Here is a 191931-nt window from a genome sequence, read left to right on the forward strand (position 1 = left end):
GCCGCTCATGCGGCGTTGCGCAATCTCTTGTCGAAGCGCGATCTAGTCGGTCGCGGCAGCCAGGATCGGTCCGCCACCGGGCGACTGCACGAGCACGGCGGTGCTCAGGCCGCCGGATGCGGCGGGCAGCGGATATGTCGCGGCCGCGCCGGTCCAGCTGCCGAGGTTTTTGAGCCCATGCACGACATTGGCGTGCGGCAAGGTGCGGCCGGTATTTTCGCCGCGCGCCACCGGCACCTCGACGACGCCCTTGGCATAGCGCACCAGCCAGACATCGGCATGGCCGCCAGGTGCGGCGCCGGCGCCGATGCTGATCTTGCCGCCATCGAGCGACAGCGACGGGCCGCTCATCCGGCCGCTCACCGAGATCAGCTTTTCGATCTCGCCGGGGGCGGCGCCGACGACATCGGCATGGCCGTTGACCACCACTTGCGGGGTGAACGGACCCTCATGGCCGAGCGCCGGCTCATAGCTGACCTGGCGCTGGGTGAATTCCTGGCGGCCGAAAATATCCTTCCAGCCGAGATAGTCCCAGTAGGTGACGTTGAAGGACAGCGCCAGCACGCCGGGCCGGTCCTTGACCTTGATCAGATTGGCGTTGGCCGGCGGGCAGGACGAGCAACCCTGGCTGGTGAACAGCTCGACCACGGTGAGCGGCCGGGCGACGGCCGCCCCGAGCGACACTGCCAGCGCAAGAGCGCAAAGGCTGGACACTTTGACGAACGTGCAGGATCGCGACATCGGCTTGCTCCATGGGCGGCGGCGCCTGGAAGCACCGCTGATGTCCCCACTTCGCCGCTGTCACGGACTTCGTTACAGCGCTCACCGGTTTGTGATCGTCAGCGTTCTTCCTTCTCCCCCTGTGGGAGAAGGTGGATCGGCGCGCAGCGCCGAGACGGTTGAGGGGTGGGTGACGGATCTCCGTCGGCGCCAAGCTGGAACACCCCTCATCCGACCTCGCTTCGCGAGGCCACCTTCTCCCACAGGTGGAGAAGGAAGAGGGCGCCACTACCGCCACGGCTGCAGACTCGTATCCCGTACATAGGCGATGATCGTATCACAAACGGCGCTCAGATCTTTCAGAACGTCATCGTTCCAAAAGCGCAGAATGCGAAAGCCTCTCGCCTCCAGGTCAGCCTTGCGGACGCGGTCAGACTCCAACTCCGCATGCTGGCTGCCATCGATCTCGACGACCAAGCCTGCTTCCAAGCAGACGAAATCGGCAATGTACCTTCCAATAGGAACCTGGCGTCGGAATTTTATCCGGTCGAGCCTGCGGTCGCGCAGTTCATGCCACAGCCGGTCTTCCGCTTCCGTCATTACACGCCGGAGCGAACGGGCGAAACTTCGTTTGGCTGGCGGGACAGGTTGATGGGGCATGGCTTAGATTAGCCAGCTATTGCGCTCCGTCCAACACCCCTCGTCCGTCTCGGCGCTGCGCGCCGATCTCCCGCAAGGGGAGAAGGTAAGAAGAGCAGCGTCTACTGCGTCAGCAGCGTGTCGGACGGGCGCCGGTTGAAGTCGCACTTGCCCATCACGCTGTAAAAGAAGTCGGCGTTTGTAACGTCTGGCAGTGGGGGATTGTTGCCGCCGTCTTCCCATGCCTGGTCGCTGGTCTCGCCGCAGGGCACAGCGGCGAAGATGTCGACGACCGCGTTGCTTGCAACCTCGACGGGGAGGTATTGGGAAGGGTTCAGGGCCTTTTGTGCCGCAGTGCCGTACCCGGCGCCCAAGTAGAGCCGATTCGACGTGCTTGTGTCGTTCGACTTGAGCGGATTGACCGGCCCGGACGGCACATTCATCTGCAGATATAGCTGGTTCATCGAGCTCACGTCGATTGTTGCGCCACTGTTGTTCCCGGCGGAATTCGTGGTTGCGCACGTCGTCTTGAAATAGATGGTGGAGCCGTTCGTATTGCCGCTTTTTGCCACTGCGGTGCTTCTGTAAACTCCTGCGGTCGGAGTAAAATCGGTTGTTGATCCTACCGACGTGCACACTTGGCTCTGAACCGGCGTCTCGGTTGTTCCCGACACAGTGGAGATAGTTGTCGTGCCGTAACCTTTCGGGTCGGCAGCGGTATAAGTCTTACCCCCGCTCGTATAAGAATAACTGTAACCTTTGTAGACGTAGTTAACCTTCATCATGGCCGTCGGCGTGGTTGTGGAGGTCGAACCGAAGGGAAGGCCGTACACGGTCATGGTCTTGTTCCAGTAGCCTGAAACGTGATCGACGTTGAATGTAGCCTGGACCAGCGCCGGTGTTTTGCTGACCGCCGACGTGACGCCGATCGCCACAGTGGGGATCCTGGCGATCGTCATGAACAGGGTCGGCATGGGGAAACTCGCCGTTGCCTGCGCCGTGGCGGTGCCGTTGGCGCTGACGTTGAAGCTGTTCAATGTGGCGGCCCCCTGTCCGCCATTGGCCACATAGGAAGCCTGCATCGACACTTGGCGCTGGGCCAGTGTCGAGGTCGTATCCATCGTGGTGATCGACAGGATCGCGGCATCGAGTGCTGCCTGCTCGGTCGACTTGGTCTGGACCGCGGAGGTGTAGTCGACGGAAAAGCCGATCGCGGTGATCAGCGGAATCATGGCGAGAACAAGTATCGGTGCGAACGAGCCGCTCCGCGACTCGATAAAATTGGCTGCAAGCCCCCGCATGCCTTGATCCCTGATAAGAAACATTTCCTCCCGCTAACATGCCGTTCGCAAATTTTGCTCTAACGGGCTTGGTTAAAATTTATCGATTTTTCGCGAAAAGCGCGAAAAAAGCGACACGCGCCCGCGCTACCTGCTCCGGCAAAGGCGCACAGCTTGCTCGGGCAAGCCACCCCTGCTAAACGCGCGCCATGAGCACGCCCCTCGACCACATCCGCAATTTCTCCATCGTCGCCCATATCGACCATGGCAAATCCACGCTTGCCGACCGGCTGATCCAGCTGACCGGCGGGCTGGAGCTGCGCGACATGAAGGAGCAGGTGCTGGACTCGATGGACATCGAGCGCGAGCGCGGCATCACCATCAAGGCGCAGACGGTGCGGCTGAAGTACCACGCCAACAATGGCGAGGACTATATCCTCAACCTGATCGACACGCCCGGCCATGTCGACTTCGCCTATGAAGTGTCGCGGTCGCTGGCCGCCTGCGAGGGTTCGCTGCTGGTCGTCGACGCCTCCCAGGGCGTCGAGGCGCAGACGCTGGCCAATGTCTACCAGGCCATCGACAACAACCACGAGATCGTCGTGGTGCTGAACAAGGTCGACCTGCCGGCCGCCGAGCCCGAGCGCATCCGCGAGCAGGTCGAGGAGGTGATCGGCATCGACGCTTCCAACGCCGTGCTGATCTCGGCCAAGACCGGCCTCGGCATTCCCGATGTGCTCGAAGCCATCGTCCACCAATTGCCGCCGCCGCGCGAAGGCGACGCGACCGCGCCCTTGAAGGCGATGCTGGTCGACAGCTGGTACGACGCCTATCTCGGCGTCATCGTGCTGGTGCGCGTCATCGACGGCGTGCTGAAAAAGGGCCAGACCATCCGCATGATGGGCACCGGCGCCAAATATCTGGTCGAGCGCACCGGCGTGTTCACGCCGGCCCGCATCAATGTCGACGAGCTCGGCCCCGGCGAGTTCGGCTTCTTCACCGGCTCGATCAAGGAAGTGGCCGACACCCGCGTCGGCGACACCATCACCGAGGACAAGCGCGCCACCGCCAAGGCGCTGCCCGGCTTCAAGCCGGCGCAGCCGGTGGTGTTCTGCGGCCTGTTCCCGGTCGACGCCGCCGATTTCGAGGATCTGCGCGCCGCGGTCGGCAAACTGCGCCTCAACGACGCCAGTTTCTCTTTTGAAATGGAAACCAGTGCGGCGCTCGGCTTCGGCTATCGCTGCGGCTTCCTTGGCCTCTTACATCTCGAAATCATCCAGGAGCGGCTGGAGCGCGAGTTCAACCTCGACCTGATCGCCACCGCACCCAGCGTCGTCTACCGGCTGGCGCTCACTGACGGCTCGATGAAGGAGCTGCACAACCCGGCCGACATGCCCGACGTGGTGAAAATCTCGGCCATCGAGGAGCCGTGGATCCGCGCCACCATTTTGACCCCCGACGACTATCTCGGCGGCATATTGAAACTTTGCCAGGACCGGCGCGGCATCCAGGCCGACCTGTCCTATGTCGGCAAGCGCGCCATGCTGATCTACGATCTGCCGCTCAACGAGGTCGTCTTCGATTTCTACGACCGGCTGAAGTCGATCTCCAAGGGCTACGCCTCCTTCGACTACCACCTCACCGACTACCGGGAAGGCGACCTGGTGAAGATGTCGATCCTGGTCAATGAGGAGCCGGTGGATGCGCTTTCCATGCTGGTGCACCGCACGGCGGCGGAAAAGCGCGGCCGGCAGATGTGCGAGAAGCTGAAGGAGCTGATCCCGAACCATCTGTTCAAGATCCCGATCCAGGCCGCCATCGGCGGTAAGGTCATCGCCCGCGAAACCATCTCGGCGCTGCGCAAGGATGTCACCGCCAAGTGCTACGGCGGCGACGTCTCGCGCAAACGCAAGCTCCTGGACAAGCAGAAAGAGGGCAAGAAGCGGATGCGGCAGTTCGGCAAGGTGGATATTCCGCAGGAGGCGTTTATCCAGGCGCTGAAGATGGGCGATTGAGGCAGGCTGCGCCTGCTTAATCCCGAAGGCGCTCTTGGCAGCGCGTTGAAGAATTACGAAGTCCGGCGTTTAGGGTAGGTAGGCTCAAGGAAGCTACCGGCCAGTAATTCCCTTCTGTGTGCCGATGCCTCGTTTCAGACGGCGTTCGACCTTTTTGATATCTTCTGCTGGCGGCAGTGTCTCGGGCATATCACCGCCAATTTCGCGGATAGTCTGGCGGACCTTGGCGCCGACATCGAAGTGAATACGGTTCGCGGCATCCTTTCCTCTGGTCTGCTCTCGCCGTAGTTTTTCTTCCGTTTGAGTGGCGCGAAACAGATTCGCAGCCAACTCCGTGCTGCCCATGTGATCCAAAATCTGCTTGTTGGCTTTAAGTCCTTTGCGCCGCCGGATGCCGGGGACGTCGAGGCCGCCATAGAGACCTTTGTAGCCGTAGGTTTGGAAGATAGCGAAATCGAGCCCTTCACGAACGCCGGCATTCTTAGCGGCGCTTGCCAAGTTCCTGTTATGCTCTTTTATTTCGTCTCGAAGCAGACATCGACGCTCATCTTCCGACAGCGGAACGTATGCGGCAGCGGCCTTGTCTGTAATCTCTTGGCGACGGGTCTGAATCGCGAAATATGTCTGGGCGAACGCAACTTCTTGTTTTCTTGAGTCGCCGTTCTGTGCCGTCAAATAGCTCGCATATCGGCTGAGAACGATGTCATCAATTTCACGTTCGGCTCCGCTGCCAAGGTTGACCATTTTCCCGACGCCAGCAAAATGGTCAGAAGTTGTATTCCCGGAGGCAGCACACGCCTCGCGTGCTCTATTGATAACGGTAACAAAGTTGTCCCACTTTGCGTATCCGAATAGTCGCTGTAGATCGCGGGCGTACCAAAATTCATTGCCCTGCTCATCCGTTTGAGCAGCTTCCTCGAATGCCGTTATAAGGTCTTCGATCGTGGCATTCGTTGCGGTTAGCTCTTGGGGATGGAATGCCTCTCCAAAGGCGATCTCGGCCAGCTTCCGGGAGTGGTCACTATCTTCAGACATTCGGGCAACTCCGATTCGTGATCGGACACATTACCACGCGTCAACAATGATTCGGCTTACCAATTGACCATTATCCCCGACTTGCCCGAGAAATCGCTGTGACCTGATTTCGCATCTCTAATTCGGATTGTCTTTGGATATCGACGAGACTATCCAGCGTATCTCGCTCAAACCGGTATTTTTATTCCTCTGCAGCGGAACTCCCCCCAGCTCTATAAGGCGCTCGTTGCCGACATTTGAAATATTCGTATCAAAGTACTTCGCAACGATTAAAAGTTTTTTCTGATTGAGAGCCGTCATGCCTGCGTGGAATGTACCACCACTCTCCCGAGCCTCGATAACTATCGTTGCATCGGAAATACCCACAATCATCCTGTTTCTATCCATGGCCCGGTCCGCTCTCCAGACTGCGTCCGGTTGAAAGTAACTCAAAACCAGAATACGTTCCCAGTTCCAATGTTCAGATAGTTCTTTCTTAATACGAAAATTCTTTATACCCTCCGGCAGGACGATGACTGTGTAGCCGCTATTTTCTATTGCCCCACGATGAGCTTGCGTATCGACACCTTTCGCATATCCAGATACAACACACACGTTGCTGGCAGCAAATTGACTTGCACAGTCAAAAGCGACATCAAGACCTTTCTCGCTGGCGTTTCTCGATCCGCAAAAACCAACAGATGGTATACCTAGAAGATCGATATTTCCAATATAATGTATATTTGGCGTATCAAAATGACCGAATAGATCCCTCATTACATCGGGATAGCGGTCATCCTGTGGGACTAAGGTATTGTAAGCTAGATCCTTCATCATAAATTATCTTGATCACCCGCCGATTTTACCACCGACAATCCGAAGACATCGATTTCACCATAATGCTGAACACGATTTCCGACAAAATTGATCGTACACCCGCTTTGGTACAAGTCGTCCATCAGAATTATCGCGCCCTTCCCTTTGATGTTTTGGTTCGTCCGAAACTCCGCCGCGTCCAGCGCATCCCATTTCTCCCCGATGCTCTTTTCCTTCAACTGAGCTTTCGGCTTGGTCCATTCGCCAGCAGCTACAAGCTGCAACCCAAGTTTCTGGGAGACGCCAGCACAAAGAGCGGTAGGGAGGTCGAATTGCTTGTCGGGTCGCGGTGGGACCGGCGCAATCAGTTTTACGGTTTTGTAGCGAGGCGCGCCAGAGATAAATTGCGCAGCTAGGTCCGCGAGCTTATCGATCGCGCTCGCGTCTCGCTGATATTTTGCAGCGTATTCGAGATCTCCCATAGGGGTTCTCGAATTGCCGTTGTAATGCATAGAAAGTGCCAGGCTCGAATCTAGGTGGTCGCGGAGAAAGACGTGATCTCGGCGCCTATCCATAAAGTCCCGCACTATGGGCATTTCACGGTCTGAGAGACCACACCAAACGCCCTTTCCAAACTTGCTCGAAAATAGCTTCAAGCCAGTTTCAAACTCAAAAATCTCCTCAATTGACTCTGGAAAGGGTACTGAAAATTTGTATGGGTGCCTCTCATTATATTCGGTAAGCGCATTTGCATGCGTAGATCCAAAGCATATGCGATGCGCTATGCCATCTTCTTTTGAGGCGAGGAACCTTTCTTTCGTTAAAAGCGGAATCCCGAAAATATCACCGAATCCAATCATGAGAGCCCTCCGTCGAGGCATACATCGTCATTTAGAGATGAGACTGTCAAGATATTCGCATTCAGCTCCGTCTTACTGTGCGCTTCATTGACGAGGTGGGCGTCCTATTTTGACGTTGGTCGCTATTTGCTCGTAACTGCGCCGCTAACAAAGAGTTTTCACTAAACTCTGTCATTACTTGGAGTTCATTTCCCGGGTCCACGCTCGCAGCGAGCCGATCGCCGTGAACCAGAAAGGTCGCCGTTCCCAACAGGTTCGCCTTCGGTGCTAAGCTACCTTTCAAGATTGCCGCACTCTGACGTATCCTCTCCCGGCTTGGGGAGACATCACATGCGCACCACTTCGGACACCGTCGCCGTGATCGGCCTCGCCATCGGTGGCGCGTTCGGCCTCGCCGGTACCTTCGTCGCCAGCGCTTCGCTGCGCGAAACGCTCTGGACGATCGACGGCGCGGCACTCGTGGTGGCAACCGCGCTGCTGACCATGAAATACCAGCGGCTGGGCAATGACTGTGTCGCGGCCGGCTTCCTGACCTTCCTGGCCGGCGAGACCCTGCTGATGGCGGTCAATGCGGCCGGCTTACAGGCCAGCGTGCCGTCCTACGTCGGCGGTATCTCGCTGTGGGCGGCGGCACTCGTCATGGTCAGCGCGCCGAGGAACCTTTGCCCTGTGGGTGCGGCTCACCGCTCGTTGCCGCCGTGCTCTTTGTCGTCTCGGCTTGCATGAATGTCTGGGGCGCGCCCTTGCACCTCGCCACCGCCGCCGGCTATCCGTTTCTGGTGCTGATTTTCGTTGGGTGGATCTGGGCGTTGGTGAGGCCCGCGCGGTGAGCTGGTCAGGACGTGCGCATTGACAGGCGCTGTCGCCAGACGGCGCCTGTCAATGACGCAACGGGCTGTCTGCACCAACCCTGAGTTGGTTGATCGCGCAGACTCGGAGCGGTAGAAAACTCGGGCGGCGGACCTTAATCAGTTCGCCAGTGGCCGGCGCGGGCTCAGGCAACTGCCTCACCGGCATTCGCGCCGGCCATTTTGCAGCTGCATGTGACCAGCGTTGGCGCTGCCCCTCATCTGGCTGCAGCCATCTTCTCCCCGTAAACGGGGCGAAGGGGCTGTCGTCGCCGCTTTCGCCAACGTTCAACGTTTGAGGGAGAGCGCCGGCGTTGCGGCCAGGTTCTCTCGCCCCGTTTACGGGGAGAGATGTCCGGCAGGACAGTGAGGGGCAGCGCTGAGGTCGACAATCGTCCGCCCTCCATCACGCATTCGTCATCGAGTGGCCCGCCGACCCGCGCTGCTTCCTCTCGATACCTCATCCGTCTTGCCGCTTCGCGGCAATCCACCTTCCCCCCACAAGGGGGGAAGGAAGAGGCGTCGGCGCCTCTCTCAGCTTTCAATCCAAACCTTCTCAAAATGCTGCTCCAGCGCCTGGTGCTGTTCGCAACCTTCGATGCCTTTGCGATACGTCCGGTAGACCGAGCGCCAGTAGGGTTGGATGATGATGCCTGAGTCGCGCAGATTCTGCTCGATCTTGCCCATGATCTCCTTGCGCGCCTTGGCGTCGGGTGTGGCCAGCGCCTTGTCGAGCAGCGTGTCGAACTCGGGATTGGCGTAGGCGCTTTCGTTCCAGGCGGCGCCGGATTTGTAGGCCAGCGCCAGCACCTGGACGCCGAGCGGGCGGCCCAGCCATTCGGTGCAGGAGAAGGGGTATTTGCTCCAGTCGTTCCAGAAGGTGGCGGCGGGCAGCACGGTGCGCTTGATCTTCAGGCCGGCCTCGCGCATCTGCGCGCCGATGGCGTCGCCGGTGCTCTTTTGCCATTCGACATCGACGGAGATGAGCTCGAATTCGTGGTCGGCCTTGCCGGCCTCGGCCAGCAGCTTCTTCGACTGCTCGACATCACGCTTGGCCGGGCCGATATCGGCATATTCGGGGTGCATGGGGCCGACATGGTGGTTGTCGGCGGGCTTGCCGCGGCCGCCGAGGCCGAGCGCCAGCACGGCGGAATTGTCGACGGCGAGCTGGGCGGCGCGGCGCACCTTGACGTCGTCATAGGGCGCGTTGGCCACATTGAAGCGGGCAACGATGGTGGAGCCGGTGGCGATCTCGGAGTTCATCAGCCCCATGGTCTCGGTCTGCGAGACGGCGTCGGAAGCGGTTTCGTGGTCGGTGTCGATCTCGCCGGATTCGAAGGCCGACAGCATGGCGTTGGGGTCGGAGCCATAATCGACCCATTTGATGCCGTCGAGATGGAATTCGCCCTTCCACCAGGGCTTATCCTTGCGCTTCACCTCGGCGCCGGTCTCGGCATCCCAGCTGACCAGCTCGCAGGGGCCGGTGGTGATCGCCAGCGCCTTCAGCGGGTCGCCGTCGCCCTCATAGGAGCGGTGCATGATCAGCGCGGGATAGTCGGCCATGCCGGCGATCAGCGAGATGTCGGGCTTGGGCAGATTGAGCTTGATGGTGAAGTCGTCGACCTTGGCGATGCCGCCCTCGACGACCTTCTTGGTGTCGGCATTGACCAGCGCGCCCATGCGGGCGGCGACCGAATTGCCGGGCACCGAGGCATCGCACCAGCGGGTGAGGTTGTGGATGACGTCGTCGGCGTTGAAGGCATCGCCATTCGACCAGGAAATGCCCTTGCGCACATGCAGGGTAAGCGTCCTGGCGTCATCGCTCGCCTCCCAGCTTTCGAGCAGCCAGGGCTCGAAGGAGAAGTCGGTGTTCCAGCGCACCAGATATTCGTTGCAGTGGCGGGCGACGTTGGACATTTCGACGCCATCGAAGGTGCGCGGGTCCTTGAAACCCTTGACGTTCATGGCGACGCGCAAGACGCCGCCTTTTTTTGGCTCGGCCGCGCGGGCGGGGGTGGGGACGAGGCCGCCCAGCGCCAGAGCGCCGGCGGCGCTGACGCCGAGCCCGGCCATCAAGGCGAGATATTCGCGGCGGCTGATGCCGCCGGTCCTGAAGTCGTCGGCGACGGGTTTGGCTTGTGGGTGCAGTTTGCGGTCGGTCAGCATGAATTTCATCGTCGTTCCCCTGTTGTTGATGCATGTCGCCCAAAAGTGCGCAGCGGTTTTGGGACAACGACATGCACGAAACCAATGGCGCCCCGGTCGATCGCTTTTCGTGGGGGAGGATGCGATCGCCGGAACGCCATTGCCTCGGCCGATGATAGAGCGGGGTGACGCTGGGGAGTGTTCGGTTTTCCGCAGTGATTGTGCGGGGTTCCGCAGGGGGTGGACAGCCAATCTCCCCCCTTGAGGGGGAGATGTCACCGAAGGCGACAGAGGGGGGTCGGCACGACGGGACGCGACCTACTGCGTTGAAAAAAGGATGCCGGCGCTTCACGCGAGACGACCCCCTCTGGCCTGCCGGCCATCTCCCCCTCAAGGGGGGGAGATTAGCGCTTCAATACGGCCACTCACCCCGGCCCAGCGCGCCAACCGCCGCAACAATCCGCGCAAACGCTGCCGCTGCCGCCGGCACCGTGGTGCGGGCACGCAGAAAACTGTGCACCAGCCTCGGCTCCTCGTGCCACCAGGCCTTGCCGCCGGCCCCCAGAATGCGGTCGCGATAGGTTTCGCCATCCGACGACAGCGGGTCGCACTCGGCGGTGACGATGACCGTTGGTGGCAGGCCGGAGAAGTCGGTGTCGCGCAAAGGCGAGAAGGTCGGATCGTCCTGCGATTGCCGCTTGGCCGCGCGGACGTCGCGGTAGAAGGCGACGTCGTGCAGCGACAGCAGCGGTGCTTCGCCGTGCTCGACATGGGAGCCGGCGCGGTCGTTGCCGCCCAATAGGGGGCCGCCGAGGTCGGGATAGATCAGCACCTGGCCGATCGCGGCCCTGATATGGCGGCGCGTCGCCTGCGCCACGGCGGCGGCGAGATTGCCGCCGGCGCTTTCGCCGCACAGCACCAGCGGCAGGCCTGATCTCACAGCCGCCCATTCGAAGGCCGCCACCGCATCGTCGAAGGCGGCGGGATGAAGATGCTCCGGCGCCAGCCGGTAGTCGACCGACAGCACGTCGAAGCCGGTGCCGGCGCAGAGCTCGGCGCAGATGTCGTCATGGCTTTCGAGCCCGCCGAGGATGAAGCCGCCGCCGTGAAAGTAGACCACCATGGTCCGTGCCACGCTGCCGGCGCGCTGGTAGCGCCGCACCGGGATGTCGCGGCCGGGGGCGGCGATCAGGCCGTCGCTGGCCTTGACCTCAGGCGGGCGGCCCTGGTGGAAGGCGCGGCTCATCCTATCATAGACGGCGCGCTGCTTGTCGATCGGCAGGCCGAGGATTTCGGGCGGATACCAGGCGTTGACCGCGTCGATATAGGCCCACAGCGCCGGGTCGAGCCTCGTTTCGTATTTGCCGCGCGTCATGCTTTCGGCAGTCATAGATCGGCGTAAAGCGCGGCCGCGTTCTCGAAGCTGAAGCGCAGCGGCACCGAGCCCTCGACCTGCCAGGCGGAGATGGTTTCGCCGGCCAGCAGCCGGCAGGCGCCGTCGGTGTCGGTGACAGCACCGCCATAGAGCCGGTTGGCGAGGTTGAGGATGCCGGTCTGATGCATGGCGGCACTGCCGCTGCCGCAGGCATCCTTGACCAGCAGCACGCGAAAGCCCTTCGCCACCGCGTCCTTGACCGTGGCGTCGATGCAGGCCTCGGTCCAGACGCCTGATACGACCAGCCATTCGATGCCTGAAGACTTGATGTCGCGGGCCGCCGGACCGGTGCGGAAGGCGCTGGCCTCGGCCTTGATCAGCAGCGCCTCGCCATTGATCGGCGCCACCTCATGGCAGATCTCGGTCAGCGGATCGCTCTTGTCAGAGAAGGCCGACTTGCCGTCCTCACCGACCGGATGAAAAGGCCGGTCCTGGCTGTCGAGATCGACGATGTAGGCCCAGTGGTAGAGCGGCACATGGTTTTCGCGCGCCGCAGCCTGCAGGCGCTGGACATTGGCAAGGATCGTTGCGTAGCCGTCGACGAGGTAGCGGCTGTCCTGCCGGTGCTCTTCCTGCAGGTCGATGAAGATCGCGGCCACGGTGCCGGGTTTGATGGCGATGGGAGCCTTCACGCGAGAAACTCGTCCTCATAGGGGAAGCGCGACAGAAGCTCTGTACCGGTGTCGGTGATCAGGATCTCGTCCTCCAGCTTGACGCCCTCGCGGCCGCCCTTTTCGCCGATATAGCTTTCGACGCTCACCACCATGCCTGGCACGATATGGCCGTCGCGGCCATAGGTCTCGTAGTCCATGGAATGCGCGATGAAGGGCGTTTCGCCATGCATGCCGACGCCGTGCATGACCGAGGTGTAGCGCTGGTCGACGAAGCGGTCGGGGATTTTCCAGGCCTTTTCGGCAATCTCGCGGAACGCCATGCCGGGTTTGACGATCGAGATGTTGTGCTGAACCTGGTCGTGCGCCATGCGGTAGAGCGACTTCTGGTAGGCGGTCGGCTGACCCGGCCCGCAGCGGAAGGTGCGCGAGAAATCGGAATAGTAGCCGTAGCAGCCGATCGTGTCGGTATCGAGCGCCAGCAGTTCGCCGGGGCGGATCTTGCGGCCGCTGGCCTCGTTGAACCACGGATTGGTGCGCTGGCCGGAGGTGAGCAGCCGCGTCTCGATGAACTCGCCGCCCTGGCGGATGACCTCGCCATACATGATGGCGAACAGGTCGTTTTCGGAGACGCCGGGCTTGATCGCCTCGCGCACGGCGTAGACGGCGGCCTCGGCGCCAGCCATCGACACCTGCAGGCATTTGACTTCCTCGGGCGTCTTGACGGCGCGCACCGCCAGGATCTCGCCCTGGCAATCGCGAACCTCGCAGCCGCGCTTTTCGAGCGCCAGCGCCTGCAGATGGCTGCAGCGGTCGAGGCCGAGCTTCATCGAGCCGCCGCCATGCTGCTTCAAAAGCTCGGCGATCTCGTCGGCGAAGGGGCCGGCGGTCTCGTCGTCGCGGCCGGACACCGACGACCAGACCAGCTTGGACGGCCGCGCCTCGTCGATCGTGTCGAGCACCATGGAGACATGGTAGCTCTGCGGATATTCGAACAGCACGATCGGCCCGTCGGTGGGGATGAAGAAATAGCGGGTCGAGTTGCGCAGGAAATAGCCGAACATGTTGCGCGAGCCGGTGGCGTAGCGCTGGTTGTAGGGGTCGAAGAGAACGACGCCGCCATAGCCGGCCTCGCGCATCCAACCGCGCAGTTTCGCCAGCCGGCCTTTGCGCAAGGCGTCGGCATCGATGAAGGACGGCTCGGTGTCCGACAGCCACATGCCGCCGGCCGGATCGGCCGCCGCGGGGTGGCGCATCCGGTCCTTGAAGTCCACATCCTCGGTGCTGTCGGGGTCGAAAACGACGATGCTCATGGGGTACCTGGCCTTGGGTGGTTGCAAGGTTTTAGCATGGCGCAGCAGGCGAGGAATGATTGTGCGGAAAACCGCAGGTGTTGTGCGGGATGCCGCTGGAGCCAATTCGGAACGCCTGCGGGACAGCACCCCCCTCTGTCCTGCCGGACATCTCTCCCGCAAGGGGGGAGATCGGATGTCTCCTCGGCCTTCGCTAATTTTCATCGTTCAAGAGAGGGCGTGAGATCGAAGCTGCTAATCTCCCCCCCCTTGCGGGGGAGATGTCCGGCAGGACAGAGGGGGGTGTGAAGGAACTCGACCTGCCCGATGTGGAACGCCCTAATGCCGTCTCGCCAATTTTGGCGGATGCCCGTGCTCCTCGCGAAACGCCCGGGCGAAACTCGACATCGAGGCAAAGCCGCAGGCCAGCGCCACGTCGCGCACGGCGAGCGTTGAATGCGCCAGCAGATCGGCGGCGCGCTTCAGCCTGAGCCGCCGGTAATAGCCGTTGGGCGAGATGGCGAGTTCGGACCTAAAACTGCGCTCGAGCTTGTCGGAGGAAACGCCAAGTTTCGCGGTCAGCTCGGCCATGCCGAGCCGCTCTTCCACCGCGTCCTCCATGATGGCGATGGCCGACAGCACCAGCTCGTTCTGCACGCCGGTGCGCAGCCGCAGCGGCATCATCTTGCGGTCGATGCTGGAGCGCAGCTGGCTGTGCACGAACCATTCGGCGACGCCGGCGGCAAGCTCGGCGCCGTAGTCGCGGGTGATGATCTCCAGCATCATGTCGAGGCTGCCGACGCCGCCGGCAGAGGTGAAGCGCTTGCGGTCGATGACATAGAGGTCGCGCCTGAGCTCGATGTTGGGGAAGGCTTCGGTGAAGGCTGCCTGGCTGGTCCAGTGCAAGGTGCAGGCATGGCCGTCGAGCAGGCCGGCCCGCGCCAGGAAGAACGCGGCATCGGCCACCGCGCCGATATGGGCGCCGTTGCGCAGGCTCTTGCGGATCCAGCTTGCGGCGTCCTCGGCGACGAGGTGATCGGCATCGCCGCCGGAGCAGACGACGATGCGGTCGACCTTCGGCGCGTCCTCCGCGTAAAAACCCGGCTGGATGACGACGCCGTTCGAGGCCTCGACCGCACCTTTCGTGCCGCCGACGATAATCCAGCGATAGCATTCCCGCTTCGCCAAGACATTGGCGGCGCGCAGCGGCTCGATAACCGAGCTGAACGCCATCATCGGAAAGCCGGGGAACACCAAGATAGCGAAAGTGAGGGGCGTTTCGGTGGGTTTGGGAGGTTCGCGCGTGGCCATGGGGCGCTACACTTCGGCCAGTTGGGGGGCGGGGTCAACGGCATTTGGCTGAAGGATGCCCGAAGCTGCTGACCGTCGGGACGGTGAAGACGATATGCGATGTCGGCGGGACAGCACCCCCCTCTGTCCTGCAGGACATCTCCCCCGCAAGGAGGGAGATTGGCAGCTTCCATGCTGCCGCTCATCTTGCAACGTTCGAGATTGGCGAAAGCCGAAGTGACATCGATCTCCCCCCTTGCGGGGGAGATGCCCGGCAGGGCAGAGGGGGGTAGGAAGGATCGCTGCCTATCCCCCCAATGCCTGGTCCAGATCGGCGATCAGATCATCGCCATCCTCTATCCCCGCCGACAGCCGCACCAGCGAATCCGATATGCCGATCTCGGCCCGCTTCTCCGCCGGAATGGAGCCATGCGTCATCAGCGCGGGATGCTCGATCAGGCTCTCCACACCGCCGAGGCTTTCGGCGAGCGTGAACAATTGCGTGCGTTCGAGGAACTTTTTCGTGCCGGCTAGGTCGCGGTCGAGCACGGCTGTGATCATGCCGCCGAAGGCGTGCATCTGCTGGACGGCGACGGCGTGCTGCGGGTGGCTGGCGAGGCCGGGATAGATGACGCGGCGGACGTCGCGGCGCGCTTCCAGCCACTGCGCGATTTTCAGACCGTTGGCGGAGTGTCGCTCCATCCTGAGCGCCAGCGTCTTCAGCCCGCGCAGCGCCAGAAAGCTGTCGAACGGACCCGAAATGGCGCCGATGGCGTTCTGCAGGAACTTCAGCTGGGTGGCGAGATCCTTGTTGTCGCCGACGACCGCCACGCCGCCGACCATGTCGGAATGGCCGTTGAGATATTTGGTCGTCGAGTGGACGACGATGTCGATGCCGAGCTCCAGCGGCCGCTGGATATAGGGGCTGCAGAAGGTGTTGTCGGCGACCGACAAAATGCCCTTGCGTTTGGCGAGTGCGGCGACGCCTTCGAGGTCGACGATGCGCAGCAGCGGGTTGGTCGGCGTCTCGACCCAGAGCATTTTTGTCTCGGGCCGGATCGCCGCCTCGACGGCGGCGAGGTCGGTGAAGTCGACGAACGAGACCTGCAGATTGGCGGAGCGTTTGCGCACCCGCTCCATCAGCCGGAAGGAGCCGCCATAGATGTCGTCGGTGGCGACGATGTGAGCGCCGGAATCGAGCAGTTCCAGCACCGTGGCGATCGAGGCCAGGCCGGAGGCGAAGGCAAAGGCGGCCGAGCCGCTTTCCAGGTCGGCGACCGCGCGCTCGAAGGCAAAGCGCGTCGGGTTCTGGCTGCGGGCATATTCAAAGCCCTTGTGCACGCCGGGCGACTGCTGGGCAAAGGTCGAGGTGGCGTAGATCGGCACCATCACCGCGCCGGTCAGCGGGTCGTGGCTCTGGCCGCCATGGATGGTGCGCGTCGAGAAAGCCAGACGGTTCTTGCCCGGCGATGGTGTTTCAGCAGTCATCGTGCGCGCCTCAAATGGTTGATCAGGTCGATACGGGTTATCAGGCCGACGAACTCGTCGCCATCGAAGATGATGGCGACCTCGTTGCGGTCGAAGACCGGCAGCAGCGCATCCAGCGTCTGGCTGGCCTGCAGCGTGTGCAGGTTGGAGGTCATCGCCGTGCGCACCGGGCCGTTGAAGCGCTCCCAGCGGCCGTCGTAGGGGCCGTCGACATGAGCAAGAATATCGCTTTCGTCGACGATGCCGACGAGCTTGCCATTGTCGAGCACCGGCAGCTGCGAGACATCGGAGCGGCGCATGCGGCCATAGGCGTTGAGCAGGCTTTCGTCCGGGCCGACATAGACGGTGTCGCCGGTGCGGTGCGAACGCATCACCAGATCGCGCAGATCGCCATGCTGTTCGTGCTCGGCCAGTCCCTGCTCGGCCAGCCAGAAATCGTCGAATACTTTCGACAGGTACTTGTTGCCGCTGTCGCAGACGAAGGTGACGACGCGCTTGGGCACCGTCTGCTCGCGGCAATAGCGCAGGGCGGCGGACAGCAGCGTGCCTGAGGATGAGCCGGCGAGGATACCTTCCTTCGACAAGAGGTCACGCACCGCCAGCATGCTCTGCTTGTCGGGGATGGAATAGGCCTTCTTGACCAGCGACAGATCGGCATTGGGCGGCACGAAATCCTCGCCGATGCCTTCCACGGTCCAACTGCCGGCCTCTTCCATCTTGCCGGTCTTGATCAGTGGCGCCAGCACAGAGCCAACGGGATCGGCCAGCACCATTTCGGTCTTCGGCGACACTTTTGCGAAGTAGCGGCCAAGCCCGGTCAGCGTGCCGCCCGAGCCGACGCCGACGACCACGGCATCGACATCACCGTCGAGCTGCGAAAAGATCTCCGGGCCGGTGGTGGTTTCATGCGCCAGCGGATTGGCCGGATTGGCGAACTGGTTGGCGTAGAAGGCGCCGGGCGTTTCCGCCGCGATCTTCTCGGCCATGTCCTGGTAATATTCGGCATGGCCCTTGCCGACATCGGAGCGCGTCATGCGCACCTCGGCGCCGAGCGCGCGCAGATGCTGGATTTTTTCGCGCGACATCTTGTCGGGCACCACCAGCACGATGCGGTAGCCCTTGGGGATGCCGACCTGGGCAAGGCCGAGGCCGGTATTGCCGGCCGTCGCCTCGACAATGGTGCCGCCGCGCCTGAGCTTGCCCTGCTTTTCAGCCGCGGCGATCATCGACAGCGCGATGCGGTCCTTGATCGAGCCGCCGGGGTTCTGGCTTTCGAGCTTGATGAACAGCCGGCATTTGCCGGTATCGAACTTGGTCAGCTCGACAACCGGCGTCTGGCCGATGAGGTCGAGAACGGACTTGTAAGGCGGACGCAGGCGGGACAATTCGTCGGCCGCGGCGATCTCGTGCTCGCTCATATCGATGCTCCATGACCAAGCGACCGCCCAGCCTCATCATCTCATATGGGCAGAGCGGCAGCGTATCCTCTTTTCCAGCCCTTTGCAGTCTGAAAGAAGATAGATCGTGCCAATCAACCGGCCAGATGCGGAATGAAATTCCGGTTTGATTGGCAGCGGTCATCATCGCCTCAAAGTTGGACGAAGCCTCCGCGCGTTCGTCATCCTAGGGCGAAGCGACGCGAAGCGGAGCGCAGACCCTAGGATCCATGCCGCGACATTGGTCGAAGAATGCAGCGGTGCAGAAATAATTTGGAGGCATCTCTCACGCATCGATAGATTTGCACCGCCGCAGAATTCGCAGGTCACGGCATGGATCCTAGGGTCTCCGCGACGTCGCTTCGCTCCTGCTCTGCCCTAGGATGACGACGGCGTGGGGGCCTTGCGTGCAGCTTTCTACCCCAGCAGTTGCTTGCTCAGCCTTGCACACTGCACGCGGATATCCGGAATCGCGTCGATCTCGAAGAAGGTGCCGCGGGTCAGCGGGCCGACGGCGAGGATCTTGGCCGAAACGGTTCCGTCGCCGGCGATGATCTCGCATTTGGCCGAGACATCGAGGCCGATGCGCAGCGGATCCGGCCGTGCCAGGCCGCGGTCGACCAGCGAGCGCACGACGCTGTTCGACGAGGTCGAGATGTCCCTGACGATGCCGGAGCAATCGTAGATGCGGGCGACCTCGAAGGTCTCGAGGCGCTGCGTGTGGCGCGACTGGACCTGGACGGTGAATTCGCCGTTGCGCGCGATGTCGACGACGCGGCCGGCGACCAGGCGGATGCGGCCGGATTGCACGGCCTCGGTGACGCGGGCGTAAACCTCGGGCGCCATGCGATGGCGGTGTATGTCCCACCAGGCCTTGGTGTGCTCGACGAAGCGGCGCTTGGCGGAAGCCGGCCAGTTCTGCCAGATCTTCTGATTGAACGGCCGCAGGCCGTCGACGACGTCGCGCCAGTCGACGCCGGCTTTCTGGTTTTCCTTGATCAGGTCGCGGAACCAGCCGACGAAATAGGAGAGCTGCGTGCCGAGTGGAATATCGGCGACGTCGAGCTTGATCGGATTGCCCTTGCGATGCGGCGAGGGCAGCAGGCCGCGCCGCGACACCGCGATGATGTCGCCGCGATGGCCGCGCTGTTCCAGCGCCAGGAAGGCATCGACCATGCTGAGGCCGGTGCCCAGCACCATGACGCTGGCATCGGGGGGAAGTGCTGTGTCGGCTTCCGATCCCATCCTGATGGCATGGCCTTGCGCCGGCTCCTCGTCGTGGCCGGTGGCCAGCACGGCGAGATGCGCAACGACGCTGGTGCCGTTGGCCAGCGCCACTTCGACACCGGATGCGGTGGGCGTGATCGAGAGGCTTTCCTCGCGGATCAGCCGAAGCCGCCCGGTCTGCTTTTCGCGCGCCTGCAGCTCGTCGAGCAACTCGCCGAGGTAACGGGCATAGATGCTGCGCGGTGCATAGAAGGGCGCCTGCTCGGGCGTTGCCAGACCGCGTTCCTGCAGCCAGCGCCAGAAATTGCCGGGATCGTCGGCATAGGCGCTCATGCCGGCGGCGCTGACATTCAAGACATGCGCCGACAGCAGCGTCGAATAGGCGATGCCCTGGCCGAAATGCGGGCGCCTTTCGATCAGCGTGACGCGCAGATCCGGATTGGGCGACTTCAGGAGATGTGCGGCCAGCACGACGCCACTGGCGCCGCCGCCGACAATGATGATGGAGTTGGCACGCCCGGTCATAGGCCTGCCTTCGCGGTGCGCAGCGCCAGCGTCAGGCCTGGACCTTCACCGCGACCGGCAGATCGCCGATGGCCCTCGCAACGGGCATGTCGTCGATGGCCCTCGCGACCGGAAGGTCGTCGAGCGCAATATCGCGCATTTCGGCGAGGCTGCGCTGATCGAGCACCTCGGCGATCGCCTGCCGGACCTCGAGCATCAGATGTCGGACTTGGCATGTCGCCTCGTTGCAATCTTCACAGCGCTGGTACTGGGTGCGGCTGGCGCAGGGGATCGGCGCCAGCGGACCGTCGAGGACGCGCACGACATGGCCGACCTTGATCTCGTCGGCGGGGCGTGCCAGGCGATAGCCGCCATCCTTGCCCTTGCGGCTCTGGACAAAGCCGGCATTGCGCAACTCGCCCAGGATGGCGTCGAGAAATTTCTTCGGGATGTTGTTGCCGGTGGCGATATCCCCAACGAAGGCGAGCTGTCCGGCCGGCAATCGCGCGAGATGGACGAGCGCCTTGAGGCCGTACTTGCCTTTTTTGGTGAGCATGAGATCAAAATTTCTCTGTCATGCGACGGCGTAGAACCATCGGTTGCAAAACACCTGGCGTGCGTTGCCGCCGCGTCCAAGCCCGCATGAGACATAAATTGCTTCTGCTTCGTTTTCACGCCGCGCTGGCCATTTTGGCGATCTTGTGCCCACAGGGACACAAAGCGCACGACTCTGACGGCCGAAGCGCGATCATCGCGATGGTGACTGCTCATCGTCGCCTCCAGTCTCAATGTCGATAAGATTACTATACTTACCCGCTAACACGCGGGATAAGTTTTCAAATCGATGGGGGTTTAGGGTATGGATTTGCCTGATATTGACTTGGCTAAGACCTACCATTCGTCCGTGAGGCACAGAGTTGAGTACCGAAGCGTGCCTAACTTCGTCATCCGGAGCAGGAGCGAAGCTCCGTCGCAAGACCCGAGGATCCTTCCGCGACGTTAACGCCCTGACCCGCATCGAGATGCAGCAATTGCTGGAACGCATCTGGATCGCGCAGAAGTTCACGGCCGTGCTGGTCACGCATGATGTCGCCGAAGCCGTTGCGCTGGCCGATCGGGTCGTGGTGATCAGCGAAGGCCGGATCGCGCTTGATCTGGATGTGGCCGTGGAACGGCCGCGCCGGCGGGGTTCGGTGGAGTTGGCCCGGCTCGAGGGTAAGATTTTGGATCGGCTGTTCGAATAGGTTAGGGGCAGACTTCGAGATGTGGGCGGGACACGCCCTCCTCTGCCCTACCGGGCATCTCCCCCTCTAGTGGGGAGATTAGCAGCTTCGGCCTCGCTGCCCTTCTTCCACGATGGAGATTGGCGAAAGCAGTGATGACGGCCAATCTCCTCACTAGAGGGGGAGATGTCCGGCAGGACAGAGGAGGGCGCCACAGATCGCCAGCGCCCATTCCGTAGCGCACCCCTACCGGTTCGCCCAGACCAGCCCCGCCAGCCCGACCAGCATGGTGACGAGGCCGATATAGAGCCATTGCGATTGGCCGGTCATGAAGCTGCCGCCGACCACGCCGATGCCTTGCAGCGACCACAGCGCGCCGACGGCAAGCACAATCAACGCCAGCAGATTTTTGGTCAGCCTCATTGCCGGATCTCCCTTTTGAAGTCGATTGGTTGCAGCATCGGGGCCGCGATAAAAGAGCCAAAGGAAGTGGCCCGACCGTGCCCGACTCTACTTGGATATTAATGTTCGATCTTGTCAAACGGAGGCCTGACAGCGGGACAAAGATCATCATTGATTGATCATCGCGCGCCGGAAACCCCCTGACAGACTGTTACCCAGCGACTCCAAACGTGTGCCATTGCCACGGAACCGCCAGATCACTGCCGCATTTCGCGCCTTATTTGGCACCTAACGGCTGGGGTCTGTCAAAAACGGAGCCATCCCTCAAATATGAAGAACCCAAAACAGACCGCGCTTGTCGCGGTAACGATCGCTGCTGGCCTGATGGTCGGCGCATCTACGGCAACCGCGGCCAGCCAGTGCGGTCGCGCCTCGTGGTACGCCCTGCACTCCAGGACCGCATCGGGCGAGCGCATGAACCCGTCGGCGCTGACCGCCGCGCATCGCACCTTGCCTTTCGGGACCAAGCTCAGGGTCACCAACAAGAACAACGGCCGCAGCGTCGTCGTGCGCATCAACGATCGCGGTCCGTTCATCAAGGGACGCGTGCTCGACCTGTCGAAGGGTGCCGCCGGCCAGCTCGGCTTCATCGGCTCCGGCCACACGTCCGTGTGCATGGCGCGCGTCTAGAGTGACTGTTTCTTCGACCATGACCTTTCCGAAAACCGGAATCCACTTTTCGGGATCATGGTCGGGTGTCCGGCAAGAGGGGCCGGACACACTACCTACACATTTCGCAGCCGCACACTGAGCCGGCTGGCACCGTTCGGCCCCGATTTCCATGGCGTTGAACCAAAGAAGCATTGGTCACGCAGCGTGACGTATTGCATCGCAGCAATTAGTTGTTAACTTCCCCGCGAGACATCTAGGGCTCGGCGCGGCTCGTCGTCCCTTCGGTCGCAGGCAGCAGCGGGGTTCTCGATGTTCTACCAGCTCTATGAGATGAACCACGCGGCCCTGCAGCCGGCGCGCCTCTATGCCGACGCGGTGCGGATGTTCTACTCCAATCCGCTCAATCCGTTTTCCCACACGCCTTGGGGCCGTTCGATCGCGGCGACGGCCGAACTGTTCGAGCGCACCACGCGCCGCTACGGCAAGCCGGCCTTCGGCCTGACCAAGACCGTGGTCGACTGGAAGAGCGTCGAGGTCACTGAAAAGACCGTCTGGTCGAAGCCGTTCTGCAATCTCGTCCGCTTCGAGCGCACTGTCCCTGCCGGGCGCAAGCCCGATCCGAAGCTTCTGATCGTGGCGCCGATGTCGGGCCACTATGCGACGCTGCTGCGCGGCACGGTCGAAGCCATGCTGCCCTATGCCGACGTGCATATCACCGATTGGGTCGATGCCCGCATGGTGCCGCTTGCCGACGGTCAATTCGATCTCGACGATTACATAGACTACGTTATCGACATGCTGCATGCGCTGGGGCCGGACACGCATGTGATGGCGGTGTGCCAGCCTTCCGTGCCGGTGCTGGCCGCCGTGGCGCTGATGGAAACCAAGGGCGACCCCTTCGTGCCCTCGACCATGACCTTGATGGGCGGCCCGATCGACACCCGCAGCAACCCGACCGCGGTCAATCTGCTGGCACAGGAAAAGGGCATCGACTGGTTCCGCGACAATGTCGTGATGCATGCGCCCTGGCCGGTGCCAGGGTTCGGCCGCGAGGTCTATCCGGGCTTCCTGCAGCTGTCCGGCTTCATGAGCATGAACCTCGACCGCCACATCATCGCCCACAAGGACTTCTTCATGCATCTGGTGAAGCATGATGGCGACAATGCCGAGAAGCACCGCGATTTCTACGACGAGTATCTGGCGGTCATGGACCTGACGGCGGAGTTTTATCTGCAGACCGTCGACACGGTCTTCGTGCGCCAGGCCTTGCCCAAGGGCGAGATGACGCATCGCGGCACCAGGATCGATCCGTCAGCAATCCGCAACGTCGCGCTGTTCACGGTCGAAGGCGAGAACGACGACATATCGGGCCTTGGCCAGACCAAGGCGGCGCATGATCTGTGCCCCAATATCCCGGCTGAGCGGCACGCCCACTACATGCAGCCGGCGGTTGGCCATTACGGCGTGTTCAACGGTTCGCGCTTCCGCTCCGAAATCGTGCCGCGCATTGTCGACTTCATCACCAGCTATGGCCGCCAGGAGCGTGTCGCGGTGAAGCCGAAGCTGGTCCGCGCCGCCAAGAGATAATGCAGGTCGCCCAAAATTGCAGGTTTCGGGACGATGACCTGCGTAAACCAAGCTTAACGGCGACAAACCGTGAAATTGATCGGTAAAAGCCGGCTGGCTGGCCGATTCTGTTGCACAAGTGCCGCTGTCCAGCCCCTCGGGTAACCATGCCGACAATCCGACTGTCGTCGTAATTGACACGGACTGTAAATCCCCCTTAACCTTTCGTTAATAACAAAGGGTGAGCGGGGACAATGATTTCCTCATCGATGGCGCGACGGCTGCGCATGTATGTGGCGGCCGGGCTGGCAATGACGGCAGGCTGGGTGGCACCGGCTTTGGCGGGTGGAGCGATGGCGACCGGGGGCCTCACCTCGCAGCCGATCGGCCACTATGATTTCTGCAAGCTGCATCCGGCCGAGTGCTCGATCCGCCCGACCAATCTGGCGCCGGCTCCGATGAGCGACGGGCTGATGCGCAAGCTTCTCAATGTCACCGCCAGGGTCAACGCCGCCGTCAAGCCGATGAGCGACATGGACATCTACGGCAAGGACGAGGTCTGGGCCTATCCCGACAAGGGCGTCGGCGATTGCGAGGACTATGTGCTGGAAAAGCGGCGCCAGCTTTCACGCATGAGCATCTCGCTTGCCGATCTTCTGATCACCGTCGTGCGCAAGCCTGACGGTGAGGGCCACGCCGTGCTGACGGTGCGCACCGACGAGGGCGACTATGTGCTCGACAATCTGACCGACAAGGTCAAGCCATGGGACGCGACCGGTTACCGCTTCCTCAAGCGACAGGCGATCGACAACACCGGCCGCTGGGTCTCGATCCGCGGTGGCCAGCAGGTTCTGGTCGGCGCGGTGCAGTAAATACGGATTTTTCCGGGAGCATCCATCGCTTCGTCAGCGATGCCGGCATCACATATCTTTTGCACCGCCGCGACGCTTGCAGTTCGTGGCATGAATCCTCCGGTCCGCGTCCGCTTCGCCCGCAGATGACGAAATCGAGGAGCCTCCGACAGAATTCCCCTTTTCTCCGTGAACCATTTCGCTCCCGCCTGCGACACACAGCCGTGAACCGAAACCAACCATGGAGACTTCAGATGACTGCTTTTCTGCGAAACACCCTTCTTGCCGCTGTCGCGGTGTCGAGCATGGCCGGATCCGCCATGGCCGATCAGACCACCACCAGCTGTGCCAAAACCAACCTCAACGACCTCTGGTCCGGCCGCTGTTGCGGTGATGCCGGGGCGTCGGACTGCCTGGGTGGTGGAAATAACGGCCACGGCGATCATGGCCGGGGCGGAAATGGCGGCACCGCCGGCAAGAAATGATCTCACCACTGTGCCCGCTGGCGGTCCGCCGGCGGGCAGTTTCCTCGTGAGGCAGGCGAGCACCCGCGCAGACCGTCGGACTACGGCCGCTGGTTTAACGCCGCGCGGATCGATGCCGTGATGCGGCGAAGCTCGGTTTCGTCGAGTTTCTCGATGTTTTCCGCCAGCAGATTGGCAAGCTCGGTGGCAGCGGGGGAAAGACCCGACGTGTCGAGTTTTACGCGCGGGTGCGAGGCCTCGGCCAGCCGCGCCAGTTCCTCGGCATCGTCCCAGATGATGTTGAAATAGCCGATGATCTTCTGGATCAGCGTCCAGGTCGGGGCACCGCGCCTGCCATGTTCGAGCGCCGACAGATAGGCGGCGCTGACGCCGATCGCCGCCGCCATGTCCTTCTGGCGGACACCGCGTTCGCTTCTAAGCGTCCGCAACTTTTCGCCGAACGGGGTCATGCCCCCACCCTCATGAACGAACTCCTCACGCGCGCGCCCGCCGCAGCCGGATATAGAGCGCACCCGAACCGCCATGATTGCGGGCGGCATGGTCGTGGCTGGAGACGAGCGGCCGGAAGGCAGGCGTCGACAGCCAGGCGGGCACGGCGCGCCGCAACACGCCATCGCCGCCGGAGGACGAGCCCTTGCCGGTGATGACCAGGACATAGCGGACGCCGCCGGCATGCGCCCGGTGCAGGAATGAAAACAGCAGCGAATAGGCTTCGTCCTGCGTCATGCCGTGCAGATCGACGCGACCCTCGATCGGCAGCCGGCCTTTCGACAGCTTGTCCAAGGTCGGCTCGTCGAGCGCGTGGGCGACATGCTGCGTCTTCGGTTTGGCTGCGCCGCCCGGATTGGCCATGGGCTGAACCGGTTGCGACTGACTTGGCCTGACCTCTGCAGGGATTTCAGGAATGTCGACGGCAAATTTGCCCTTGAGCGGTTTGGCCGTGCGCGCCACCAGGTTCCACAGAACCCGGTCGTCCTCGCTGAGCTTGTCCGGGCGCCGGGTCATCGGACCGCACCCGCAACGAGCGCGCGTGGGATCAGCGCGTAAAAATCCGCGGCATTGCGGACCACGCCGGCGATCTCGCCCGCGGCATCGCCCGAACCGGCGAACAGGTCGCCCCGCGCGGGTCCGGTGATGGCCGAGCCGGTATCCTGCGCGATCATCAGGCGGCGGAATGGTTTTGCGTCGAAAGCGGTGAGCGTCGGCGCGTCGATGTAAAAGGGCGTGCCGAATGTGTGCAGCAGGCGGTCGACGGCGATCGAGCGGCCCGGCATCAGCGGCACCTTGGCGGCGGCGATCGGGCCAAGGGCCGCGTCCTCGACATCGGCCGGGCGGAAGAAGATGTAAGAGCGGTTCTGCCACAGGATCTCGTCGACGCGGTCCGGATGCGCCTTGAACCAGGCGCGGATCGACTGCATCGTCACTTTTTCGAGCGGGATTTCGCCCATCTCGCTCAGGATCTTGCCGGGCCCGGTGAAGCGCTGGCCGGATTTGGCGGCATAGGTGACGCGGGCAAGCCGGCCGTCGGTCATGGCGAGGCGTGCGGCACCTTGCACGTGAATGAAGAAGGCATCGACCTTGTCGGCCAGCCAGGCGATTTCCAGGCCCTTGCCATCAAGCGCGCCACGCTCGATCTCGCCACGGTCGGGATACTCGACCGGCCCGGCCGGCGTCTGGCGCGCGAAAGCGAGGTAAGGATCCAGGCCGGCCGGCCGGTTGCTTTCGTCGATATCGACGAGATCGGCCGGGCGCGACAGCAATGGCACCGAAAACCGGTCCGTGCGCACCGGTGAAGCCTCGACTTGCGGTTCATAGAAACCGGTGACGAGCCCGGCGCCGGCATTCTCGGCAGGGATAAGCGCCGGGACAAAATGGCGCTCGAAGAAGGCGCGGGCTTCCCCGCGGGTCGAAACCGGCGGCCGATTCGCCGGCGAAACGGTCCGGGCCTCGGCGTAGGCATCGGCAAAGGCGTCGAAGTCGACGCCGAGCGCACCGCTGCGATAGGGTTTGGTCAGGACATGGAAGGCCGAGCGGCGAAAGGCGGCGAAGGCCGCCGAATGGTCGTCATCGTCCCATCCGGGCAGATCGCCGAAGGCTTTCTCGACAAAAAGAGGCGATAGCGACACCGGAGCCTCGCCGCGGGTTTCCGAACTAGTCTTCTTCCTCGGTGGCGACGAGCTTCCAGTTCGGATCGCGCGAGCGCGTGTCGCGGGCGAAGGTCCAGACATCCTTGACCTCGGCGACGGTTTCCGGGTCGCCATCGATGACGGCACCGGCCTTGTCGCGGGTCGCCGAAATCAGCTCGCTGATGATGCGCAGCGTGACATGCGCCTCGCCGCCCTTCATCTCGGCCGAAACGATGTCGGCCTTGTCGATGCCGACGAAGGAGGACTGGATCTTTTCCGCCTTGGCCTCGCGCTCGCCGATGGCGGCGACAAAACCGTCATAGACCTCGCGCGACAAAAGGTTCTTCAGCGTTTTGCGATCGCCGTCGGCATAGGCCATGACGATCATCTCGTAAGCCATCTTGGCGCCGTCGACGAAACCCTTCGGCTCGAAGGACGGATCATTGTCCTTGATGCTACGCAGGCCCTTGTTGAGGTCGGTATCGGGCTTGGCGAAAGCGTCGATCGCGGCATAGGTGTCGGGAGCCGGTTCGCCTGGCGGGCGCTTGCGCGGCAGCGAGACGACGTTTTCGGATTTCTGGGCGGCATCCTTGTCGCCGGTGCGAGCCGCCGAATAGGGATCGAAGGGCGGCCGTTCGCTGCCGGTGCGGCGGCCCAGCACGTTGCGCAGCTGGAAAAAGATGACCACCGCCGCAATCAGGAAGAAAATCGTGCCGAAGTCGAAGAATCCCATATCTTCCGCCAATCAATCCCTGCCCTGTGGCCGGACCGTCAGGCCCAATGGCCACGGTCGCATAGCGTTCAACATTCAAAGCATATAGAACGCAAGGCGCAATCATTCAAATCAAAGGCAGGCATACCTATCTAACTGCCTCAGTGCCAGCGGCGATTGCTCGCTGGCGGCCAAAACAATCGAAACGGTCATAACGATCGAAAAAGGTTGGCAAGACTTGCGCATTTCGCTGCTTCCCTTCTTTCTCCTCGCGCTTCCGCTGCTGGAGATCGCCGGTTTCGTGATCGTCGGCCGTGAGGTCGGCGCGCTGGCGACGGTCGGCCTCGTGCTGGCCTCGAGCATCGCCGGCGTGCTTTTGCTCCGGCACCAGGGCTTTGGTGTCATGGCCCGCATCCGCACCGAGATGGCCGCCGGCCAGAACCCCAGCCGCCACCTTGCGCACGGCGCCATGATCGTGGTTGCGGCGATCCTCCTGATCATCCCCGGCTTCCTCACCGACATCATCGGCCTGCTGCTGTTCCTGCCACCGTTGCGCGACTTTGCCTGGAGCCGGTTCAAGGGCCGTATTGTCGTCGCCACCAATTTCTCGACCGGCGGCTTTCGCGGCCGTCAGCGCGACAGGGTCATCGACCTCGAAGACGGCGACTATTCGCGCGAGGACGATCTGAAGCGCGGCCCGGATCACAACTCGCCTTGGCGCCGCCTGAAGGACGATTAGGGCGCCGCCCCATCTATATCCGCAGCCGGGAAGCAAGGCGGCAAACCTTGTCTTGTCATCCCCGCCATGGTAGCGAACGCCCGATTTCAATTCGGTCAGCGACGCTGCCCAGGCAAGAGGACAAGGCTTATGGCCAGCAAAGATGACGCGCCGGTCGGCGCAGCCAACGGAAACGGCAATGCGGCGCAGCCGTCGCTCAACGTTCTGGCGCAATATGTGAAGGACCTGTCCTTCGAAAGCCCCGGCGCCCCGAATTCGCTGCGCGGCCGCGACAAGGCGCCGGGCATCGCCATCAACGTCAACGTCAACGCCAACCCGCTCTCCGACAAGCAGTTCGACGTCAATCTGACGCTGAACGCCAAGGCGTCCTTCGACCAGGAAGTGCTGTTCAATGTCGAGCTGGTCTATGGCGGCGTGTTCGCCATCGCAGGCTTTCCGCAGGAGCACATGCTGCCGATCCTGTTCATCGAATGCCCGCGCCTTTTGTTCCCGTTCGCCCGCCAGATCATCGCCGAGGCAACCCGCAATGGCGGCTTCCCGCCGCTGATGCTCGACCCGATCGACTTCGCCCAGATGTTCCAGCAGAAGCTGGCTGAGGACGAGGCGTCCAAGGTCAAGGTGAGCTGAGGTCTGCCTGCCACGATTGTGAAAGCCCGGCCTCGCGCCGGGTTTTTTGCTTTGGAGGCCGGCATCTGCGATTGGGCTCAGGCCATCATACCTTCGTCATCCTAGGGCGGAGCAGGAGCGAAGCGACGTCGCGAAGACCCTAGGATCCATGCCGTGACGCCTGCTACAGACCAAAGCGTAGCAGGATGGAGTGCGCTACCAACCCGTCCCGCGAAACAGCTCGAACCACTCCGGATTGGCCTTTTCGATCAATTCGATCTTCCATTGGCGCGGCCAGCGTTTCAGCGACTTCTCGCGCTGGATGGCATCGGTGATATCGAAATACTCTTCGTACCAGACCAGACGATGAACACCGTAGCGGCTGGTGAAACCTGCGCCCTTGCCGGATTTGTGCTCCGGCACGCGGCGGCCGAGATCATTAGTGACACCGATATAGATGGTGCCCCCGCTTTTGACTTGCGGTCATGTAGACATAGCCGGTCATAGATTGGTGCTACCGGGCAATGCGTCGGGAGAACATCCTGATCCGTTGCATTCTAAGGCAAACGTCACGGCATGGATCCTAGGGTCTGCGCCGCGTCGCTTCGCTTCTTGCTCCGCCCTAGGATGACGAAGGCGCGAGGGCTCTGCAGCCAATTTCGAGGGTCGGCTCTACCAACCTCGTTGCCAACCGGCCTCCACCTTACCGCTAGCCAGCCGCAACCTTCAACCACAACGCCTTCTCACCCAACGTCCCGACCATGCCGGCATGCGCGTCGCGTTCGGCTTCGGTGAGGCGGGGCCGCAGGGGTGCCGGGCGCTGGCTAATGATGATCTCAATCTGGCGGACATTTTCGCCTTGCGCCGGCGCGGTGGCGCTGTCGAGGATAAGGGCCGCCTGCTTGCCGCCGATCAGTTCGATATAGACCTCGGCCAGCAATTCGGAATCGAGCAGGGCGCCGTGCTTGGTGCGCCTGGTGTTGTCGATGCCGTAGCGCCGGCAGAGCGCATCGAGCGAATTAGGGCCCATCGGGTGCTTGCGGCGCGCCAGCGCCAGCGTGTCGACGACGAGACCATTGTCGATGATGGGGTGGCCGAGCCGGCCGAATTCGACGTTGAGGAAGCCGACATCGAAAGTGGCATTGTGGGCGACCAGTCTGGCGCCGTCGGTGAAGTCCAGCCACTCCTGCGCAATCTCGGCAAAGGTCGGCTTGCCCGCGAGGTCCGTCGCGCTGATGCCGTGCACCGCCTGTGCCTCGGCGTGGATCGCGCGACCCTGCGGGTTGATGTAATGGTGGAAGGTTCTGCCGGTCGGGAAGCGGTTGACCAGTTCGACGCCGCCCAGCTCGATCACGCGGTCGTCGCGCGAATCGAGGCCGGTGGTTTCCGTGTCGAAGATGATCTCACGCATCGAATCAGTCGCTCCAAAGGAGCAGAATCATGAGACCGGAACAAAATGGCAATGGGCAATGCTGACGGCCTGCCGTCAGGAGCCTGCCTTGCCGGACTTATCCCCGGAGAGTTCGGCGATGATGGCCTTGACCTCCGCCCGCGCGGCGTCCAGCCCCTGGCCGGTGTCGACGACGAAATCGGCCTGGCGGCGCTTTTCCGCATCCGGCACCTGCTTGGCGAGGATCGATGCCAGTTTTTCTTCCGTCATGCCCGGCCGCCCCAGCACGCGTTCTCGCTGGGTCTCGGCCGGGGCGGTGACGACGACCACCTTGTCGACGCGGTTGCGGCCGCCGGTTTCGAACAGCAGGGGAATGTCGAGAACAGCGATCGATTCGCCGGCGTTACGATGCCTGGCCAGAAAGGCATCGGCGTCGGCGCGCACCAGCGGATGGATGATGTTTTCAAGCTGCTTCAGCGCGGCGGTGTCGCCGAGCACGCGCGCGCCAAGTTTTGTCCGGTCGACCACCCCGGCAATTGTGGTGCCGGGGAAGGCGGCTTCGACCAGAGGCGCCGCCTTGCCGGCATAGAGGCGATGCACCGCCTCGTCGGAATCATGGACCGGCACGCCGGCGTCAGTGAACATCTTTGCCGTCGTCGACTTGCCCATGCCGATCGAGCCGGTGAGGCCGAGCACGATCATGGCTCCGGCACCAGATCGGCGACGATCAGCGCCCGGAGTTCGGCCGTCACCCGCGGCCTGATGCCGAACCAGCGCTCGAAGCCGGGCACGGCCTGATGCAGCAGCATGCCGAGACCGTCGACCGTCTTCAGGCCCCTGGCGCGCGCCGCCGCAAGCAGTGGAGTCTCCAGCGGCACATAGACGATGTCGGTGACGATGGCGTGGTCCGGCAGCCGGGCGGGATCGGCCGACAGGCCTTCATTGCCATGCATGCCAAGTGCCGTGGTGTTGACCAGCAGGCCGGCATCGCCGAGCAGTTCATCCGTAGCCGCCATGCCATGCGCCGACACGCCAGCGCCGAAACGATCCCTCAATTCCTGCGCTCGGGCCAGAGTGCGGTTGACGATGCGGATGTCGGCAACGCCGCGCTCCTTCAGCGCATGGATGACGGCGCGCGACGCGCCGCCGGCGCCGAGCACCACCGCCGGACCCTTGCTTGCCCAGCCCGGTGCATGATCGTCGAGGTTGGCGGCAAAGCCGTGACCGTCGGTGTTGCCGCCCCACAAAATGCCGTCCTCGAACCACAGCGTGTTGACGGCGCCGATTTCTTGCGCCGCCTGGTCGCGGCGTTCGGCCAATGCGAAGGCCGCTTCCTTGTGCGGGATGGTGACGTTGCCGCCGCGGTAATTGTTTGCCTGCAGCGTTTTCACGAACACGGCAAAATCCTGCGGCGCGACATCGATGGCCTGGTAGCTTCCGTCGATGCCATGTTTGGCCAGCCAGTGGCCATGTATCTTCGGCGAGCGCGAATGCTTGACCGGATGGCCGGTGACGAACGCTTTCTTTGATGCCTCAGCCATCGATCGCTCCCAGCGTGCGCAGCTCGGCCAGCAGCGGCAGAAGCGGCAGGCCGACAATGGTGAAATGATCGCCCTCGATCTTCTCGAACAATTGAATGCCTTCGCCTTCGATCTGGTAGGCGCCGACGCTTCCCAATGCCTTGACGCCGACGCGGGCGAGATGGCGGCCGATGAAGGCCGGGTCGAGCTTGCGCATGGTCATCGAGGCTATGCCGACATGCCGCCACAAAACCTTGCCGTCGCGAACCAGAACAGCGGCGCTGTTGAGCTGGTGGGTCCTGCCCGACAGCGCCAGCAAATGACGGCGGGCACCCTCCATGTCGGCCGGCTTGTGGAACACCTCGTCGCCGAGCGACAGCGTCTGGTCGCAGCCGAGCACCAGGGCGCCCGGCCTGCGCTCGCTCACTTCTGTGGCCTTGGCTTCGGCCAGCACCAGGGCGACGTCCTCGGGCAAGACACCGCTATCCTGCAAAGGCGACTCGAGCGCGCGCTCGTCGACATCGGCCGGAACCGCCTCGACGTCGACGCCGGCATTGACGAGCATCGCCTTGCGGAATGGACTGCCGGAAGCGAGGATGAGTTTTTCGGTCATGATTTTTTACCCGGTTGATCGTTGACCGCCGCAGTGCACAGTGTTGCCAAAGGTTGGCGGGACAGCGCCCCCCTTTGCCTGCCGGGCGCGAGGGATCGCGACGTTTCAGACATTATCTCAAGCCTGTGGTTGCGCACGGCTCCAACTATCTATTCTTCCCGCGCAGGGCAACGATCGCCGCCGCCGTTTCCTCTATCGAGCGGCGGCTGACGTCGATCATCGGCCAGCCATGGCGCGTGCAGATCTTGCGGGCATAGGCGAGCTCTTCGCTGATCGCCGCGCGGTCGATATAGTCTGATGCCTCATACGAGCTGCTGTTGCCGAGGATGCGGTTTTGCCGGACGTGCGAGATGCGCTCGGCGGTGGCGATCAGCCCGACGATCAGCGGCTTGCTGGCGGCAACCAGGCTTTCCGGCACCGGCACGCCGAGCACGATCGGGATGTTGGCGGTCTTGATGCCGCGGTTGGCGAGATAGATGCTGGTCGGCGTCTTCGACGTCCGCGAGATGCCGATCAGCACGACATCGGCATCGTCCATGTTGAGCGGCAGCTGGCCGTCATCATGGTCCATGGTGAAATTGAGCGCGTCGATGCGGCGGAAATATTCGGCGTCGAGAACATGCTGGGCGCCGACGCGACGGCCGGCGGGGGTGCCGAGATAGGACTGGAATACGGTCAGCACCGGCTCCAGCACCGAAACACAGGGCAGGCCCATGGCCGCGCAGCGCTCGTCGATGCCGCGCGCCAGCTTCTGGTCGACGACCGTATAGAGGATGATGCCCGGCTCCTCTTCGATATCCTCGAACACCTTCGCCACCTGCTTTTCGGTGCGGATAAGCGGATAGATATGCTCGATGGCGCGTGCGTCCTTGTACTGCGCCGAAGCCGCCCGGCCGGCGGCGAGCAGCGTTTCGCCGGTGGCGTCGGAAATCAGGTGCAGGTGGAAGAAGCTCTGGGGTTTGTTCACAGGGGTCACCTGGGGCTGTGGGCTTCTGTGGATAAAGCGGGATGAAAAGACGGGCCTGTCGGAGGCGACTGTATCAGATGGCAGTTTGTCCACAATTCGATGCGCTGTCAGCTTCGTCGGGCGACTGGGGACAAGTTTGGGGACGGCTTTTTTCGACTACGGTCCATCCACAGGACCTGCCTTTCATGGCTGTGCCTAACACTTTGACTCGATTGATCGATTCCGAGCTATCCCCAGAACCCTACATCTGGGAAAAAGAAGCACGCGACAATATGTTGGCTGGTGTTTTCCGGGGCAAAGCGGGACAGGTGACAACCACCAGAACCAACAGACTCTTAGAATCAGAAGAATCTTAGATATAAGAATCTTTGATTATAGAAGAGGCTGGGAGAAGCGAGCGCCCGATGCCCCAGAACCGGATCATGCTGGACGTCCTCAGGGGCAAGGCCCATTTTCCGCCTCCGCTCTGGATGATGCGACAGGCCGGACGCTATCTGCCGGAGTATCGGGAGACACGCAGGCGAGCAGGCTCGTTCCTGGACCTCTGCTACGATCCCGACCTTGCGGTCGAAGTGACCTTGCAGCCGATCGAGCGCTTCGGCTTCGACGCCTCGATCCTGTTTTCCGATATCCTTGTCGTTCCACATGCGCTTGGCCGTGACGTCCGCTTCGAAGAGGGCAGAGGGCCGCTGCTGACGCCGATCACCGCGCCGGAGATTTTGGCTCTGGAAGGCAAGGTGTTTCACGTGAATCTCGAACCGGTCTACGAGACGGTTCGCCGGTTGCGGGCCAAACTCCCCGAAGAGACAACCCTGATCGGCTTCTGCGGCGCGCCGTGGACGGTGGCGACCTACATGATCGCCGGCCATGGCACACCCGACCAGGCGCCGGCGCGGCTTTTTGCCTATCGCGAGCCGGTGGCCTTTCAACGATTGCTGAAGGTGCTTGCCGAACATTCGGCCGCCTATCTCATCCGCCAGATCGAGGCGGGCGCGGATGTGGTGCAGATTTTCGATTCCTGGTCCGGCGTGCTGGACGATGAAACTTTCGATCTGTTCTGCGTTCAGCCAGTGGCCGAGATCGTTGGCCGGGTGCGGGCGGTTCATCCCGATGTGCCGATCATCGGTTTTCCCAAGGGCGCCGGTTCGCGCTACCGGACCTATCGCCAGAAGACCGGCGTAACGGCGCTGGGGATCGATTGGACGGTGCCCCTGATCGCGGCGAAGGAATTGCAGCGCTCGGGTGCGGTTCAGGGCAATCTCGATCCCTTGCGGCTCGTGGCTGGCGGCAAGGCGCTGTCGGATGGCGTCGAGGCGATCCTGAGAGCGCTGGGAGACGGGCCGCTGATCTTCAACCTCGGTCACGGCATCACGCCGGAGACGCCGATCGCCCATGTCGAGGCGATGGTGAAACAGGTGCGGAGCGCGACACGCTGATGGCTCAGATGAACAGCACGAACAGCACCGGCCAGGCGATGATGCGCATGACGATCGGCCTGGGTGTCCTGGTCGTTCTCACCGCGCTTTTGTATTTCGCGGCACCCGACAGTTTCTACCCCTGGGCCAAGGCGATCCATATCCTCGCGGTCATCTCGTGGATGGCCGGCATGCTCTATCTGCCGCGGCTGCTGGTCTATCACGCCGATGCCGAGAAGGGCTCGGTGCAGTCGGAGACCTTCAAGGTGATGGAGCGGCGCCTGCTGCGCGGCATCATCAACCCGGCGATGATCGTTACCTGGGTGTTCGGCCTGTGGCTCGCCTGGAAGGGTTTTGGTTTCCAGGGCGACTGGCTTCACGCCAAGATCGGAGCGGTGCTTTTGCTGTCGGCCATGCATGGCTATCTGTCGGGCGCGGTGCGCAAATTCGCCGAGGACCGCAATGAAAAACCGGCCAGGCACTGGCGGATGGTCAACGAGATCCCCACATTGCTGATGATCGCCATCGTCATCCTGGTGGTGGTCAAGCCGTTCTGATGCATGTTGCTCAGAAACGACCGGGAAACAGCGACAGGCATTGATGCGTTTCAAGCCTTCATAGGTCACGCAAAACGCAGCTTGCTCTTTCACCCGACCGACGATAAAAGACGGGTCTTCCTTCCCGTCATGCGCCGCCCCTCGTTGTTTTCGGCCGCGCCCGGCATTTGTCGCATCCCGCCGATATTTTCCCAAAGCCTACCCAGACTCCATCTATTCAAGGTCCGTCTATGCAAGAAATGAAACTCGCCGAGTTCAAGAACAAGAAACCGCCAGAGCTGATCGCTTATGCCGAATCGCTCGAGGTCGAAAACGCCAGTGTCATGCGCAAGCAGGAGCTGATGTTTGCGATCCTGAAGAAGCTGGCCGCCCAGGAGATCGAGATCATCGGTGATGGCGTGGTCGAGGTGCTGCAGGACGGTTTCGGCTTCCTGCGCTCCGCCAACGCCAATTATCTGCCAGGCCCCGACGACATCTATATTTCGCCGTCGCAGATCCGGCGCTTTTCGCTGAAGACCGGCGATACGGTCGAAGGGCCGATCCGCAGCCCGAAAGAGGGCGAGCGCTATTTCGCGCTGCTCAAGGTCAACACCATCAATTTCGACGATCCCGAGAAGATCCGTCACAAGATCCACTTCGACAATCTGACGCCGCTCTATCCGACCAAGCGGCTGAAGATGGAGATCGAGAATGTGACCACCAAGGACATCTCGGCCCGCGTGATCGACCTGGTCGCGCCGATCGGCAAGGGACAGCGCGCTTTGATCAACGCGCAGCCGCGTACCGGCAAGACGGTTCTGATGCAGAACATCGCCCACTCGATCACCGCCAACCATCCGGAATGCTATCTGATCGTGCTTCTGATCGACGAGCGGCCGGAAGAAGTGACCGACATGCAGCGCTCGGTGAAGGGCGAGGTGATCTCCTCGACCTTCGACGAGCCGGCGGTGCGCCACGTGCAGGTCGCCGAAATGGTCATCGAGAAGGCCAAGCGCCTGGTCGAACATGGCCGCGACGTCGTCATCCTGCTCGATTCGATCACCCGTCTCGGCCGCGCCTACAACACCGTCGTGCCGTCATCCGGCAAGGTGCTGACCGGTGGTGTCGACGCCAACGCCCTGCAGCGGCCGAAGCGTTTCTTCGGCGCCGCCCGCAACATCGAGGAAGGCGGCTCGCTGACCATCATCGCCACCGCCCTGATCGATACCGGCAGCCGCATGGACGAAGTCATCTTCGAAGAATTCAAGGGCACCGGTAACTGCGAAATCCAGCTCGACCGCAAGGTGGCCGACAAGCGCATCTATCCGGCCATGGACATCTTGAAGTCCGGCACCCGCAAGGAGGACCTGCTGGTTTCCAAGCAGGATCTGCAGAAGATCTTCGTGCTGCGCCGCATCCTGGCGCCGATGGGAACCACCGACGCGATCGAGTTCCTGATCGACAAGCTCAAGCAGACCAAGACCAATGCGGATTTCTTCGATTCGATGAACACGTAAAGGCCAGGCCGAAATCTCCCGGTCTGTGTATTGAAGCCCCATTCCGGAAAACCGGGATGGGGTTTTTCATTGTCCGAGGGCAGGTCGCTTTCCCGATACAGGGCGGCTGTATGTGGCGGCAGACGATTCTCCCTTCATGCAAAGCTCGTGTCTGCCATCTGGAAGCAGCGACGTGAAGAAGACAATCCCGACCCTGATCGGCTTTTCGGCCATACTGACCTGGTCGTTCCTTGCGCTGCTGTCGACCGCGGCGGGCTCGATCCCGCCGTTTCAGCTGGCAGCCATGACCTTCCTGCTCGGAGGGCTGGTTGGCGCCGGCAGCTGGATTGTCCGCCCAGGCGCGATCCGGTCGCTGCGGCAGCCATGGCCGGTCTGGGCGATCGGCACGGCTGGACTGTGCATCTACCACTGCGCCTATTTTTTCGCGATCCAGTCGGCACCACCGGTCGAGGTCAGCCTGATCGCCTATCTCTGGCCATTGTTGATCGTCGTCTTCGCAGCCTTCCTGCCCGGTGAAAGGCTCCGGGTTCACCACGTCGTCGGCGTCGTTCTAGGGCTTGCCGGGGCCATCGTGGTGATCACCAAGGGCGGCAATGTCGGCCTGGCCAATGGGGTGATGAAGGGCCATGTCATCGCACTGTTCTGCGCCTTCATCTGGGCTGGCTATTCCGTCCTGTCACGCCGCTTCGGCCAGGTCCCGACCGATGTCGTGGCCGGCTATTGCTTCATCACGGCGGCGGTCGCTTTCTCGCTGCACCTGATGCTCGAGACCACGGTCTGGCCGCAGACGCCGATGCAGTGGACGGCTATCGTCATTCTGGGCACCATTCCTCTGGGAGCCGGCTTCTACGCCTGGGATTTTGGCTGCAAGCACGGGGACATCATGATCCTCGGCGCGCTGTCCTACGCCGCACCGCTGTTTTCTGTGATCGTGCTGCTGCTGGCAGGGTTTGGTGTCCCCCACTGGTCGGTGGCGCTCGCCTGCGTGCTGATCACGATCGGCGCGGTGATCGCCGCCAAGGATTTGCTGTTCAAGGCGAGCCAAGCCGCGTCTTCCACCGAGGCGTTCCCCAAGCAGGCGGAAGGCGCCTGATCTTATTGGCGGGACAGAAGGCGCTTCAGCTCTTCCGGATCCGTCACAGCGGGAAGACAAACCTGGCCGGTGCAGAACCAGGCGCCCGCTTTATCGGTCGGCGGCAGGATCCCATCGGGCAGCAAGGGTCGATGCGCGCCCGTACCGATCGGCACGACGATGTCGACGCGGCGTGGATCAGGGTTTCGATTCGCCACCGGAACGAGCTTTGGGTTTTCCGGGGAATCGACGATGACCAGCTTCAGCGGCTCGATCGCCAGCGCGCAGGCGTTGACGATGCCGGCCTGGCCATAGGCCTGGTTTGCCGCGCGGCCGGCGGCATGCTCGGCGACTTGCCAGGCTTTTTCCTGCAACCCGAGATCGCCGGTGACGGAGGCGAGGCGAACGAGCGCTTCGACGATCTGGCCGGTGGCGGACGGAATGGCTTCATCGACATCGCCGCGGATACGGATCGGCACGTCGGTGCTGTCCGAAGCGGTCAGGTAATAGCCTGTCTTCTCGGTATCGACGTGCCAATGATCGAGCCGCCCGATGAACTGGCCGGCCTGGTCGACATAGCTCCAATCCCCAGTGGCCTCGAACAGCGAGATCGCTGCGTTGGTCATGGCGGCATAGTCGCTGGACAAAGCAGGGAACAGTTTTCTGGCGCCGAGCATCGAATGCGGCAGACGGCCGTCGCGGCTGGCAGTGGCGATATGAGTGAAGGCCTTTGCCGCCGCATCGATCCAGTCAGGCCGCGCCAGCGCCCGGCCTGCCTCTGCAAGCGCTGCGATCATCTGGCCGTTCCAGTCGGTGAGGGTCTTTGCGTCAAGGCCGGGCCTGACCCGCTTTTCCCGGACTGCAAGAAGTTTCGCCTTGAGCGGGCTGATCTCTTCGCGGTCGATCACGTATTGCGATTGCTGGGACCGTGTTTGGTGGACGACCGGCTTGCCTTCCCAGCCATACGGACTGGATAGGGTGAAGTACTTGAGAAACAAAGAGGAATCGTCACCAAGAGCGGCTTCGATCTCTTGGCTGCTCCAAGTGTAGAACAGACCCTCCTCGCCATCGCTGTCGGCGTCGAGACTGGCGGCAAAAGCGCCGCCGTCGACGCGCATTTCGCGCAGCAGCCAGTCGATCGTCTCTTCGATTCGCACCCGGAACAACTCATTGCCACTTGCGGCATAGGCCCAGTTGCAGAAGCGGATCAGCTGGGCGTTGTCGTAGAGCATTTTTTCGAAATGCGGCACCAGCCATTCGGCGTCGGTCGAGTAGCGGCTGAGCCCGCCGCCGATATGGTCGTAGATGCCGCCGCTGACCATCTGTTCGAGGCTGCTGAGGACGTCGTCGCGATGGGCGGCGTTGCCGTCGCGCAGCCAGGACAGCCACAGCGTTTGCATGAACGGCGCATTGGGAAATTTCGGCGCGCCGCGCAGACCGCCGAGATCGCGGTCGACCATGCCGTCTATGCCCCTGGCCAATTCCCCCAGCGCGTCGCGGTCGAGCACGGTTCTGGCATGCGAGCCGGCAAGCCGCGCCTCGACATGTGTCGTCAGGCCGTCGGCGCTCTGGTGTAGACTCGCCCGCTTTTCGCGCCAGGCCCTGTCCACCGCCTCCATCACCTGGATGAAACCAGGGCGGCCATAGCGCGGCTCGCGCGGAAAATAGGTGCCGCCCCAGAATGGCTTGCCGTCCGGGGTCAGGAACATGGTCAGCGGCCAGCCGCCCTGCTCGCCCATCGCGGAGAGCGCCGCCATATAGATCTGGTCGATATCCGGACGCTCCTCGCGGTCGACCTTGATATTGACGAACAGACGGTTCATGACGGCGGCGACGCCATCGTCTTCGAAGCTTTCATGCGCCATGACATGGCACCAATGGCAGGCGGCATAGCCGACCGAGAGCAGGATCGGCCTGTCCAGAGCCTTGGCCTCTTCGAGCGAAGCCGGCGACCAGGCCCGCCAGTGGACGGGATTGCCGCTGTGCTGCTGCAGATAGGGGCTGGCTTCTTCAGCAAGCAGGTTTTGCGCGGGCAGCGTCACGATGAACAAACTCGGGTGGTTGGATAGGCGTGAAGCTAGGGCGGTTCGGTAGAGCGGGCAAATGATTTCAGGCGATTCCATTGTAGCGCTGTCGAGCGGCCGGCTTCCGGCCGGCGTTGCCGTCATCCGCATTTCCGGCCCGCAGACTCGATTCGCAGTCGAAACGATCGCCGGGGGGATGGTTAAGGACCGCTCGGCAGTTCTGCGCAGGTTCACGGCGCCCGACGGGGTGGTGCTCGACACCGGCCTGATCATTTTCTTTCCCGGTCCAGCCAGTTTCACCGGCGAGGACGTCGCGGAACTCCACGTCCATGGCGGTCGTGCGGTGGTGGCAAAGATGCTGGAGACGATCGCAGGCCTTGACGGCGTCAGGCACGCGGAACCAGGCGAATTCACCCGCCGCGCCTTTCTCAACGGCAAGGTCGACCTGGTAGAGACCGAGGCGCTGGCCGATCTCGTCAGTGCCGAGACGGAGGCGCAGCGCCGCTTTGCTGTCCAAAATGCCGAAGGCGTTCAGAGCGAACTCTATCTTGGCTGGCGCCGCCGACTGATCCATGCCCGGGCCCTGATCGAGGCGGAGATCGATTTCGCCGATGAGGACGATGTCCCCGGTTCCGTTTCGGATACGGTTTGGTCCGATGTCAGAACGATGATCGGCGAGATCGACCGGCACATTGCTGGATTTCGCGCCGCCGAGATCATTCGCGACGGTTTCGAAGTCGTCATCCTTGGCGCGCCCAACGCTGGTAAGTCGAGTCTGTTCAATGCACTGGCGCGGCGGGATGCCGCTATAGTAACGGATGAGCCCGGCACGACGCGCGACCTGCTTGAAGTGACACTTGACCTTCAGGGGCTGCGGGTCAGGCTCACGGATACGGCCGGGCTGCGCGATGCGCCGGGCAAGGTCGAGGCGCTCGGCATTGAGAAGGCGAGGGCCAAGGCGCATGGCGCGGATCTCTTGCTGCTGCTCAGGGATGTCGCCGATCCCAGGGCGATCGGACCGCTGCCGACCGAGGCGCCGATCTTGGGTGTCGGCACCAAGCTCGATCTGCTCGCGGGCCGCGCGGCGAGCGACGCGGCGGAGGACTATGACCTTGTCATTTCGGTGAAGAACGGGACGGGCGTGGAGGAACTGCTGGCGGAAATCGGCCGTCGGGCGGCGGAAGCAGCAGGCAGTGTCGGCGATGTTTTGCCGTCACGTCTGCGCCACGTCGAATTGCTTGGCGCAGCGAATAGCCACCTGCTCCGGGCAACCGACGGCCAGACCGTCGGGCAGGAATTGCGCGCCGAGGAGCTGCGCCTTGCAGCAGACCGCCTCGGCCGAATCGTCGGGGCTATCGATGTCGAGGACATGCTGGACGTGATCTTCTCGCAGTTCTGCATTGGGAAATGACTCACGTGAAACAGTCGCTTACATGGGAGCGGATTGTGTGACTCACGTGAAACAACGGCGGCCCCCGATGACTCACGTGAAACAAGCGCGTGGCAGGTGCAAGGCTGTTTCACGTGAAACTCGTTGCGGAGTTTTCTTGACAGCACTGCTTGGCGGGGACATGTGTCCTTCAATCTTTTGAGTCTGGGAATTTGTGATGACCAATCACTATGATGTGGTTGTGGTAGGCGGCGGCCACGCGGGTTGCGAGGCGGCCAGCGCTGCCGCACGCGCTGGTGCGAGGACCGCGCTGGTAACGCTGCGGTTCGACACGATCGGCGTCATGTCGTGCAATCCGGCGATCGGCGGGCTTGGCAAGGGTCATCTGGTGCGCGAGATCGATGCCATGGATGGCCTGATGGGTCGGGTGGCGGATGCGGCTGGCATCCAGTTCCGCCTGCTCAACCGCCGCAAGGGCCCCGCGGTGCGCGGTCCCCGCACGCAGGCCGATAGAAAGCTCTATCGCCTTGCCATGCAGGAAGCGATTCGGAACCAGAACGATCTCGATGTCGTCGAAGGCGAGGTTCTGGACTTCGAGATCGTCGATGGGCGGATCACGGCTGTTCTCCTGGCCGACGGCAGGCGGCTTGCCTGTGGCGCCGTCGTTCTGACGACCGGGACCTTCCTGCGCGGGCTTATCCATATCGGCGAGAAGAAGATTGTCGCCGGCCGCATGAACGAACAGGCCAGCCTTGGCCTGTCGGCAACGATGGACCGCGCGGGCTTCAGGCTCGGACGGCTGAAGACCGGCACGCCGCCGCGGCTCGATGGCCGGACCATCGACTGGACGTCGCTGGAAAAGCAGGCCGCCGATGAAGATCCGGTGCCGTTCTCGCTAATGACCGATCGCATCGAGACGCCGCAGATCGACTGCGGCATCACGCGCACGACCACGGCCACGCACGAGCTGATCCGCGCCAATCTCGGCCGCTCGGCCATGTATTCCGGCTCGATCGAAGGCGTCGGGCCGCGCTATTGCCCCTCGATCGAGGACAAGATCGTCAAGTTCGGCGACAGGGACGGCCATCAGATCTTCCTCGAGCCGGAAGGGCTCGATGACGACACCGTCTATCCCAATGGTATTTCGACATCGCTGCCTGAAGACGTGCAGCTCGAGATCCTGAAAACCATCCCCGGGCTGGAGCGCTCAACCATGCTGCAGCCCGGCTATGCCATCGAATATGATCATGTCGATCCGCGCGAGCTGCATCAGACGCTGGAGACGAAGCGCGTTAGCGGCCTCTTCCTCGCCGGGCAGATCAACGGCACGACTGGTTACGAGGAGGCGGCCGGCCAAGGGCTGCTTGCAGGCCTCAATGCGGCGCGACGGGCTGCGGGCAGCGAGCAGATCGTGCTCAGCCGCACCGAGGCCTATATCGGCGTGATGGTCGACGATTTGACCAGCCGCGGCATCAGCGAACCCTACCGGATGTTCACCTCGCGGGCCGAGTTTCGGCTGTCGCTGCGCGCCGACAATGCCGATGAGCGGTTGACGCCGCTGGCGGCGAAACTGGGCATCGCCTCGGCGCAGCGGATGCAGCGTTACGAACATGTCATGCAAGGGCTAGACGAGGCGCGCGATCTGGCGAAGTCGCTCACAATGACGCCGAACGAGGCGGCGCGATACGGGCTGGAGATCAACCGGGATGGCGTGCGCCGGTCCGGTTATGAACTGTTGTCCTACCCCGATGTCGATGTGACCTGGCTGGCTCGTGTCGACCCGCGCTTTGCGGCGATCGACGGCAAGACGGCGGAGCGCCTCGAAACGGAAGCGAAATATTCAGTCTATCTGGATCGCCAGAAGACCGACGTCGCGCAGATACGGCATGAGGAGAGCCGGCTGATACCGGAGACCATCGATTTTGCCGGGGTGCCGGGTCTGTCGAACGAGCTGAAGCAGAAGATGCAGGCGCGGCGGCCGCGTTCCATCGCCGACGCCCAGCGCATGGAGGGCATGACGCCGGCGGCACTGGCAATCATTGTCGCGCATGTTCGGCACGCAGAGAACGCGCAGCGCCCACAAAGGGATGTTGCGTGAGTTCACTATCCCTAGAGAGCCTGCAGGATGCGGCAGGCCCGGTTTCACGTGAAACATTCGATCGGTTGGTGGCATTCGAGCAGATGTTCCAGAAATGGAATCGCAGCATCAACCTTGTCGCGCAATCGACGTCTGGCGATGTCTGGCAGCGTCACATCCTGGACAGCGCGCAGCTCGGGCGCATAGAGCCAACTGCCACGCGCTGGGTGGATCTCGGCTCGGGCGGCGGATTTCCGGGCCTTGTCATGGCCTTCCTGCTTGCCGAGCGCGATGGCGCCAGCATCGATCTGGTTGAAAGCAATCGAAAAAAAGCATCCTTCCTGCAGACCGTGGTCGGGCAGTTCAGCCTGCCGGCGCGAGTCGTGGCGCGCCGCATCAATGACAGCCATGCGCTTGTTTCGACACCGCAGATCGTCACGGCGCGGGCACTGGCCTCGCTTTCGACCTTGCTCGACCTGTCGGCGCCATGGCTGACGTCAGGCGCGCGCGGCCTGTTCCACAAAGGCCGGGATTATCGCGCCGAAGTGCAAGAAAGCGTTAACCGGTGGTCCTTCGATCTGGTAGAACATCCCAGTGTGACCGACCCTCAGGGCGTCATCCTTGAACTGTCCAACCTGCGACCTGTCTGATCCGCGACTGGTCAGACTCTTTGGCGACCCAAAATGAATTTCTGGCATAGACCCATGATGAAGAATGGCCCCCGAATCATCACCGTAGCCAACCAGAAGGGCGGTGTCGGCAAGACCACCACCGCCATCAATTTGGCGACTGCGCTGGCCGCGATCGGCGAAAAGGTGCTGATCGTCGATCTCGATCCGCAAGGCAATGCCAGCACCGGCCTCGGCATCGACCGCAAGGACCGCACGGTCTCGTCCTATGACGTGCTGACCGGCGAGCTGGAGCTGGAGGCCGCGGCCATCCCGACGGCGGTGCCTGGCCTGTCGATCGTGCCGTCGACGCTCGATCTGCTCGGTATCGAAATGGAGATCGCCTCGGCGCCCGACCGGGTGCTCAAGCTGCGCAATGCGCTGCGCGCCGCGACCGAGCGCGGGGCGCCGTTCGGCTATGTGCTCATCGACTGCCCGCCGTCGCTCAACCTTTTGACTTTGAATTCAATGGCGGCAGCCGATTCTGTTCTTGTGCCGCTGCAATGTGAGTTCTTCGCGCTCGAAGGTCTCAGCCAGTTGCTGGAAACGGTCGAGCAGGTGCGCCGCTCTATCAATCCCGATCTTATCATCCAAGGCATCGTGCTGACCATGTATGACGGCCGCAACAATCTCGCCAACCAGGTGGTGCAGGACGTGCGGGCACATATGGGGGACAAGGTCTACGAGACCGTCATTCCGCGCAACGTTCGGGTGTCCGAGGCGCCGTCCTACGGCAAGCCGGCGATCCTCTACGATTTGAAATGCTCGGGCAGCCAGGCCTATCTGCAACTGGCATCGGAAGTGATCCGCCGAGAGCGTAAATTGCGCGCCGCTTGATTAGCTCGGATGAATAGTCAAGAGCCGATTCGATACCGAAACGATCTGGAATGGCCAACTGGAATAAAGATGAGCGAAGACCTTTCAAGAAAGAGACTGGGGCGTGGGCTGGCGGCGCTGATCGGCGAGATCGATCGCCCAGTGGCGCCTGAAAAGCCTGGCATGAGCGCCGACGGCAAGGTGCCGATCGAGTTCCTGACCCCAAATCCGAAAAATCCGCGCCGGCATTTCGGCGACGCCGAGCTGACCGACCTCGCCCAGTCGATCCGCGAGCATGGCGTCGTCCAGCCGGTGGTGGCGCGGCCGTCGCCGACACAGGCCGGCCGCTACGAGATCATCGCCGGCGAGCGGCGCTGGCGGGCGGCGCAGCGCGCCGGGCTGTCCGAGATCCCGGTCATCATCCGCGAGGTCAACGACCGCACCGCGCTCGAACTGGCGATCATCGAAAACGTCCAGCGCACCGACCTCAATGCGGTCGAGGAAGCACTTGGCTATCAGCAGCTGATCGACGAGCACGGCTACACCCAGGCCGATCTCGGCCAGGTGATCGGCAAAAGCCGCAGCCATGTCGCCAATACGCTCAGGCTCTTGAAGCTGCCGGACGTGATCCGCGACATGCTGGTCGACGGCGCGCTGTCGGCGGGCCATGCCCGCACGCTGGTGACGGCGGAGGATCCAGCCGGCCTTGCCAAGCGCATCGTCGAAGAAGGACTTTCAGTGCGCCAGGCCGAAGCGCTGGCGCAGATGCCGGCCGGCACCAGCAGCGCCAGGGAAACCAGGCCCGCGCCAAGTCCTGACGAAAAGGACGCCGACACGCTGGCGCTGGAAAAGCTGTTGACCGACACGATCGGCATGATCGTGTCGGTGGATCACAAGGGCAAGGGCGGCGTGCTGCGGGTGTCATATCGGTCGCTGGAGCAGCTTGATGAGCTGTGCAGAAGGCTGAAGCAAGATCGGTAATTAGCCAGCGAAGTATATTCAGACCGGAGATTGCGCGCATGTGGAAAGGGGCTGGCCATTGAGCCGGCCTTTTCCTTTTGTGGCGCTGGTGATTGGCGAAATCGGTGCCGCCGCGAATCTCCCTCCTTGAGGGGGAGATGGCCGGCAGGCCAGAGGGGTTCGCCCACATCAAGCGCCGGCCCCCTGCGGCAACGAAGAAGAGGCCAGCGCTTCACGCGCAACGACCCCCTCTGTCGCCTTCGGCGACATCTCCCCCTCGAGGGGGAGATCAGGCTCGCTGCGCCAACCTGCTGCTCTCGACCGCTATGCCAAGCAGCGCCTGCCGTGCCAACGCCACGGAAAGATCCGGCCGCCGCCTGGTCTGCAGCACCGCCGTCTGCAGCCGGGTCAACGCACGGCCGAGCGCGTCGGTGCTCCAGCGCTCCAGCGCCTTCTCGACCAGCTTGCGCCGCGAGAAGAACACCGGCGGGCGAGCGGCGGCAACGACCGAGGCGGCGTTGCGGTTACCGGACTCCATCTGGCCGCGCATGACCTGGATCTGCTGCAACTGCCGCATCGCCGAAGACAGCACCAGGAAGGGCTGGCCGCCGGACTGGCAATGGCGGGTGAAGGCGGTATCGAAGTCGCCGATCTTGCCTTCGAGAAGCGCGTCGACGGCGTCGTCGAAAGAGGCGCCGGAGACGTCGCCCGACATCGCCTTGACCTCCTCCAGCCCGATCTCGTTCTGGCCATGGGCGTAGAGCACGAGCTTCTCGATCTCGCCGCGCGAGGCCAGCCGGTCGCCGCCGAGATTGCGGCGCAGCGCCTGCCTCGCCTCCATGGTCATCGACATGCCGGCCTTGCTCAATTCGACGTCGATGACGCCGTCGATGTCGCGCGCCTCATCGGCATAGCACGGCAGCGCCATGGCACTGTCCGCCGCCTCGACGATGGCGCGCAGGCCGACGCCCTTCTTGAGGTCGCCGGCCTCGATGAGAATGATGGCATCGCGCGCGGGCTCCGCCGTCAGCGCCTTGACGTCGTCGGCCAACGCCTTCTGGCCGCTGGCATTGCGCACCCACAGCAGGCGCCGGTCGGAAAACATCGGCACGGTGCGCGCCTCGTCGAGCAGGCGGCCTTCGTCGCGGTCGACTTCCGACCCCTCGAGCCGGACCACCGAGAACGGGTCGTCGAGCGGCAAGCCGGTCTTTTCGGCAAAGGCCTTTGCCCGTTCGGAGACGAGGCCGCGATCGGGGCCGTAAAGCAGGACGATCGAAATGCGCTGGTCCGGCTTCGCCAGCCAGCCATCGACCTCATATGCTTTCTTCTGTGCCATGGCGGGTTGGTTAGCATGATGCGGGCGTGGGGTGAACTGGGGTGTGGTGATTGGGGCAAAGGATGGTGCGCGTGGTTCTCTCGCAGTGTGGAAGATGGCGAAAGCGGCTTCTCGGTTTTCGCCAAGCATCAACGCTGCGAGGTGAGCATCCACCCGCTAACTTACTTATCTGGCCGGAAATCCGGCCCAACCTTGCGCCTAATTGCGCGCCACCACCCAACATCGACAAGAAATTTCGCCGACATATCTTCATCTTGGTGCGGGGGAGGCTGGATCGGCCGGCGCGGCCGGGACCGACGTCCGAAGGCTACCCGACGAATTCGCACTGGCCTGGCGGCGCAGATATGCAAATATCGGCGTCAGGCAACATTGGAGGACAAAGGTCATGGCCGATGCTGGGATGTTGCGTTTTCACGTTCCGGAGCCGGAAGTGCGGCCGGGCGGAACGCCGGACTTTTCCAATGTGCCGATCCCCAAGGCCGGCTCGGTGCCGCGCCCTGAAATCGATGTCGATCCGCGCACCATTCGCGATCATGCCTTCTCGATCATCCGCGTGCTGAACCGCACTGGCGAGGCCGTCGGCCCCTGGGCCGGGCTGCTCTCCGATGAGGAGCTTTTGGCCGGCCTGCGCCACATGATGACGCTGCGGACCTTCGATGCCCGCATGCAGATGGCGCAGCGGCAGGGCAAGACCTCGTTCTACATGCAGCATCTGGGCGAAGAGGCCGTGGCTTGCGCCTTCCGCAAGGCGCTTGAACCCGGCGACATGAACTTTCCTACCTATCGCCAGGCCGGGCTGCTGATCGCCGATGGCTACCCGATGGTCACGATGATGAACCAGATCTATTCCAACGAGGCCGATCCGCTGAAGGGCCGGCAATTGCCGGTCATGTATTCGTCGAAGGAGCACGGCTTCTTCTCGATATCCGGCAATCTGGCGACGCAATACATCCAGGCGGTCGGCTGGGCGATGGCCTCGGCTATATCGAACGATTCGCGCATCGCAGCCGCCTGGATCGGCGACGGCTCGACGGCCGAATCCGATTTCCATTCGGCGCTGGTGTTCGCCTCCACCTACAAGGCGCCAGTCGTGCTCAACGTCGTCAACAACCAGTGGGCGATCTCGACCTTTCAAGGCATCGCGCGCGGCGGCTCGGGCACCTTCGCGGCCAGAGGCCTTGGCTTCGGCATCCCGTCATTGCGCGTCGACGGCAATGATTATCTCGCCGTCCATGCGGTCGCCAAATGGGCGGCGGAACGGGCGCGCAGCAATCTCGGGCCGACGCTGGTCGAATATGTCACCTACCGCGCCGGCGCGCATTCGAGCTCGGACGACCCCTCGGCCTATCGGCCAAAGACCGAATCCGACGCCTGGCCGCTCGGCGATCCGATCGTGCGGCTGAAGAACCATCTCATCGCGCTCGGCGTCTGGTCGGACGAGCGGCACGCGCAGGCCGAGGCGGAAATCCTCGACACGGTGATCGCTGCGCAGAAGGAAGCGGAAAGCCACGGCACGCTGCATGCCGGCGGCAAGCCATCGACGCGCGATATGTTCGAAGGGCTCTATGCCGACATGCCGCCGCATCTCAGACGTCAGCGCCAGCAGGCGGGAGTCTGAGCCATGCCGAGACGGACCATGATCGAGGCCATTCGCGATGCCATGGATGTATCGATGGGGCGCGACGACAAAGTCGTCGTGTTCGGCGAAGATGTCGGCTTCTTCGGCGGCGTGTTCCGCTGCACGCAGGGCCTGCAGGCCAAATACGGCAAGAGCCGCTGCTTCGACGCGCCGATCAACGAATCCGGCATTGTCGGCTCGGCCATCGGCATGGCAGCTTATGGGCTGAAGCCGTGCGTGGAAATTCAGTTTGCCGACTACATGTATCCGGCCTACGACCAGCTGACCCAGGAAGCGGCGCGCCTTCGCTACCGCTCGAACGGCGATTTCACCTGCCCGATCGTGGTGCGCATGCCGACCGGCGGCGGCATTTTCGGCGGCCAGACGCACAGCCAGAGCCCGGAAGCGCTGTTCACCCATGTGTCGGGGCTGAAGACGGTGGTGCCGTCCAACCCGCATGACGCCAAGGGGCTTTTGATCGCGGCGATCGAGGATCCGGATCCGGTGATCTTCCTCGAACCGAAGCGGCTCTACAACGGTCCGTTCGACGGTCATCACGACCGGCCGGTGACGCCATGGTCGAAGCATGAGCTCGGCGAGGTCGCCGACGGCCACTACACTGTCCCGCTCGGCAAGGCGGCGATCCGCAGGGCGGGTTCGGCGGTCACGGTGCTCGCCTACGGCACCATGGTCTATGTCGCGCAGGCCGCGGTCGAGGAAACCGGCATCGATGCCGAGATCATCGATCTCAGGACGCTGCTGCCGCTCGACCTCGACACGATCGTCGCCTCGGTCAGGAAGACCGGGCGCTGCGTCATCGTGCACGAAGCGACGCTGACCTCCGGCTTCGGCGCCGAACTGTCGGCGCTGGTGCAGGAAAACTGTTTTTATCACCTCGAAGCGCCGGTTGCTCGGGTTGCCGGCTGGGACACGCCCTATCCGCATGCGCAAGAGTGGGATTATTTCCCCGGTCCCGCCCGCGTCGGCCGTGCCTTGCTTGAAACCATGGGAGCCTGAGATGGGCGAACACATCATCAAGCTGCCCGATGTCGGCGAAGGTGTCGCCGAGGCCGAGCTGGTCGAATGGCACGTCAAGATCGGCGACATGGTGCGCGAGGACACTGTGCTTGCCGCCGTCATGACCGACAAGGCGACAGTCGAAATCCCGTCGCCGGTCGATGGCGAGATACTGTGGCTGGGCGCCGAGATCGGCGACACGGTGGCGATCGGTTCGCCGATCGTGCGGCTGAAGGTGGCGGGCGAGGGCAATGCCAAGCCGCAAGGCGGCGAAGTGGAAGCGGTGTCCGCTGAGCCTCCGGCAAAACTTCCGACCCCGAAGCCCGCGGCGGCTGCGCCGGTCGTGAAGACATCGCCAAAGAGCGACGAAGCTGAGGCGAAACCGGCGGCCTCGCCGAAAAGCACGGCGCAGCCTTCCGTCTCCGGCGCACCGCGTCCCGAAGGCGAGAAACCGCTGGCTTCTCCGGCCGTGCGTCTGCGGGCAAAGGAAGCCGGCATCGATCTCAGGCAGGTTGCGGGATCCGGGCCGGCCGGCCGCATCGGCCATGAGGACATCGAAGCTTTCCTGGCACGCGGGCCACAGGTCGGGAGGACATCCGGCCTTGCCCGCAGCGACGCTGTCCAGGACATCAAGGTGGTCGGCTTGCGGCGCAAGATCGCCGAGAAGATGTCGCTGTCCAAATCGCGTATCCCGCACATCACCTATGTCGAGGAGATCGACGTCACAGCGCTCGAGGACTTGCGCGCCGCGCTCAACAAGGAGAAGCGCCCGGGCGTGGAGAGGCCGAAGCTGACTCTGCTGCCGTTCCTGATGCGGGCGATGGTCAAGGCGATCGCGGACCAGCCCAACCTCAACTCGCTGTTCGACGACGAGACCGGAATCATCCACCAGCATGGCGGCATCCATATCGGCATTGCCGCGCAGACGCCGTCGGGCCTGGTGGTGCCGGTGGTCAAGCACGCGGAGGCGCGCGACGTCTGGGAGTGCGGCGCGGAGGTCATCAGGCTGGCCGAGGCGGCCAAGTCCGGCACGGCGACACGCGACGAGCTGTCCGGCTCGACCATCACCATCACCTCGCTTGGCGCCATGGGCGGCGTGGCGACGACGCCGGTCATCAACCATCCCGAAGTGGCGATCATCGGCGTCAACAAGATGATGGTGCGGCCGGTGTGGGACGGCACCCAGTTCATGCCGCGCAAGATGATGAACCTGTCGTCGAGCTTCGACCATCGGGTCATCGACGGCTGGGACGCGGCGGTGTTCATCCAGCGGATAAAGACGCTGCTGGAAACCCCGGCGCTGATCTTCGTGGAGTGAGGGCGGAGATGTCGGCGGGACAGCGCCCCTGTCTGCTCTGTCGGGCCGGTTTTCTTCTTACGATGTTGAAAGTTGGCGAAAGCAGTGGAGCGCGTAATCTCCCCCCTCGAGGGGGAGATGGCCGGCAGGCCAGAGGGGGTCGGTACGACTGGACGCGACCGCCTTGCGCGACAGACGCAAGCTGGCGCTCTACGCCCGGCGACCCCCTCTGTCGCCTTCGGCGACATCTCCCCCTCGAGGGGGGAGATTACGCGCTTCAAGGGCGGCGCGAAGGATCGCTGCCCAACGTTATCTGCCTTCCAGCACCATTGTGAACCAGGGTGTCATTATGAAAGAAATCTCCTGCAAGCTGCTGGTCATCGGCGCCGGTCCCGGTGGGTACGTCTGCGCCATCCGTGCCGGACAGCTCGGCGTCGACACGGTGATCGTCGAGGCGGGCAAACCGGGCGGCACCTGCCTCAATGTCGGCTGCATCCCGTCCAAGGCGCTGATCCATGCGGCGGAGGAGTTCGAGAAGGTGTCGCACATGGAAGGCGGCAACAGCCCGCTCGGCATTTCGCTCACCGCACCGAAGCTCGACCTGGCGAAAACGATCGCCTGGAAGGACGGCATCGTCAGCCGGCTCAACAGCGGCGTCGCCGGCCTGCTTAAGAAGGCCGGGGTGAAGACCGTTCATGGCTGGGCGAGCTTTCGCGACGGCAAGTCCGTCGCGGTCGAGACCGAGACCGGCGTGCAGGTTATCCGGGCGGAGACGATTGTGATCGCCACCGGTTCGGCGCCGGTCGAGCTGCCGTTCCTGCCGTTTGGCGGTCCGGTGATTTCCTCCACGGAGGCGCTGGCACTGAGCGAAGTGCCGCAAAAGCTCGCGGTCGTCGGTGGCGGCTATATCGGGTTGGAACTCGGCATGGCGTTTGCAAAAATGGGCGCCAAAGTGACCGTGGTCGAGGCCTTGCCGCGCGTGCTGGCGCAGTATGATGCGGAGTTGACCCGGCCGGTGGTCAAGCGGCTCGCCGCGCTCGGCGTCGAGCTGATGCTGGGCGCCAAGGCCAAGGGACTGTCGCCCCAGGGACAGGCGGGCAAAGGTGACGCGCTGCTGGTCGAGACCTCGGACGGCAAGAGCGCCAAGGTTCCGGCCGACAAGATCCTGGTCACGGTCGGCCGCAAGCCGGTGACCGAAGGCTGGGGGCTCGAGCAGATCGACCTCGACAGGGCCGGCAAATTCATCCGCATCGACGACCAGTGCCGCACCTCGATGCGCGGCATCTTCGCCATCGGCGACGTCACCGGCGAGCCGATGCTGGCGCACCGGGCGATGGCGCAGGGCGAGATGGTCGCCGAGATCATTGCCGGTCACAAGCGCAGCTGGGACAAGCGCTCGATTCCGGCTGTCTGCTTCACCGATCCGGAACTCGTCACCGCAGGCCTGTCGCCGGAAGAGGCCAAGGCGCTGGGCGGCGAGATCAAGATCGGCATGTTCCCGTTCGCCGCCAACGGCCGGGCGATGACAAAGCTGGGCGAGGATGGTTTCGTCCGTGTCGTGGCGCGGGCCGACAATCATCTGGTGCTCGGCATGCAGGCGGTCGGGCAGGGCGTGTCGGAACTGGCGGCGGCGTTCGGACTGGCGCTGGAGATGGGCGCGCGGCTGGAGGACATCGCCGGCACCATCCATGCGCATCCGACGCAAGGCGAGGGGTTCCAGGAAGCGGCGCTCAAGGCGCTGGGACACGCGCTGCATATTTAGAGGCAGCGTGATCTCCCCCCTTGAGGGGGAGATGGCCGGCAGGCCAGAGGGGGTCGGTTCGACCGGACGGGACTTCCTTGCGACAGATAGAGGTTGGCGCTTTACGCCCGGCGACCCCCTCTGTCGCCTTCGGCGACATCTCCTCCTCAAGGGGGGAGATTAAGCTCTTCAGCTCGCCAGCCGGCTCACCATTTCGTGCTGGGCATAGGCGCGCCCGAAGCGGTTGGCGAGGAAGGCGTCGAGCGCGATGTCTTCCTGCTTGATGAAGCCCGTCGCCGGCAGGCTGCCGTCGGCCAGCATGTCGAGCACGGCGCAGATGCCGGAGGCGGTGGTGATCTGGATGGCGCTGCGCACCGTCTCGCCGATGCGCTGCGAGTAGACCTTGTTGGCGTAGGTCTCCTGCAGCAGGCGGCCGTTCTTGCGGCCGGAGACGGTCACGAAGACGATGACCACGTCCTGCAATGTCGCCGGCAGGGCGCTTTCGAAAATGTCCTTCAGCACGTCGCGGCGGTGGCGCAGGCCAAGATCGTTTAGCAGCGCCTTCATGATCGCGGCGTGGCCGGGATAGCGGATGGTGCGGTAGTTGAGCGTGCGCACCTTGCCCTTCAGCGTCTCGGCCAGCGTGCCCAGCCCACCCGAGGTGTTGAACGCTTCGTAGGTGACGCCGTCGAGCGAGAACTCCTCGCGCTCCTCCAGCGGCGGCACCTCGACCAGTTCGCCTTCGACGATCGCCTCGCAGGGTTCGCAATATTCGTTGATGACGCCGTCGGTGCTCCAGGTGAGATTGTAGTTCAGCGCGTTGGAGGGGTATTGCGGCAAAGCGCCGACGCGCATGCGCACGCTCTCCAGCGAATCGAAACGGCTGGCGAGATCGTTGGCGACGATCGAGATGAAGCCCGGCGCCAGGCCGCATTGCGGAATGAAGGCGTTTCTGCCCGAGCGCGCCAGTTCCTTGACCCGGCGGGTGGAGACAACGTCCTCGGTCAGGTCGAGATAGTGCACGCCTGCACTGGCCGCGGCCTCGGCGATGCGCGTGGTCAGATGGAACGGAGCGGCGCTGAGCACCGCGAACTTGCCAGCGAGTGCGGCTTCCAGGGTCCCGGCGGCTTCGATGTCGAGCTCCAGCGTCGCAACCGTGGCCGGCAGTTCGGCGGCAGCGAGCTGTGCTGCCGAGCGGTCGACGAGCGTGACCTGATAATCCCCCGTCGCGGCGAGCATCTCGGCAATGGTCGAGCCGATCTTGCCGGCGCCGACAACAACAATTTTCTTCATGACAAATCCCTCACTGATTGTGATCCCAGATTCGCAGCTTGCCCGTCGAATGGAAGCGTGGAATTGTTCAAAACGAAACTCTGGTTGCACACTATGCCGAAGGGAATCGTCGAAATGCTCAGCGACGCCGAACAGGCGCTACTTTCCTTGCTGCGCGAGAATGCGCGCGCCTCGACCGCCGAGCTCGCGCGCAAGCTTGGCGTGTCGCGCACAACCGTGCAGAGCCGCATCGAGCGGCTGGAGCAGCGTGGCATCATCACAGGCTATGGCGTGCGGCTGGCGCCGGACTACGAGCAGGGGCTGGTGCGGGCGCATGTGCTGCTCACCGTGACGCCCAAGCTTGCCGACAAGGTGGTGCGCGGCCTGCGCGCCCTGGCGACGGTCAGGACGCTGCATTCGGTCAGCGGCAATTTCGACATGATCGTCATCGTCGACGCGCCATCGATCCGCGACCTCGACATGCTGCTCGACCAGATCGGGGCCATGGATGGGGTCGAGCGGACCCTGTCGTCGATCATCCTGTCGACGCGGATCGATCGCTGAGCGGCGGGATCAAAACCGGCAAAGTGGCGTGTTCGCCCGTGGCGAGAAACCGGGCGCTGACGGCCCGGTCGCCTCGCATTACTTCGCGGGCTGGATGTTCGAGACCAGCGATTTGCCGGATTTCGTTGAATAGGTGACAATCACCTTCTCGCCGACCTTGAGCGTTTCAACCTCTATGCCCTCCGGCAGGTTCAGTGTCTTGCCGTCGGCTAGCGTGATGGCGTCGCCCTTGGCATCGACATTGACGATGGTGCTGGTAACCGTCCTGGCAAGGGCTGCCGTCGATGATGCGGCCGCCAGCACTGTCGCCGCGGCGATGACGAATTTCTTCATGGTCATTTCTCCTGATGTTGTCGTGGTGCCGAAATGGCCCGGCCTCGATACGGCCGTCAAATGTCGGCTTGCTTCCCTCGATTCGAGAGAAGATCGGTCGATATTAGCGAGCCGAGTTGTCAGGCAGTTGGCCGGCGCCTTACGGATGTGTAAGACGAAAGCCGCCGAAAGTCCGCACGTCAGTTCGCCGGCTAATTTGGCGCCAAGGGAAAACTCACCGCCACCGCAAGCCCAGGCTGCTCATCGCCTAGCGTAATCGATGCACCGTGCAGATCGGCGATGGCCCGGACAAGGCTGAGCCCGAGGCCGCTGCCTGATGTCGAGCGGCTGTGGTCCAGCCGGTAGAGCCGCTGGAACACTTTCTCGCGCTCTTCCGCGGGAATGCCGGGACCATTGTCGGCGACGCTGGCAACGACGTGTTCGTCCTGGCGCCTCACCGACAGCTTTATCGTCGTGCCTGGTGGACAATGGCGCAGCGCGTTCTCGACCAGATTGGCGAACATCTGCGTCAGCAGCTCGCGATCGCCATGGATCAGATCCGTCGTTTCCCGCGGGTGCGCCAACGACAGCGACTTTCCGTCGTCCTCGGCAACCTCGGCATAGATCTCGGCGATGGTTTGCAGCACCTCGCCCAGATCGACGTCGGTGAACCGCGCCCGGCGGGCGCCGGCCTCGATCTGCGCGATGCGCAGCAGGGCATCGAAGGTCTCGTTGATCTGCAGGCTCTCGGCATGCGCCTCCGCCAGTTCAGCGGCGATTTTCTGGCCCGACAGGTTCTTTTCAGACGCGGTGTCGAGGATCATCTGCAACCGGTTGAGCGGCGTCTTCAGATCGTGGGCGATGTTGGCGCTGACCTGTTTCATGCCTTCGACCAGGGCTGACAGGCGATCGAGCGCGGCATTGACCTGGCTGGAGACGATGTCGATGTCGTCGCCCTTGCCGGTCAGGGGAATGCGGGTGTCCAGCCGTCCATGCGAGACATCCACCATGGTGGCGGCGATGCCGTCAAGACGGCGCTGGACGCGCGAGGCCAGCAGGGCACCGCCGGCGACCGCCAGCCCGGTGATGATCAGCGTTGCCCAGCCGAAGCTCAGCAGCGCCACCTCTTCCAGTTCCTCCGTCTCGGAAAGGCTGAAGGCGACCGTCAGATTGTTGCCGCCGATCGAACCGGAATAGGCGCGGTATTCGCTGTCCGGCGGTACGCCGGGCAATACCGCGTCGAACATCGAGAAGCCGTCGGGAAGCCCCGCCGCGGTGAAGTTGCCGGCCAGATGGTTGCCGGCCGCGTCGGTCAGCGAAAACAACTGTTCCTTCTTGGGGCTGAGTTTTGCATGGCTTTCGATCGTGGCAACCAGGTCCTCGAGGTCGTTCTGGGCATAGGTCGCCGTCACCACCGAATAGGTTTCCTTGATGTTCTCGTCGAGCCGTTCGGCAAAATCGGCGCTCATCATCTGGTAGACGATGGCGCCCGACAGAACGAAAGCCAGCATGAACAGGAAGGCGAAGGTCAGGGCAAGCCGGAACGGCGTGCTGCGCAGCAGGCGGGACCATGTTCCGGTCATGACGGCGCGTGCAGGCTGTAGCCGGTGTTGCGAATCGTGTGGATGAGCTGGATTTCGAACGGTCTATCGATCTTGGCCCGCAGCCGGCTGATATGGGTCTCGACGACGCTGGTCCTGGGATCGAAATGAAAATCCCAGACGCGCTCCAGAAGCATGGTGCGTGTGATGACGCGGCCTTCGCCGCGCATCAGCACTTCCAGCAGGCTGAACTCCCGCGGCTGCAGGTCGATCGGCTGGCCCTGCCTGACAACGCGCCGCATGATCAGGTCCATTTCGAGGTCGGCGACCCGCAGCACGGTTTTCTGCTCCTGCGCCGCCGGCCTCCGGCCAAGCGCGTTGATGCGGGCGAGAAGTTCGGAAAAGGCAAAGGGCTTGACCAGATAGTCGTCGCCGCCGGCCTCCAGCCCCTCGACGCGGTCGTCGATGCCGCCGACGGAGGTGAGAAAGATCGCCGGCGTCCGTACGCCCGCGGCGCGCACCGCCTTGACCATCGACAGGCCATCGAGGCCAGGGATCATGCGGTCGGCGATGATCACGTCGTAATTGCCCCGGGTCGCCGCGAACAGCGCGTCATGCCCGTTGCGCAGGAGGTCGCAGACATGGCCGGCCTCGGTCAGTCCCCTGACGATATAGTCGGCCGTCCTGTGGTCGTCCTCGACGAGAAGCAGTCGCATGAAAGGTCCGGTCCGTTGCCGAGCTGGAGAGGCTACCACCGGCACGGGCTTTCTGGCGAAGTTTTGTCCTAATCCGATCCCAGCAAGATTTCGTCGGCGTCGCCCGCTGTTTTCTTGAGCGTCATGTACAGGACGAGGGCGATGATGCAGCCGAGGAAGATCAGGCTGGTGAAAATGGTGCCGAAACCAAGACCCCCGTATTCTACCGGTTGCGACAGCAGGTCGCCGAACGAGGCGCCAAGCGGCCGCGTCAGGATATAGGCGAGCCAGAAGACCAGGATGGCGTCGAGATGCAGCAGCCAGTAGGCGAGTGCGATCAGCGCAATCGCACCGCCAAATAGCAGCCCGGTGGTGAGGTAGCCCATGTCGAAGCTCTCGGCGACGAGGTCGCCGGCGGCGGTGCCGAGCGAGAAGGTCAGCAGGATCGCCAGCCAGTAGAAGATCTCGCGCCTGGTGGTGAAGATGGTGTGGATCGACAGCGTTCTTTCGCTGGCGTACCAGACCGCGAATGTCGCGGCGAGCGCCACCGAGAAGGCAATCGTCGTCGTCTGCAGGCGCACGCCGAAATTGTCGACGAGATTGTCGGTGATCAATGTACCGACGACGCTGATCAGCACCACCGCCAGCCAATAGGCCCACGGCACATAATTTTTTTGCGCGAACTGCAGGACGATCGCGACGATCAGGACGCCGGTCATGATCAGCGATGTCACGGTCAGCCCAAGGCCGAGATTGACGGCGAGATAGTCGGCCGCCGTCTCGCCCATGGTCACCGCCATCAGCTTGACCAGCCAGAAATCGACGGTGACGTCCGGAACCCTGTTGAGGCTTGGTCCGGCGGGGTATTGCGTGTTGGGCGAGAGCATGGCGATGTCCTGAGGCTGGTGGTTCGCGGAATTACTTGCCCATGACCTTCATGGCCTGGGCGAAGAAGTCGTCGGCGCGTTTGTCGTCGTCCGCATTGCAGCGCTCGATGCCCTTGGTCTCCAGCTCCGAGACCTTCGTCTTGTCAGCGGCGCTGAGCGCGGCCGTTGCCTCCGCGGCGCGAAGGGTTTTCAGCGTCTCCTCGCAAGGCGCGGTGGCGGCAAAGACGGTGGAAATCGAGCTGGAGACGGCGACGGTGCCCACTGCGATCGCAAGCGCAAATCTTTTCATGAAACCATTTCCCTGTTTGATGCCGGTGGTCCGGCTGCGCAAAATAGTCCGGCCCCTAAATGGCAGGCCGGCCTCCGAACGATAGGCAAGCGAGTTCACGTCAACCTGTCTGGCGGCATACAAATTCGTAAGAATGGGTGTGGGCCGCGCAAAAGGCCTTTACGAACGCCGCACGGTGCGCTGATAGAATGAAGACGCCTTGCATCCGCCATCAATGCGGCGACCAGTGCGCTAACGTCTGTCGAAGTCACGGAAAACACCGATGAGCTATGCGTCCCTCAAGCCGGCTTCTCAGGCTTTCGACCAGCGCAAGCGGCTGATCTTCGTGCGGGTCGCGGCGGTGGTGGCGGTGCTCCTTCTGTTTCTCACCAAACCGGCCCTCAGCGAGGGCTCGGACGGGCATGAGACGCTCGAATTCTTCGGCTTCTGCCTGGTGCTCGCCTGTGTCGCCGGACGGCTCTGGAGCATTCTTTATGTCGGCGGCAAGAAGAACGAGGAACTGGTCTCGTCGGGACCGTTTTCGACAACGCAAAACCCGCTTTATTTCTTCTCGACGGTCGGCGCGGTGGGCGTCGGATTGCTCTACGGTTCGCTGATGGCGGCGGTGGCGCTGGGCGCCGCCAGTTTTTTCATCTTTCGCGTCACGGCGCGCAAGGAAGCCGAATTCCTGCTCGGCAAGTTCGGCCCGGCCTACCTTGCCTATATCAAGAACACGCCCAGGTTCTGGCCAAATCCGCTTCTCTACCACGAAGATGACGAGCTGCGGTTCTCGACGCGCGCGCTCAAGCGCACATTCTTCGACGGGCTCTACTTCCTCGCCATCTTCCCGGCCATCGAACTGGTCGAGCATTTCCGGGCGACCGGCCTGTTGTTCCCGGCCTTCGTCACGCTTTACTGATCAGCGGGTTCTAGCTGCCGAGCGGATGCGGCATGTAGCCGACGAAGCCTGATATCTTCCAGCTGCCGCCGACCTTGCTGCAGAAATACAGCGTCTGCCATTTCAGGCGGTCGACGCTGCCGTCCGCCTTGGCGACCGAGCCGTCGAATTTCTTGTGCAGCACGGCGCGGTCGCCGTCGACGTCGATGTCGCGCATGTTGGTGACGCGAAACAGCGCCTCGCGCAGCGGCTCGGCGAATTTGGTCGCCGCCGTCTCTCTGGCCTGGCGCAGCCATTCGTCGCGGTAGACTTCGAGCCTTGGAAACTGCAGCCGCCAGGCGTCGGCATTGCTGAGGAAATGCGCGTGCATGCCGAAGAAGCTCTCGGCGACGAAATCATCCTCGACCATAGCCCAGTCCCGGCCGATGAAGGCGTCGATGTCGCGCCGCACCAGCATTTCCCAGAGCGCGTGGCGATCGGCATCGCCTGATGGAAACGGGTTCTTGTCGTAGGTCATTGCTGGGTATCTCCGCTCTGTGCGTTGCGGCTTCCAAGCCGCCCGTCAGCGCGTACGATGCAAGCGCTCTTGTAATAAAGCAACGCGGATTTCGAAGAATGTTGCTTTCCAACAAGCCCTCTATGAGGATCGCCCCGATCGGGGTAAATGTCGATCGAAGCGGACGCCCCCACGGCATCCCGTCCTGTCATCAGAGGAGGCTTGTTCTTGCCGAAACAGTGTTTTGGAACGTCGCATGTGCCGCTGTCGCCAGCCGTGCGGGCCGGCGATCTCGTCTATGTCTCGGGCCAGGTTCCCGTCGGCAGCGACGGCATCGTGGTCAAGGGCGGCATATCGGAACAGACCGAGCAGGTGCTCGCCAACATCAAGGCCGCGCTGGCGTTGGCCGGCTGCACAATGGACGATGTGGTGAAGACCACGGTCTGGCTGGAAGACGCACGCGATTTCGGCGCCTTCAACGCGGTCTATGCCAGGCACTTTCCAAAAAACCCGCCCGCCCGCACCACGGTCGAATCGCGGCTGATGATCGACATCAAGATCGAGGTCGAGGCGGTCGCCTACCGGCCTCTGTAGGCAAAGCAACAAAGCGGAGGTGACCCCAATGCAATTCGACCTCCTGCTGAAAGGCGGACGGCTGATCGATCCGGCCGCTGGCCTCGACGCTCCGCGCGATGTCGCCATCGCCAATGGCCGCGTTGCCGCTGTCGATGCCGATATCCCGGTGGACAGCGCCGCGCAGATCGTCGATGCCGGCGGCTGCATCGTCGCGCCGGGCCTGGTCGACCTGCACAGCCACGTCTATTGGGGCGGCACGTCGCTTGGCGTCGATGCCGATCGGCTGGCCGCCAAGAGCGGCACCACCACCTTCATCGATGCGGGCAGTGCGGGAGCCGGCAATTTCCTCGGCTTCCGCCGCCACGTCATGGAGCGCTCGAAGGTGCGCATCCTGGCCTATATCAACATTTCCTTTGCCGGCATTTTCGGCTTCTCGCAGACGGTGTCGGTCGGGGAATGCAGCGACCTCAGGCTGTGCGAGCCGCGCGAGGTGGTGGCAGCCGTGCGCGAGCACCGCGATGTCGTGGTCGGCGTAAAAGTCCGCTCGGGCAAGCATGCCGGCGGCACCAGCGGCATCGCGCCGGTCGATCTCGCGCTGGAGGCTGCCGACCAGGCCGGCCTGCCGCTGATGGCGCATATCGACGAGCCGCCGCCCGGCCGCTCGGAAGTGCTGCCGCGGCTGCGCAGGGGGGACATCCTCACCCATTGCTTCCGGCCTTTCCCCAATGCGCCGGTGTTCGCTTCCGGCGCGGTGCGGCCCGACATGCGGCTGGCACGCGAGCGCGGCGTCATCTTCGACATCGGCCACGGCATGGGCTCGTTCGATTTCGCGGTCGCCCGCGCCATGCTCGAGGAGGGGCTGGCGCCGGACGTGATCTCGAGCGACGTGCATCTCTACTGCGTCGACGGACCGGCCTTCGACATCCTGGTCTGCATGTCGAAGCTCCTGGCGCTCGGCATGCCGCTGGTCGAGGTCCTGCGCGCCGCGACGCAAGCGCCCGCGCAGGCAATCGCGCGGCCTGATCTGGGCACGCTGGCGGTCGGCACCGTCGGCGACGTCGCCGTGCTTCGGCAGTGCCCGGGCCGCTTCACCTTCGTCGACGCGGTCGGCGCATCGCTGGTCGCCGATCAGCGGCTGGTGTCGGAAGGCATCGTTATCGGCGGCACCTGGTGGCCGAACGAGGCGGCTGATCACAACGAGACCGAGCGTTTCGTGGCGCAGGCGTCGCATACGCATGTCGAGGTCGCGGCGCGGCACTTTGGGCATCGGCATGATTAACTAATCTCCCCCCTCGAGGGGGAGATGGCCGGCAGGCCAGAGGGGGTCGGTCCGACCGGACGCGGCCTCCTTGCGGCAGATGGAGGTTGGAGCTTACGTGAAGCGACCCCCTCTGTCGCCTTCGGCGACATCTCCCCCTCGAGGGGGGAGATCAGCAGCGTTGCTCACCGCCCCGTAAACCGGCGTCTCGATACCTTCCATCCGCGCCTTGATCTGCAGCGCCACATATTTCGAATAGAAGCGCGACAGCGCCAGATTGCCGCCGTGGAACCAGAGCGCTTCCTGCGCGGTCGGCTTCCACATGTTGCGCAGCTCGCCTTGCCAAGGGCCGGGGTCGCCCTTGACGCCGGAGCCAAGACCCCAGCACGGGCCGACCTTGTCGGCGACTTCACGCGAAACGATCGCCGCAACCGTCTCGTTCATCGACTGATAGCCGGTGCAGGCGATGATGGCGTCGGCGGCCAGCTCGGTTCCGTCCTCGAACAGGATGCCTTCAGGCGTCAGCGATTTGATGGCGACGCCGCTGCGGATGCCGATCTTGCGATCTATGATCAGGTCGGAGGCGCCGACATCGATGTAGTAGCCGGAGCCGGTGCGGTAGGCCTTCATCAGAAGGCCGGTCTCGTCGTCGCCGAAATCGATGGCAAAGCCGGCGGCGCGCAGGCGGTCGTAGAACGCGGCATCGCGCGCCTTGATCACCTCGTAGAGCGCCCGCTGGCCCTTGGGCACCAGCGCGAACGGCGTCGAGGCGACGATCATGTCGGCCTTCTCGGTGGTGATGCCGCGCGCCAGTGCGTCTTCCGAGAAGATCTCGAAGCCGACTTCCATCAGCGTGTCCGACTTGACCACCGTCGTCGGTGAACGCTGGATCATGGTGACCTCGGCGCCGCTTTCCCAGAGGTCGACGCAGACATCGTGGCCGGAGCTTGCCGCGCCGATGACGGCGACTTTCCTGCCGCGGAATTTGTCGCCGCTGGCATACTGGCTGGAGTGCAGCAACTCGCCCTTGAACCGGTCGGCGCCGGGAAGATCGATCCGCCGTGGCGGGCCATAGGCGCCGGTGGCGAAGACGATGTGCTTCGGCTTCAGCGTGATCTGCCGGCCGACGCGGTCGACCACCACGGTCCAGACTTTTTCGGCCTCGTCATAGCTGGCGCTGAGGCATTTGGTGGCGACCCAATAGTTGAGTTCCATGACGCGCGTGTACATTTCCAGCCAGTCGCCCATCTTGTCCTTGGGCGTGAACACCGGCCAGTTCTCGGGGAAGGGAATGTAGGGCAGATGGTCGTACCAGACCGGGTCGTGCAGCACGAGCGTGCGGTAGCGGTTGCGCCAGGAGTCGCCCGGCCGCGCATTCTTCTCGATGACGATGGTAGGCACGCCGAGCTGGCGCAGCCGCGCCCCCAGCATGATGCCGCCCTGGCCGCCGCCGATGACCAGGCAATAGGGCTGTTCATCGGTGCCAAGCTCGCGCGTCTCGCGCGCCCGCGCCTCCGACCAGGTCTCGCGCTGGGGATCGGCCTTGTGGCGCACGCCGAGCGGCCGCTTCGCCCCCTTGCGCTCCTCGAAGCCCTTGAGGTCGGTCATCGCCGTGAACAATGTCCGGCAGCGGCCGTCGCGCAGCCGCATGATGCCCTCTCCTGACGCCACCGCGGTTTCGAAGCTGAACCAGGCCTCGATGGTGCCCTCGTCCGAGATCGCTTCGCCGGTCAGCTGCCACGCGCTCGGCTTCGTCGTTGCCAGCGTCGCCGCCAGCATGTCGGCGATCGCTGTGCGGCCTTCCATGGTGGTGACATTCCAGGTGAAGGTCAGCAGATCGCGCCAGTAGCAATCGTCGACGAACAGGTTGGACGCGGCGGCCACGTCGCCGGCTGCGAGTGCCTGCGCCAGGGATTCGAGCCATGCGGCTGCCTGTTTCGTTGGTGCTATCTCGAGCATTACTTTTCCTCTTCCTGCGTGCGTCTGATCTGTGTTGGAATGATAACTGTCGAACCAGGCGCCGCCCCTCATCCGCCTCCCCGTCCTCCGCAGCATCTGCGGAGGGTGGACCGGCACCTTCTCCCCGTGAACGGGGAGAAGGGAGCTAATCCCCGAGCGGCTCCATTTCCTTGCCGGTGCGGTGGATCTGGGCGTTGTATTTGATGCGGCGCACCGTCTCGCGGGCCGAGCCGTCGAGCTTGTAGGCCGAGGCCACCGCCAGAAGGTCGATCGCCGCGAGGAAGGCAAAGCGCGACGCCGTCGGCTTCAGCGTGTCTGGATATTCCGGCACCGCCACCGTCAGCCTGACGTCGCAGGCGCGGGCGAGCTCGGTGTCGGGCGCGGTCACCGCGATCGCATTGGCGCGGTAATGCTTGGCGAGTTCGACGGCCTCGATCACCTCGCGGGTGCGTCCCGTCGCCGAAATGGCGATCACCAGATCGCCCGGCTTGAGCGTCGAGGCGGTCATGCGCATCAGATAGGGGTCGCACTGGGCGCTGACTGATATGCCGTAGCGGAACAGCCGGTACTGGGTTTCCTGCGCCAGTGCGGAGGAGCTGCCGCCGAGGCCGAAGACCGTGACCTGGCGCGCCTTGGCGATCAGCTCGGCCGCCTTCTGCAACTGCGCCGGGTCGAGCTGCCGCTCGGCCTCCTGCAGCGCCCGGCGCGCCTCGCCGAACACGGCGTTCCAGAACGGCATGCCATTGTCATTGCTGACGGAAGGCGACTTGGCCAGATAGAGCGCACCGACGACGAGGCTCTGCGCCAGCTTGAGCTTGAAGTCGCGCACGCCCTCGCAGCCTATGGCGCGGCAGAACCGGGTCACCGTCGGTTCGCTGACGCCGGCGCGCTGGGCAAGGGCGGCGTTGGAGGCGTCGACTGCGTATTTGACGTCGTCGAGCACGACATCGGCGACACGGCGTTCGGCCGGACGCAATTCGCTGTAGGAATCCTTGACCAGCGAGATGATGTCGGGGATGCGCCGGACAGGGTCGCGCCCCTCGGTATCGGGGCCTGGAACAGGCTCGTCCTGGCTGCCAGCTTCGGTCATGGGGTCCTGGTCTTTCCCTGGGTTGCGAGGCTGTCGTCTTAGCATGTTTGCACGTCCTGGCTCCACATGCCCGACCGCATCGCAACCGCAGCGTGTCGTTGGGGAAAGCTCACCTTCCTCCGTTCCTCTCCGGCCCGTGTCAGTCCAGAAGTATGTAGGAAAGCAACATGCATTTCAAGGTCGCGAAAATCACATCAAAACAAAAGGATAGGTATACTGCTCGATTGTCGTGATACAGCTGTCATCGTCGGTGCTTGACAGGAAAGTAGGATAGTTACAGACTGATTTTCGCTGGGGATGAGCCAATGGATCATCGCACAATCTTCCCGGGGGGCAGATGAACACGGGCGATGCAAAAATGCCGAAGCTTGGCGTGCAGGCAGCGACCAAGATCTATCACACGGCCTCCGGCGACCTGCTGGCGCTGGACCGCTGCAGCCTCGATGTCAGCGCCAATGAAATCGTCTCCATCGTCGGCCCTTCCGGCTGCGGCAAGACCACGCTCTTGTGGTCGATGTCGGGCCTGCACAGCCTGACCAGCGGCGAGATCCGGCTCGATGGCAAGGCCATCACCGGTCCGCATCCCGATATCGGCATCGTCTTCCAGGAAGCGAATCTCCTGCCGTGGCGCAATCTCGACGCCAACATCCGCTTTCCTTTCGAGATCAAGGGCGAGAAGCCGGACCGGGCGTGGATCGCGCATCTGCTCAACCGGGTCGGGCTCGACGGCTTTGGCGGCAAGTTTCCGCGCGAGCTGTCGGGCGGCATGCAGCAGCGCGCGGCGATCGTGCGGGCGCTGGCGTTGAAGCCCTCGGTGCTGCTGATGGACGAGCCGTTCGGCGCGCTCGACAGTTTCACCCGCGAGGAGATGAACCGGCTGGTCGAGGAGATCTGGCTCGACACCAAGACAACCATCGTCTTCATCACGCACAGCATCGAGGAGGCGATCTTCCTCTCCGACCGGGTCGTGGTGCTGAGCGCCCGGCCGGGCCGTGTCGCCAAGGAGTATCGCGTGCCGTTTCCCCGGCCGCGCTCGCTGGAGATCATGGCGACGAAAGAGGTTTTTGACCTCACCAACCGGATCAAGATGGACATTGTCGGCGAACGCACGCGGCCAAAGGCCCCGGAGCGCCCGAGCGCCGAGATCGTGAGGATCAGGCCGTGAGCGGAGGCGACGCCATTCCCGAATTCTCGAAGTCCAAGTCGGGTGCCAAGTCGGGTGATGGCCACGAGGTCAGCCTGACCAATCTGTCGGCCTTCGCCAGCGGCCCCGGCATCAAATCGGGCAAGGAGGTGGCGGCCATTCTTGCCGTGGCGGTGATCATCATCGGCGGCATCGAACTGGCGCTGCGGCTGTTTCATGTGCCGCTCTACATCATGCCGCCGCCGAGCTCGATCGCCTATGCGCTGTTCGACGAGTTTCCGCTGATCGCGCCGCATCTCGGCTACACGCTGGTCGAGCTGGTGTCCGGCTTCACCATCGGCGCCATCGTCGGCCTGGTACTGGCCGCCGTCATCACCCAGTTCCCGTTCGCGGAGAAGATCGTCGCGCCCTACATCCTGCTTTTGGTCACCACGCCGATGCTGGCGCTGGTGCCGCTTTTGATCCTGCGCTTCGGCTTCGGCTACACGCCGCGCATCATCGCGGTGGCGCTGGCTGCCGGGCCGATGGTGATGATCAACGCCGCCACCGGTTTCCGCCGCGTCGACAGCGCCAAGATCGCGCTGGCGCGCTCCTATGGCGCCAGCACCTTGCAGATCTTCTGGAAGATCCGCGCGCCGATGGCGCTACCGATGATCCTGGTCGGGCTGATGATCGGCGCCATCTTCGGCCTGTTGACCGCGGTCGGCGCCGAGATGGTCGGCGGCGGTTTCGGCCTCGGCAACCGGCTGACCACCTATTCGTCGATGATCCAGATGCCGCAGTTCTTCGCGGTGGTGCTGATCCTGTCGACGCTCGGCATCCTGATCTACGTGCTGTTCTTCCTGATCGGCAAGAAATGGGCGAGCTGGGAGGCTTGAACACAAAGGGTAGGACGACGCCCGGGAGGCGGGCGGCAAGAGACTGAAATCAAACAAAAAAGGGGAATGCCATGACCAAAGAGAACTCGATCAACCCGGCGGGGATCAGCCGCCGCTATTTCCTGCAGGTCACCGGCGCCGGGCTGGTGACGGCCACGGCGCTCGGTGCCACCGGCCTCAAGGCCAGGGCCGAGGCTTATGGAAAGTTCACCTGGATCTCGCCGCGCGGCACGCTCGAAGTGCTCGACGACTATCCCTACTGGGCGGCCAAGAAGGCCGGCTATTTCGATGGGCTGGACACCGACATGCAGCCGGGGCCGTCGGACGGCACCGCGACGGTGAAGTTCGTCGATGTCGGCCAGGCCGATATGGGCTTCCCGTCGCCCGGCGTGTTCTCCTTCGCCATACAGAACGGCATGAAGCTGAAGTCGGTGTTCCACATGGGCGCGCGCGACACGTTCAGCATCGCCTTCCGCAAGGGCGAGGGATCGAACGATCTGAAGAAGCTGGAAGGCAAGACTATCCTGCTCGGCTCGGCTGCCTGGCAGTCGATCACCGACCCGCTGCTTGCCGCGCAAGGCGTCGACATCAAGAAGGTGAAGTATGTCGAGGCCGGCTGGCCGACCTGGGGCACGGCGCTCGCCGGCGGCCAGGGCGACGCCGCCCTGTCGTGGGAAGGCCTGCGCGCCGAATGGATCGCCAAGGGGCTCGACTTCGAATACTGGCTCGGCGTGCAGAACTCGAAGCTGCCGGCCAACACTTTCGTCGTGCGCGCCGCCGACCTCGAGGATCCCGACCGCAAGGCGTTCCTGGAAAAGTACCTGCGCGGCTGGGCGATGGGCCTCGAATTCGGCTACCAGAATCCGCGCGCGGCCGTCGAAGCGGTGTTCGAGCAGTTCCCGACATTGGCCAAGAATCTCGGGCCCGAACTCGGCACCACCTCGATCCTGCAGCAGATCAACGTTTTCCGTGGCGACATGGACAAGCGTGGCGGCTGGGGCTCGCACGACATGGCGAGCTGGCAGGGCTTCTTCGACGAGATCCACAAGATCGGCCAGATCACCGCTCCGGTGAAGGCCGAGGACGTCTGCACCAACGAGCTGATCGGCCCGGCCAATGATTTCGACAAGGCCAAGGTCAAGGCCGATGCCGACGGCGTCAAGCTGTCGGAAGGCTTTGCCGCGCTCGATGTCGAGAAGATCAAGGCGCATCTGTTCGATTCGGCGATCAAGTAGGACCGGCGGCGAAAAGACCGGGCGGCGGCAAGGCTGCCGCCCACACTTTGTTTGAAGAAAAGCATTGGGAGATGGCGGTGTCCGACAAGGTAAAAGTGCTGGTCGTGGGTCTCGGCAATATGGGTGCGTCGCATGCGAGCGCCTATCACCGGCTCGACGGTTTTCAGATCGTCGGCATCATGAGCCGCTCGATCAAGAGCAACACGAAGATTCCGGCTGAATTAGCCGGCTACCCACTCTACGAGGATTTCGACCAGGCGCTGCAGGAAACAAAACCGGACGCCGTCTCGATCAACAGCTGGCCGAACACCCACGCCGAATATGCGCTGAAGGCAATCGCCGCCAACTGCCATGTGTTCATGGAAAAGCCGCTGGCCACCAACAATGAGGACGCCGAGAAGGTCGTCGCGGCGGCGCGCGCAAAAAACCGCAAGCTGGTGCTCGGTTATATCCTGCGCGTCCACCCGTCATGGATCAAGTTCATCGAGGTCGGCAAGACACTCGGCAAGCCGCTGGTGATGCGGCTCAACCTCAACCAGCAGAGCAGCGGCAGCGCCTGGCACTGGCACAAGAACCTGATAGATTCGCTGATCCCGATCGTCGATTGCGGCGTCCATTATGTCGATGTCATGTGCCAGCTCACCGGCGCCAAGCCGGTGCGCGTGCATGGCATAGGCGCCAAGCTATGGGCGGAAGCCGACAAGCAGAATTACGGCCACTTGCACGTCACCTTCGATGACGGCTCGGTCGGCTGGTACGAGGCGGGCTGGGGCCCGATGATGAGCGAGACGGCCTATTTCGTGAAGGACGTGGTCGGCCCCAAGGGCGCGGTGTCGATCGTCGCCGGCCAGCAGGCAAGCAGTGCCGCCGAACTGGCAGAGGTTTCGAGCTCCGCCGACATCGACCGCCACACCAAGACCGATGCGCTGAAGATCCATTATGCCGCTGTCGACGGCGACAAGAATTTCTCCAAACCCGACGAGATCGTCAGCATGGAGGACGAACCCGGCCACCAGGAACTCTGCGACCGCGAACAGGCCTTCTTCCTGCGCGCCATCCGCGAGGATCTCGACCTCACCGAGCAGATGGATGCGGCGGTCAACAGCCTGCGCATCGTGCTGGCCGCCGAACAGAGCATCGCGCTGGGCCGGACCATCGACCTGGCCTGACGCAATCCGGCTGCTGGCGCTGGAGGCGGCGCCGGCGTCGCCACAGCATCATCCGAGAAGCATCGGCCGATGCCGGAATTCCGCCGGGCGGCGATGCGGAGCATGGCAAGGGAGAGAGATATGGCCGCCGTCACCGACAGTCTGCTGAAAACCTATGCCGAGTCCGACGCGCTCGACCTTGCGGCACTGGTGAAGCGGGGCGATGTTACGCCGCCTGAACTGGTCGAGGCGGCGGTCACGCTGGTCGAGCGGCTCAACCCGGCGCTCAATGCGGTCATCCACCGCCTCTACGACATGGCGCGCGCCCAGGCGCAGACGGTCGACACATCAGCGCTCTTCGCCGGCGTGCCGTTCCTGCTCAAGGAGCTGGCCTCATCCTGGACCGGGGCGCCGAACACCAATTCTTCCTTCTACCTCAGGGATGTCGTTGCCGATTTCGACACCGAAGTGGTTCGCCGCATGAAGGCGGCCGGGCTGGTGCTGGTCGGCAAGTCGAACGCGCCGGAGAATGGCTGGTCGATCACCACGGAACCAAAACTCTATGGCGTGACCAAGAACCCTTGGAAGGAAGGCATCACGCCCGGTGGATCCAGCGGCGGTGCGGCCGCGGCCGTCGCTTCGCGCATGGTGCCGATCGCCGAGGCCAGCGATGGCGCCGGCTCGATCCGCATCCCGGCCTCCTGCTGCGGTATCGTCGGGCTGAAACCGTCGCGCGGCCGCGTCAGCCTCGCCCCGTTCGGCGACTATTGGTATGGCGGCGCTTATTTCCTGTGCTGCTCGCGCACCGTGCGCGACACGGCGGCCTACCTCGATGCGGTGGCCGGCGCGCTGCCGGGCGACCCCTATACGCCGCCGGTGCCTGACGGTTCCTGGCTCGATCTCTCGGCACGGGCGCCGAAGAAGCTGCGCATCGGCTTTTCCGTCACGCCGCCCAACGGCACCGCGATCGATCCGGAGGTGAAGGCGGCGGTGCTGGCGACCGTGGCGGCACTCGAGCGCCTCGGTCACCATGTCGAGGAGCATGACATGCCGCTCGACGCCGATGCTGTGTGGAAGACCTACACCAACATGACCTGCGTGCAGACGGCGGCGACCTTCGACTACCTTGAAACGGTCATCGGCCGGCCGGTGACGCCAAACGACGTGGAGGCGGTGACCTTTGCGATCATCGAGCGCGGCCGCTCGACCAGCGGCACGAGGCACATCTCCGATGTCGAGCAGCTCAGGCAGGTCGGCCGCGACATTGTCGGCGACCTCGGCGCCTACGATCTCTTCATCACCCCGACGTTGACGCAGCTGCCGCGCCCGTTCGGTTATTACGACATGTCGGAGACGGATATCGACCGCTACAACGCCAAATGGGCGGACTCGGTGTTTGCTTTCCCCTTCAACATTTCCGGCCAGCCGGCGATCTCGCTGCCGCTCGGCTGGTCGGAAGGCGGCGTCCCGATCGGCGTGCAGCTCGTCGGCCGCTACGGCGACGAGGCAACGGTGCTGGCCGCGTCGGCGCAGCTGGAGCAGGAGATGCCCTGGAGGGACAGGCGTCCGCCGGTGAGTGCTTAAGCCGGCTAACCGATTGTCTCCAGCCGCCTCGGAAGCCGGTTCATGGCGACAGGCCCATTCGGCGTGATCAGGAACTGGTCCTCAAGATTGAAGCTGGCGAGACCGTCGATGTAGAGCGGGATCTCGAAGGCCAGCACCATGCCGGCTTCGATGATGACATCGCTATCGGCGGCGATGAACGGCCATTGCTCTGAGAAGACCGACTGGCCGACGCCATGGCCGAAATGGCCGCGGCGGTAGGTGCGCAGCCCTTGCCGCGCCAGGCTTTCGGTGGCGACGCGATGCACGTGGGCGAGCGTGGTTCCTGGAACAAGGGACGCCAGCCCGTCGTCAAAGACCCGCTCGGCGATCGCGTGCAGTTCGGCCTGCTCGGCGGATGGTGGTCCGAAGGTGAAGTTGCGCGACATGTCGGAGGCGTAGCCGCCGACCGTGCAGACCATGTCGCACTTCAGCGGATCGCCAGGCATGGCTTTCGCATCGGTGCTTTTGAGCCGGGCGCCGAGCGTCACATATTCGGCTGTCGCGACCGGATGGGACAGGCCTGACGCGGCCGTGGCGACGCCTTGCCGATAGAGGGCAATGAGATCGGCCTGACGCATGCCGGCCATCGCATCGACCTGCAGCCGCTCCAGCCCGGCCTCCGACAGGATGATGCCTTGCTGCAGCAGGTCGATCTCGCGCGGCGACTTGATGGCCCGCAGCCTGTCGAGCACCGCCGAGCCGTCGACCATGGTACAGGCCGGCAGCAGCGCCTGCATGACCGAGAAATCGGCGGCGGCGATGAAGTCGAGATCGACGCCGATCCTTGCGCGGTCCAGACCGAACCCGGTCAGGATCTGCTTCAGCTCATGGACGGAGTTGGCGAGTTCGAATGTCGCTGGTCGGGTAACGGCAGGCGTCCAGCCGGACGAGCCCAAGCCGGCCAGTATGCGCCGCGCCAGCCCTTGTGGCCTCGAGGCGTCAAACGTGGCGGTTTCGATCCAGATCGGGTGGCTGCGGATGACGGCGTCCGACAGAGCCCGCTGCAGTTGCCCCATATTGAAATCCGCCACCACGACGCCGATCGGCAGGCCCTGGCTAGCCGGGATGACGACGAAGCCGGCGCCGGCGCGCCGGAACAGCCCCGCCGGGCCGATCGAGGCCCCGGTCGCATAGTGGAAGGCCTCGGGCGCGCACAGCACCAGCGCCGCGATGCCGGCGCGCTTCATCAGTTGCGCCGCGCGCCGGCGATCGACAAAGCCTGTCATGGGTTTCTCCACTGTCTGAAGCGACAACGGAGCATTCCGGGTATGAACAATCAAGCCGCTGACAGCAGCTACTTGATCGATTCCAGCTTGGCGACGGCGGCGGTGAAGCCGGCAGCGACGAGGCGTTTCTCGACCTGCGCAAATCAGGCGCGCTCGGCCTGCTCTACTGCCACCTCGCCTCGACCAACAGCTGGACGTCGCTGGTGCATCAGGCATCGCTGCGGAAGGCGGCTGAGGCTCTCGCGTCTAAAGAGGCAGAGCGCGCAACTTGCTGATCCGCTGAATCGGTATCTCGTGCATAGAAGGCGCGGCGACCAACTTAGTTACCCCTTCGATCTCGGGCCACTTCCAGACGATGGTCGCCGCCACCTGGTTCATTGACGTTTTCTGGTAAGCGGGGGCCAGAATAAATCCGTGAAGGCCGGCTGATCGCAACGCCGCTCTCTCGGCTGGGTTTCTCAGAACGCGGCCATCCCCCGAGATGAAGATCCATGTCTCTGGCGCGCTTTGAAGATGTTTGATCCAGTCAATGTCGGCCGAGCGCCGGCCGCCAGGAAGGCCTGGCACGTCCTTGATGTGAAAAGCACGATGCCCGTAATGGCTTATGAAACCGTCCAGAGTCGTAGCAAATAGCGGTGCGGTGCAGTTGTCGAACAGCACGTTCACGCCGCAATTCCATGCCCCATGGATGTCTCAAACTCAATAGATCGGCGGACGGACGCTTCCAGCACCAGATAGGCACGGGCGGCGCCAATAATCCCTTCCTGACGCGCAGCTGCTGCAAGGATCGCCGTCGGCACGCTTGAAGCGGCATCAATTGGCTGACCGAAAGACCGCGATGGGTCTACAACGACATTGAGCCGGCGACCGCCGGGCCACCACAAAAGCGGGTTGCCATCGTCGCCAAAATCGACAGTTTTTAAGATCGGCTCGATGATCCCTTTGAACTCATACTGGCGACGAAATAGGTTCAGGAGCCGCTCCCGCTCTTCGCCATCTTCGCCGGTTTCTATGACCGTTACAAAAATTTCCCGGCCGTCCGTTCGAAAGCGGTTGGTTGAAAGCGGACGGTCTTGACCAATGATATCTCGGGCAAGATGTATGGCCGCGCGAACGCGCATCGCCGAAACTCCGGCGCGAATGAAGGCATCCGCGACCCGAACTTCCATAAGATCTCGAAAGCCAAGAAAAACCCGCTCATCCCCCAAATTGACCTCAGGCGACCAAAGTGACGCGTATTTCTGGTCCTTAATGTTGTGGCCTCGGAGCCACCTAGCAATCTTGGCAGGACGAATATGCAAAAGCCGACCCGCTTCCGCAGGCGTATAGACACCGACTCCGATCAGGCTGTCCAATTCGATGCTCCCTTGCCCTATAGATTCAGCGTCATGAGCGGCTGTCAATATGCGCGCTCAATTGTGACTGATCTGGCAAGCTTAATCTACGATTCGCATGTTTGTCGCTTTCCGCATGCTGGTAGCTATGTGGTAGCTGGCAACTGTAGATAAAGAAAAAGCCGCGTTAGGCGGCTTCTTATCTGCTTGATTCCCCTTGGAGGAAATTGGAGCGGGTGAAGCGATTCGAACGCTCGACCCCAACCTTGGCAAGGTTGTGCTCTACCCCTGAGCTACACCCGCTCGCACGGCGTCTTGGCCGCAAGCCGGGCCTATATGGCTGAAGAGCGCGGCGATTGCAACAGGGAAATCGCAGGCTTTTTGCGACACGCCGCGCAGGACCGGCAAGCCACCGCCGGGCGCGTGAGTGGCGGGCGGCGGGGGCGCCACCGCGAAGGGCGGTGCGCTCACCGTGATGTCGCATGACGGTCTTGTATCGGCGGCCCGATTGGCCGTAAACGGCTGGCTAGAGAAACGGGACGAAGACGAAACCGATGCCGAAGACCGAAGCCGATTTGATGGCCTTTCTCGCCGAACTCGGGATTGCCGCCTCGACGAAGCGCCATCCACCGCTCTACACGGTCGCCGATTCGCAGGCGCTGCGCGGCGAAATCGCCGGCGGGCACACGAAAAACCTGTTCCTGAAGGACAAGAAGGACAATTTCTTCCTGGTCACCGTTGGCGAGGACGCGGTCGTCGACCTGAAGCAGATCCACCAGGTGATCGGTGCCGCCAGCCGGGTTTCCTTCGGCAGACCGGAGATGCTGATGGAGCTCCTCGGCGTCACCCCGGGCGCCGTCACGGTCTTTGGCGTCATCAACGATACGGCAAACAGGGTCAAGCTCGTGCTCGACAAGGATCTGATGGAGCATTCGGTGATCAATGGGCATCCGCTGACCAATGAGGCGACGACATCGATAGCGGCGCGCGACCTGATCAGATTCGTCGAGGCAACCGGGCACGATGCTGCTATCTTGAAAGTCTCCGCGTGATCGCCACATGGATGGCTTGAGTCAGATGGTCTGAAGCATACGGCGCCCGGCTGCCGGCCGGCGGCGCCACGGAAGGGTAAAGAGATGAGCGACAACAATCCCTTTGGCGGCCCCTTTGGCGGCAATGGCGGCCAGTACACCACCTCGGTGCAGTATGGTGGAACCGCGCCGGCGCCGGCGAAAGTCGCGCTTGGCGATGCTCCCGCCGCTCCCGCCGATGCCATCAAGGACACGACGACCGCGGCCTTTGCCGCCGACGTGATCCAGGAATCGCGCCGCCAGCCGGTTCTGGTCGATTTCTGGGCGCCCTGGTGCGGACCTTGCAAGCAGTTGACGCCGCAGTTGGAGAAGGCGGTCAAGGCCGCCGGCGGCAGGGTCAAGCTGGTCAAGATGAACATCGACGACCATCCCTCGATCGCCGGCCAGCTCGGCATCCAGTCTATACCCGCGGTCATCGCCTTCAAGGACGGCCAGCCGGTCGACGGCTTCATGGGCGCCATCCCGGAGAGCCAGATCAGCGAATTCATCACCAAGGTCGGCGGCAAGGGCAATGGCGCGCCGCCGGTGGCCGAAGCCCTGGCCGCGGCCACCGAGGCGCGCGAGGCCGGCGACATGCAGACCGCGGCCGACATTTATGACGCCATCCTGGCGCAGGCGCCGGAGACGATCGAGGCGATCGCCGGACTGGGCGAGCTGTTGTTTGATGCCGGCGACACGGAAGGCGCCGAGGCGCTTTTGGCAACAGCCCCGGAGGCCAAGAAGGATGCGCCGCCCCTGGCAGCCCTGCGCGCCAGGATGGCGGTTGCGGCGCAGGCGGCGGCTCTCGGCAATCCAGCCGAGTTCGAGCGCCGCCTCGCGGAAAATCCCAAAGACCACCAGGCGCGCTTCGATCTGGCCATGATCCAGAACGCCAACGGCGACCGCACCGCGGCCGCAGACAATCTGCTGGCCATCATCAAGGCCGACCGGGCCTGGAACGAGGACGGCGCCAGGACGCAATTGCTGCAGCTGTTCGAAGCCTGGGGCATGACCGACGAGGCGACTCTGGCGGCGCGCCGCAAATTGTCGGCGTTGCTGTTTTCCTGAGCCGGTTGACGGTTGTTTTGCCGCACGGGCTTGGCGTTGGCGATGACTGCGCCAGATTAGAGCCAGGATGACGCGCTTCTGGTGAAGCGATCGGAGGAATGAGGTGCAAGCGGGAAACGCGCATTACCGGCTCGCCAAGGATTTGCCGTCGACGGTCCCGATCTTTCCGCTGGAGGGTGCGCTTTTGCTGCCGGGAGGCCGCATGCCGCTCAACATCTTCGAGCCGCGCTATCTGCAGATGGTGGACGAGGCGATTGCCGGCTCGCGGCTCATCGGCGTCATCCAGCCCAGTCTCGACGGCGCTTTGCGCGGCGATGGCGAGCCGGAGCTCTGCAATGTCGGTTGCGCCGGGCGCATCATCGCCTTTTCCGAGAGTGGCGACGGCCGCTACCTGATTTCGCTGCAGGGCGTGTGCCGGTTCCGCATTGCCCACGAATTGACGGTCAAGACGCCGTTTCGCCAGTGCAAGCCCGCGCCTTTCCTTGCCGATCTCGATGAGGATCAGGCGGCGAACGAGATCGACCGGCCATCGCTGCTCAAGGCATTTCGCGCCTATCTGCAGGCCAACGACCTGGAAGCCGACTGGGAAAGCGTCAGCCGGGCCGAAAATGCCATGCTGGTCAATGCGCTGTCGATGATGGCGCCCTACGGCCCGGCCGAGAAACAGGCGCTGCTCGAAGCAGCCGACCTGAAGACCCGGGCCGAGACGCTGATCGCCATCACCGAAATGGCGCTGGCGCGCGAGAATGAGGATTTTGGCTCGAGCCTACAATGAGAGGTTGCTATGGCGGCGGATGGACGTGACGGGAAGAAGGTCGACCCCAAGCTGCTGGAGCTCTTGGCCTGCCCGCTGACCAAGGGGCCGCTGGCCTGGGACCCGGAACGTGGCGAACTGATTTCCAGGGTCGCCAAGATTGCCTATCCGGTGCGTGACGGCATCCCGATCATGCTGCCTTCCGAGGCGCGGACGCTTTCGGTGGAGGATGTGCTCGCCCCGCCGCCGCCACGCTTGGGTGGGCCTTCGTAGGAGATAGCGATCGCCATTTCGTTGGGATGGCGCAAATCTCCTTGTCCTCGGGTCTCCGCGACGTCGCTTCGCTCCTGCTCCGCCCCCGGATGATGAAGGTACGGTACTGAAGGCGCGCCCTACTGAAAATTGCGCCCCTTGGGCATGACCCTTTCTGCTTCTTCCGACAGCGTTGCGAGATCCTGGCGGATCGGCGCGCTTTGTTTGGCGGGGCTGGAGCGATCCGAACCGTCCTTGGCGAGGTCTCTCGGAGGAACCTCTGTTGCGGCCCCGCTGACCTTCTCCAGAAGCACGGTCAGCCAGGGCGTCAGATCCTCGATCCTCTCGGCGACGATGTGGACCACGCCCGATTCCGATTGCAATTTTCCGGTGACCTTGACGAACCGGGCGCCCATGACGAGCGGCCGGTAACGGTCGAAGGTTCTTTGCCAGAAGATGACGTTGGCCACTGCCTTGTCGTCCTCCAGCGTCAGGAAGATCGCGTTGCCCTTGCCGGGACGCTGTCGCACCAGCACGAGGCCGGCGACGGAGACGCGCCTGCCATCGCGCACGGAAGGAAGGTTCGCATTGGGGATGACGCCGGCGCCGTCGAGGCGCTCGCGCAGGAAAGCGACCGGATGCGCCTTCAGCGACAGGCCGAGCGAGCGGTAATCGTGGATGACATGCTCGCCGAGCGGCATTTTCGGCAGCCTCGTCTCGGGCTCCAGCTCGCGCAGGCGAAGCGCCGGCTGGTCGAACAGCGGCAGCCTTTCGGCGGCGCTCTTGCCGTCGAGCGCGCGCACCGCCCATAAGGCTTCGCGACGATCAAGGCCGAGCGAACGGAAGGCATCGGCCTGCGCCAGCCTCTCGATCTCGCCGACATCGAGGCCGGAGCGCAGCCAGACGTCCCTGACAGACACGTAGCCTGAGCCGCGCTGTTCGACGAAAGCCTCCATACGCTCTTTCGACAGGCCCTTGATCTGGCGGAAGCCGAGCCGGACGGCATGCTTCGTCTCGATGACGCCGCGCATCTCGGCATGGCGCGGGAGGATGCGGGCCGGATCGAAAGGCGTCTTTTCCAGCGTACAATCCCACACCGAAAAATTGACGTCGACGTCGCGGATGTCGACGCCATGGTCGCTTGCGTCGCGCACCAGCTGGGCCGGCTGGTAAAACCCCATCGGCTGCGAATTCAGGATCGCGGCGCAGAACACGTCGGGATAGAAGGTCTTGAACCAGCAGGAGGCATAGACGAGCAGGGCGAAGGAAGCGGCGTGGCTTTCGGGAAAGCCGTATTCGCCAAACCCCTCGATCTGCTTGAAGCAGCGCTCGGCGAAATCTCGTTGATAGCCCTTCTTGACCATCCCTTCGATCATTAGCGTTTCATAATTTCCGATCGTGCCATTGCGTTTAAAGGTGGCCATCGCGCGTCTTAACTTATCTGCCTCACCGGGAGAGAATCCCCCGGCATCGATCGCGATCTTCATTGCCTGCTCTTGAAACAAGGGCACACCGAGCGTTCGCTTCAGAATGGCTTCAAGTTCCTTGCTCGGATATTCGACCTTCTCTTTCCCCTGCCGTCGGCGAAGGTAGGGGTGAACCATATCACCCTGGATCGGTCCGGGCCGAACGATCGCGACTTCGATAACCAGATCGTAGAATGTGCGGGGCCTGAGACGCGGCAGCATCGACATCTGGGCGCGCGATTCGATCTGGAAAACGCCCAATGTGTCGGCACGGCAAATCATATCGTAAACGCGGCCATCCTTTTGCGGAATCGTCGCAAGGGTAAGCCGTCGGCCATATTTGTCTCTTACTCCGTAGTGGGCTTCTAGCAGATCAAAGGCGCGCCTCAGGCAAGACAGCATGCCAAGCGCAAGCACATCGACTTTAAGGATGCCGACATTGTCGAGATCATCCTTGTCCCATTCGACCATTTTGCGCTCGTCCATCGCCGTCTTGACGATGGGGACGATCTCATCGAGCCGATCCTTGGTGATGACGAAGCCGCCAACATGCTGCGACAGGTGACGGGGAAAGCCCATAATATCGTTGGAGCGCTCGATCACCAGTCTTGCCAGCGGGTCGGCGCGGTTGATGCCGCCAGCGTGAGCTTCCTTCTCGCCAAGCTCAGAGGTTGACCAGCCCCAGATCGTGCTCGACAATGCGCTTCTGACATCCTCGGACAGGCCCATGGCCTTTGCCACTTCACGCAGCGCCGAGCGGCCGCGATAGCTGATGACAGCAGCAGCAAGTGCCGTGCGTTTGGCGCTGTATTTGTCGTAAATATACTGGATGACGACATCGCGCTTTTCATGCTCGAAATCGACATCAATGTCTGGGGGCTCATCACGCTCCGTTGAAACAAAGCGCTCAAAAAGAACGTCTAGAAGACTAGGATCGACTTCCGTAATCTCAAGACAATAGCAAATGACGGAGTTTGCCGCGGAGCCGCGTCCCTGACACAGAACACCCTCCGAACGCGCGAACCGAACGATGTCACGAACGGTAAGGAAATAACGGGCATATTTCTTCAGGCCGACAATTGCGAGTTCATGCCGGATGAGACCTTCCACTTTGTCGGGGATGCCCTCGCGGTAACGTTTCCTGGCGCCCTCCCAAGTCAATCTTTCCAGTTCCGTCTGAGGGTCGACGCCTGCCTCGGTTGTCTCTTCTGGATAGTTGTGTTTCAGCTCATCCAGAGAAAAACTTAAGCTTTCCGCAAACCGCAAGGTCTCGGCCAGCGCCTGCGGATGCCGGCGGAACAGGCGGGCCATCTCCATCGGCGGCTTCAGATGGCGCTCGGCATTGGCGATGAGTTGCAGCCCAACCTCGGCAACCGGCGTGTTGAGGCGGATCGCGGTCAGCACGTCCTGCAACGGGCGCCGTTCGGCGGTGTGATAGAGAACGTCGTTGGTCGCCATCAGGGGAATGCCGGCGCTCTCGGCCATCGCCGCTGCCTGCTCGATCCGGAAACGGTCATTGCCGGCATAACAGGGCGAAACGCCAAGCCGCAGGTTACGGCCGAAACGGCCCTTGAGCTCACCAAGCAAGGCGAGACCGTCCCGCGCGCCCGCCGACAGATCGGGCAGGACTGCCAGCGACATCAGATCCCCCCATTCAAGCAAGTCGCTGCGCTGGAGAAGGGTGGCGCCCTTTTCGTTTTCGTCGCGCAGATTGGCCTGGGTGAGCATGCGGCACAGATGCCCCCAGCCCTTGCGGTCCTGGGGATAGGCGAGAATGTCCGGCGTGCCGTCGCCAAAAACCAGCCGGCAGCCGGGATGATAGGAGAGTTTTTCGACCTTGGCCTGCTGCCAGGCGCGCACCACGCCGGCCACCGTGTTGCGGTCGGCAAGCCCGATCGCCGAGAAGCCCAGGAGCTTGGCCGCGACCACCAGCTCCTCCGGCTTGGAGGCGCCGCGCAGGAAGGAGAAATTCGACTGGATGCCGAACTCGGCATAGGGGATGACGGTCAGCGCGTTCATGCGAAGACCCCATGCAGGAACCAGCGCGGTGGCATTTGCGAGTTGCCGCCGTAGAGGCCTTGCCGGTAGAGCCAGTAGCGGCGGCCATCGGCATCCTCGATGCGGAAATAATCGCGCGTCGATGCCGCCTCGTCGCTTGCTGCCTCGCGCCACCATTCGGCGGCGATGCGTTCCGGCCCTTCGGCGCGCGTGACCCGGTAGAGCGCGCGGCGCCAGCGAAAGTTCAGCGGTGGTCCTTCCGGCATCTCAGTGGCGGGCACATCGATGGGTTCGGGCGAGCGGAACAGCCGGATCGGCCGTTCCGGCGGAAATATGGTTTTTGGCGCCTGCAGCCTGTCCGGCTTCTTCGGCGGCGTGGTCCGGCGGGGCGCGTCGGTGAAGGGGATCGTCGCGACGGCACGCTCCGGCAGATGGCTTTCGACCGCGACCGGCCGGAGAACCGCCCCCTCGCCGAGCCGGGCGCGGATGCGGTCGGCGAACAGCGCGATATCGGCGCCGTCGTCGGTCACCTCGCCGGCAAGATCGGCTTGCTGCATGTCGAAGGTGGCTGCCGCCAACACCGAGAGCCGCACCAGATCGAAACCATAGCCGGCATCGATATCCTGCTCGAGCGCGGCCAGTCTTTCATGAAACAGTTTCTGGATCAGCATCGGTTCGCGCATCGGCCGCGAGGTGCCGATGGCGATGCGGCTGACGGCGCCGTCGACGCGAAAGAGCAGCAGCGCCAGTGTCCTGGCACCCTCGCCGCGACGCTCGAGATCGGTTTTCAGGGTTGCCGCCAGCATGCCCACCAGCCGTTCGATGTCCTCGGTCAGGGTGACGGGTTCGGCGAGATGGCGTTCGACCGAAAGCGGTGCGACGGGAAGGCGCGGCGACACCGCCTCGTCGAGACGGCCAAGCGCCTGGTCGAGCCGCAGCAGCAGCAAGGCGCCGAAGCGGCGGGCGAGCGGCGCGCGCGGTGCCGCCATGACGGCGCCCGCCGTGCGCAGGCCGACGCTTTCCAGACTGTTGCGGGTCGCTGGCTCGATGCGCAGCGCGGCCAGCGGCAGGGGTGCCAGCAGCGCCTCCTCCTCGCCTGACACAACGATGCGGTCGCCGCAAAAGCGTGCCGCCGCCCAGGCCGCACCCGGTGTCGCGGCAAGCCCGGCGCGGACATCGAAGCCCTGGTGGAAGAAACGCGACAGGATGTCGTCGAGCATGGCGCGTTCGCCACCGAACAGATGGGTGCAGCCGGTGAGGTCGAGAAACAGGCCGTCTGCCCCGTCCAGCGCCACCAGCGGGGTGTAACGGTCGCACCAGTCGGCGAGGCCTTCGAGCAGGCGGCGGTCGGCTTCCGGATCCGCCTCGACGATGTCGATCGACGGATGCATGGCGCGCGCATCGGCAATGCCCATGTCGCGCTTCAGGTGCAGCGCCTCAGCCCGCTCGTCGAGGGCCGAGATGCGCTGTGCGTTGCGGTCGCGATGGCTGATCACGAGCGGCGGGTGAGATGGGTGATCCGACGGCCGGGAACGCCAGGACCGCCCCAGACGCTGGCGCAGGATTCTTTCCACCGCCAGATAGGGAAACCACAGGGACAGGATTCTTTGTCCGATCTCTTCCCTCGCCCCATCTTTCGTCGCCCCATCTTTCGTCGAATGCGCGTTCATCGGGGTTCCACTCCAGTGTGAATTGTCCAGGCAGGGCCGTGCGGCTCTTGCCGATAGTGAGGGTGAAGGCCGAGTGGCCGATCGAGCCGGCCAGCGGTCCGGCGATGGTGTCGCGCGGCACCGCCGGCGCCGAAGCGACGATGAGGCGGACGGGTGCCGCCGTCGGTTCGGGCTCGGCCGCCTGCCGCAGCAGGAACACCGGCCGGCCGGCAGCTTGCGCCCTTGCATGCAGCCGGCGTGTCGCGGTCAGGTCCAGCCGCTGCGGATTGCCGCGGATTTCCAGGATGACGGCGGCCAGCGCCGTCATCCTGGCCGCCTCCTCGGCGACCCAGAGCGCATCGACAAGTTTTGGCGCTTCGGAAAACAGCAATTGCTCCGGCTCGATGCCAAAGGAGGCGTGAAGCCCCCTGGCATAGGGAAAGCCGGCCTCGCGAAAAATCTCCGAGGTGCCGATCCACAGCACCGGCAGCCCCGGCGTTTGCTTGAGGATCAGACTGGTGAGCGACAAAGCGAAGCCGGCGACGGCCCCGGCATCGCGGGTTTCAAGCCCATGGATTTCGCTCAAGGCTGCCTTCGGCAGGCCGCCGCTGAGGGCGGCATCGATGCGCCCGACGCCGATGGGCAGGAACGCATCCGGCAACGCCGCGGCTATGCCGCGCCGGACGATTGTGAGATCGGTGCTGACGTCAGCATCAAGGGGCGCGACGGCCGGCGCAGCCAAGCGCTCGGGCAGCGTTCCCTCGATTTTCGCGATCTGGCGGCGCAGGGCAAAAACAGTCTCCCGCGCCACGGCGGTCATCGCCATGACGGTCAGCTTCCACTCACAATTGTTCCTGTTATGTTCTTATAGATTCCAGAGCGAACCCCAAGAGTCAAGCGGAGTCATGGGGGAATTTATTCCTCTCCGCTTGGATGGCGCAGGCGCATCGGCCCGTTCATTTGCCGATTCCGGTGCGAAAGCCTATATGCCGGGATCAAAGGACAAAGCATGGCCCGCATCTACAAGACCCGCACCTGGCACGACGAACTCTCGCCCTCGATGGACGAAATGGAGTTCCTGGCGCTGGAGGCGTACGCCCATCTGCCGGAGGATTTTCGCAAACTGACCGGCGAGATCGTCATCCAGATCGCCGAATTCCCGACCGACGAGATCATGGACGATCTGTCGCTGGAAACGCCGTTCGACCTGCTCGGTCTGTTCGAGGGACGCGGCATCGCCGAGCGCTGGAACCCGCAGACCGGCGAAGGCCCGAACCGCATCACGCTCTACCGCCGCGCCATCCTCGATTACTGGTCCGAGAACGAGGAAACGCTGGGCGACATCGTCACCCACGTGCTGATCCACGAGATTGGCCACCATTTTGGGCTCTCGGACGATGATATGGAGAAGCTCGAAGAGGCGGCGGAGTGATCGGCGCGTGAGCGCTGCGCTGCAACGGTCCGCCTTATCGCCTTGCTCAATTATACAGGTTTTGATATAAGGCTGGTCAATGCCAGTGATGAAGCGCCTGGAGTTTCTTGGAGATTCTCTTGCCCAGCTTCGGGATTTTCCAGAGGCGGCGCGCAAGGAAACAGGCGTTCAGTTGCACAAGGTGCAGCTCGGACTTGAGCCAAGCGACTGGAAGCCGATGACGACTGTAGGTCCCGGCGTGCGGGAAATCCGCGTCCGGGACGACGCGGGAGCGTTTCGGGTGCTTTATGTCGCGAGCATAGGTGACGCCGTCTATGTGCTGCACGCCTTCCAGAAGAGACGCAGCAGACGGCGAAACGAGACCTGGAGCTTGCCGCATCGCGGTTCAAGCAAATCTAGCGGAGGCGTGACAATGGAACGTCAGAGCTTTGAGAATGTCTGGGATGCGCTGGAAGATACTCCGGCCGAGGCTGCCAATATGGCCATGCGCTCCAATTTGCTGATCGCGATTGAACAGCGGGTGCGGAGCTGGAAAATTACCCAGGCCGAAGCAGCCGAGCGGCTCGGAATCACGCAGCCGCGCCTTAGCGACCTCTTGCGGGGCAGGATCGCGAATTTCAGCCTGGACACGTTGATCAACCTTGCCACACAGGCGGGACTTACAGTGCGCCTTGATATTGCCGAGGCTGCCTGATCCGCATGAAGGCGCTGTCCCCTACCAGTCGCTGAGCTTGGTATCCGGCCCGTATTCCTGTCCATCGATATCCTTCACGACGGCCTGGCCGCAACGCATCGTCTTGGCCTTCTTGTCGTAGGCATAGGTCGGCGAGCCGAACAGGTGCCAGCCCTTGTTCAGCGCCGCCGTCACCTTGTGGCAGAAGCTGGCATCGTCCGGAGCGGACAGAAAGCGGTAGAGTTTCATTGTTCAGTCCTGTCGTGAGTGCCCTTAGCCCGCGAGCATAGGGTTGATATCATGACCCGATGGCGGCTGCCTTCGCCAGCAGTTTTTCGGCCTGCGCCAAGTGCAGCCGCTCGACCATCCTGCCGTTCAGCGCGATCACGCTCTTGCCGGCATTCTCGGCGAGCGCGAAGGCTTCCTTCACCGAGCGCGCCTCGGCCACCGCTTCAGTGGCTGGCGCGAAGGCGCGGTTCGCGGCTTCGACCTGGGCCGGGTGGATGAGGCTCTTGCCGTCGAACCCCATGGCGGCCGCCTCGGTGCATTCATGGGTGAAAGCGTCGAGGTCGCGAAAATCGTTGGAGACGCCGTCGAGCATGTCGATGCCGCCGGCGCGCGCGGCGAGCACCATCTGCATCAGCCATGGCACGAGGTAGCGTCGATCAGGCCTTGCCAGAATGCCGGTCTCCTTGACCAGATCATTCGTTCCGGCGACGAAACAATTGAGCCGCGAGGCCGGGTCGCGGCCAAGTTCGGCGATGGCACCAATGTTGAGCAGCGCCTTGGGCGTCTCGATCATCGCCCATAGTTTCACGCTGTCGGGAGCGAAATTGTCGTCGAGCACATCGCCGGCCTCGAGCAGGTCGCGCGGCGTGTCGACCTTGGGCAGAAGAATGCCGTCGGGCTCGCAGCTTGCGGCAGCCAGCAGGTCGTCGGCGCCCCAGTCGCTGGCCAGCGCATTGATGCGCACGATCATCTCGCAGCGTCTGCCATTATGGTTGGCAACGGGATGGCCGGCGAAAATGCCGGCCAGTTTTTCGCGAGCGGCGATCTTGTCGGCCGGAGCGACGGCGTCTTCCAGGTCGATGATGACTGCGTCGCAGGCAAGCTGCGCGATCTTGGCCAAGGCCTTGTCGTTGGAGGCCGGGATGTAGAGCACGGAGCGGCGCGGGCGGTAGGTTTCCATGCCTGATCTATGCCGCGTGCGGTGGGTTGAGGCAAGCGCGGGCAGGAAGCAGATCTGGCCTCTGCACGAAAACTGCACACGCCTGCGGAAAACCTCCTCGCATTCGCCCCACCCTTTCCCCGCCGGCCTGACAAACAGGCGGCATGCAAAAGCGAGCAAAACCCCGTTTGCCTTACCGACTGCGCAGCGAGGGCTGGTGGCTGGTCGATCCGACGCGCGCGACAGCGATCCTTATTCCCTTTGCCCGCAAGATCCCGCCGGCGATCCGGCGCGACGCCATCAGGAAAGCCAGGTCATGACAGCGTTGTTCTCCGCCGCGCCGAGCTATTGCAGCCGCTTCGGTGTCGCCATGCTGCTGGTGGCACTTGCAGATTTCCTGTTCTACGGCCAGCCCGCCGGAATCACGGTTTTCCTGTTCGCCCTGCTGATTGCCGCCGCAGTTGTCGCCGTGCATCCGGCGGCTTTCAGCGACGGCAGGGTCTGGCTCAAGCCCATCGCCTTGCTTGTCGCGCTGCTGCCGCTGGCTGAAAACGTCAGCACCCTGTCGGTCTCGATCGCGCTGGCGGCGCTGGTCGTCTTCGCGCTTTCGCTGAGCGGGCGGCTGCGGCACAGCATCGCCCGCATTGCCGGGCAGATCGTACTGTTCGGGCTGGCGGCGCCGTTCCGCTTCGCCAACGATTTCATCCGCTGGCGCAGGACAGCGCGGCGGTTCGGCGGGCGCCGCATCCGGCTGGCGGCGATCGCTGTCTGGGTGATGCCGCTGACGCTGGGCGCGGTCTTCCTGGCGCTGTTCGGTGCGGCCAATCCGGTCATCGACTACTGGCTGTCGCTGATCGATCTCGTGAGGCTGCTCGATCTTATCCAACTGGCGCGGATTGCCTTCTGGCTGTTCGTGCTCGCCGCTGTCTGGGCATTTCTGCGGCCACGCCTGCCGCGCCTGGTTCGCCGCATCCCGCGCGCAGCGCCAGCGGTCGGCGCTCAAGCCGAGAAAACCGCCACCACCATCGAAGACATCCTGTTCGGCAAGGCCGCCATCCTGCGCGCCCTGATCGTCTTCAACATCCTGTTTGCCCTGCAGACGGCGCTCGACGCCACCTATCTGTGGGGCGGGGCGGCCCTTCCCGACGGGCTGAGCTACGCGGCCTACGCGCATCGTGGCGCCTATCCCTTGATCGTCACCGCGCTGCTTGCCGCCGGCTTCGTGCTGGCAGCGCTGCGACCCGGAAGCGAGACCTCGGCCGATCCGCTCATCCGCCGCCTGGTCTATGCCTGGGTGGCGCAGAACATCATGCTGGTCGTCTCGTCTATCCTGCGGCTCGACCTCTATGTCGGCATCTATGCGCTGACCTACTGGCGCGTCGCCGCCTTTGTCTGGATGGGGCTGGTGGCAGCAGGCCTTGCCCTGATCATTGCCCGCATCGCGTTGGGAAAATCCAACGAATGGCTGCTGTCCGCCAATCTTCTGACGTTATCCCTGACGCTTTATGCCGGCTGCTTCATCAATTTCGCAGCAACGATCGCCAACTACAATGTCGACCATTCCCTCGAAATGACCGGCCAGGGCATTCCCCTAGACGCCTGGTATCTGCGCTCGCTCGGCCCGGGCGCGTTTCCGGCACTCGATCGCTTCCTCGAGCACCAAGGCAAGACGGCAGCCGGCACTGTCCGCGAATTGGCTGGCGTGCGCGGCAGCGACGAAATCTGGTATCGAACTATCCAGCAGAACTGGCGGGCCTGGAGCTTTCGCGACTGGCGGCTGTTGCGCACCCTCGACACGAAGGGGCCGCTCGTGGTTCCTGACCCTATCGAACCTTCCATGCCGGGCCGCTGATCCATGCCGCATCACATCCTCGTCGCCGACGATGACCCGCACATCCGCGAGGTGATCTGCTTTGCCTTGGAGAAGGCCGGCATGAAAACGACAGGAGTGGCCGACGGTGCCGCCGCCTTGCAGGCGATCGGACGCCGGGCGCCGGACCTCGTCGTGCTCGATATCGGCATGCCGGAAATGGACGGGCTGGAGGTCTGCCGGCGGCTGCGGCACACATCCGATGTGCCGGTGCTGTTCCTGTCCGCGCGCGACGAGGAGATCGACCGCATCCTCGGGCTCGAAATGGGCGGCGACGACTATGTGACGAAACCGTTCAGCCCGCGCGAACTGGTCGCCCGCGTCAACGTCATCCTGCGGCGCGCCCGCCGCCCGGCGGCGCCCGAACCGGCCGACGACAGGCAGTTTTCGCATGGCAAACTGGCTCTTGCGCCGGCCAGCCATGCCGCCAGCTTCGACGGCAAGCCGCTTGCCCTGACAGGAACAGAGATCTCGATCCTGAAAGGGTTCCTGGCGCGGCCCGCGCATGTGCTCGACCGCGACGCGGTGATGGCCAGCGCCTATGCCGCCAACATCCACGTCGCCGGCCGTACCGTCGACAGCCACATCCGCAACATCCGCGCCAAGCTGGCAGCCGTGGGTTGCCCCGATGTCATCGAGACGGTGCATGGTGTCGGCTTCCGGCTCGGCCGATGCGGCTGACGACTTCCAGCAAATGGATCGGCCGCAAATGGCGGCCTCGGCTTGCCACGGTCGTCGTTGCCATCCTGATCCTGGTGATGGCCTTGCCGCTGGTCGGCCTGTTCTTCTTCCGCCTCTACGAGAACCAGCTGATCCGCCAGACCGAGGCGGAGCTGATCGCGCAAGGGGCAGCTATCGCGGCTATCTATGCGCAGGATGTGCGTGACGCCGGTATACCCGTGGGAAAGCTCGGCGCGCCGATGCCGGGGCCAAGCGGGGAGTCAAGCCGAAGCGTCAATCCGGACCCGCTCTACAGGCCAATCGAACCGCAACTCGACCTTGCCTCGGATTATGTGCTGCCGACCCGGCCGGCGGCGATGCCGGCGATCGTCGATCCCGTCTTTGCCGCGATCGGCACCCGCCTGTCCGGCATTCTCGACGCCACCCAGAAAACCACGCTGGCCGGCTTCCGGCTGCTCGACCCCCGGGGGGTCGTCATTGCCGGGCGCGGCGAGGTCGGCCAGTCGCTCAGTGCGGTCGAGGAGGTGCGTGCAGCACTTGCCGGCCACTATGCCAGCGCGCTCAGGCTGCGCATTCCCGACCAGCCGACGCCACCGCTCTATTCGGTCAGCCGCGGCACCAAGGTGCGTGTCTTCGTCGCCCTGCCGGTCGCCGTCGACGGCCAGGTCGCCGGCGTCGTCTATGTGTCGCGGACGCCCAACAACATCATCAAACATCTCTATGGCGAACGCGGCAAGGTGACGTTGGCGGCAATCGCCATAATCGGCGGCACGCTGCTCATCGGCATGGTTTTCCTGCGTACCGTCAGCCGGCCGATCTATGCACTGATCGACCGGACCGAGCGCATCGCTGCCGGCGACCGCACGGCGATCCGGCCGCTCGACCATCATGGCACGCGAGAGATGGCGGAGCTGTCCGCAGCCTTCCTCGACATGGCCGAGAAGCTTCAGGCACGGTCGGACTCAATCCAGACTTTCGCTACCCATGTCTCGCACGAACTCAAATCGCCGCTGACAGCGATCCAGGGCGCAGCCGAATTGCTGCGCGATTCCGGTGGCGCGATGGACGATACGGAGCGGCGGCGCTTTTCAGACAATATCGTCACCGATGCCGGACGGCTCAATCTGCTGGTTCGCCGCCTGCTCGACCTGGCGCGCGCCGAAAACCTGGCGCCGAGCGGCGAAAGCACATCGATCGATGCGGCGCTGGCGCTGCTGCCCGTCGACAACAGGCTGGCGGTTCGCGTCGGAGCCGGCGGCGACATCAGATTGCGCATATCGGCCGAAAACGCGGCTATCGTGCTGGCCAATCTCATCGACAATTCGGCCAGGCACGGCGCGACGCAGGTTTCTGTCTCGGCTACGAGCGCCGGCGGCATGGCGAGCATCCTGGTCAGCGACGATGGGGCCGGCATTTCGCCCAGCAACCGGGCGCGCATTTTCGAGCCGTTCTTCACCACGCGGCGCGAGCAGGGCGGCACCGGCATGGGGCTTGGCATCGTGCTGGCCCTCCTGAAAGCGCATGATGGTATGATCGTGCTGGTTGACAGCGAACGCGGCACGCGCTTCGAGATCATTCTGCCGGTGGCGTGAAGGACACCATCGGCCGGATCGGAGAAAAAATGCGCTACGACATCGTCATCATCGGCGGAGCCATCGTCGGCTCCTCGGTCGCCTATTACCTGCGTGAGCAAGGGTTTTCCGGCACGATCGCGCTGGTCGAGCGTGATCCGCAATTCGCGCATGCGGCAACGACGCTGTCCATGGCCTCGATCCGCCAGCAATTCTCGATCCCGGAAAACATCCGCCTGTCGCAGTTCACGCTGAAGCTGTTCCGGCGGTTGAAGGAAGAGTTCGGGAATGACGCCGATATCGGCTTTCGCGAGGGCGGCTACCTCATCCTTGCCGGCGAGGACGGATTGCCGATCCTCAAGAGCAATCACGAGGCGCAGATCGCGGAGGGTGCCGACATCGTGCTCGAGGATGCCGACCAGCTTACGCGCCGGTTCCCGTGGCTGTCGACCGAGGGCATTTCAGCCGGCGCTTATGGCCGCACCGGCGAAGGCTGGTTCGACGCGCATGCGATGCTGACGCTGTTCCGCAAGGCGCTGCGGCAGAAGAAAGTCGATTTCATCGCCGCCGATGTCACCGGCATCGCGCGCGATGGCAACCGCGTCACGGGAGTGAGCCTCGGCAATGGCGAGACGCTGGAGGCTGGCATCGTCGTCAACGCCGCCGGCCCGAACGCCGGCAAGGTGGCTGCCATGGCCGGGCTTGAGCTGCCGGTCGAGCCGCGCAAGCGCAATGTCTTCGTCTTCGAGGCGCGCGAGAAATATGCCGACATGCCGCTGCTGGTCGATCCCTCCGGCATCTATGTTCGTCCGGAAGGCTCGGTCTACCTCACCGGCGGCGCCGAACCGGAGGAAGGCGACTGCGCACCCGATCCCGGCGACTTCGAGGTGAACTGGCCGCTGTTCGAAGAGGTGATCTGGCCGGTGCTGGCGACCCGCATTCCCGCCTTCGAGGCGATCAAGCCGACCCGCGCCTGGGCCGGCCACTATGACTACAACACGCTTGACCAGAACGCGGTGATCGGTCCGCATCCCGAAGTCGGCAATTTCATCTTCGCCAACGGATTCTCCGGCCACGGCCTGCAGCAGGCGCCGGCGGTCGGCAAGGCGCTGGCCGAACTGATCGTGCATGGTGGCTACCGCACGGTGGATTGCTCGGCGTTTGGGTATGAGCGGGTGGCGGAGGGAAGGGCGTTCCGGGAATTGAACGTGATTTGAGCTGGCCCGCGTCTAGATGATCATCGCATCAACCTTGAGGGCATCGCCAAGTCCGTGCCCTGCCGCCGTGTTGTCGAAAATGCACCAGGCCTCCGCGCCCGAAGCCGCCGCATTCACCTGCCGAGCGATCCGGTCGAGCGTTTCAGCATCGTAGTCCGAATAGTAGACGCGCGGCGCGCCGTGCCAGCGGAAATAGGCAAGGCCGGGCCAGCCGCCCGGCACGGCCGCTGCAGGGACCGCAGCCGGGTCGGCGGCGACGCGCGCGACCTGGCAAGTGGCCAGAAGCGCAGCGGCCTTCGCATCGAACCAACTTGGATGGCGCGGCTCGCAGACCAGCCTTGCCTGGGTTCGCAACCTCAGCATGCCGAAGAACTCGCCGGCGACGTCCGGCTCGAACGGCAGGCTCGGCGGAAGCTGCACCAAAAGCACGCTCAGTTTTTCGCCGAGACCTCCGACCTGCTGGAGAAAGGCCTCGGTGACCATCCCGCAGTCGGCGAGACGACGTTCGTGCGTCATCGCCTTCGGTGTCTTGACGGCAAAGCGGAAATGCTCAGGGACGGAACGCGCCCAGCGCTCATAGGTCTCGCGACGGTGCGGCTTGTAGAACGAGGTGTCGATCTCGACGATCGGCAGGCGCTGGGCGTAACGTTCGAGATGCGAGCCAGGTTGCGGGAAATCATCCTTGTATCGGGTCGGAATCCCCCAGCCGGCCGTGCCAACGAAGCATCTCTGCTTTTCCATCCTTGCGATGTGGATCAAGCGGAACGCAGATCAAGACACTGCGGTCATCGGCACGTGGGCTGGCCTCAGCCCTTGCGGTCGAACCAGAAGGCGTCGGCCATGTGCTTCATGCCGATACGTTCGTAGAAGCCGACGGCGTCGGGCATGGAGATCAGGCTGATGGCGACCGATGGTCCAAGCTGCCGCCGCGCCTCGTCCATCAGGCCCTTGCCGATGCCGAGCCCTTGCCCTGATTGGGAAACGGCGAGTTCGGAGATGTAGCAGACCCAGGAAAAGTCGGTGATCGCCCTGATAACGCCGATCAGCGGCTTGCCCTCGATGTCGAGGCGCGCGGTCAGCACCAGATTGGCGCCCGACAGCATCGCCTGCAGCCTGATGTCGTCATCGATGGGGCGCGTCTCGCCCAGGCCGGATTCGACCAGAACGCGACGGAATTCGCCGATGTCGAGCGCGGCCTCGCGTGTGTAGAGGACGTGTGGGTTCTTTGCCATGGCCGCCAGATTGCATCAGATGGCCAGGATTTCGAAGCCATTTTTGAGGTGGTTCAGTTTCAGCGCGTGGCATGATACAGCCATTGCGGCGGCCCGTAGCTCAGGGGAAGAGCGCCAGCTACATGCTGGAGGCCCCCGGTCGAGACGGGGCGGGTCGTCGCCAGATTTCGTGCACGAACAGTTGCCTTTTATTTGCCGCCGGCTTTGTGTAAACCGTGCCTCAGCAAGTTCCCCCGCAACGAAAACACGGGCAAAAGCCATGGAAAAGTTCACCAAGCTCACCGGCGTCGCCGCTCCGATGCCGATCGTCAATGTCGACACCGACATGATCATCCCGAAGGATTACCTCAAGACGATCAAGCGCACCGGGCTCGGCACCGGCCTGTTTGCCGAAATGCGCTACAAGGACGACGGTTCGGAAAATCCGGATTTCGTGCTCAACAAGCCGGCCTACCGCAAGGCACAGATCCTGGTTGCCGGCGATAATTTCGGCTGCGGTTCCAGCCGCGAGCATGCGCCGTGGGCGCTGCTCGACTTCGGCATTCGCTGCGTCATCTCGACCTCGTTCGCCGACATTTTCTACAACAACTGCTTCAAGAACGGCATCCTGCCGATCACCGTCAGCCCCGAGGATCTGGAAAAGCTGATGGACGACGCCTCGCGCGGTTCCAATGCCACGGTGTCGGTCGACCTCGAGACCAAGGAAATCCGCGGACCGGATGGCGGCGTGGTCAAGTTCGACCTCGACGACTTCAAGCGGCACTGCCTGCTCAACGGGCTCGACGATATCGGCCTGACCATGGAGAAGGCTGGCGCCATCGCTTCGTTCGAGAAGCGCAACGCCGAACAGCGCCCCTGGGCCTGAGCGGCACGCTCCGGGCGGCCGGCCGCTTCAGGCCGGGTTCGTTGCGACTGAGTGGAGGACAGTCATGACACGTTCGCTTCTTGCCGGCGTTTGCGGGCTGGCCTTGTTGCTGGGGCCAACCGTGAGCGCGTTTGCGCAGACGCAGGCACCCGCCACACAGCAGGCTCCGGCGACGGAGCAGCCGTCCGCCGATCAGGGGACGAACGCCGCCGATGCTTCCGATGACGACAAGCAGGCCCCTGTCCCATTCGAAGGCGGCACGCTGACCATCACCCAGAAGGAACAGTATGGCGAGAAGGTGCTCGCCTATGACGGCCAGCAACTGGCCAGCAATTATGACGTCTTCTTCGACAAAATAGTCGAGGTCGGCGGCGTCAAGGTGGCGCTGTTCGATGTCGGCGACGGCGGCAACCAATGCGGGCCGGCGACGGTGATCGTCTGGAAACCGGATGGCGGCACGATCCAGAGCACCACGGTCGAGCAGGACCAGTGCGGCGCGCCGCCCTCGGCAGTGTCCGACAACGCCATCTATTTCGTCCCCTATCTGTTGCCGGGAGATCAGAAGCCGGCTTTGCAGTGGTCGCCGACCGACGGGCTGACGATTTCGGGCAATCTGACCTACATGCCGGAACCCGGGACGGACTGGAAAGACATCGATCCGGAAAAGTACCAGAACATCATCGACGCCTTCCACAACGAGGCCGTCTACAGGCTAGCTGAGTCGCTGCTCGGCAAGGACATGCCCGACATGGCGACCAGCCTGCTGGTCGGCGGCGGCACGGAAAAGACCGCTTCGGGCGCCTTCTATGCCAGCGGCTGCGTGCCGCATGATTGCGGCGGCAATGACGGCTTCATGGCGGTCGACCCTGCCCAGCACAGGCTCTACTTCGCCCGCCGCGGCGACAAGCCGGAGCCAGATGCCTGGCCTGATTTGGCGACATGGCCGGCCGATGTGAAGGAGGCGCTGGATAAGGCACTGGGGTCGGCAAACTAGGGCTTTCACAGCAACCGCCCGCCGACATCGAAACGGTTTGCACCGCCAATCCATCCGCGTTGGCCCATGGTCAGCCCTGCCCCTTCCCTGCAAAATCTCCGCAACCATCGCGAGGACACCCATGCGCACACTCATCTCCACCGGTTCGCCCTTCGAAAAGACCGCCGGCTATTCGCGCGCCGTGGTGCAGGGCGAATGGTGCTTCGTGTCTGGCACCACTGGCTATGACTATGCGACGATGACGATGCCGGAGACGGTGGAGGCGCAGACGCGGAATTGCCTGGCGACTATCGGCAAGGCGCTGAAGGACGGCGGCTTCGAGTTGGCTGACGTGGTGCGGGCGCATTACTACATCACCGACCAGGCCTTCGTGGACATCGTCTTCCCAATCCTCGGCGAGACGTTCGGCGACATCAGGCCGGCGGCGACGATGATCGTCTGCCAGCTCAACAGACCGGAGATGAAGATCGAGATCGAGGTGACGGCGCTGCGGCGCACGGAATGAAAGTCCGACGATGAAAGTCCGGCGCATCGTTGCCAACATCGAGACATCGGATGTCGCGGCGGCGAAGCGCTTCTACCAGGACGTGCTCGGGCTCGATGTGCTGATGGACCTTGGCTGGATCGCCACCTACGGCTCGCAAGCAAAGATGGATGTCCAGGTGAGCTTCATGGCACAAGGCGGTTCCGGCACGCCGGTGCCCGATCTCTCCATCGAGGTCGATGATGTCGATGCGGCGCTCGATGCCATGAAGGCGGCGGGCTTTGCCATCGAATACGGACCGGCCGACGAGCAATGGGGCGTGCGGCGCTTCTACGTCCGCGATCCGTTTGGCCGGCTGGTCAACGTTCTCTCGCATCGGTAGGCGGGCAGGACTCTCTTCCGACGCTGGCGGGACAGCACCCCCCTTTGTCCGCCGGACAGAAGAGGTGTGAAGGATCTCGGCGCTCGTCCCCTTGCGCACGGGCCGCTTGGCGTTTAGCAAAGCGCCGGTTCAAATTCTTTCCAGGACGGTTTCTCCATGGCAACGAAGCATCTTTTCCTGCTCCCCGGCGACGGCATCGGTCCGGAGGCCATGGGCGAGGTCAAGAAACTGATCGCGGTCATGAACGACAAGCTCGGCAGCGGGTTTACCACCGATGAGGGGCTGGTCGGCGGCTGCGCCTATGACGCGCATGGCGCGGCGATCTCCGATGCCGACATGGAAAAGGCGATGGCGGCCGACGCGGTGCTGTTCGGCGCCGTCGGCGGTCCGAAATGGGATGCGGTGCCCTACGAGGTGCGCCCTGAAGCCGGCTTGCTGCGGCTGCGCAAGGACATGGAGCTGTTTGCCAATCTGCGCCCGGCCATCTGCTATCCGGCGCTGGCGGCGTCCTCCTCGCTCAAGCAGGAGGTGGTCCAGGGTCTCGACATTTTGATCGTGCGCGAGCTGACCGGCGGCGTCTATTTCGGCGAGCCCAAGCAGATCATCGATCTCGGCAACGGCCAGAAACGCGGCATCGACACGCAGGTCTACGACACCTTCGAGATCGAGCGCATTTCGGGCGTCGCCTTCGAATTGGCCCGGACGCGCAAGAACCACGTCACCTCGATGGAAAAGCGCAATGTGATGAAGTCGGGTGTGCTGTGGAACGAGGTCGTCACCCAGACCCACAAAACGCGCTATTCCGACGTCAAGCTCGACCATATGCTGGCCGATGCCGGCGGCATGCAGCTGGTGCGCTGGCCAAAACAGTTCGACGTCATCGTCACCGACAATCTGTTCGGCGACATGCTGTCCGACATTGCCGCCATGCTGACCGGCTCGATCGGCATGCTGCCGTCGGCCTCGCTCGGCGCGCCTGATGTGAAGACCAAGAAGCGCAAGGCGCTGTACGAGCCGGTGCACGGCTCGGCGCCCGACATTGCCGGCAAGGGCATTGCCAACCCGATCGCCATGATCGCCTCCTTCGCCATGTGCCTGCGCTATTCCTTCGGCATGGTCGAGGAAGCCGACCGCGTCGAAGGCGCGATCGCCGCCGTGCTTGATCAGGGCTTGCGCACCAAAGACATCATGTCCGACGGCATGACCGAGGTCGGCACCGTTGAGATGGGCGACGCGATCATCGCCAAATTCCTGGGGTGATCCCATGGCGGTCGACGTCCGCTGGGCGACGATCGAGGACGCAGCGGCACTCGCGGCCATATTGTGCGAGATGGCGGAGCATTACCGGCAGCCGCCTCTCGATGCCGACCGGGCCCTGTCTGCCGCACGCAAATGGCTTGGCGAGGAAAGCCCCGCCTATCCGCATTTCGCGCTCGCCTTCGTCGACGGCGACGTCAGCGGCCTGGCGTCGGTGGCGATCGCGCATCCAGGTATCGATCTCGAACGGTTGCTGTTCCTGAAAGACCTGTTCGTGTGCGAAAAGGCCCGCAACGCCGGCATCGGCCGGGCGCTGATCGGCTTTCTTGCTGATCATTGCCTCAACCACGGCATCGGCCGCATCGACCTGACCACCGAGGACTGGAACGAGGGCGCACTGCGCTTCTACGACCGGCTTGGCGCCGAGCGCCACGGCCAGAAGGTCTTCCTCAGGCTTTCGGGCAAGGCGCTGAAGACGGCTAAACTCTGACGCCTGCCGGCACTGGTCCCCATGGGTTTTCGCCCACCTGGGACGGCGCAAGCCCCAAGACCGGCAAGGCTACCGCGCCGATAGCCGGAATGAAGCAGGGCAGCACAAACCAGCCGCTCACACCGACATCGTGCAAACGCCGCACGGTAAGCGCGATCCATGGCAGGCCGAACGCCAAGGCGAAGACAGCGGCGGGTAGGAATCCGATCGACGTCCTACCCGCATTGATGCCGAAGCCGTTGACGGCCAAATTGACGAGTATCCCGAAGCCAAGAAGCGCCACCAGCACAAGATTAAAGCATAGCCAAAAGGCCCAGAATTCCTTGCGGCGGGCGCGTCCGTTGAAATTGAAATAGTTCACGCTCACCGTGTTCCGGAAGTATCCCCACAGTCCCGTGGAACGCGTGGGCTGGTTTTCGGCGGTACGGCTGGGCTGGCCGGGGGGTGACGAGGGGGCGGCCGAACTCGCGGTGACGATATTGTGCGCCGCGCCGTCATCCGGCTGGAATTCGACGAGGGCGCCGCTGACGAGGGCCACCCCAGGAGTCAGATCGTTACGGGTGAAGAAGTAACGCTTGCCGTCAACTCCATTGATGTAGCCGTAGTCCTGATCCTTGTCGTAGTGAAGCACCGCGCCCCGCATGTTTACCCCCCATCCATGCTGCGATAGGGAATACTACCCAGGGTTGCTTAGGATTGCAATATGCACGTCGCATTAAATCCCAACGCCCGCCGGCACCGGTCCCCACTGGTTTTCCCGGGCCTGTGTCGGGATCAGTGCGAAGACCAGGATGATCAGGCTGCCGATGGTCGGGATCAGCACCACCAGATAAAGCCAGCCGGACAGCCCGATGTCATGAATGCGGCGAACCGTCATGCCGAGGCTGGGCAGCAATGTCGCCAGAACGAAGGTGCCGCAAAGGCCGACGGTTACCGCCGCCGATACGCTGCTGTCGAAATTACCCATTTCGCTGTCGGCGAAAAGACCGATGCCGCCGATGACCAGCAGCGAGACCACCCAGAACAGGAAAAAACCCCAATATTCCTTGCGGCGGGCACGCCCGGCGAAATTGAAATAGTTCTGCGTCACGCCACGCCAGAAGTAGCCCCAGAGATCGGTGGGCTCGGCCGGCTCGGAAGACCGGCCGAAGTGCTGCGCGGGAGGTGGGGCCGCCGCAGGCGGAGCGCTGGACTGGGCCGATGCCGCCTTGATGCGGGGCTCGTCCGGTGGAGCTGTCGGGGCGGCGATGGAAAACACGTCGCGCGCCTGCCCGCCGCCTGGCTGGAATTCGACGACGGTACCGTTGGGCATAGCGGTTTCCCGGCGTAAACTCTCGCGGGTGAAGGTGTAGCGGTTCCCGTCAGATCCGGTGATGAAGCCGAACCCCTGGTCGCCGTCATAGTGAAGCACTTCACCGCGCATAGGCCACCCCTCTTGCCACGTCCCCGCCAAGATGTGGCACAGGGCCGAGCCGATGGGCAAGACCGCATCCGGGATGCGGCCGACGTCATTGCGGGCGGATGAGGCTCGTTGCCGGTCCTACGAAGGCCGCTTCTTCACCTTCTTGTGCTTGGGCGCGCCGGTGGTGTCGAATTTCGGCTTGCCCGGCTTCTTTGCCCATGGCTTTGCGTCATGCGCGGCGGCCGGGCGCTGATCGACTGCTGCCGGTGCACGCTTCTCGAATTTGCGTTTCGGCGCGTTGGGGTCGAACGGCGCCTTGCCGCGATGCGGCTTCTTGTCGGGGCTTGGCGGCTGATAGCCGGCGCGCGACAGATCCGGCGTACCCTCGAGCCGCTTCACCAGGATGTTGCCTTGCAGCTTGCGATCGGGACCGATGGCGGCGAGGAAGCGGTCGGCCCAATCGGCTGATATCTGCACGTAGGTCTCTTCCGGCTGCATCTTGATGGCGCCGATCTCGCGCTTCGAGATGCTGCCGGTGCGGCACAGCATCGGGATCAGCCAGCGCGGCTCGGCATTCTGCCGGCGCCCGATCGACAGCGAGAACCAGACGCTGTCACCGAAATCGTCGCGGCGGCTGGGCGCCTCGTCGCGACGCGCGAAACCTTCGCCTGCCGGTCTTTCACGCGACGGCGTGAAGGGCGCGATCTCCATGAGGTCCTCGGGGGCCGAGCGGCTGGCGCGGCACTGGCGCACGAAGGCGGCGGCCACCTGCTCGGCGCCATGCCTGGCGAGCAGCGCGTCGATGAAACCGCGCTCGTCTTCCTTCACCGGCTCGTCGAAAGCCGGATCGGCAAGGATGCGCTCGTCGTCGCGCCGCATCACGTCGTCGGCCGAGGGCGGGCTCGCCCAAGTCGCCTTGAGGCCGGCGTTCTGCAGCAGCCGTTCGGTGCGCTTGCGGGCGCTGTTGGGCACGATCAGCGCGCTGACGCCCTTGCGACCGGCGCGGCCGGTGCGGCCGCTGCGGTGCAGCAGCGTTTCGGGATTGGTAGGCAGGTCGGCGTGGATGACCAGTTCGAGGTTGGGCAGGTCGATACCGCGCGCCGCGACATCGGTGGCGATGCAGACTTTTGCGCGGCCGTCGCGCATTGCCTGCAAGGCATGGCTGCGCTCGTTCTGGCTGAGCTCGCCGGAGAGGGCGACGACGGAGAAGTTGCGGTTGTTGAAGCGCGCGGTCAGATGATTGACGGCGGCACGCGTGTTGCAGAACACCAGCGCGTTCTTGGCTTCGTAATAGCGCAGCACGTTGATGATGGCGTTCTCGCGGTCGGGCTGGGCGACGCTCAGCGCCCGGTATTCGATGTCGAGATGCTGCTTCTCCTCGCCGGCGGCCGAAATGCGCACCGCATCACGCTGATAGCCCTGGGCGAGCGTGGCGATCGAGCGCGGCACGGTGGCCGAGAACATCAGTGTGCGGCGTTCGGCAGGAGCGGCGTCGAGGATGAATTCGAGGTCTTCGCGAAAGCCCAGATCGAGCATCTCGTCGGCCTCATCGAGCACCACCGCCTTCAGCGCCGACATGTCGAGCGAGCGCCGGGTGATGTGGTCGCGCAGCCGGCCCGGCGTGCCGACGACGATATGGGCGCCGCGCTCCAGCACACGCCGCTCCGAGCGCATGTCCATGCCGCCGACGCAGGACGCCACGGTTGCGCCGGTCAGCTCGTAGAGCCATTCCAGTTCGCGCGTCACCTGCAAGGCGAGTTCGCGCGTCGGCGCCACCGCCAGCGCCAGCGGTGCCGCGGCGTGGCCAAAGCGCTCCGCGCCCCCAAGCAGGGTCGGCGCCAGAGCGAGACCGAAGGCCACCGTCTTGCCGGAGCCTGTCTGCGCCGAAACCAGCGCATCAGCCTCGCCGAGCTCGGGTGCCACGACTGCCTTCTGGACGGGCGTCAGCTCGGAATAGCCGCGTTTCTCCAGCGCCCTGGCAAGCGCTGGAACAAGTGCTTCGAAGTTGGACATCTCACTCTTTCGGAATTTTAGGGTCCGCGCTCATCACGGAGCACATGCCGGGGCGGGCCTAGCGCCAGCCAAACAATCTTGGCCGTTCGTACTTCGCGCAGCCGCGATTGTACAGGGCGCGCGCAAAACCAGGCGCCGCTCGGCAATTGACTCTTGACGCAAACCGCGTAAAAGCCGGCACCGAACGGGACAGTTTCGATGCGCGGCCTTTTGATGGCTCCTCTTGCATTCGATGCCCCCAGCCTCAATGCACATCATTGGGCCGGGCGCGTCGGCGCGTCTCCTCGTTCCAGCAAAACTATGGCCAAAACCACCACCAAAACGGTGTGATTCCCTTGGCCTAACCACCCTCTCCCGGGTTCGGCCCGGGGGACGGAACCCGCACCGGCCAGCGGGTTTCTCCAAAAACCAAGCGGAGAGGGACAGGAGATTTTTCGATGAGTTTCAAGGTAGCGATCGTCGGCGCCACGGGCAATGTGGGCCGGGAAATGCTCAACATACTGGAAGAGCGCGGCTTTCCGGTAAGCGAAGTCGTGGCGCTGGCGTCGCGGCGCAGCCAGGGCACGGAAGTATCGTTCGGCGACCGCACGCTGAAGGTGAAGACGCTCGACCAGTATGATTTTTCCGACACCGACATCTGCATCATGTCGGCTGGCGGCAGCGTCTCCAAGGAATGGTCGCCGAAGATCGGCAAGCAGGGCTGCGTCGTCATCGATAATTCGTCGGCTTTCCGCTACGACCAGGACGTGCCGCTGATCGTGCCGGAAGTGAACCCGGACGCGATCTCGCTCTTCACGCGCAAGAACATCATCGCCAACCCGAACTGCTCGACGGCGCAGCTGGTGGTGGCATTGAAGCCACTGCATGACTTCGCCACCATCAAGCGCGTCGTCGTCGCCACCTACCAATCGGTATCGGGCGCCGGCAAGGAAGGCATGGACGAACTCTTTACCCAGACCCGCGCGGTCTTCGTCGCCGATGGCGTCGAGGTCAAGAAGTTCACCAAGCGCATCGCCTTCAACGTCATCCCGCATATCGACGTCTTCCTCGACGACGGCTCCACCAAGGAAGAGTGGAAGATGGTCGCCGAGACCAAGAAGATGCTCGACCCCAAGATCAAGCTGACGGCGACCTGCGTGCGCGTGCCGGTGTTCATCGGCCATTCGGAAGCGGTCAACATCGAGTTCGAAAAGCCGATCACCGCCGACGAGGCGCGCGACATCCTGCGTGAGGCGCCGGGGTGTCAGGTCTTGGACAAGCGCGAGGACGGCGGCTACATCACGCCGCTGGAATCGGCCGGCGAGGACGCCACCTTCATCTCGCGCATCCGCGAGGATTCGACCATCGACAATGGCCTGTCGATGTGGATCGTCTCCGACAATCTGCGCAAGGGCGCGGCGCTGAACGCGGTGCAGATCGCCGAGCTTTTGGTCGAGCGCGGCCTGATCCAGCCGAAGAAGAAGGCGGCTTGATTTTCGCTCACGGGCCGCACCGCCGCTAGCGCGGCTGGCCCTCCGCGGGGGCGCCGGACGACCGGCGGCCCGCGGTCGCGGGCTCGGCCTGCGGCCGGGATGCTGAAGGTTTGCGAAGGCATCGATGAAGGTCGATCTCCCACGAGGGGGAGATCGGCAGCTCTGGCCGATACGCTACGCTCTGTTCTCCTCGGCCAACTCCATCAACAGCTCCAGCGCTTCCTCCGCCCTGTCGGCCGGCACGAACAGATGGTCGTGGTAGAAGGCCGAGACCGGATTGACGCCCATGCCGGCGGTGGCCAGGCGCGTGGTGATGACCGCGAGGAAGCCGACGGCTTCCAGCGACGAATGGATGTTCAGCGTCAGCATCCGGCAGCGGAACGAAGCGGTCAGTGCCGCGGCGCTGGCCTCCTCCTCGGTCACGATCAGTGTCACGCCCTCGCGCTCGCGAAACACCATCACCGGCTCAACGCCTTCCGGCCGAGGAACGCCGGGTGCCAGCGTGACGAATACATAGGCGCCGGCGAGCAGCTCCGGTCTCATCGATGCCAGCAGTGTCTTCAGATCGGTTTCGCCGGCCATGTTTGCTCTTTTCGACTGGAGACCCGGACAGCGGCCCGGATCTCCTCAGTATGCGCGTCCATCGACCGCCGATAGCCTGCAAGGACGACATGGCGATGTCGCTGACGGCCGGGCTCCGCCGGCCTGTCGTATCGCACTATCGCTTTGATTTGACGCAATCCCCAAGGGAAACCGTCTCACACTTTTCCTGGGATTGCTCTAGAGACGCTGAGGGCCGATGCCGGTCCGTGAAAGGCCTTCGATGATCGTTCGCCCGCGCCCCACATTCCTGCAGCTGTTCTTCATCATGCGCGGTTCGGTCGTGCCACGCATCCTGCCGCAGATATTGGGCTTCGCGCTTTATTCGGCGATCATCCTGGCCGTGGCGCGCCGGTTCCAGCTTGATTTCAGCGTCTTCAACATCACGCCTTTCGGCTTGGTCGGCGTGACATTGTCGATCTATCTCTCGTTCCGCAACAACGCCGCCTACGACCGTTGGTGGGAGGCGCGCAAGCTGTGGGGCGCGCTGGTCTTCGAAATGCGCAACCTGGCCCGCGCCACCACCAGCCTCATCCCGGACCAGACCGAACAGCGCGCCTTGCTGATGGAAGCGCTCGCCTTCTGTCATTTCCTGCGCGGGCAGTTGCGCAAGATCGACAGCATGAAGGAAGCCCGTGCCTTCATCGACGCCGAGGCGGACAAGGCCGCAGCCTTTTCCAATCCGGCGGACGAGATGGTCAGGCGCATGGGCCGGCGTGCCAATGCGCAGCGCCGGGCGGGCGACGTCGACACGATCGGCTTTCGTATCCTCGATGAGAGGCTCGCGTCGATCGCCGCCATCCAGGCCGGCTGCGAACGGATCGCCGGTACGCCCTTGCCCTTCGCCTACACACTGCTGGTGCATCGCACGGCCTATATCGTCTGCCTGCTGCTGCCGATCGGCCTGATCTCGACCACCGGTTGGGCGACGCCGCTGTTCACGGCGTTGATCGCCTATACTTTCTTCGGCCTCGACGCGCTGTCGGAAGAGCTTGAGGATCCGTTCGGCACCGAAGCCAACGACCTTGCACTCGACGGCCTCTGCCGTGTCTGCGAAATCTCGGTGTTCGAAGCGCTGGGCGAAACGCCGCCGAAGATGATTCCGGCGGAAAAGTTCTATTTTTCGTAGGCGAAGGCGCGCGGGCTTAAAAGAATCCGCCCCGCTGTCGGATCGCGGCCCCATGCCACGTCCTTGGGTCGACCCCAGCGAAAAGGGCTCGAGCCACCAGGAGGGACCGTCATGAGCATTTCCGAAGCCGCGCCCGTATCGCCGGGCGCTTTGTGGACCGGCCGCGCGCTCTGGGCGTCATCTGCTGTTCATGATCTTCGACGGCGCCATCAAGCTGCCGCCGCTCGATATCGTCACCCAGACGATGGTGCCGCTCGGCTGGCCGGCCGATCCGAATGTCGCGCGCATGCTTGGCGTCATCGGCCTGATCTCGACCGCACTCTATGCGCTGCCGCGCACCGCGGTGCTCGGCGCCATCCTGCTCACCGCCTATATGGGCGGCGCCATCGCCACCAATGTCCGCGTTGCCAACCCGCTGTTCTCGCACATGCTGTTCGGCGTCTATCTCGGCATTATCCTGTGGGGTGGCCTGTATCTGCGCGATGCCAGGGTCCGCGCGCTGATCCCGTTCAGCCGATAGATCCGATCGAAGCATCGCTTTCAACTCGAAGCCTGGAACCCTTTGCCGGGCAATGTCTTAGGGATCGAATCGCCGAGTTGCGAGTTAGAGATTCGCCTGGCGGCGGAGGCGGCCCCTATCGGAGAGGAACGACGATGAAGAAAACGATGCTTTTGATGGCGCTGCTGGTGCCGCTCGGCGCCTGTTCGCAGACGGAAAAAGGGGCTGCCGTGGGCGGCCTAGGCGGTGCCGCGGTCGGCGCAGCGGTGGCTGGAGACCCGGTGCAGGGCGCAGTCGTGGGAGGCGCTGTCGGTGCGGTGGCCGGGGCGCTGATCGGCCATGCAAGCGAAAGCGGCCAATGCCGGTACCGCGATCGCCGGGGCCGCGTCTACATCGACCGCTGCCCGAGCGGTTATTGATTGGCAGCTCTTACAGACAGAACCGGACAGCAAAACGGCGGGCCTTGGCCCGCCGTTTCCTGGATGCGATAGGGCAATACTTATTCGGCGGTGGCGGCTTCCGCCTCGGCCGGTGCAGCCGCGGCAGCTGCAACAGCGGCCGCGGCGTCTTCCTGCGCCTTCTTCAGAAGGGCAGCGCGTTCCTGCGCCTTCTTGCCCGGCTCGGCCTTCTTCGGGTTGGAGCGGGCGTCGCGCTTGACGAGGCCGGCCTCGTCGAGGAAGCGCAGCACGCGGTCGGTCGGCTGGGCGCCATGCGCCAGCCAATGCTTGACGCGGTCGGCGTCGACCTTGACGCGTTCGCCGTCCTTGGGCAGCAGCGGGTTCCACGAGCCGATCGACTCGATGAACCGGCCGTCACGCGGCGAACGGGCGTCGGCGATGACGACGTGGTAGTAAGGACGCTTCTTCGAGCCCGCACGGGCCAGTCGGATCTTCAAGGGCATTTCTTTTCTCCTAAAATTCGTTGATTGGGTTTCAGTTGGTTTTCATCACGCCGTTGGAAGCGGAAGCGGCGATCTGTTCGTGGTGGCGGATCACTTCGCGGACGACGAAGTTGAGGAATTTTTCCGCAAAATCCGGGTCGAGATGGGCATCCTTCGCCAGCTGGCGAAGCCGGGCGATCTGCTGCTGTTCGCGTGCCGGGTCGGCCGGCGGCAGGCCATGCGTTGCCTTCAGCACGCCAACCGCCTTGGTGCAGCGGAAGCGCTCGGCCAGCATGTGGATGAGAGCTGCGTCGATATTGTCGATCGAGGCGCGGTAATCGGCCAGGAGGGCGCGGGCGTCGGCCATGTCCTTTTCTTCGTTCATGGCGTCCTCACTTCTTCTTGCCAAGGCCGGGTAGGCCGCCGCCCATTCCGGGCAAACCGGGGAGCTTCATGCCGCCGGGAAGGCCAGGCATGCCACTGGGCAGGCCGGGCAGGCCACCGCCGCCGGGAAGGCCTTTCATGCCACCGCCAAGGCCGGCTGCCTGTGCCTGCTTCTGCAAGGCTTCGAGCTGCTTGGGGTCCATCTTCGACAGGTCCGGCATGCCACCCATGCCCCCGGGGCCGCCGGGCATCATGCCGCCGAGGCCCATCTTGGAGGCGAGGCCGCCCATCATGCCGCGCATCAGGCCGCCGCCTTTGCCCTTGCCGCCCATTGCCTTCATCATGTCGGCCATGCCGCGATGCATCTTGAGCAGCTTGTTGATTTCGGCCGCGTCGGTGCCGGAACCGGCGGCGATGCGCTTCTTGCGAGAATGCTTGAGCAAATCGGGATTGGCGCGCTCTGCCTTGGTCATCGACGAGATGATGGCGAGCTGGCGGCCGAACATCTTGTCGTCGAGACCGGCGGCGGCCATCTGGTCCTTCATCTTGCCCATGCCGGGCATCATGCCCATGATGCCGCCCATGCCGCCCATTTTCGACATCTGCTGAAGCTGGCCGGCAAGGTCGTTCAGGTCGAACTTGCCCGACTGCATCTTCTTGGCCATCGCCGCCGCCTGTTCGGCGTCGATGTTTTCGGCGGCCTTTTCGACGAGCGAGACAATGTCGCCCATACCGAGGATGCGGTCGGCGATGCGCTTGGGGTGGAATTCCTCCAGCCCGTCCATCTTTTCGCCGGTGCCGATCAGCTTGATCGGCTTGCCGGTGACGGCGCGCATGGAGAGTGCAGCACCACCGCGGCCATCGCCGTCCATGCGGGTCAGCACGAGGCCGGTGATGCCGACGCGCTCGTCGAAGCTCTTGGCCAGGTTGACGGCGTCCTGGCCGGTCAGCGAATCGGCGACCAGCAGGATTTCATGCGGGCTCGACACCTTTTTGATGTCGGCCATCTCGACCATCAGCGGCTCGTCGATATGGGTGCGGCCGGCCGTGTCGAGGATGACGATGTCGTGGCCGCCGAGCTTGGCCGCCTGCACGGCGCGGCGGGCGATGTCGACCGGCGACTGGCCGTCGATGATCGGCAACGTGGCGACCTTGACCTGTTCGCCAAGCTGGCGAAGCTGCTCCTGCGCGGCGGGGCGCCGCGTGTCGAGCGAGGCCATCAGAACCTTCTTGTTCTGACGCTCGGAAAGGCGCTTGGCGATCTTGGCCGAACTGGTCGTCTTGCCGGAACCCTGCAGGCCGACCATCATGATGACGACCGGTGCCGGGGCATTGAGATCGATGGCGACGCCTTCGGCGCCGAGCATGTCGACCAGTTCGTCATGAACGATCTTGACGACCATCTGGCCGGGCTTGATCGACTTGACCAAGGCAGCGCCGACGGCCTTCTCGCGCACCTTGTCGGTGAAGGAGCGCACCACTTCCAGCGCAACGTCGGCCTCGAGCAGCGCACGGCGCACCTCGCGTAGCGCTGCCGAGACATCAGCCTCCGACAGCGCGCCGCGGCCGGTGAGGCCGTTCAGGATCGAACCAAGACGTTCCTGTAGCGATTCAAACATTCGTTTTCCTTTTCCCTGGCATCCGGATGGTGCCCGAGAGGTAATGCGTTCGCGCCCAATATCCAACCAAAAGCCGGTCCAACCAAAAGCCAAAACCAAAAAGCACCCGGGGGCGCTCAGCGCTGCCGGGTGTTGGCCTCCAGGATCGATTTACAGCACTTCACCTCAAAGAGGCTTCGGCGTCCTGGTCGGCTTGCTCGGAGGGATACTCGTCGCGGAATTCGGGGCGTGTAGACAGGAAATCGGACGCGGAGTCAAGACAAAGACCGGATTGCGTCGTTCCCGGGCCTGCATCAGGCCGTGCTCGCCCGGTCCGGAAGCTCGGCGGCGACCTTGAGCGGCGAACGCGGATGTAGAAGCAGCACGACGGTCAGCAGGCTGCAGGCAATGCCGATGAAGGCGATGAGAACCGCATCCGACGTCGCCCAGCCTGGTCCTTCGAGCGGCCTGGCGTTGAACAGGACGAAGGAATTGTAGCTTTCCTGATGCGAGATCAGCAGAAAGCTGGTCAGGTTGTTGCCGAGGTGAGCACCCAGGGCGGCGCCGAGATTGCCGGTTGCGTAAACCACAAGCGTCAGCAGCATCGCGAAAGCGGCGATCGACGCCAGCACACAGGCGTTGATCGCGGCCGAGGAACTCGCGCTCCAATGGAGAGAGGTGAATAGCAGAGCCGGCAACAGCGCCCAGACGAACGGGCTCTTGAACCGGCTGGCGAGGCCGCGCAGCAGGTAGCCGCGAAACAGCAGCTCTTCCGACGAGGTCTGCAATAAGGTGAGTGCGGCGATCGGGATCGCAAACAGCAGCCAGGATGATAGGCCGATCGGGCCGCGCGCGATCTGCGGCTGCAAGAGATAGAGCAGGACCTCGGATATGAACGATGTGATCAGCACCCCGGTCACCCCCTTGAGGAAGCCGGACCATGAAACACGTCGGCTGTTGCCGAGCAGCGCCGACAGCTTCTCGCCATGCACCCAGCGCATCGCGACCCATAGACCGATCCAGATGCCGGCGAACGAGACGAGCGCGGTGAGGATGCCAAGGGGCGAAGCGAGGAAACCCTGCATGCCGGATGATGGGGCCGCCTGCCAGGCGAAGAAGGCATAGGTGCCGCCGACCAGCACGGCCACGGTGGTTGCTGCCCAAAAAAGGACGACGATCCCCGTTCCGAGCAACAGGCGCGGCAAGGTCGTCCTGGCGTTCGGCGAATGCCTGTAACGCTCGAAGGGGGCCGGATCGATGGTCACGCGGGCTCCTTGCCAAAGTCATCGCCTATTGACTAGCCGATGGCCCGCAAAATCGGAATCGTTTTCTGCAAAGGACACCGCTCAGGGCAGCGTCGGCGCCGGAGAGGCGACGCGCTGCGGTGCCGCCGGCTGGCGGCCGCTGCGGTCGCAGCGGCCGCTTGTGCCAATTGTCGTCAGCGCACGACGTACATGATGCGCCGCGTCTGCGGATCGATCAGTGCCCGCTGGCCGTTCACATAGACATAGCGGTAGTTGTAATCCGGAATTTCGCGCAGCTCGACGGTGTCGGGCAAGGTCGCGCCGGTCACCACCTCGCCGTCGAGATAGATGGGATCGAGGCTATGCGTGTCGACATAGGTTCTAATTTCGGGCGGGGGTGGGGGGAAGGCGTCCACGACCGGCTCACCGGCAACGATCGCGCCGGTATAATCGGTCGAGTAGTTGCCGATGTCTTCCGGCGGCGAGACGACGGCAACACTGGAGCGCCGTTCCGTCAGCACCACCCGACTGCCGCCAATATCGGCTGTCACATAGTCGGAATAGACCCAGCCCTGGCCGCCGGCCTCGGCTATGGTGCACCATTTGCTGTTTTCGATGCAGCCATTGAGCGTTGCCGACTGGCCGGCGGCGAGCACGCCGATCACAGGGTATTGCGGGCCGGGCCCGGCGCGCACGTTAAGATCGGTGACGGCTGAGACGGCGGTATCGGCGAACGCGGCACCCGACATCGCGGTCAGCATTCCGGCGACCGCCGGAAACAACAGGGATTTCATAGTTTCTCTCCGTTTCATAGTCCCTCGCCAGCGAAAACGGGTCAGTGGCCTATGCGTTCCCGCTAAAACGCCTGCACCAACTCACGATTTGTTCCCGCTTCTTTCGGCAAATCGGTCAGAAGTTCGTGAACGAAGGCCAATTTGCGCGCCGTGACGTCCGAGATGACGAAGGGATAGAGGTCAGGTAGGCCCATGCAACGGTTGATCGAATTGGAGGCTTCCGACAGCACCAGCCAGCGGGCAAGGATCTTTTCGAAAGACTCGGGCGCGGTCGGCGGCTCCGAGGGTGCGGCCTGCAATTCGCCGCCGGTGTCGCCGCGCGGCAAGTCATTGGCCTCCACCGTCTCCAGCCGGCCGAGCGGAAAGTTCAGTGCGTGCACCATTTCCAGCGTGTCGGTGATGTGCAGGTGGTGAGCCCAGGTCTCGGCCCAGTCCTCCCAAGGATGCGAGGTCGCATAGGCCGAGATGTGGCCTTGCTGCCAGTCGGGCGGCGCACCATCGGCATAATAGGCCTTCAGCGCCTGTTCGTAATCGGCGCGGTCATCGCCGAACAGTGCGCGGAAAGCTTCGAGCCTGTGCGGATCGTCGCGGATCAGGCGGTCCCAGTAATAGTGGCCGAGCTCATGGCGGAAATGGCCGAGCAAGGTGCGGTAGTTCTCGCCCATCTCGACGCGCCGCTTCTCGCGCTCGGCCGAATCCGCCTCGGCGACGTTGAGCGTGATCAGGCCATTGTCGTGGCCGGTCAGAATCCGCTCGCCGCCGGGACCGCCGCCGATCGGATCGGCGAGGAAGTCGAACGCCAGGCCGATCTCGTCGGCGGGGTTCTGCTTGGGCGCCACCGGCAGCCCGAAGGCCAGCAGCGAATAGATGGCGCGCTTCTTCGCCGCTTCGACACGGATCCAGCGGCGGCGGTTGCCGTCGACGGAGAGGTTCGGGATCAGCTGGTTCAGCACGCAGGCGCGGCAAAAAGCGTGACCCGGTTCCGCCATCCAGTTGCAGGCGCATTCGTCGGCGTTGGTGCACTGGAAGATGCCGTCGACGCCCGCCAGCGCAAAGCGCGCGTGCTCGGGATCGTAGAGCACGGGGTTCCCGCAGTTCAGGCACTGGGCGTTCTCGAAATAGATGCGATGGCCGCAATGCGGGCAGTCGAAAAGTTTCATGTCGGTCTCAATTCACCGGAGGTGACATAGATGTTCACGGCGGCCCGTGCCCAACGCGGACAGCCGCGCGGCGTTCCACATTTTCCTGAAGCTATTGGGCCGCAAGCTGGGCGACAACCTGTCTTGCCACCGTTTCGCCCGACAGGCGTGCCCCGCCGCAGGTCTGCATCAGCGGACCGGCCAGGTGCTCGCCGGCGAAGAAGATCTTGTCGGCCACCGGCTGCATGAGTGCCGCGCGCGCCAGTGAACGGCCGGGGCGGGCGGCGGCATAGGCACCGCGCACGAAGCGCTCGCCGCCCCAATTGGTCATCATGGCGCGTCCGACATGCTTGCGCGTATCGCCGCCGAAGATGCCGCACAGCCGGTCGACGACGAAGTCGATGCCGGCCGCCTCGCCGGCCGCCGACATTTCCCAGGCGAAATCGCCGCCGACGAAGCCGACCATCAGGTCAAGGTCGAACGGGAAGCACAGGAAATAGATATCGTGCCTGGCCATCCGTTCGATCAGCAGGTCGTCGAAGGGCTGCAGCCCGAGCCTGGTCCCCGATATCTCGACCGGCAATTTGGTCAGCATGCCCATCGGCAGGTCGAAGAAGGCGGCCAAATGCGTGTCGGGCAGGGCCGGCGAGAACGCGATCTCCTCGAAGGCGAGCACCGCCGGCGAAGCGGTGACGATCACCGCTTTGGCGCGGACGGTGCCGCGATCGGTGACGCAGGCGACGCCGGGCACGTCCCACAGGATCTTGCGCACCGGAGTCGACAGTTCGACCGGCACGCCGGCGCCGAAACGCGCCACCAGCGCGCCAAGGCCCTCCTTGCTGAAGTAGTTCGGGTCGAGATCGGCAGCGGCCTGGAAGTCCAGTATCGAGATTTCGTCTTCGTCGGCACCGAAATCCATCGGCCCGGCGAAGGTGGCGGCGGCGCGCGGTGCATGGCCTTTGGCCAACAGCGCCGAAAGACGATCGTCATCTCCGTCCTTCACTTCATGCCTGGCCAGCAGTTCGAACAGCTTTGCGTCGGCGGCCTTCATATCGGCTTCTTCCGCTTCGCTCGCCTTGCGCTCGCGGTAGTAGAGATGATCGACGTTCATGTCGTGATGATGCAACGTCCAGCCTGCTGCCTGGGCTTCGGGAAAATATGGATTGCGGTCGGCGGCATGCAGCCAGGCGCAGCCGATGTCGAAAGGCACGCCGAAATGCTGGTCGCTGGTCCAGGCTCGCCCCCCGATTCGGTCCATCGCTTCGAGCAGCGTGAACGAAAGCCCCGCCGCCTGCAGGGTTCTGGCAGCGGCAAGACCCGCCGAGCCGGCGCCGATGATGACGGCATCAACGTCTTGCATGGAGCACCCCTGCCACAATAATCACTTGATCGTAGGCAAATTCCACGGCATTCGCCAGCATTGCAGCGGTGACAGTGACAAGTGCGCGTTTCGCTGGCAAGTTCGCAATTGGGACGTGATTCAGGCAACCAGGAGAACAACATGGCAATTCTTGCCAAGGGAAAGATGTTTGCAGCGGCCGTGGTGGCGGTGCTTGCGCTGGCGACGGGCGCACAGGCGGCGGCCAGCTGCGGCAAGACCGGCGCCGGCTTCGAGGCCTGGAAGCAGGACTTTGCCGCGCAGGCCAGGGCGGAAGGTGTAGGCGCCAAGGGGCTGGCCGCTCTGGCCGGGGCAAACTACGCGACAAAGACGATCTCCGTCGACCGCGGCATTCACAAGGCCTTCAGCGGCTCGGTGGACGATTTCATGCGGCGTCGTGGTGGCGCAGCGATTATTTCCAAGGGCCGGTCGCTGAAAAAGTCGAATGCCGCGCTCTTCTCCAAGATCGAAGCGAATTACGGCGTGTCGCCGGGCGTGTTGCTCGCCATCTGGGGTATGGAAACCGGCTTCGGTTCGGCTATGGGCAACCAGAACACCGTCTCTGCCATTTTGACGCTTGCCTATGATTGCCGCCGCCCGGAGTTCTTTTACCCGCATGCCATCGCAGCCCTGAAGCTGGTCGACCGCGGGGCGTTGACAGCCTCGTCGGTCGGGGCCGCGCATGGCGAGATCGGACACACGCAGTTCCTGCCAGGAAACGTCCTGAAATATGGCGTCGGCGGCGGAAACCTTCGCGACAAGGGCACGGCGCTGGCTTCCACCGCCAACTTCCTCAAGGGCCATGGCTGGCGGGCGGGCGCGAGCGCGAGTGCGAATATGGGCGCAATTGCCGGCTGGAATTCCGCGAGCGTCTATCAGCAGGCCATCGCCCGCATTGCCACTGCGATCGACGGCGATTGACGGATCATGCCCGGGGCAGAAGGCCCCGGCCATTTTTGACTTGATCGAAAACCCGGCGCGAATGCCGGGTTTTTATTGGATTTCGAGCGTGTAGGAGCAGCCGGCCAGGGTCTTGCCGGGGTGAGACTCGACGGTCGAGACGTTGAGCTTGACGTCCGTGGAGAAGGTCAGTCCTTCCGACTGTTCGGTGCTTTGGACAACGACCTTCTCGGCAAGGAATTTTTGCGGCGTGGAAAGAAGCGCCATGACGTTGAGTTCTTTGGCTAGGTCCGGCGCGGCAACGCCGTCGAGCACGGCCATCGGCCCCGCAGCCGTAAACACGATCGATCCTGTCTCGCGGTTGAACACGCGGATTTTGGCCGGCAGTTCGTATTGGCTGAGAAACGGATTGCCCGAGGCAACCTCCTTCCAGCCAAGCATTTCAACGGCCCCTGGTGCGCTGAACAGCCACAGGGCAAAGTCGTTGTAGGTCGGAACGTCCGCCCTGCACTCGACAAGCGCGGGAAGGTCGAGAGAGGCGGGGTCGAACTCCTGGCCGGCGGCCGGCGTCGCCAGAACAACCAGCGGCGCCAGGCAGCGACCGAAACCGCGCATCCGCGCTACTTGGTGCGGTTGCGCGCGGCCAGCGTCCTGAGCCGCAGCGCATTGAGGCGGATGAAGCCGGCGGCGTCCTTCTGGTCGTAGGCGCCGCGGTCGTCCTCGAAGGTGACCAGCGCATCGGAGTAAAGCGTCTTCTTCGACTTGCGGCCGGTGACCATGACATTGCCCTTGTAGAGCTTGAGGCGCACCGTGCCCTCGACGTCTTCCTGGCTCTTGTCGATCATCGCCTGCAGCATCAGCCGTTCGGGCGCGAACCAGAAGCCGTTGTAGATCAGCTCGGCGTAGCGCGGCATGAACTCGTCCTTGAGGTGGGCGGCACCCCGGTCGAGCGTGATCGATTCGATGGCGCGATGCGCGACGATCAGGATGGCGCCGCCGGGTGTTTCGTAGACGCCACGCGATTTCATGCCGACAAAGCGGTTCTCGACCAGGTCGAGCCGGCCGATGCCGTTGTCGCGGCCAAGATCGTTGAGCGCCGCCAGCATGGACGCCGGCGACAGCTTCTTGCCGTTCAGCGCGATCGGATCGCCCTTCTGGAACTCGATCTCGATCTCGGTGACGGTATCAGGCGCGTCCATCGGCGAAACGGTGCGCTGGTGGACGAATTCGGGCGGCTCCACCCACGGGTCTTCCAGCACCTTGCCCTCGGAGGACGAATGCAAAAGGTTGGCGTCGACCGAGAACGGTGCGTCGCCCTTCTTGTCCTTCGGCACCGGGATCTGGTGCTGCTCGGCGAAGTTCATCAGGTCGGTACGCGACTTGAACGACCAGTCGCGCCATGGCGCGATGACCTTGATGTCGGGGTTCAGTGCGTAAGCCGAAAGCTCGAAGCGAACCTGATCGTTGCCCTTGCCGGTGGCGCCATGCGCAATCGCGTCGGCGCCGGTTTCCCTCGCTATATCGACCAGATGCTTGGAGATCAGCGGCCGCGCGATCGAGGTGCCGAGCAGATAGGTGCCTTCGTAGACGGTGTTGGCGCGGAACATCGGGAAGACGAAATCGGCGACGAATTCTTCACGCACGTCAACGACGCGGATGTCCTTGATGCCCATCATCTCGGCCTTGCGACGGGCCGGCTCGAGTTCGCCGCCCTGGCCAAGATCGGCGGTGAAAGTCACGACTTCGGCGCCGAGTTCAGTCTGCAGCCATTTCAGGATGATCGATGTGTCGAGACCGCCGGAATAGGCGAGCACGACCTTCTTGACGTCTTTGGCCTTGGACATTTCTACTCCGTCGGTGACGGACGCCCCAGCCGAGGCGTCACGGATTGTCGGAGGGCCTTTTAGCAGGAACGGCAGAGCGAGCAAGCACGCGTGCGTGCATGGCTTCTGGTCCAGCGCATGGCGGGAGCGCGATGCCGGCAGCGGAAACAACCTGCTGCAATCAAAGGCTGCATTTGCTGGAGGGACTTAATCAAGTTTCACGCCGTGCGGCTAACACTTGCGACAAAGCCGCCTTGACCACGTTCCGGGCGGCTTCTTGCCTGCTTGTCGCGGGTGTCCTCGGGCTCGGGCCGTTTTGATGCGCGTTATATCATGCATCGCCATGGAGCATAATCTGGGCTTGTCCTGCTGGCGGCGCTGATGACGCTGGGCCGCAGCCTCGACATTCCGGTGCTTGCCGAAGGCGTCGAGACGCATGTCCAGCTGACCATCCTGCAAGTCGAAGGCTGCAACGAGGCGCAAGGCTATTCCTCGGCCGGCCCAAGCCGATCGACCAGATCACCGGGGACGCCGATGTCCGCAACGAGCCACTCGTCGCGGAGGAGCCGGCGAACATGCGGCTGAGCAGACAGGCATAGGACGCTACGGCCGGCCGTCCAGCGAATGCCGTGCGGACGCTTGCTGGATCGAGATCGGGTCGCTGCTGTGTCTGGCATCGTCATGGCGCATCCTGTATAGGCCTCCCAATCCCCTGGGGCCGTTCATGTCGTTCATTCCAGACACCACCACGCTGATCCAGTTCGCCATCGCCACGGTCATCCTGGCGATCACGCCCGGGCCGGACATGACTCTGTTCGTCTCGCGCACGCTGAGCCAGGGCCCCGCCACCGGCTTTGCCTCGATGGCCGGCGCGCTGTGCGGCACGCTGATCCACACCACGCTGGTGGTGGTCGGCGTCTCGGCGCTGATCGTCGCCTCGCCGATGGCTTTCTTCGTGCTGAAGATCTTTGGCGCCGGCTATCTCGTCTTCCTGGCCTGGCAGGCAATCACCAGGGGCTCGGCCTTTTCGCCGGAGAAGAAGACAGGCCCCGAGATTTCACTGTTGCGCAGCTGGGCGGCGGGCCTTGGGGTCAATCTGCTCAACCCGAAGATCATCCTGTTCTTCATGACCTTCCTGCCGCAGTTCGTCTCCGCGCATGATCCGAACGCACCGGGAAAGCTGTTTTTCCTTGGGCTGATGTTCATCGTGCTGTCGGTCCCGGTGACAGTGCCGATGGTGCTGGCGGCGGAAAAGTTTTCGGCGGCGATGAAGGCCAGCCCGCGCGTCACACGGGTGGTCGACTATCTCTTTGCCGGCGTGTTTTCCGCTTTCGCGCTCAAGATACTGACAGCCCAAGCGAAGTAGGCGCCGTCATCCTGCCCGGCTATCCTCTTCTGATCCTGGTTCGCCTTGCCACCAGCTTGCGGCCCAGCGCCCGGCGCTGAGCCAATAAAAGATACCACCGACCATGCCGCTGCCGATCACGGCCATGATGGCGCTGGTGTCCCTGACGACGAAGGCGGTGTCATCGCCGTGGTCGGAAAGCCCGAGGAAAACACCGGCAACCACCGCGCCTGCCAGCGCATAGAACAGCCAGTCGCGCCGGCCCAGGATTTCGGCAAGCAGGATGACGACAGAGGCCGGCATCAGGGCGAAATAGGCGACGAACAGGGCGGCGAAGGGAATTGAGAAATACAGGGAAGCCGTTGCCGTCGGGTGCGCATGCTCCGGCGTGTAGCCGAGCGATGCCAGCAACAGGATGTTGAGGAAGGCGCTCGCCGCCAGCGAGGCGACGGCATAGCCGAACAGGATGACGGTGAAACGGACGAGGTAGCCGACGAGACGCGCCATCAATCTCGGCCCAGATTCTGTCGCGTGCCGGACCTGCGTCCTGCCAGAAGCCAGTAGACCGAACCGGCGGCGATGCCGGCGGTGGCGAGGAAACCCAGAAAGCCCGGATTGAACACAAAGCTGCTGGCCGAGCGCGGCATGGATACGCCAAAGGCGATGGACGTGATCGCACCGGTGGCGGCGAAGTAGAACCATCCTCGAAGTGAAAACCGTTCGGCGACAAAGAGCGCCGGACCGACGATCAACAGCGCGCCGATCATTACGGTCAACACGGCGAGCGGGAAGGAGCCCAGCCAGTCGAAGGCGAAAATGATGGACCAGTTGCCGTCTTCGATGCCTTCCAGAAGCGCGATCAGCAGCACCGGTACCAGGATCGAGGTCAGCACCGCGGCGACATAGCCGACCGCCATGATGGCTAGGCGTTTCAACCAGGCGAAGCGGCGGTTCACGCCTCGCCGTGCCCCGCTATCATCATCGCTTCCAGCGCCAGCCGGTCGACCTTGCGCATGCGCTCGGAGTCGGATTTGAGCTGGCCGCAGGCGGCGAGAATGTCGCGGCCGCGCGGCGTGCGGATCGGCGAGGCATAGCCGGCATTGTTGATGTAATCGGCGAATTTCTCGATCGTCTCCCAGTCCGAGCACTGGTAATTGGTGCCCGGCCACGGGTTGAACGGGATCAGGTTGATCTTGGCCGGAATGCCCTTGAGCAGCTTGATCAGTCCCTTGGCGTCCTCGATGGAATCGTTGACGTCCTTCAGCATCACATATTCGAAGGTGATGCGCTTGGCGTTCGACAGGCCGGGATAGGCGCGGCAGGCGGCGATCAGCTCGGCGAGCGGATACTTCTTGTTGATCGGCACAAGCAAGTCGCGCAGATCGTCGTTGGTGGCATGCAGCGAGATCGCCAGCATGACGCCGATCTCCTCGCCGGTGCGGAAGATTTCCGGCACGACGCCGGAGGTCGACAGCGTGATGCGCCGCTTCGACAGAGACAGGCCGTCACCGTCGGAAGCGATCAGCAGCGCCTTCTTCACCGCCTCGAAATTGTAGAGCGGTTCGCCCATGCCCATCATGACGATGTTGGACACTTTCCTGCCCTCGGCCGGCACGATGGCGCCGTCCGGCGTGTCGCGGTCGGGAAAATCGCCGAGCCGGTCGCGGGCGGTCAAAAGCTGGGCGAGGATCTCTTCAGCCGTCAGATTGCGCACCAGCTTCTGCGTGCCGGTGTGGCAGAACGAGCAGGTCAGCGTGCAGCCCACCTGCGAGGAGATGCACAGCGTGCCGCGACCCTCTTCGGGAATATAGACGGTCTCGATCTCGACCGGCCGGCCGGCGCCGCGCGGCGGAAAGCGGAACAGCCATTTGCGCGTGCCGTCGGCGGAAATCTGCTCCTCGACGATCTCGGGCCTGGCGACGGTAAAGTGCTTGTCCAGCTCGGCGCGCAGATCCTTGGAGATGTTGAACATGCCGGCGAAATCGGAGACGCCGCGCACATACATCCAGTGCCACAGCTGCTGGGCGCGCATTTTCGCCTGGCGCTCGGGCACAGTGCCTGATGCAACCAGAGCCTCGGCGAGTTCGACCCGCGTCAGGCCGATCAGCGACGGCTTTTCGGGCTGTGCCGAGCGGGCGCGCAACGCGTCACGGGCGCCGTCAATGGTGAGATCGAATGAAAGGGTCATGGTTGCACTGATATAAGTGGTTTGCGGCCGATTTCATGCATCGTGCCGGAAAGGAAGCGCGGCGCATAGCACAGGTTGATCGCGGAGTCATGCCATGCGAAGTGCGAACGCAACCGGCACGCGATCGGCCCCCCAACCGTGTAACCGACAGGCGGCCTGTCAAATTCGCGATCCGCCTTGCCGCCGGAACGGATCACTGGGCCGTGTATTCAGCTGTTTTGCTGCGGGCCAACCATCTGAATCCGCTATCTGTCGACGTTACGGGTATCGATGCCGGTGCTTTGATCTGTTTCGGGCGGCGGCGGCGGCGTGCCCAGGGTCCGATAGGAAGACAAATCAGGGACGCCGGGCGCGACTGGTTTCGTCTCAAGTCGTGCGATCAGGCGCTTCATCTGCGTGATCTCGCGCACCTGGGCATCAATGATGCCGTCCGCCAGCTTGCGGACCTCTGGATCGCGAATATGCGCACGTTCGCTGGTCATGATTGCGATCGAGTGATGAGGGATCATTGCCTTCATATACGATACGTCGCTCACGGTTTCTTGACTTCTGACCAGCCACAGGGCGCCGACGAATACCAGGACACCCGCGACGACAATGCCGACATTGGCCGCGGCGTTCTTGTACATGCTCCACATGAAGCCGATCATGATCAATGCCATGGCCGCGCCCATGAGTACGGCCATCCAGGCGCGGGTCTGGCTGAAGAAGATGTGATCTAGCGCATAGGTGTTCAGGTACATCAGCCCATACATGATCAATGTGGAAACGACGATCATCGCCGCAAATCGGCCGTAGCTCATGGTGTGGCTCCTTGCTCATGGTGCAAAACCGCCGGCATGGATTTTTGATCCGCACCAATCGTCGAACTCCTACTCGCCCACACAGGCTTGATCGAAGTCATACCTGTGTTAGGGCTGGCCTGTGTTAGGGCTGGCCTGTGTTAGGGCTGGGATTTCCTCGAGAGGACAGAGATGGCCGGCACATCGCGAAAATACCCATTCCTGCGGCGTTCGCGCGCCATGTGGGGATCGCGGCGCGTCTGGCAACCACGGCTGGTGTTCTGGGCAGGCGCTATCTGCATCGGCCTGATCAGCGTTCTGTTCGCAGTCATGGCCGACAAGGCGCAGGAGTTGTTCAACCTGATGACAGGACACGCAGGCGGTTGGCGTTCCTTGCTGCCGCTTGTCGTCACGCCGCTCGGCTTCGTGCTGTGTGCCTGGTTGGCTTACACCTTCTTTCCGGGCTCGCAAGGCAGCGGCATTCCACAGGCGATCGCTGCCCGTCATCTGCGCGACGACGAGGACCGCAGCCATATCCTGTCGCTCAAGCTGGTGGCCGGCAAGATCATGCTCACCATCGTCGGCCTGTTCTGCGGCGCCTCGATCGGCCGCGAAGGCCCGACCGTGCAGGTTGGTGCGTCGCTGATGCTGCAGGCGGCGCGCTGGGGCGGCATGGCGCAGGCGCGCGGCCTGATCCTGGCCGGGTCGGCCGCCGGCATCGCCGCCGCCTTCAACACGCCGCTGGCCGGCATCGTCTTCGCTATCGAGGAGATGGGCCGCACCTACGAGGCGCGCACCAACGGATTGGTGCTGACGGCGGTGATCCTGGCCGGCCTCGCCTCGCTCGGCCTGCTCGGCAACTACACCTATTTCGGCGTCGCCAGGGAGACGATCTCGTTTGCCGCCGAGTGGCCGCTGGTGCTTGCCTGCGGCATCATTGGCGGCGGATTCGGCGCGCTGTTTTCGCTGCTGGCGTTGAAGGCGACGCGCCGGATCCGGCGCTGGAACACCGGGCAGCCGCTGCGCCGCGCCCTGGCCGTGGCCGCGCTCTGCGGGCTTGCCGTGGCGGTGATCGGTGTCGCGTCGGGCGGGCTGACCTTCGGCACCGGCTATATGCAGGCGCGCGGCGCCGTCGAAGGCACGCCGCTGCCCCCAATCTTCTTTGCCGAAAAGTTCCTGGCGGGACTGCTGTCGATGATCTCGGGCATTCCGGGCGGTATCTTCGCGCCCTCGCTGGCGGTGGGTGCCGGCATCGGCAGTTCGCTCGGCCTCCTCTTTGGCGCCAGCGCGGGGGCGGCGGCACTGCTCGGCATGGCCGGCTACTTCGCCGGGGTGGTGCAAGCGCCGATGACGGCCTTCGTCATCATCCTGGAGATGACCGGCAATCACGACAATGTCATCGCGCTGATGCTGGCCTCGATGCTGGGCTATGGCACGGCGCGCATGATCTCGCACGAACCGCTCTACCACGCGCTGTCGCGTGTCTTCATCGCCGAGGCGATCCGGCGCCGTCGAGCGGAGGCCGAGCCGGGATCGGGGCAAAGCTGAAAGCAAAAGGCCGGGCTTTGCGGCCCGGCCATTCATTCAACACGAAGTGCTTGCTTGCCCTCTTTGCCTACTTGCACTTGGCGATCGACGTCAGCGCCGCCGAAATGCCCTTCAGCGAGAAGACATAGCTGGTCGGGTTGCCGCGGCCGGACTTCGCCGTCACCTTCATGTCGGTGCCGGTTTTCATCGCGGCGATCAGCACCGGTTCCTCGGCGGCATTCTCGACCCAGGCCGATTTGCCGCGGGTGAACATCGAAAACGTCTTCTTGTCGATGGTCACGGTGGCCTTGGAGCCTTCCTGGAAGTTGTAGCCGGCAATGAATTGCGGCTCGTAGGATACTTGCTGGCCGGGCCGCTGGCTGACGAAGAAGAACATGTCGCCATGGTCGAGCGTCGGCGGCTGCTTGTCGGTCGGTACGGTCAGGACATAGCAGACCTTGCCGCCCGATGCCTGATAGCTGTAGGTGCCCCAGGCATTGTGCTGGCCGATCTTGGTCGCCGACTGCGCCAGTGCCGGCGCTGCCACGGCCACCAGGGCCAGACTTGAAACTATAGCAATCAATCCGCGCATCGCTTTTCCCGTATTCCAAATGGTGCGGAGTCAGGCCGGCTTGGCGTCCTGCCCGTCGCTTCATTTTGATTTAATCTGGGTTACCAAACGGTGAATTTCCGAAGAGAAAAGAACCCTCACCCGAGGAAACCGCCGCCATTCCCGCGCCGCCGCCTTGCGAGCAGGCGGCGCGACATCCCTTTGGCGACTTGGAGGCCACGAAAGCGGCAAGAGTTTGACTTTTTACGCTGCCGCCCAAGGCCGGCTTCAACGGCGTTCCGCGCGCGTGTTCAGCCCTTGTCGGCCATGGCGTCCCTGGCGGCCTGCCGATGCGCAGTGGTGATGTGGGCACTGACGGCGGTGATCGCGGCGGTGAGCACGGCGATGTCGTCGGTGAAGCCAAGCCCGAAGACGAAGTCGGGGATGACATCCACCGGCAGCACGAAATAACCGAGCGCGGCCAGCAGAATGCCTTTGGCGCGCAGCGGCGTGTTCTTGTCCATGGCGCAGTAATAGGCGGCCACCACCTCTTCCATGAAGGGGATCTGCCGGGCGGCCTTCTTGGCTGTGCGCCAGAATTTCTCGCGCACTTCGCTCTCGTTTGCCAGCTTGCCGCCAAAGCCGAAGAAATCAAAACCGGATTGTTGCGCCATCAGTTTCTCCTTGCAGGGCCCGTGCGCATCCCGGCGCATGCCCGCGGGGGAAAATGTGGTGAAACCCGACCCCCGCTACAAGATGCCGGTGCCGATTTGGGCCTGCCGAGGCGATACCAGGCCTCAGGCGCCGGCAAAACGGTTCATTTTCTTGGCCAGATCGATGTCGAGTGCGGTGACGCCGCCGGCATCGTGGGTGTTCAGCGTCACGTCGACGGTCTTGTAGACATTCGACCAGTCGGGATGATGATCCATGGTCTCGGCTGCGAGCGCGACGCGGGTCATGAAGGCGAAAGCCTCGGAGAAATTCGCGAAGGTGAATGTGCGCTTGATGGAGGCGCCGTCTTCCGCCAGCGCCCAGCCGTCGAGACCGGTCAATGCGGCTTCAGCGGCTTGCCTGCCCAGTTTCTCTCTCGCCATGTCCATATCCTGTGCTATGCGAAAACGACCCTCACCATAGCGACGGATCGATGAGCGCGAAGCCCATAAATTCCATTCTCTTCGTCTGCCTCGGCAACATCTGCCGGTCGCCGCTGGCGGAAGGTGTCTTCCGCGCGGTTTGGGCCGAGCGCGGGTCGGCCCGGGACATGCTGCTCGATTCAGCGGGAACCAGTGACTGGGAGGCCGGCTCTGCCCCCGATCGACGCGCGATCGCGGTTGCCATGCGGCACGGCGTCGACATTTCCGGGCAGAGGGCGCGCAAGGTGACGCCGCAGGACCTCCAGCGTTTCGACCTGATCCTCGGCATGGACCGGTCGAATGTCGCCGACCTGAAGGCGCTGGCGCCGGCGGCCGTGCAGGACCGCATCCATCTGTTCCTGGAGTTCGCGCAGGCAAAGTCACGCGACGTGCCGGATCCTTATCATGACGAGGCAGAAGCCTTCGCTTCCGCCTATCGCATGATCCGCGAAGCGTCGGAGGCGCTGGCGACAAGGCTGGAGGCGCGGGCGTCCGTGCCTGACAGCGGCCAGGCCTCCTCGACGATATAGGGTCCGCCGCCGACCGAATCGCGCGACGACATCAGCACGAAACGCCCGATGCGGAACGGCAGCGTCGAGAAATTGCCGCGCGCCGACAGATATTGGGCGACGTCCAGCGGGGTCGAATTGCGTAAGCGCGCCAGCGTCACATGCGGCATGAATTTGCGCGGGTCGGCCGGGATGCCGAGCCGCTGGCAGATGCGGTCGATCTCACCTTGAAGGGCGGCCAGATCAGGCGAGGCGGAAGCGCCCGCCCACACCGCATGCGGCTTCTTCTGGCCGAAAGCGCCGACGCCGGACAGCGCCAGCGAGAAGGAAGGGCGGTGGACGCGGTCGAGCGCGTTGGCGATCTCGTCGGCGACATGGCCGGGAACATCGCCGATGAAGCGCAGCGTCAGATGGTAGTTTTCGACATCGATCCAGCGGGCTCCCGGCAAGCCGCCCCGCAGCAGGGACAGCGAAAGGGCAGCGTCACGCGGAATTTCGAGGGCGGTGAAAAGACGCGGCATGAAGAGCCTCCCTTCCTCGAATCGAACTGTCACCCTTAGCGAATCATCGATAGTCAAACGGAGCAAGAGGTTTGTTGGCCACAGTCCCCGTTAAAAGCTCGCCGGGCGGAAACAGTTCCAATCCGCTAGGAATCGCCCGGCACTGTCGCGATCACCTTCTCTACCGTCGGCAGGATGCGTTCGACCATCTGGTCGACGCCTCGTGCGCTCGGATGCAGGCCGTCCTCGAGCTGCATGCCGGGCTGGCTGGCGACGCCGTCGAGAAAGAACGGGTAGAGCGCGACGTCGTATTTCTTCGCCAGGTCCGGAAAAATGGCGTCGAAGGCGCGCTGGTAGTCGGGACCGAGATTGGGTGCGGCGCGCATGCCGGCCAGAAGCACGGCAATCTTGCGCTGCTTCAGCTTGCTCAGCATCTCGTCGAGGTTCTTCCTGGTGATGTCGGGCGAAACGCCGCGCAGCATGTCGTTGGCGCCGAGTTCGAGGATGACCAGCTGCGTGCCGTCCGGCACCGACCAGTCAAGCCGCGCCAGGCCACCGCTCGTCGTGTCGCCGGAGACGCCGGCATTGGCGACGGTCACATCGTGGCCCTTGGCGGCAAGCGCCGCCTGCAGCCTGTCGGTAAAGCCCTGGTCCGGGCCAAGGCCGAAGCCCGCCATCAGGCTGTCACCGAAGCCGACGATCTTGAACGGCTCGGCACGCGCCGACGACATGGCGCCGCAAACGGCGAGGAAAACCATCAAGCCTGCGGCAATACTGCGTTTGAAAGACATGCGGCAGGCCCCATATGAGCTAGAATTCTTCAGTCGACGGCTTCCGGCAAGCAGAGCCTTCATCCTCCATATAGGACGCTTTCATTTTGACAGAAGCCGTCATCGCGCTGAAAGACGTATCCCTGACCCTCGGCGAAGGGGCCTCTTCCGTCCATGTGCTGAAGGGGGTCAGCCTCGATGTGGCGGCTGGCGAGGCGACCGGCATCGTCGGGCCTTCGGGCTCCGGCAAGTCGACATTGCTGATGGTCCTGGCAGGCCTGGAAAGGGTCGATTCGGGTACGGTTCGAATCGCCGGCGAGCTGCTCAACGGCAAAAGCGAGGACCAGATTGCTTCGTTTCGTGGCCGAAACATTGGCATCGTGTTCCAGTCCTTCCATCTCATTCCCAACATGACGGCGCTCGAAAATGTCGCGGTGCCGCTGGAGTTGGCCGGCCATGCCGATCCGTTCGGAGTAGCGGCGCGCGAGCTGCAGGCGGTTGGCCTCAGCGACCGCGTCACCCACTATCCCGGCGAATTGTCGGGCGGCGAGCAGCAGCGCGTGGCGATCGCCCGAGCGCTGGCGCCGTCCCCGCGCATCCTGATCGCCGACGAGCCGACCGGCAATCTCGACCAGGCGACCGGGCGGCAGGTCGCCGACCTCCTGTTCGCCAAGGCGGCTGAGCGCGGCATGACGCTGGTGCTGGTGACCCATGATCCGGCGCTTGCGGCACGCTGTTCGCGCCAGGTATCGATGCGCTCGGGCCGGATCGAGGCGCCGGCGCCTGTCAAGGTGACGGCCTGATGCCGCTGTCCCGGACGTTGAGGCTCGCGGTCCGCTTCTCGCTGCGCGAGATGCGCGGCGGCCTGTCCGGTTTCCTGATCTTCCTCGCCTGCATCGCGCTCGGCGTCGCGGCCATCGGCGGCGTCAACTCGGTGGCGCGTTCGATCACCGCCGGTGTCGCCAATCAGGGCCAGACGCTGCTTGGCGGCGATCTTCGCTTCCAGATCAACCAGCGTGATGCCAACCAGACGGAGCGCAGCTTCCTTGACGGGCTCGGCACGGTTTCCCGGACCGCCAGCATGCGCTCGATGGCGCGTCTGGCTGACGGATCCGACCAGGCGCTGGTCGAGGCCAAGGCGGTCGACCATGCCTATCCGCTCTATGGCACGCTGGAGACCGAGCCGGCACTGTCGAAACAGGAACTGTTCGGCGAAGAGTTCGGCGTCTTCGGTGCGGCGGCACCCGATCTTCTGTTCGATCGGTTGCACGTCAAGATCGGCGACCGGCTGAAGCTCGGCACCGCCACTTTCGAACTGCGCGCCAGGCTGGTCGCCGAACCGGATGCCGTGGCCGACGGTTTCGGCTTCGCGCCAAGGCTGATGATCTCGACCGACGGGTTGGCAGCCACCGGACTGATCCAGCCGGGCAGCCTGGTCGAGAATGCCTACAAGATCCGCCTGCCGGCAGGTGCCGACGAGGCACGGCTGAAGGCCATCCAGGACCAGGCGGCCAGGGATTTTCCGCAAGCCGGCTGGTCGATCCGCACGCGCAGCAACGCCGCACCCGCGCTGTCGTCCAACATCGAACGTTTCTCGCAGTTCCTGACCCTGGTCGGGCTGACGGCGCTGGTGGTCGGCGGTGTGGGCGTCGCCAATGCGGTGCGCGCTTATCTCGACGGCAAGCGCGGCGTCATCGCCACCTTCAAGAGCCTGGGCGCTTCGGGCGGCTTCGTCTTTGCCGTCTATCTCGTGCAGATCCTGATCATCGCCGGATTGGGTATCGTGCTGGGCCTTGTGGTCGGCGCACTGATGCCGTTCGCGGCGAGTGCGGCCTTGCAATCCGTCATTCCGGTGCCGGCCGAAGGCGGCTTCTATCCCGGCGCGCTCGGCATGGCGGCGCTGTTCGGCCTGCTGGTGACGTTGGCTTTCGCGCTGCTGCCGCTCGGCCGCGCCCGCGATGTGCCGGCAACCGCGCTGTTTCGCGAGATGGGCCTGGAAGGCCGCGGCTTGCCGCGCCCCGCCTATGTCGCGGCGGCCATAGGCATCGCGCTGTTGCTAGCGGCGCTGGCCATTCTGTTCTCGGGCGACCAGCGCATCGCCTCGATTTTTGTCGGCGCTACCGTCTTCGCCTTCCTGGTGCTGCGCGTGGTCGGCGCACTGGTGCAATGGGCAGCCAGGAAAAGCCCGCGCGTGCGCTTCGTGGCGCTCAGGCTCGCCATCGGCAACATTCATCGGCCGGGCGCCCTGACGCCATCGGTGGTGCTGTCCTTGGGGCTCGGCCTGACGCTGCTGGTGACGCTGGCGCTGATCGACGGCAATCTCAGGCGGCAGATCTCCGGCAGCCTGCCGGAACGGGCGCCGAACTTCTTCTTCGTCGACATCCAGAGCGCCGATGTCGCGTCTTTCTCGGCGCTGATCGGCAAGGAGGCGCCGCAGGGCGTGCTGGCCAAGGTGCCGATGCTGCGCGGCCGGGTGATGGCGCTGAACGGTGTCGATGTCGACAAGGTGAAAGTGCCGGCGGAAGGCGCCTGGGTGCTGAGGGGGGACCGCGGCCTGACCTATGACAACAGGCAGCCGGACAACGCGACGTTGACCGAGGGCAGCTGGTGGCCCGAAAATTACAGCGGCGAACCGCTGGTTTCGTTTTCGGCGCAAGAAGGCAAGGAGATCGGGCTGAAGCTCGGCGACACCATCACCGTCAATGTGCTGGGCCGCAATGTCACGGCCAGGATCGCCAATTTCCGCCAGGTCGAATGGGAGACGATGGGCATCAATTTCGTCATGGTCTTCTCGCCCAACACATTCGCAGGCGCCCCGCATGGCTGGATGGCGACGCTGACCGAAAAGAGTGCCTCGACGGCCGACGACGCCCGCATCCTCAACGCCGTCACCCGCGCCTTCCCTGCGGTGACGACGGTGCGGGTCAAGGACGCGCTCGATGTCGTCAACCGGCTGGTCGGGCAACTCGGCACGGCGATCCGGGCCGCCGCCGGCGTGGCGCTGATCGCCTCGGTACTGGTGCTGGCCGGCGCGCTTGCAGCCGGCAACCGGGCGCGCATCCATGATGCGGTGGTGCTGAAGACGCTGGGCGCGACACGCACGACGCTGATATCGGCCTTCTCGCTCGAATACATGCTGATCGGGCTGGCCACCGCCATCTTCGCACTGGCGGCGGGCAGTGCGGCGGCTTGGTTCGTCGTTGCGCGCATCATGACATTGCCGTCGCATTTCATGCCGGAGGTGGCGGTGGCAACCATTCAGTTTTCGCTGGTCATCACGGTCGGCATTGGTCTCGCCGGCACCTGGCGGGTGCTCGGCCACAAGGCAGCACCGGTGCTGCGCAACCTGTGACGACAGGCCCGGAATGGGCATTCTGGATTAAATCTTGGTAAGAAAGCCGTCCGGAAAGCCGAGGAATCGGCACTTCGCTCCCTCACGAACCGTTACATCCGGTTACGGTCTTGTTCTTGACGCGAATAACCATCATATTTCGCCACAGGCATGCTGGAGCCCTGCCAGCGGCGCCTGGGTCCGGAAGGACCTGACACCGGACGGGGCAGAAGCAAATAGAGGACTACAATGGCTGATCCCATTCGCAACTACCAGACGCGCGCCGTGCCCGGCGTCAGCGTCGGTGCCGACATCGATCTGGGCCTGCGCGCCTACATGATCAAGGTTTACAATCTGATGGGGCTTGGCCTCCTCATCACCGGTCTTGCCGCTGTCGGCACGATCATGCTGGCTACAACCACCGATCCGGCTTCGGCTGTCGCGACGCTGCCGAGCGGCGAGATGCTGACCTCGTTCGGCTACGCGATCTTTGGCTCGCCGCTGCGCTGGGTGGTGATGCTGGCGCCGCTGGCCGCCGTGTTCTTCCTGTCGTTCAGGATTCAGTCGATGAGCGTCGCTGCCGCGCAGACCACGTTCTGGGTCTATGCCGGTCTCGTCGGCCTGTCGCTGTCATCGATCTTCCTGGTCTACACCACGGCGAGCATCTCGCAGACCTTCTTCGCCACCGCTGCAGCCTTCGGCGCGCTGTCGCTGTTCGGCTACACGACCAAGCGTGACCTGACGGCGATGGGCTCGTTCCTGATCATGGGCGTGTTCGGCATCATCATCGCGTCGGTGATCAACATCTTCCTGCAGTCGTCGGCTCTGTCCTTCGCCGTCTCGGCGATCGGTGTGCTGGTCTTCGCCGGCCTCACCGCCTATGACACGCAGAAGATCAAGGAGATGTATTTCGAGGGCGATGCTACCGATGTCGCCGGTCGCAAGGCCATCATGGGCGCGCTCAGGCTCTATCTCGACTTCATCAACCTGTTCATGTTCCTGCTGCAGTTCATGGGCGACCGCCGCTAGTTCAGCAGCGCTGGACCATCGAGTTCCAAAAGGGCGGCCCAACGGCCGCCCTTTCCTTTTTTGCCGGGCTTTGCTGTTATTGCCAGCAGAGAAATGGCATGCATAAATTATGAGCATCATTACGATTCGACCCGCGACAGCGGCCGACCTCGACCGGATCACGGACATCTATGCCGACGCGGTGACCCAAGGCACGGCGAGCTATGAGCTGGAGCCGCCAAGCCGCGCCGAGATGGGCACGCGATTCGACATTTTGGTGGCCGGCGGCTTTCCTTACCTGGTGGCGGAAAAGGACGGCGCCGTGCTCGGCTATGCCTATGCCGGCGCCTTCCGGCCGCGCCCGGCCTATCGCTTCATCGTCGAGGATTCGGTCTATGTCGCGCCCGAGGCCAAGGGCCAGGGCGTCGGGCTCAAGCTCATGCAAAGCCTGATCGAGGCGGCGCGGACGGCTGGCTTTCGCCAGATCATCGCGGTGATCGGCGACGGCCGTCCTGAGAGTGCCTCGGTGCGGCTGCACGAAAAGCTCGGCTTTCGCCATTCGGGGCGCCTTGAAGGCTCCGGCTACAAGCACGGGCGCTGGCTGGACACGGTGTTCATGCAGCTGTCGCTGAATGGTGGGGCATCGGCGCCGCCCGATCCCAGTTCGCTGCCGGAGCGGAAGTTTCGCGTTAGAGGGGATTGAAGAAGGAACCGAAGAACTGAAGAACTGGAGAACTGGAGAACTGGAGGCGGTTAGATCAGGCGTCGAGTGCCTTTTCATCAATTCTTCAATTCTCCAGTTCTTCAATTCCCTGCTCTAATTCCCTGCTCAGGCCTCGACTACTTTCAGCTTGCTATCGAATATCCCAAGCACGCGGCCGAGTTCCTGGCCTCGCTTCAAGATACGGCCGCCGGCGGCGATGACGGCAAAGGCGCCTTGCTTGCGGGCCAGTTTCGGATCCTTGACGATCTGGAACAGCGGCACTTCGCTGGTGCGGCGGAATACGGAAAACACAGCGCGGTCTGCGAGATGATCGATGGCGTAGTCGCGCCATTCATTGGCGGCGACCATGCGTCCATAGAGCCTGAGGATCTGATCCAGCTCGCGCCGGTCGAACCGCACCGGCTGATCGAGGCGCTCGCGTCGCGCCTCGTGCAGCGGGATCAGTATCGCGGATGCGTCCCCATCCCCTGTCCCGCCGCTGTCATCGGTCATGCCTCGATCCTTCAAAATGAATCTTTGCCAACCAAAGTTGGCGTGTTCGCGGCTGAATTGCAAGACCTGGCGAAGCGCCTTGCGCCGCGCCCTTTCCGTCACGTCCAGTCACTTTTATGAAACGCTGTGTTGGAATTGGTGATGCTTCGCCACATTTCTGCCTTTTTTTATCCGCGCTCATGCCCCAATGTCCGACGAATTTACCGGCGTTGCCTGAGACGGTTCGGTCCGGCACCGGCTCGTAAACCCCAAGCCCCCCGCCCACGGGTCTGCGTCGGATCGAACCAACCTCGGCTCTTCTTCGGAAGAACCGGGTGCGACGATCCCAAAACTTAAATGACCGACGTCAGAAGCAAGCTGACGTCGGTTTTTTGTTGGCTTGATGTTGGGTTGGCCTTCGCACTACCGCGACTTCGTCATCCCCGGCTCTTCGCCTCCGCTTCGCCCCAGGATGACGAAGGCAGGGTCGTTTCAGCGATTCTGTTACGGCTTGTGAATGAACGCAGCGCCGAGAATGGGGCCGGGCATGCCGTCCTTGCCGACCGACTGCAGCAGCACGGCGCAGCCGCCCTTCTTGGCAATCTCGCTCATCGGCAGTTCGTAGCGCTGTGCCTTGCCATGCCACATGCCGGCGGTCTGGATGCCGGTGACGGCGTTCCAGTAGGTCATCTTGCGGCCGGTATTCTCGCCCTCGCCGACTTTGACCGTCTGCGGCGGGTCGAAATAGACGATGACGACATGGGCGTCGCTGGGGCCGTTGCCGGCATCGCCGGCGTCGATCATCACGCGGTCGCTTGTGCGGCTGACCTTGACGGGGACGCGCATGCCTTCGCCGCTCTTTGCCATGCGGGCGAGCGCGCCATCGACCTCGCCGCGGCTGGCGCCGTTGACGTGGACGCGGCCATTGATGACGGCCTGCGGCGTATAGACGGAGCGGCTGCCGAAGGCGCGCATATAGTCGTATTGCCGCTCGGTGTTCTCCTTGCGGCCCAGCGTGTCCTGCCAGCCGAGATAGTCCCAGTAGTCGACGTGATAGGCGAGCGCGACGATGTCTTCCTTGGCGGCAAGTTCGGAGAACAGCGTATCGGCCGGCGGGCAGGAACTGCAGCCCTGGCTGGTGAACAGTTCGACCACACCCAGTGGTTTTTCGATTTGCGGCTTGTCGGACTCGCCGGCATGCCCGGCGCCGGCAGACGCCGAGAAGGCCAGCGCAAGAGCTGCCAGCCACAATGATTTTCGCAAGGCCATGGCCATTCCGATTCCCGCCGGTGGTGCCGGCTTTATCTTGATTGCTAAAATATGTGGCAGAAGCGGAAGTCAACGGGAAGTCACGTTGCGGTGAAATTTTGCCATTGCCGCCGACCGCAACCCCGCAATAGGAAGGATCTGCGCTTCAGGATAGAAACCGATTCGGGCGGCAATCGCGATGTGGCAAACGTTTTTGGCGCCGGTCGATCTCTATTGCGAGCGGACCGGCCCGGAATTCTGGTCCGAGCCAGTCAACGCCCTGACCAACCTCGCCTTCATCGCGGCCGGCCTGTGGGGCGTGCGCGAGGTGCGAAGGCTGGGCACCGGCGCCTTCGCCGAGGTGCTGGCCTGGTGGGTGGTGGCGATCGGCATCGGCTCGACGATCTTCCACACCTTTGCCACCAAGGGCACGGTCTGGGCCGACGTGCTGCCGATCGCCGGCTTCACGCTGGCCTACACGCTGTTCAACCTGCGCCGCTTCCTCGGCCTGCCGTGGGGCAAGGCCATCGCCATCTTCATTGCCTTCTATGTGATTGCGGGGGCGATAACCCTGGCCGTGCCGGACTGGCTGCGACAGGCGTCGAACGGCACGACGGGCTATCTGCCGCCGTTCCTGGCGCTCGCCTTCTTCGGCACGCTGGTGGCGGCCGGCGGCAATCGGGCCGGCTGGTACAATCTGGCGGGATCGGCGATCTTCGTGGTGTCGGTTGTCTGCCGGATGATCGACCCGCTGGTCTGCGGCGCCTTCCCGCTTGGCACTCACTTCCTCTGGCACATCCTAAACGGGCTGATGCTCGGCGTGCTTCTAGCTGCTGCGGCGCGGTTTGGGGCGCCGAAGAATAGGGGAATAGGGGAATAGGGGAATAGGGGAATAGGGTTCCCTTCCCTACTCCCTTACTGCCCTACTTACTGCCGTACTACGCAGCCAAGTCGCGCAGCACGTATTGCAGGATGCCGCCGTTCTTGAAGTAATCGAGCTCATCCAGCGTATCGATGCGGCAGATGATCGGCACGTTCCTCACCGTGCCGTCGCCATAGGTGACCTTGGCGATCATCGTCTGGCGCGGTTTGATGGTGCTCAAGCCGTCGATCTCGACCAGCTCGTCTCCCTTGAGGTTGAGCGATGCCCATGAGGTGCCTTCCTCGAAGACGAAGGGGATAACGCCCATGCCGACCAGGTTCGAGCGATGGATGCGCTCAAAGGACTGCGCGATGACCGCGCGGACACCAAGGAGATTGGTTCCCTTGGCCGCCCAGTCGCGCGACGAGCCGTTGCCGTATTCGACGCCGGCGAAGACAACCAGCGGCACGCCTTCCCTTTTGTACTCCATCGCCGCGTCGTAGATCGATTCCTCTTCCTTCGACGGGTAGTGGATGGTGTAGCCGCCCTCGCGGCCGTTCTCGCCCAGCATGTGGTTGCGGATGCGGATGTTGGCGAAGGTGCCGCGCATCATCACCTCGTGATTGCCGCGCCGCGTGCCGTACTGGTTGAAGTCGGCGACGCCGACGCCGTGGTCGGTGAGGTATTTGCCGGCCGGCGAGGCCGCCTTGATCGATCCGGCCGGCGAAATGTGGTCGGTGGTGATCTTGTCGCCGAACAGACCGAGCACGCGAGCGCCCTTGATGTCGCCGATCGTGCCGAAACCTGACGTCATGCCGGCGAAATAGGGCGGGTTCTGCACATAGGTCGAGTTGTCGTCCCAGGCATAGGTCTGGCCTTCCGGCGCCTTGACGTTCTGCCAGTACTCGTCGCCCTTGAAGACGTCGGCATATTTGCGGGCGAACAGCTCGCGGGTGACGTTCTTCTCGATGAACTCCTGGATCTCGGCCGAGCTTGGCCAGATATCCTTGAGATAGACCGGGTTGCCGTTCTTGTCCTCACCAAGCGGCTCGGTGGTCAAGTCCTTGGTGACGGTTCCAGCCAGCGCGTGCGCGACGACCAGCGGCGGCGAGGCAAGATAGTTCGCCTGCACGTCGGGCGAAACACGGCCTTCGAAGTTGCGGTTGCCGGACAAGACCGCGGCGGCGATCAAGCCCTTGTCGTTGATGGTCTTGGAGATCGGCGCCGGCAGCGGGCCGGAATTGCCGATGCAGGTGGTGCAGCCGAAGCCGACCAGGTTGAAGCCGATCTGGTCGAGTTCCTTCTGCAGGCCGGATTTCTCCAGATATTCAGCCACCACTTGGCTGCCCGGCGCCAGCGAGGTCTTCACCCATGGCTTTTGCTTCAAACCGAGGCGGTTGGCGTTGCGGGCCAGGAGGCCGGCGCCGATCAGTACGCTCGGGTTCGAGGTGTTGGTGCAGGAGGTGATGGCGGCAATGACGACATCGCCGTGGCCGAGATCATGGTTGGTGCCTTCGACGGCGTAGCGCTTGTGGATTTCGGCGGCCTTCTTGTATTCGGTCTCCATCGCCTTGGCGAAGCCTTCCGGAATGCCTTCCAGGGCGACACGGCCTTCAGGCCGCTTGGGGCCGGCCATCGACGGCACTACGGAGCCAAGTTCCAGCTCGAGCAGATCGGTGAAGACAGGGTCGGCCGAGCCGGTTTCACGCCACAGGCCTTGCGCCTTGGCATAGGCTTCGACCAGCGCGATGCGGTCCTCGCTGCGGCCGGACATTGTGAGATAGCGGATGGTTTCCGAGTCGACCGGGAAGAAGCCGCAGGTGGCGCCATATTCGGGGGCCATGTTGCCGATGGTGGCGCGGTCAGCCAGCGTCATGTTGGAGAGACCCGGGCCGAAGAACTCGACGAATTTGCCGACGACGCCCTTCTTGCGCAGCATCTGGGTGACGGTGAGCACGAGGTCGGTGGCGGTGACGCCCTCTTTCAGCTTGCCGGTGAGGCGGAAGCCGATCACCTCGGGCAAAAGCATGGAGACCGGCTGGCCGAGCATGGCCGCCTCGGCCTCGATGCCGCCGACCCCCCAGCCGAGCACGCCCAGGCCGTTGATCATGGTGGTGTGCGAATCGGTGCCGACGCAGGTGTCGGGATAGGCTGTGGTTTCGCCGTCCTCGGTGTTGGTCCACACCACCTGGCCAAGATATTCGAGGTTGACCTGGTGGCAGATGCCGGTGCCGGGCGGCACGACGCGGAAGTTGCGGAATGCCTGCTGGCCCCATTTCAGGAATTTGTAGCGCTCCTCGTTGCGCTCATATTCCAGCTCGACATTGCGGGCGAAGGCCATCGGCGTGCCGAATTCGTCGACGATGACGGAATGGTCGATGACGAGGTCGACCGGCACCAGCGGGTTGATCTTCTGCGGATCGCCGCCGAGCGAAGCCATGGCGTCGCGCATCGCGGCAAGGTCGACCACGGCCGGAACGCCGGTGAAGTCCTGCATCAGCACGCGGGCCGGGCGATAGGCGATCTCGACGCCGGCGGTGCCCTTGTCGGTCAGCCAGCCGGCCACCGCCTGGATCGATTCCTTGGTGACGGAGCGGCCGTCCTCGTTGCGCAGCAGGTTTTCCAGCAGCACCTTCATCGAATAGGGCAGCTGCGAGATGCCGGTGAGGCCGTTCTTCTCGGCCTCGATGAGGTCGAAATAGGCATACTCCGCGCCGCCTGCGGTCAGCGTGCGGCGGCAATTGAAACTGTCGAGGGATTTTGACACGTGCGATCCTTGTCTGTTCAGCCTGAAAGGGAACGGACGCCGATGGCATGCAATCACGCGCAAAGGTGCGGGTACGGCCATTTCCGCTGTCCGTTCCCAAGCAACCCGAGCCGTTCAAGGCGGCGCGTGCGCTGGTTCGGCGCTAATTCTGTTCCCGTGCCGACCGCTGGCACGGATGCACCGCATATAGAGAATTTTCTGGAATAGTTCTAGACAGTTGGAAAGCAAATTTGTGCGATGCGGCAGCGACCGCGACACATGGTTTCAGGGCAGGCGAGGAATGCGGCTGATCGCCGAAAATCTGGGCGGCGAGCGAGGCGGCGACGCGGTGTTTTCCGGCATCGGCTTTGCCCTGGAGGAGGGTCAGGCGCTCATCGTCACCGGGCCAAACGGATCGGGCAAGTCGACCTTGCTGCGGATCATCGCCGGGCTGCTGCCGGTGGCGGAAGGCAGCGTGAGGATCGAGGGTGGCGGCGAAGCGTTCCCGTCTGTTGCCTCGGCCTGTCACTACCTTGGCCACCAGAACGCAATGAAGCCGGCGCTCAGCGTGGCTGAGAATTTGCACTTCTGGCGCGACTTCAATGGCGACGGACTGCTCGGCGTCGAAGAGGCGCTGGAAACGGTCGGGCTCGGCGGCATCGGCCACCTGCCGTTCGGCTATCTATCGACCGGGCAACGGCGCCGCGCGGCGACCGCCAAGCTTTTGGTCAGCCACCGGCCATTGTGGCTGCTGGATGAGCCGACGGCGGGGCTGGACAAGGCTTCGGAGGCGCGGTTTGCGGGGTTGATGGTGAAGCATTGCGCGGATGGTGGGATGATTGTCGCGGCGACGCATCTGCCGCTTGGATTGGATGGGGCACAGGCGTTGGTGATGGGGGAAGCCGGTTGATGATACCTGGGCGAAAGCATCTCAAATCATGCTAGCCCTCTTCCTGCGCGACATCCGCCTCAACATCCGTGCCGGCGGCGGGGCGCTGACCGGGGTCATCTTCTTCCTCGCCGTCATCGCCACCATCCCGTTCGGAGTCGGGCCGGATCTGAAGCTGCTGGCCCGCATCGGTCCGGCGATCCTGTGGATCGGTGCGCTGCTGTCTTGCCTGCTCGGCCTTGACCGGCTGTTCCAGGCCGATCGCGAGGACGGCTCGCTCGATCTCCTGGTGCTTGGCAATGATCGCCACATGCTGGCCTTGACGGTGCTGGTGAAATGCCTGGCGCATTGGGCGGGCAGCGTGCTGCCGCTGGTCATCGCGGCTCCATTGCTCGGCCTGTTTATGAACATGGAGCCGCTCGGCATCGGCGCCACGGCGCTGACGCTGCTGGTCGGCACGCCGGCCATCACGTTCGTCGGCGCCGCCGGCGCTGCGGTGGCGGTGGCGCTGCCGCGTGGCGGGCTGCTGATCTCGGTGCTGGTGCTGCCGCTGACCATTCCGGTGCTGATCTTCGGCGTTTCGGCAAGCTATGGGGCGACCGCCAATCCCGATCCGTTTTTGCAGCCCTTCCTCATTCTTGCCGCGCTGACCCTGTTTCTTGGCGTGCTGGGTCCGGTCTCGGCGGCGCTGGCGCTGCGCCATGGCACGGATTGACGCGGCGTATGACTGCGGCGCGGCGACCGATTGCGAAGCCGACGGAGCGAGGCTAAGGAAAAGCATGTCTAGACTGGGCGACATGATCGGTTTGGAAGGCCGCACTTCAGCGGGGCCTGCCGCATGAGCGCGCATGCACTCTACGTGACCGCCGCCTATGGCATCACTGCCGTGGTGCTGGCCGGATTGATCGGCTGGATCCTGCTCGACCAGCGGGCGCGCAAGCGTGAGCTTGCCGAACTGGAGGCGTCCGGCGTGAGGCGTCGCTCCGACAAGGCGGCAAAGCCATGAGCACAGAAACGGAAACGCCGCCGCCACGCACCCGTCGCCTGTTCGTGCTGTTGCCGCTGCTGATCTTCCTTGGCCTGGCCGGACTGTTCCTGTCGCAGCTGCTGTCGGGGCGCGATGTTTCGGAAGTGCCGTCGGCCCTGATCGGCCTGCCTGCGCCGCAAACCAGCCTGGCGGCGCTGGAGGGCTCAAACCTGCCGGGGCTCGATTCGAAAACCTTCGCCGGCAAGGTCACATTGGTCAACGTCTTCGCGTCGTGGTGCGCGCCGTGCCGCGAAGAGCACCCGGTGCTTCTGGCGCTGTCGCAGGATAAGCGTTTCACCATGGCGGCGCTGAACTACAAGGACCGGCCCGAAAACGCACGCCGGTTCCTCGGCGATCTCGGCAATCCGTTCCAGGCGATAGGGGTTGACGAAGCGGGCCGCGCGGCGATCGACTGGGGCGTCTACGGCGTGCCGGAAACCTTCGTCATCGGCAAGGACGGCAAGATCGCCTACAAACATGTCGGCCCGCTGACGCCCGAGACGGTGCAGGCGTTGCTCTTGCCGCAGATCGACAAGGCGCTGGCGGCGCATTGATATTCAGGTGATGCCGGTCTGCAAATGACGGTTTCCTGCGCTCCCCCGCTCTACTGCGTCGCAGTAGAACTGTGCTCACGTACCCAAAAGTGCGCTCCGCTCCGGTTCTCGGAAACCCTCATTTTCGACTCGGCCTGACCTGAATCTCAACGCACCTTGGCGGCGCGTCGTATCGGACTTGAGATCAGCCGTAGATCTGCTTGTGGATCTGGTAGAGCATTTCCGAGCGGTCGGCGCGCATGTCGGCCAGATCGCGGCTGGAAAAGCTGTCGATTTCGGCGACAAGGCGGTTGTAGTGCTTGCGCTTGGCAATGCTGTTGCGAGCGCGGGTCATGAGACTGTCGAGGATCATAGCAAGGTTCCTTTTTGGCGCCGCATTTCGGCGGCGGTTTCTTCCTCCCTTGATCGATACGAAGCATGACATAGTAATGGTGCATTGCAAAAAGAAGATGTTGCAATGCACCATTGCGCTGGACGCATAGCCGGTTAATGCGGCGCCTGACGTCATGCGCAGAGCAAGCCATGCTGTCTTGGCCGCGCTTTTTGCATGACACTGTGCGTACCCACATTGCCTTCTGTCCCTCAGGCTGGCTTGATCCGGCGTCATTGATGCCGGGAGGAAAGCATGGCGGCCGCAGACTATTATGAAATTCTCGATCCGCGCTTCGCGCGCCTGTTCAACGGCAACGCGCAGGTCGAAAAGCTGTTCACCGGATGCCAGTGGGCCGAGGGGCCGGCCTGGTTCGCCGCCGGGCGCTATGTCGTCTGGTCCGACATCCCCAACAACCGCATGCTGCGCTACGACGAGACCGACGGCAATGTCAGCGTCTTCCGTCAGCCGTCCGGCAACTCGAACGGCAACACCGTCGACCGGCAAGGCCGGCTGATCACCTGCGAGCATTCCGGCCGCCGCGTCAGCCGCACCGAGTTCGACGGCTCGGTCACCACGATCGCGGCCAAATGGAAGGGCAAGCGGCTGAATTCGCCCAACGACGCGGTGGTAAAATCCGACGGTTCCATCTGGTTCACCGATCCGAGCTACGGCATAGATACGGATTATGAGGGCGACAGGGCCGAGAGCGAAATCGGCGCCTGCCATGTCTACCGGGTCGATCCCGGCACCGGCGAGGTCGAAGCCGTCATCACCGACATGGTCCGGCCCAACGGGCTCGCCTTCTCGCTCGACGAGAGCAAGCTCTATGTCGTCGACACAGGCCGCACGCATGGCGCGCAGAATCCGGCGCATATGCGGGTGTTCAATGTCGGCAAGGGCGGCAAGAAGGTTTCGGGCGGGAAAGTCTTCGCCGACTGCACGGCCGGCCTGTTCGACGGCTTCAGGCTCGACGAGGACGGCCGCATCTGGACTAGTGCCGCCGACGGCATCCATTGCTACGATCCGGACGGCACGCTGATCGGCAAGGTCAAGGTGCCGGAAGTCACCGCCAATTGCGTGTTCGGCGGCAACAAGCTGAATAACCTCTACATCGCCGGCACCACGTCGCTCTACATGGTGCGGCTCATGGTCAACGGCGCCAAGACATACTGAGACTGGAGCACTGGCGGCCGTTCGACGGTTTCATCGAAGCGGGTCGCGAGCACCAACATCCCCGGGAGGACAAAAATGCCATTCGTCAACATCCGCATCGTCAAGGAAGTGATATCAGCCGATCCGGCGGGCAAGAAGGCGGATATCGCCAAAAAGGTCACGGCGGCCATCATGGACGCCACCGGGCTGAGCAACGACGATGTCTGGGTGGTTTTTGAAGAGGTCAACGCGCGCGATTGGTACGTTGGGAAGACCGATGTGGAGACGCTGCGAAAGGGCTAGCCCGAAGGTATGGGGTGGCCGCCGCTCAACGCGAGCGGATAAACTCCCCGAAGGCATCCAGCGCATCATGCATCGCCTGCCGGTTCGCCGGCTCGTCGAGGATGCCCGCCACCTCTGGCGGCTTCTTGCCGAGCAGTGCAATCTCCAGCACATCGTCGCAAAGCGCGAACGACATGGTGCGCATGATCTCGGCCAGGGCGACGCGGGCGAACAGCGAGCGCGGCGAGGCGTGCACCAGCATGGCGGGCTTGGCGACAGCGGCGTCGCGCGAGACCAGCCAGTCGAGGGCGTTCTTCAGCCCGCCCGGCACGCCATGGGCATATTCCGGACAGGAAACAATCAGGCCGTCGGCTCGGCTGACGGCATCGATCAGCTTGCAGGCTTCGAGCGGCGTCCGCTCGTCTTCATCGTCGGGATTGAAGATCGGCAGACGGCCAAGCCCGTCATAGACGGTGACGCGGCAGCCGGACGGCGCTTCGCGCGCCAGTGCGGCGATCAGCGCCGAATTTGTGGAGGCCGCGCGCAGGCTGCCGGAAATGGCAAGGATGTTCAGCAAGGTATGGAATCGGTCCAGACGCGAATCGCGTCCGGAAAACCTACCACATCGTCTTCTTGTATTCCTCGTCGAGCCAGCGGTCGGTCGCCTCGGCCGAATCGGCAACCGCCAGCTGATCGCGCATGATCTGGCCGAGCGTCGGCAGCGTCGCGCGGTCGTACCAGGTTTCCGGCTTCCACAGGTCGGAGCGCATGAAGGCTTTGGCGCAGTGCATGTAGGCGGCCTTGACGCTGACCAGGACGACGCTTTGCGGCTCCCTGCCGTCGACGGCGAGCCGTTCGCGCAAATTTGCGTCGACGGTGATGCGGGCGTCGCCGTTGACCCGCAGCGTCTCGTTCATCCCGGGAATGAGGAAGAGCAGCCCGACCGAGGGATTGACGAGGATGTTTTCCAGCGTGTCGAGCCGGTTGTTGCCGGGCCGGTCAGGTATGGCGATGGTGGTGTCGTCGAGAACGGTGGCAAAGCCCGGTTTGTCGCCCTTCGGCGTCACATCGGCATTGCCGGCACCGTCGGACGAGCCGATCAGCACGAACGGGCTCTTGCCGATGAAGGAGCGGCAATGGCCGTCAGGTTTTTTCAGCTCCTTGCGGATAGAACCGTCGGTCGGCCGTGGCGTCTTGTAGATCGTCCTCAACTGGTCGCGCGTGGTGATAAATTCCATGTCCCTCTCCCCTCTTTGTTTTGACGCGATTCGGAAGGGAAAACCGCTTCACACTTTTCCTGGGATTGCTCTATTTCCCGGTCTTATCCTCGAGTGAATGACGCAGGATCAGCGGCATCTGGCTGAAGGTGAACAGAAGCGTGATCGGCATGATGCCCCAGACCTTGAAGGTAACCCAGGCGTCGGTGGAAAAATTGCGCCACACCACCTCATTGACGATGGCCAGGAACAGGAAGAACAGGCCCCAGCGGAAGGTCAGTTTCCGCCAGCCTTCGGCGTCGAGGCTGAAGGCTGAATCGAAGACATAGCCAAGCAGCGACTTGCCGAAGTAGAGGCCGCCGAGCAGCACGCCGCCGAACAGCGTGTTGACGATGGTCGGCTTCATCTTGATGAAGATGTCGTCCTGCAGATAGAGCGTCAGCGCGCCGAAGATGAAGACGACGACGCCCGACACCATCGGCATGATCGGCAAGGTGCGGGTGAGCAGCCACGAGGCGATCAGGGCGATTGCCGTGGCGGCCATGAACAGGCCGGTGGCGACGAAGATAGGCCCGCCGAACTCGGCCAGAACAGGGAATTTCTGCACCAGCCATCCGCCGCGCGCATTGGCGAAGAAGAACACCATCAACGGACCCAGCTCCAGCACCAGCTTGAGCAGCGGATTAACGCCTTCCTTCTTCTGCTTCTGCGGGTCCGACGGATCGCGTTCGAGAATGGGTGGGTTCATGGAATATCTTTCTTGTGCATGATCCGAATCCAAAAGGCTGCACCTTTCTGGGACATGCTTGTTAGGCCACTCCAGCGATCGCCCTGGCGAATTCGCTTGCCGAGAAAGGTTCGAGGTCGTCGACCTGTTCGCCGACGCCGATGAAATAGACCGGCAATTTGTGCTTCGCCGCGATCGCCACCAGAATACCCCCGCGCGCCGTGCCGTCCAGCTTGGTCATCACCAGGCCGTTGACGCCGGCGATGTTGCGGAAGATCTCGACCTGGTTGAGTGCGTTCTGGCCGGTGGTGGCGTCGACCGTCTGCAGCACGGTGTGCGGTGCTTCCGGATCGAGCTTGCCAAGCACGCGGACGATCTTTTCGAGCTCCGCCATCAGTTCGGTCTTGTTCTGCAGGCGGCCGGCGGTATCGATGATCAGCACGTCGGAACCGGCTTCCCTGGCCTTCTCGAAGGCGTCATAGGCCAGCCCCGCGGCATCGGCGCCGATCTTGGAGGCGATGACCGGCGATTTCGTCCGCTCGCCCCAGATCTTCAGCTGCTCGATCGCGGCGGCGCGGAACGTGTCGCCGGCGGCGAGCATCACCGACAGGCCGCCATCGGTGAGCTTGGCGGCCAGCTTGCCGATGGTTGTGGTCTTGCCGGTGCCGTTGACACCGACCACCAGGATGACATGCGGCTTGTGTGAAAGGTCGAGCTCTAACGGCATGGCGACGTGGGTCAGCACCTTTTCCACCTCGGCCGCCATGATTGCGCGGACCTCGGTGTCGGAGACGTCCTTGCCGTAGCGGCTGGCGGCCAGCGCATCGGTGACGCGCAAGGCCGTCTCCATGCCGAGATCGGCGCGGATCAGCACATCCTCAAGGTCCTGCAGCGTCTCGTCGTCCAGCTTGCGCTTGGTGAAGACGCCGGCAATGTTGCCGGTGAGTTCCTTGGAGGAGCGGGCAAGCCCGTCCTTCATGCGCTGGAACCATGAGCGTCTCGGTGCCGGTTCCGGCGCCTTCTGCGGCTCGGCCTTCTGCTCGACCTTCTTGGTGACGGTCACCTTGCCGGGGGCGGCTTTCGGCTCCGGCGCGAGTGGTGGAAGAGGCTGCGGCTCGGGCGCAATTTCCGCAATAACCGGCTGCGATTCGATGGGCGCCGGCTGGCGAATGGGAGGTGCGATTTCGGCAGGCGGGGCTTCGGGCGTCGGCTCTGAAACTTCTTCCCTCTTCCCGTCATTATACGGGGAGAAGGTGCCGGCAGGCGGATGAGGGGCGGCGCCGACCTCTGAAGACGGCTGAAGAGGGGACGGTGCCGGTGTCGGCACCTCGATCGGCGCTGGTGTTTCTGCCGGGACTTCTGCAGGCGTCGGCACTTCGACCGGGGCCGGCTCCGGCTGCTTTTCCGGGCGTGACGGGACGATCTCCGGTTCGGCCGGCGCCGGAGCAGGGACTTCTTGCGGCTGCGGTTCGGGCGTGGGTTCCGGAGTTGCAGGGGTGACCGGGACTTCCTCGGGTGTCGGCGGCTCTGGAGCCTCTGGCGCGGGTGCGGGTTCTTCCTTCGGCGCGGGCTCCGGCAGCGGTTCCGGCTCGGCTGGAACAGTCGGCTCCGGTACTGGCGGGATGGTTGGCGCCGGCTCGGGCGTGGGTTCCTCGACCGGCGTCGGTTCCGGCGCGGGAATCACCTCCGGCTCGGCCGGCGTCGTTTCCGCCTCGGGCAGCGGCTCGTCGCGCTTCAAGAACTCCGGAACGACCTGCTCGGCCGCCGGCTTCAGCGCATCGAGTGCTTCCCATTTGATCGGCGGCAGCGGGGCGGTCTCGTCGATCCGCTCCTCGACCACCTCTTTCTTGCCGAACGAAAATATCTTCTTGAAAAAACCAGCCATGCTTTGCGTTTCTCAGGCGGCGCGGGCGGCAAGGGGCGCCGCGACCAGCCTGGTACCATCGTGGCCTGATATGTCGGCTTCGACGATCTCACCCGGTGCGCCCGTGCCGAGTGCGGCAAGCGTAAAACCCTCGGTGCGGCCAAGGCCGTCGCGCTCGATCAGGATCGACTGACGCGTACCAGTGAGCGACGACAGATGCCTGATATACGAAACTTCACCGGCGGCGCGCAGCCGGGCGGCGCGCTGTTTGACCACCTCGCGGCGGAGTTGCGGCATGCGCGCGGCGGGCGTGCCTTCGCGTGGGCTGAAGGGGAAGACGTGGAGATGGGTCAGGCCACACTCCTCGACAATCTTCTCCGAGTTCTCGAACATTTCATCGGTCTCGGTCGGGAAGCCGGCGATGATGTCGGCGCCAAAGACGATACCGGGGCGCAGCTTGCGCACATCCTCGCAGAAGCGGATCGACTGATCGCGCAGATGGCGGCGCTTCATCCGCTTCAGGATCATGTCGTCGCCCGATTGCAGGGACAGATGCAGATGCGGCATCAGCCTGGGCTCGGTGGCGATGGCGTCGAGCAAATCCTCGTCAGCTTCGATCGAATCGATCGACGACAGCCGCAGCCGCTTCACGTCGGGCACCTGTTTCAGGATCGTCTTCACCAGTTTGCCAAGCTTCGGCGCGCCCGGCAGGTCGGAGCCGAATGACGTCATGTCGACGCCGGTCAGCACGATCTCGGCATAGCCGTTTCCGGCGAGCCGCTTGACCTGCTCGACCACGGCTCCCATCGGCACCGAGCGCGAATTGCCGCGGCCGTAGGGAATGATGCAGAAGGTGCAGCGGTGGTCGCAGCCATTCTGCACCTGGACGAAGGCGCGCGCGCGGCCCTCGATGGCGTCGACCATGTGACCCGCGGTCTCGCGCACGGAAAAAATGTCGTTGACGCGCGCCTTCTCGGTGTCGTTGACGCCGAAATCCGGCAGCGCGCGATAGGAATTCGCGTTCAGCTTCTCTTCATTGCCAAGCACGAGATCGACCTCGTCCATGGCGGCAAATTTTTCAGGCTCGGTCTGCGCGGCGCAGCCGGTGACGATGATGCGGGCTCGCGGGTTGTCGCGGCGCGCCTTGCGGATCGCCTGCTTGGCCTGGCGCACTGCTTCGCCTGTCACGGCGCAGGTGTTGAAGATCACGGCGCCACCTTCCAGCGCGCCCAGGCCGGCACTTTCAGCCTCGCGCCGCATCACCTCAGATTCATAGGTGTTGAGCCGGCAACCGAAGGTGACGACATCGATCCCCTGGGACATCGGGCTCTTGGGCAGAGCGGACATCAGGCCGCGCTTTCGGTGTCGCGGGCCCATGTCCCGACGGACGGGTCGAAGCTGCCGGAAAATTCCCATTCGGCGGCGCCGGTCAGGACCACGTGGTCATCGTCGCGCCATTCGACATGCAGCCTACCGCCGCCGGGGGTCAGCAGGCTGACGCTGCGGCTGGTCCGGTTGGTGCGGGCCGCGGCCACGACAGCGGCGCAGGAGGCCGAGCCGCAGGCCTTGGTCAGGCCGGCGCCGCGCTCCCAGGTGCGGATGATCATGGTTTCGGGCGAAGTAACCTGAGCGATGGTGATGTTGGCTCGCTCGGGGAACATCGGGTGGTTCTCAAGCAGCGGACCGAAGCGTTCGAGCTCATAGGACCAGACGTCGCGGTCGACCCAGAAGATCGCGTGCGGGTTGCCCATCGAGACGACCGAGGGCGAATGCAGCACCGGTGCGTCGATCGGCCCGATCTGCAGCTCGATCATGCGGGTGTCACGGAATTCCTGGGCCAGCGGGATATCCTGCCAGCCGAAGCGCGGCGTGCCCATGTCGACCGAGATCGAACCGTCGGGGTGTTCGCGCGCATTGAGGATGCCCGCCACGGTTTCGAAGGTGAAGATTTTCTGGCCGGTCTCGGCGGCGAGCGCCTGGACGACGCAGCGCATGCCATTGCCGCAGGCCTGCGCACCGGTTCCGTCGGAGTTCACAATGTCGATAAAAAAGGCGGTGCCCGGCGTCCTGGCGTCATGGATCGCCATTATCTGGTCGAAGCTGGTCGCGGCGTCGGCGTTCAGCGCAATCGCCGCCGCCGCCGTCACCCGATCGGCACGGCCACGCATATCGGCAACGATGATCTCGTTGCCGATGCCGTTCATCTTGGCGAAAGGGGCAGTGCTGGCCATTGCTCCGAGAAATTCCGTGTCCGTTTGGCGCTATATGGCGGAAACGGGCAGGAATTACCAGTGCGCAGCCGCTTGGTCACGGCGAAAGCGCCGGACTTACGTGACGGCGAAAATGCCCAGCACCACCAGCAGGAAGATGATCAGAACGATGCCGATAAGGATGCGCGCACCGGTGGCGGCGGCACCTGCCAGTGCCGGCATGCCGAGCAGGCTCGCCGCCGCAGCGACGATCAGCAGAATGATGATCCATTTGAGCATGGCAATGCCTCGCAAACCGACAGATTTTTCAACCACTTGAAAACGCGGTTGCCGCGCTTGGGTTCCGTCGAAACCGATGCGGATCAGGGCGCTATGTGCTCCGGCACGTCCCAGACCTCGCCTGGCCGCAAGGCGCGGAAGCGCTCGCGCGGGATGCCTTCATCGTCAAGCGCCTCGGTCAATTTGCGCGCCGGCTCGTCGATCGGCTCGTTGGTGAGCTGGAAGGTGCCCCAGTGACAGCCGGCGGCATGGGCGGCATTGCACAGTCTCATGCCTTGCACGGCTTCACCAGGATTCTGGTGCTGCGGCGCCATGAACCAGCGCGGCTCATAGGCACCGATCGGCAGGATGGCGAAGCGGAAACCGCCATGTTTGTCGGCCATCAGCCGGTAGTTGATGCCCTCGTGGAAGCCGGTGTCGCCGGCGAAATAGAGCTTGCTGTCGGGCGTTTCGACGACGAAGCCGGCCCAGAGCGCCATGCGCCGGTCTCGGGCACCGCGCGCCGACCAGTGATGCACCGGCTCGACATGGACGGCCGCGCCATTGCCGATCTCGACCCTGTCGCCCCAGTCATGCGCCGATAGCCGCATGCCGGGCATGGCGGCTTCGATGATGGCGTCGTTGCCGAGCGGGGTGAGCACCAGCGGGTCGTGGCCGGCCTTCAGCCGCTTCAACGTGGCGAGGTCGAGATGGTCGTAATGGTTGTGGCTGACCAGCACGAGGTCGATCGGCGGCAGATCGGCAAAGGCGATGCCTGGCGCATTGATGCGTTTTGGTCCGGCGAAGGAAAGCGGCGACGCGCGCAGCGACCACACCGGATCGGTGAGGATGTTCAGACCGGCCGTCTGGACCAGCAAGGTGGAATGACCAACCATCGTCACTTCCAGCGCGGCGCCCTCGACCCTTGTCGCCGGCTTTGCCTGCGGAAAGGGGCTTGGATCGCTCGCCGGCCATTTCGAGCGCTGGCCATTCAACTGCCATTTCAGCAGGTCGGCGAAACGGCCGGGTGGCTGGCCGTCGGGATTGAAGAACAATGCGCCGTCGAAATGGTCGCTGGGCGGGCCGCTGTAATAGCGATTGGCGGCAGTCCTTCTCGCGGCCAATTTTGCGGCTCCAGCAGGGTTTCGTTTTCCAGACATAGGCGCTAAGGCGGCTCGCGCAAGCGTCCAATCGCCGAATGTCAGCGCTGCACCGCGTTGACCGGATTCCCAGGCGCGACAAGCGGTCAGCCGTCGCGATTGTGATAAAATTGCAACAATTCTTGCTGCAAACTGTATTTTAACCATATCGGGTTGAAATTTCGCCACCTTCTCCATCTTGGTGGGGGTGAGATTGTGCGGACGGCTTCCCCCCAGCCGGATCCGACGGAGGTTGGAATGACTTTTTCGAAAACCGGTCTGGTGGCCGTATCGTTGGCGGCGCTCGTTGCGAGCGGCTGTTCGACCTCACGTTTTTCCTCGATGGAGGACCAGCAGCCGGCACCGCTGGAGGCCGCGCCCGCCGGCAAGGTGACGGCGAACCAACTGCCGCCGCCGGCATCGCCCGGCACCACCGACCCGTCGCAATTCCCGACCGCTCCTGCGAACACGCAGGTCGCGGCGCTGCCTTCGGACGGTTCGGCGCCAGCCGGCGCTTCGGACGTGACCGCCGCCAGCGTCGCCGGTGTCTGGAACGCCAGCGTTGCAGGCCAGAGCTGCAAGGTGGCGACACCGCAGACCAAATTCGGCGCCGGCTTCCGCGCCGGGCCGCTGCATTGCCCGGCGCCGATGGACGGCGTCAAGTCGTGGAACGTCGCCGGCAAACAGCTGACGCTCTACGACGAGAGTGGCGGTGCGCTGGCGCGGCTCTATTCCTCGGGCGGCTCGAAATTCGACGGCCAGACTTCCAACGGCCAGCCGATTTCGCTTACAAGGTAGGCTAATGCATGGCGCCCAAAAGTGACCACGGTTTTGGGAGAACGACATGCATAGAAACAAAGACCTAAAGCGGGTCATCTGAATCCGTTCAAACACGCTTTAGTCCTCCGAATGCATGTCGCGCAGAAGTGGCCCGGTTTCGGACAGCGACATGCATAAAAACAAATGACGTGACCGATGCATCTGCGTGACGGCCTCCAGACCCATGCGACCGTCAGGCAGCGCTACGACCATCTGGTGGAAACCGGTACGATCGACCGCGATCCGGCGCAGGAACGGATCGTTGCGGCGCTCGACCGGCTGACCGATGAGATCTCGGCCAAGCGGCTGGCGCATAAGTCGAGCGCGCTGGGCTGGCTGTTTGCCCGCAAGCGCGAGGTCCACGAGGCCGTCAAAGGCCTTTACATCCATGGCGGCGTCGGTCGCGGCAAGACTATGCTGATGGACATGTTCTTCGAGCTTGTGCCGGTACGGCGCAAGCGCCGTGTCCACTTCAACGACTTCATGGCCGACGTGCAGGACCGTATCCAGAAGCACCGGCAGGCGCGCAAGAATGGCGACGTCAGGGAAGACGATCCGATCCCGCCGGTGGCCAAGGCGCTTGCCGAGCAAGCCTGGGTGCTGTGCTTCGATGAGTTCTCGGTTACCGACATTGCTGACGCGATGATCCTGTCCAGGTTGTTTTCGGCGCTGTTTGCCAGCGGCGTGGTGCTGGTCGCCACCTCGAATGTGACGCCGGAAAACCTCTACAGCGACGGGCTGAACCGCCAGCTTTTCCTGCCCTTCATCGGCATACTGGAGCGGCACACGCAGGTGCTGGCGCTCGATGCCGACAAGGACTACCGGCTGGAAAAGCTCGCCCGGACACCGGTCTATGTCACGCCGGCCGATGCGGCGGCGGACCAGCTGCTCGACGAGGCCTGGCAAGCCATGACGCGGAGCGCGCCGACCGCCGAGACATCGATTGCCCTAAAAGGGCGGCAGGTGATCGTGCCGCGTGCGGCGGGCGATGCGGCGCGGTTCTCCTTCGCCGATCTCTGCGAAAAGCCGCTTGGCGCGCGCGATTTCCTGGCGATCGCCGGGCGCTTCTCAACCATTTTCATCGACCATGTCCCGGTGCTCGGCGAAGGCAAGCGCAACGAGGCCAAGCGCTTCATCCTTTTGATCGACACACTCTACGACCATCATGTGCGGCTGGTGGTGAGTGCCGAAGCGCCGCCTCAGCAGCTTTATATGGCCAAGCGCGGCGTTGAGGTGTTCGAGTTCGAGCGCACGGCATCGCGGCTGATCGAGATGCAGAGCCGCGACTGGCTGGAGGATTGGGCCGCGCGGCAAAAGGTGAAGGCGGCGCCCGAAGCCCAGCAGGCGCAGGCTTAGCCGCCGCCCTGAGCCCAATCGTTAAAGCTCATACACATACATGACGAAGCTCTCCGCCGGCCCATGCGGCTCCTTGCGCGACTCATAAAGCGCGCGAGCAGCACCATTGTCAGGCTCGGTGCCGACCCAGGCTTCCTCGCAGCCATTCTCTCTGCCGATTGCGAACATGGCGTCGAGCATTTTTCGAGCGATGCCATGGCGCTGGAAGGCGGGCGAGACGCCGACCTCATCAATGTAAAGCTCGCTGACCTTGTCGGGATGGCGATGGATGACAGCGGCGCATTGCCCGACGACCACGCCATCGGCCAGCGCCACGATCATGAAATGGCCGGATTCCCTGAGATAGGATGCCAGCCGATCCGGCCTGACCGGCTCGTCGAACACGTCATCGGCGACCCGCATCACAAGGGCGTCATCACCCGGGTGTAGCCTTACGATTTCCATTTTCATTGTGTAAATTCCCGCCAGTCGGCTTACAAACTTTGACGTTTACGTAAGTCCCAGCCACTCTAACCGATTGAAAATGCTCACTCCAAAATAATCGTTTGAATTTATATCGCACCGGGGCTATTGGGTGCGGCGAAAATTCGCGGTTCCCCGCAGCATTCCGGCCTCTTCTTCGACGCCGCCATCAAGTCATCAGAGATTTGAGACGTCGTCACCGACAAAGGGAAAACATCCTCACATGGCACGCAACAAGATAGCGCTTATCGGCTCTGGCATGATCGGCGGCACGCTCGCTCACATGATCGGCCTCAAGGACCTCGGCGACGTGGTGCTGTTCGATATTGCCGAAGGTATCCCGCAGGGCAAGGGGCTCGATATCGCGCAGTCGTCGCCTGTCGATGGCTTCGACTCCAGGCTTACCGGCATCAATGACTATGCCGGCATCGAAGGCACCGACGTCTGCATCGTCACCGCCGGCGTGCCGCGCAAGCCCGGCATGAGCCGCGACGACCTTCTGGGCATCAACCTCAAGGTCATGGAGCAGGTCGGCGCCGGGCTGAAGAAGTATGCGCCGAAGGCCTTCGTCATCTGCATCACAAACCCGCTCGATGCCATGGTCTGGGCGCTGCAGAAGTTCTCAGGCCTGCCCAACAGCCATGTCGTCGGCATGGCCGGCGTGCTCGATAGCGCGCGCTTCCGTTATTTCCTGGCCGAGGAATTCAAGGTCTCGGTCGAGGACGTCACCGCCTTCGTGCTCGGCGGCCACGGTGATTCCATGGTGCCGATGATCCGCTATTCGACGGTATCGGGCATTCCGCTGCCCGACCTCATCAAGATGGGCTGGACCTCGAAGGAGAAGCTCGACCAGATCGTGCAGCGCACCCGCGATGGCGGCGCCGAGATCGTCGGCCTGCTCAAGACCGGCTCGGCCTACTACGCGCCGGCTGCTTCGGCGATCTCGATGGCCGAAGCCTATCTCAAGGACAAGAAGCGGGTCCTGCCCTGCGCGGCGTATCTCTCCGGCCAGTATGGCGTCAAGAACACCTATGTCGGCGTTCCCGTGGTGATAGGCGCCGGCGGCGTCGAGCGCATCATCGAGATCGAGCTCAACAAGAGCGAGCAGAAGATGTTCGACTCCTCCGTGGCGACGGTGCAGGGCCTGACCGAGGCCTGCGTCAAGATCGCGCCGCAACTCGCCTCCAAATGAATCTCCAGTAAGTGAACCCCCAGTCGATCCGGAGACCATCCAGATGAACATCCATGAGTATCAGGGCAAGGCGCTGCTGAAGAGCTTTGGCGCGCCGGTGGCCGAAGGCGTGCCGGTATTCAAGGCGAGCGAAGCGGAAGCCGCCGCCAAGGCGCTGCCGGGCCCGCTCTATGTGGTGAAGAGCCAGATCCATGCCGGCGGCCGCGGCAAGGGCAAATTCAGCGAGCTCGGCCCGGACGCCAAGGGCGGTGTGCGGCTGGCCAAGTCGGTGGCCGACGTCGTCGCCAACGCCAATGAGATGCTGGGCAACACGCTGGTGACCAAGCAGACCGGTCCGGCCGGCAAGCAGGTCAACCGCCTCTATATCGAGGACGGCGCCGACATTGAACGCGAGCTCTATCTGTCGATCCTGGTCGACCGTTCGGTCGGCCGCATCGCCTTCGTCGTCTCGACCGAGGGCGGCATGGACATCGAAGCGGTCGCCCATGACACGCCCGAAAAGATCATCACCGTCGCCATCGATCCGGAAAAAGGCGTCACGTCGGCCGATCTGAAAGCGCTCAACGGCGCGCTCAAGCTCGACGGCGACGCCGCCAAGGACGGCGATACGCTGTTCCCGATCCTCTACAAGGCCTTCGTCGAGAAGGACATGAGCCTGCTCGAGGTCAATCCGCTGATCGTCATGAAGAACGGCCGGCTGCGCGTGCTCGACGCGAAAGTGTCGTTCGACAACAACGCGCTGTTTCGCCATCCCGACGTGCTCGAACTGCGCGACACCACGGAAGAGGACGAGAAGGAAATCGAGGCGTCGAAATACGACCTCGCCTATGTCGCGCTCGACGGCAATATCGGCTGCATGGTCAACGGCGCCGGCCTTGCCATGGCGACGATGGACATCATCAAGCTCTATGGCGCCGAGCCCGCCAACTTCCTTGATGTCGGCGGCGGCGCGTCGAAGGAGAAGGTGACGGCGGCGTTCAAGATCATCACCAGGGATCCGGCGGTCAAAGGCATCCTGATCAACATCTTCGGCGGCATCATGAAGTGCGACATCATTGCCGAGGGCGTCATCGCCGCAGTCAAGGAAGTCGGGCTGGAAGTGCCGCTGGTGGTGCGCCTGGAAGGCACCAATGCCGAGCTCGGCAAGAAGATCATCAACGACAGCGGCTTGAACGTGGTGTCGGCCGATGATCTCGACGATGCGGCCAAGAAGATCGTGGCGGCGGTGAAGGGCTGATCTGGTGCCTCCGCACAAGATAAACCTGGTCGAGGCGGCGGACGCGAAGATCAATAAGGTCTTCGACCCGCACATCGCCGGCGACGTCAACGAAGCCCAGGTCAAGATCGCCAAGTTCGGCGACGTCTTCGACTGGCACGCGCATGACAATGAGGACGAAGCCTTTCTCGTGCTGCGCGGCCGCATCGCCATCGACTTTCGCGACGGCACGGTGGAGCTCTCCAGCGGCGAATTGATCGTCGTGCCGCGCGCCGTCGAGCATCGCCCGCGCTCGCTCAGCGAAGAACCCGTCGTGCTGATGTTCGAGCCGGCGACCACACTCAACACCGGCAACGCCAAGAGCGACCTCACCGTCGCCGATTTGAAGCGGCTCTGACCGTGCCTTCCTCGATCAACAGTTTTTAGAAAAGGGCTCCGATGTCCATTCTCGTCGACAAGAACACCAAGGTGCTGGTGCAGGGCCTGACCGGCAAGACCGGCACGTTCCACACCGAGCAGGCGCTGGCCTATCACGGCACCAAGATGGTGGGTGGCATCCATCCCAAGAAGGGCGGCGAGACGTGGACCGGCACCAAGGGCGAGAGCCTGCCGATCTTCGCCACCGTCGCCGAGGGCAAGGCAAAGACCGGCGCCAACGCGTCCGTCGTCTATGTGCCGCCGGCGGGTGCCGCCGAAGCGATCCTGGAAGCCATCGAGGCCGAAATCCCGCTGATCATCTGCATTACCGAAGGCATACCGGTGATGGACATGATCAGGGTCAAGGCGAGGCTCGACCGCTCGACCTCGCGGCTGATCGGCCCGAACTGCCCGGGCGTGCTCACCCCCAATGAATGCAAGATCGGCATCATGCCCGGAAACATCTTCCGCAAGGGCTCGGTCGGCGTTGTTTCGCGGTCGGGAACGCTTACCTATGAGGCTGTGTTCCAGACCACCAATGTCGGCCTCGGCCAGACCACCGCCGTCGGTATCGGCGGCGACCCCGTCAAAGGCACCGAGTTCATTGACGTGCTCGAGATGTTCCTCGCCGACGACGAGACCAAGTCGATCATCATGATCGGCGAGATCGGCGGTTCGGCCGAGGAAGACGCCGCGCAGTTCCTCAAGGACGAAGCCAAGCGTGGCCGCAAGAAACCGATGGCCGGCTTCATCGCCGGGCGCACGGCGCCGGCTGGCCGCACCATGGGTCATGCGGGCGCGGTCATTTCGGGCGGCAAGGGCGGTGCGGAAGACAAGATCGCGGCGATGGAATCGGCCGGGATAAAAGTTTCGCCGTCGCCGGCAAGGCTGGGCACGACCTTGGTCGAGGCGATCAAGGGTTAAGTGAGTAGTAAGTAGCGAATAGGGAAAACAGAGTAGCGGCGCGATCACAGGGCAATCCCTACTCGCTATTCACTACTCCCTATTCGCTCCAAACAGGAGACGGAGCCGGGCTCCGCGGACAAAAATGGCAAGACAAGATCAGGCCAACGACCAATTTTCGCTCACCTCTTTCCTTTACGGCGGCAACGCCGACTATATCGACGCGCTCTATGCCGCCTATGAGGAGGATCCAGCCTCGGTCAATCCTGAATGGCAGGAGTTCTTCGCCGGGCTGAAGGACGATGCCGGCGATGTGCGCAGGAATGCCAAGGGCGCGTCATGGGCCAAGCCGTCCTGGCCGCTGCAGGCCAATGGCGAACTGGTGTCGGCGCTCGACGGCAATTGGGGCATCGTCGAGAAGACGATCGAAAAGAAGGTCAAGGACAAGGCGGTCACCAACGGCGTCGTCCTGTCCGATGCCGACGTGCACCAGGCGACGCGCGATTCGGTGCGCGCCATCATGATGATCCGTGCCTACCGCATGCGCGGCCATCTGCACGCCAATCTCGACCCGCTCGGCATCGCCAAGCCGCTCGAGGATTACAACGAGCTGTCGCCGGAGAATTACGGCTTCACCGAAGCCGATTACGACCGGCCGATCTTCCTCGACAATGTGCTCGGGCTTGAATTCGGCAGCATCCGGCAGATGCTGGAAATCCTGACCCGCACCTATTGCTCGACGCTCGGCGTCGAGTTCATGCATATTTCCGATCCCGAGGAAAAGGCCTGGATCCAGGCCCGCATTGAAGGCGCCGACAAGGAGATCACCTTCACCGCCACCGGCAAGAAGGCGATCCTGCAGAAGCTGGTCGAGGCCGAAGGCTTCGAGCAGTTCATCGACGTCAAGTACAAGGGCACCAAGCGCTTCGGCCTCGATGGCAGTGAAGCGCTGATCCCGGCGCTGGAGCAGATCGTCAAGCGCGGCGGCCAGCTCGGCATGAAGGAGATCGTGCTCGGCATGGCGCATCGCGGCCGGCTGAACGTGCTCTCCCAGGTGATGGCCAAGCCGCATCGCGCCATCTTCCACGAGTTCAAGGGCGGCTCGGCCGCACCCGACGAGGTCGAGGGCTCGGGCGACGTCAAGTACCATCTCGGCGCTTCGTCGGACCGCGAGTTCGACGGCAACAAGGTGCATCTGTCGCTGACCGCTAATCCCTCGCATCTGGAGATCGTCGATCCGGTGGTGATGGGCAAGGCGCGCGCCAAGCAGGATTATCTGTTCGGCCGCAGCCGCGAGGAGATCGTGCCGCTGGAAGAGCGCGCCAAGGTGCTGCCGCTGCTCTTGCACGGCGACGCCGCCTTTGCCGGCCAGGGCGTGATTGCCGAAATCCTCGGCCTGTCGGGCCTGCGCGGCCACCGCGTCGCCGGTACGCTGCATTTCATCATCAACAACCAGATCGGCTTCACCACCAACCCGCGCTTCTCGCGCTCGTCGCCCTATCCGTCCGACGTCGCCAAGATGATCGAGGCGCCGATCTTCCACGTCAATGGCGACGACCCGGAAGCCGTGGTGCACGCCACCAAGGTGGCGATCGAATTCCGCATGAAGTTCTTCAAGCCTGTCGTGGTCGACATGTTCTGCTATCGCCGCTTCGGCCACAATGAAGGCGACGAGCCGGCCTTCACCCAGCCGATCATGTACCGCAACATCCGCACCCACAAGACGACCGTGCAGATCTACGGCGAGCGCCTCATCGCCGAGGGTCACATCAGCCAGGCTGAGCTCGACCAGCTCAAGGCCGACTGGCGGGCGCATCTGGAATCCGAATGGGAAGTCGGCCAGCACTACAAGCCCAACAAGGCCGATTGGCTGGACGGCGCCTGGTCGGGCCTGCGCACCGCCGACAACCAGGATGAACAGCGGCGCGGCAAGACCGCCGTGCCGGTCAAGACGCTGAAGGAAATCGGCAAGAAGCTGACCGAGGTGCCGAAGGATTTCGAGGCGCACAAGACGATCATCCGCTTCCTCGAAAACCGCCGCCAGGCGATCGAGTCCGGCGAAGGCATCGACTGGTCGACAGCCGAGGCGCTGGCTTTCGGCGCCATCCTGCTCGACGGCAATCCGATCCGCCTGTCGGGGCAGGATTCCGAACGCGGCACCTTCTCGCAGCGCCATTCCGTGCTCTACGACCAGCGCGACGAAACCCGCTACATCCCGCTCAACAATCTGTCGGCGGCGCAGGCCGGCTACGAAGTCATCAACTCGATGCTGTCGGAAGAGGCGGTGCTTGGCTTCGAATATGGCTACAGCCTGGCCGAGCCGAAGGCGCTGACGCTCTGGGAAGCGCAGTTCGGCGACTTCGCCAACGGCGCCCAGGTGGTGTTCGACCAGTTCATCTCGTCGGGCGAACGCAAGTGGCTCAGAATGTCGGGCCTCGTGTGCCTGTTGCCGCATGGCTATGAAGGCCAGGGTCCGGAACATTCCTCGGCCCGGCTCGAACGCTTCCTGCAGCTTTGCGCCGAAGACAACATGCAAGTGGCCAATTGCACGACGCCGGCCAACTACTTCCACATCCTGCGCCGGCAGCTGAAGCGCGACTTCCGCAAGCCTCTGATCCTGATGACGCCGAAGTCGCTGCTGCGCCATAAGCGGGCAGTGTCGACGCTGCCGGAAATTTCGGGCGAAAGCTCGTTCCACCGGCTGCTGTGGGACGATGCGCAGCTGCTTTCCGGCCAGGCCATCAAGCTGGTCAAGGATTCAAAGATCCGCCGCGTCGTGCTGTGTTCGGGCAAGGTCTATTACGACCTCTATGAGGAGCGCGAGAAGCGCGGCATCAACGACATCTATCTGCTGCGCGTCGAGCAGCTTTATCCGTTCCCGGCCAAGGCGCTGATCACCGAACTGTCGCGGTTCCGCAATGCCGAGATGGTGTGGTGCCAGGAGGAGCCCAAGAACATGGGCGCCTGGTCGTTCATCGACCCGTATCTGGAATGGGTGCTGGCGCATATCGACGCCAAGCATCAGCGGGTGCGCTACACCGGCCGTCCGGCCGCCGCCTCGCCGGCGACCGGGTTGATGTCGAAGCATCTCGCCCAGCTCGCCGCCTTGCTCGAAGACGCGCTTGGTGAATAGAGAAGATCTGGGCGAACAACAGAACCGAAAGAAAACGGACAGGCACAATGGCTACCGAAATCCGCGTTCCCACTCTCGGCGAATCCGTCACTGAAGCGACCGTCGGCAAATGGTTCAAGAAGGTCGGCGACACGATCGCCGCCGATGAACCGCTGGTCGAACTCGAGACCGACAAGGTGACGGTGGAGGTGCCTGCCGCCGCCGCCGGCACGCTGGGTGAGATCACCGTCAAGGAAGGTGAGACGGTCGGTGTCGGCGCGCTGCTGGGTTCGATTTCGGCAGGCGGCGCGGCCGCTGCTCCGGCGACCAAGCCGCAAGCCGTGTCGCAGGCCTCGTCGCCGGATGCGGCATCGACCGGCAAGCAGGCCGCGGCCGAGACCGCCAAGATCGCTGGCGACGCCGGTCCGGTCGAGCCGCGCACCACGCCACCGGCACCGGCCGCGGCGAAGCTGATCGCCGAAAGCAATCTCTCGGTCGACCAGATCTCCGGTTCGGGAAAGCGTGGCCAGGTGCTGAAGGGCGACGTGCTCGACGCCCTCTCCAAGGGCGCGCCGTCGCAGCCGGCCGAGACGCCGAAAGCAGCACCTGCACCGGTTGCCGTGCGTGCGCCGTCCTCGGGCGACGACGCTTCGCGCGAGGAGCGCGTGCGCATGACCAAATTGCGCCAGACCATCGCGCGCCGCCTCAAGGAAGCGCAGTCGACCGCCGCCATGCTGACCACCTTCAACGAGGTCGACATGTCAGCGGTGATGGCGCTGCGCACCAAATACAAGGACGTTTTCGAGAAGAAGCACGGCGTGAAGCTCGGCTTCATGGGCTTCTTCACCAAGGCCGTCACCCACGCGCTGAAGGAAATCCCTTCGGTCAATGCCGAGATCGACGGCACCGACATCATCTTCAAGAATTATGCCCATATCGGCGTCGCCGTCGGCACCGAGAAGGGTCTTGTCGTGCCGGTCGTGCGCAATGCCGACCAGATGTCGATCGCCGAGATCGAGAAGGATATCGGCCGCCTGGGCATCGCCGCGCGCGACGGCAAGCTGTCGGTCGCCGACATGCAGGGCGGCACCTTCACCATTTCCAATGGCGGCGTCTACGGCTCACTGATGTCGACGCCGATCCTCAACGCGCCGCAGTCGGGCATCCTCGGCATGCACAAGATCCAGGACCGGCCCGTGGTGGTCGGCGGCCAGATCGTGATCCGGCCGATGATGTACCTGGCGCTGAGCTACGATCACCGCATCGTCGACGGCAAGGAAGCGGTGACCTTCCTGGTGCGCGTCAAGGAAAGCCTGGAGGATCCGGAACGGTTGGTGCTCGATCTGTGATCGGGCCGGTATCGCTGTGAGCGGCTGGTTGGATGCCATACGCCGATTTTTTCGACGTGGACGCGTCTGGCTTCTCTCCGATTTACCTCCGGTCGTTTCGCCTGCAGATTGGGATGTCTCCGAAGTGAGCAGCAATCTCGGCGTCTTCGCTCTCAGCGATGCCGAGATGGCGGAGCGGAAGATTACTGTCATCACAATTGGGCAGCTTGAGCTCCCGACGGGCGAAATCATCGCCTGCGATCCCCTGATCACCGGGCTGGGACGGCCTGCGTTTAGCCGTAAGGTGAAGCCGGGACGCTATCCGGTCATTCTGCTTCAGGCGCAGGGGCGCATTGCCGCGGCGGTCTTGCGGTTTGGCTCCGGCGTGCCGGCACGCTGGGAATTGGCCACCTTCGCTAGTGATCGCCCACCAGTCTATAAGTCTGAATTTTTGGAATTTATAGTCGATGACGCGGTGGCATCTTTCATGGACAAGTCGGTCCTCACTCTGATGATCGACCTGGAGGAACTCGATGACTTTCTTGCGGACGTTGCGTGGTCCCTCAACAGGTTTGGCATGGAAAATCCGATTGATGGGAACCCGCTCAATGTCGCCATGTTCGACACGGGCTTCGGTGACGGGGGGTATCGGTCCTTCTGGGGATTGGACGCTGCCGGCGAGCCGCTGGTCTTGATGACCGATTTCGAGGTGCTCGAAAACGCCGATGGCCGAGAGGGCGACCGGGCCAATTGATGACAAACGTCGCTTCGCCAATGATCGGATTCATGGCCGGATTTGCGGCTTTTCTCGCGGTGAGTTCCGTAGCGAGAGCTGCCTGCCCGATCGAGCTCGCCGTTTATGGCGACGCCCAGAGCGGCAGTGAGATCGATTTTACCCCGACCGGTACCTCGGCGACCGTCACCAACAGCTTCCGCATGATCCTCGACAACAATGTGGTGCTGAACGGCATCGTCATGTGGAACGAAGGCGTGGCGCGGCCGAATGGCGCGCTGATGTACAAATGCCCCGAGGGCGACGTCACCGGCGATGAGCTTGCCGCCTGCACGCCCTGGCATGGTGTCCTCTATACGTCGGACGACAAGGGCAGCATCGGGCTGCTGCCAGCCGAAGGTATCGAGGCGCCGAAGGCGCTGATCCTGCCGGATCTCGGGCCAGCGTTGCGCCAATCCAGCGCCTATGGCGGCAGCGGGTTCTCGAAGGTGCCATGGGATGTGTTTACCTTGAAGGGATGCCAGGAATGAACGCGACGCAAAAAGTGCTGCTGGTCACCGGCGGCGGGCGCGGCATCGGCGCCGCGATCTGCCGGCTGGGCTCGAAGGCCGGTTACCGCGTCGCGGTGAACTATGCCTCGAACAAGACTGCCGCCGACGCGCTGGTCGCCGAGATCAAGGCGGCCGGCGGCGAAGCTTTCGCGGTCAAGGGCGATGTCGGCAAGGAGTCCGATATCGTGGCCATGTTCGGCGCCGTCGATCGGGCCTATGGCCGGCTCGATGCCTTCGTCAACAATGCGGGCATCGTCGACGTCAAGGCACGGGTCGACGAGATGGATGTGGCGCGGCTGGAGCGCATGATGCGCGTCAATGTCGTCGGCTCGTTCGTCTGCGCCCGCGAGGCGGTGAAGCGCATGTCGACCCGTCATGGCGGGTCGGGTGGATCCATCGTCAACATCTCGTCGGCAGCAGCGACATTGGGCTCGCCGGGCGAATTTGTCGACTATGCCGCCTCCAAGGGTGCCATCGACACATTCACCATCGGGCTCGCCCGTGAGGTGGCGCTGGAAGGCATTCGCGTCAATGCGGTGCGGCCCGGCCTCATCGAGACCGATATCCATGCCTCTGGCGGGCAGCCGGACAGGATAGAGCGGTTCCGCGACATACTGCCGATGAAAAGAGCCGGCACGGCAGATGAGGTCGCCGGCGCGGTCCTCTATCTTCTATCCGATGCCGCGTCCTACACGACGGGCGCAATCCTGAATGTAAGCGGCGGCCGCTGAGCGCTCTCAAGCAGATCGAGCATGATGTTATCCCGAAAACCGCGTCACACTTTTCGGCATCATGCTCAAACAGAAGGACAGTACCATGGCTTATGACGTCGTTATCATCGGATCGGGACCGGGCGGCTATGTCTGCGCGATCAAGGCGGCGCAGCTCGGGCTCAGGGTTGCGGTGGTCGAGAAGAACGCCACCTTCGGCGGGACCTGCCTCAATATCGGCTGCATACCATCCAAGGCGCTGCTCCATGCTTCCGAGATGTTCGCCGAGGCCGGCCATTCCTTTGACACGCTCGGCGTCGAGATATCGGCGCCGAAATTGAACCTGACGAAGATGATGGCGCACAAGGATGCGACGGTGTCATCGAACGTCAACGGCGTCGCCTTCCTGTTCAAGAAGAACAAGATCGACAGCTTTCGCGGCACCGGCAAGGTGGTCGCGGCCGGCAAGGTCTCGGTCACCTCCGAGGACGGTAGAGTCGAGGAGATCGAGACGAAGAACATCGTCATCGCCACCGGCTCGGACGTTGCGGGCATTCCCGGCGTCAAGGTCGACATCGACGAGAAGGTGATCGTGTCGTCGACCGGCGCATTGTCGCTGGACAAGGTGCCGGGCCATCTGGTGGTGGTCGGCGGCGGTGTCATCGGGCTCGAGCTCGGCTCGGTGTGGGCGCGGCTCGGCGCCAAGGTCACCGTGGTCGAATTCCTCGACACCATCCTGGGCGGCATGGACGGCGAGGTCTCCAAGCAGTTTCAGCGGTTGCTGGGCAAACAAGGTTTCGACTTCAAGCTCGGCGCCAAGGTCACCGGCGTCGCCAAGGCCAAGAAGGGTGCCACGGTCACCTTCGAGCCGGTCAAGGGCGGCGCCGCTGAGACCATCGAGGCCGATGCCGTGCTGATCGCCACCGGCCGCCGCGCCTATGCCGACAGTCTCGGGCTGAAGGAAGCCGGCGTCGAGGTCGACGAGCGCGGCCGGGTCAAGACCGATGGCCATCTCAAGACCAATGTCCCCGGCATCTATGCGATCGGCGATGTCATCGCCGGGCCGATGCTGGCGCACAAGGCCGAGGACGAGGGCGTGGCGGTAGCGGAAACCATTGCCGGCCAGGCCGGCCACGTGAACTATGACGTCATTCCCAGCGTCGTCTACACCAGCCCGGAAATCGCCTCGGTCGGCAAGACCGAGGAAGAGCTGAAGAAGGCCGGCATCGACTACAAGGTCGGAAAGTTCCCGTTCAGCGCCAATGGCCGGGCGCGCGCCATGCTGCACACCGACGGTTTTGTGAAGATCCTTGCCGACAAGCAAAGCGACCGCGTGCTCGGCGTGCATATCGTCGGCTTCGGCGCCGGCGAGATGATCCACGAAGCGGCGGTGCTGATGGAGTTCGGCGGCTCGTCCGAGGATCTTGCCCGCACCTGCCACGCGCATCCGACGATGTCGGAGGCGATCAAGGAGGCGGCGCTGGCCACGTTCTTCAAGCCCATTCATATCTAGCGACAAACGAGCGTCAAAACAAAACGGCCCGCTTTTCAGCGGGCCGTTCGTATTTGATATCGAACCGATCAGTTGGCCGGTGCGGCAGGAGCCGGCGCTGGAGCCGGTGCTGGAGCCGGTGCGGGCGCTGGGGCCGGTGCAGGTTCCGCGGGTGCTGACGCTGCCGGAGCAGGTGCCGCGGGAGCCGGTTCGGCTGGCTTCATCGGTTCTGCCGGTGCGGGCGCGGGGGCCGGTGTGCTGGCCGCCGGCGGCTCGGCTGGTGCCGGGTGCTCACCACTTCTTCCGAAAACATAATACGCGACAACCGCCAGAATAACGACGACCAGCGCAATCAGCCAGCCACTACCGCCGCCACCGCTCTGTTTGATGGTGGTGTTGGTGGTGTTGGGATTGAACGGATCGTTTGGATTCGGTGCGTTCGCCATAAAAGTGTCCTCCGTGGATGAAAAATATCAATCAACACCATTCAACGCGCAATCATTGAACTGGTTTCACGCTAGGGTTGGAAAACGCCAAAAACAAGGACAATCCTGCCTGTCCGCAGCCTGAACGGCGTCGTTTCGCCACGCAGCGCACCAAGTTTGCGTCTGCTAAGCTCGAATCAGAGGATTTTGCCGTGACAAATCCGTTAGCGCAGCTTGTCCCAAATCATTGCGATGCTCTCGCCGGAGCCCAGTTCGCACCGCTATGTGCTGGTCACTGAAGGTCTTTCTTTAACCGCACTCAGCGCGGCGGAACGCGCCCTGGGGCGAACACCGCCCTGGATCGGCAGGCTCATGGCGCTGCGCAACCTTGTCGTCAGGCCATTCCGGCTGAAGACCGGCTTGGAACCTGCCGTGTTGCCGCACGGCCGGATCGGGATATTTCCGCTCATCAGCCAGATTTCCGGCAAGGTCGTGCTTGGCATGGACGACCGGCATCTCGATTTCCGTGTCGTGGTCGACGTCAGGGATCTTGGCATGGGCCGGCAGGAAGTGGCTGCATCGACGATCGTCAAGACGCACAATTGGCTCGGGCGGACCTATCTCGCGATCATCATGCCATTTCACCGGATCATCGTTCCGGTGATGCTGGCTCAGATCCTGGCCAAGTAACCCTGCCTTTGTGCATGTCGTTGTCCCAGAACCGCGGCCCACTTCTGGGCGACATGCACTAAAGTCCGACGGGCGTGACCGTGTAACCGGCCTTGCGGAAATCCTCGACGAGGCCTTCGGGGCCGGGAAGGTGGAGGGCGCCGACCGCCATGAAGACGTTGCCCCTGGCAAGGATCGGTTCGGCACGCTCGACCATCACCTTGTTGCGGCTGGTGATCATGGTTTCCTCGAACGCCGCATAGCCTGCGGGGTCGTCCGTGCCTTCCGGCATGGCCACGCGAAACAGCGGCCAGAACATGCCGGTGTCGCCGCGCTGGTAGAGCACGATCATGGTTTCGTTGATGTCGTTGATCTTGTCGCCGAGCTTCAGCGTGTCGACGAGGCCCTTCATGTGAAATGCCAGCGGCAGCGAGGCCATGGCGCGCAGCTGGCTTTCAGCTGTCTCCAATCCTTCCACCGGCTTGCCGGAAGCCTTTGCACCCTCCGCCAGCCTGACATCGAGCACCGGGGCGCCGCCGGATTGGCGGGCCAGTTCGCAGGCCGGCAGTGCCATCATCGCCGAAAGCATCCACGGCTTCATCTTGGCAACGGTCGCTGGCGGGATGCCGCGCGCGTCGAGCGCGGTGTTCATGGCCGCGGCATCGTCCGGCGACAGCAATGACGACAGCGTCGTCGAATCGGTAAACATCATCAGGTCCGGCTCCTTGAGCATCGCGACCATCATCTTCTGCTTGTCGAGCACGTCTGTGGTTTCGATGACGATGGTGCCGGCGGCGTCATAGGCTTTCTGCGCGTCGGGAGGCAGCGTGGTGACGCGGGGGTCGGTCATATGCATGGTGCCGAACAGAAAGGACGGCTTCTCGCCGGGCTTTTCCAGCTTCCACAGCAGGCCTTTGCCGTTCGGCGTCGCGGTGGCTTCCGCTTCGATCTTGCGGTAGGTCGCCGGATCGTTCTTCTGCAAGGCCGACAGCATGTCGGCGCCGGTGCAGGTCGGGATTTCGGCATGCGCCCTGCCGGCCGCGAACAGCAAGACGGCAAGGAAAGACAGGAAAAACAGGACGTTGAGCGCAACAAGCAGCTTCAGCGATATGGACGCTGCGCGGTCGGCGATGGCGATGACGCGTTTCATAATCCTCTTCTAGGACCGAAAAGCGGCAAAACGGTTAATTGGTACTGCGAAATTGAAGGCTTCATGCCCGTGGATGGGCTGATTCGTAAATCTCGAGCAGCCTCGCGGTGTCGACGCCGGTGTAGATCTGCGTCGTCGACAGGCTGGCGTGGCCGAGTAGTTCCTGGATGGTGCGCAGGTCGCCGCCGCGCCCGAGCAGATGCGTGGCGAAGGAATGGCGCAGCGCATGCGGCGTCGCGGTATCGGGCAGGTTGAGCGCCGAGCGCAGCTTGGCCATGTCGCGCTGGACGATGGCCGGATTGAGTGGGCCGCCGCGGGCGCCGCGAAACAACAGGCCCTTGGGGTCGAGATGATAGGGGCAGAGCCGGCGATATTCGGCGATCGCCCTGAGCGCCACCGGCAGAACCGGTACCAGGCGCGTCTTGCCGCCCTTGCCGGTAACGCGCAGCACCGTGTCGGCCGCCGACGCCAGATCGGCGCCGGCAAGGCCAAGTGCCTCGGAAATGCGCAGGCCAGAGCCGTAGAGCAGCGTCAGCACGGCGGCGTTGCGGGCCGCGATCCAGGGTTCTTCCGCCAATTGGCCTTCGACGGAAACGATATGCTTGGCATCGCTTGCCGTCAGCGGCTTGGGCAGTGATTTGGGCTGGCGGGGCGCGCGCAGTGCTGCTGCACCCGCCGCATTGGCGAGGCCGCGCCGCTCGAGGAAACGCAACAGCGAGCGGATGCCGGCCAGCCCGCGGCCAAGCGTGCGAGCACCGGCGCCGGCGTTGCGCCGCGCCGCGAGGAAGCCGCGCAGGTCGGCCGGGCGCAGATTGGCAATGTCCGAAATGCCGGGCGAGCCGCCGCAATGGCCGGTGAGGAAATGCAGGAACTGGCGCGTGTCGCGCTCATAGGCTTCCACCGTCTCAGGGGACAGCCGACGTTCTCGCGCGAGCATCTTCAGCCAGCTTTCGCGTGCCGCCTGGAGATCGGGTTTGGCCGGGATTAGGAATTCCTGCATGGCGTGCTTTCGACCTTTGTTTCATGCATGCCCGTCCATTTTCCGGCAGCCGGGTTAGGAAGCGGTGAAGAGCGCGTCATTGAAATGACAATCGGGGAGCGTTAGAGCAAAGCCAAAGGATGTCGCGCCATGAGCAAGCCCCAGAACCCTGTCCAGATGGCCGTGATCGGCGCCGCCCACGGCATCAAGGGCGAATTGCGGGTGAAGACCTTCACCGGTGAGCCGCTGGCGCTGGCCGATTACGGGCCGCTCTACGCCAGGGACGGGCGCGCCTTCCAGATCATCGACATCAGGCCTGCCAACACCGTCGTCGTGGTCCGCTTCAAGGGAATTGCCGACCGCAACGCGGCCGAGGCGCTGGCCGGCACGGAGCTGTTCGTCGACCGTTCGATGCTGCCGGACGATGGCGAGGAAGATGAATTCTACCATGCCGACCTTGTCGGCCTCGAAGTCCGCGACGACACGGCTGCCGTGCTTGGCAAGGTGGTCGCGGTGCACAATTTCGGCGGCGGCGACATTCTCGATGTGACGCTGGGCGGGCGCAAGGGCGTGCTGATCCCGTTCACGCAGGCCGCGGTGCCACAAGTGTCTATCGCCGAGGGTTTCGTCCGCGTCGATCCGGCGGCAGCCGGGCTTATCGAGGATGAGGATGGCGATGGTCCGCGTGAGGAAGACTTCGACCCGAAGGGCAGGCCGCGCGGACCGAGCGATGCCGGGGGCAACCGGTGAGTTTTTCCGCTTCGGTGCTGACGCTTTACCCTGAAATGTTTCCCGGAGCGCTCGGCCTGTCATTGGCCGGCCGAGCGCTCGAGGCCGGGACGTGGTCGCTGGAGGCGATCCAGATCCGTGACTTCGCCACCGACCGCCATCGTACCGTCGACGACACGCCCGCCGGCGGCGGCGCCGGCATGGTGATGCGCGCCGACGTGTTGGCGAAAGCCATCGACCATGCTTCGCCCGAAGGCGATCTGCGGCCACGCCTGCTGATGAGCCCGCGCGGCAAGCCGCTGACCCAGGTCCGCGTGCGCGAACTGGCCGCAGGGCCGGGCGCCATCATCCTGTGCGGCCGCTTCGAAGGCGTCGACCAGCGGGTGATCGACGCGCGGAGATTGGAGGAAGTCTCCATCGGCGATTTCATCCTGTCGGGCGGTGAGCCGGCGGCGCTTGTGCTGCTCGATGCGGTGGTGCGGCTGTTGCCCGGCGTGATGGGCAACGCGGTGTCGGGCGAAGAAGAGAGTTTCGAGAACGGCCTGCTCGAACATCCGCACTATACAAGGCCGCAGGAATTCGAAGGGCGCGAGATTCCCGAGGTGCTGATTTCGGGAAATCACAAGAAGATCGCCGCATGGCGGCGCGCGGAGTCAGAGAAGCTGACAGTCGAGAGGCGTCCGGACCTGCTTGCCGCTGCTCAGCCCTTGGCAAAATAGTAGAAGGCGAGAAACAGGCCGACGGCGACGACAAATCCGCGCACCGCGTTCTGTGGCACGCGCTTGGCGATCCAGACGCCGGCATAGCCGCCCAGCGCGCCGCCCGGGATCATGATGATCGCCTGCGGCCAGGCGACGACGCCGCCCGAGACGAAGACGACGATCGCGACAGCGGCGATGACCATGGCCAGCATGTTCTTCAGCGCATTCAGCCGGTGATAGTCGCCGGCTTGCGTCAGGCCGAGCGTTGCCAGCATCATCACGCCCATGCCGGCGCCGAAGAAGCCGCCGTAAATCGCGGTGGCGAACTGCGCCAGGGAACCGGCCAGCGAGCCCACCGCCACTTCCTGTCCCGGCTTTGGCGCCGGCTTCAGCCAGGGGCCGGCGGCAAACAGGGCCGTCGCGGCCAGCAACAGCCACGGCACCAGGGCGCGAAACGACGGATTGTCGAGCGCCAGCAGGATCAGCGCCCCGGCCAGTGCGCCCACGGCCGAGATCAGGCACAGCAGCAGCGCGCCGCGCCAGAAATGCCTGATGTCGGCCGAGTAGGCGAGGGTCGAAGTGATGTAGCCTGGAAACTGCGTCACCGAGGAGGTGGCGTTGGCCACGATCGGCGGCAGGCCGACCAGGGTCATGGCGCCGAAGGTGATGAAGGTGCCGCCACCGGCGACCGCATTGGCGGCGCCTGACAGAAAGCCTGCCAGAAACAGCAGGATGGCATCGAAGACAGACATGGAATGCGGCCGCTCAAAACTGTGTTATTTCAGGCTTAGAAAGCCTGAACGAGCGGCGCAACCCAGCACGGCAGGATTACGATGGTGCCATGCGAGCAGAAAATGCGCTGCCAAGGCGTGACAAGTGAGCGAAATAGCTGTATGTGCCCGCCCGTACCGGCCAGAAAGAATCTGCCGGACCCGTCAACAATGACGGTGTAGTCGCCCCTGCCTGATGGTTCAAAGACAAATGTCTTGGACACAAAAGGCATAGCCAAGCGGTCAATGGAACTGCAAGGCGAGTGTCGGACGCTCTGACTGTCGGAAGAACAAGAAGTGGACTTTTGAGATGGATATTCTCCGTCAGCTCGAGGCCGAACAGGCCGCCAAGATCGAAGCCAAGCGCAAGCTTCCCGAATTCCAGCCCGGCGACACCGTGCGCGTCCAGGTCCGCGTGACCGAGGGCACCCGTACCCGCGTTCAGGCCTATGAGGGCGTCGTCATCGCCCGCGCCGGCGCCGGCTTCCAGGAGAACTTCACGGTTCGCAAGATTTCCTACGGCGAAGGCGTCGAGCGCGTGTTCCCGGTCTACTCGCCGATGGTTGAAGGCGTCGAAATCGTTCGCCGCGGCAAGGTGCGTCGCGCCAAGCTCTACTACCTGCGCGATCGTCGCGGCAAATCGGCTCGTATTTCGGAAAACACCGGCGTGCGCGCCCGCAAGCTGAACGATGAGGAGCGCGATGCGCTGAACGCCGAGAAGGCCCGCATCGAGGCCGAGAAGGTGGCAGCAGCCGAGGCCCTGGCCGTCGAGAAGGCCGCCCAGGACGCCGCCGAGAAGAAGGCCGCTGCCGAGGCTGCCGAAGCCGCAAAGGCAGCCGAAGCAGCCACCGCCGAATAAATTATCGGCGAGCAAGTTTGAAAAGGCGGCTTCGGCCGCCTTTTTTCGTTTCCGGAGGCTGGCTGGCGGAAGTCGGCGGTTGACTCGATTTATATCGTGTACTAAATAATAGTGCACGATTTAACTGGAGAAATGAAAATGCCTGCATTGTATTCTACCCATGCCCGCGCCGTCGGCGGCCGCGCCGGCCATGTCCAGAGCGACGATGGCTTGCTCAGCCTCGACCTTGCCATGCCCAAGGATCTTGGCGGCAAGGGTGGTGCCACCAATCCCGAGCAGCTTTTCGCCGCCGGCTATGCCGCCTGCTTCGAAAGCGCCATGCGCTTCATCGCCGGCAAGCAGAAACTGTCGCTGCAGGATGCCTCGGTGACGGCCAATGTCAGCCTGCACAGCAATGCACAGGGCGGATTTGTGCTCGGCGTTTCGCTCGCGGCGGAAACAAAAGGTCTTGATCAGGCGGCGGCAGAAGCGCTTGTATCGGCAGCGCACCAGGTTTGCCCCTATTCCAACGCCATCAAGGGCAACATCGAGGTGGCACTTTCGGCCAAGGCGCTTCCGGCAAAGGCAGCATGACCGCGGAAACGACAACCAAGTCCAAGCAAGCCCCGGCGCATTTCGCCGGGGAGGCAAAACTCGACCAACAGCTCTGCTTCGCGCTCTATTCGGCAAGCGGGCTGATGACGCGGCTGTATCGGCCGCTGCTCGATCCGCTTGGTCTGACCTATCCGCAATATCTGGCCATGCTGGCGCTTTGGGAACGGGCTCCAAGCACGGTTGGCGAGCTTGGCGAAGCGCTGGGCCTGGATTCGGCGACGCTGACGCCGCTGCTCAAGCGGCTGGAGGCGGGTGGCCTGGTCACACGCCGGCGCGACCCCGCCGACGAGCGCCGGGTTCTGGTCGAGCCGACAGCGAAGGGCCAAGCATTGCGTGAGCAGGCCAAAAGCGTGCCGGCGGCGATGCTTTGCAACCTGCCGCTGGATGCCGACGAGTTGAAATCCCTGCACAGCACCCTGACACGGTTCGTCTCCGGCTTGCGCAAGGCGGATGCCGCGAACCGGGGCTGATCGCTGCCGCGACACGGTTCATTCCTGAATCCCGGAAATGAAGGCACTGGAATTCGCTTTCGCGCGTCCTGACGCAGCGGATCGTCTTGCATGACGCTTGCGGAAAGCTAAAGTCGGCGCCGGATTTTCCTGCAAGCCCGGCCATGCCCGGGTCCGTCAATTTCCGGGGAGTGTGTCATGACCAAATCGAAACTGCTGCTGGCAGGCCTGCTTGCCCTCGTCCTGGTGCCCGTTGCCGCCTTTGCGCAGGCGCTGCCCGATCTCGGCGGCAAGAAGGTGGTGGTTGTGACCGAAAACGCCTATCCGCCGCTGCAGTTCATCGATGCCAAGACGGGAAAACAGATCGGCTGGGAATATGACGCGATGAACGAGATCGCCAAGCGGCTGAATTTTGCCGTCGAGTATCAGAACACATCCTGGGACGCGATGATCCAGGCGGTTTCCGACAACCAGTACAACATCGGCATGACCGGCATCACCATCAAGGATGACCGCAAGGAAAAGGTGGATTTCTCCGACCCCTATATGCGCTCGGAACAGTTCATGCTGGTACGCGGCGATGAGAGCCGCTTCACCGACGCCAAGACCTTCGGCGCCTTCAAGGACGGGCTGATCGGCGCGCAGGCCGGCACCACGCCCTTCTACACCGCCGTCTACAGCGTGCTCGACGGCAATGAGCAGAACCCGCGCATCAAACTGTTCGAGACGTTCGGCGCGACGGTGCAGGCGCTGAAATCAGGCGACGTCGATGTTGTTTTGACCGATGGCACCGCCGGCAAGGGCTATGTCGATGCCTCCGAGGGCAAGCTGAAGCTGATCGGCGGACCGCTCGGCACCGAGGATTTTGGCTTTATCTTCCCGAAGGGTTCAGACCTGGTGAAGCCGGTCAACGCGGCAATCGCCGCGTTGAAGGCGGATGGGACGCTCGATGCGCTGAACAAGAAGTGGTTTCTTGATTACAAGATGGGGCAGTAGTCGCTTTGTCGCGAGGGTTGCGTGCCGGACAGGAATTCTCGCTGACTCAGCGCTTGAACGCCCCCCTCTGCCCTGCCGGGCATGTCCCCCTCAAGGGGGGAGATTGGCCGTTTCTTCTGCTTTCGCCAATCACCAACGTTAGAGAAAAGGCGTGGTCATCAAGGCTGCCAATCTCCCCCCTTGAGGGGGAGATGGCCGGCAGGCCAGAGGGGGGTGCCTTGGCGCGAACCTTTTGATGCGGGGCCCTTCCTCAAAACCCGATTTCCCCTGGTGGCTTGTCGTTGCCGCAGCCATCGCGATCGCGGTGGCCGTCTTCGTCGCCACCAGCAATCTCTATGCCCAGGTCTTCGCCACGGTCGCCAAGGGCATCGGCGTCACCATCTTCGTCACCGTGATCGCCTTCGTGCTGGCTTCGGCCATTGGGCTCGGCATCGCGCTGATGGGAATGTCCGGTTCGCGCTGGCTGCGCCAGATCGCGCGCTTCTACGTCGAGATCATCCGCGGCGTGCCGATCCTGGTGCTTCTGTTCTGGATCGCCTTTGCCGGCGCGCCGGCCTTCGTCGCGGCCTGGAACGCACTGACCGCGCCGCTGCAAAGCGCCGGCCTGTTCGGCGAGCTTTTGGTGCGCGACGTTTCGCTGCTGTGGCGCGCCATCATGGCGCTGACCATCGGCTATTCGGCTTTCATCTCGGAGGTTTTCCGGGCCGGCATCCAGTCGGTGGAGAAAGGCCAGATCGAGGCAGCGAAGGCGCTTGGGCTGACCCGCGCGCAGCGTTTCCGGCTGATCGTGTTCCCACAGGCGATCCGCACCATCCTGCCGCCGCTCGGCAATGATTTCGTCGCGCTGGTCAAGGATTCCTCGCTGGTCTCGGTGCTCGGCGTTGCCGACATCACGCAGATGGGCAAGGTCTACGCCGCCGGCTCCTTTCGCTTCTTCGAGACCTATTCGATAACAGCCTACATCTATCTCATCCTGACCGTCGGCCTGTCGCTGGCGCTCAGGGCGTTGGAGCGGCGGCTGCGCCGCCAGCACGAGGAATAGTCTTTCGGCGAAGGCAGCGCTACGATCCCCAAGCATTCCCGTTGAGGAGGTCCCCATGATCGTCGACAAAGCCAATGCGGCGCTGGATTCCGTCTATACGGCCGACACGCCGGAAGCGCTTGAAGAGGCCTATGCCGCGTGGGCTGCGACCTATGACAGCGAGACCGCCTCGCTCGGCTACCTCCTGCCTTTCCTGATCACCGCCTGGGTGGCGCGCCATGTGCCGGCGGGCGATGGCCCCTTGCTCGACGCCGGCTGCGGCACCGGCCTGTCGGGACCGTCGCTGCAGGCGCTCGGTTACCGCGATATTGCGGGGCTCGACCTCTCGGACGATATGCTGAGGATCGCCGGCAGCCGCAATGCCTACAGCGAACTGAAGCAGGCGATGCTGGGCGAAACGTTGCCGTGGCCGGACGGGTATTTCCGCGCCTTCTTCTCGACCGGCGTGTTCACCATCAGCCATGCGCCGGCATCCGGCCTGCACGAACTGGTGCGCATCACCCGCAAGGGTGGCCATGCCATCTTCACCGTGCGTGACCAGGTGTTCGAGAGCGGCGGCTTTCAGGCCGTATTCGACGAGCTGGAGCAAGCGAAGCGATGGCGACCGGTCGAGGAGAGCCCCTGGTTCCGCTGCTATGCGATCGCCGAACCTGACGCGCTGGTGAAGACCTTTGTGTTTGTAGTGGTTTGAGCGGAGAGGTTTGGGTTCTGCGAAGACACGCCGCAATTGCCGAAAACCCAAAACATTGGTATGAGCCACGCCATGGAAGAGCTTTTTGGCGATCCGGCCTACAAGGGGTTCGTGCTGCAGGACAGGAAACGCCTGCCGTCGCGCTTCTCCGCGCGCGTGTCCGGAGCGCTGACCAGCCGACTACCCTAGGCCGACCTGTCCAGGTCGTTTTCGCCGGGCCGAAAGTCAGGCGTCTGCTCTTTCCCCTTCTCATATCGACGGATTTACGCACATGAGCGCACCGCGCACACTCTACGACAAGATTTTTGACGACCATGTCGTCGACCGCCAGGATGACGGGACCTGCCTGCTCTACATCGACCGCCACCTCGTCCATGAAGTGACCAGCCCGCAGGCCTTCGAAGGCCTGCGCATGACCGGCCGTAAGGTCCGGCATCCGGAAAAGACGCTGGCCGTGGTCGATCACAATGTCTCGACCTCGCCCGAGCGCAAGTTCGGCATCAAAAACGAGGAAAGCCGTATTCAGGTCGAGGCGCTGGCCAAGAACGCCAGGGATTTCGGCGTTGAATATTATTCCGAGAACGATATTCGCCAGGGCATCGTCCACATCATCGGTCCTGAGCAGGGCTTTACACTGCCCGGCATGACCATCGTCTGCGGCGACAGCCACACCTCGACGCACGGCGCTTTCGGTGCGCTGGCGCATGGCATCGGCACATCCGAGGTCGAGCATGTTCTGGCGACACAGACGCTGATCCAGCGCAAGGCCAAGAACATGCTGGTGCGTGTCGACGGCCGTTTGCCGGAAGGCGTCACCGCCAAGGACATCATCCTGGCCATCATCGGCGAGATCGGCACTGCCGGCGGCACCGGCTATGTCATCGAATATGCCGGCGAGGCGATCCGTGCGCTGTCGATGGAAGGCCGCATGACGATCTGCAACATGTCGATCGAAGGCGGCGCGCGCGCCGGCCTGATCGCCGCCGACGAGACGACCTTCGCCTATGTCAAGGACAAACCTCGCGCGCCGAAGGGTGCGGCCTGGGATGCGGCACTCGAATACTGGAAGACGCTGCAGTCCGACGAAGGCGCGCATTTCGACAAGGTGATCGTGCTCGACGCGGCCAAGCTGCCGCCGATCGTCTCCTGGGGCTCCTCGCCCGAGGATGTCGTGTCGGTGCAAGGCATCGTGCCGAACCCGGACGACATCACCGATGAAAACAAGCGCACCTCCAAGCAGCGCGCGCTCGACTATATGGGTTTGACGCCGGGCACCAAGATCACCGACATCACGCTCGACCGCGTCTTCATCGGCTCCTGTACCAATGGCCGCATCGAGGATCTGCGCGCCGTCGCCAAGGTGGTCGAAGGCAAGACGGTCAGCCCGCATGTCGATGCGATGATCGTGCCGGGCTCCGGCCTGGTCAAGGAACAGGCGGAAGCCGAAGGGCTCGACAAGATCTTTATCGCCGCCGGCTTCGACTGGCGCGAGCCGGGCTGTTCGATGTGCCTGGCCATGAACGACGACCGGCTAAAGCCGCATGAACGCTGCGCCTCGACCTCGAACCGCAATTTCGAGGGCCGGCAAGGCTTCAAGGGCCGCACCCATCTGGTGTCGCCGGCAATGGCGGCTGCGGCGGCGATCGCCGGCCACTTCGTCGACATCCGCGAGTGGAAGTAACCCGGACTTGAACAGAACCCGAGCCGCGTGGGCTCGGGTTCAAAGCTCCCCGTCACGGCGGACGAGTTCGTGGAACTCTTCGCGGCGCCCCGGCTGTTCGGCCGCGACCACAAGCGCAAGCTGTTGTTCCTCGAAGAGCTTGAACCATTCGTCCCATTCGACGAGTTCATAGCCTCCCGCATTGAGCGGCCGTTCAGGCTGGTCCTGATCCTGATAGGCGTGCTGGCCGAAGACCAGCCTCAACATGGGCTGCGTCCCCGCCTCGGGCGATATGTCGACGATTGCGGGAAAGCCGGCGCGCCCGGCAGTCCACGAACGGATCGCATCGTGGTCGGTCAGTGTGATCGTGTCGGCCATGGGTAGCTCCAGATTGTGAACGGAGGAACGCTGACCGGAGACTGCGGTTCCCTGGCATTATGTTGAGACGGCGGTCCTGCTTACCGCTTTCGCTTAACCGCTTGTTTGCGCTTGCCCTCTAAGCTCTTCCCTGACGTAAGCGGGGAAATACCAGTCGTTTGGACACCGGTCTGCTCATAGCGCTGCTCAACCCGACGATCGCGCTGGCGCTCGGCGCGGCATTCCTCGTGCTGTGGTCCTATCAGCGCCACCGTCCCTATCTGGCCGTTCTGGCGATCAGCTACAGCCTCTCTGCGGTCGGCTTCCTGCTCCAGTATTTCACCTTGCCCATGGGCATGCCGCTGACCAAGCTGGTGTCGAACATCTGCTTCACTATCGCCGCTTGCTGCCTGTCCGGCGCCGTCATCCACCGCTATGGCCGCAAGGTGCCCTCTGTGGGGATCGGCGTGCTCGCCGCCGGCGGCCTGGCGTCGTTCTGCTGGTTCCTGTTCGTCGCGCCGGATCTCACCTGGCGTATCCTGGCGATGAATTTCGCTTTCGGCGGTATCAGCCTTCTGGTTGCCGCCGAACTGCGCCCGGTGCGCAACAACGGCCCGACCGAAAAAATCCTGTTCGTGCTGTCGCTGCTGTCGGGCGCCAATTTCTTTGTGCGCACCCTTGCCGTCGTCGTCGCGCATGGGCCCTTCGCCAGCTATGACGGGTTCTACGGCTCGTCCTATTGGACGACGGCGCTGCTGTCGCACGCGCTGCTCTCGCTGCTCATCGCGCTGTGCCTGTTTTCCGCCGCGGCACTCGACGTGTTGAAGGCGTTGAAGACTGAAACCTATACCGACCCCCTGTCGGGCCTGCTCAACCGGCGTGGCTTCGAGGAGCGAGGCATGCTGCTCTTGCAGCACTGTGCCTCGGCCCGGTTTCCGGTCGCGCTGGTGCTGGCCGACCTCGATCATTTCAAGGCGCTCAACGATATGCATGGGCATGGAGCGGGGGATCGCGTGATCGCCGACTTCGCCGCCAAGCTTCGGTCGGCGGCCGGCGCGCGCGGTGTTGCCGGGCGTATCGGCGGCGAGGAATTCGCGGTGCTGCTGCCACTCAGCGATCTTGCCGCGGCGCGGCTGTTCGCCGAGGCGGTGCGCACCGTCTATTCGGCCGGCCATGTCGACGGGCTTCCCGTTGGAACGAAGGTGACGGCAAGCTTCGGCGTGGCGGCCCGCAGCGGTGGCGAGGCGCTGGAGCCGCTGATGCGCCGTGCCGACGATGCGCTCTACAAAGCCAAGAAGAACGGCCGCGACAGTGTACGCCTGTCCTATGAGCGGCCGGAAACGGCGTTCCTGCCGGAGCCGCTCAAGACCGGCTGAATCCTGCCCGGGCGGGATGGCGTTAACGTCTTCTTCGCCCGTCGATGCTTAGCTGTCGGCGCGGGTGCGGGAGAACATGAGCGGCGCCAACTTCATCCTGTTGATCAATTTGTCGGTTGCCGGCCTGCTGGCGGCATCCTTCATGGCGGTCGCCTTCCATGATGTCGGCCGCGCGCCGGCGCGCTGGCTGGCATTTGGCTATGTGCTGGGCATGGCCTATTCGGCCATCGAATTCTCCATTCCCGCTTTTGCCGACGCGCGGCTCCCGGTCGTTGCCGCCTTCGCGGTCTTCCTTGCCGCCACCATTGCGTTCAATGGCGGGCTTGCCCGCAAATACGGCGTCGCGCCGCCCTGGAAGCCGATGCTGTTGTTCCTGGTCGCCACCACCATAGCTGTGTATTTCGTGCAGGACCTGCCGCGCCAGTCGCTGGTCCGCATGATGGCCTACCAGCTTCCCTATGCGGTCATGCAGTTCATCGGGCTGGCCATCGTCTGGTCGTCGAGGCAAAAGCTTGCCCGTCTCGATCGCATCCTGATGGCCGTGCTGGCGGCGAGCGGCCTGCAGTTTGCCTCGAAGCCGTTCATCGCGCACGGGCTTGGCGGCTGGGGCGCCAATCCGCAGGCCTATCTGCAAAGCAACTACGCGCTGGTGTCGCAATCGCTCGGCACTGTGTTTGCGCTGGCGCTGGCGCTGCTGATGCTGGCCATCCTGGTTCGCGACGTGCTTGCCGAAGTGACGTCGAAGTCGGAGACGGACACGCTTTCGCGCCTGCTCAACCGCGGCGGCTTCACCCGCCATGCCGAGCTGGCGGTGCTTAGCGCGATGCGGCAAGGCGTGCCGGTCGCGCTGGTCATCGCCGATCTCGACCATTTCAAGAGCGTCAACGACAGTTTCGGCCATGCGTCAGGCGACCGGGTGATCGAGACTTTTGCGGGCTTCCTGCGCGAGGCCGCCGCCGCGCATCACGTTGCCGGCCGCATTGGCGGCGAGGAGTTCGCCATCATCCTGCGGGGAACCAACCTTGCCGCGGCCCGCCTGTTCGCCGAGGGCACGCGCAGCGCCTTCGGCGCGCTGCCCATCGACGGACTGCCGGCTGACAACCGCTGCACCGCAAGCTTCGGCGTCGCCGAACTTCACCCGAGCGAAGACTTTGCCGATCTGATGCGGCGCGCCGACCAGGCGCTCTATCAGGCGAAGAATGCCGGGCGCGATTGCGTGCGCGTTTCGGCCGGGCCCGCCGGCAACTGGTCGTCGGCCGGAATGGAAGCTAGCGGCAGGGGCTGAGCTCGGGCATCTCGCCGTCGGAGAGACCGTACATATAGGAGCGGCCCTTCACCAGCACCGGCGGCCGGTAGCAATCGCTATAACCGCTGATTTCGTCGGCTTCGTTCTCGTAGATCACCTTGGGCTGGCCGGCGCTGGTGTAGTCGGAGAGCTGCTTGGCCAGCCTGCCTTGGCCGACGATGATGCGCTTGTAGCCGGCGGCGCTGTCGACGACGAGGTTGCCGAAGGAATCGGCGTAGACGCGATCCTGATGCCGCGCGCCGGCAAGCGCTGGCGCTGCAAGGCCGACGACCGAGGCCGCCACGATGAGCGCCGCAAGGCGCGATCTGCCTGAATTTGAACGCATGGCGTCCTCCGTGCCTTGAGGGAAAGCCTCCTCGAATCAGAAATTAACGTTTTCTTAACCTTTGTTAAGAGGCCGGCGCGTTTGGCGACGATGTCTCGGTAAACATGGTTAATATCCGTTAATATCCGTTAATATCCGACTGGATGGAAAACGCGGTGGCCGTCATTCGGCCATGCTTGGCCGCACCATCGGGCTGGTGTCCGTCTCGGCGTCGGGATGACCTTGATCTTGGCAAAGCATCACGGCTGGTTTGCCGCGCGGGAGGACAGCATATGGCGCTACGCCGGCCGATTTGGATGTCCGTTTTCCCGTTGCTCGGTGCCGTCGCTGCCTGTGTGCCACAGGACAGCGCGCCGAAGGCGGCCAACACCGTCGTCGTCTCACCTGCGCCGGCTCAGCAGTCCGTCGCAGCCGCGGCGCCTCCGGCAGCTGCAACCAAGATCATCACCGACCTTACTGCGCCGCGATCCGGCATAGGCACCTACAGATGCGGCAACAACGGTATGATTACGATCCAAAATCTCGGTACGTCGTTGCATGTGGTCGGGTCCGACGGCGCAACCGAAGAGTTTGCGGCGTCGCCCGCCAACCAGAGCAGCCGCTACCAGGCGGCCACACATGACGCAATCGTGATCGACGGACGCGAAGCGCTGGTGATGAAGAAGGGGTCGACGCCGCAGACCTGCAAACGCTAATGCCGCTGGGTCCCGGGCCAGACATGTTGCACTGCAGCGATAGCGAGCCGGGCTCGGGCCTCCCGGCCTAATCGATTGAAGCCCAAGCCTGCCTTTTAGTCAGACTAAATGACGTTCATGAAACGGTTTTCTGGCTTTGACGCGGTGCAAAAAGAGCATTAGAAACCGGCTGTCCGAAGTCGCAACCGGAGGCGGCAATGCCGCATTTCCACCTGAGGCTCCAGAGAGACGCCGAACTGGGGGAGCCATGAGCAGATCACCAGCCACCCGCGAATTTGCCAGACGTGAACGGCCGATTTCGCCGCACCTCACCGTGTACCGGCCGCCGATCACCATGACGATGTCGATCATTCATCGCATCACCGGTGGCGCGCTGTATTTCGGCACGCTGCTGGTCGCCCTGTGGCTGATGGCGACGGCAAGCTCGCAGGCGACCTTCGATTGGGCCAATTGGGCCTTCGGCACCTGGCTCGGCCGGCTCATCCTGTTCGGCTACACCTGGGCGCTGATGCACCATATGCTGGGTGGCGTGCGCCATCTGGTCTGGGACACCGGCGCGGGCCTGGAGAAGCATACCGCCTCGAAGATCGCCTGGGCGACGCTGGCCGGTTCGATCCTGCTCACGCTGCTGATCTGGATCGTCGGCACTATGGCGCGGGGAGCCTGATCATGAGCGGCAAAAACACCGACATGCGCACGCCGCTGGCAAAGGTCCGCGGCCTCGGCTCCGCCCGCGAGGGAACCGGGCATTTCTGGCGCCAGCGCCTGACCGCGATCGCCAACATCCCGCTGATCCTGTTCTTCGTCGGTTTCCTGATCGCGCTCAATGGCGCCGACCACGCGCATGTGCGGGCAGCCCTTGCCAACCCGTTCGTGGCGCTGGTGATGGCCCTGGTGCTCATCTCCGGGCTCATCCACATGCGGCTCGGCATGCAAGTGATCATCGAGGATTACGTGCATGGCGAAGGCATGAAGCTGGCGCTGATCGCGCTCAATACATTTTTCACCATAGCGGTCGGCGTCGCCTCGATCTTCGCCCTGCTTAAGCTGGCATTCGGAGGCTGAGTTGGCCAAGGACGCAAAACAAGCCAACACGGCAGGCTATACCTTTGTCGACCACAAGTTCGACGTGGTGGTCGTCGGCGCCGGCGGCGCCGGCCTGCGCGCCACGCTCGGCATGGCCGAACAGGGCCTGCGCACCGCCTGCATCAGCAAGGTGTTCCCGACCCGCTCGCACACGGTGGCGGCGCAAGGCGGCATTGCCGCCTCGCTGTCCAACATGGGTCCCGATTCCTGGCAGTGGCACATGTACGACACCGTCAAGGGCTCGGACTGGCTGGGCGATGTCGATGCCATGGAATATCTGGTGCGCGAAGCGCCGGCCGCGGTCTACGAGCTCGAACATTACGGCGTGCCGTTCTCGCGCACTGAAGAGGGCAAGATCTACCAGCGGCCGTTCGGCGGCCACATGATGAATTACGGCGAAGGCCCGCCGGTGCAGCGCACCTGTGCCGCCGCCGACCGCACCGGGCACGCCATCCTGCACACGCTCTATGGCCAGTCGCTGAAGAACAACGCGCAGTTCTTCATCGAGTATTTCGCGCTCGACCTGATCATGGAGCCGGACGGCACCTGTACCGGCGTCGTCGCCTGGAACCTCGATGACGGCACCATCCACCGCTTCTCGGCCAAGATGGTGGTGCTGGCGACCGGCGGCTATGGCCGCACCTATTTCTCGGCCACCTCCGCGCACACCTGCACCGGCGACGGCGGCGGCATGGCCGCGCGGGCGGGGTTCCCGCTGCAGGATATGGAATTCGTGCAGTTCCACCCGACCGGCATCTATGGCGCCGGCTGCCTGATCACCGAGGGTGCGCGCGGCGAGGGCGGCTATCTCGTCAATTCCGAGGGCGAGCGCTTCATGGAGCGCTATGCGCCGTCAGCCAAGGACCTTGCCTCGCGCGATGTCGTCTCGCGCTGCATGACGCTGGAAATCCGCGAGGGTCGCGGCGTTGGCAAGAACAAAGACCACATCTTCCTGCATCTCGACCATCTTGATCCCGCCGTCCTGCATGAGCGGCTGCCGGGCATTTCGGAATCGGCCAAGATCTTTGCCGGTGTCGACCTGACCAAGGAGCCGATCCCGGTGCTGCCCACGGTCCACTACAATATGGGCGGCGTGCCGACCAATTACTGGGGCGAGGTGCTCAATCCGACGGCGTTCAATCCAGATCAGGTGTCGCCCGGATTGATGGCTGTCGGCGAAGCCGGCTGCGCCTCCGTGCATGGCGCCAATAGGCTCGGTTCGAATTCGCTGATCGATCTTGTGGTGTTCGGCCGCGCGGCCGCGATCCGCGCCGGCCAGGTCATCGACCGCAAGTCGGCGATCCCTTCGCCCAACGAAGCCTCGGTCGAAAAGATCATGGACCGCTTCGACCGGCTGCGCCACGCCAACGGCTCGACGCCGACGGCGGTGCTGCGTGAAAAGATGCAGAAGGCGATGCAGGAAGACGCAGCCGTATTCCGCACGCAGGAGTCCCTCGAAAACGGCTGCAAGCGCATTTCGCAGATCTGGGGCGAGTTGAAGGACATCAAAGTGTCCGACCGCTCGATGATCTGGAACTCCGATCTGGTCGAGACGCTGGAACTGGAAAACCTGATGGCCAATGCCATCACCACGGTCTACAGCGCCGAGGCGCGCAAGGAGAGCCGTGGCGCGCACGCACGCGAGGACTTTTCGGCGCGCGACGACGCGGTCTGGCGCAAGCATACGCTGGCCAGGCTGAGCGAAGACGGCAAGGTGGCCCTCTCCTACCGGCCAGTGCACACCGAGCCGCAGCTGGCTGAAAAGGACGGCGGCATCAGCCTCGCCAAGATCGCGCCCAAGGCCAGAGTGTATTGAGGATCGAACATGGTTGAACTCACGCTCCCCAAGAATTCGCAGATCAAGCCGGGGAAGACCTGGCCGAAGCCGGAGGGCGCCACCAATCTGCGGGAATACCGCATCTACCGCTGGTCGCCGGACGATGACGAGAACCCGCGCATCGACACCTATTTCGTCGACATGGACGATTGCGGGCCGATGGTGCTCGACGCGCTGCTGTGGATCAAGAACAAGATCGACCCGACGCTGGCCTTGCGGCGTTCCTGCCGCGAAGGCATTTGCGGCTCCTGCGCCATGAACATCGACGGTTCCAACACGCTCGCCTGCACCAAGGGCTGCGACGACATTTCCGGCGCGGTAAAAGTCTATCCGCTGCCGCATATGCAGGTGGTCAAGGACCTGGTGCCCGACCTCACCAATTTCTACGCCCAGCATGCGTCGATCCAACCCTGGCTGAAGACGGTGTCGCCGGAGCCGGCCAAGGAGTGGCTGCAGAGCCATGAGGACCGCGAGAAGCTCGACGGGCTCTACGAATGCATATTGTGCGCCTGCTGCTCGACCTCGTGCCCGAGCTATTGGTGGAACGGCGACCGTTATCTCGGCCCGGCAACGCTTCTGCAGGCATATCGCTGGCTGATCGATAGCCGCGACGAGGCCACCGGTGAGCGGCTCGACAACCTCGAAGACCCGTTCCGGCTCTATCGCTGCCATACCATCATGAACTGCGCCCAGACCTGCCCCAAGGGCCTCAACCCGGCCAAGGCGATCGCCGAGATCAAGAAGATGATGGTGGAGAGAAGGGTTTAGGAGGGGCCAAGGCAGTCTCGAAGACTTGGCTTGCTGGTCGAAAGAAGGGACTGACGCCGGATCCGTTGACGCTCAATGTGTAGCGAGCACCACCCAAAAGATGGTGCGAGCCGGGGATGGCAACCGACGGAGATGCACCAAGCACCCAAGCTGCTTGAGTAGAAGGGCTGGTGTAGCGACTGTCCGGCTCGCGTGTCGACACGTTATCAGTTCAGATGGCTCGGCAGTTCTCGCCGGCCGCGCCATGGTCCGTCTTGTTTGGCCTGCTCTGATCGGGTGGACAGCCGACCGCGCATGAATTGCCGGCGCACGCCGATCGCCTGATCGTTGTTTCCAAACATGCCGCTCGCCAAGGTCGAGGCTTTTTGACAGCCGTATATTAGCAGCACCTCAAGTAATGTGCGTGATTGTGCAGCATTACCTTAGTATAGTATTAAGTGGTTCTCGATATTCACTTTCGAGGTTGTCACTCGAGAGCAAAGTGATGCGCGGCTTCCCCGTGAGTGGGTATTCAGCATTCGGGTCATTGATCAGCGTCACAACAGTGGGATCGCTCACCTGGCTTGTGTCGTTGATCTATTTTCAGGAGAAGGGGCTGCTTGCGGCTCTCGGCCTGGGGGGATTGGTCGCGCTTCTCTTGTTTGACGGGCTCCGGGACAAGAGGGTGGATCAGCGAGAAAGCAGGTGGTTCAGGCTCTATTTTTCGCTCATTCCCTGCTTTCTTTTCCTTGTCTATGTCTATCTCGAAAGTGTTTTTGGCTATTTTGACTGGGGTGCGATGTTCATGCATGCCGGCGGCGGGATGCTCACGCCCGGTGTCGTTTTTGACTATTTGTGGAATACCGGAAGCACGATGCTGGTCATTCTAGTCGTTCTTTTCGGTCTCGGCGCCCTGAAGGCGCGCGGCACGCTGACGAGAGGATTGGATGTCGCTCTGATGGCGTTCTTCCTGGCGGCAAACCCGATGCTGACACGGCCGATCGCCGCCGCGATCCACCCCAACCCGCTGCAAGATTTCCTATCCAAGCGGTTCGTCGACATCACCTCTCTGACAGAGCCGGAGGCAGAAGAAGCGTCCGCCACCACCGCGCCAAGGAACCTCATTCATATTTTCATCGAGAGCGCCGAGCGCACCTACATGGACGAGGCGGAGTTCGGCGACGTCATGGGGCCGCTACTCGAATTCGACAGGCGGGGCGTTTCGGCGACCGACATGGTGCAACTTGCCTACACAAACAATTCCATCTCAGGGATGGTCGCTGCGAACTGCGGAACGCCGCTGCTGATGACGTTCTTCACGACGCGCCAGTACCTGGAGGAGAGTTCGCAGTTCCTGCCAGGCCTGACCTGCCTGGGCGATGTCCTGAAGGCGCGGGGCTATCAGCAGAGCTTTGTCACCGGTTGGCCACTCAGCTTCACAGGCCAGGGGACATTCTATTCCACCCATGGCTATTCATCGCTTTTTGGAGGACCCGAAGTCGTGGCTGCCGTCGCCGGGCGCGGCAGCGCTTTTGGCGCCGATGACGCCGAGGTTCTCGATTTGAGCCTTGACGTCTTGCGGCGCGCGCAACGGGACGGCAAACCGTTCTCGCTGACGATCGCCGTCAGTGGTGGGCATGCGATGGATGGCTACCTCGCCGACAAATGTATCGGCAAGACGGGACTGTCTCCACAAACCCCCAACATTCTTCATGCCGTGAAATGCACGAACATGCTCATCGCGGAGTTCATTCACAAAGCCGAGGCCGAAGGTCTGATGGCCAATACCGTCCTGGCGTTGCAAAGTGATCATCTCAGTGCGCCGAGCAAAGTGACGGATCGCCTGAACACGCATGAGCGACGCAACTTCTTTTCCCTGTCGGGGGATGGCGTTCCTGCCAAAACGCGCACCGGGCTTTCGGGCACGATTGACATATTTCCCACCATCCTGGACGCGCTGGGCGTGCCGCCCCCCAATGGCCAGGCTGCCTTTGGCGTCTCGCTGCTCGGGGATCGACCGACGCTGGCCCAGGAACTTGGACAGGCCCGGTTCGACGACGCGATCCATGCCGAGGATGTGCTGGCCAGATCATTCTGGCAGCCGAAACCGGAGCGGAAGGCTGCGGCGCCTGGGACTGATGCGCTTTAAGCTTTCGTCTTCATGCATGTCGTTCTCCCAGAAACCCGAGCCACTTTTGGGTGATATTGCATGCGTGCCGAAGCGCACCAGTGCATATGTCCCATGCCAGCGATCGCCCTGATGCGAGAAAAAGGACCGGAAGGTGTGACGCACCGCTGTATCCGTCGATCGAAAGTAGGAGACGTTTCGCGAACAGCTATGGTATCGGGAGCTTCGGGTATGAGAGAGCCATGAGCGAAGACCTTCCCATCCTTACTCCCGTCGAAGCCCGCGTGCTCGGCTGCCTGATCGAGAAGAAGGAGCTGACGCCGGATGTCTATCCGCTGACGCTCAACGCGGCACTGGCCGCCGCCAACCAGAAGACGGCGCGCGAGCCGGTGATGGCGCTGGAGCAGACCGAGGTGCACCGGGGGCTGAAGCTGCTCGAACAAAAGGGGCTGGTGCGGCAGATGTTCGGTTCGCGTGTCGAGCGCTACGAGCACCAGATGGCGCAGCGCTTCTCGCTGACCACGCCGCAGGCCGCTTTGATCGGCCTGCTGTTGCTGCGCGGGCCGCAGACGGCACATGAACTCCTGGCTCGCAGCGAGCGCATGGCGCGGTTCCCGTCGATCGAAGATCTGCGCACCGAGCTCGACATGCTGATCGGCCGGCGACCGCCGCTCATCCAGGAAATCCCGCGCGGACCAGGCCAGCGCGAGGACCGCTACGTTCATCTCCTCAGCGGCCCGGTGGACGTCGCAGCCCTTTCGGCACAGCGGAGTGCATCGGCCCTGCCTGCTTCCGACCTGGAGGTACGGTTGGAGGCGCTGGAGCAGGAAATCGCCGCACTGCGCGCCCGGCTGGACGCGCTGGGCGCGTAGATCCCGGCGCGCGCCCGGGCATTCGCGCCGGGTCTTCACGCCGGATGCAGCGTTCTCAGCCGAGCCTGGCGTCGAGCGATACGTTTATGGCGCCGAGCGCCTTCGACACCGGGCATCCGGCCTTGGCCTTTTCGGCCAGCTCGCCAAATTTCGCGGCATCGATGCCCGGGACCTTGCCGATCACGGTGAGGGCGCTGCCGGTGATGCCGGTGCCTGGAACCAGTGTCACCACGGCCTTGGCATCGAGTTCGGTGGCAGGCGTGCCGTTCTCGGCCAGGAAATGCGAGAACTGCATGGCAAAGCAGCCGGCATGCGCGGCGGCGATCAACTCTTCCGGGTTGGTGCCGGATTTGCCGCTCTCGTCCTCGAAGCGCGCCTTGAACGAATAGGGCGTGCCCTTCAGGGTTCCACTCTGGGTGTCGAGCGTGCCCGTGCCTTCTTTCAGATTGCCTTTCCAGACGGCGTTTGCGGTGCGGTCCATGAATTCCTCCTTATTACAGCGGTGGCGCCGGCCAGGCGGCGTTCCTCCCAACTATAGCGCGGGCGCGAGGGAAGGCCACCGCGCTGTTTGCGCGCGCATGCGGCGCCGGCGGGCCTCATCGAATTTTTTCAAAAAATGTGCGTGCAAAAATGTCGACTTGCATCGGCCCCGACCGTCCTGCGGGCGACCACGGATTCTCGTGGCGGATGGAGGTTCGGATGAACAATCTATTTTCTGCCCATTGGACAAGCACCGGCCGAACGGTTGATCCAGGGGAGAGCGACCCGCTGCATGTGCCGCCCTCCGGCTTCGGCCGGCTGCTTGCGGCAATTGCCATCATCGGCATTGCGGTCAGCCTTCTCGACCATGTCGCTGCCGCCAAGGACTCAACCGATACCGTGATCTATGGTTCGTCACAGCAAGGGAGCTGGAAATGAGATATGTCTGCCTGGTCTATGGCGAGGAAAAAGACCTCCATGTCATGACGCCGGAGCGTCTGGCCAAGCTCGATGCCGATTCGATGGCTCATGACCGGTCATTGGATCAGCGTGGGATGCTGATCGTCGCACAGGCGCTGCAATCGGTGAAGACGTCGAAGACGGTGCGGCGACGCCAGGGCAAGCGGCTGATCACCGACGGCCCGTTCGCCGAAACCAAGGAGCAGTTGCTCGGCTTCGTCATGATCGAGGCGGACAATCTCGACCAGGCGCTGGAGATCGCCGGCGAGATCCCGCTGGCCGAAATCGGCACCATCGAGGTGCGGGCGATCTACGATGTGCCGGGGTCATAGCCCCCGCCATGTGCTACAGCCACGCGGAACCAAGACATTCGACTGAACGATCGTTCTGGTTCTTTTTGTGCGCAACTTTTGCGCGTTGAAGCAAGGCGAGAGTTCTCCTATCGTCGCCAGGGTTCTTGGGGATTTCGACATGCCTTTCCTGATTGCTATCCTTGGCGTGATGGGCGCGGCGGCGTTCTGGTGGTACCGGATGAAGGCGATGAACGACGCGGCTCGCGAGGTTGCGGACGTTGTCGGGCGCGTGCAGGGCAACATCCGTCGCAAGAAGCTGCGCAAGCAGGCGGCGCTGTCGCCGCTGACGGCGATCGATGATCCGGTCGTCGCGGCGGCTACGCTGATCACATCAATCGTCTCCGAGGATGGGCCCATCCTGCCGCAGCGCGAGGCTGTCATCCGCGCGGTGATTTCCGAGATCGCCGACAAGAAGAAGACCGACGAGGCGGTGATCTATGCCAAATGGGCGGCGGCGCAGGTCGACGACACCACCGTCGTCATCGACAAGCTGGCGCCGTTCCTGCGCGAACGTCTCGATGTCGCCGAGCGAAACGACCTGCTGCAGATGGTCAACCGCGCCGCCCAGGGCGGCGAGAAACGCCTCGAAATATCCGACCAGAGGATATTGCGGCTGCGGCAGAAGCTGGGATTCGAGGTCAACTGAGCGATAGCGCTCAAATCGCCTCGCCCTTCAACAGCCTAGGCGTGCCGGCGGACAGGCCCGACGCCTGGCGGATGAAGAACTCCTTCAGGCGCGGCATACGTTCGACGAGGCCGAGGCCGATGTCGCGGACGGTGCGCAGCGGGCCGATATCGTTGGAAAACAGCCGGTTCAGCGCGTCCGTGGTGATGCCCATCTGCACCGTGTCGAAGCGGCGCCACTGCTGGTAGCGCTCGAGCACGTCGAGCGCGCCGATATCCTGGCCGAGCCGGTCGGCCTCGACGATCACCTCGGCAAGGGCTGCGACATCCTTGAAGCCGAGATTGAGGCCCTGGCCGGCGATCGGGTGGATGCCATGGGCGGCATCGCCGGCGAGCGCAACGCGGGGTGCTACGAAGGCGCGCGCAATGGTCAGGCCGAGCGGCCAGGCGCGCGGCTTGTCGGCGACGCGGATCTCGCCAAGCTTCAGGCCAAAACGCTGTTCGAGCTCGTGTTCGAAGAGGAGATCGTCACCGGCCACCAGCTTCTCGGCATCGGGCGTACGTTCGACCCAGACGATCGACGAGCGGTTGGTGCCGTCCTCGCCGGGTTTGAGCGGCAGTGTGGCGAAAGGCCCGGCCGGCAGGAAATGCTCTTCGGCGCGGCCATTGTGCGGGCGTTCATGCGCCACCGTGCAGACGATGCCGGACTGGCCATATTCCCACTTCACCGTCTTGATGCCGGCCATGTCGCGCAGCTTCGAGTTGACGCCGTCGGCGGCGACCAGCAGCCGGGCCTTCAGCGTCGCGCCGTCGGCGAGATGCACTGTGATGCCGGCGCCATTGGTCTCGAACCCCTGCACGGCGACGCCTTCGATGATGTCGATGTCTAGCTTTTCGGCACTGGCCCGCAAGGCGCCGTTCAGCACCTTGTTGGCGACCATATGCGCAAAAGGCTCGCCCGGCGCTACTTCGCCGTCGAAGGTGAGGAAGACCGGACGCACCGGATCGGCGGTGCGCGAATCGGTGATGATCATCTCGGTGATGGCCTGCGCCTGGGGTGCGATCTCGGCCCACACGCCGAGCTGTTCGAGCATGCGGCAGGCGGCGGCGGCAATGGCCGAGGCGCGGCCATCCCTTTGCCAGGCGCCTGCAGGCGCGGCATCGACGAGAGCGATGGCGAGGCCCGGTCGCGCCTGCTTCAGCGACACGGCGGCGGCCAAGCCGACATAGCCGGCGCCGGCGACCAGGACATCGAGCCCGGATCTTGTTTTCGCGTTAGCCCCGGTTTTCGTGTCCGCCTTGCGTTCCATCATCTTCGCTCCTGCGCGCCGGCCGGGTCTTGCGCCCTTGACTGCCTGTCCGTCCTGTCGGAAACCGCCATAACACTTCTGCGGCGAGGGCGCGAAATATGACGGCAGCCATGGACGAGCTTCTCGGCATTCTCGACCTCGAGAAGCTGGAACACAATCTGTATCGTGGTCGCAGCCCCTTGCTCGACTGGCAGCGCGTGTTCGGCGGCCAGACCATCGCCCAGGCGCTGGTGGCGGCGCAGCGGACAGTGGATCCCGATCGGTACGTGCATTCGCTGCACGGCTATTTCATGCGGCCCGGCGACACCAAGGTGCCGATCGTCTACGAGGTCGACCGTATTCGCGACGGCGGCTCCTTCACCACGCGGCGCGTGGTGGCGGTCCAGCATGGCCAGGCGATCTTTTCGCTCGAAGCCTCGTTCCAGCAGGACGAGGTCGGCCTGGAGCACCAGGTGCCGATGCCGCAGGACGTTCCGGGGCCGGACACATTGCTGTCGCAACGCGAATTGCTGGGCAAATTCGGCGAGGCAGTGCCCGATGGCATCAAACGCTACTGGGAGCGCGACCGGCCGATCGAGATGAAGCCGGTGATGCTGAAGCATTACACCAGCCGCGAAAAGCTGGAGCCGGAACAGAACATCTGGATCCGTACCACCGGTCCGGTGCCGGCGGACCGCGCCATCCAGGCGGCGGTGCTCGCCTATCTCTCCGACATGACGCTGCTCGACACCTCGACCTTCGCGCATGGCCGCGCTATTTTTGACCGCGATATCCAGGCGGCGAGCCTCGACCACGCCATGTGGTTCCATCGCAGCCATGCGCTCGACGACTGGATGCTCTACACGCAGGACAGCCCGTCGACACAGGGATCGCGCGGCTTCACGCGCGGGTCGCTGTTTGCCCGCGACGGCACGCTGATCGCCTCGGTTGCGCAGGAAGGGCTGATCCGGCTCAAGCGACCGCCTGCAGAGTAGGCATTTTTCAAAATTTGCCCAATTTTTAAGCAGATGCATCGCCGCAGCTGTGGGCAGGTTGCGTCGATGCGCTCCCTAACCTCTTTGTTTACAACGGGTTAACACCCTGCTTCGGCACTTGGCACGGAGCTTGAATCCTTGTGGCCACTCTCCGGCTCTTTGGGATCGGTGAAGGTGTGCAAACGCGGGGGACCGCAACAGCAAAGGGTGAAACCTTATGAAAATCGTGATGGCAATCATCAAGCCGTTCAAGCTCGACGAGGTACGCGAAGCGCTTACCGCCGTCGGCATCCAGGGCCTGACCGTCACCGAAGTCAAAGGCTACGGGCGTCAGAAAGGGCATACGGAGATCTATCGCGGGGCGGAATACGCGGTCAGCTTCCTGCCGAAGATCAAGATCGAAGTCGCCGTCAGTGCCGACATGGTCGACAAGGCCGTTGAAGCCATCACCGCCGCCGCCAAGACCGGCCAGATCGGCGACGGCAAGATCTTCGTTTTCGGCATCGATCAGGCGGTGCGCATCCGCACCGGCGAAACAGACACCGACGCGCTCTGAACGGCGATCACGTATTCCCAATGGAGAGTTCAATGAATATTCCTTCCACCTTGAAGACGACGGGACGAGCCGCCCTTTTGGGCTCGCTCGCTCTCGCAGCATTGGGCACGGTCGCCGCCTTCGCGCAGGAAGCGGCTCCTGCCGCGGCCGCCGCGGCGCCGGCTGCTGCCCCGACCCCGGTGCTCGACACCGGCAACACCGCCTGGATGCTGACCTCGACGGCCCTGGTGCTGATGATGACCATTCCGGGCCTGGCGCTGTTCTACGGCGGCATGGTGCGCAAGAAGAACGTGCTCGCCACCGTCATGCAGAGCTTCGCCATCACCTGTCTGGTGACGGTGCTGTGGTTCATGTTCGGCTATTCGCTGGCCTTCTCCGATGGCGGCGGCATGAACGCCTATCTCGGCGGCACCTCCAAGTTCTTCCATCACGGCATCACCACGGCCTCGCTGTGGCTGCCGGGCGTCGCCAACATTCCTGAATTCGTGTTCTCGATGTTCCAGATGACATTCGCCATCATCACGCCGGCGCTTATTGCCGGCGCCTTTGCCGAACGCATGAAGTTCTCGGCGCTGCTGATCTTCACGGCGTTGTGGCTGCTGGTCGTCTACGTGCCGGTCGCGCATTGGGTCTGGGGTGGCGGCTTCCTCGGATCGGCGGGCGTGCTCGACTTTGCCGGCGGTACGGTCGTTCACATCAACGCCGGTATCGCCGGTCTGGTCTGCGCGCTGGTTCTCGGCAAGCGCGAAGGCTACGGCACCACCAACATGGCGCCGCACAACCTGGTCTATTCGGTGATCGGCGCTTCGCTGCTGTGGGTTGGCTGGTTCGGCTTCAACGCCGGTTCGGAACTGGCAGCCGACGGTCTTGCGGGCGCTGCCATGCTCAACACCCAGGTTGCCACCGCCGCGGCGGCGCTGGCCTGGATGTTCGCCGAATGGATCGTCGCCAAGAAGCCTTCCGTGCTCGGCATCATCTCGGGTGCGGTTGCCGGCCTGGTCGCGGTGACGCCGGCTTCCGGCTTCGTCAACCCGACCGGCGCCTTCATCGTCGGCATCGTCGCCGGCGTCGTCTGCTACCTCTCGGCGGTCAAGGTCAAGCACATGTTCGGCTATGACGACTCGCTCGATGCCTTCGGCGTGCATGGCGTCGGAGGTATCATCGGCGCTCTGCTCACCGGCGTGCTCGCCGACCCGGCGATCAACAGCCTCGGCGCAGGTGCTTCGCTCGGCAAGCAGATCTACGGCGTTGCCGTCACTATCGTGTGGACGGGCATTGCCACCTTCGTGCTCCTCTACATCGTCAAGGCGCTGGTCGGCCTGCGTCCGACGACCCAGGAAGAGGTCGAAGGCCTCGACATCTCCCAGCATGGCGAAGTGGTGCCGTAAGGCCAGCTTGGCCAAGGGGCCGGCGGAACCCTCCTCCCGCCGGCCCCCTGTCTTCTGACGCAATTCCCAAGGGAAAAGCGCCAGCGCTTCTCCCGGGAAAACCGCTGCACAGTTTTCCTGGAATTGCTTTGAAAAGATCCCGTCGTGACGCTCCCGAAAGGAGTTCACGCATTGAGGCCCGGATCGCATCCGGGCCTCTTTTTTTGGCAAGCCGTTCCGGCAATGCCCGTCTTCGCGCAATCACGTTCGTGTGATCAAGCTTTTTGAGGAAACAACAACCGCTCTGGTTCCGAACCGTGGGGACGATCGTCGTTCTGACGCTCGTGCCAAACAACAGGGAAGGAAACCATCTCATGAACCTCAAGAACATCTGTCTGGGAGCGCTTGCTCTTTCCATGATCGGCGGCGTGGCTTTTGCCGGTGCTCTGGATGAGCCCGACAACATGGCGCCGTTCTTCACGGATTCCGGCATGAAAACCATGAAGCCGATGGCTGACTTCAAGGCAGCTTTCATGGCCATGCCGATGGAAAAGCAGGAAGCGATGAAGAAGGAATGCCAGGATGCGGCGATGAGCAAGCCGCATGCGGAATTCTGCGCCAATGTGCAGGCGCTCGGCGGCGCCAACTGATTTGCCGCGATCGGGCCGAGGCCCGATCTTTGTTCCAGACGACCAATGGCGGGCTCGCAGGCCCGCCATTGTTTCGTCCGATGGAAGCTCCCATCGGCCCATCGTCCATCATTGCCTCATACGGCTCAACCGGCGGTAAGAGGTTTGAGCGTCTCAACCTCTTATAGTTAATGCGCCCTTAACCTTCCCACCGATAGTCTGAGACCCGAATCTGCCGGAGTGCGCCACGCACCCGGCGAGACCATGACAGACGGGGAAGAGCATGCGTTCAGGGGCTTCAGCACCGCTCGCGCTGGCCGATACGGGGCACGGCATCCAGGCGTTCGCGCGGCGTCAGGTCGGGCGGCTGGTTGGCGTCGGCCTGTTCGCCCTGGCCGCCTTTGGCGTTGCCAGCCTTGCCACCTGGAATGTCGCCGATCCGAGTTTTTCCCACGCGACGAACAACACCGTCACCAACGCCATGGGCTATGCGGGTGCCGTGTTCTCCGACCTCGCCATGCAGTTCTTCGGCCTCGCCGCCGTCGCCGCCCTGGTTCCGACGGTCATCTGGGGATTCCTGCTGTTTTCCGCACGCGGCGTCGACCGGCTGCCCAAACGCGGGCTGTCCTGGTTCGGCTTCGCTCTGCTGGCCGCGGCGATGGTCGGCTGCGTGGTGCCGCCCAAGACCTGGCCGCTGCCCACCGGCCTCGGCGGTGTGTTTGGCGACATGGTGCTGAAGATCCCCGGCGTCGTCATCGGCGGCTATCCGACCGGGCTGATCGCCAGCATCATCGCCATCCTGCTGTCGGCGCCCGCATTGTGGCTCTTCGCCCATGGCTCGGCGCTGATCGGACGCAAGAACGGCTTCGCCGTGATGGAGGACGAGCCCGCTGCCGATTCGCGCGAGGACGACCTGTTGTTCGACAATGACGAGGACGAAGGCGACGAGGGCATCCTGGCGCTCGGCGCCATCACCCATTGGTGGCTGTCGCTGCGCGCGTGGATGCACCGCCGCGCCGTGCGCCGCAGGCAGGAGCGGGACGAATACGAGCCGGAGATGGAGCAGCGCTCCACCGCCTGGCGCCGCGCCGCCGAGCGGGTCGAATCGGCCGAATTCGCCGAGCAGCGGATGAGCCAGGATGGCCGTGCCCGCGTCGAGCCCGAATTCTTCGCCGCCATGGTCAATGACCGCAGCGCCTCGCTCGACCCCGACGATGCCGACATCTTCGACGACCGCTTCGACAATGCGGGCGAGGATGCCGATTTCGACGATGAACCTGCCGTGCAACGCCGCGGCGCGCCGACCGCCAAGGTGCAGCCGTTCCGTTCCGACGCAGCCACCCGCGTCGAGGCGCCGGCGGCGCGCCCCGTGCCCGGCGCCCGCGTGCAGCGCGAGGCGCAGACATCGCTGATCGGTTCCGAAAAATTCGAAATGCCGTCGCTGCATTTCCTCTCCGAGCCGAAGAACGTGGTGCGCGACGCCAGCCTGTCCAAGGACGCGCTGGAACAGAACGCCCGCCTGCTCGAAGGCGTGCTGGAGGATTTCGGCGTCAAGGGCGAGATCATTGCCGTCCGTCCGGGTCCGGTGGTCACCCTCTATGAACTCGAACCGGCGCCCGGCATCAAATCGTCGCGGGTCATCGGCCTGTCCGATGACATCGCCCGCTCGATGAGCGCCATCGCTTGCCGCGTCGCGGTGGTGCCAGGCCGCAACGCCATCGGCATCGAACTGCCGAACGCCAAGCGCGAAACCGTCTATCTCAGAGAGATTCTGGCCAGCCGCGACTTCGAGACCACGAAGGCCAAGCTGGCGCTGGCGCTGGGCAAGACCATCAATGGCGAGGCTGTCATCGTCGACATCGCCAAGATGCCGCACGTGCTGGTCGCCGGCACCACCGGCTCGGGCAAATCGGTCGCCATCAACACCATGATCCTGTCGCTGCTCTACCGGCTGACGCCACAGGACTGCCGGCTGATCATGATCGATCCGAAGATGCTGGAACTCTCGGTCTATGACGGCATACCGCATCTGCTCACGCCCGTCGTCACCGATCCGAAAAAGGCGGTGGTGGCGCTGAAATGGACCGTGCGCGAGATGGAGGACCGCTACCGCAAGATGTCCAAGGTCGGCGTGCGCAACATCGACGGCTTCAACGCCCGCGTCAGCCAGGCGGACAAGAAGGGCGAAAAAATCTCGCGCACCGTGCAGACCGGCTTCGACCGTCAGACCGGCGAGGCGATCTACGAGACCGAGAACCTCGATCTCGAGCCGATGCCCTATATCGTCGTCATCATCGACGAGATGGCCGACCTGATGATGGTCGCCGGCAAGGACATCGAAGGTGCCGTGCAGCGCCTGGCGCAGATGGCGCGCGCCGCCGGCATCCACGTCATCATGGCAACGCAGCGGCCGTCGGTCGACGTCATCACCGGCACCATCAAGGCCAATTTCCCGACCCGCATCTCCTTCCAGGTGACGTCCAAGATCGACAGCCGCACCATTCTGGGCGAGCAGGGCGCCGAGCAGCTGCTCGGCATGGGCGACATGCTCTACATGGCCGGCGGCGGCCGTATCCAGCGCGTGCACGGCCCGTTCGTCGCCGATGAAGAGGTCGAGAAGATCGTCGCGCATCTGAAGCTGCAGGGCGTGCCGGAATATCTCGACGCCATCACCGAGGATGACGGCGAGGACGACGACGAGCCGTCGGGCAAGGGTGGTTCCGGCGGCGGTGGCGGCAACAGCAATTTCGAGGATTCCGACGATCCTTACGACCAGGCGGTTTCCGTGGTGCTGCGCGATGGCAAGGCCTCGACCAGCTATATCCAGCGTCGGCTGGGCATCGGCTACAACCGCGCCGCCTCGATCATCGAGAAGATGGAGAAGGAAGGTATCGTCGGCCCGGCCAACCATGCCGGCAAGCGCGAAATCCTGGTGCCGACCGAAGAGGACAAGTTCTGACCAGAAAGCCTGACCCTTGTGACATTCCGGTCCGGCAACCTTGAACCTTTCAAGGCGTTGAGGCGACGGAGGGACGCCCGACCCGCCAAATTTCAGCCTAACTGGGGGTCCAAGCACAGAACAACTCAGGAATTGGATGAGAGTGACCGACATGAAAAACGATCTTTCAGCGCTCAGCACATTTGCTCCCTCCCGGCGTCAGTTGCTGGGCCTCGGCCTGGCGTTTGCAGGGGCGGCAGCCTTCAACGCGGTGCCCGGCTTCCAGGTGCTGGCTTCGGCGCAGGCGGCTGTGCCGGCCGCCGCACAGAAGATCGCCGACCACTTTTCCTCGGTCAAATCGATGAGCGGCGAATTCGTGCAGTTCGGCCCCAAGGGAGAGCAGACCGGCGGCAAGTTCTTCCTTGAACGGCCGGGCAAGATCCGCTTCAACTATGACGGCTCTTCGAATTTCCGGGTGATTTCAGACGGCAAGTCGGTGGTCATCCTGAACAAGAGGCTCAACACGTCCGATCTCTATCCGTTGTCGAAGACGCCTCTGAAGCTGCTGCTCGACACCAGGATCGACCTCTCCGGCGACCGCGTCAAAAGCGTCAAGCAGGAGGATGACCTCACCACCATCCAGCTCGCCGACAAATCGGTGTTCGGCAATTCGAAAATCACGATGATGTTCGATCCGAAAACCTTCGATTTGCGGCAGTGGACGATCACCGACGCGCAGGGCAAGGATACGACGGTGATGATCTTCAACACCAAGGAAGGCGTCAGCTTTGCGCCGGATACTTTCGCCATCGACTATACGGCGAACCGCGAGCTCAACACCAACAAGGCGCGCTAGAGTATCCGTCTTGGTCAAGGCATCTGAGGTGACCATTTGCGGTCGTCCCTGATGAGAGCGTTTGCGAGAATGAGG

The 191931-nt window shown here is 63.4% G+C and carries 193 protein-coding genes, 1 tRNA gene and 5 pseudogenes; 109 read left to right on the plus strand and 90 right to left on the minus strand.

The genetic code is table 11. The annotated features are described in order from the left end of the window. Nucleotides 1–42: 42 nt before the first annotated feature. The 3 genes from LB558_RS10580 to LB558_RS10590 all read right to left on the minus strand — a co-directional run bounded on the left by LB558_RS10580 (nt 43) and on the right by LB558_RS10590 (nt 2660). Nucleotides 43–741 carry a DUF1223 domain-containing protein gene (locus tag LB558_RS10580; protein WP_224697505.1) on the minus strand — a complete coding sequence of 233 codons (699 nt, stop codon included), beginning with the start codon at nt 739–741 and terminating at the stop codon, nt 43–45. A gap of 267 nt (nt 742–1008) precedes the next feature. After that, nucleotides 1009–1380, minus strand: a complete 372-nt coding sequence (locus LB558_RS10585) for an endonuclease domain-containing protein (protein ID WP_224697506.1) — start codon at nt 1378–1380, stop codon at nt 1009–1011. Between the two features lie 101 nt (nt 1381–1481). After that, a complete protein-coding gene (locus tag LB558_RS10590; RefSeq protein WP_224697507.1) occupies nt 1482–2660 on the minus strand; it encodes a TadE/TadG family type IV pilus assembly protein in 1179 nt (392 codons plus the stop codon). A gap of 188 nt (nt 2661–2848) precedes the next feature. On the opposite strand from LB558_RS10590, the gene lepA reads away from it, so the two are divergent. Then, entirely contained in the window at nt 2849–4654 is a 1806-nt protein-coding gene (gene lepA / locus LB558_RS10595) for a translation elongation factor 4 (protein WP_224697508.1), read from the plus strand. A gap of 93 nt (nt 4655–4747) precedes the next feature. Here lepA and dinD read toward each other — a convergent pair whose 3' ends face one another. From dinD to LB558_RS10610, 3 genes are all read right to left on the minus strand, one after another. Then, the gene (gene dinD / locus LB558_RS10600) at nt 4748–5689 is read right to left on the minus strand and encodes a DNA damage-inducible protein D (RefSeq protein WP_224697509.1); all 942 of its coding nucleotides are present in this window, start codon (nt 5687–5689) and stop codon (nt 4748–4750) included. A gap of 117 nt (nt 5690–5806) precedes the next feature. Next, entirely contained in the window at nt 5807–6505 is a 699-nt protein-coding gene (locus tag LB558_RS10605; RefSeq protein ID WP_224697510.1) for a DNA-processing protein DprA, read from the minus strand. Then, entirely contained in the window at nt 6502–7344 is an 843-nt protein-coding gene (locus LB558_RS10610; RefSeq protein ID WP_224697511.1) for a hypothetical protein, read from the minus strand. The genes LB558_RS10605 and LB558_RS10610 overlap by 4 nt, the downstream gene beginning before the upstream one ends. A gap of 330 nt (nt 7345–7674) precedes the next feature. On the opposite strand from LB558_RS10610, the gene LB558_RS10615 reads away from it, so the two are divergent. Then, nucleotides 7675–8070, plus strand: coding sequence for a hypothetical protein (locus tag LB558_RS10615; protein WP_224697512.1), 396 nt, complete (start codon nt 7675–7677; stop codon nt 8068–8070). 656 nt (nt 8071–8726) lie between these two features. Here LB558_RS10615 and LB558_RS10620 read toward each other — a convergent pair. The 9 genes from LB558_RS10620 to LB558_RS10660 form a co-directional block, all read right to left on the minus strand. Beyond that, entirely contained in the window at nt 8727–10367 is a 1641-nt protein-coding gene (locus LB558_RS10620) for an ABC transporter substrate-binding protein (protein ID WP_224697513.1), read from the minus strand. 382 nt (nt 10368–10749) lie between these two features. Further along, nucleotides 10750–11727: an alpha/beta hydrolase gene (locus tag LB558_RS10625; RefSeq protein WP_224697514.1), complete on the minus strand. Its 978-nt coding sequence runs from the start codon at nt 11725–11727 to the stop codon at nt 10750–10752. Next, nucleotides 11724–12404, minus strand: coding sequence for an isochorismatase family protein (locus tag LB558_RS10630; protein WP_224697515.1), 681 nt, complete (start codon nt 12402–12404; stop codon nt 11724–11726). Before LB558_RS10630 ends, LB558_RS10625 begins: the two co-directional genes overlap by 4 nt. Continuing rightward, nucleotides 12401–13696: a M24 family metallopeptidase gene (locus tag LB558_RS10635; RefSeq protein WP_224697516.1), complete on the minus strand. Its 1296-nt coding sequence runs from the start codon at nt 13694–13696 to the stop codon at nt 12401–12403. The genes LB558_RS10630 and LB558_RS10635 overlap by 4 nt, the downstream gene beginning before the upstream one ends. A gap of 318 nt (nt 13697–14014) precedes the next feature. After that, nucleotides 14015–14986, minus strand: coding sequence for a GlxA family transcriptional regulator (locus LB558_RS10640; protein WP_224697517.1), 972 nt, complete (start codon nt 14984–14986; stop codon nt 14015–14017). 285 nt (nt 14987–15271) lie between these two features. Continuing rightward, a complete protein-coding gene (locus LB558_RS10645; protein ID WP_224697518.1) occupies nt 15272–16453 on the minus strand; it encodes a trans-sulfuration enzyme family protein in 1182 nt (393 codons plus the stop codon). Beyond that, nucleotides 16450–17871, minus strand: a complete 1422-nt coding sequence (locus tag LB558_RS10650; RefSeq protein WP_027040340.1) for a pyridoxal-phosphate dependent enzyme — start codon at nt 17869–17871, stop codon at nt 16450–16452. Before LB558_RS10650 ends, LB558_RS10645 begins: the two co-directional genes overlap by 4 nt. A gap of 435 nt (nt 17872–18306) precedes the next feature. Beyond that, a complete protein-coding gene (locus LB558_RS10655) occupies nt 18307–19641 on the minus strand; it encodes an FAD/NAD(P)-binding protein (RefSeq protein WP_224697519.1) in 1335 nt (444 codons plus the stop codon). A gap of 31 nt (nt 19642–19672) precedes the next feature. Then, a complete protein-coding gene (locus tag LB558_RS10660) occupies nt 19673–20176 on the minus strand; it encodes an RrF2 family transcriptional regulator (RefSeq protein ID WP_224697520.1) in 504 nt (167 codons plus the stop codon). A gap of 442 nt (nt 20177–20618) precedes the next feature. Between LB558_RS10660 and LB558_RS10665 the strand changes: the two are divergent. Next, nucleotides 20619–20864 (plus strand): annotated as a pseudogene (locus LB558_RS10665) (ABC transporter ATP-binding protein); the annotation flags it as partial. A 225-nt stretch (nt 20865–21089) separates the two neighbouring features. Here the strand turns inward: LB558_RS10665 and LB558_RS10670 are convergent. Beyond that, nucleotides 21090–21266 (minus strand): hypothetical protein, encoded by a 177-nt coding sequence (locus tag LB558_RS10670; protein WP_224697521.1) that lies wholly within the window; start codon nt 21264–21266, stop codon nt 21090–21092. Between the two features lie 309 nt (nt 21267–21575). On the opposite strand from LB558_RS10670, the gene LB558_RS10675 reads away from it, so the two are divergent. From LB558_RS10675 to LB558_RS10690, 4 genes are all read left to right on the plus strand, one after another. After that, complete coding sequence (locus LB558_RS10675) at nt 21576–21935, plus strand: septal ring lytic transglycosylase RlpA family protein (protein ID WP_224697522.1); 360 nt, start codon at nt 21576–21578, stop codon at nt 21933–21935. A 291-nt stretch (nt 21936–22226) separates the two neighbouring features. After that, a complete protein-coding gene (locus LB558_RS10680) occupies nt 22227–23504 on the plus strand; it encodes a polyhydroxyalkanoate depolymerase (RefSeq protein WP_224697523.1) in 1278 nt (425 codons plus the stop codon). Nucleotides 23505–23737: 233 nt separating this feature from the next. Next, on the plus strand, nt 23738–24355 hold the full coding sequence (locus LB558_RS10685; RefSeq protein WP_224697524.1) for a transglutaminase-like cysteine peptidase: 618 nt from the start codon (nt 23738–23740) through the stop codon (nt 24353–24355). 299 nt (nt 24356–24654) lie between these two features. After that, on the plus strand, nt 24655–24819 hold the full coding sequence (locus tag LB558_RS10690) for a hypothetical protein (RefSeq protein WP_224697525.1): 165 nt from the start codon (nt 24655–24657) through the stop codon (nt 24817–24819). Between the two features lie 80 nt (nt 24820–24899). Here LB558_RS10690 and LB558_RS10695 read toward each other — a convergent pair whose 3' ends face one another. From LB558_RS10695 to LB558_RS10710, 4 genes are read right to left on the minus strand one after another with little or no spacing between them, the layout of a single operon-like run. Beyond that, complete coding sequence (locus LB558_RS10695) at nt 24900–25268, minus strand: helix-turn-helix domain-containing protein (RefSeq protein WP_013528719.1); 369 nt, start codon at nt 25266–25268, stop codon at nt 24900–24902. Nucleotides 25269–25293: 25 nt separating this feature from the next. Then, complete coding sequence (locus LB558_RS10700; RefSeq protein ID WP_224697526.1) at nt 25294–25824, minus strand: Smr/MutS family protein; 531 nt, start codon at nt 25822–25824, stop codon at nt 25294–25296. After that, nucleotides 25821–26945 (minus strand): murein transglycosylase A, encoded by a 1125-nt coding sequence (locus tag LB558_RS10705; protein WP_224697527.1) that lies wholly within the window; start codon nt 26943–26945, stop codon nt 25821–25823. Before LB558_RS10705 ends, LB558_RS10700 begins: the two co-directional genes overlap by 4 nt. 25 nt (nt 26946–26970) lie before the next feature. Next, the gene (locus LB558_RS10710; RefSeq protein WP_127398597.1) at nt 26971–27678 is read right to left on the minus strand and encodes a Tim44/TimA family putative adaptor protein; all 708 of its coding nucleotides are present in this window, start codon (nt 27676–27678) and stop codon (nt 26971–26973) included. Nucleotides 27679–27895: 217 nt separating this feature from the next. Between LB558_RS10710 and LB558_RS10715 the strand changes: the two genes are divergently transcribed. Beyond that, a complete protein-coding gene (locus LB558_RS10715; protein WP_224697528.1) occupies nt 27896–28396 on the plus strand; it encodes an FxsA family protein in 501 nt (166 codons plus the stop codon). 129 nt (nt 28397–28525) lie between these two features. Further along, a complete protein-coding gene (gene secB / locus LB558_RS10720; protein WP_023813420.1) occupies nt 28526–29023 on the plus strand; it encodes a protein-export chaperone SecB in 498 nt (165 codons plus the stop codon). 195 nt (nt 29024–29218) lie between these two features. Here secB and LB558_RS10725 read toward each other — a convergent pair. The 6 genes and pseudogenes from LB558_RS10725 to LB558_RS10750 form a co-directional block, all read right to left on the minus strand. Then, nucleotides 29219–29507: pseudogene (locus LB558_RS10725) on the minus strand (GIY-YIG nuclease family protein). A 204-nt stretch (nt 29508–29711) separates the two neighbouring features. Continuing rightward, nucleotides 29712–30413, minus strand: coding sequence for a DNA polymerase III subunit epsilon (gene dnaQ, locus LB558_RS10730; RefSeq protein WP_224697529.1), 702 nt, complete (start codon nt 30411–30413; stop codon nt 29712–29714). Between the two features lie 75 nt (nt 30414–30488). Beyond that, the gene (gene coaE, locus LB558_RS10735; RefSeq protein ID WP_224697530.1) at nt 30489–31094 is read right to left on the minus strand and encodes a dephospho-CoA kinase; all 606 of its coding nucleotides are present in this window, start codon (nt 31092–31094) and stop codon (nt 30489–30491) included. Next, nucleotides 31091–31933 (minus strand): shikimate dehydrogenase, encoded by an 843-nt coding sequence (locus LB558_RS10740; protein ID WP_224697531.1) that lies wholly within the window; start codon nt 31931–31933, stop codon nt 31091–31093. Before LB558_RS10740 ends, coaE begins: the two co-directional genes overlap by 4 nt. Further along, nucleotides 31926–32525, minus strand: a complete 600-nt coding sequence (locus tag LB558_RS10745) for a Maf-like protein (RefSeq protein ID WP_224697532.1) — start codon at nt 32523–32525, stop codon at nt 31926–31928. Before LB558_RS10745 ends, LB558_RS10740 begins: the two co-directional genes overlap by 8 nt. A gap of 145 nt (nt 32526–32670) precedes the next feature. Further along, complete coding sequence (locus LB558_RS10750) at nt 32671–33585, minus strand: pyruvate, water dikinase regulatory protein (RefSeq protein WP_412033459.1); 915 nt, start codon at nt 33583–33585, stop codon at nt 32671–32673. Nucleotides 33586–33896: 311 nt separating this feature from the next. Here LB558_RS10750 and hemE point away from each other — a divergent pair, with 311 nt between their 5' ends. From hemE to LB558_RS10770, 4 genes are all read left to right on the plus strand, one after another. Continuing rightward, complete coding sequence (gene hemE / locus LB558_RS10755) at nt 33897–34928, plus strand: uroporphyrinogen decarboxylase (protein ID WP_224697534.1); 1032 nt, start codon at nt 33897–33899, stop codon at nt 34926–34928. Further along, nucleotides 34928–35464 (plus strand): protoporphyrinogen oxidase HemJ, encoded by a 537-nt coding sequence (gene hemJ / locus LB558_RS10760; RefSeq protein WP_224697535.1) that lies wholly within the window; start codon nt 34928–34930, stop codon nt 35462–35464. The genes hemE and hemJ overlap by 1 nt, the downstream gene beginning before the upstream one ends. Before the next feature lie 230 nt (nt 35465–35694). Further along, on the plus strand, nt 35695–36960 hold the full coding sequence (gene rho, locus LB558_RS10765; protein ID WP_013528732.1) for a transcription termination factor Rho: 1266 nt from the start codon (nt 35695–35697) through the stop codon (nt 36958–36960). A 136-nt stretch (nt 36961–37096) separates the two neighbouring features. Next, entirely contained in the window at nt 37097–38053 is a 957-nt protein-coding gene (locus LB558_RS10770; protein ID WP_412033460.1) for a DMT family transporter, read from the plus strand. 2 nt (nt 38054–38055) lie between these two features. On the opposite strand, the gene LB558_RS10775 is transcribed toward LB558_RS10770, so the two are convergent. Further along, entirely contained in the window at nt 38056–40074 is a 2019-nt protein-coding gene (locus LB558_RS10775) for a thioredoxin domain-containing protein (protein WP_224697537.1), read from the minus strand. Between the two features lie 61 nt (nt 40075–40135). On the opposite strand from LB558_RS10775, the gene mnmE reads away from it, so the two are divergent. The 5 genes from mnmE to LB558_RS10800 all read left to right on the plus strand — a co-directional run bounded on the left by mnmE (nt 40136) and on the right by LB558_RS10800 (nt 45988). Further along, on the plus strand, nt 40136–41467 hold the full coding sequence (gene mnmE, locus LB558_RS10780) for a tRNA uridine-5-carboxymethylaminomethyl(34) synthesis GTPase MnmE (protein WP_224697538.1): 1332 nt from the start codon (nt 40136–40138) through the stop codon (nt 41465–41467). Nucleotides 41468–41663: 196 nt separating this feature from the next. After that, nucleotides 41664–43544: a tRNA uridine-5-carboxymethylaminomethyl(34) synthesis enzyme MnmG gene (mnmG, locus tag LB558_RS10785; RefSeq protein ID WP_224697539.1), complete on the plus strand. Its 1881-nt coding sequence runs from the start codon at nt 41664–41666 to the stop codon at nt 43542–43544. Then, nucleotides 43541–44173 carry a 16S rRNA (guanine(527)-N(7))-methyltransferase RsmG gene (gene rsmG, locus LB558_RS10790; RefSeq protein ID WP_224697540.1) on the plus strand — a complete coding sequence of 211 codons (633 nt, stop codon included), beginning with the start codon at nt 43541–43543 and terminating at the stop codon, nt 44171–44173. The genes mnmG and rsmG overlap by 4 nt, the downstream gene beginning before the upstream one ends. A 54-nt stretch (nt 44174–44227) precedes the next feature. After that, complete coding sequence (locus LB558_RS10795) at nt 44228–45028, plus strand: ParA family protein (protein ID WP_224697541.1); 801 nt, start codon at nt 44228–44230, stop codon at nt 45026–45028. Between the two features lie 69 nt (nt 45029–45097). Beyond that, the gene (locus LB558_RS10800; RefSeq protein WP_224697542.1) at nt 45098–45988 is read left to right on the plus strand and encodes a ParB/RepB/Spo0J family partition protein; all 891 of its coding nucleotides are present in this window, start codon (nt 45098–45100) and stop codon (nt 45986–45988) included. A 268-nt stretch (nt 45989–46256) separates the two neighbouring features. On the opposite strand, the gene holA is transcribed toward LB558_RS10800, so the two are convergent. Then, nucleotides 46257–47303 (minus strand): DNA polymerase III subunit delta, encoded by a 1047-nt coding sequence (gene holA, locus LB558_RS10805; RefSeq protein WP_224697543.1) that lies wholly within the window; start codon nt 47301–47303, stop codon nt 46257–46259. A gap of 385 nt (nt 47304–47688) precedes the next feature. On the opposite strand from holA, the gene LB558_RS10810 reads away from it, so the two are divergent. The 4 genes from LB558_RS10810 to lpdA (LB558_RS10825) all read left to right on the plus strand — a co-directional run bounded on the left by LB558_RS10810 (nt 47689) and on the right by lpdA (LB558_RS10825) (nt 52997). Further along, the gene (locus LB558_RS10810; protein ID WP_224697544.1) at nt 47689–48921 is read left to right on the plus strand and encodes a 3-methyl-2-oxobutanoate dehydrogenase (2-methylpropanoyl-transferring) subunit alpha; all 1233 of its coding nucleotides are present in this window, start codon (nt 47689–47691) and stop codon (nt 48919–48921) included. A gap of 3 nt (nt 48922–48924) precedes the next feature. Further along, nucleotides 48925–49938: an alpha-ketoacid dehydrogenase subunit beta gene (locus LB558_RS10815; RefSeq protein WP_224697545.1), complete on the plus strand. Its 1014-nt coding sequence runs from the start codon at nt 48925–48927 to the stop codon at nt 49936–49938. Nucleotide 49939: 1 nt separating this feature from the next. Then, nucleotides 49940–51256, plus strand: a complete 1317-nt coding sequence (locus tag LB558_RS10820; RefSeq protein ID WP_224697546.1) for a dihydrolipoamide acetyltransferase family protein — start codon at nt 49940–49942, stop codon at nt 51254–51256. Between the two features lie 328 nt (nt 51257–51584). Beyond that, a complete protein-coding gene (gene lpdA, locus LB558_RS10825; protein WP_224697547.1) occupies nt 51585–52997 on the plus strand; it encodes a dihydrolipoyl dehydrogenase in 1413 nt (470 codons plus the stop codon). 168 nt (nt 52998–53165) lie between these two features. Here lpdA (LB558_RS10825) and LB558_RS10830 read toward each other — a convergent pair whose 3' ends face one another. Further along, on the minus strand, nt 53166–54269 hold the full coding sequence (locus LB558_RS10830) for a saccharopine dehydrogenase family protein (RefSeq protein ID WP_224697548.1): 1104 nt from the start codon (nt 54267–54269) through the stop codon (nt 53166–53168). A gap of 114 nt (nt 54270–54383) precedes the next feature. Between LB558_RS10830 and LB558_RS10835 the strand changes: the two genes are divergently transcribed. Beyond that, nucleotides 54384–54812, plus strand: coding sequence for an Lrp/AsnC family transcriptional regulator (locus tag LB558_RS10835; RefSeq protein ID WP_224697549.1), 429 nt, complete (start codon nt 54384–54386; stop codon nt 54810–54812). A gap of 78 nt (nt 54813–54890) precedes the next feature. Here the strand turns inward: LB558_RS10835 and LB558_RS10840 are convergent, their stop codons facing one another. The 5 genes from LB558_RS10840 to LB558_RS10860 form a co-directional block, all read right to left on the minus strand. Continuing rightward, on the minus strand, nt 54891–55145 hold the full coding sequence (locus LB558_RS10840; RefSeq protein ID WP_224697550.1) for a DUF1344 domain-containing protein: 255 nt from the start codon (nt 55143–55145) through the stop codon (nt 54891–54893). A 191-nt stretch (nt 55146–55336) separates the two neighbouring features. After that, the gene (locus LB558_RS10845; RefSeq protein WP_224697551.1) at nt 55337–56707 is read right to left on the minus strand and encodes an ATP-binding protein; all 1371 of its coding nucleotides are present in this window, start codon (nt 56705–56707) and stop codon (nt 55337–55339) included. Further along, a complete protein-coding gene (locus LB558_RS10850; protein WP_224697552.1) occupies nt 56704–57381 on the minus strand; it encodes a winged helix-turn-helix domain-containing protein in 678 nt (225 codons plus the stop codon). The genes LB558_RS10845 and LB558_RS10850 overlap by 4 nt, the downstream gene beginning before the upstream one ends. 68 nt (nt 57382–57449) lie before the next feature. After that, complete coding sequence (locus LB558_RS10855; protein ID WP_224697553.1) at nt 57450–58247, minus strand: hypothetical protein; 798 nt, start codon at nt 58245–58247, stop codon at nt 57450–57452. A gap of 31 nt (nt 58248–58278) precedes the next feature. After that, entirely contained in the window at nt 58279–58536 is a 258-nt protein-coding gene (locus LB558_RS10860; RefSeq protein ID WP_224697554.1) for a hypothetical protein, read from the minus strand. A 262-nt stretch (nt 58537–58798) separates the two neighbouring features. Between LB558_RS10860 and LB558_RS10865 the strand changes: the two genes are divergently transcribed. Beyond that, nucleotides 58799–59434 carry a methyltransferase family protein gene (locus tag LB558_RS10865; RefSeq protein ID WP_224697555.1) on the plus strand — a complete coding sequence of 212 codons (636 nt, stop codon included), beginning with the start codon at nt 58799–58801 and terminating at the stop codon, nt 59432–59434. Between the two features lie 10 nt (nt 59435–59444). Here the strand turns inward: LB558_RS10865 and LB558_RS10870 are convergent, their stop codons facing one another. Then, nucleotides 59445–59930 (minus strand): hypothetical protein, encoded by a 486-nt coding sequence (locus LB558_RS10870; RefSeq protein ID WP_224697556.1) that lies wholly within the window; start codon nt 59928–59930, stop codon nt 59445–59447. A gap of 207 nt (nt 59931–60137) precedes the next feature. Between LB558_RS10870 and LB558_RS10875 the strand changes: the two genes are divergently transcribed. Further along, a complete protein-coding gene (locus LB558_RS10875) occupies nt 60138–60503 on the plus strand; it encodes a RidA family protein (protein WP_013528752.1) in 366 nt (121 codons plus the stop codon). A gap of 28 nt (nt 60504–60531) precedes the next feature. After that, a complete protein-coding gene (locus tag LB558_RS10880) occupies nt 60532–61764 on the plus strand; it encodes an amidohydrolase/deacetylase family metallohydrolase (RefSeq protein WP_224697557.1) in 1233 nt (410 codons plus the stop codon). A gap of 93 nt (nt 61765–61857) precedes the next feature. Here the strand turns inward: LB558_RS10880 and LB558_RS10885 are convergent, their stop codons facing one another. Together LB558_RS10885 and LB558_RS10890 are read right to left on the minus strand one after the other, a co-directional pair. After that, nucleotides 61858–63702, minus strand: coding sequence for a flavin-containing monooxygenase (locus LB558_RS10885; RefSeq protein ID WP_224697558.1), 1845 nt, complete (start codon nt 63700–63702; stop codon nt 61858–61860). 145 nt (nt 63703–63847) lie between these two features. Then, nucleotides 63848–64792, minus strand: a complete 945-nt coding sequence (locus LB558_RS10890) for a MurR/RpiR family transcriptional regulator (RefSeq protein ID WP_224697559.1) — start codon at nt 64790–64792, stop codon at nt 63848–63850. Nucleotides 64793–65129: 337 nt separating this feature from the next. On the opposite strand from LB558_RS10890, the gene LB558_RS10895 reads away from it, so the two are divergent. The 5 genes from LB558_RS10895 (at nt 65130) to LB558_RS10915 (ending at nt 70781) form a co-directional block, all read left to right on the plus strand. After that, on the plus strand, nt 65130–65957 hold the full coding sequence (locus LB558_RS10895) for an ABC transporter ATP-binding protein (RefSeq protein WP_224697560.1): 828 nt from the start codon (nt 65130–65132) through the stop codon (nt 65955–65957). Beyond that, nucleotides 65954–66814, plus strand: a complete 861-nt coding sequence (locus tag LB558_RS10900) for an ABC transporter permease (protein ID WP_127383345.1) — start codon at nt 65954–65956, stop codon at nt 66812–66814. The genes LB558_RS10895 and LB558_RS10900 overlap by 4 nt, the downstream gene beginning before the upstream one ends. 71 nt (nt 66815–66885) lie before the next feature. After that, nucleotides 66886–68049: an ABC transporter substrate-binding protein gene (locus LB558_RS10905; RefSeq protein ID WP_224697561.1), complete on the plus strand. Its 1164-nt coding sequence runs from the start codon at nt 66886–66888 to the stop codon at nt 68047–68049. A 77-nt stretch (nt 68050–68126) separates the two neighbouring features. Then, nucleotides 68127–69218 carry a Gfo/Idh/MocA family protein gene (locus LB558_RS10910; protein WP_224697562.1) on the plus strand — a complete coding sequence of 364 codons (1092 nt, stop codon included), beginning with the start codon at nt 68127–68129 and terminating at the stop codon, nt 69216–69218. A 120-nt stretch (nt 69219–69338) separates the two neighbouring features. After that, on the plus strand, nt 69339–70781 hold the full coding sequence (locus LB558_RS10915) for an amidase (protein ID WP_224697563.1): 1443 nt from the start codon (nt 69339–69341) through the stop codon (nt 70779–70781). Between the two features lie 5 nt (nt 70782–70786). Here the strand turns inward: LB558_RS10915 and LB558_RS10920 are convergent, their stop codons facing one another. From LB558_RS10920 to LB558_RS10935, 4 genes are all read right to left on the minus strand, one after another. Then, nucleotides 70787–72028, minus strand: a complete 1242-nt coding sequence (locus LB558_RS10920; RefSeq protein ID WP_224697564.1) for a M24 family metallopeptidase — start codon at nt 72026–72028, stop codon at nt 70787–70789. 246 nt (nt 72029–72274) lie between these two features. After that, nucleotides 72275–72694, minus strand: a complete 420-nt coding sequence (locus LB558_RS10925) for a hypothetical protein (protein ID WP_224697565.1) — start codon at nt 72692–72694, stop codon at nt 72275–72277. Continuing rightward, nucleotides 72691–73383, minus strand: coding sequence for a hypothetical protein (locus LB558_RS10930; protein WP_224697566.1), 693 nt, complete (start codon nt 73381–73383; stop codon nt 72691–72693). The genes LB558_RS10925 and LB558_RS10930 overlap by 4 nt, the downstream gene beginning before the upstream one ends. Before the next feature lie 207 nt (nt 73384–73590). Then, a tRNA-Gly gene (locus LB558_RS10935) sits at nt 73591–73665 on the minus strand. A 251-nt stretch (nt 73666–73916) separates the two neighbouring features. On the opposite strand from LB558_RS10935, the gene LB558_RS10940 reads away from it, so the two are divergent. From LB558_RS10940 to LB558_RS10955, 4 genes are all read left to right on the plus strand, one after another. Next, entirely contained in the window at nt 73917–74414 is a 498-nt protein-coding gene (locus LB558_RS10940) for a prolyl-tRNA synthetase associated domain-containing protein (protein WP_127261275.1), read from the plus strand. 84 nt (nt 74415–74498) lie between these two features. Then, nucleotides 74499–75500: a thioredoxin gene (trxA, locus tag LB558_RS10945; RefSeq protein WP_224697567.1), complete on the plus strand. Its 1002-nt coding sequence runs from the start codon at nt 74499–74501 to the stop codon at nt 75498–75500. Between the two features lie 103 nt (nt 75501–75603). After that, entirely contained in the window at nt 75604–76275 is a 672-nt protein-coding gene (locus LB558_RS10950; protein WP_127261273.1) for an LON peptidase substrate-binding domain-containing protein, read from the plus strand. A 9-nt stretch (nt 76276–76284) separates the two neighbouring features. Next, nucleotides 76285–76527 (plus strand): Trm112 family protein, encoded by a 243-nt coding sequence (locus tag LB558_RS10955; protein WP_224697568.1) that lies wholly within the window; start codon nt 76285–76287, stop codon nt 76525–76527. 119 nt (nt 76528–76646) lie between these two features. On the opposite strand, the gene LB558_RS10960 is transcribed toward LB558_RS10955, so the two are convergent. The 3 genes from LB558_RS10960 to LB558_RS10970 are packed head-to-tail and all read right to left on the minus strand — an operon-like array spanning nt 76647 to nt 82445. Further along, the gene (locus LB558_RS10960) at nt 76647–79991 is read right to left on the minus strand and encodes an error-prone DNA polymerase (protein ID WP_224697569.1); all 3345 of its coding nucleotides are present in this window, start codon (nt 79989–79991) and stop codon (nt 76647–76649) included. Then, nucleotides 79988–81466 (minus strand): DUF6504 family protein, encoded by a 1479-nt coding sequence (locus tag LB558_RS10965; RefSeq protein WP_224697570.1) that lies wholly within the window; start codon nt 81464–81466, stop codon nt 79988–79990. The genes LB558_RS10960 and LB558_RS10965 overlap by 4 nt, the downstream gene beginning before the upstream one ends. After that, the gene (locus tag LB558_RS10970) at nt 81408–82445 is read right to left on the minus strand and encodes an ImuA family protein (RefSeq protein WP_224697571.1); all 1038 of its coding nucleotides are present in this window, start codon (nt 82443–82445) and stop codon (nt 81408–81410) included. The genes LB558_RS10965 and LB558_RS10970 overlap by 59 nt, the downstream gene beginning before the upstream one ends. A 183-nt stretch (nt 82446–82628) precedes the next feature. Between LB558_RS10970 and LB558_RS10975 the strand changes: the two genes are divergently transcribed. The 3 genes and pseudogenes from LB558_RS10975 to LB558_RS10985 all read left to right on the plus strand — a co-directional run bounded on the left by LB558_RS10975 (nt 82629) and on the right by LB558_RS10985 (nt 83745). Next, nucleotides 82629–83051, plus strand: a complete 423-nt coding sequence (locus tag LB558_RS10975) for a metallopeptidase family protein (protein WP_224697572.1) — start codon at nt 82629–82631, stop codon at nt 83049–83051. 88 nt (nt 83052–83139) lie between these two features. Continuing rightward, nucleotides 83140–83450 (plus strand): annotated as a pseudogene (locus LB558_RS10980) (type II toxin-antitoxin system RelE/ParE family toxin). A 13-nt stretch (nt 83451–83463) separates the two neighbouring features. After that, nucleotides 83464–83745, plus strand: coding sequence for a helix-turn-helix domain-containing protein (locus LB558_RS10985; protein WP_127320835.1), 282 nt, complete (start codon nt 83464–83466; stop codon nt 83743–83745). Between the two features lie 21 nt (nt 83746–83766). On the opposite strand, the gene LB558_RS10990 is transcribed toward LB558_RS10985, so the two are convergent. Next, nucleotides 83767–83973, minus strand: coding sequence for a DUF1737 domain-containing protein (locus tag LB558_RS10990; protein WP_127261267.1), 207 nt, complete (start codon nt 83971–83973; stop codon nt 83767–83769). Between the two features lie 49 nt (nt 83974–84022). Beyond that, nucleotides 84023–84913, minus strand: a complete 891-nt coding sequence (locus LB558_RS10995) for an HpcH/HpaI aldolase/citrate lyase family protein (RefSeq protein WP_224697573.1) — start codon at nt 84911–84913, stop codon at nt 84023–84025. Nucleotides 84914–85080: 167 nt separating this feature from the next. On the opposite strand from LB558_RS10995, the gene LB558_RS32895 reads away from it, so the two are divergent. Genes LB558_RS32895 through LB558_RS11015 form a run of 5 tightly spaced genes read left to right on the plus strand, consistent with a single transcriptional unit; the run spans nt 85081 to nt 90231 of the window. Then, on the plus strand, nt 85081–85212 hold the full coding sequence (locus LB558_RS32895) for a hypothetical protein (protein ID WP_263495137.1): 132 nt from the start codon (nt 85081–85083) through the stop codon (nt 85210–85212). After that, nucleotides 85209–86744, plus strand: a complete 1536-nt coding sequence (locus tag LB558_RS11000) for a DUF4173 domain-containing protein (protein WP_224697574.1) — start codon at nt 85209–85211, stop codon at nt 86742–86744. The genes LB558_RS32895 and LB558_RS11000 overlap by 4 nt, the downstream gene beginning before the upstream one ends. Nucleotides 86745–86747: 3 nt before the next feature. Then, the gene (locus LB558_RS11005) at nt 86748–87443 is read left to right on the plus strand and encodes a response regulator transcription factor (RefSeq protein WP_224697575.1); all 696 of its coding nucleotides are present in this window, start codon (nt 86748–86750) and stop codon (nt 87441–87443) included. Continuing rightward, nucleotides 87434–89035, plus strand: coding sequence for an ATP-binding protein (locus tag LB558_RS11010; RefSeq protein WP_224697576.1), 1602 nt, complete (start codon nt 87434–87436; stop codon nt 89033–89035). The genes LB558_RS11005 and LB558_RS11010 overlap by 10 nt, the downstream gene beginning before the upstream one ends. A gap of 29 nt (nt 89036–89064) precedes the next feature. Further along, nucleotides 89065–90231 (plus strand): NAD(P)/FAD-dependent oxidoreductase, encoded by a 1167-nt coding sequence (locus LB558_RS11015; protein WP_224697577.1) that lies wholly within the window; start codon nt 89065–89067, stop codon nt 90229–90231. A gap of 12 nt (nt 90232–90243) precedes the next feature. Here LB558_RS11015 and LB558_RS11020 read toward each other — a convergent pair whose 3' ends face one another. Together LB558_RS11020 and LB558_RS11025 are read right to left on the minus strand one after the other, a co-directional pair. Next, on the minus strand, nt 90244–90972 hold the full coding sequence (locus tag LB558_RS11020) for a DUF72 domain-containing protein (RefSeq protein WP_224697578.1): 729 nt from the start codon (nt 90970–90972) through the stop codon (nt 90244–90246). Nucleotides 90973–91037: 65 nt separating this feature from the next. Further along, nucleotides 91038–91463 (minus strand): GNAT family N-acetyltransferase, encoded by a 426-nt coding sequence (locus LB558_RS11025; RefSeq protein WP_224697579.1) that lies wholly within the window; start codon nt 91461–91463, stop codon nt 91038–91040. A gap of 259 nt (nt 91464–91722) precedes the next feature. Here LB558_RS11025 and leuD point away from each other — a divergent pair, with 259 nt between their 5' ends. The 6 genes from leuD (at nt 91723) to LB558_RS11055 (ending at nt 95935) form a co-directional block, all read left to right on the plus strand. Continuing rightward, a complete protein-coding gene (gene leuD / locus LB558_RS11030) occupies nt 91723–92328 on the plus strand; it encodes a 3-isopropylmalate dehydratase small subunit (protein WP_224697580.1) in 606 nt (201 codons plus the stop codon). Nucleotides 92329–92392: 64 nt separating this feature from the next. Then, entirely contained in the window at nt 92393–93322 is a 930-nt protein-coding gene (locus LB558_RS11035) for a hypothetical protein (RefSeq protein WP_224697581.1), read from the plus strand. A gap of 121 nt (nt 93323–93443) precedes the next feature. Beyond that, on the plus strand, nt 93444–93827 hold the full coding sequence (locus tag LB558_RS11040; RefSeq protein WP_224697582.1) for a RidA family protein: 384 nt from the start codon (nt 93444–93446) through the stop codon (nt 93825–93827). A gap of 10 nt (nt 93828–93837) precedes the next feature. After that, nucleotides 93838–94188 carry a VOC family protein gene (locus LB558_RS11045; RefSeq protein WP_224697583.1) on the plus strand — a complete coding sequence of 117 codons (351 nt, stop codon included), beginning with the start codon at nt 93838–93840 and terminating at the stop codon, nt 94186–94188. A gap of 156 nt (nt 94189–94344) precedes the next feature. Continuing rightward, nucleotides 94345–95448 carry a 3-isopropylmalate dehydrogenase gene (leuB, locus tag LB558_RS11050; RefSeq protein ID WP_224697584.1) on the plus strand — a complete coding sequence of 368 codons (1104 nt, stop codon included), beginning with the start codon at nt 94345–94347 and terminating at the stop codon, nt 95446–95448. Nucleotides 95449–95452: 4 nt separating this feature from the next. Next, entirely contained in the window at nt 95453–95935 is a 483-nt protein-coding gene (locus tag LB558_RS11055) for a GNAT family N-acetyltransferase (protein ID WP_224697585.1), read from the plus strand. Here LB558_RS11055 and LB558_RS11060 read toward each other — a convergent pair. From LB558_RS11060 to LB558_RS11070, 3 genes are all read right to left on the minus strand, one after another. Next, a complete protein-coding gene (locus tag LB558_RS11060) occupies nt 95925–96578 on the minus strand; it encodes a DUF805 domain-containing protein (protein WP_224697586.1) in 654 nt (217 codons plus the stop codon). The genes LB558_RS11055 and LB558_RS11060 overlap by 11 nt on opposite strands. A 72-nt stretch (nt 96579–96650) precedes the next feature. Continuing rightward, complete coding sequence (locus LB558_RS11065; RefSeq protein WP_224697587.1) at nt 96651–97358, minus strand: DUF805 domain-containing protein; 708 nt, start codon at nt 97356–97358, stop codon at nt 96651–96653. Between the two features lie 117 nt (nt 97359–97475). After that, the gene (locus tag LB558_RS11070) at nt 97476–99350 is read right to left on the minus strand and encodes a DEAD/DEAH box helicase (RefSeq protein ID WP_224697588.1); all 1875 of its coding nucleotides are present in this window, start codon (nt 99348–99350) and stop codon (nt 97476–97478) included. A 437-nt stretch (nt 99351–99787) separates the two neighbouring features. Between LB558_RS11070 and LB558_RS11075 the strand changes: the two genes are divergently transcribed. Continuing rightward, on the plus strand, nt 99788–100822 hold the full coding sequence (locus LB558_RS11075; RefSeq protein ID WP_023814446.1) for an aspartate-semialdehyde dehydrogenase: 1035 nt from the start codon (nt 99788–99790) through the stop codon (nt 100820–100822). A gap of 174 nt (nt 100823–100996) precedes the next feature. Here the strand turns inward: LB558_RS11075 and LB558_RS11080 are convergent, their stop codons facing one another. Then, nucleotides 100997–101404, minus strand: coding sequence for an ACT domain-containing protein (locus tag LB558_RS11080; protein ID WP_224697589.1), 408 nt, complete (start codon nt 101402–101404; stop codon nt 100997–100999). A 241-nt stretch (nt 101405–101645) separates the two neighbouring features. On the opposite strand from LB558_RS11080, the gene LB558_RS11085 reads away from it, so the two are divergent. The 3 genes and pseudogenes from LB558_RS11085 (at nt 101646) to LB558_RS11095 (ending at nt 103469) form a co-directional block, all read left to right on the plus strand. Beyond that, nucleotides 101646–102551: a bestrophin family protein gene (locus LB558_RS11085; RefSeq protein ID WP_127261572.1), complete on the plus strand. Its 906-nt coding sequence runs from the start codon at nt 101646–101648 to the stop codon at nt 102549–102551. A gap of 111 nt (nt 102552–102662) precedes the next feature. Further along, nucleotides 102663–103071, plus strand: a pseudogene (locus tag LB558_RS11090) (DoxX family protein). A 134-nt stretch (nt 103072–103205) separates the two neighbouring features. Next, nucleotides 103206–103469, plus strand: a complete 264-nt coding sequence (locus LB558_RS11095; protein ID WP_224697590.1) for a YMGG-like glycine zipper-containing protein — start codon at nt 103206–103208, stop codon at nt 103467–103469. Nucleotides 103470–103549: 80 nt separating this feature from the next. On the opposite strand, the gene rpsP is transcribed toward LB558_RS11095, so the two are convergent. The 7 genes from rpsP to LB558_RS11130 all read right to left on the minus strand — a co-directional run bounded on the left by rpsP (nt 103550) and on the right by LB558_RS11130 (nt 110449). Then, on the minus strand, nt 103550–103951 hold the full coding sequence (rpsP, locus tag LB558_RS11100; protein ID WP_013528800.1) for a 30S ribosomal protein S16: 402 nt from the start codon (nt 103949–103951) through the stop codon (nt 103550–103552). Between the two features lie 31 nt (nt 103952–103982). Further along, entirely contained in the window at nt 103983–104315 is a 333-nt protein-coding gene (locus LB558_RS11105) for a chorismate mutase (protein ID WP_224697591.1), read from the minus strand. 7 nt (nt 104316–104322) lie between these two features. Next, entirely contained in the window at nt 104323–105933 is a 1611-nt protein-coding gene (ffh, locus tag LB558_RS11110) for a signal recognition particle protein (protein WP_224697592.1), read from the minus strand. A 293-nt stretch (nt 105934–106226) separates the two neighbouring features. Then, entirely contained in the window at nt 106227–107177 is a 951-nt protein-coding gene (locus tag LB558_RS11115) for a CPBP family intramembrane glutamic endopeptidase (RefSeq protein WP_224697593.1), read from the minus strand. Nucleotides 107178–107350: 173 nt separating this feature from the next. Further along, complete coding sequence (locus tag LB558_RS11120) at nt 107351–107950, minus strand: DUF1236 domain-containing protein (RefSeq protein ID WP_224697594.1); 600 nt, start codon at nt 107948–107950, stop codon at nt 107351–107353. A gap of 62 nt (nt 107951–108012) precedes the next feature. Next, the gene (locus LB558_RS11125; protein WP_224697595.1) at nt 108013–109110 is read right to left on the minus strand and encodes a putative zinc-binding metallopeptidase; all 1098 of its coding nucleotides are present in this window, start codon (nt 109108–109110) and stop codon (nt 108013–108015) included. 91 nt (nt 109111–109201) lie between these two features. Then, a complete protein-coding gene (locus tag LB558_RS11130) occupies nt 109202–110449 on the minus strand; it encodes a flavin monoamine oxidase family protein (protein WP_224697596.1) in 1248 nt (415 codons plus the stop codon). Nucleotides 110450–110590: 141 nt separating this feature from the next. Here LB558_RS11130 and LB558_RS11135 point away from each other — a divergent pair, with 141 nt between their 5' ends. Beyond that, nucleotides 110591–111388 carry a lytic transglycosylase domain-containing protein gene (locus tag LB558_RS11135; RefSeq protein WP_224697597.1) on the plus strand — a complete coding sequence of 266 codons (798 nt, stop codon included), beginning with the start codon at nt 110591–110593 and terminating at the stop codon, nt 111386–111388. Nucleotides 111389–111460: 72 nt separating this feature from the next. Here LB558_RS11135 and LB558_RS11140 read toward each other — a convergent pair whose 3' ends face one another. Both LB558_RS11140 and LB558_RS11145 read right to left on the minus strand, forming a co-directional pair. Continuing rightward, nucleotides 111461–111982, minus strand: a complete 522-nt coding sequence (locus LB558_RS11140) for a hypothetical protein (RefSeq protein ID WP_224697598.1) — start codon at nt 111980–111982, stop codon at nt 111461–111463. A gap of 5 nt (nt 111983–111987) precedes the next feature. After that, the gene (locus LB558_RS11145; protein ID WP_224697599.1) at nt 111988–113211 is read right to left on the minus strand and encodes an argininosuccinate synthase; all 1224 of its coding nucleotides are present in this window, start codon (nt 113209–113211) and stop codon (nt 111988–111990) included. Between the two features lie 354 nt (nt 113212–113565). Between LB558_RS11145 and LB558_RS11150 the strand changes: the two are divergent. Continuing rightward, a pseudogene (locus tag LB558_RS11150) lies at nt 113566–113789 on the plus strand (EAL domain-containing protein); the annotation flags it as partial. Between the two features lie 125 nt (nt 113790–113914). Then, nucleotides 113915–114556 carry a LysE family translocator gene (locus LB558_RS11155; RefSeq protein WP_224697600.1) on the plus strand — a complete coding sequence of 214 codons (642 nt, stop codon included), beginning with the start codon at nt 113915–113917 and terminating at the stop codon, nt 114554–114556. A gap of 6 nt (nt 114557–114562) precedes the next feature. On the opposite strand, the gene LB558_RS11160 is transcribed toward LB558_RS11155, so the two are convergent. The 4 genes from LB558_RS11160 to LB558_RS11175 all read right to left on the minus strand — a co-directional run bounded on the left by LB558_RS11160 (nt 114563) and on the right by LB558_RS11175 (nt 117526). Beyond that, nucleotides 114563–115042, minus strand: coding sequence for a hypothetical protein (locus tag LB558_RS11160; protein ID WP_224697601.1), 480 nt, complete (start codon nt 115040–115042; stop codon nt 114563–114565). Further along, entirely contained in the window at nt 115042–115491 is a 450-nt protein-coding gene (locus LB558_RS11165; RefSeq protein WP_224697602.1) for a hypothetical protein, read from the minus strand. Before LB558_RS11165 ends, LB558_RS11160 begins: the two co-directional genes overlap by 1 nt. Continuing rightward, the gene (gene rlmN / locus LB558_RS11170) at nt 115488–116723 is read right to left on the minus strand and encodes a 23S rRNA (adenine(2503)-C(2))-methyltransferase RlmN (protein WP_224697603.1); all 1236 of its coding nucleotides are present in this window, start codon (nt 116721–116723) and stop codon (nt 115488–115490) included. The genes LB558_RS11165 and rlmN overlap by 4 nt, the downstream gene beginning before the upstream one ends. Before the next feature lie 245 nt (nt 116724–116968). Beyond that, the gene (locus LB558_RS11175) at nt 116969–117526 is read right to left on the minus strand and encodes a DUF305 domain-containing protein (protein ID WP_224697604.1); all 558 of its coding nucleotides are present in this window, start codon (nt 117524–117526) and stop codon (nt 116969–116971) included. A 171-nt stretch (nt 117527–117697) separates the two neighbouring features. Here LB558_RS11175 and LB558_RS11180 point away from each other — a divergent pair, with 171 nt between their 5' ends. Beyond that, nucleotides 117698–119053, plus strand: coding sequence for a chloride channel protein (locus tag LB558_RS11180; RefSeq protein WP_224697605.1), 1356 nt, complete (start codon nt 117698–117700; stop codon nt 119051–119053). A 67-nt stretch (nt 119054–119120) separates the two neighbouring features. Here LB558_RS11180 and LB558_RS11185 read toward each other — a convergent pair whose 3' ends face one another. The 3 genes from LB558_RS11185 to LB558_RS11195 all read right to left on the minus strand — a co-directional run bounded on the left by LB558_RS11185 (nt 119121) and on the right by LB558_RS11195 (nt 120676). After that, nucleotides 119121–119624, minus strand: coding sequence for an invasion associated locus B family protein (locus LB558_RS11185; RefSeq protein ID WP_013528815.1), 504 nt, complete (start codon nt 119622–119624; stop codon nt 119121–119123). Nucleotides 119625–119893: 269 nt separating this feature from the next. Beyond that, nucleotides 119894–120256 (minus strand): YkvA family protein, encoded by a 363-nt coding sequence (locus LB558_RS11190; protein WP_224697606.1) that lies wholly within the window; start codon nt 120254–120256, stop codon nt 119894–119896. 123 nt (nt 120257–120379) lie between these two features. Beyond that, nucleotides 120380–120676: a 4a-hydroxytetrahydrobiopterin dehydratase gene (locus LB558_RS11195; RefSeq protein WP_023811314.1), complete on the minus strand. Its 297-nt coding sequence runs from the start codon at nt 120674–120676 to the stop codon at nt 120380–120382. A 50-nt stretch (nt 120677–120726) separates the two neighbouring features. Between LB558_RS11195 and LB558_RS11200 the strand changes: the two genes are divergently transcribed. Continuing rightward, nucleotides 120727–121245, plus strand: a complete 519-nt coding sequence (locus LB558_RS11200) for a low molecular weight protein-tyrosine-phosphatase (protein WP_224697607.1) — start codon at nt 120727–120729, stop codon at nt 121243–121245. On the opposite strand, the gene thpR is transcribed toward LB558_RS11200, so the two are convergent. Then, nucleotides 121149–121745: an RNA 2',3'-cyclic phosphodiesterase gene (gene thpR / locus LB558_RS11205; protein WP_023811312.1), complete on the minus strand. Its 597-nt coding sequence runs from the start codon at nt 121743–121745 to the stop codon at nt 121149–121151. The genes LB558_RS11200 and thpR overlap by 97 nt on opposite strands. 125 nt (nt 121746–121870) lie before the next feature. Beyond that, nucleotides 121871–122515: an arylesterase gene (locus tag LB558_RS11210; protein WP_224697608.1), complete on the minus strand. Its 645-nt coding sequence runs from the start codon at nt 122513–122515 to the stop codon at nt 121871–121873. Nucleotides 122516–122601: 86 nt separating this feature from the next. Here LB558_RS11210 and LB558_RS11215 point away from each other — a divergent pair, with 86 nt between their 5' ends. The 4 genes from LB558_RS11215 (at nt 122602) to LB558_RS11230 (ending at nt 127536) form a co-directional block, all read left to right on the plus strand. Beyond that, nucleotides 122602–123297: an ABC transporter ATP-binding protein gene (locus LB558_RS11215; RefSeq protein ID WP_224697609.1), complete on the plus strand. Its 696-nt coding sequence runs from the start codon at nt 122602–122604 to the stop codon at nt 123295–123297. Then, nucleotides 123297–125846, plus strand: a complete 2550-nt coding sequence (locus LB558_RS11220; RefSeq protein ID WP_224697610.1) for an ABC transporter permease — start codon at nt 123297–123299, stop codon at nt 125844–125846. Before LB558_RS11215 ends, LB558_RS11220 begins: the two co-directional genes overlap by 1 nt. Nucleotides 125847–126074: 228 nt before the next feature. Next, nucleotides 126075–126854, plus strand: a complete 780-nt coding sequence (locus tag LB558_RS11225) for a Bax inhibitor-1/YccA family protein (protein WP_224697611.1) — start codon at nt 126075–126077, stop codon at nt 126852–126854. 109 nt (nt 126855–126963) lie between these two features. Continuing rightward, complete coding sequence (locus tag LB558_RS11230; RefSeq protein WP_224697612.1) at nt 126964–127536, plus strand: GNAT family N-acetyltransferase; 573 nt, start codon at nt 126964–126966, stop codon at nt 127534–127536. A 126-nt stretch (nt 127537–127662) separates the two neighbouring features. Here LB558_RS11230 and LB558_RS11235 read toward each other — a convergent pair whose 3' ends face one another. Together LB558_RS11235 and LB558_RS11240 are read right to left on the minus strand one after the other, a co-directional pair. Then, entirely contained in the window at nt 127663–128049 is a 387-nt protein-coding gene (locus tag LB558_RS11235; protein WP_127261548.1) for a DUF2794 domain-containing protein, read from the minus strand. A gap of 483 nt (nt 128050–128532) precedes the next feature. Continuing rightward, a complete protein-coding gene (locus LB558_RS11240) occupies nt 128533–129303 on the minus strand; it encodes a DUF1223 domain-containing protein (protein ID WP_224697613.1) in 771 nt (256 codons plus the stop codon). A 172-nt stretch (nt 129304–129475) separates the two neighbouring features. Between LB558_RS11240 and LB558_RS11245 the strand changes: the two genes are divergently transcribed. After that, nucleotides 129476–130156, plus strand: coding sequence for a ceramidase domain-containing protein (locus LB558_RS11245; RefSeq protein WP_224697614.1), 681 nt, complete (start codon nt 129476–129478; stop codon nt 130154–130156). A gap of 58 nt (nt 130157–130214) precedes the next feature. On the opposite strand, the gene acnA is transcribed toward LB558_RS11245, so the two are convergent. Continuing rightward, nucleotides 130215–132905, minus strand: a complete 2691-nt coding sequence (acnA, locus tag LB558_RS11250) for an aconitate hydratase AcnA (protein WP_224697615.1) — start codon at nt 132903–132905, stop codon at nt 130215–130217. 280 nt (nt 132906–133185) lie between these two features. Between acnA and ccmA the strand changes: the two genes are divergently transcribed. The 4 genes from ccmA (at nt 133186) to LB558_RS11270 (ending at nt 135354) form a co-directional block, all read left to right on the plus strand. Further along, entirely contained in the window at nt 133186–133794 is a 609-nt protein-coding gene (gene ccmA / locus LB558_RS11255) for a heme ABC exporter ATP-binding protein CcmA (protein WP_224697616.1), read from the plus strand. A gap of 28 nt (nt 133795–133822) precedes the next feature. After that, entirely contained in the window at nt 133823–134488 is a 666-nt protein-coding gene (gene ccmB, locus LB558_RS11260; RefSeq protein ID WP_224697617.1) for a heme exporter protein CcmB, read from the plus strand. Between the two features lie 123 nt (nt 134489–134611). Further along, nucleotides 134612–134779 carry a heme exporter protein CcmD gene (ccmD, locus tag LB558_RS11265; protein WP_127268184.1) on the plus strand — a complete coding sequence of 56 codons (168 nt, stop codon included), beginning with the start codon at nt 134612–134614 and terminating at the stop codon, nt 134777–134779. Further along, a complete protein-coding gene (locus LB558_RS11270; RefSeq protein WP_224697618.1) occupies nt 134776–135354 on the plus strand; it encodes a DsbE family thiol:disulfide interchange protein in 579 nt (192 codons plus the stop codon). Before ccmD ends, LB558_RS11270 begins: the two co-directional genes overlap by 4 nt. Nucleotides 135355–135538: 184 nt before the next feature. Here LB558_RS11270 and LB558_RS11275 read toward each other — a convergent pair whose 3' ends face one another. Continuing rightward, complete coding sequence (locus tag LB558_RS11275) at nt 135539–135706, minus strand: hypothetical protein (RefSeq protein ID WP_013528833.1); 168 nt, start codon at nt 135704–135706, stop codon at nt 135539–135541. 273 nt (nt 135707–135979) lie between these two features. Here LB558_RS11275 and LB558_RS11280 point away from each other — a divergent pair, with 273 nt between their 5' ends. After that, nucleotides 135980–136900: an SMP-30/gluconolactonase/LRE family protein gene (locus LB558_RS11280; protein ID WP_224697619.1), complete on the plus strand. Its 921-nt coding sequence runs from the start codon at nt 135980–135982 to the stop codon at nt 136898–136900. Nucleotides 136901–136975: 75 nt separating this feature from the next. Further along, nucleotides 136976–137182 carry a tautomerase family protein gene (locus LB558_RS11285; RefSeq protein WP_023811297.1) on the plus strand — a complete coding sequence of 69 codons (207 nt, stop codon included), beginning with the start codon at nt 136976–136978 and terminating at the stop codon, nt 137180–137182. A gap of 25 nt (nt 137183–137207) precedes the next feature. Here the strand turns inward: LB558_RS11285 and LB558_RS11290 are convergent, their stop codons facing one another. The 8 genes from LB558_RS11290 to LB558_RS11325 all read right to left on the minus strand — a co-directional run bounded on the left by LB558_RS11290 (nt 137208) and on the right by LB558_RS11325 (nt 144561). After that, nucleotides 137208–137738, minus strand: coding sequence for an NADPH-dependent FMN reductase (locus LB558_RS11290; protein ID WP_224697620.1), 531 nt, complete (start codon nt 137736–137738; stop codon nt 137208–137210). 40 nt (nt 137739–137778) lie between these two features. Then, nucleotides 137779–138399 carry a pyridoxamine 5'-phosphate oxidase family protein gene (locus LB558_RS11295; RefSeq protein ID WP_224697621.1) on the minus strand — a complete coding sequence of 207 codons (621 nt, stop codon included), beginning with the start codon at nt 138397–138399 and terminating at the stop codon, nt 137779–137781. Between the two features lie 70 nt (nt 138400–138469). Next, a complete protein-coding gene (locus tag LB558_RS11300; RefSeq protein WP_224697622.1) occupies nt 138470–139126 on the minus strand; it encodes a septation protein A in 657 nt (218 codons plus the stop codon). Nucleotides 139127–139187: 61 nt separating this feature from the next. Then, a complete protein-coding gene (gene ftsY, locus LB558_RS11305; protein WP_224697623.1) occupies nt 139188–140990 on the minus strand; it encodes a signal recognition particle-docking protein FtsY in 1803 nt (600 codons plus the stop codon). A gap of 12 nt (nt 140991–141002) precedes the next feature. Continuing rightward, nucleotides 141003–142316 (minus strand): tRNA (N(6)-L-threonylcarbamoyladenosine(37)-C(2))-methylthiotransferase MtaB, encoded by a 1314-nt coding sequence (gene mtaB, locus LB558_RS11310; protein ID WP_224697624.1) that lies wholly within the window; start codon nt 142314–142316, stop codon nt 141003–141005. After that, complete coding sequence (dapF, locus tag LB558_RS11315) at nt 142316–143200, minus strand: diaminopimelate epimerase (protein WP_224697625.1); 885 nt, start codon at nt 143198–143200, stop codon at nt 142316–142318. The genes mtaB and dapF overlap by 1 nt, the downstream gene beginning before the upstream one ends. 96 nt (nt 143201–143296) lie before the next feature. Then, entirely contained in the window at nt 143297–143458 is a 162-nt protein-coding gene (locus tag LB558_RS11320; RefSeq protein ID WP_013528842.1) for a DUF1328 family protein, read from the minus strand. An 83-nt stretch (nt 143459–143541) separates the two neighbouring features. Then, entirely contained in the window at nt 143542–144561 is a 1020-nt protein-coding gene (locus tag LB558_RS11325; RefSeq protein ID WP_224697626.1) for an MBL fold metallo-hydrolase, read from the minus strand. A gap of 273 nt (nt 144562–144834) precedes the next feature. Here LB558_RS11325 and LB558_RS11330 point away from each other — a divergent pair, with 273 nt between their 5' ends. Together LB558_RS11330 and zapE are read left to right on the plus strand one after the other, a co-directional pair. Further along, nucleotides 144835–145374, plus strand: coding sequence for a protease inhibitor Inh/omp19 family protein (locus tag LB558_RS11330; protein ID WP_224697627.1), 540 nt, complete (start codon nt 144835–144837; stop codon nt 145372–145374). A gap of 177 nt (nt 145375–145551) precedes the next feature. Further along, the gene (gene zapE / locus LB558_RS11335; RefSeq protein ID WP_224697628.1) at nt 145552–146751 is read left to right on the plus strand and encodes a cell division protein ZapE; all 1200 of its coding nucleotides are present in this window, start codon (nt 145552–145554) and stop codon (nt 146749–146751) included. A 21-nt stretch (nt 146752–146772) separates the two neighbouring features. Here zapE and LB558_RS11340 read toward each other — a convergent pair whose 3' ends face one another. Then, on the minus strand, nt 146773–147201 hold the full coding sequence (locus tag LB558_RS11340; RefSeq protein ID WP_224697629.1) for a GNAT family N-acetyltransferase: 429 nt from the start codon (nt 147199–147201) through the stop codon (nt 146773–146775). Between the two features lie 235 nt (nt 147202–147436). Between LB558_RS11340 and mdh the strand changes: the two genes are divergently transcribed. The 11 genes from mdh (at nt 147437) to LB558_RS11395 (ending at nt 159982) form a co-directional block, all read left to right on the plus strand. Continuing rightward, entirely contained in the window at nt 147437–148405 is a 969-nt protein-coding gene (mdh, locus tag LB558_RS11345; protein ID WP_224697630.1) for a malate dehydrogenase, read from the plus strand. A 43-nt stretch (nt 148406–148448) separates the two neighbouring features. Continuing rightward, nucleotides 148449–149642, plus strand: coding sequence for an ADP-forming succinate--CoA ligase subunit beta (sucC, locus tag LB558_RS11350; protein WP_127260117.1), 1194 nt, complete (start codon nt 148449–148451; stop codon nt 149640–149642). Nucleotides 149643–149646: 4 nt separating this feature from the next. Continuing rightward, nucleotides 149647–150018, plus strand: coding sequence for a cupin domain-containing protein (locus tag LB558_RS11355; RefSeq protein WP_224697631.1), 372 nt, complete (start codon nt 149647–149649; stop codon nt 150016–150018). Nucleotides 150019–150059: 41 nt separating this feature from the next. Then, entirely contained in the window at nt 150060–150962 is a 903-nt protein-coding gene (gene sucD, locus LB558_RS11360) for a succinate--CoA ligase subunit alpha (protein WP_224697632.1), read from the plus strand. Nucleotides 150963–151086: 124 nt separating this feature from the next. Next, nucleotides 151087–154074, plus strand: a complete 2988-nt coding sequence (locus LB558_RS11365) for a 2-oxoglutarate dehydrogenase E1 component (RefSeq protein ID WP_224697633.1) — start codon at nt 151087–151089, stop codon at nt 154072–154074. A gap of 47 nt (nt 154075–154121) precedes the next feature. Next, nucleotides 154122–155402, plus strand: a complete 1281-nt coding sequence (gene odhB, locus LB558_RS11370; protein ID WP_224697634.1) for a 2-oxoglutarate dehydrogenase complex dihydrolipoyllysine-residue succinyltransferase — start codon at nt 154122–154124, stop codon at nt 155400–155402. 124 nt (nt 155403–155526) lie between these two features. After that, on the plus strand, nt 155527–156135 hold the full coding sequence (locus LB558_RS11375; RefSeq protein ID WP_224697635.1) for a DUF4241 domain-containing protein: 609 nt from the start codon (nt 155527–155529) through the stop codon (nt 156133–156135). Between the two features lie 32 nt (nt 156136–156167). Then, a complete protein-coding gene (locus tag LB558_RS11380; protein ID WP_224697636.1) occupies nt 156168–156644 on the plus strand; it encodes a hypothetical protein in 477 nt (158 codons plus the stop codon). Continuing rightward, on the plus strand, nt 156641–157396 hold the full coding sequence (locus LB558_RS11385) for an SDR family oxidoreductase (RefSeq protein WP_224697637.1): 756 nt from the start codon (nt 156641–156643) through the stop codon (nt 157394–157396). The genes LB558_RS11380 and LB558_RS11385 overlap by 4 nt, the downstream gene beginning before the upstream one ends. An 85-nt stretch (nt 157397–157481) precedes the next feature. Further along, nucleotides 157482–158888 carry a dihydrolipoyl dehydrogenase gene (gene lpdA, locus LB558_RS11390; RefSeq protein ID WP_224697638.1) on the plus strand — a complete coding sequence of 469 codons (1407 nt, stop codon included), beginning with the start codon at nt 157482–157484 and terminating at the stop codon, nt 158886–158888. 656 nt (nt 158889–159544) lie between these two features. Next, nucleotides 159545–159982, plus strand: coding sequence for a DUF2867 domain-containing protein (locus LB558_RS11395; RefSeq protein ID WP_224697678.1), 438 nt, complete (start codon nt 159545–159547; stop codon nt 159980–159982). A 58-nt stretch (nt 159983–160040) separates the two neighbouring features. Here LB558_RS11395 and LB558_RS11400 read toward each other — a convergent pair whose 3' ends face one another. Next, nucleotides 160041–161111 (minus strand): TraB/GumN family protein, encoded by a 1071-nt coding sequence (locus LB558_RS11400; RefSeq protein WP_224697639.1) that lies wholly within the window; start codon nt 161109–161111, stop codon nt 160041–160043. A gap of 61 nt (nt 161112–161172) precedes the next feature. Next, the gene (locus tag LB558_RS11405; RefSeq protein ID WP_224697640.1) at nt 161173–162111 is read right to left on the minus strand and encodes a tyrosine recombinase XerC; all 939 of its coding nucleotides are present in this window, start codon (nt 162109–162111) and stop codon (nt 161173–161175) included. Nucleotides 162112–162240: 129 nt separating this feature from the next. Here LB558_RS11405 and rimM point away from each other — a divergent pair, with 129 nt between their 5' ends. Next, on the plus strand, nt 162241–162840 hold the full coding sequence (rimM, locus tag LB558_RS11410) for a ribosome maturation factor RimM (RefSeq protein ID WP_224697641.1): 600 nt from the start codon (nt 162241–162243) through the stop codon (nt 162838–162840). Continuing rightward, complete coding sequence (trmD, locus tag LB558_RS11415; protein WP_224697642.1) at nt 162837–163538, plus strand: tRNA (guanosine(37)-N1)-methyltransferase TrmD; 702 nt, start codon at nt 162837–162839, stop codon at nt 163536–163538. The genes rimM and trmD overlap by 4 nt, the downstream gene beginning before the upstream one ends. On the opposite strand, the gene LB558_RS11420 is transcribed toward trmD, so the two are convergent. Beyond that, complete coding sequence (locus tag LB558_RS11420; protein ID WP_224697643.1) at nt 163520–164272, minus strand: sulfite exporter TauE/SafE family protein; 753 nt, start codon at nt 164270–164272, stop codon at nt 163520–163522. The genes trmD and LB558_RS11420 overlap by 19 nt on opposite strands. Nucleotides 164273–164600: 328 nt before the next feature. On the opposite strand from LB558_RS11420, the gene rplS reads away from it, so the two are divergent. The 7 genes from rplS (at nt 164601) to leuC (ending at nt 170602) form a co-directional block, all read left to right on the plus strand. Further along, nucleotides 164601–165149, plus strand: coding sequence for a 50S ribosomal protein L19 (rplS, locus tag LB558_RS11425; protein WP_023811269.1), 549 nt, complete (start codon nt 164601–164603; stop codon nt 165147–165149). Between the two features lie 138 nt (nt 165150–165287). Beyond that, nucleotides 165288–165722: an organic hydroperoxide resistance protein gene (locus LB558_RS11430; protein WP_224697644.1), complete on the plus strand. Its 435-nt coding sequence runs from the start codon at nt 165288–165290 to the stop codon at nt 165720–165722. Further along, on the plus strand, nt 165719–166213 hold the full coding sequence (locus LB558_RS11435; RefSeq protein WP_224697645.1) for a MarR family winged helix-turn-helix transcriptional regulator: 495 nt from the start codon (nt 165719–165721) through the stop codon (nt 166211–166213). The genes LB558_RS11430 and LB558_RS11435 overlap by 4 nt, the downstream gene beginning before the upstream one ends. A 177-nt stretch (nt 166214–166390) precedes the next feature. Further along, nucleotides 166391–167188: a transporter substrate-binding domain-containing protein gene (locus tag LB558_RS11440; RefSeq protein WP_027037423.1), complete on the plus strand. Its 798-nt coding sequence runs from the start codon at nt 166391–166393 to the stop codon at nt 167186–167188. A gap of 235 nt (nt 167189–167423) precedes the next feature. Then, nucleotides 167424–168230: an amino acid ABC transporter permease gene (locus LB558_RS11445; RefSeq protein WP_224697646.1), complete on the plus strand. Its 807-nt coding sequence runs from the start codon at nt 167424–167426 to the stop codon at nt 168228–168230. A gap of 55 nt (nt 168231–168285) precedes the next feature. Next, nucleotides 168286–168921 (plus strand): class I SAM-dependent DNA methyltransferase, encoded by a 636-nt coding sequence (locus LB558_RS11450; protein WP_224697647.1) that lies wholly within the window; start codon nt 168286–168288, stop codon nt 168919–168921. Nucleotides 168922–169192: 271 nt separating this feature from the next. Continuing rightward, nucleotides 169193–170602, plus strand: a complete 1410-nt coding sequence (leuC, locus tag LB558_RS11455; RefSeq protein WP_224697648.1) for a 3-isopropylmalate dehydratase large subunit — start codon at nt 169193–169195, stop codon at nt 170600–170602. A gap of 39 nt (nt 170603–170641) precedes the next feature. Here leuC and LB558_RS11460 read toward each other — a convergent pair whose 3' ends face one another. After that, entirely contained in the window at nt 170642–170959 is a 318-nt protein-coding gene (locus LB558_RS11460; protein WP_224697649.1) for a hypothetical protein, read from the minus strand. Between the two features lie 158 nt (nt 170960–171117). Here LB558_RS11460 and LB558_RS11465 point away from each other — a divergent pair, with 158 nt between their 5' ends. Further along, nucleotides 171118–172314 (plus strand): sensor domain-containing diguanylate cyclase, encoded by a 1197-nt coding sequence (locus LB558_RS11465; RefSeq protein ID WP_224697650.1) that lies wholly within the window; start codon nt 171118–171120, stop codon nt 172312–172314. 76 nt (nt 172315–172390) lie between these two features. Beyond that, complete coding sequence (locus tag LB558_RS11470; protein ID WP_224697651.1) at nt 172391–173599, plus strand: sensor domain-containing diguanylate cyclase; 1209 nt, start codon at nt 172391–172393, stop codon at nt 173597–173599. Here LB558_RS11470 and LB558_RS11475 read toward each other — a convergent pair. Continuing rightward, nucleotides 173583–173945: a hypothetical protein gene (locus LB558_RS11475; RefSeq protein ID WP_127413735.1), complete on the minus strand. Its 363-nt coding sequence runs from the start codon at nt 173943–173945 to the stop codon at nt 173583–173585. The genes LB558_RS11470 and LB558_RS11475 overlap by 17 nt on opposite strands. Before the next feature lie 272 nt (nt 173946–174217). Here LB558_RS11475 and LB558_RS11480 point away from each other — a divergent pair, with 272 nt between their 5' ends. The 7 genes from LB558_RS11480 to LB558_RS11510 all read left to right on the plus strand — a co-directional run bounded on the left by LB558_RS11480 (nt 174218) and on the right by LB558_RS11510 (nt 181310). Further along, on the plus strand, nt 174218–174640 hold the full coding sequence (locus LB558_RS11480) for a hypothetical protein (RefSeq protein WP_224697652.1): 423 nt from the start codon (nt 174218–174220) through the stop codon (nt 174638–174640). 247 nt (nt 174641–174887) lie between these two features. Next, nucleotides 174888–175307, plus strand: a complete 420-nt coding sequence (gene sdhC, locus LB558_RS11485; RefSeq protein ID WP_224697653.1) for a succinate dehydrogenase, cytochrome b556 subunit — start codon at nt 174888–174890, stop codon at nt 175305–175307. 2 nt (nt 175308–175309) lie between these two features. Beyond that, nucleotides 175310–175705: a succinate dehydrogenase, hydrophobic membrane anchor protein gene (gene sdhD, locus LB558_RS11490; protein ID WP_127260090.1), complete on the plus strand. Its 396-nt coding sequence runs from the start codon at nt 175310–175312 to the stop codon at nt 175703–175705. A 1-nt stretch (nt 175706) separates the two neighbouring features. Then, nucleotides 175707–177542 carry a succinate dehydrogenase flavoprotein subunit gene (gene sdhA, locus LB558_RS11495; protein ID WP_224697654.1) on the plus strand — a complete coding sequence of 612 codons (1836 nt, stop codon included), beginning with the start codon at nt 175707–175709 and terminating at the stop codon, nt 177540–177542. Nucleotides 177543–177551: 9 nt separating this feature from the next. Further along, nucleotides 177552–178331 (plus strand): succinate dehydrogenase iron-sulfur subunit, encoded by a 780-nt coding sequence (locus tag LB558_RS11500; RefSeq protein ID WP_224697655.1) that lies wholly within the window; start codon nt 177552–177554, stop codon nt 178329–178331. Nucleotides 178332–178857: 526 nt separating this feature from the next. Then, nucleotides 178858–180459, plus strand: a complete 1602-nt coding sequence (locus LB558_RS11505) for a sulfatase-like hydrolase/transferase (RefSeq protein WP_224697656.1) — start codon at nt 178858–178860, stop codon at nt 180457–180459. Between the two features lie 221 nt (nt 180460–180680). After that, nucleotides 180681–181310, plus strand: coding sequence for a YceH family protein (locus LB558_RS11510; protein ID WP_224697657.1), 630 nt, complete (start codon nt 180681–180683; stop codon nt 181308–181310). 55 nt (nt 181311–181365) lie between these two features. On the opposite strand, the gene LB558_RS11515 is transcribed toward LB558_RS11510, so the two are convergent. Further along, nucleotides 181366–181791 (minus strand): OsmC family protein, encoded by a 426-nt coding sequence (locus tag LB558_RS11515; RefSeq protein ID WP_224697658.1) that lies wholly within the window; start codon nt 181789–181791, stop codon nt 181366–181368. A gap of 218 nt (nt 181792–182009) precedes the next feature. On the opposite strand from LB558_RS11515, the gene LB558_RS11520 reads away from it, so the two are divergent. The 3 genes from LB558_RS11520 to LB558_RS11530 all read left to right on the plus strand — a co-directional run bounded on the left by LB558_RS11520 (nt 182010) and on the right by LB558_RS11530 (nt 183248). Next, the gene (locus tag LB558_RS11520) at nt 182010–182228 is read left to right on the plus strand and encodes a hypothetical protein (protein WP_224697659.1); all 219 of its coding nucleotides are present in this window, start codon (nt 182010–182012) and stop codon (nt 182226–182228) included. Further along, nucleotides 182225–182581: a YciI family protein gene (locus LB558_RS11525; RefSeq protein ID WP_224697660.1), complete on the plus strand. Its 357-nt coding sequence runs from the start codon at nt 182225–182227 to the stop codon at nt 182579–182581. The genes LB558_RS11520 and LB558_RS11525 overlap by 4 nt, the downstream gene beginning before the upstream one ends. 139 nt (nt 182582–182720) lie before the next feature. Continuing rightward, the gene (locus LB558_RS11530) at nt 182721–183248 is read left to right on the plus strand and encodes a hypothetical protein (RefSeq protein WP_024504998.1); all 528 of its coding nucleotides are present in this window, start codon (nt 182721–182723) and stop codon (nt 183246–183248) included. A 10-nt stretch (nt 183249–183258) separates the two neighbouring features. Here LB558_RS11530 and LB558_RS11535 read toward each other — a convergent pair whose 3' ends face one another. Continuing rightward, on the minus strand, nt 183259–184536 hold the full coding sequence (locus LB558_RS11535; protein ID WP_224697679.1) for a ubiquinone biosynthesis hydroxylase: 1278 nt from the start codon (nt 184534–184536) through the stop codon (nt 183259–183261). Nucleotides 184537–184634: 98 nt separating this feature from the next. Here LB558_RS11535 and tesB point away from each other — a divergent pair, with 98 nt between their 5' ends. The 6 genes from tesB to LB558_RS11565 all read left to right on the plus strand — a co-directional run bounded on the left by tesB (nt 184635) and on the right by LB558_RS11565 (nt 191856). Next, nucleotides 184635–185510 (plus strand): acyl-CoA thioesterase II, encoded by an 876-nt coding sequence (gene tesB / locus LB558_RS11540; protein ID WP_224697661.1) that lies wholly within the window; start codon nt 184635–184637, stop codon nt 185508–185510. 217 nt (nt 185511–185727) lie between these two features. Next, nucleotides 185728–186066, plus strand: a complete 339-nt coding sequence (locus LB558_RS11545; RefSeq protein ID WP_013528889.1) for a P-II family nitrogen regulator — start codon at nt 185728–185730, stop codon at nt 186064–186066. Between the two features lie 32 nt (nt 186067–186098). Next, the gene (locus LB558_RS11550) at nt 186099–187454 is read left to right on the plus strand and encodes an ammonium transporter (protein ID WP_412033461.1); all 1356 of its coding nucleotides are present in this window, start codon (nt 186099–186101) and stop codon (nt 187452–187454) included. A 353-nt stretch (nt 187455–187807) separates the two neighbouring features. Continuing rightward, nucleotides 187808–188083: a hypothetical protein gene (locus LB558_RS11555; protein ID WP_224697662.1), complete on the plus strand. Its 276-nt coding sequence runs from the start codon at nt 187808–187810 to the stop codon at nt 188081–188083. A gap of 262 nt (nt 188084–188345) precedes the next feature. Next, nucleotides 188346–191021, plus strand: coding sequence for a DNA translocase FtsK (locus LB558_RS11560; protein WP_224697663.1), 2676 nt, complete (start codon nt 188346–188348; stop codon nt 191019–191021). Nucleotides 191022–191172: 151 nt separating this feature from the next. Then, nucleotides 191173–191856 (plus strand): outer-membrane lipoprotein carrier protein LolA, encoded by a 684-nt coding sequence (locus tag LB558_RS11565; protein ID WP_127260135.1) that lies wholly within the window; start codon nt 191173–191175, stop codon nt 191854–191856. The last annotated feature ends 75 nt before the right edge of the window (nt 191857–191931 follow it).

Origin of the sequence: Mesorhizobium sp. CO1-1-8 (assembly GCF_020164875.1) — a bacterium.
GTDB lineage: Bacteria > Pseudomonadota > Alphaproteobacteria > Rhizobiales > Rhizobiaceae > Mesorhizobium.

Coding starts and splice junctions, on each gene's coding strand:
- LB558_RS10580 (WP_224697505.1), bottom strand. CDS start 741: ATGTCGCGATCCTGCACGTTCGTCAAAGTGTCCAGCCTTTGCGCTCTT.
- LB558_RS10585 (WP_224697506.1), bottom strand. CDS start 1,380: ATGCCCCATCAACCTGTCCCGCCAGCCAAACGAAGTTTCGCCCGTTCG.
- LB558_RS10590 (WP_224697507.1), bottom strand. CDS start 2,660: ATGCGGGGGCTTGCAGCCAATTTTATCGAGTCGCGGAGCGGCTCGTTC.
- lepA (WP_224697508.1), top strand. CDS start 2,849: ATGAGCACGCCCCTCGACCACATCCGCAATTTCTCCATCGTCGCCCAT.
- dinD (WP_224697509.1), bottom strand. CDS start 5,689: ATGTCTGAAGATAGTGACCACTCCCGGAAGCTGGCCGAGATCGCCTTT.
- LB558_RS10605 (WP_224697510.1), bottom strand. CDS start 6,505: ATGATGAAGGATCTAGCTTACAATACCTTAGTCCCACAGGATGACCGC.
- LB558_RS10610 (WP_224697511.1), bottom strand. CDS start 7,344: ATGATTGGATTCGGTGATATTTTCGGGATTCCGCTTTTAACGAAAGAA.
- LB558_RS10615 (WP_224697512.1), top strand. CDS start 7,675: ATGCGCACCACTTCGGACACCGTCGCCGTGATCGGCCTCGCCATCGGT.
- LB558_RS10620 (WP_224697513.1), bottom strand. CDS start 10,367: ATGAAATTCATGCTGACCGACCGCAAACTGCACCCACAAGCCAAACCC.
- LB558_RS10625 (WP_224697514.1), bottom strand. CDS start 11,727: ATGACTGCCGAAAGCATGACGCGCGGCAAATACGAAACGAGGCTCGAC.
- LB558_RS10635 (WP_224697516.1), bottom strand. CDS start 13,696: ATGAGCATCGTCGTTTTCGACCCCGACAGCACCGAGGATGTGGACTTC.
- LB558_RS10640 (WP_224697517.1), bottom strand. CDS start 14,986: ATGGCCACGCGCGAACCTCCCAAACCCACCGAAACGCCCCTCACTTTC.
- LB558_RS10645 (WP_224697518.1), bottom strand. CDS start 16,453: ATGACTGCTGAAACACCATCGCCGGGCAAGAACCGTCTGGCTTTCTCG.
- LB558_RS10650 (WP_027040340.1), bottom strand. CDS start 17,871: ATGAGCGAGCACGAGATCGCCGCGGCCGACGAATTGTCCCGCCTGCGT.
- LB558_RS10655 (WP_224697519.1), bottom strand. CDS start 19,641: ATGACCGGGCGTGCCAACTCCATCATCATTGTCGGCGGCGGCGCCAGT.
- LB558_RS10660 (WP_224697520.1), bottom strand. CDS start 20,176: ATGCTCACCAAAAAAGGCAAGTACGGCCTCAAGGCGCTCGTCCATCTC.
- LB558_RS10670 (WP_224697521.1), bottom strand. CDS start 21,266: ATGAGGCTGACCAAAAATCTGCTGGCGTTGATTGTGCTTGCCGTCGGC.
- LB558_RS10675 (WP_224697522.1), top strand. CDS start 21,576: ATGAAGAACCCAAAACAGACCGCGCTTGTCGCGGTAACGATCGCTGCT.
- LB558_RS10680 (WP_224697523.1), top strand. CDS start 22,227: ATGTTCTACCAGCTCTATGAGATGAACCACGCGGCCCTGCAGCCGGCG.
- LB558_RS10685 (WP_224697524.1), top strand. CDS start 23,738: ATGATTTCCTCATCGATGGCGCGACGGCTGCGCATGTATGTGGCGGCC.
- LB558_RS10690 (WP_224697525.1), top strand. CDS start 24,655: ATGGCCGATCAGACCACCACCAGCTGTGCCAAAACCAACCTCAACGAC.
- LB558_RS10695 (WP_013528719.1), bottom strand. CDS start 25,268: ATGACCCCGTTCGGCGAAAAGTTGCGGACGCTTAGAAGCGAACGCGGT.
- LB558_RS10700 (WP_224697526.1), bottom strand. CDS start 25,824: ATGACCCGGCGCCCGGACAAGCTCAGCGAGGACGACCGGGTTCTGTGG.
- LB558_RS10710 (WP_127398597.1), bottom strand. CDS start 27,678: ATGGGATTCTTCGACTTCGGCACGATTTTCTTCCTGATTGCGGCGGTG.
- secB (WP_023813420.1), top strand. CDS start 28,526: ATGGCCAGCAAAGATGACGCGCCGGTCGGCGCAGCCAACGGAAACGGC.
- dnaQ (WP_224697529.1), bottom strand. CDS start 30,413: ATGCGTGAGATCATCTTCGACACGGAAACCACCGGCCTCGATTCGCGC.
- coaE (WP_224697530.1), bottom strand. CDS start 31,094: ATGATCGTGCTCGGCCTCACCGGCTCGATCGGCATGGGCAAGTCGACG.
- LB558_RS10740 (WP_224697531.1), bottom strand. CDS start 31,933: ATGGCTGAGGCATCAAAGAAAGCGTTCGTCACCGGCCATCCGGTCAAG.
- LB558_RS10745 (WP_224697532.1), bottom strand. CDS start 32,525: ATGACCGAAAAACTCATCCTCGCTTCCGGCAGTCCATTCCGCAAGGCG.
- hemE (WP_224697534.1), top strand. CDS start 33,897: ATGCCCCAGAACCGGATCATGCTGGACGTCCTCAGGGGCAAGGCCCAT.
- hemJ (WP_224697535.1), top strand. CDS start 34,928: ATGGCTCAGATGAACAGCACGAACAGCACCGGCCAGGCGATGATGCGC.
- rho (WP_013528732.1), top strand. CDS start 35,695: ATGCAAGAAATGAAACTCGCCGAGTTCAAGAACAAGAAACCGCCAGAG.
- LB558_RS10770 (WP_412033460.1), top strand. CDS start 37,097: ATGCAAAGCTCGTGTCTGCCATCTGGAAGCAGCGACGTGAAGAAGACA.
- mnmE (WP_224697538.1), top strand. CDS start 40,136: ATGATTTCAGGCGATTCCATTGTAGCGCTGTCGAGCGGCCGGCTTCCG.
- mnmG (WP_224697539.1), top strand. CDS start 41,664: ATGACCAATCACTATGATGTGGTTGTGGTAGGCGGCGGCCACGCGGGT.
- LB558_RS10795 (WP_224697541.1), top strand. CDS start 44,228: ATGATGAAGAATGGCCCCCGAATCATCACCGTAGCCAACCAGAAGGGC.
- LB558_RS10800 (WP_224697542.1), top strand. CDS start 45,098: ATGAGCGAAGACCTTTCAAGAAAGAGACTGGGGCGTGGGCTGGCGGCG.
- holA (WP_224697543.1), bottom strand. CDS start 47,303: ATGGCACAGAAGAAAGCATATGAGGTCGATGGCTGGCTGGCGAAGCCG.
- LB558_RS10810 (WP_224697544.1), top strand. CDS start 47,689: ATGGCCGATGCTGGGATGTTGCGTTTTCACGTTCCGGAGCCGGAAGTG.
- LB558_RS10815 (WP_224697545.1), top strand. CDS start 48,925: ATGCCGAGACGGACCATGATCGAGGCCATTCGCGATGCCATGGATGTA.
- LB558_RS10820 (WP_224697546.1), top strand. CDS start 49,940: ATGGGCGAACACATCATCAAGCTGCCCGATGTCGGCGAAGGTGTCGCC.
- lpdA (WP_224697547.1), top strand. CDS start 51,585: ATGAAAGAAATCTCCTGCAAGCTGCTGGTCATCGGCGCCGGTCCCGGT.
- LB558_RS10830 (WP_224697548.1), bottom strand. CDS start 54,269: ATGAAGAAAATTGTTGTTGTCGGCGCCGGCAAGATCGGCTCGACCATT.
- LB558_RS10835 (WP_224697549.1), top strand. CDS start 54,384: ATGCTCAGCGACGCCGAACAGGCGCTACTTTCCTTGCTGCGCGAGAAT.
- LB558_RS10840 (WP_224697550.1), bottom strand. CDS start 55,145: ATGAAGAAATTCGTCATCGCCGCGGCGACAGTGCTGGCGGCCGCATCA.
- LB558_RS10845 (WP_224697551.1), bottom strand. CDS start 56,707: ATGACCGGAACATGGTCCCGCCTGCTGCGCAGCACGCCGTTCCGGCTT.
- LB558_RS10850 (WP_224697552.1), bottom strand. CDS start 57,381: ATGCGACTGCTTCTCGTCGAGGACGACCACAGGACGGCCGACTATATC.
- LB558_RS10855 (WP_224697553.1), bottom strand. CDS start 58,247: ATGCTCTCGCCCAACACGCAATACCCCGCCGGACCAAGCCTCAACAGG.
- LB558_RS10860 (WP_224697554.1), bottom strand. CDS start 58,536: ATGAAAAGATTTGCGCTTGCGATCGCAGTGGGCACCGTCGCCGTCTCC.
- LB558_RS10865 (WP_224697555.1), top strand. CDS start 58,799: ATGAGCTATGCGTCCCTCAAGCCGGCTTCTCAGGCTTTCGACCAGCGC.
- LB558_RS10870 (WP_224697556.1), bottom strand. CDS start 59,930: ATGACCTACGACAAGAACCCGTTTCCATCAGGCGATGCCGATCGCCAC.
- LB558_RS10880 (WP_224697557.1), top strand. CDS start 60,532: ATGCAATTCGACCTCCTGCTGAAAGGCGGACGGCTGATCGATCCGGCC.
- LB558_RS10885 (WP_224697558.1), bottom strand. CDS start 63,702: ATGCTCGAGATAGCACCAACGAAACAGGCAGCCGCATGGCTCGAATCC.
- LB558_RS10890 (WP_224697559.1), bottom strand. CDS start 64,792: ATGACCGAAGCTGGCAGCCAGGACGAGCCTGTTCCAGGCCCCGATACC.
- LB558_RS10895 (WP_224697560.1), top strand. CDS start 65,130: ATGAACACGGGCGATGCAAAAATGCCGAAGCTTGGCGTGCAGGCAGCG.
- LB558_RS10905 (WP_224697561.1), top strand. CDS start 66,886: ATGACCAAAGAGAACTCGATCAACCCGGCGGGGATCAGCCGCCGCTAT.
- LB558_RS10915 (WP_224697563.1), top strand. CDS start 69,339: ATGGCCGCCGTCACCGACAGTCTGCTGAAAACCTATGCCGAGTCCGAC.
- LB558_RS10920 (WP_224697564.1), bottom strand. CDS start 72,028: ATGACAGGCTTTGTCGATCGCCGGCGCGCGGCGCAACTGATGAAGCGC.
- LB558_RS10940 (WP_127261275.1), top strand. CDS start 73,917: ATGCCGAAGACCGAAGCCGATTTGATGGCCTTTCTCGCCGAACTCGGG.
- trxA (WP_224697567.1), top strand. CDS start 74,499: ATGAGCGACAACAATCCCTTTGGCGGCCCCTTTGGCGGCAATGGCGGC.
- LB558_RS10955 (WP_224697568.1), top strand. CDS start 76,285: ATGGCGGCGGATGGACGTGACGGGAAGAAGGTCGACCCCAAGCTGCTG.
- LB558_RS10960 (WP_224697569.1), bottom strand. CDS start 79,991: ATGAACGCGCTGACCGTCATCCCCTATGCCGAGTTCGGCATCCAGTCG.
- LB558_RS10970 (WP_224697571.1), bottom strand. CDS start 82,445: ATGGCGATGACCGCCGTGGCGCGGGAGACTGTTTTTGCCCTGCGCCGC.
- LB558_RS10975 (WP_224697572.1), top strand. CDS start 82,629: ATGGCCCGCATCTACAAGACCCGCACCTGGCACGACGAACTCTCGCCC.
- LB558_RS10985 (WP_127320835.1), top strand. CDS start 83,464: ATGGAACGTCAGAGCTTTGAGAATGTCTGGGATGCGCTGGAAGATACT.
- LB558_RS10990 (WP_127261267.1), bottom strand. CDS start 83,973: ATGAAACTCTACCGCTTTCTGTCCGCTCCGGACGATGCCAGCTTCTGC.
- LB558_RS10995 (WP_224697573.1), bottom strand. CDS start 84,913: ATGGAAACCTACCGCCCGCGCCGCTCCGTGCTCTACATCCCGGCCTCC.
- LB558_RS11000 (WP_224697574.1), top strand. CDS start 85,209: ATGACAGCGTTGTTCTCCGCCGCGCCGAGCTATTGCAGCCGCTTCGGT.
- LB558_RS11005 (WP_224697575.1), top strand. CDS start 86,748: ATGCCGCATCACATCCTCGTCGCCGACGATGACCCGCACATCCGCGAG.
- LB558_RS11010 (WP_224697576.1), top strand. CDS start 87,434: ATGCGGCTGACGACTTCCAGCAAATGGATCGGCCGCAAATGGCGGCCT.
- LB558_RS11015 (WP_224697577.1), top strand. CDS start 89,065: ATGCGCTACGACATCGTCATCATCGGCGGAGCCATCGTCGGCTCCTCG.
- LB558_RS11020 (WP_224697578.1), bottom strand. CDS start 90,972: ATGGAAAAGCAGAGATGCTTCGTTGGCACGGCCGGCTGGGGGATTCCG.
- LB558_RS11025 (WP_224697579.1), bottom strand. CDS start 91,463: ATGGCAAAGAACCCACACGTCCTCTACACACGCGAGGCCGCGCTCGAC.
- leuD (WP_224697580.1), top strand. CDS start 91,723: ATGGAAAAGTTCACCAAGCTCACCGGCGTCGCCGCTCCGATGCCGATC.
- LB558_RS11035 (WP_224697581.1), top strand. CDS start 92,393: ATGACACGTTCGCTTCTTGCCGGCGTTTGCGGGCTGGCCTTGTTGCTG.
- LB558_RS11040 (WP_224697582.1), top strand. CDS start 93,444: ATGCGCACACTCATCTCCACCGGTTCGCCCTTCGAAAAGACCGCCGGC.
- LB558_RS11045 (WP_224697583.1), top strand. CDS start 93,838: ATGAAAGTCCGGCGCATCGTTGCCAACATCGAGACATCGGATGTCGCG.
- leuB (WP_224697584.1), top strand. CDS start 94,345: ATGGCAACGAAGCATCTTTTCCTGCTCCCCGGCGACGGCATCGGTCCG.
- LB558_RS11055 (WP_224697585.1), top strand. CDS start 95,453: ATGGCGGTCGACGTCCGCTGGGCGACGATCGAGGACGCAGCGGCACTC.
- LB558_RS11060 (WP_224697586.1), bottom strand. CDS start 96,578: ATGCGGGGCGCGGTGCTTCACTACGACAAGGATCAGGACTACGGCTAC.
- LB558_RS11065 (WP_224697587.1), bottom strand. CDS start 97,358: ATGCGCGGTGAAGTGCTTCACTATGACGGCGACCAGGGGTTCGGCTTC.
- LB558_RS11070 (WP_224697588.1), bottom strand. CDS start 99,350: ATGTCCAACTTCGAAGCACTTGTTCCAGCGCTTGCCAGGGCGCTGGAG.
- LB558_RS11075 (WP_023814446.1), top strand. CDS start 99,788: ATGAGTTTCAAGGTAGCGATCGTCGGCGCCACGGGCAATGTGGGCCGG.
- LB558_RS11080 (WP_224697589.1), bottom strand. CDS start 101,404: ATGGCCGGCGAAACCGATCTGAAGACACTGCTGGCATCGATGAGACCG.
- LB558_RS11085 (WP_127261572.1), top strand. CDS start 101,646: ATGATCGTTCGCCCGCGCCCCACATTCCTGCAGCTGTTCTTCATCATG.
- LB558_RS11095 (WP_224697590.1), top strand. CDS start 103,206: ATGAAGAAAACGATGCTTTTGATGGCGCTGCTGGTGCCGCTCGGCGCC.
- rpsP (WP_013528800.1), bottom strand. CDS start 103,951: ATGCCCTTGAAGATCCGACTGGCCCGTGCGGGCTCGAAGAAGCGTCCT.
- LB558_RS11105 (WP_224697591.1), bottom strand. CDS start 104,315: ATGAACGAAGAAAAGGACATGGCCGACGCCCGCGCCCTCCTGGCCGAT.
- ffh (WP_224697592.1), bottom strand. CDS start 105,933: ATGTTTGAATCGCTACAGGAACGTCTTGGTTCGATCCTGAACGGCCTC.
- LB558_RS11120 (WP_224697594.1), bottom strand. CDS start 107,950: ATGAAATCCCTGTTGTTTCCGGCGGTCGCCGGAATGCTGACCGCGATG.
- LB558_RS11125 (WP_224697595.1), bottom strand. CDS start 109,110: ATGAAACTTTTCGACTGCCCGCATTGCGGCCATCGCATCTATTTCGAG.
- LB558_RS11130 (WP_224697596.1), bottom strand. CDS start 110,449: ATGCAAGACGTTGATGCCGTCATCATCGGCGCCGGCTCGGCGGGTCTT.
- LB558_RS11135 (WP_224697597.1), top strand. CDS start 110,591: ATGGCAATTCTTGCCAAGGGAAAGATGTTTGCAGCGGCCGTGGTGGCG.
- LB558_RS11140 (WP_224697598.1), bottom strand. CDS start 111,982: ATGCGCGGTTTCGGTCGCTGCCTGGCGCCGCTGGTTGTTCTGGCGACG.
- LB558_RS11145 (WP_224697599.1), bottom strand. CDS start 113,211: ATGTCCAAGGCCAAAGACGTCAAGAAGGTCGTGCTCGCCTATTCCGGC.
- LB558_RS11155 (WP_224697600.1), top strand. CDS start 113,915: ATGTCGTTCATTCCAGACACCACCACGCTGATCCAGTTCGCCATCGCC.
- LB558_RS11160 (WP_224697601.1), bottom strand. CDS start 115,042: ATGGCGCGTCTCGTCGGCTACCTCGTCCGTTTCACCGTCATCCTGTTC.
- rlmN (WP_224697603.1), bottom strand. CDS start 116,723: ATGACCCTTTCATTCGATCTCACCATTGACGGCGCCCGTGACGCGTTG.
- LB558_RS11175 (WP_224697604.1), bottom strand. CDS start 117,526: ATGAGCTACGGCCGATTTGCGGCGATGATCGTCGTTTCCACATTGATC.
- LB558_RS11180 (WP_224697605.1), top strand. CDS start 117,698: ATGGCCGGCACATCGCGAAAATACCCATTCCTGCGGCGTTCGCGCGCC.
- LB558_RS11185 (WP_013528815.1), bottom strand. CDS start 119,624: ATGCGCGGATTGATTGCTATAGTTTCAAGTCTGGCCCTGGTGGCCGTG.
- LB558_RS11190 (WP_224697606.1), bottom strand. CDS start 120,256: ATGGCGCAACAATCCGGTTTTGATTTCTTCGGCTTTGGCGGCAAGCTG.
- LB558_RS11195 (WP_023811314.1), bottom strand. CDS start 120,676: ATGGCGAGAGAGAAACTGGGCAGGCAAGCCGCTGAAGCCGCATTGACC.
- LB558_RS11200 (WP_224697607.1), top strand. CDS start 120,727: ATGAGCGCGAAGCCCATAAATTCCATTCTCTTCGTCTGCCTCGGCAAC.
- thpR (WP_023811312.1), bottom strand. CDS start 121,745: ATGCCGCGTCTTTTCACCGCCCTCGAAATTCCGCGTGACGCTGCCCTT.
- LB558_RS11210 (WP_224697608.1), bottom strand. CDS start 122,515: ATGTCTTTCAAACGCAGTATTGCCGCAGGCTTGATGGTTTTCCTCGCC.
- LB558_RS11220 (WP_224697610.1), top strand. CDS start 123,297: ATGCCGCTGTCCCGGACGTTGAGGCTCGCGGTCCGCTTCTCGCTGCGC.
- LB558_RS11225 (WP_224697611.1), top strand. CDS start 126,075: ATGGCTGATCCCATTCGCAACTACCAGACGCGCGCCGTGCCCGGCGTC.
- LB558_RS11230 (WP_224697612.1), top strand. CDS start 126,964: ATGAGCATCATTACGATTCGACCCGCGACAGCGGCCGACCTCGACCGG.
- LB558_RS11235 (WP_127261548.1), bottom strand. CDS start 128,049: ATGACCGATGACAGCGGCGGGACAGGGGATGGGGACGCATCCGCGATA.
- LB558_RS11240 (WP_224697613.1), bottom strand. CDS start 129,303: ATGGCCATGGCCTTGCGAAAATCATTGTGGCTGGCAGCTCTTGCGCTG.
- LB558_RS11245 (WP_224697614.1), top strand. CDS start 129,476: ATGTGGCAAACGTTTTTGGCGCCGGTCGATCTCTATTGCGAGCGGACC.
- ccmA (WP_224697616.1), top strand. CDS start 133,186: ATGCGGCTGATCGCCGAAAATCTGGGCGGCGAGCGAGGCGGCGACGCG.
- ccmB (WP_224697617.1), top strand. CDS start 133,823: ATGCTAGCCCTCTTCCTGCGCGACATCCGCCTCAACATCCGTGCCGGC.
- ccmD (WP_127268184.1), top strand. CDS start 134,612: ATGAGCGCGCATGCACTCTACGTGACCGCCGCCTATGGCATCACTGCC.
- LB558_RS11270 (WP_224697618.1), top strand. CDS start 134,776: ATGAGCACAGAAACGGAAACGCCGCCGCCACGCACCCGTCGCCTGTTC.
- LB558_RS11275 (WP_013528833.1), bottom strand. CDS start 135,706: ATGATCCTCGACAGTCTCATGACCCGCGCTCGCAACAGCATTGCCAAG.
- LB558_RS11280 (WP_224697619.1), top strand. CDS start 135,980: ATGGCGGCCGCAGACTATTATGAAATTCTCGATCCGCGCTTCGCGCGC.
- LB558_RS11285 (WP_023811297.1), top strand. CDS start 136,976: ATGCCATTCGTCAACATCCGCATCGTCAAGGAAGTGATATCAGCCGAT.
- LB558_RS11295 (WP_224697621.1), bottom strand. CDS start 138,399: ATGGAATTTATCACCACGCGCGACCAGTTGAGGACGATCTACAAGACG.
- LB558_RS11300 (WP_224697622.1), bottom strand. CDS start 139,126: ATGAACCCACCCATTCTCGAACGCGATCCGTCGGACCCGCAGAAGCAG.
- ftsY (WP_224697623.1), bottom strand. CDS start 140,990: ATGGCTGGTTTTTTCAAGAAGATATTTTCGTTCGGCAAGAAAGAGGTG.
- mtaB (WP_224697624.1), bottom strand. CDS start 142,316: ATGTCCGCTCTGCCCAAGAGCCCGATGTCCCAGGGGATCGATGTCGTC.
- dapF (WP_224697625.1), bottom strand. CDS start 143,200: ATGGCCAGCACTGCCCCTTTCGCCAAGATGAACGGCATCGGCAACGAG.
- LB558_RS11320 (WP_013528842.1), bottom strand. CDS start 143,458: ATGCTCAAATGGATCATCATTCTGCTGATCGTCGCTGCGGCGGCGAGC.
- LB558_RS11330 (WP_224697627.1), top strand. CDS start 144,835: ATGACTTTTTCGAAAACCGGTCTGGTGGCCGTATCGTTGGCGGCGCTC.
- zapE (WP_224697628.1), top strand. CDS start 145,552: ATGCATCTGCGTGACGGCCTCCAGACCCATGCGACCGTCAGGCAGCGC.
- LB558_RS11340 (WP_224697629.1), bottom strand. CDS start 147,201: ATGAAAATGGAAATCGTAAGGCTACACCCGGGTGATGACGCCCTTGTG.
- mdh (WP_224697630.1), top strand. CDS start 147,437: ATGGCACGCAACAAGATAGCGCTTATCGGCTCTGGCATGATCGGCGGC.
- sucC (WP_127260117.1), top strand. CDS start 148,449: ATGAACATCCATGAGTATCAGGGCAAGGCGCTGCTGAAGAGCTTTGGC.
- sucD (WP_224697632.1), top strand. CDS start 150,060: ATGTCCATTCTCGTCGACAAGAACACCAAGGTGCTGGTGCAGGGCCTG.
- LB558_RS11365 (WP_224697633.1), top strand. CDS start 151,087: ATGGCAAGACAAGATCAGGCCAACGACCAATTTTCGCTCACCTCTTTC.
- odhB (WP_224697634.1), top strand. CDS start 154,122: ATGGCTACCGAAATCCGCGTTCCCACTCTCGGCGAATCCGTCACTGAA.
- LB558_RS11380 (WP_224697636.1), top strand. CDS start 156,168: ATGGCCGGATTTGCGGCTTTTCTCGCGGTGAGTTCCGTAGCGAGAGCT.
- LB558_RS11385 (WP_224697637.1), top strand. CDS start 156,641: ATGAACGCGACGCAAAAAGTGCTGCTGGTCACCGGCGGCGGGCGCGGC.
- lpdA (WP_224697638.1), top strand. CDS start 157,482: ATGGCTTATGACGTCGTTATCATCGGATCGGGACCGGGCGGCTATGTC.
- LB558_RS11395 (WP_224697678.1), top strand. CDS start 159,545: ATGCTCTCGCCGGAGCCCAGTTCGCACCGCTATGTGCTGGTCACTGAA.
- LB558_RS11400 (WP_224697639.1), bottom strand. CDS start 161,111: ATGAAACGCGTCATCGCCATCGCCGACCGCGCAGCGTCCATATCGCTG.
- LB558_RS11405 (WP_224697640.1), bottom strand. CDS start 162,111: ATGCAGGAATTCCTAATCCCGGCCAAACCCGATCTCCAGGCGGCACGC.
- rimM (WP_224697641.1), top strand. CDS start 162,241: ATGAGCAAGCCCCAGAACCCTGTCCAGATGGCCGTGATCGGCGCCGCC.
- LB558_RS11420 (WP_224697643.1), bottom strand. CDS start 164,272: ATGTCTGTCTTCGATGCCATCCTGCTGTTTCTGGCAGGCTTTCTGTCA.
- rplS (WP_023811269.1), top strand. CDS start 164,601: ATGGATATTCTCCGTCAGCTCGAGGCCGAACAGGCCGCCAAGATCGAA.
- LB558_RS11430 (WP_224697644.1), top strand. CDS start 165,288: ATGCCTGCATTGTATTCTACCCATGCCCGCGCCGTCGGCGGCCGCGCC.
- LB558_RS11435 (WP_224697645.1), top strand. CDS start 165,719: ATGACCGCGGAAACGACAACCAAGTCCAAGCAAGCCCCGGCGCATTTC.
- LB558_RS11440 (WP_027037423.1), top strand. CDS start 166,391: ATGACCAAATCGAAACTGCTGCTGGCAGGCCTGCTTGCCCTCGTCCTG.
- LB558_RS11445 (WP_224697646.1), top strand. CDS start 167,424: ATGCGGGGCCCTTCCTCAAAACCCGATTTCCCCTGGTGGCTTGTCGTT.
- LB558_RS11450 (WP_224697647.1), top strand. CDS start 168,286: ATGATCGTCGACAAAGCCAATGCGGCGCTGGATTCCGTCTATACGGCC.
- leuC (WP_224697648.1), top strand. CDS start 169,193: ATGAGCGCACCGCGCACACTCTACGACAAGATTTTTGACGACCATGTC.
- LB558_RS11460 (WP_224697649.1), bottom strand. CDS start 170,959: ATGGCCGACACGATCACACTGACCGACCACGATGCGATCCGTTCGTGG.
- LB558_RS11470 (WP_224697651.1), top strand. CDS start 172,391: ATGAGCGGCGCCAACTTCATCCTGTTGATCAATTTGTCGGTTGCCGGC.
- LB558_RS11475 (WP_127413735.1), bottom strand. CDS start 173,945: ATGCGTTCAAATTCAGGCAGATCGCGCCTTGCGGCGCTCATCGTGGCG.
- LB558_RS11480 (WP_224697652.1), top strand. CDS start 174,218: ATGGCGCTACGCCGGCCGATTTGGATGTCCGTTTTCCCGTTGCTCGGT.
- sdhC (WP_224697653.1), top strand. CDS start 174,888: ATGAGCAGATCACCAGCCACCCGCGAATTTGCCAGACGTGAACGGCCG.
- sdhD (WP_127260090.1), top strand. CDS start 175,310: ATGAGCGGCAAAAACACCGACATGCGCACGCCGCTGGCAAAGGTCCGC.
- LB558_RS11500 (WP_224697655.1), top strand. CDS start 177,552: ATGGTTGAACTCACGCTCCCCAAGAATTCGCAGATCAAGCCGGGGAAG.
- LB558_RS11510 (WP_224697657.1), top strand. CDS start 180,681: ATGAGCGAAGACCTTCCCATCCTTACTCCCGTCGAAGCCCGCGTGCTC.
- LB558_RS11515 (WP_224697658.1), bottom strand. CDS start 181,791: ATGGACCGCACCGCAAACGCCGTCTGGAAAGGCAATCTGAAAGAAGGC.
- LB558_RS11520 (WP_224697659.1), top strand. CDS start 182,010: ATGAACAATCTATTTTCTGCCCATTGGACAAGCACCGGCCGAACGGTT.
- LB558_RS11525 (WP_224697660.1), top strand. CDS start 182,225: ATGAGATATGTCTGCCTGGTCTATGGCGAGGAAAAAGACCTCCATGTC.
- LB558_RS11530 (WP_024504998.1), top strand. CDS start 182,721: ATGCCTTTCCTGATTGCTATCCTTGGCGTGATGGGCGCGGCGGCGTTC.
- LB558_RS11535 (WP_224697679.1), bottom strand. CDS start 184,536: ATGGAACGCAAGGCGGACACGAAAACCGGGGCTAACGCGAAAACAAGA.
- tesB (WP_224697661.1), top strand. CDS start 184,635: ATGACGGCAGCCATGGACGAGCTTCTCGGCATTCTCGACCTCGAGAAG.
- LB558_RS11545 (WP_013528889.1), top strand. CDS start 185,728: ATGAAAATCGTGATGGCAATCATCAAGCCGTTCAAGCTCGACGAGGTA.
- LB558_RS11550 (WP_412033461.1), top strand. CDS start 186,099: ATGAATATTCCTTCCACCTTGAAGACGACGGGACGAGCCGCCCTTTTG.
- LB558_RS11555 (WP_224697662.1), top strand. CDS start 187,808: ATGAACCTCAAGAACATCTGTCTGGGAGCGCTTGCTCTTTCCATGATC.
- LB558_RS11560 (WP_224697663.1), top strand. CDS start 188,346: ATGCGTTCAGGGGCTTCAGCACCGCTCGCGCTGGCCGATACGGGGCAC.
- LB558_RS11565 (WP_127260135.1), top strand. CDS start 191,173: ATGAAAAACGATCTTTCAGCGCTCAGCACATTTGCTCCCTCCCGGCGT.